This window comes from Lichenicola sp., assembly GCF_965198575.1.
In the GTDB taxonomy this organism is placed as follows: Bacteria; Pseudomonadota; Alphaproteobacteria; order Acetobacterales; family Acetobacteraceae; genus Lichenicola.
Genome location: NZ_OZ240671.1, coordinates 3,626,833 through 3,851,238, shown reverse-complemented (window position 1 = coordinate 3,851,238; position 224,406 = coordinate 3,626,833). Strand labels below are relative to the sequence as shown.

Annotated in this window: 201 protein-coding genes, 1 tRNA gene and 3 pseudogenes (2 of these 205 cut by a window edge); 86 read left to right on the top strand and 119 right to left on the bottom strand. The window is 68.3% G+C overall.

The annotated features are described in order from the left end of the window. Positions 1–935 (bottom strand): annotated as a pseudogene (locus ACOEQ2_RS17425) (IS3 family transposase) (it extends 213 nt beyond the left edge of the window). Positions 936–1,368: 433 nt separating this feature from the next. Here ACOEQ2_RS17425 and ACOEQ2_RS17420 point away from each other — a divergent pair. Further along, positions 1,369–1,989, top strand: coding sequence for a hypothetical protein (locus ACOEQ2_RS17420; RefSeq protein ID WP_419729205.1), 621 nt, complete (start codon positions 1,369–1,371; stop codon positions 1,987–1,989). A gap of 165 nt (positions 1,990–2,154) precedes the next feature. Here ACOEQ2_RS17420 and ACOEQ2_RS17415 read toward each other — a convergent pair whose 3' ends face one another. Further along, positions 2,155–3,180, bottom strand: a complete 1,026-nt coding sequence (locus ACOEQ2_RS17415; protein WP_419729204.1) for a DNA cytosine methyltransferase — start codon at positions 3,178–3,180, stop codon at positions 2,155–2,157. A gap of 43 nt (positions 3,181–3,223) precedes the next feature. Next, on the bottom strand, positions 3,224–3,595 hold the full coding sequence (locus tag ACOEQ2_RS17410; RefSeq protein WP_419729203.1) for a very short patch repair endonuclease: 372 nt from the start codon (positions 3,593–3,595) through the stop codon (positions 3,224–3,226). 110 nt (positions 3,596–3,705) lie between these two features. Here ACOEQ2_RS17410 and ACOEQ2_RS17405 point away from each other — a divergent pair, with 110 nt between their 5' ends. The 5 genes from ACOEQ2_RS17405 (at position 3,706) to ACOEQ2_RS17385 (ending at position 11,746) form a co-directional block, all read left to right on the top strand. Then, the gene (locus ACOEQ2_RS17405) at positions 3,706–5,196 is read left to right on the top strand and encodes an ATP-binding protein (protein ID WP_419729202.1); all 1,491 of its coding nucleotides are present in this window, start codon (positions 3,706–3,708) and stop codon (positions 5,194–5,196) included. 24 nt (positions 5,197–5,220) lie between these two features. Further along, positions 5,221–7,986, top strand: coding sequence for a Z1 domain-containing protein (locus ACOEQ2_RS17400; protein WP_419729201.1), 2,766 nt, complete (start codon positions 5,221–5,223; stop codon positions 7,984–7,986). Further along, positions 7,983–8,987, top strand: a complete 1,005-nt coding sequence (locus tag ACOEQ2_RS17395) for a PD-(D/E)XK motif protein (protein WP_419729200.1) — start codon at positions 7,983–7,985, stop codon at positions 8,985–8,987. Before ACOEQ2_RS17400 ends, ACOEQ2_RS17395 begins: the two co-directional genes overlap by 4 nt. Further along, on the top strand, positions 8,984–11,041 hold the full coding sequence (locus ACOEQ2_RS17390; RefSeq protein WP_419729199.1) for an AIPR family protein: 2,058 nt from the start codon (positions 8,984–8,986) through the stop codon (positions 11,039–11,041). The genes ACOEQ2_RS17395 and ACOEQ2_RS17390 overlap by 4 nt, the downstream gene beginning before the upstream one ends. Before the next feature lie 111 nt (positions 11,042–11,152). Beyond that, positions 11,153–11,746: a hypothetical protein gene (locus ACOEQ2_RS17385; RefSeq protein ID WP_419729198.1), complete on the top strand. Its 594-nt coding sequence runs from the start codon at positions 11,153–11,155 to the stop codon at positions 11,744–11,746. 280 nt (positions 11,747–12,026) lie between these two features. On the opposite strand, the pseudogene ACOEQ2_RS17380 reads toward ACOEQ2_RS17385, so the two are convergent. The 10 genes and pseudogenes from ACOEQ2_RS17380 to ACOEQ2_RS17335 form a co-directional block, all read right to left on the bottom strand. After that, positions 12,027–12,748: pseudogene (locus tag ACOEQ2_RS17380) on the bottom strand (IS5 family transposase). A gap of 282 nt (positions 12,749–13,030) precedes the next feature. Further along, positions 13,031–13,330, bottom strand: a complete 300-nt coding sequence (locus tag ACOEQ2_RS17375) for a hypothetical protein (protein ID WP_419729197.1) — start codon at positions 13,328–13,330, stop codon at positions 13,031–13,033. A gap of 327 nt (positions 13,331–13,657) precedes the next feature. Further along, a pseudogene (locus ACOEQ2_RS17370) lies at positions 13,658–13,972 on the bottom strand (trigger factor); the annotation flags it as partial. Positions 13,973–14,742: 770 nt separating this feature from the next. Further along, positions 14,743–14,819, bottom strand: a tRNA-Pro gene (locus ACOEQ2_RS17365). Between the two features lie 64 nt (positions 14,820–14,883). Beyond that, positions 14,884–15,525, bottom strand: coding sequence for a MerR family transcriptional regulator (locus ACOEQ2_RS17360; protein WP_419729196.1), 642 nt, complete (start codon positions 15,523–15,525; stop codon positions 14,884–14,886). Further along, positions 15,522–15,836, bottom strand: a complete 315-nt coding sequence (locus tag ACOEQ2_RS17355) for an integration host factor subunit alpha (protein WP_419729195.1) — start codon at positions 15,834–15,836, stop codon at positions 15,522–15,524. Before ACOEQ2_RS17355 ends, ACOEQ2_RS17360 begins: the two co-directional genes overlap by 4 nt. A 95-nt stretch (positions 15,837–15,931) precedes the next feature. Then, a complete protein-coding gene (locus tag ACOEQ2_RS17350) occupies positions 15,932–16,894 on the bottom strand; it encodes a beta-ketoacyl-ACP synthase III (protein WP_419729194.1) in 963 nt (320 codons plus the stop codon). Between the two features lie 84 nt (positions 16,895–16,978). Continuing rightward, a complete protein-coding gene (gene plsX, locus ACOEQ2_RS17345) occupies positions 16,979–18,100 on the bottom strand; it encodes a phosphate acyltransferase PlsX (protein ID WP_419729193.1) in 1,122 nt (373 codons plus the stop codon). Positions 18,101–18,239: 139 nt separating this feature from the next. Continuing rightward, the gene (gene rpmF / locus ACOEQ2_RS17340) at positions 18,240–18,443 is read right to left on the bottom strand and encodes a 50S ribosomal protein L32 (RefSeq protein WP_419729192.1); all 204 of its coding nucleotides are present in this window, start codon (positions 18,441–18,443) and stop codon (positions 18,240–18,242) included. A 175-nt stretch (positions 18,444–18,618) separates the two neighbouring features. Next, positions 18,619–19,290, bottom strand: a complete 672-nt coding sequence (locus tag ACOEQ2_RS17335) for a DUF177 domain-containing protein (protein ID WP_419729191.1) — start codon at positions 19,288–19,290, stop codon at positions 18,619–18,621. Between the two features lie 198 nt (positions 19,291–19,488). Here ACOEQ2_RS17335 and ACOEQ2_RS17330 point away from each other — a divergent pair, with 198 nt between their 5' ends. Continuing rightward, positions 19,489–20,070 (top strand): outer membrane protein assembly factor BamE, encoded by a 582-nt coding sequence (locus tag ACOEQ2_RS17330; protein WP_419729190.1) that lies wholly within the window; start codon positions 19,489–19,491, stop codon positions 20,068–20,070. 4 nt (positions 20,071–20,074) lie between these two features. Here the strand turns inward: ACOEQ2_RS17330 and ACOEQ2_RS17325 are convergent, their stop codons facing one another. The 3 genes from ACOEQ2_RS17325 to ACOEQ2_RS17315 all read right to left on the bottom strand — a co-directional run bounded on the left by ACOEQ2_RS17325 (position 20,075) and on the right by ACOEQ2_RS17315 (position 22,871). Then, entirely contained in the window at positions 20,075–21,424 is a 1,350-nt protein-coding gene (locus tag ACOEQ2_RS17325; RefSeq protein ID WP_419729189.1) for an ATP-binding protein, read from the bottom strand. Positions 21,425–21,636: 212 nt separating this feature from the next. Continuing rightward, a complete protein-coding gene (locus ACOEQ2_RS17320) occupies positions 21,637–22,368 on the bottom strand; it encodes a response regulator (RefSeq protein ID WP_419729188.1) in 732 nt (243 codons plus the stop codon). Continuing rightward, on the bottom strand, positions 22,368–22,871 hold the full coding sequence (locus ACOEQ2_RS17315; RefSeq protein ID WP_419731265.1) for a MarR family winged helix-turn-helix transcriptional regulator: 504 nt from the start codon (positions 22,869–22,871) through the stop codon (positions 22,368–22,370). Before ACOEQ2_RS17315 ends, ACOEQ2_RS17320 begins: the two co-directional genes overlap by 1 nt. Positions 22,872–23,124: 253 nt before the next feature. Between ACOEQ2_RS17315 and ACOEQ2_RS17310 the strand changes: the two genes are divergently transcribed. Then, positions 23,125–24,027, top strand: a complete 903-nt coding sequence (locus ACOEQ2_RS17310; protein WP_419729187.1) for a branched-chain amino acid aminotransferase — start codon at positions 23,125–23,127, stop codon at positions 24,025–24,027. On the opposite strand, the gene ACOEQ2_RS17305 is transcribed toward ACOEQ2_RS17310, so the two are convergent. Further along, positions 24,024–24,695 carry a COQ9 family protein gene (locus ACOEQ2_RS17305; RefSeq protein ID WP_419729186.1) on the bottom strand — a complete coding sequence of 224 codons (672 nt, stop codon included), beginning with the start codon at positions 24,693–24,695 and terminating at the stop codon, positions 24,024–24,026. The genes ACOEQ2_RS17310 and ACOEQ2_RS17305 overlap by 4 nt on opposite strands. After that, on the bottom strand, positions 24,692–25,240 hold the full coding sequence (def, locus tag ACOEQ2_RS17300; RefSeq protein WP_419729185.1) for a peptide deformylase: 549 nt from the start codon (positions 25,238–25,240) through the stop codon (positions 24,692–24,694). The genes ACOEQ2_RS17305 and def overlap by 4 nt, the downstream gene beginning before the upstream one ends. 229 nt (positions 25,241–25,469) lie before the next feature. Here def and rpsU point away from each other — a divergent pair, with 229 nt between their 5' ends. Continuing rightward, the gene (gene rpsU, locus ACOEQ2_RS17295; protein WP_084440514.1) at positions 25,470–25,673 is read left to right on the top strand and encodes a 30S ribosomal protein S21; all 204 of its coding nucleotides are present in this window, start codon (positions 25,470–25,472) and stop codon (positions 25,671–25,673) included. Positions 25,674–25,769: 96 nt separating this feature from the next. Continuing rightward, positions 25,770–27,701, top strand: a complete 1,932-nt coding sequence (locus ACOEQ2_RS17290; protein ID WP_419729184.1) for a hypothetical protein — start codon at positions 25,770–25,772, stop codon at positions 27,699–27,701. Between the two features lie 6 nt (positions 27,702–27,707). On the opposite strand, the gene leuB is transcribed toward ACOEQ2_RS17290, so the two are convergent. The 8 genes from leuB to ffh are packed head-to-tail and all read right to left on the bottom strand — an operon-like array spanning position 27,708 to position 34,424. Further along, positions 27,708–28,820, bottom strand: a complete 1,113-nt coding sequence (leuB, locus tag ACOEQ2_RS17285) for a 3-isopropylmalate dehydrogenase (protein ID WP_419729183.1) — start codon at positions 28,818–28,820, stop codon at positions 27,708–27,710. Between the two features lie 11 nt (positions 28,821–28,831). Then, on the bottom strand, positions 28,832–29,458 hold the full coding sequence (leuD, locus tag ACOEQ2_RS17280; RefSeq protein WP_419729182.1) for a 3-isopropylmalate dehydratase small subunit: 627 nt from the start codon (positions 29,456–29,458) through the stop codon (positions 28,832–28,834). Then, positions 29,458–30,861 carry a 3-isopropylmalate dehydratase large subunit gene (gene leuC / locus ACOEQ2_RS17275; protein WP_419731264.1) on the bottom strand — a complete coding sequence of 468 codons (1,404 nt, stop codon included), beginning with the start codon at positions 30,859–30,861 and terminating at the stop codon, positions 29,458–29,460. The genes leuD and leuC overlap by 1 nt, the downstream gene beginning before the upstream one ends. Before the next feature lie 20 nt (positions 30,862–30,881). Further along, entirely contained in the window at positions 30,882–31,271 is a 390-nt protein-coding gene (rplS, locus tag ACOEQ2_RS17270) for a 50S ribosomal protein L19 (protein ID WP_419729181.1), read from the bottom strand. Between the two features lie 22 nt (positions 31,272–31,293). Next, the gene (trmD, locus tag ACOEQ2_RS17265) at positions 31,294–32,040 is read right to left on the bottom strand and encodes a tRNA (guanosine(37)-N1)-methyltransferase TrmD (RefSeq protein ID WP_419729180.1); all 747 of its coding nucleotides are present in this window, start codon (positions 32,038–32,040) and stop codon (positions 31,294–31,296) included. After that, complete coding sequence (rimM, locus tag ACOEQ2_RS17260; RefSeq protein WP_419729179.1) at positions 32,037–32,612, bottom strand: ribosome maturation factor RimM; 576 nt, start codon at positions 32,610–32,612, stop codon at positions 32,037–32,039. Before rimM ends, trmD begins: the two co-directional genes overlap by 4 nt. 34 nt (positions 32,613–32,646) lie before the next feature. Beyond that, positions 32,647–32,991 (bottom strand): 30S ribosomal protein S16, encoded by a 345-nt coding sequence (rpsP, locus tag ACOEQ2_RS17255; protein WP_419729178.1) that lies wholly within the window; start codon positions 32,989–32,991, stop codon positions 32,647–32,649. A gap of 53 nt (positions 32,992–33,044) precedes the next feature. Next, entirely contained in the window at positions 33,045–34,424 is a 1,380-nt protein-coding gene (ffh, locus tag ACOEQ2_RS17250; RefSeq protein WP_419729177.1) for a signal recognition particle protein, read from the bottom strand. Between the two features lie 192 nt (positions 34,425–34,616). Between ffh and ACOEQ2_RS17245 the strand changes: the two genes are divergently transcribed. From ACOEQ2_RS17245 to ACOEQ2_RS17235, 3 genes are all read left to right on the top strand, one after another. Beyond that, on the top strand, positions 34,617–36,584 hold the full coding sequence (locus tag ACOEQ2_RS17245; RefSeq protein ID WP_419729176.1) for a potassium transporter Kup: 1,968 nt from the start codon (positions 34,617–34,619) through the stop codon (positions 36,582–36,584). Between the two features lie 143 nt (positions 36,585–36,727). Continuing rightward, positions 36,728–36,910: a hypothetical protein gene (locus tag ACOEQ2_RS17240; protein ID WP_419729175.1), complete on the top strand. Its 183-nt coding sequence runs from the start codon at positions 36,728–36,730 to the stop codon at positions 36,908–36,910. Between the two features lie 72 nt (positions 36,911–36,982). Beyond that, on the top strand, positions 36,983–39,571 hold the full coding sequence (locus ACOEQ2_RS17235; RefSeq protein WP_419729174.1) for a hypothetical protein: 2,589 nt from the start codon (positions 36,983–36,985) through the stop codon (positions 39,569–39,571). On the opposite strand, the gene der is transcribed toward ACOEQ2_RS17235, so the two are convergent. Genes der through ACOEQ2_RS17220 form a run of 3 tightly spaced genes read right to left on the bottom strand, consistent with a single transcriptional unit; the run spans position 39,556 to position 43,268 of the window. Beyond that, positions 39,556–40,980, bottom strand: coding sequence for a ribosome biogenesis GTPase Der (gene der, locus ACOEQ2_RS17230; protein WP_419729173.1), 1,425 nt, complete (start codon positions 40,978–40,980; stop codon positions 39,556–39,558). The two genes, ACOEQ2_RS17235 and der, sit on opposite strands and share 16 nt — an antisense overlap. A gap of 60 nt (positions 40,981–41,040) precedes the next feature. Beyond that, a complete protein-coding gene (locus ACOEQ2_RS17225; protein ID WP_419729172.1) occupies positions 41,041–42,483 on the bottom strand; it encodes a PQQ-binding-like beta-propeller repeat protein in 1,443 nt (480 codons plus the stop codon). Continuing rightward, the gene (locus ACOEQ2_RS17220; RefSeq protein WP_419729171.1) at positions 42,480–43,268 is read right to left on the bottom strand and encodes a hypothetical protein; all 789 of its coding nucleotides are present in this window, start codon (positions 43,266–43,268) and stop codon (positions 42,480–42,482) included. Before ACOEQ2_RS17220 ends, ACOEQ2_RS17225 begins: the two co-directional genes overlap by 4 nt. 98 nt (positions 43,269–43,366) lie before the next feature. Between ACOEQ2_RS17220 and ACOEQ2_RS17215 the strand changes: the two genes are divergently transcribed. Further along, positions 43,367–43,765, top strand: a complete 399-nt coding sequence (locus tag ACOEQ2_RS17215; RefSeq protein ID WP_419729170.1) for a hypothetical protein — start codon at positions 43,367–43,369, stop codon at positions 43,763–43,765. A 44-nt stretch (positions 43,766–43,809) separates the two neighbouring features. On the opposite strand, the gene ACOEQ2_RS17210 is transcribed toward ACOEQ2_RS17215, so the two are convergent. Then, positions 43,810–44,307 carry a hypothetical protein gene (locus ACOEQ2_RS17210; protein WP_419729169.1) on the bottom strand — a complete coding sequence of 166 codons (498 nt, stop codon included), beginning with the start codon at positions 44,305–44,307 and terminating at the stop codon, positions 43,810–43,812. An 85-nt stretch (positions 44,308–44,392) separates the two neighbouring features. Between ACOEQ2_RS17210 and ACOEQ2_RS17205 the strand changes: the two genes are divergently transcribed. After that, entirely contained in the window at positions 44,393–45,244 is an 852-nt protein-coding gene (locus tag ACOEQ2_RS17205; protein ID WP_419729168.1) for a creatininase family protein, read from the top strand. A 26-nt stretch (positions 45,245–45,270) separates the two neighbouring features. Here the strand turns inward: ACOEQ2_RS17205 and ACOEQ2_RS17200 are convergent, their stop codons facing one another. Further along, the gene (locus tag ACOEQ2_RS17200) at positions 45,271–45,843 is read right to left on the bottom strand and encodes a DUF4287 domain-containing protein (RefSeq protein WP_419729167.1); all 573 of its coding nucleotides are present in this window, start codon (positions 45,841–45,843) and stop codon (positions 45,271–45,273) included. Positions 45,844–46,010: 167 nt separating this feature from the next. Between ACOEQ2_RS17200 and ACOEQ2_RS17195 the strand changes: the two genes are divergently transcribed. After that, positions 46,011–47,261, top strand: coding sequence for an MFS transporter (locus ACOEQ2_RS17195; protein ID WP_419729166.1), 1,251 nt, complete (start codon positions 46,011–46,013; stop codon positions 47,259–47,261). On the opposite strand, the gene ACOEQ2_RS17190 is transcribed toward ACOEQ2_RS17195, so the two are convergent. The 7 genes from ACOEQ2_RS17190 to ACOEQ2_RS17160 all read right to left on the bottom strand — a co-directional run bounded on the left by ACOEQ2_RS17190 (position 47,203) and on the right by ACOEQ2_RS17160 (position 54,667). Next, positions 47,203–47,976: an SCO family protein gene (locus ACOEQ2_RS17190; protein WP_419729165.1), complete on the bottom strand. Its 774-nt coding sequence runs from the start codon at positions 47,974–47,976 to the stop codon at positions 47,203–47,205. The two genes, ACOEQ2_RS17195 and ACOEQ2_RS17190, sit on opposite strands and share 59 nt — an antisense overlap. Further along, the gene (locus tag ACOEQ2_RS17185; protein ID WP_419729164.1) at positions 47,973–49,292 is read right to left on the bottom strand and encodes a dihydroorotase; all 1,320 of its coding nucleotides are present in this window, start codon (positions 49,290–49,292) and stop codon (positions 47,973–47,975) included. Before ACOEQ2_RS17185 ends, ACOEQ2_RS17190 begins: the two co-directional genes overlap by 4 nt. Positions 49,293–49,662: 370 nt before the next feature. Further along, positions 49,663–50,529, bottom strand: coding sequence for a restriction endonuclease (locus ACOEQ2_RS17180; RefSeq protein ID WP_419729163.1), 867 nt, complete (start codon positions 50,527–50,529; stop codon positions 49,663–49,665). A 71-nt stretch (positions 50,530–50,600) separates the two neighbouring features. Then, positions 50,601–50,918 (bottom strand): hypothetical protein, encoded by a 318-nt coding sequence (locus tag ACOEQ2_RS17175; RefSeq protein WP_419729162.1) that lies wholly within the window; start codon positions 50,916–50,918, stop codon positions 50,601–50,603. 31 nt (positions 50,919–50,949) lie between these two features. Next, a complete protein-coding gene (gene asnB, locus ACOEQ2_RS17170; protein WP_419731263.1) occupies positions 50,950–52,767 on the bottom strand; it encodes an asparagine synthase (glutamine-hydrolyzing) in 1,818 nt (605 codons plus the stop codon). Continuing rightward, complete coding sequence (locus tag ACOEQ2_RS17165) at positions 52,767–53,807, bottom strand: glycosyltransferase (RefSeq protein WP_419729161.1); 1,041 nt, start codon at positions 53,805–53,807, stop codon at positions 52,767–52,769. Before ACOEQ2_RS17165 ends, asnB begins: the two co-directional genes overlap by 1 nt. Beyond that, positions 53,804–54,667 carry a glycosyltransferase family 9 protein gene (locus tag ACOEQ2_RS17160; RefSeq protein ID WP_419729160.1) on the bottom strand — a complete coding sequence of 288 codons (864 nt, stop codon included), beginning with the start codon at positions 54,665–54,667 and terminating at the stop codon, positions 53,804–53,806. The genes ACOEQ2_RS17165 and ACOEQ2_RS17160 overlap by 4 nt, the downstream gene beginning before the upstream one ends. Before the next feature lie 124 nt (positions 54,668–54,791). Between ACOEQ2_RS17160 and ACOEQ2_RS17155 the strand changes: the two genes are divergently transcribed. From ACOEQ2_RS17155 to lpxB, 3 genes are read left to right on the top strand one after another with little or no spacing between them, the layout of a single operon-like run. Beyond that, positions 54,792–55,628 carry a YgfZ/GcvT domain-containing protein gene (locus ACOEQ2_RS17155; protein WP_419729159.1) on the top strand — a complete coding sequence of 279 codons (837 nt, stop codon included), beginning with the start codon at positions 54,792–54,794 and terminating at the stop codon, positions 55,626–55,628. Further along, positions 55,625–56,014 (top strand): phosphoribosyl-AMP cyclohydrolase, encoded by a 390-nt coding sequence (gene hisI, locus ACOEQ2_RS17150; protein ID WP_419729158.1) that lies wholly within the window; start codon positions 55,625–55,627, stop codon positions 56,012–56,014. Before ACOEQ2_RS17155 ends, hisI begins: the two co-directional genes overlap by 4 nt. A 28-nt stretch (positions 56,015–56,042) precedes the next feature. Continuing rightward, positions 56,043–57,173 carry a lipid-A-disaccharide synthase gene (lpxB, locus tag ACOEQ2_RS17145; RefSeq protein WP_419729157.1) on the top strand — a complete coding sequence of 377 codons (1,131 nt, stop codon included), beginning with the start codon at positions 56,043–56,045 and terminating at the stop codon, positions 57,171–57,173. Positions 57,174–57,185: 12 nt separating this feature from the next. Here the strand turns inward: lpxB and ACOEQ2_RS17140 are convergent, their stop codons facing one another. After that, a complete protein-coding gene (locus ACOEQ2_RS17140; protein WP_419731262.1) occupies positions 57,186–58,466 on the bottom strand; it encodes a DEAD/DEAH box helicase in 1,281 nt (426 codons plus the stop codon). Between the two features lie 173 nt (positions 58,467–58,639). Between ACOEQ2_RS17140 and ACOEQ2_RS17135 the strand changes: the two genes are divergently transcribed. The 9 genes from ACOEQ2_RS17135 (at position 58,640) to ACOEQ2_RS17095 (ending at position 69,718) form a co-directional block, all read left to right on the top strand. Then, on the top strand, positions 58,640–59,266 hold the full coding sequence (locus tag ACOEQ2_RS17135) for a uracil-DNA glycosylase (protein ID WP_419729156.1): 627 nt from the start codon (positions 58,640–58,642) through the stop codon (positions 59,264–59,266). Positions 59,267–59,328: 62 nt separating this feature from the next. Beyond that, complete coding sequence (locus ACOEQ2_RS17130; protein ID WP_419729155.1) at positions 59,329–60,801, top strand: hypothetical protein; 1,473 nt, start codon at positions 59,329–59,331, stop codon at positions 60,799–60,801. Beyond that, the gene (locus ACOEQ2_RS17125; RefSeq protein ID WP_419729154.1) at positions 60,791–62,293 is read left to right on the top strand and encodes a hypothetical protein; all 1,503 of its coding nucleotides are present in this window, start codon (positions 60,791–60,793) and stop codon (positions 62,291–62,293) included. The genes ACOEQ2_RS17130 and ACOEQ2_RS17125 overlap by 11 nt, the downstream gene beginning before the upstream one ends. A 40-nt stretch (positions 62,294–62,333) precedes the next feature. Next, positions 62,334–62,855 carry a hypothetical protein gene (locus tag ACOEQ2_RS17120; RefSeq protein WP_419729153.1) on the top strand — a complete coding sequence of 174 codons (522 nt, stop codon included), beginning with the start codon at positions 62,334–62,336 and terminating at the stop codon, positions 62,853–62,855. 11 nt (positions 62,856–62,866) lie between these two features. Continuing rightward, positions 62,867–66,502 (top strand): tubulin-like doman-containing protein, encoded by a 3,636-nt coding sequence (locus ACOEQ2_RS17115; RefSeq protein ID WP_419729152.1) that lies wholly within the window; start codon positions 62,867–62,869, stop codon positions 66,500–66,502. A gap of 15 nt (positions 66,503–66,517) precedes the next feature. Then, positions 66,518–66,886, top strand: a complete 369-nt coding sequence (locus tag ACOEQ2_RS17110; RefSeq protein ID WP_419729151.1) for a peptidoglycan-binding domain-containing protein — start codon at positions 66,518–66,520, stop codon at positions 66,884–66,886. Beyond that, entirely contained in the window at positions 66,887–68,008 is a 1,122-nt protein-coding gene (locus ACOEQ2_RS17105) for a PEGA domain-containing protein (RefSeq protein ID WP_419729150.1), read from the top strand. A gap of 15 nt (positions 68,009–68,023) precedes the next feature. Further along, on the top strand, positions 68,024–68,965 hold the full coding sequence (locus ACOEQ2_RS17100) for an AEC family transporter (RefSeq protein WP_419729149.1): 942 nt from the start codon (positions 68,024–68,026) through the stop codon (positions 68,963–68,965). A gap of 75 nt (positions 68,966–69,040) precedes the next feature. Beyond that, positions 69,041–69,718 carry a DUF1796 family putative cysteine peptidase gene (locus tag ACOEQ2_RS17095; protein ID WP_419729148.1) on the top strand — a complete coding sequence of 226 codons (678 nt, stop codon included), beginning with the start codon at positions 69,041–69,043 and terminating at the stop codon, positions 69,716–69,718. Here ACOEQ2_RS17095 and ACOEQ2_RS17090 read toward each other — a convergent pair. The 3 genes from ACOEQ2_RS17090 to ACOEQ2_RS17080 form a co-directional block, all read right to left on the bottom strand. Then, positions 69,699–70,004, bottom strand: a complete 306-nt coding sequence (locus ACOEQ2_RS17090; protein WP_419729147.1) for a hypothetical protein — start codon at positions 70,002–70,004, stop codon at positions 69,699–69,701. The two genes, ACOEQ2_RS17095 and ACOEQ2_RS17090, sit on opposite strands and share 20 nt — an antisense overlap. Before the next feature lie 48 nt (positions 70,005–70,052). After that, on the bottom strand, positions 70,053–70,445 hold the full coding sequence (locus ACOEQ2_RS17085) for a flagellar basal body rod protein FlgC (protein WP_419729146.1): 393 nt from the start codon (positions 70,443–70,445) through the stop codon (positions 70,053–70,055). 63 nt (positions 70,446–70,508) lie between these two features. After that, complete coding sequence (locus ACOEQ2_RS17080; RefSeq protein ID WP_419729145.1) at positions 70,509–73,067, bottom strand: cation:proton antiporter; 2,559 nt, start codon at positions 73,065–73,067, stop codon at positions 70,509–70,511. A gap of 316 nt (positions 73,068–73,383) precedes the next feature. Here ACOEQ2_RS17080 and ACOEQ2_RS17075 point away from each other — a divergent pair, with 316 nt between their 5' ends. The 5 genes from ACOEQ2_RS17075 (at position 73,384) to ACOEQ2_RS17055 (ending at position 77,520) form a co-directional block, all read left to right on the top strand. Continuing rightward, on the top strand, positions 73,384–74,403 hold the full coding sequence (locus ACOEQ2_RS17075) for a multidrug DMT transporter permease (protein ID WP_419729144.1): 1,020 nt from the start codon (positions 73,384–73,386) through the stop codon (positions 74,401–74,403). Positions 74,404–74,415: 12 nt separating this feature from the next. Further along, a complete protein-coding gene (gene rbsK / locus ACOEQ2_RS17070) occupies positions 74,416–75,384 on the top strand; it encodes a ribokinase (RefSeq protein ID WP_419729143.1) in 969 nt (322 codons plus the stop codon). Further along, positions 75,381–76,079, top strand: coding sequence for a ribulose-phosphate 3-epimerase (gene rpe / locus ACOEQ2_RS17065; protein WP_419729142.1), 699 nt, complete (start codon positions 75,381–75,383; stop codon positions 76,077–76,079). The genes rbsK and rpe overlap by 4 nt, the downstream gene beginning before the upstream one ends. After that, positions 76,076–76,561, top strand: coding sequence for an RpiB/LacA/LacB family sugar-phosphate isomerase (locus ACOEQ2_RS17060; RefSeq protein WP_419729141.1), 486 nt, complete (start codon positions 76,076–76,078; stop codon positions 76,559–76,561). Before rpe ends, ACOEQ2_RS17060 begins: the two co-directional genes overlap by 4 nt. A gap of 224 nt (positions 76,562–76,785) precedes the next feature. Beyond that, positions 76,786–77,520, top strand: a complete 735-nt coding sequence (locus ACOEQ2_RS17055; protein WP_419729140.1) for a hypothetical protein — start codon at positions 76,786–76,788, stop codon at positions 77,518–77,520. A 4-nt stretch (positions 77,521–77,524) separates the two neighbouring features. Here ACOEQ2_RS17055 and ACOEQ2_RS17050 read toward each other — a convergent pair whose 3' ends face one another. The 9 genes from ACOEQ2_RS17050 to glmU all read right to left on the bottom strand — a co-directional run bounded on the left by ACOEQ2_RS17050 (position 77,525) and on the right by glmU (position 87,847). After that, positions 77,525–78,067 (bottom strand): thiamine phosphate synthase, encoded by a 543-nt coding sequence (locus ACOEQ2_RS17050; RefSeq protein WP_419731261.1) that lies wholly within the window; start codon positions 78,065–78,067, stop codon positions 77,525–77,527. Positions 78,068–78,138: 71 nt separating this feature from the next. Beyond that, positions 78,139–78,909 (bottom strand): thiazole synthase, encoded by a 771-nt coding sequence (locus ACOEQ2_RS17045; protein WP_419729139.1) that lies wholly within the window; start codon positions 78,907–78,909, stop codon positions 78,139–78,141. A 5-nt stretch (positions 78,910–78,914) separates the two neighbouring features. Further along, entirely contained in the window at positions 78,915–79,112 is a 198-nt protein-coding gene (gene thiS, locus ACOEQ2_RS17040; protein ID WP_419729138.1) for a sulfur carrier protein ThiS, read from the bottom strand. 1 nt (position 79,113) lies between these two features. Further along, positions 79,114–80,106 (bottom strand): FAD-dependent oxidoreductase, encoded by a 993-nt coding sequence (locus ACOEQ2_RS17035; RefSeq protein ID WP_419729137.1) that lies wholly within the window; start codon positions 80,104–80,106, stop codon positions 79,114–79,116. Further along, positions 80,103–83,120 carry a rhamnan synthesis F family protein gene (locus ACOEQ2_RS17030; RefSeq protein ID WP_419729136.1) on the bottom strand — a complete coding sequence of 1,006 codons (3,018 nt, stop codon included), beginning with the start codon at positions 83,118–83,120 and terminating at the stop codon, positions 80,103–80,105. The genes ACOEQ2_RS17035 and ACOEQ2_RS17030 overlap by 4 nt, the downstream gene beginning before the upstream one ends. Before the next feature lie 85 nt (positions 83,121–83,205). Then, the gene (fdhD, locus tag ACOEQ2_RS17025; protein ID WP_419729135.1) at positions 83,206–84,054 is read right to left on the bottom strand and encodes a formate dehydrogenase accessory sulfurtransferase FdhD; all 849 of its coding nucleotides are present in this window, start codon (positions 84,052–84,054) and stop codon (positions 83,206–83,208) included. Between the two features lie 35 nt (positions 84,055–84,089). Then, positions 84,090–84,653, bottom strand: coding sequence for a pyridoxamine 5'-phosphate oxidase family protein (locus tag ACOEQ2_RS17020; protein ID WP_419729134.1), 564 nt, complete (start codon positions 84,651–84,653; stop codon positions 84,090–84,092). An 81-nt stretch (positions 84,654–84,734) separates the two neighbouring features. Then, positions 84,735–86,558, bottom strand: coding sequence for a glutamine--fructose-6-phosphate transaminase (isomerizing) (gene glmS / locus ACOEQ2_RS17015; protein WP_419729133.1), 1,824 nt, complete (start codon positions 86,556–86,558; stop codon positions 84,735–84,737). Beyond that, positions 86,558–87,847, bottom strand: coding sequence for a bifunctional UDP-N-acetylglucosamine diphosphorylase/glucosamine-1-phosphate N-acetyltransferase GlmU (gene glmU, locus ACOEQ2_RS17010; protein ID WP_419729132.1), 1,290 nt, complete (start codon positions 87,845–87,847; stop codon positions 86,558–86,560). Before glmU ends, glmS begins: the two co-directional genes overlap by 1 nt. Before the next feature lie 142 nt (positions 87,848–87,989). On the opposite strand from glmU, the gene ACOEQ2_RS17005 reads away from it, so the two are divergent. The 4 genes from ACOEQ2_RS17005 (at position 87,990) to ACOEQ2_RS16990 (ending at position 90,686) form a co-directional block, all read left to right on the top strand. Further along, on the top strand, positions 87,990–88,682 hold the full coding sequence (locus ACOEQ2_RS17005; protein WP_419729131.1) for an HAD family hydrolase: 693 nt from the start codon (positions 87,990–87,992) through the stop codon (positions 88,680–88,682). 33 nt (positions 88,683–88,715) lie between these two features. Next, positions 88,716–89,213, top strand: a complete 498-nt coding sequence (locus ACOEQ2_RS17000) for a hypothetical protein (protein ID WP_419729130.1) — start codon at positions 88,716–88,718, stop codon at positions 89,211–89,213. A gap of 122 nt (positions 89,214–89,335) precedes the next feature. Then, positions 89,336–89,713 carry a hypothetical protein gene (locus ACOEQ2_RS16995; protein WP_419729129.1) on the top strand — a complete coding sequence of 126 codons (378 nt, stop codon included), beginning with the start codon at positions 89,336–89,338 and terminating at the stop codon, positions 89,711–89,713. Between the two features lie 49 nt (positions 89,714–89,762). Further along, a complete protein-coding gene (locus ACOEQ2_RS16990; RefSeq protein WP_419729128.1) occupies positions 89,763–90,686 on the top strand; it encodes a lactate/malate family dehydrogenase in 924 nt (307 codons plus the stop codon). A 496-nt stretch (positions 90,687–91,182) separates the two neighbouring features. Here the strand turns inward: ACOEQ2_RS16990 and ACOEQ2_RS16985 are convergent, their stop codons facing one another. The 5 genes from ACOEQ2_RS16985 to ACOEQ2_RS16965 all read right to left on the bottom strand — a co-directional run bounded on the left by ACOEQ2_RS16985 (position 91,183) and on the right by ACOEQ2_RS16965 (position 97,090). Beyond that, positions 91,183–92,133, bottom strand: coding sequence for an NAD(P)/FAD-dependent oxidoreductase (locus ACOEQ2_RS16985; protein WP_419729127.1), 951 nt, complete (start codon positions 92,131–92,133; stop codon positions 91,183–91,185). A 280-nt stretch (positions 92,134–92,413) separates the two neighbouring features. Then, on the bottom strand, positions 92,414–93,415 hold the full coding sequence (locus ACOEQ2_RS16980) for an ABC transporter permease (protein WP_419729126.1): 1,002 nt from the start codon (positions 93,413–93,415) through the stop codon (positions 92,414–92,416). Next, the gene (locus tag ACOEQ2_RS16975) at positions 93,412–94,395 is read right to left on the bottom strand and encodes an ABC transporter permease (RefSeq protein ID WP_419729125.1); all 984 of its coding nucleotides are present in this window, start codon (positions 94,393–94,395) and stop codon (positions 93,412–93,414) included. Before ACOEQ2_RS16975 ends, ACOEQ2_RS16980 begins: the two co-directional genes overlap by 4 nt. After that, entirely contained in the window at positions 94,392–95,975 is a 1,584-nt protein-coding gene (locus ACOEQ2_RS16970) for a sugar ABC transporter ATP-binding protein (protein ID WP_419729124.1), read from the bottom strand. The genes ACOEQ2_RS16975 and ACOEQ2_RS16970 overlap by 4 nt, the downstream gene beginning before the upstream one ends. After that, positions 95,972–97,090: a substrate-binding domain-containing protein gene (locus ACOEQ2_RS16965; protein WP_419729123.1), complete on the bottom strand. Its 1,119-nt coding sequence runs from the start codon at positions 97,088–97,090 to the stop codon at positions 95,972–95,974. The genes ACOEQ2_RS16970 and ACOEQ2_RS16965 overlap by 4 nt, the downstream gene beginning before the upstream one ends. A gap of 147 nt (positions 97,091–97,237) precedes the next feature. Between ACOEQ2_RS16965 and ACOEQ2_RS16960 the strand changes: the two genes are divergently transcribed. From ACOEQ2_RS16960 to ACOEQ2_RS16940, 5 genes are all read left to right on the top strand, one after another. Further along, positions 97,238–98,767 carry a UxaA family hydrolase gene (locus tag ACOEQ2_RS16960; RefSeq protein WP_419729122.1) on the top strand — a complete coding sequence of 510 codons (1,530 nt, stop codon included), beginning with the start codon at positions 97,238–97,240 and terminating at the stop codon, positions 98,765–98,767. Then, the gene (locus tag ACOEQ2_RS16955) at positions 98,764–100,059 is read left to right on the top strand and encodes a leucine-rich repeat-containing protein kinase family protein (protein ID WP_419729121.1); all 1,296 of its coding nucleotides are present in this window, start codon (positions 98,764–98,766) and stop codon (positions 100,057–100,059) included. The genes ACOEQ2_RS16960 and ACOEQ2_RS16955 overlap by 4 nt, the downstream gene beginning before the upstream one ends. 394 nt (positions 100,060–100,453) lie before the next feature. Continuing rightward, positions 100,454–101,890: an efflux RND transporter periplasmic adaptor subunit gene (locus ACOEQ2_RS16950; protein ID WP_419729120.1), complete on the top strand. Its 1,437-nt coding sequence runs from the start codon at positions 100,454–100,456 to the stop codon at positions 101,888–101,890. 9 nt (positions 101,891–101,899) lie between these two features. Further along, positions 101,900–104,953 (top strand): efflux RND transporter permease subunit, encoded by a 3,054-nt coding sequence (locus tag ACOEQ2_RS16945; protein WP_419729119.1) that lies wholly within the window; start codon positions 101,900–101,902, stop codon positions 104,951–104,953. A 70-nt stretch (positions 104,954–105,023) separates the two neighbouring features. Then, entirely contained in the window at positions 105,024–105,860 is an 837-nt protein-coding gene (locus ACOEQ2_RS16940) for an SPFH domain-containing protein (protein WP_419729118.1), read from the top strand. 107 nt (positions 105,861–105,967) lie between these two features. Here the strand turns inward: ACOEQ2_RS16940 and ACOEQ2_RS16935 are convergent, their stop codons facing one another. After that, complete coding sequence (locus tag ACOEQ2_RS16935) at positions 105,968–106,240, bottom strand: hypothetical protein (RefSeq protein WP_419729117.1); 273 nt, start codon at positions 106,238–106,240, stop codon at positions 105,968–105,970. Between the two features lie 29 nt (positions 106,241–106,269). Here ACOEQ2_RS16935 and ACOEQ2_RS16930 point away from each other — a divergent pair, with 29 nt between their 5' ends. Then, positions 106,270–106,902, top strand: a complete 633-nt coding sequence (locus ACOEQ2_RS16930) for a hypothetical protein (protein ID WP_419729116.1) — start codon at positions 106,270–106,272, stop codon at positions 106,900–106,902. A gap of 27 nt (positions 106,903–106,929) precedes the next feature. On the opposite strand, the gene ACOEQ2_RS16925 is transcribed toward ACOEQ2_RS16930, so the two are convergent. From ACOEQ2_RS16925 to ACOEQ2_RS16915, 3 genes are all read right to left on the bottom strand, one after another. Further along, entirely contained in the window at positions 106,930–107,550 is a 621-nt protein-coding gene (locus tag ACOEQ2_RS16925; RefSeq protein ID WP_419729115.1) for a carbonic anhydrase, read from the bottom strand. A gap of 72 nt (positions 107,551–107,622) precedes the next feature. Further along, a complete protein-coding gene (locus ACOEQ2_RS16920; protein WP_419729114.1) occupies positions 107,623–108,510 on the bottom strand; it encodes a cation diffusion facilitator family transporter in 888 nt (295 codons plus the stop codon). Positions 108,511–108,541: 31 nt separating this feature from the next. After that, on the bottom strand, positions 108,542–109,345 hold the full coding sequence (locus ACOEQ2_RS16915; protein WP_419729113.1) for a GIN domain-containing protein: 804 nt from the start codon (positions 109,343–109,345) through the stop codon (positions 108,542–108,544). A 257-nt stretch (positions 109,346–109,602) separates the two neighbouring features. On the opposite strand from ACOEQ2_RS16915, the gene ACOEQ2_RS16910 reads away from it, so the two are divergent. Next, positions 109,603–110,118, top strand: a complete 516-nt coding sequence (locus ACOEQ2_RS16910) for a glutathione peroxidase (protein ID WP_419729112.1) — start codon at positions 109,603–109,605, stop codon at positions 110,116–110,118. 49 nt (positions 110,119–110,167) lie between these two features. Here the strand turns inward: ACOEQ2_RS16910 and ACOEQ2_RS16905 are convergent, their stop codons facing one another. Both ACOEQ2_RS16905 and ACOEQ2_RS16900 read right to left on the bottom strand, forming a co-directional pair. After that, positions 110,168–112,093 (bottom strand): hypothetical protein, encoded by a 1,926-nt coding sequence (locus tag ACOEQ2_RS16905; RefSeq protein WP_419729111.1) that lies wholly within the window; start codon positions 112,091–112,093, stop codon positions 110,168–110,170. 42 nt (positions 112,094–112,135) lie between these two features. Beyond that, complete coding sequence (locus tag ACOEQ2_RS16900) at positions 112,136–113,584, bottom strand: pyridoxal phosphate-dependent decarboxylase family protein (RefSeq protein WP_419729110.1); 1,449 nt, start codon at positions 113,582–113,584, stop codon at positions 112,136–112,138. A gap of 180 nt (positions 113,585–113,764) precedes the next feature. On the opposite strand from ACOEQ2_RS16900, the gene ACOEQ2_RS16895 reads away from it, so the two are divergent. From ACOEQ2_RS16895 to ACOEQ2_RS16885, 3 genes are read left to right on the top strand one after another with little or no spacing between them, the layout of a single operon-like run. Further along, positions 113,765–114,634 carry an alpha/beta fold hydrolase gene (locus ACOEQ2_RS16895; protein WP_419729109.1) on the top strand — a complete coding sequence of 290 codons (870 nt, stop codon included), beginning with the start codon at positions 113,765–113,767 and terminating at the stop codon, positions 114,632–114,634. Then, positions 114,631–115,521 (top strand): acid phosphatase, encoded by an 891-nt coding sequence (locus tag ACOEQ2_RS16890; RefSeq protein ID WP_419729108.1) that lies wholly within the window; start codon positions 114,631–114,633, stop codon positions 115,519–115,521. The genes ACOEQ2_RS16895 and ACOEQ2_RS16890 overlap by 4 nt, the downstream gene beginning before the upstream one ends. Positions 115,522–115,562: 41 nt before the next feature. Next, complete coding sequence (locus tag ACOEQ2_RS16885) at positions 115,563–116,096, top strand: N-acetyltransferase family protein (RefSeq protein ID WP_419729107.1); 534 nt, start codon at positions 115,563–115,565, stop codon at positions 116,094–116,096. A gap of 32 nt (positions 116,097–116,128) precedes the next feature. On the opposite strand, the gene ACOEQ2_RS16880 is transcribed toward ACOEQ2_RS16885, so the two are convergent. Continuing rightward, entirely contained in the window at positions 116,129–118,219 is a 2,091-nt protein-coding gene (locus tag ACOEQ2_RS16880) for a M1 family metallopeptidase (protein ID WP_419729106.1), read from the bottom strand. A gap of 250 nt (positions 118,220–118,469) precedes the next feature. On the opposite strand from ACOEQ2_RS16880, the gene ACOEQ2_RS16875 reads away from it, so the two are divergent. Both ACOEQ2_RS16875 and ACOEQ2_RS16870 read left to right on the top strand, forming a co-directional pair. Next, on the top strand, positions 118,470–118,913 hold the full coding sequence (locus ACOEQ2_RS16875) for a hypothetical protein (RefSeq protein ID WP_419729105.1): 444 nt from the start codon (positions 118,470–118,472) through the stop codon (positions 118,911–118,913). A gap of 4 nt (positions 118,914–118,917) precedes the next feature. Further along, on the top strand, positions 118,918–119,127 hold the full coding sequence (locus ACOEQ2_RS16870; protein ID WP_419729104.1) for a hypothetical protein: 210 nt from the start codon (positions 118,918–118,920) through the stop codon (positions 119,125–119,127). 30 nt (positions 119,128–119,157) lie between these two features. On the opposite strand, the gene ACOEQ2_RS16865 is transcribed toward ACOEQ2_RS16870, so the two are convergent. Beyond that, positions 119,158–119,628 (bottom strand): hypothetical protein, encoded by a 471-nt coding sequence (locus tag ACOEQ2_RS16865; protein WP_419729103.1) that lies wholly within the window; start codon positions 119,626–119,628, stop codon positions 119,158–119,160. A 149-nt stretch (positions 119,629–119,777) separates the two neighbouring features. Between ACOEQ2_RS16865 and ACOEQ2_RS16860 the strand changes: the two genes are divergently transcribed. From ACOEQ2_RS16860 to ACOEQ2_RS16850, 3 genes are all read left to right on the top strand, one after another. Next, the gene (locus ACOEQ2_RS16860; protein WP_419729102.1) at positions 119,778–120,146 is read left to right on the top strand and encodes a hypothetical protein; all 369 of its coding nucleotides are present in this window, start codon (positions 119,778–119,780) and stop codon (positions 120,144–120,146) included. Between the two features lie 81 nt (positions 120,147–120,227). Then, positions 120,228–121,577: an alpha/beta hydrolase gene (locus tag ACOEQ2_RS16855; RefSeq protein WP_419729101.1), complete on the top strand. Its 1,350-nt coding sequence runs from the start codon at positions 120,228–120,230 to the stop codon at positions 121,575–121,577. Positions 121,578–121,770: 193 nt separating this feature from the next. Beyond that, positions 121,771–123,477, top strand: a complete 1,707-nt coding sequence (locus ACOEQ2_RS16850; protein WP_419729100.1) for a methyl-accepting chemotaxis protein — start codon at positions 121,771–121,773, stop codon at positions 123,475–123,477. A 50-nt stretch (positions 123,478–123,527) separates the two neighbouring features. Here the strand turns inward: ACOEQ2_RS16850 and ACOEQ2_RS16845 are convergent, their stop codons facing one another. The 21 genes from ACOEQ2_RS16845 to tssA form a co-directional block, all read right to left on the bottom strand. Further along, positions 123,528–123,797: an HU family DNA-binding protein gene (locus ACOEQ2_RS16845; protein ID WP_419731260.1), complete on the bottom strand. Its 270-nt coding sequence runs from the start codon at positions 123,795–123,797 to the stop codon at positions 123,528–123,530. 103 nt (positions 123,798–123,900) lie between these two features. Further along, positions 123,901–124,662 carry a PP2C family protein-serine/threonine phosphatase gene (locus ACOEQ2_RS16840; protein WP_419729099.1) on the bottom strand — a complete coding sequence of 254 codons (762 nt, stop codon included), beginning with the start codon at positions 124,660–124,662 and terminating at the stop codon, positions 123,901–123,903. Beyond that, positions 124,659–125,222 carry a type VI secretion system-associated protein TagF gene (gene tagF / locus ACOEQ2_RS16835; protein WP_419729098.1) on the bottom strand — a complete coding sequence of 188 codons (564 nt, stop codon included), beginning with the start codon at positions 125,220–125,222 and terminating at the stop codon, positions 124,659–124,661. The genes ACOEQ2_RS16840 and tagF overlap by 4 nt, the downstream gene beginning before the upstream one ends. Next, positions 125,219–128,794 (bottom strand): type VI secretion system membrane subunit TssM, encoded by a 3,576-nt coding sequence (gene tssM, locus ACOEQ2_RS16830; RefSeq protein ID WP_419729097.1) that lies wholly within the window; start codon positions 128,792–128,794, stop codon positions 125,219–125,221. The genes tagF and tssM overlap by 4 nt, the downstream gene beginning before the upstream one ends. Further along, the gene (gene tssL, locus ACOEQ2_RS16825; protein WP_419729096.1) at positions 128,791–130,188 is read right to left on the bottom strand and encodes a type VI secretion system protein TssL, long form; all 1,398 of its coding nucleotides are present in this window, start codon (positions 130,186–130,188) and stop codon (positions 128,791–128,793) included. Before tssL ends, tssM begins: the two co-directional genes overlap by 4 nt. 34 nt (positions 130,189–130,222) lie before the next feature. Next, on the bottom strand, positions 130,223–131,551 hold the full coding sequence (gene tssK / locus ACOEQ2_RS16820) for a type VI secretion system baseplate subunit TssK (RefSeq protein WP_419729095.1): 1,329 nt from the start codon (positions 131,549–131,551) through the stop codon (positions 130,223–130,225). 36 nt (positions 131,552–131,587) lie between these two features. Next, positions 131,588–133,324 carry a type VI secretion system-associated FHA domain protein TagH gene (gene tagH / locus ACOEQ2_RS16815; RefSeq protein ID WP_419729094.1) on the bottom strand — a complete coding sequence of 579 codons (1,737 nt, stop codon included), beginning with the start codon at positions 133,322–133,324 and terminating at the stop codon, positions 131,588–131,590. A gap of 2 nt (positions 133,325–133,326) precedes the next feature. Continuing rightward, positions 133,327–133,989 carry a DUF6931 family protein gene (locus tag ACOEQ2_RS16810; protein WP_419729093.1) on the bottom strand — a complete coding sequence of 221 codons (663 nt, stop codon included), beginning with the start codon at positions 133,987–133,989 and terminating at the stop codon, positions 133,327–133,329. Between the two features lie 5 nt (positions 133,990–133,994). Then, positions 133,995–135,935: a type VI secretion system Vgr family protein gene (locus tag ACOEQ2_RS16805; RefSeq protein WP_419729092.1), complete on the bottom strand. Its 1,941-nt coding sequence runs from the start codon at positions 135,933–135,935 to the stop codon at positions 133,995–133,997. A 142-nt stretch (positions 135,936–136,077) separates the two neighbouring features. Then, positions 136,078–137,748: a protein kinase domain-containing protein gene (locus ACOEQ2_RS16800; protein ID WP_419729091.1), complete on the bottom strand. Its 1,671-nt coding sequence runs from the start codon at positions 137,746–137,748 to the stop codon at positions 136,078–136,080. After that, complete coding sequence (locus ACOEQ2_RS16795) at positions 137,741–138,676, bottom strand: c-type heme family protein (protein ID WP_419729090.1); 936 nt, start codon at positions 138,674–138,676, stop codon at positions 137,741–137,743. The genes ACOEQ2_RS16800 and ACOEQ2_RS16795 overlap by 8 nt, the downstream gene beginning before the upstream one ends. Further along, the gene (locus ACOEQ2_RS16790; RefSeq protein WP_419729089.1) at positions 138,673–140,100 is read right to left on the bottom strand and encodes a peptidoglycan-binding protein; all 1,428 of its coding nucleotides are present in this window, start codon (positions 140,098–140,100) and stop codon (positions 138,673–138,675) included. Before ACOEQ2_RS16790 ends, ACOEQ2_RS16795 begins: the two co-directional genes overlap by 4 nt. 39 nt (positions 140,101–140,139) lie before the next feature. Next, the gene (locus ACOEQ2_RS16785; protein ID WP_419729088.1) at positions 140,140–141,639 is read right to left on the bottom strand and encodes a class I SAM-dependent methyltransferase; all 1,500 of its coding nucleotides are present in this window, start codon (positions 141,637–141,639) and stop codon (positions 140,140–140,142) included. Continuing rightward, positions 141,636–142,892 (bottom strand): type VI secretion system baseplate subunit TssG, encoded by a 1,257-nt coding sequence (gene tssG, locus ACOEQ2_RS16780; RefSeq protein WP_419729087.1) that lies wholly within the window; start codon positions 142,890–142,892, stop codon positions 141,636–141,638. The genes ACOEQ2_RS16785 and tssG overlap by 4 nt, the downstream gene beginning before the upstream one ends. Further along, positions 142,889–144,736, bottom strand: a complete 1,848-nt coding sequence (gene tssF / locus ACOEQ2_RS16775; protein WP_419729086.1) for a type VI secretion system baseplate subunit TssF — start codon at positions 144,734–144,736, stop codon at positions 142,889–142,891. Before tssF ends, tssG begins: the two co-directional genes overlap by 4 nt. A 3-nt stretch (positions 144,737–144,739) precedes the next feature. Further along, positions 144,740–145,306, bottom strand: a complete 567-nt coding sequence (gene tssE, locus ACOEQ2_RS16770; protein WP_419729085.1) for a type VI secretion system baseplate subunit TssE — start codon at positions 145,304–145,306, stop codon at positions 144,740–144,742. A 16-nt stretch (positions 145,307–145,322) separates the two neighbouring features. Continuing rightward, on the bottom strand, positions 145,323–146,177 hold the full coding sequence (locus ACOEQ2_RS16765; RefSeq protein ID WP_419729084.1) for a type VI secretion system accessory protein TagJ: 855 nt from the start codon (positions 146,175–146,177) through the stop codon (positions 145,323–145,325). Between the two features lie 75 nt (positions 146,178–146,252). After that, positions 146,253–147,839, bottom strand: a complete 1,587-nt coding sequence (gene tssC / locus ACOEQ2_RS16760) for a type VI secretion system contractile sheath large subunit (protein WP_419729083.1) — start codon at positions 147,837–147,839, stop codon at positions 146,253–146,255. Between the two features lie 14 nt (positions 147,840–147,853). Beyond that, a complete protein-coding gene (tssC, locus tag ACOEQ2_RS16755; RefSeq protein ID WP_419729082.1) occupies positions 147,854–149,341 on the bottom strand; it encodes a type VI secretion system contractile sheath large subunit in 1,488 nt (495 codons plus the stop codon). A 3-nt stretch (positions 149,342–149,344) separates the two neighbouring features. Further along, positions 149,345–149,944, bottom strand: a complete 600-nt coding sequence (tssB, locus tag ACOEQ2_RS16750; RefSeq protein WP_419729081.1) for a type VI secretion system contractile sheath small subunit — start codon at positions 149,942–149,944, stop codon at positions 149,345–149,347. A gap of 148 nt (positions 149,945–150,092) precedes the next feature. Further along, positions 150,093–151,226: a type VI secretion system protein TssA gene (tssA, locus tag ACOEQ2_RS16745; RefSeq protein WP_419729080.1), complete on the bottom strand. Its 1,134-nt coding sequence runs from the start codon at positions 151,224–151,226 to the stop codon at positions 150,093–150,095. Between the two features lie 208 nt (positions 151,227–151,434). Between tssA and tssH the strand changes: the two genes are divergently transcribed. The 3 genes from tssH to ACOEQ2_RS16730 all read left to right on the top strand — a co-directional run bounded on the left by tssH (position 151,435) and on the right by ACOEQ2_RS16730 (position 155,726). After that, the gene (gene tssH / locus ACOEQ2_RS16740; RefSeq protein WP_419729079.1) at positions 151,435–154,158 is read left to right on the top strand and encodes a type VI secretion system ATPase TssH; all 2,724 of its coding nucleotides are present in this window, start codon (positions 151,435–151,437) and stop codon (positions 154,156–154,158) included. A 22-nt stretch (positions 154,159–154,180) separates the two neighbouring features. After that, positions 154,181–154,657, top strand: a complete 477-nt coding sequence (locus ACOEQ2_RS16735) for an Hcp family type VI secretion system effector (protein WP_419729078.1) — start codon at positions 154,181–154,183, stop codon at positions 154,655–154,657. Positions 154,658–154,925: 268 nt separating this feature from the next. Next, positions 154,926–155,726 carry a CarD family transcriptional regulator gene (locus ACOEQ2_RS16730; RefSeq protein ID WP_419729077.1) on the top strand — a complete coding sequence of 267 codons (801 nt, stop codon included), beginning with the start codon at positions 154,926–154,928 and terminating at the stop codon, positions 155,724–155,726. 226 nt (positions 155,727–155,952) lie between these two features. Here the strand turns inward: ACOEQ2_RS16730 and ACOEQ2_RS16725 are convergent, their stop codons facing one another. Further along, positions 155,953–156,732 carry a Bax inhibitor-1/YccA family protein gene (locus tag ACOEQ2_RS16725; protein WP_419729076.1) on the bottom strand — a complete coding sequence of 260 codons (780 nt, stop codon included), beginning with the start codon at positions 156,730–156,732 and terminating at the stop codon, positions 155,953–155,955. 505 nt (positions 156,733–157,237) lie between these two features. Here ACOEQ2_RS16725 and ACOEQ2_RS16720 point away from each other — a divergent pair. From ACOEQ2_RS16720 to ACOEQ2_RS16680, 9 genes are all read left to right on the top strand, one after another. Next, positions 157,238–157,828, top strand: a complete 591-nt coding sequence (locus ACOEQ2_RS16720) for a 2'-5' RNA ligase family protein (RefSeq protein WP_419729075.1) — start codon at positions 157,238–157,240, stop codon at positions 157,826–157,828. Continuing rightward, complete coding sequence (locus ACOEQ2_RS16715; protein WP_419729074.1) at positions 157,815–158,393, top strand: hypothetical protein; 579 nt, start codon at positions 157,815–157,817, stop codon at positions 158,391–158,393. Before ACOEQ2_RS16720 ends, ACOEQ2_RS16715 begins: the two co-directional genes overlap by 14 nt. A gap of 41 nt (positions 158,394–158,434) precedes the next feature. Continuing rightward, positions 158,435–159,109, top strand: coding sequence for an NAD-dependent deacylase (locus tag ACOEQ2_RS16710; protein WP_419729073.1), 675 nt, complete (start codon positions 158,435–158,437; stop codon positions 159,107–159,109). Continuing rightward, positions 159,109–159,702 (top strand): uracil-DNA glycosylase family protein, encoded by a 594-nt coding sequence (locus ACOEQ2_RS16705; RefSeq protein WP_419729072.1) that lies wholly within the window; start codon positions 159,109–159,111, stop codon positions 159,700–159,702. The genes ACOEQ2_RS16710 and ACOEQ2_RS16705 overlap by 1 nt, the downstream gene beginning before the upstream one ends. A gap of 19 nt (positions 159,703–159,721) precedes the next feature. After that, a complete protein-coding gene (locus ACOEQ2_RS16700; RefSeq protein WP_419729071.1) occupies positions 159,722–161,428 on the top strand; it encodes a peptide ABC transporter substrate-binding protein in 1,707 nt (568 codons plus the stop codon). After that, the gene (locus tag ACOEQ2_RS16695; protein ID WP_419729070.1) at positions 161,412–162,365 is read left to right on the top strand and encodes an ABC transporter permease; all 954 of its coding nucleotides are present in this window, start codon (positions 161,412–161,414) and stop codon (positions 162,363–162,365) included. Before ACOEQ2_RS16700 ends, ACOEQ2_RS16695 begins: the two co-directional genes overlap by 17 nt. Beyond that, positions 162,358–163,263: an ABC transporter permease gene (locus ACOEQ2_RS16690; RefSeq protein WP_419729069.1), complete on the top strand. Its 906-nt coding sequence runs from the start codon at positions 162,358–162,360 to the stop codon at positions 163,261–163,263. The genes ACOEQ2_RS16695 and ACOEQ2_RS16690 overlap by 8 nt, the downstream gene beginning before the upstream one ends. Continuing rightward, a complete protein-coding gene (locus ACOEQ2_RS16685) occupies positions 163,260–165,050 on the top strand; it encodes a dipeptide ABC transporter ATP-binding protein (protein WP_419729068.1) in 1,791 nt (596 codons plus the stop codon). The genes ACOEQ2_RS16690 and ACOEQ2_RS16685 overlap by 4 nt, the downstream gene beginning before the upstream one ends. Positions 165,051–165,112: 62 nt before the next feature. Beyond that, the gene (locus tag ACOEQ2_RS16680) at positions 165,113–165,844 is read left to right on the top strand and encodes an MgtC/SapB family protein (RefSeq protein ID WP_419731259.1); all 732 of its coding nucleotides are present in this window, start codon (positions 165,113–165,115) and stop codon (positions 165,842–165,844) included. Positions 165,845–165,856: 12 nt separating this feature from the next. Here the strand turns inward: ACOEQ2_RS16680 and ACOEQ2_RS16675 are convergent, their stop codons facing one another. Next, on the bottom strand, positions 165,857–167,587 hold the full coding sequence (locus ACOEQ2_RS16675; protein WP_419729067.1) for a methyl-accepting chemotaxis protein: 1,731 nt from the start codon (positions 167,585–167,587) through the stop codon (positions 165,857–165,859). A 99-nt stretch (positions 167,588–167,686) separates the two neighbouring features. Between ACOEQ2_RS16675 and ACOEQ2_RS16670 the strand changes: the two genes are divergently transcribed. Beyond that, the gene (locus ACOEQ2_RS16670; RefSeq protein ID WP_419729066.1) at positions 167,687–168,187 is read left to right on the top strand and encodes a GFA family protein; all 501 of its coding nucleotides are present in this window, start codon (positions 167,687–167,689) and stop codon (positions 168,185–168,187) included. Here ACOEQ2_RS16670 and ACOEQ2_RS16665 read toward each other — a convergent pair. The 3 genes from ACOEQ2_RS16665 to ACOEQ2_RS16655 all read right to left on the bottom strand — a co-directional run bounded on the left by ACOEQ2_RS16665 (position 168,178) and on the right by ACOEQ2_RS16655 (position 169,259). Next, the gene (locus ACOEQ2_RS16665; RefSeq protein WP_419729065.1) at positions 168,178–168,363 is read right to left on the bottom strand and encodes a hypothetical protein; all 186 of its coding nucleotides are present in this window, start codon (positions 168,361–168,363) and stop codon (positions 168,178–168,180) included. The genes ACOEQ2_RS16670 and ACOEQ2_RS16665 overlap by 10 nt on opposite strands. 72 nt (positions 168,364–168,435) lie before the next feature. Next, positions 168,436–168,585: a putative quinol monooxygenase gene (locus ACOEQ2_RS16660; protein WP_419729064.1), complete on the bottom strand. Its 150-nt coding sequence runs from the start codon at positions 168,583–168,585 to the stop codon at positions 168,436–168,438. 203 nt (positions 168,586–168,788) lie between these two features. Beyond that, entirely contained in the window at positions 168,789–169,259 is a 471-nt protein-coding gene (locus ACOEQ2_RS16655; RefSeq protein ID WP_419729063.1) for an Lrp/AsnC family transcriptional regulator, read from the bottom strand. Positions 169,260–169,401: 142 nt separating this feature from the next. Here ACOEQ2_RS16655 and ACOEQ2_RS16650 point away from each other — a divergent pair, with 142 nt between their 5' ends. Then, complete coding sequence (locus ACOEQ2_RS16650; RefSeq protein WP_419729062.1) at positions 169,402–170,379, top strand: DMT family transporter; 978 nt, start codon at positions 169,402–169,404, stop codon at positions 170,377–170,379. Between the two features lie 17 nt (positions 170,380–170,396). On the opposite strand, the gene ACOEQ2_RS16645 is transcribed toward ACOEQ2_RS16650, so the two are convergent. Both ACOEQ2_RS16645 and ACOEQ2_RS16640 read right to left on the bottom strand, forming a co-directional pair. Further along, positions 170,397–172,439, bottom strand: coding sequence for a lysylphosphatidylglycerol synthase domain-containing protein (locus ACOEQ2_RS16645; RefSeq protein WP_419729061.1), 2,043 nt, complete (start codon positions 172,437–172,439; stop codon positions 170,397–170,399). Positions 172,440–172,542: 103 nt separating this feature from the next. Beyond that, the gene (locus tag ACOEQ2_RS16640) at positions 172,543–174,204 is read right to left on the bottom strand and encodes a lysine--tRNA ligase (RefSeq protein WP_419729060.1); all 1,662 of its coding nucleotides are present in this window, start codon (positions 174,202–174,204) and stop codon (positions 172,543–172,545) included. A gap of 119 nt (positions 174,205–174,323) precedes the next feature. Here ACOEQ2_RS16640 and ACOEQ2_RS16635 point away from each other — a divergent pair, with 119 nt between their 5' ends. After that, positions 174,324–177,272 carry an ATP-dependent DNA helicase gene (locus ACOEQ2_RS16635; RefSeq protein WP_419729059.1) on the top strand — a complete coding sequence of 983 codons (2,949 nt, stop codon included), beginning with the start codon at positions 174,324–174,326 and terminating at the stop codon, positions 177,270–177,272. Here the strand turns inward: ACOEQ2_RS16635 and ACOEQ2_RS16630 are convergent. The 3 genes from ACOEQ2_RS16630 to groES all read right to left on the bottom strand — a co-directional run bounded on the left by ACOEQ2_RS16630 (position 177,264) and on the right by groES (position 179,685). Continuing rightward, a complete protein-coding gene (locus ACOEQ2_RS16630; protein WP_419729058.1) occupies positions 177,264–177,470 on the bottom strand; it encodes a cold-shock protein in 207 nt (68 codons plus the stop codon). The genes ACOEQ2_RS16635 and ACOEQ2_RS16630 overlap by 9 nt on opposite strands. A gap of 221 nt (positions 177,471–177,691) precedes the next feature. Then, a complete protein-coding gene (groL, locus tag ACOEQ2_RS16625) occupies positions 177,692–179,329 on the bottom strand; it encodes a chaperonin GroEL (protein ID WP_419729057.1) in 1,638 nt (545 codons plus the stop codon). Positions 179,330–179,385: 56 nt separating this feature from the next. Beyond that, a complete protein-coding gene (gene groES, locus ACOEQ2_RS16620) occupies positions 179,386–179,685 on the bottom strand; it encodes a co-chaperone GroES (protein ID WP_419729056.1) in 300 nt (99 codons plus the stop codon). Positions 179,686–179,990: 305 nt separating this feature from the next. Here groES and ACOEQ2_RS16615 point away from each other — a divergent pair, with 305 nt between their 5' ends. Then, positions 179,991–180,251 (top strand): usg protein, encoded by a 261-nt coding sequence (locus tag ACOEQ2_RS16615; RefSeq protein ID WP_419729055.1) that lies wholly within the window; start codon positions 179,991–179,993, stop codon positions 180,249–180,251. Here ACOEQ2_RS16615 and ACOEQ2_RS16610 read toward each other — a convergent pair. Then, positions 180,238–180,498 (bottom strand): DUF4169 family protein, encoded by a 261-nt coding sequence (locus ACOEQ2_RS16610; protein ID WP_419729054.1) that lies wholly within the window; start codon positions 180,496–180,498, stop codon positions 180,238–180,240. The genes ACOEQ2_RS16615 and ACOEQ2_RS16610 overlap by 14 nt on opposite strands. Between ACOEQ2_RS16610 and ACOEQ2_RS16605 the strand changes: the two genes are divergently transcribed. Beyond that, positions 180,497–181,159, top strand: a complete 663-nt coding sequence (locus tag ACOEQ2_RS16605) for a dienelactone hydrolase family protein (protein WP_419729053.1) — start codon at positions 180,497–180,499, stop codon at positions 181,157–181,159. The genes ACOEQ2_RS16610 and ACOEQ2_RS16605 overlap by 2 nt on opposite strands. A 101-nt stretch (positions 181,160–181,260) precedes the next feature. Continuing rightward, positions 181,261–181,713, top strand: coding sequence for a hypothetical protein (locus ACOEQ2_RS16600; protein ID WP_419729052.1), 453 nt, complete (start codon positions 181,261–181,263; stop codon positions 181,711–181,713). A 53-nt stretch (positions 181,714–181,766) separates the two neighbouring features. Here ACOEQ2_RS16600 and ACOEQ2_RS16595 read toward each other — a convergent pair whose 3' ends face one another. Then, entirely contained in the window at positions 181,767–183,059 is a 1,293-nt protein-coding gene (locus ACOEQ2_RS16595; RefSeq protein WP_419729051.1) for an MFS transporter, read from the bottom strand. A 135-nt stretch (positions 183,060–183,194) separates the two neighbouring features. On the opposite strand from ACOEQ2_RS16595, the gene ACOEQ2_RS16590 reads away from it, so the two are divergent. After that, positions 183,195–183,347 (top strand): DUF3309 family protein, encoded by a 153-nt coding sequence (locus ACOEQ2_RS16590; RefSeq protein ID WP_419731258.1) that lies wholly within the window; start codon positions 183,195–183,197, stop codon positions 183,345–183,347. Positions 183,348–183,414: 67 nt separating this feature from the next. Here ACOEQ2_RS16590 and ACOEQ2_RS16585 read toward each other — a convergent pair whose 3' ends face one another. Genes ACOEQ2_RS16585 through ACOEQ2_RS16575 form a run of 3 tightly spaced genes read right to left on the bottom strand, consistent with a single transcriptional unit; the run spans position 183,415 to position 186,312 of the window. After that, complete coding sequence (locus ACOEQ2_RS16585) at positions 183,415–184,311, bottom strand: S-methyl-5'-thioadenosine phosphorylase (protein ID WP_419729050.1); 897 nt, start codon at positions 184,309–184,311, stop codon at positions 183,415–183,417. Further along, entirely contained in the window at positions 184,301–184,999 is a 699-nt protein-coding gene (locus ACOEQ2_RS16580) for a cytochrome c1 (protein ID WP_419729049.1), read from the bottom strand. Before ACOEQ2_RS16580 ends, ACOEQ2_RS16585 begins: the two co-directional genes overlap by 11 nt. Then, positions 184,999–186,312: a cytochrome b gene (locus ACOEQ2_RS16575; RefSeq protein ID WP_419729048.1), complete on the bottom strand. Its 1,314-nt coding sequence runs from the start codon at positions 186,310–186,312 to the stop codon at positions 184,999–185,001. Before ACOEQ2_RS16575 ends, ACOEQ2_RS16580 begins: the two co-directional genes overlap by 1 nt. A 139-nt stretch (positions 186,313–186,451) precedes the next feature. Between ACOEQ2_RS16575 and hemF the strand changes: the two genes are divergently transcribed. Both hemF and ACOEQ2_RS16565 read left to right on the top strand, forming a co-directional pair. Beyond that, the gene (gene hemF / locus ACOEQ2_RS16570) at positions 186,452–187,339 is read left to right on the top strand and encodes an oxygen-dependent coproporphyrinogen oxidase (RefSeq protein ID WP_419731257.1); all 888 of its coding nucleotides are present in this window, start codon (positions 186,452–186,454) and stop codon (positions 187,337–187,339) included. 122 nt (positions 187,340–187,461) lie between these two features. Beyond that, on the top strand, positions 187,462–188,568 hold the full coding sequence (locus tag ACOEQ2_RS16565; protein WP_419729047.1) for a hypothetical protein: 1,107 nt from the start codon (positions 187,462–187,464) through the stop codon (positions 188,566–188,568). 201 nt (positions 188,569–188,769) lie between these two features. Here ACOEQ2_RS16565 and ACOEQ2_RS16560 read toward each other — a convergent pair whose 3' ends face one another. Both ACOEQ2_RS16560 and ACOEQ2_RS16555 read right to left on the bottom strand, forming a co-directional pair. Then, positions 188,770–190,320: a cryptochrome/photolyase family protein gene (locus ACOEQ2_RS16560; protein ID WP_419729046.1), complete on the bottom strand. Its 1,551-nt coding sequence runs from the start codon at positions 190,318–190,320 to the stop codon at positions 188,770–188,772. After that, positions 190,317–190,907: a Smr/MutS family protein gene (locus tag ACOEQ2_RS16555; protein ID WP_419729045.1), complete on the bottom strand. Its 591-nt coding sequence runs from the start codon at positions 190,905–190,907 to the stop codon at positions 190,317–190,319. Before ACOEQ2_RS16555 ends, ACOEQ2_RS16560 begins: the two co-directional genes overlap by 4 nt. A gap of 78 nt (positions 190,908–190,985) precedes the next feature. On the opposite strand from ACOEQ2_RS16555, the gene ACOEQ2_RS16550 reads away from it, so the two are divergent. Both ACOEQ2_RS16550 and ACOEQ2_RS16545 read left to right on the top strand, forming a co-directional pair. Continuing rightward, entirely contained in the window at positions 190,986–192,536 is a 1,551-nt protein-coding gene (locus ACOEQ2_RS16550; RefSeq protein ID WP_419729044.1) for a hypothetical protein, read from the top strand. A gap of 91 nt (positions 192,537–192,627) precedes the next feature. After that, entirely contained in the window at positions 192,628–194,073 is a 1,446-nt protein-coding gene (locus ACOEQ2_RS16545; protein WP_419729043.1) for a methyl-accepting chemotaxis protein, read from the top strand. 100 nt (positions 194,074–194,173) lie between these two features. Here ACOEQ2_RS16545 and ACOEQ2_RS16540 read toward each other — a convergent pair whose 3' ends face one another. Continuing rightward, positions 194,174–194,359 carry a hypothetical protein gene (locus ACOEQ2_RS16540; protein WP_419729042.1) on the bottom strand — a complete coding sequence of 62 codons (186 nt, stop codon included), beginning with the start codon at positions 194,357–194,359 and terminating at the stop codon, positions 194,174–194,176. A gap of 224 nt (positions 194,360–194,583) precedes the next feature. On the opposite strand from ACOEQ2_RS16540, the gene ACOEQ2_RS16535 reads away from it, so the two are divergent. Beyond that, entirely contained in the window at positions 194,584–196,857 is a 2,274-nt protein-coding gene (locus ACOEQ2_RS16535; RefSeq protein WP_419729041.1) for a Hint domain-containing protein, read from the top strand. A gap of 12 nt (positions 196,858–196,869) precedes the next feature. On the opposite strand, the gene ACOEQ2_RS16530 is transcribed toward ACOEQ2_RS16535, so the two are convergent. From ACOEQ2_RS16530 to ACOEQ2_RS16505, 6 genes are all read right to left on the bottom strand, one after another. Continuing rightward, a complete protein-coding gene (locus ACOEQ2_RS16530) occupies positions 196,870–199,938 on the bottom strand; it encodes an efflux RND transporter permease subunit (protein ID WP_419729040.1) in 3,069 nt (1,022 codons plus the stop codon). A gap of 14 nt (positions 199,939–199,952) precedes the next feature. Then, on the bottom strand, positions 199,953–201,086 hold the full coding sequence (locus ACOEQ2_RS16525; protein ID WP_419729039.1) for an efflux RND transporter periplasmic adaptor subunit: 1,134 nt from the start codon (positions 201,084–201,086) through the stop codon (positions 199,953–199,955). A 34-nt stretch (positions 201,087–201,120) separates the two neighbouring features. Continuing rightward, a complete protein-coding gene (locus ACOEQ2_RS16520) occupies positions 201,121–202,710 on the bottom strand; it encodes an efflux transporter outer membrane subunit (protein WP_419729038.1) in 1,590 nt (529 codons plus the stop codon). 199 nt (positions 202,711–202,909) lie between these two features. After that, positions 202,910–203,794 (bottom strand): DNA-methyltransferase, encoded by an 885-nt coding sequence (locus ACOEQ2_RS16515; RefSeq protein ID WP_419729037.1) that lies wholly within the window; start codon positions 203,792–203,794, stop codon positions 202,910–202,912. A gap of 140 nt (positions 203,795–203,934) precedes the next feature. Then, the gene (locus tag ACOEQ2_RS16510) at positions 203,935–205,200 is read right to left on the bottom strand and encodes a murein transglycosylase A (RefSeq protein WP_419729036.1); all 1,266 of its coding nucleotides are present in this window, start codon (positions 205,198–205,200) and stop codon (positions 203,935–203,937) included. A 104-nt stretch (positions 205,201–205,304) separates the two neighbouring features. Continuing rightward, positions 205,305–206,000, bottom strand: a complete 696-nt coding sequence (locus ACOEQ2_RS16505; RefSeq protein WP_419729035.1) for a Tim44/TimA family putative adaptor protein — start codon at positions 205,998–206,000, stop codon at positions 205,305–205,307. A 214-nt stretch (positions 206,001–206,214) separates the two neighbouring features. On the opposite strand from ACOEQ2_RS16505, the gene ACOEQ2_RS16500 reads away from it, so the two are divergent. After that, entirely contained in the window at positions 206,215–206,853 is a 639-nt protein-coding gene (locus ACOEQ2_RS16500) for a histidine phosphatase family protein (protein ID WP_419729034.1), read from the top strand. Between the two features lie 138 nt (positions 206,854–206,991). Then, positions 206,992–207,522 (top strand): protein-export chaperone SecB, encoded by a 531-nt coding sequence (gene secB, locus ACOEQ2_RS16495; protein WP_419729033.1) that lies wholly within the window; start codon positions 206,992–206,994, stop codon positions 207,520–207,522. Positions 207,523–207,548: 26 nt separating this feature from the next. On the opposite strand, the gene ACOEQ2_RS16490 is transcribed toward secB, so the two are convergent. Both ACOEQ2_RS16490 and hemC read right to left on the bottom strand, forming a co-directional pair. Further along, positions 207,549–208,283 carry a uroporphyrinogen-III synthase gene (locus ACOEQ2_RS16490; RefSeq protein ID WP_419729032.1) on the bottom strand — a complete coding sequence of 245 codons (735 nt, stop codon included), beginning with the start codon at positions 208,281–208,283 and terminating at the stop codon, positions 207,549–207,551. Positions 208,284–208,308: 25 nt separating this feature from the next. Next, positions 208,309–209,361 carry a hydroxymethylbilane synthase gene (gene hemC / locus ACOEQ2_RS16485; RefSeq protein ID WP_419729031.1) on the bottom strand — a complete coding sequence of 351 codons (1,053 nt, stop codon included), beginning with the start codon at positions 209,359–209,361 and terminating at the stop codon, positions 208,309–208,311. A 108-nt stretch (positions 209,362–209,469) separates the two neighbouring features. On the opposite strand from hemC, the gene tsaD reads away from it, so the two are divergent. From tsaD to ACOEQ2_RS16470, 3 genes are read left to right on the top strand one after another with little or no spacing between them, the layout of a single operon-like run. Continuing rightward, the gene (gene tsaD, locus ACOEQ2_RS16480; RefSeq protein WP_419729030.1) at positions 209,470–210,582 is read left to right on the top strand and encodes a tRNA (adenosine(37)-N6)-threonylcarbamoyltransferase complex transferase subunit TsaD; all 1,113 of its coding nucleotides are present in this window, start codon (positions 209,470–209,472) and stop codon (positions 210,580–210,582) included. Beyond that, positions 210,579–211,421 carry a 23S rRNA (adenine(2030)-N(6))-methyltransferase RlmJ gene (locus ACOEQ2_RS16475; RefSeq protein ID WP_419729029.1) on the top strand — a complete coding sequence of 281 codons (843 nt, stop codon included), beginning with the start codon at positions 210,579–210,581 and terminating at the stop codon, positions 211,419–211,421. Before tsaD ends, ACOEQ2_RS16475 begins: the two co-directional genes overlap by 4 nt. Beyond that, entirely contained in the window at positions 211,418–212,392 is a 975-nt protein-coding gene (locus tag ACOEQ2_RS16470; protein WP_419729028.1) for an NAD(P)H-dependent glycerol-3-phosphate dehydrogenase, read from the top strand. Before ACOEQ2_RS16475 ends, ACOEQ2_RS16470 begins: the two co-directional genes overlap by 4 nt. A 14-nt stretch (positions 212,393–212,406) precedes the next feature. On the opposite strand, the gene ACOEQ2_RS16465 is transcribed toward ACOEQ2_RS16470, so the two are convergent. Further along, entirely contained in the window at positions 212,407–213,078 is a 672-nt protein-coding gene (locus tag ACOEQ2_RS16465; RefSeq protein WP_419729027.1) for a glutathione S-transferase, read from the bottom strand. A 144-nt stretch (positions 213,079–213,222) separates the two neighbouring features. Between ACOEQ2_RS16465 and ACOEQ2_RS16460 the strand changes: the two genes are divergently transcribed. The 3 genes from ACOEQ2_RS16460 to ACOEQ2_RS16450 all read left to right on the top strand — a co-directional run bounded on the left by ACOEQ2_RS16460 (position 213,223) and on the right by ACOEQ2_RS16450 (position 215,602). Next, positions 213,223–213,570 carry a hypothetical protein gene (locus ACOEQ2_RS16460; protein WP_419729026.1) on the top strand — a complete coding sequence of 116 codons (348 nt, stop codon included), beginning with the start codon at positions 213,223–213,225 and terminating at the stop codon, positions 213,568–213,570. 23 nt (positions 213,571–213,593) lie between these two features. Further along, positions 213,594–214,802, top strand: coding sequence for a hypothetical protein (locus ACOEQ2_RS16455; RefSeq protein ID WP_419729025.1), 1,209 nt, complete (start codon positions 213,594–213,596; stop codon positions 214,800–214,802). An 86-nt stretch (positions 214,803–214,888) separates the two neighbouring features. Further along, positions 214,889–215,602 carry an HAD family hydrolase gene (locus ACOEQ2_RS16450; protein ID WP_419729024.1) on the top strand — a complete coding sequence of 238 codons (714 nt, stop codon included), beginning with the start codon at positions 214,889–214,891 and terminating at the stop codon, positions 215,600–215,602. Here the strand turns inward: ACOEQ2_RS16450 and ACOEQ2_RS16445 are convergent. From ACOEQ2_RS16445 to ACOEQ2_RS16425, 5 genes are all read right to left on the bottom strand, one after another. Continuing rightward, the gene (locus tag ACOEQ2_RS16445) at positions 215,566–216,585 is read right to left on the bottom strand and encodes an ABC transporter permease (RefSeq protein WP_419729023.1); all 1,020 of its coding nucleotides are present in this window, start codon (positions 216,583–216,585) and stop codon (positions 215,566–215,568) included. The two genes, ACOEQ2_RS16450 and ACOEQ2_RS16445, sit on opposite strands and share 37 nt — an antisense overlap. 8 nt (positions 216,586–216,593) lie before the next feature. Further along, positions 216,594–218,093 (bottom strand): sugar ABC transporter ATP-binding protein, encoded by a 1,500-nt coding sequence (locus ACOEQ2_RS16440; protein ID WP_419729022.1) that lies wholly within the window; start codon positions 218,091–218,093, stop codon positions 216,594–216,596. 41 nt (positions 218,094–218,134) lie between these two features. Further along, a complete protein-coding gene (locus ACOEQ2_RS16435) occupies positions 218,135–219,088 on the bottom strand; it encodes a sugar ABC transporter substrate-binding protein (protein WP_419729021.1) in 954 nt (317 codons plus the stop codon). A gap of 91 nt (positions 219,089–219,179) precedes the next feature. Beyond that, complete coding sequence (locus ACOEQ2_RS16430; protein WP_419729020.1) at positions 219,180–220,430, bottom strand: NupC/NupG family nucleoside CNT transporter; 1,251 nt, start codon at positions 220,428–220,430, stop codon at positions 219,180–219,182. Positions 220,431–220,496: 66 nt separating this feature from the next. Continuing rightward, positions 220,497–221,348, bottom strand: coding sequence for a transglutaminase-like domain-containing protein (locus ACOEQ2_RS16425; RefSeq protein WP_419729019.1), 852 nt, complete (start codon positions 221,346–221,348; stop codon positions 220,497–220,499). Positions 221,349–221,640: 292 nt separating this feature from the next. On the opposite strand from ACOEQ2_RS16425, the gene ACOEQ2_RS16420 reads away from it, so the two are divergent. Then, positions 221,641–223,035: an MFS transporter gene (locus ACOEQ2_RS16420; protein WP_419731256.1), complete on the top strand. Its 1,395-nt coding sequence runs from the start codon at positions 221,641–221,643 to the stop codon at positions 223,033–223,035. On the opposite strand, the gene ACOEQ2_RS16415 is transcribed toward ACOEQ2_RS16420, so the two are convergent. Next, a complete protein-coding gene (locus ACOEQ2_RS16415) occupies positions 223,029–223,613 on the bottom strand; it encodes an NADPH-dependent FMN reductase (protein WP_419729018.1) in 585 nt (194 codons plus the stop codon). The genes ACOEQ2_RS16420 and ACOEQ2_RS16415 overlap by 7 nt on opposite strands. Positions 223,614–223,640: 27 nt before the next feature. Beyond that, positions 223,641–224,174 (bottom strand): DsrE family protein, encoded by a 534-nt coding sequence (locus ACOEQ2_RS16410; protein WP_419729017.1) that lies wholly within the window; start codon positions 224,172–224,174, stop codon positions 223,641–223,643. A gap of 185 nt (positions 224,175–224,359) precedes the next feature. Between ACOEQ2_RS16410 and ACOEQ2_RS16405 the strand changes: the two genes are divergently transcribed. Next, positions 224,360–224,406: the 5' end (the start) of an SDR family oxidoreductase gene (locus tag ACOEQ2_RS16405; protein ID WP_419729016.1), read on the top strand. Its footprint extends 1,006 nt past the window's final position; 47 of the gene's 1,053 nt are visible here — the first part of the coding sequence; the start codon lies at positions 224,360–224,362; its stop codon lies beyond the right edge, outside the window.

Here is a 224,406-nt window from a genome sequence, read left to right as displayed (position 1 = left end):
GCTCATGCTGCAGGTGACGCCATGGTCGGCCAGCAGCTTCTGGAACTGCTCACTGCTGTATTGGCTGCCCTGATCCGAGTGGTGCAGCAGCGCGTCCGGCTTACCGCGGCGCCAGATCGCCATTGTCAATGCATCTGCGACGAGTTGGGCGGCCATGGTGGCGCTCATCGACCAGCCGACCACCCGGCGTGAGAACAGGTCGATGACGGCCGCCTCGTAGAGCCAGCCCTCGGCGGTCCAGATGTAGGTGAAGTCGGCGATCCACTTCTGGTTCGGCGCCGCGGCCTCGAACTGCCGGTCCAGCACGTTGTCCGCCGTCTCGTTCCGGGTGCCCTTGTCCAAGGGCAGACCCCGACGGCGTGGCCGTGCCCGCAAGGCCTGCTCCCGCATCAGCCGCTCGACACGGTGCAACCCGCATGCGGCCCCTTTGGCCAGCACGTCGTGCCAGACCCGCCGGGCGCCATAGGTCCGGTCGCTGCCGACGAAGCTGGCCTTGACCTTGACACCAGGAAGCTGATCGCTGCGTGCCCGGATGCTGGGCGACCGGGACAGCCAGGCATGAAAACCACTGCGCGAGACACCGAGCGCGTCGCAAAGCCACCGCACTGGCCAGATCCCTCGGTGTTTCGCGACAAAGCCGAACTTCATATCGACTCCCTCGCGAAGTAGGCCGCGGCTTTTTTTAGGATGTCGCGCTCAGCCTTGAGCTTGGCGACCTCACGCCGTAGCCGATCGATCTCCTGCTGCTCCGGCTTGATCTGGCCCTGACCTGGAAAGGCTTGCCCAGGATCCGCGGTGAGTTCCTCGATCCAACGCCGCAGGATGTTCTCGCCCACATCCAGATCCCGGCTGGCTTGCACCACCGAAACACCACGCTCCTTGACCAGCCGGACCGCCTCCAGCTTGAACTCCCGGCTGAACTGTCGCCGTCCCATCTCCACCCTCCAATCTCGTGAAACACCCTAATCTCGGTGTCCACGAAACCGGCAGCAGCTCACCTGAAACCGTCCACCCGCAGGGGCGTACTCCAGTCGCTGTGCACCGGTTGACCGAGGTCTTCCACCCTGGCGAGACCGTTGAAACCGATGTGGCTAGTGATAAGTCGATTCTGCGCTGCCGCTGGCCGGTCACAGACTTCTACGCACGGTTGGGCGCGAGGGGTGGCAATCTATGGGATTGCGGCGAGAGCGGACAGGCCAGCAGCATGTGCAGCTCGTGAGTTGATGTCAGCCTGAAAAAAGAGTGTGTCATCCTGGGTGCGCCTCCCATCCTTTGATAAAGGGCATATCAGAGGGTGCGGGAGGTGGTAATGTCATCCCTGGCAATAATTTCTCTACGTTTTGGGTCTCGACACAAAGGAGAGTGACGGTGGGCGTTGTCATCCATATCCTTGACAGGCGCAGCGTTTGCCTCGACGTTGCCGGCTTCATTCAGGAAATTGGCACCCTGCGTCATATGTCGAAGATTACCGAGCTGGACGAGTCGCATGTAGCTGAACTCGAGGGTTCTAATCACATATCTTCCCCGCCTGCTGCTATGGTCGCCCATCCAGTCGACCTGCCGCTTGCCTCAGACATAACAGGCTCAGTCGCGGCTCATCCGGTGATAGGATGGGATGAAGGGCGCGGCAGCGTGACAGATCTCGGGTGGGACTATCTTCCGGTCTTAGGTTATGCGGTCCGTGATGCACGCTGCGACATGTATGTTTTGCATGAGCTACAGGACGGTGTGTTGCACAGTATCGATGCCGAGCGCGCATACGCGCTTGGGCTGATCGTAAATGGGACGTTCTCGCGGCGGGGACAGCCGGTGATATCCGAGTGTTTTGCAGTGGAACCGTTCATTCCGGGATTTATCCAGGCAGATTGTATTCTCGAGAACGGCCGTCGAGACAAGCTCATCATTAGAGTAGACGACGACACACTACCTGATCCGTCCTGGCTGGTTGGACGCAAGCCTCGGGATACGATGCACTACACTGCCGGCTAGAACAGCAAGGGTAAGTGGTGACTGTGAGGGCTAGTGGTATCGAGCGCCACAACCAGGACGAAGTTGTAGCGTAACGTGAGGTAGTCTCGCGCCAGAGGCTACATCCAGCCCGGAGGCGCATATGCTGAACGCAGGAGATCATGCGGTTGTGGATCGCCTTCAGGACTAAGCGTACATAGGCACTGGGCAGGGGTCGCTGCGACGATTGTAGCGGTCAGGGAGCGCGTCTTGCACCACAGACTGGGGTGATCTCAAAGATTCAATGACTCTGCGCATCATAGGTGGGCACACACCATTACCAAGAAGCCGAATACGGTCGCGCCTGTTGCCTCTTCCGAGTTTGTAGTCCGAGCGGAATCCCATTGCGGCCTTCAGCTCGTCGACCTGAAGCATTCGCAGGTGAGCCACGCCGCCTTTCCAGGTCACAAGCCCGAACCGGTCAATGGTGGTGACCGTCCGGATCGGCTTGTCGAGAGACTGCCAGCCCCCTGCCCCGTCCGACCCGTAGTAGACAATCAAAAAAGGTATATTCCTGCCGAGAGCCGCCACTCCGCGGTGGAAGCGGGCAAGAGTCGCTTTTGCCCGCCTACCGTTGTCCAGAACGGTTGAGGCCCACGGACCGTCAAGCTGCACAATATCGCGTGCCGGACGGCGACAGTTTTCTTCCGGAACCACAAGCCGTTTTGGCTGCTGCTTCTTATCGCACATCATAAACAGGCGCTTGCGACTTTGCGGCACGCCAAAATCGGCCGCATTCAGGACCTGTGGTTCAATGTTATAGCCCAGATGCTCAAGGCCGGCGAAAAGCTGCCTGTAACCAGCCCAGTCCTGCATCTGGATCACGTTCTCGATCACAAGCCAGCGGGGGTTGAGGCCGCGTGCATAATTCAGCACGTAGTTAGCGGTGTTTTTGCTATCCTCGCACCGCAGTGCAGATCCCTTGGCCGGACTGTGATTAGTACATTCCGGCGATGCCAGCAGCAGATCAACGTGTTTCGGAAAAGTCGAAAGCGGCTTGCTATTGGGGCACATCCGCCAGGTCCGGATAGCCTCACACGAAAAATTGTCGCTGAGAGTCTGAGAAGCAATGTCCCAGGCATCGACAGCGCCGACCAAGGTTCCACCGGCCAGCCGGGCGCCCTCACTCGAGCCCCCTCCGCCGCAGAACATATCTAGATAAGTAAATCCCATGAGGCTATCTAGCACGCCCCTGGCGAAAAGCCAGGCCGTACCGTCAGGCCGCCTCCCGAAGTGCCACGGCAATACGTCGGACGCACCGGGTGGCGTCGCGTTTCAGCTGGTGTTCCCAGACCCTGATAACGCGGTAGCCAAGAGCGCGTAGCGCCCGGCGGTTGCGGCGGTCCCGCAGGCGGTTTGCAGATATCTTGGTTTTCCACGCCGCCGAGAGCTTGTGGCTCCAGGTAGAGAACTGCCAGCCGTGCCAGAAGTCCCCGTCCACGAAGATTGCGACTTTTTGTTCCCGGAAGACGAAGTCCGGGCGGCCGGGCAGGTCCCGGGTATGGCTTTCCCATACCCAGCCCTTCAGTGCCATACGCTCAGCAAGAGCGAGTTCAGGCTTAGTGTCCTTTCCTCGAATGCGGGACATGTTGAAAGATCGCTGCGCCAGAGTATGGACGTCTCGTCGAACCAGAAGGTTGTCGGCTGACCCCTCCATGGTAACGATAACGCTGTGCTTTACCTCTGGGGGGTCTGCTGGTGCGTGCACCATCCCGAATCGTCTCACCTTCCGCCGCCGCCCTGATCGGATCACTTCGGGGTATCGGCTACTCCCTGAAGACAGCGATTGCGGATCTGATCGACAACAGCATTACGGCCGGCGCCGCGGTTGTCGAGGTCACCTTTGAGTGGGGTGGCGGTGTACCCAGGATCTCGATCCTCGACAACGGTCGTGGAATGACCGACTCGGAGCTCGAGCTGGCGATGAGATTCGGAGGCGCCGGTCCCCACCAAATCCGGGATGCTGCAGATCTGGGTCGGTTTGGGCTGGGCCTGAAGACCGCCTCTCTCTCGCAATGCCGCAGACTGACTGTTGCCAGCCTGCAGGCTGGGCGGTGCTCGGTGCTGAGGTGGGATCTCGACTATATCCGCGATGTGTCGGACGCCTGGGAACTACTTGAAGGGGCTGCTCCGGGATCCGAGGCCTGCCTCAAGGCTCTTTCCAGCCGGCCGGCCGGGACCCTTGTAATCTGGGAGCTGGTCGATTTCGGCCGCCGAGACGACGTCATTGGCCACCCTGGTTTTCTTGAGGGTATCGGAGCCCTTGAAAAACACCTTGCACTTGTGTTTCACCGGTTCCTTAACGGTGATGCCCGCCAGCTGACCATCAGACTGAACGGCCAGAAAGTTGTGGCGTGGGATCCGTTCCTGGAGAACCACCCGTCTACCCGCCGGCGGCCGGAACAGGCGCTCGGGAGCGGCACCGAACGCGTTATGGTTCGGGGCTTCACCCTGCCCCATCGCGACCGCTTCAGGGATGAAGGGGAATACCTTGCTGCAGGCGGACCGGCAGGATGGAACGCGCAGCAGGGCTTTTACATCTATCGCAACAAACGCCTCCTGGCGGGCGGTGGGTGGCTGGGGCTGGGTGGATCTAGAGTGTGGACCCGGGAAGAGTCGAGCCGACTTGGCCGCATCCGCGTCGACATCCCAAATACGGTCGATCAGGACTGGAATATCGACGTTAAAAAATCCGTCGCGCGACCTCCAGCCTCATTACGTCAGCGTCTGAGCATGATCGCGGAGGACATCCGCAGCAACGCCCGCGAAGTGTTTGTCCATCGGGGCAGCTATGGTCCAAGATCGAAGAGCGAGGAAATAGAGCGGATATGGGAGCCGGCCAAGACATCCGATCGTGTCGGCTATCGCATCCGGCGCACTCACCCCGCTGTGGTCGCGGCAACACCTACCGATGCCGCAGAGCGTGCAGCTTTCAACAGCCTGCTGACCCTGACGGAGCGCACGGTCCCTGTCGACCGCATCTGGCTTGACGTGACCGAGAAGCCAGGGAGTATCCAGGCTAATCAGATCTCCGGTATCGACCCTGATCTGGCCGAGGCCGCACGTGGGCTGGGCGCCATGCTGATGCGCAAGGGCCTTTCGAAGACAGCCGCGGCTGAGAAGGTGTCACGCCTTGATCCATACGACACAATCCCTGGCTTTGCTGAGATGCTGGCATTAAACCTCTAATGGCATATTTGAAGGGACGGATGCTTGGAAGACTCAGCAGGTGAGGTAATTTCAGTCGCTCAGCGACGTCTGAAATCGCGTCAGGCCATTGGGCCCTATGATCGCGCCGATCTTTCGAAGGCTATCGACGACGCCGCCGACTTTCTGGGCGCCGCCGGGAAATTCAACCGGGTAAGCGCGCTCGTTGAACTTGAGGCCCGTACGGCCGTTACGATCGGGCGCACGACTAAATTGGTTGATGAGACAGGGCATGTCCGCTGGTACTTCGGAGAGCGGCAGCGCACCGGTCCGTTTTTTCGCAGATACCATGATTACCTGATTGACTATGAAGGCTGGGGCACCGCGGCCGTGGACGGGCTTGGTGACGCAACTGATCAGATCCTCGAGCAGCTCGAGGATCCGCAGCGGACCGGTCCCTGGGACCGCCGCGGCCTCGTGGTCGGCCACGTTCAGAGCGGCAAGACGGCCAACTATACCGGACTGATCTGTAAAGCTGCGGACTCAGGCTATCGGCTGATCGTCGTTCTGGCCGGCATGCATAACGCGCTGCGTAAACAAACTCAGCAGCGGCTCGACCGCGACTTTTTGGGCTTTTCGACGCTGCCCGTGCCAGACGGCACTCCACGGGAGACGATCGGCGTAGGTCACATCAATCAGAACCTGCATGCCGACTTCATCACGAATCAGGCAATCAACGGAGACTTTAATCGCAACCGCGTCGAAGCCCAGGGCACCGGCCCGGGCGAGCATGCCCTACTCCTCGTAATCAAAAAGAACGGCAGCGTACTACGTAATCTCAATACATGGGTTCGGGATTTTCTTGTAAGACGTGGTGACACCCGGACCGTTCCCCTCCTAGTGATCGATGACGAGGCTGATCAGGCATCGGTCGATACTGGCGACCAGGACTTTGATGACGGCGTTCCGGACCCGGACTACGAACCGACCCGCATCAACGGCCAGATTCGCGCCCTGCTCGATGCCTTCGACCGGTCTGCCTACGTCGCCTACACCGCGACGCCCTTTGCAAACATCCTCATCCACGACGAGCGCACGGCGGAGCGGTTCGGCGCTGATCTCTTCCCCAAGAGCTTTATCGTGAACCTGTCGGCTCCAAGCAATTACATCGGGCCGGCCGCGCTGTTCGGCATCAACGGGGATACCAGCGGCGAGGTTCCGCCGCCCCTGCCACTGACTCGCCCGGTTGATCAGGTAGTCGAAGGCTGGATTGCCGCGCCCCACAGGAGTGACTTCTTGCCGCTTTTCGGGAACGAACGTCGTATTCCGCCATCACTTGAGGACGCCATTCTGGCCTTCATTCTTGTGTGTGCCGCGCGGCGGGCCCGCGGTAATCCGACGGCTCATAATTCCATGCTGATCCATGTATCTCGCTTTACTGCCGTTCAGCTTCTCGTCCACGGCGAGGTCGACACTTGGTTTAAGGATGTCGCCCGTCAGCTGCGGTATCGCACCGGCACGGATGCGCTGATCGAGCGGATGAAGCGTCTTTGGGAGGACGACTTCGAACCGACTACGACTCTGGTAGCTGATACGGCGTATGGCCGGGACGCCACCCCGCTGAACTGGAACGCTGTGGAGCCCGAGCTGGCGGCGGCGGTCGAGAAAATCGTTCCAAGACTTGTCAACAGCCAGATCTCGGAGCCGCTGGACTACGAAGCGGCGAAGGACCACGGGCTGAACGTCATCGCGATCGGCGGCGATAAGCTTTCCCGAGGCCTGACACTTGAGGGTCTCAGCGTAAGCTACTTTCTCCGCCAGTCTTTGGCTTATGACAGCCTGATGCAGATGGGGCGTTGGTTCGGATACCGTCCGGGCTACGTCGACCTCTGCCGGCTCTACACCACAGACGATATGATCGAGTGGTTCCGGCACGTTGCTAAAGCTGCGGAGGACCTGCGGGAGCAGCTGGATCACATGGCAGCTCTCGGCTCTACACCGAAGGATTACGGCCTCAAGATCCAGTCCCACGATCTTCTGCTGGTCACGGCTCAGAACAAGATGCGCTATGCCGAGGAGGTACAGGTGACCTTCGCGGGTGAAGGTAAAAATCAGACCGTATTCAGTACGGATTCTGCGCGGATCAAACAAAACGCTGACGCGATCGCTTCCCTTCTGGTAGACGCAGGCGAGCCAGCCTCGACAGGCCTCGCCGGGGACGCGGTCTGGACAGGCGTTGATGGCGCCCTCGTCGCATCCTGCCTGGCCGGCATGTTTTTCCCTGCGGAGTCCTACAACGTAAACGGTCTGCGCCTTGCTCAGTACATCAGGGCGCAGTTTGAGCACGCTGAACTGACCGACTGGACGATCTCTTTGCGGGCTGGCGAGGGACCGAAGCTCAAGGTCGGTCCCCGGGAGATCAAGACTGTCAGGCGCGCGCCTGTTGGCGGCCGCGTCAAGGCCGGGCGTCACATCATCCAGACGATCCTGAGTCCCCGCGACGAGGCGGTTGATCTAGATGACACTCAATTCAAGGCCGCCCTCGCCATCACGAATACAAAGCGGATCAGCAAGGGACTCGGAGGCGCCGAGATCCCGGGCGGCCAGGAAATCCGTCACATCCGCGGTCTGGGTAATCCCGCCACAGGCATCGATGGACATCCTGAACGCGGCCTTCTGCTGATCTACCCGCTTTCACCCGAAGAAGCCGGCCTCAGCATCGACGTGCCGATTGTCGGCTTGGTGGTAAGCTTCCCTGCGTCAAAAACCGCCCGCCCTGTGACTTACCGGTACAACTCGGTGCTTTCACGGCTCGAGCTTCAAATCCAGTGAGTAATCCGCGCAACGAGGAGCTTCGTATACTGTGGACCACCCTGGGACGGCTGCCCCAGGGTGACCATGATTACCGGGCACAACGTGTCCGCAGCACCGCGCCAGTATCGATCCTTGCAGCTTTGCGGGCAGACGATGATGCATGGTCGCTCGTGTTTGAAGGCCCGATTGGACTGGCTCCAAGAGCCAGGACAAGCTTCACTGGCGAGGGCATCGGGCTCAGCGAAGATCGCGCTGCAGGCGAAGGAGTTTTTCGCCTCATCGCAAGCCTTGAGGGCGCTGCCTTTGTCGGGCCGTTTGAAGCTCTTTGTGCTGATCTCATTGATGTGGCTGAAGGCGAGGTTACAGCTACCGGTTCTTTGAGCGCACTGGCTCGTCGCATGGCTACCTGGATGGCGTCCCTTCGACGGCGTGGCGGCCTGACGGACGAGGCTATGCGGGGCCTTTTCGGAGAATTGTGCTGCCTGACAGGTGTGGCGGAAGAATTGGAATGGCGGACAGCTATTACTACCTGGACCGGTCCGGACGACGGGATTCACGATATCACGTCCAGTGGCGGAGCCTGGGAGGTAAAGGCTTCAGCTGGAGCGGGGTCTTCAGTCTGGATTAACGGTCTGGACCAGCTGGACGATGCAGGTCTTTCCGCGCTCGTGCTGGTCCATGTAACCATGACCATTGACCCTGCCGGCCGGTCCCTACGGGACTTGGTGCAGTTTGTAAGGTCGGCGATATCGGCACAGGACCCGACTGCGCTTGCCGAATTTGAGCGAAAGCTTCTGGCGGCGGGCTTCCTCGAAAGCGACGTCATTGCCGAAACGGCGTTCCGAGTCGCCTCAACGTCCTACTACAGGGTCGTGGACGGCTTCCCCCGTATCCTAAGAAGTGACGTCAGCATCGGCGTGGCTGAGGCCCGATACCAACTTCGTGTCGGGGCGCTTCAGCCTTACAGAGTCGAGGCCGCCCAGGCGCTGGCCGTTCTAGCGCCGTTGGAGATGCTATGATGGTGGAAGAGGGCCTGATTACGTTCGCCAGCGAGTTGCGGGCTGAAGTCGAGGAGGCCGTTCTCGGCGGCGAACCATACTCGCAGCCTGAATTCACGCGCATCGTCCTCGATAGGCTCGCCGAAGAAGGCGTGATCGAGAATCCTACTCCGCTTGATCAGGAGGGCAGCTTCGGCAACACAAAATACAAGATCACTGGCTTCAGTCTTGATGAGGAGGAGGGCCGGCTCGTTCTGGTCACGACCATCTACAAGGACCAGAGCCCGCCGCAGGCGATCCCCGTCGATGAGATCCGAGTAGCCGCTGACCGGGCTGTCCGGTTCTTCACATGCAGCACCCGCGGTCTCCACGAGAAGATCGAGCCTTCCCTCACCGATGCGAGCGAGCTGGCTCGAAAGATCTATGAACTTCGTGACCGGATCAGTTTCATCCGGGTGTTAGTTCTCTCGGATGGTTTGGTGGGCTCCCGAAGCCTCGATGATCTGGTCGCTGACAAGACTCGGATCACCTACGAGCTTTATGGCATTGAGCGCCTCTTTCGGGTGCTGGGAGAAGGGGTCTCGCGGGAAGACATCGTGGTGGATCTTATGGATTACGCCACCGGGGGCGTCCCCTGCCTTCCGGCGCCGGCCGTCGACGGATCCTACCGGGGCTATCTCGTAGCCTTGCCTGGTGCCGCTCTTGCTGATGCCTATGAACGCTACGGCACGAGACTGCTTGAACTGAACGTCCGCGCCTTCCTTGGCGTATCGGGCCGCAAGAGCGTCAATGCGGGGCTCCGGGCGACCCTCAAAGATGAGCCGGCAAACTTTCTCGCTTTCAACAACGGAATCGTAGCAACCGTCGATCGTATCGAAATTGACACAACGGCCGGAATGCCCCGGATCATTAGACTGCAGGGCATGCAGATCGTGAACGGGGGTCAGACAACCGCGTCGATCCATCGGGCGCGCCGCATCGACGGCCAGAAGCTCCATGCAGTACTGGTGCCGGCAAAGATCATCGTAGTCCCGCCCGACGACCTGTCCCGGATGGTCGTAGCCATATCGAAATCTGCGAACAGCCAGAACACAGTCCAGCCTGCAGATTTCTCGGCAAACGATCCATTCCACGTCCGTGTCGAGCATCTGGCTAACAATGTCTGGCTGTCAGACGGGACCGGTCGCTGGTTCTACGAGCGTGCCCGCGGTACTTACGGCGCTCAGGAGGCAAGGGCATCTGCCCGCGCGGCTTCCAAAAAAGCGTTCGCGAAGGAAACACCGAAGGAGCGGCGGTTCGCTAAGACGGACCTAGCGAAATACCTGAATGCCTGGGAGGGCCATCCCGACCAAGTTAGTTATGGCAATCAGAAAAACTTCCAGCTGTTTATGCAGCGCCAGCGCGATGCCAAACTTGATGTCAAGCTGCTCGACGAGGAATGGTTCAGGAAACTGGTCGCGATTGGGATCGTCTTTAAGGCGACCGTTAAAATCGTTCGCGATGGGAAGTTTCCTGCCTATCAGGCGAACATTATAGCCTACACGATTGCGTGCCTTTCCTGGCAGACCGGCGGCAGGATCGACTTCGACAGAATCTGGCAGCGTCAGGCTGTTTCGCCAGAACTGACGGCAATGCTAAAGACTTGGTCTCACAGAATCGACGTTCTTTTGCGTGATACAGCAGGCGCCCGGATGCCGACTGAAGCGGCTAAACGTCCAGAGACGTGGGAAGCAATCTGCAACCTTGCACCGGAGCTGCACAATCCGCTGCCGCCTGAGCTTACGGGACAGAATAAGTCTTCCCGAGGCTCTGAGTCTGGCAGATCCGCAAAGACTGAGACAGTGTTGACCGCAGTTGATCTTGCAAAGATTAACGAAACGCGCGCGATCCACGCTCAAACTTGGCTTGAAATTGCTTCGTGGGGGCAGAAGTCCAAGGCGATTAACTACACTCTGGTGGGGATTGCACGGTCAATGGCGGAGCTGGCGATCGGTAGCTGGGAGAAGAGTCCATCAGCTAAACAGGCAAAGTGGGCCCTGGAAGCCAACAAGGCCTACCAGCAACGTGACTGCTAGGGAGACGGTTGATACCCCAGCAGGCCAGCACCGCGTCGAAGTGATGGGCTCTGCACCTGTATTTCTGATCTCAGGCTTCACTAAGTAACAATCTGCTGCAAAGGATTTAACATGGACTTTGGCTCAATATCCTGGCCAGAGGGCGTTGAACTCGTACCTGTCGATCAACGCATCGGCCGGCGCGGAAGCACAATCGATCTCATGCAGGCGTTGGAGACGATCGCTAGAGCGGTAGCTGCAATCGGAGGCGAAGAGTTATACCTGTCGTCCAACCTTCGAATTACGAAGGCGGGATCGCCCGCCTTGAACCAGAACATAAATAATATCGCTGATTCCGAGGTTGTTATTTATTTTCTTCGGAATGATGAGTGGACCGCGCTTCCAAGTAGCAGGTACAAGACAGTTACAAATAACATTTCTGCTATAGCTGACCACATCGAAGCGACTCGGACCATTGCTCGCCACGGTGTTATGTCTTTGGATCAAATTTACTCAGTGAACGTTCTACGACTGTGTACACCCGGTGAGCGTGACTGGCGTGAGGTACTCGGGTTCAAAAGAGACGAACCTGTAGACCTGAAAGTCTTAAAAATGCGGCGTAACGATCTTGCGCGGAAGCATCACCCTGATCTTCATTCTATGGTCTCGACGCAAATGGCAGAGGTTAATGCTGCTTTCGATGCCGCAAGACGCGAGATAGAATGATAATGGTGAGTCTCTACTGCCCGGCTAGGGGGTATGCCATAGGGCTGCGATCCGCTCGGTCGTGATGCCGCGCAGAAGCCTAAACCTGTCCGGGCCAAGTCACTGGCGGCGTTCCAGGGGTGACCTTTGTTAAGATTGCTGTGCTGCCCGTCCAGCGGGGCGAGGTGGGCGAGCAGGGCATCCGGGATTTGGTAGCCGCGGCCGCGGTAAGCGCCCGGTCCAGGTATACAGTGTTCCACAACACGATGGCGGCCGTGACCATTGCCAGGATCAGGACTCACTACGACAGCCAGAAGATGACGGTTGCTACGATGCCGATGAACGAGAAGAAGGTGTGGGCGGATCGGTCGTAACGGGTGGCGATGCGGCGCCAGTCCCCAAGGCGGCCAACGACGTTCTCGATGCGGTGCCGCTGCCGGTAGAGCGTCTCGTGGTGCGGTAATGCAATCTTCCGGCTTCTGGTCGATGCGATGCAGGGCTAGACTAGATCCCGCGCCGCAGGAGGTCGGTGCGGAAGCGGTTGATGTCATAGCCGCGATCGCCAAGCGGTTCGCGCGGAGGGCCGGGAGGAGCGTGGCACCACCCTTGTGGTCGCTGGTCTGGCCTGCTGTCAGCAGCAGGCGGACGAACCGACGTCTCTCTTCGCACAACGCACGAAGTTTAGAGTCTAGCCCGCCGCGAGTGCGTCCGATTCAGCGTGGAGCATCCCCTTTTTTCCAGGCTGGCCGCCGTCCGGTACGCCTTGAGGTGTGTGCTGTCGATCATCAGCCGTTCGAGCACCCCGGCCTGCGCTACCAGGGCATTGAAAGTACGGTCGAATACGCCGAGCCGGCCCCAGCGCATGAAACGATTGTAGAGCGTCTTGCGCTGGCCGTAGCCGCGCGGCGCGTCCTTCCACTGCAGCCCGTTGCGGATCACGTAGATGATGCCACTGACGACGCACCGATCATCGACCCGCCGCAGCCCTTGCGAGATAGGGAAAAACGGCGCGATCCGGCGCATCTGCCCTCGGTCAGCAACGGCAACTTGGACATCGGACACATCCAATGCCTCCAGAACCACACCCTATTGAGCCGTGTGAAGGGACCTGGGCCGAGGTTACGGAAGATGAATTCCCTCTTCCTCCGCAGTGACTTCAGAGCAGACAACGCTTGACCCGGCGGAAACGTCGTAAGCTGAATCCAGGATAATCCCTGCTGGTAGTAGCCCACACGCAAGTTTTCCTGTGCCCAGTGGTCCGCCCTTCAAGCCGGCTCGAGCAGCTATTCGCCAACCTAGCATAGTTCAGCTCGACCACTCCGGAACCTGCTGATCATGCCGCAGGCGTAGCTGCTGAAGCTGGAGCGCCGCAAACACACCAGACAATGAAGATGATCGATCGGCGCCATGAGCCCCCTGTACCTCCTCTTTCAGTCCGGGCAAGCTCGCCCGTGCCTCCTGAACGAAACGCTGCGGTAGAACGTCACTTTGAGAATACGCCGTGTCCCACCACGCCTGGATCGGGCCGGAAGCCGCCTGCAGCCGCTCGTTGCTCGGCAAGCGGTCGCGTTTGACGTGCTGATTGATAGAGCGATGTGCAGGCATGAGGTTCCATAGGTCAGCGCAGGCCAAGCCGACCAGGGTAGGCAATGGTCTATATCGAGCGAGCTCGGCTCCAGACGCTGCCCGCTCCAGACGCAGTATAGCGAGTGGCCGCCCGCCAGTAGTTTGAGAGCGATCGACCGCGGCAGAGCGCCGTCGCGGCTCGGTTCGGCCCAGGTCATGGCGGTCGCAAGGGAGCTTTCGTCAAGCAAACGCTCCTGCGACGCGGCGTAGTTCCGCATCAGGCGCAACCACTCGGTGATCAACGTGGGTTCAACCCAGCACGAGAACCGACCCAGGGCCTGCCAGAGGTGCTTCGGCACGCGCATTTCACTTGGCCGGCGGGATCTCGGCCAGCTCCTCGGGGGTCACGACCTTCTCCTCGACCTTGGCCAGCTCGAGCACGTAGTCGACGACCTTGTTCTCGAAGATCGGCCCACGCAGCGTTTCCGCCGCCTGGGGGTTCTGCCGGAAGAAGTCGATGACCTGCGCCTCCTGCCCCGGATACCGGCTGGCTTCGGCGCGCATCGCCCTGACCATTTCGTCGGATGTCACGGTCACGCCGTTGGTGCGGCCGATCTCGGCGAGCAGCAGTCCCAGCTTCACCCGGCGCTCGGCAATCCGGCGGTAGTCGGACCGCAGCGTCGCCCCGGATGGTGGGGAGTGGGACTACATCCGCGGGGCGTGGAGCATACCGTCAGACAGGTGCTCGGGCGCTGCGCGCAAACTTCCGTGTAGGTGGCTCCGCATCGTGCCGGTTTAGGACCTTCCTCAAGTGCACAGAATCCCGAAAATGCTCTTCGTATTAGCAGCTTAGCAGATGGGGGCACCGGCCTGCTTAGTCGTGTCCAGCACCCCCCGGAGGTGAGGAGCATACTGGCAGTGGCCAAGTATAGACGAGTCTACGTTGCGCAGGTCCTGTGAGGCATAGGGCATCATGGCGACGCTCCTACCCACCACTGCAGCAGCCGCGACACTCGCCACCTCCGCGCGCTTGACCAACGCTCAGGACATCGAGGCTTGAGAGGAGGCGGTAGATGCCGCGGCGACAACGATATGATGCCGAGGGTCACGACGGCTCCGAGCCGACCTTTTTGAGTTAAGGGCTCATGAAGCACTGCAGCGCCATCCCTGCGGACCGTGAGGTGTACTAGCCTAAAATGTCGCTTGCTCGAAGGCTTGCAGACGATGCAGCGCGGCGGACGCGTAGCTGGAGCATGCGGTCGTAGAGAGGGGACGCCTCGGCAAGACGAATCTGTCCGTGCCACCCTGCGTGCCGTTGCTCCAGGTGCTGTTGCCTCACGGACGACGGGGACCCCCAGACGCCTCTTGCTACCCAGGGAGCTACCCCGAAGCTTCTTGGGGGAGCAGCTCTCAGGCCGCGCTCACAAGATGCTGTAATTTTCAGGGTGTTTTGGTCGGGCAGGCGGGATTCGAACCCACGACCCCCAGTCCCCCAGACTGATGCGCTACCAGGCTGCGCTACTGCCCGTCACCTTGCGGCGGCCATTCGGCTGGCGGGATGTAGCAGGCCGACCGGCACTCGGCAATGCGCCTCAAACCGGCAGGTGACCACGCAACTCCAGCAGGCCACCGAGTACGCTGTCCAGCGCCATCCGCAGGCGCCGGACTTCCTCCTGCAACTCCTGCAGCTGCACCGCTCCCCCCGCGTCCTGCACAGGATCGATCGAGGCGTGCAGGACCTCCGGGTGGAGCGCCTCATGCGCCTCCGGACCCTCCGATCCAGCGGCGCCCGCCGCCACATCGATCTCATCGCCACGGTCGGCGACGTCCGGCGGCGGCAGGTCACCGGACAGGGTGCCGTCGCCCTCGCGCAGCAGTCGCTGAACACCCTTGATGGTGTAGCCCTGGATGTAGAGCAGGTCTGAGATCCGCCGCAGCAGGGCGATGTCGTCCGGCCGGTAATAGCGCCGACCGCCCCCGCGCTTGAGAGGCTTCACCTGCGGGAACCGCGTCTCCCAGAACCGCAGCACATGCTGCGGAATGTGAAGATCGTCGGCTACCTCGCTGATTGTCCGGAAAGCTGAGGGGCTCTTCTTCAGCCGTGCCGAGCGATCCTGGTGCTCGTGCTGCGCGGTGCCGGACTCCGCCTCGTCCCGCTCGAATTCGAATTCCGGCGTTGCGTCGGCATCCGCGTCAGCGGCGGCCGTCGGCAGCCATTCCGGTGCGCGCGTCATGCGGCGTCATCCTCGCCGGTCGGTTCCTGGCCATTGACCCGCGCCTTCAGCACCTGGCTCGGGCGGAACACCAGCACCGAGCGCGGCAGGATCGGCACCTCGAGGCCGGTCTTGGGATTGCGACCGACGCGCCGGCCCTTCTGCCGCACCGAGAAGGTCCCGAAGCCGCTGATCTTGACCGGGCTGCCCGCCTGCAAGGTGGCGGCGACGCGCTCGAGCACGGCCTCCAGCAAGGCGGCGGACTCGTTCCGGGACAGACCGACCTGGGTGTAGATATGCTCGGCGAGGCTGGCTCTCGTCACGGTGCTCATGGACAGACCGTAAGCATGGGGGCAAGTGCCGTCAAACCAACGAGCTAGCTGTTCCGCATGACAAGGCGACGCAACCGCCCGGTGTCTCCCGAACGCTACATCCGCAGCAGCGCCGAGCCCCAGGTGAGGCCGCCGCCGAGCGCCTCCATCAGCACCAGGTCGCCCGCCCCGATGCGGCCGTCATGCACCGCCTCGGCGAAGGCCAGCGGGATCGAGGCGGCGGAGGTATTGGCGTGGCGATCTACCGTCACCACCACCCGCTCCGGCGGCAGCCCGAGCTTCTTGCCCATGGCGTCGATGATGCGCTTGTTGGCCTGGTGCGGCACCAGCCAGTCGACGTCGTCATAGCCGAGCCCGTTCGCCGCCAGCGCCTCGTCGACCGCACCTGCCAGCTTGGCGACCGCATGGCGAAAAATCTCCCGCCCGTTCATGCGCAGGAAGCCGGACGTTTCGGGGCGGCCGATCGCCCCATCGACATACAGCAGGTCGCCGGTGCTGCCCTCCGAATGCAGGTGCGTCGACAGGATCCCCCGCCCGTCCGCCGGGCCGGCGCGCAGCACCACGGCGCCTGCGCCATCGCCGAACAGCACGCAGGTGGCGCGATCGCTCCAGTCCAGCAGGCGCGAGAACACTTCCGCGCCGATCACCAGCACGGTCCGCACCTGTCCTGTCCGGATCAGCGAGTCGGCCACCGACAGCGCGTAGATGAAGCCGCTGCAGGCCGCCGAGAGATCGAAGGCGAAGCCGCGGGTCAGCCCGAGCGCCGCCTGCACGCGCACTGCGGTGGCCGGGAACGCCTGGTCCGGCGTGCTGGTGGCGAGCAGGATCGCGTCGACCTCGCCCGGGTCGATCTCGGCATGGCGTAGCGCCGCACGCGCCGCCGCGGTGGCCATGAACGCAGCGGTTTCGTGTGGTGCCGCCAGATGCCGCTGCGCGATGCCGGTGCGCTCGCGGATCCACTGGTCCGAGGTATCGACCCGTTCGGCCAGTTCGGTGTTGCTGACGATCCGCTCCGGAAGATAGGTGCCGACGCCGATGAGGGTGGAGCGATGCGACATGCGGGTGCGGGATCCAGTCATTGAGAAGCAGGTGCGCCGGCGTTCCGGGACGATCGATCATCGCCTCTGGAACGGTGGCTTCGCTCAGCCGGTGGTCGCCAGCCGGCTCGCTGCGTGGTCGGTGGGGGCGAGGCTGGTCGTCGCATCGTCGGCCGTCGCGGCGCCGCCCACTCCGGACGCGGGTGGTGCCGTGGCCGCGGCCACGCGCCCGAGTTCCGCGATGCCGGTACGGATCCGGTCATTGAAGTTATGCACGACCATGTCCATCGCCACGTCCACGGCGTGCGCGAAGCCCTCGGCGTCGGTGCCGCCATGCGACTTCACCACGACCCCGTTCAGCCCGAGCAGCACGGCCCCATTATAGCGCCGCGGGTCGAGCCACTCGCGCATCCGGTCGAGCCCCGGCCGCGCCAGCACGTACCCCAGCCTGGACATCATGTTGGCGTTGAACACCTGCTTCAGCAGCGTGCCGGCGAGTTTGAGGGCGCCCTCCCCGGTCTTGAGCGCCACGTTGCCGGTAAAGCCATCGGTGACGACCACGTCCGTGGTTCCGGCGGTGATGTCGTGGCCCTCGACGAAGCCATAGAACTGGCCGGCCAGCGGGCTGGCACGCAGGACGTCGGCTGCCTGGCGGATCCGGTCGTCGCCCTTCATCTGCTCGGAACCGACATTGAGCAGGCCGATGGTCGGCGCCGGCAGTCCGAGCACCACCCGGGCGAAGGCCTCGCCCATGACGGCGAACTCGACCAGGTTGCGGCTGTCGCAGGCGACGTTGGCGCCGAGATCGAGCATCACGACATCGCCACAGGCGGACGGGCTGATCGCCGAGAGCGCCGGCCGATCGATGCCCGGCATCGTCTTGAGCACGATCTTGGCGAGCGCCAGCAAAGCGCCGGAGTTGCCGGCCGAAACCACGCCCTGCGCCTCGCCCTGGGCCACTGCGTCCATCGCCAGGCGCATCGAGGAATCGCGGAGCCTCAGGGCCGAGGTGCCCTTCATCTCGTTGGTGATGATCCCGGGGGCATGACGCACCGTGCAGATTGCCCGTGCCGCCTGCGACCGCGCCAGCAGCGGCAGCAGCCGTGCCTCGTCGCCGATCAGCAGGATGCGGGCCGCGGGATGGCGCTCGGCCGAGATGGCCAGTCCGTCGATCACGATCTCAGGTGCGCCGTCTCCGCCCATCGCGTCGACGGCAAGCGAGAACATGGCCGCCTTGGGAGCAACCAGGGCTGCGTCAGCTCCGGTTGCACCCTGCGCTGTCGGCCCGTCCTCGCTCATCACGCCCGGCATCGATCGATGCCGACAGGCCCGCCCGAACCAACGCGCATCGTGATCCCGCCTCTGGTCAGACCCGGATGGCTGCCTTCAGGGCCTTGCCGGCCTGGGCGACTTCGCGCCCGTCATAATGTCCGCACTGCCCGCAGACGTGATGCGGACGCTTCAGCTCGCCACAATTCGAGCACTCGTTGTGGGCTTCGACCGGCAGCGCCTGATGGCTCCGACGCATGCCGGCGCGCGAGGGCGAGGTCTTTCTCTTGGGAACAGCCATGGGCCTGAGCCCCTCCAGTTTTACAACACGACAGGCAGATGCGGACCGCGCGATGGCAGACCCGATCGTCGGGACGCCTGTGGCGGATGCGCTTCAGATGAGCCGGGCCCTCTACCAGACGTGCACCGGCTCCGCAAGCAGAGGCTCCGGATCCGGCAGCACCGGTCGGCCGAACCTAGTCCGGCGGGCGCTTGAGACGTGCGAGTCCTGCGAACGGATGCGGACGCCGGTCCGGGTCGGGGGCGTCCATCGAGGCGACACCGTCCAAATCGGCAACCGCCTCCAGGCGTTCCCCGGGCGGCAGGTCCAGGCCTGCGGCGCCGGTCGGAGGATCGCCGCGAACCACGCCAGGCGGCGGCTCGGCGCCCGGCTTGCGCGGATACGGATCGAGCGCCAGGGCCAGCTGTTCGACCGCCGCCTCACCCAGATCGATGCCCGTCCCGCCGTAGGGGACATCGTCATCGGCCTCCAGGTCGAGGTCGAGATCGACCTCGTCGGCCGAGCGCTCGGCCGGCACGAAGCGGATCCGGAACTGCTCGGCCACGACCGCCGGGAAATCCTCCAGCGTCACCACGCATGTGCGGCTGAGCTGGGCCGTAAGCAGTCCGTCCGCCTCGATCACGCCGGCCGGGTCGGCCGCGGACAGGCGGAACCGGCAGGAGAACGCCTCCACCGACGGCTCGTGCAGGCGCTGCGCCAGGGCCAGCCGCTCGGCCGGGTCGGCCTCGACCAGCACCTCGAGTGCCACGTCCTCGGCAGCGCTGCCCTGCTTGCGACCGGCACCCGGTGCCTTGACGCCAAGGCTGCGGACCGCGATCCGACGGGACAGTTCCGGCTTGGCCGTCATGCGCACTTCTCCTGTTCTGACGGATGCCCGTTCCGGGCGACGCCTGGGCCAGTATGCAGGCCCGCCCACCAATCGGAATGATTGACACCGCCCGGGCGATCGGGCACCGGACGCTCATGCCGGTCGATCGCTCGACCAGAGCATGTCGGTGTGCCCGAGCAAAGGCCGCCATCATGAGATGAGGATAGTCGCCAGGTCATGCGATCGATCGCCAAAACCAGCGTCCCCCTCAACTCCGCCCGGACCCATCTTGCCCGATGCGTCGGCGCGATGCTGCTGCTCTCGCCGCTGGCGATGTCGGGCTGCAGCCTGTTCGCACCGATCCCGACCGACCGCGGCCAGGTGGTCGAACAGGAGGACTACAGGAAGCTGGTCCCCGGCACGACGACCCGCGCCGACGTGACCTCCCTGCTCGGCTCGCCCACCTCGAAGGCCACCTTCGACGACAACACCTGGTTCTATATCGCCGAGGTCACCGCACCGGTACCGCTGGCCCGGCCGACCGTGCAGCACCAGCAGGTCCTGGTGCTGAATTTCGACCAGGGCGGGGTGCTGCGCCAGATCCGCCGCCTCGACAAGGCGGATGGCCACAACGTCGCAATGGTCACCCAGACCACACCGTCGCCGGGCAGCGACGCCTCGTTCATGCAGCAGCTGATCGGCAATGTCGGCCGCTACAACCCGATGGGCCTCGGCGGCGACACCCTCGGCGGCACCTCCGGACCGATGGGCAGCAACAACGGCGCCGGCCATGGCGGCGCCGGCAACACGCTGCCCTGACGCCCTAGTAGGGCAGCCTGATCGAGACCCGGAGACCGCCCAACGGGCTGCTCTCCAGCCTGATGTCGCCGCCATGCGCGTGGATGATGTCGCGCGAGATGGTCAGCCCGAGCCCGGTGCTGCCGCTGTCCGATCCGCTCTCGAAGGCCCGGAACACCTGCTCGCGGCGGTCGGCCGGGATGCCGGGGCCGTCATCGTCGATCAGCAGCATCACCGCGCGCGCATCGGCCGCAGCACTCAGCATGATCCGGCCGCCATGCCGGCGCGCGTTCTCCAGGAGGTTCGCCAGCACCCGACGGATGGCGCCCGGCCGCAGCACGATGTCGCGCATCGGCGGCACCGACACCGCCAGCACCTCGGCGCCGGCCCGCCTGGCGGCGGCTGCCACCTCCTCCAGCATGACCGTCAGGTTGACCGGCTCGGCCTGCTCCACCCCCTCGCCGCGCGCGAAGGAGAGATAGCCCTCGATCATCCGGTCCATCTCGGCGAGATCGGCCACCATGCCGCCGATGTCGGGCGCCAGCGATGCCGCGTCGAGCCGTCCCTCCTGTGGCAACATCGCCAGGGTCAGCCGCATCCGGGTCAGCGGCGTGCGCAGGTCGTGGCTGACGCCCGCCAGCATCGCGGTGCGCTGCGCCACGAACCGCAGGATGCGCTCCTGCATGCGGTTGAAGGCACTGGCCGCCTTGCGCACCTCCTGCGCCCCCTCCGGCCGGATCGGGCCCGGATCGCGGCCCATGCCGAACGCCTCCGCGGCCCGTGCCAGGCGCCGGATCGCACGCACCTGGTTGCGCATGAACAGGGCGGCGACCACGAACAGCAGCAGCGCGCTGCCGGCGACCCACACCACGAACAGCCAGATCGGGCCGACATCCAGCCGCTTCCGGGGCGCCGCCACATCGAGCACGCCGTCGCGCAGCTGGATCTGGATGTTCACCGTGTGCGGGTCGGTGAGCCAGTCGACATAGAACGGCCGGCCGATCTGCAGCAGGGCTGCCGCCAGGTCCTCGTCCATCGGCCCCAGCACATGCGTCGAGCCCACGCGGCGCAGGCGGGCATGCGGGTGCAGCGTCATGCCGAGCTGGAACTGGCTGTCGGCGGTCTGCAGCAGCCAGTCGACGTCGCTCTTGCGGTGCATGCGGTCGAGCAGCAGCAGCGTCTGGGTGATCTCGCCGGCGACGGCGCCTGACAGCCGCCGCGACACCACGTCGAGGTGGCTGCCGTAGAACAGCTCGAGCGAGATGCCCTGCGTCACCAGCAGCGGGATCAGCAGGATCAGCAGTGACCGGCCGAGCAACGAGCGCGGCAGCACCCGCCGGATCGGCCGGTCCAGTCGCAGGCCGGCCAGTCGCAAGCCCCTCAGTCGCTTGCCCGCAAGTCGCTTGCCCCCCAATCGCAAGCCCCCCAATCGCAAGCCCCCAAGTCGTGATCTCGAAGGGCGCATGCGCCACCACCGCGCCTTGGCCGTCCGTTCGCGCTTCGTACGCGAGGCCGCCCATGCCCAGGCGCGCGACGGAGGCTGCACCGGCTCCGGCGGCAGCAGCCGCTCCTCCGGGCGAGCGGCCTTCACGCCCCGGGCTTCAGCACGTAGCCGCGGCCGCGCACCGTGTGCAGGAAGCGTGGCTCACGCGGATCGGTCTCGATGCGGCGCCTGAGCCGGGTGACCTGCACGTCGATGGCGCGCTCGCCGGCCTCGTCCATTTCCAGCGTGCGGGCGATCGCCTCGCGCGACAGGACCTCGTTCGGATGCCGCGCCAGCACCGTCAGCAGCGCCGCCTCGCCGCCGGTCAGGTGCACGGTCCGACGCTCATCGCCGTGCATCCCCTCCAGCAACCCGCGCACCGGATCGAACTCCAGCACGCCGAGTCGCACCGGGCGGGCATTATCGCTCGGCGCCGGCGGCCCGATCCGTCGCAGCAAGGCCCGCAGCCGCAGCAGCAGCTCGCGCGGCTCGAACGGCTTGCCGAGATAGTCGTCCGAACCGGCCTCGAGCCCGGCGATACGGTCGTCCGGCTCGCCGCGCGCGGTCAGCAGCAGGATCGGCATGTCGTGGCCCTCCTCCCGCAGCGCGCGGGTGAGCTCCAGGCCGCTCTCGCCCGGCATGGTCACGTCCAGCACCATCAGGTCGGGCCGCATCGAGCCCAGCAGCTTCCGGGCGTCGGCGGCACTGGCGGCGGTGGAAATGCGGAAGCCTTGCTCGGCCAGGTAGCGCTGCAGCAGGCCGCGCAGCCTGGCATCGTCGTCCACCACCAGGACATGGGCCGCCGCATCGAGCGCCGGCGCCGGGGCATCGCCCATCAGAGCGGCCGTCGCAGCAGCACCGAAGCAGCCGGAGCCCGTGCAGCCGGCCGCGCGCTCCTGGCCAGGTCGGGCTGCGGCTCCAGCAGGCTGCGGGTCTGCTCGTCCATCATCCCGCGCATCACCCGGCGGAAGCCCTCGACCGCCGGGCCGCCGGCATCGCGATAGGCTGCCAGCATCCGCTCGCGCTGCCGCTCGAACAGCCGCCGCTCGAGATCATGGCCCGCGTCGGTCAGGCTGAGCAGGCGCTGGCGGCGATCGCGCGGCCCCTGCACCACCACCACGTAGTGCCGCGTCACCAGCTCGCCCAGCACGCGGGCGAGGCTCTGCTTGGTGATCCCCAGCAGCGACAGCAGCTCGTTCACGGCGATGTCCGGCCGCCTCCCGATGAAATGCAGCGCGCGGTGGTGGGCGCGCCCGAGCCCGAGCTCGGACAGAATCGCGTCGGCGGCGGCGGTCAGGTCGCGATAGGCAAAAAAGAACAGGTCCTGCGCCAGTCGCATCTGCTCCTCGCGCAGGAACAGCAGCGCCGTACCGGCACCGCCACCCTCGGCGTGCCCCTGGCCGGGGAGCCCGGCACTTGAAGGGCGCGGCTCGGCTCGCGTCGCATGCGCTCCGGACCGGTTCAGCGCGACGCTCTTCTGCTCCATTCGATCGCTCATGCGCAGTTGCGGAACGCGAGTTAAGACAGCTTCATTGACATAATGAAAGCCGCCTTCTAGGCAACCGGGACAGACAGCCAAGAGGATCCGCCCGATGACACTCGTTCCGTTCGACGACAGGGATGGGCTGATCTGGTGGGACGGCGAGCTGATCCCGTGGCGCGACGCCAAGCTGCACGTGCTCACCCACGGTCTGCATTACGCGAGTGCCGTGTTCGAGGGTGAGCGCGCCTACGCCGGCCACATCTTCAAGCTGCGCGAGCATACCGACCGGCTGATCGAGAGCGGCCGCATCCTGGGCTTCGAGATCCCTTTCGACGCCGATGCGATCGATGCCGCCTGCACCAGGGTGCTCGAGGCCAACGGCATGACCGACGCCTATATCCGCCCGCTCGCCTGGCGCGGCTCGGAGCAGCTGTCGGTGTCGGCACAGGCGACCAGGATCCACCTGATGATCGCGTGCTGGGCGTGGCCGAACCTGTTCGGCTCCGATCGGATGAAGGGCGTGCGCCTCGGCATGGCGCCGTGGAAGCGGCCGCATCCGGAGACCGCGCCGACCCGCTCGAAGGCGGCCGGCCTGTACATGACCGGCACGATGTCGAAGCACGAGGTCGAGACCCAGGGCTTCAACGACGCGCTGATGCTGGACTGGCGCGGCTATGTGGCCGAGGCCACGGGCGCCAACATCTTCTTCGTCATGGACGGCGCGCTGCACACCCCGATCCCGGATTGCTTCCTCGACGGCATCACCCGCCGTACCGTGATGGCGCTGGCGCACAAGCGACAGATCCCGGTGATCGAGCGGGTGATCATGCCCGAGGAGATGTCGAAGGCGACCGAGGTGTTCCTGGCCGGCACCGCCGCCGAAGTCACCCCGGTGCGGCAGATCGGCGAGCTCAGCTTCGAGCCCGGCGCGATCACCCACACCCTGCTGACCGACTACGAGGCACTGGTGCGGATGAACCCCGACGCGGTGCGGCTCGCCCTCGCCGCCTAGGGCGTCGGACGGCGCACGGTATCGAGCGGGCGACGCTTGCCGAGCCGGCCTAGCCGCATGACATCGGCGAGCCGTCGATCGAGGAACGCCTCGGTCGCCGGCCCGCTGCCTTCCCGCAGCCAGTACAGCAGCGTCGCCGAATAGACCCCGGCCAGCAGCAGCCGCTTGCTGTACCAGCTCGCATCGGCGGACTGGTCGCCGGCCGCGTGCCAGATCGTGTCGACGGTGCGGGCCAGGCTGCGGACGGCGGCTCCACGATTGCCGGGCAGCGACAGCAGCGACAGGCCGCGTCGCACCGCGTCCCGATCCAGCTCGGCCTGCTCGAGTCGCAGCAGCAGCAGCGCCCGCACCCGCTTGCTCACCCGCGTTTCGGCGATGGCCGCGCCGGCCTGCTCCATGGTGCGGTCGGCGAGCTCGCTATGCGCCTCCACCATCTCCGCCGGACCGCCCGGGAATAGCAGGTCGGCATCCGGGCCGGCGGCGTCACGCAGCGTCTGCACGGTCCAGCCGGTGATCGGCACCATCGGCAGCATCGCCAGGATCGCCGCGTCGCGCTCGGGGTCGTGCGGCAGCGGCGGCGCGAAGCCACCATTGGCTCCGCTGAGCAGGTTCGAGACGCTCCCGAGCATCCGCCAGGGCGGCATGATGGCGCCGAGCAGGCCGCTCATGATGCGGCTCCCGGAGTCGTGGCCAGGCCGTAGCGGGTGATCTCGGCGTCGAAGCCGAGCAGCCGCAGATCAGTCATGCGCATCGGATACAGGATCCCGTCCAGGTGGTCGTTTTCATGCTGCAGCACGAGGGCCAGGAACCCCGAAGCCTCGCCGGATACCGGCCGGCCGTGCCGGTCGAGCCCCTCGTAGCGCACCCGGGCATGGCGCGGCACCGCCCCACGGAAGCCCGGGATCGACAGGCAGCCCTCGGTCTGCACCACGATCTCGTCGCCGATCGGGGTCAGCACCGGGTTGATCAGCGCCTCGACGGCACGTGGCGGATCGTCCGGCCCGGCACTGCGCGCGGCCGGCACCATGTACACGAACAGCCGCAGCGGGATGTGCACCTGCGGACCCGCAAGGCCGGCGCCGGACGCATCCTCCATGGTATCGATCATGTCCTCGACCAGCTGGGCGATCGCGGGCGAGGTCGGATCTTGGACCGGCTCGGCGCGGGCAAGCAGCACCGGGTGGCCCATCCGGGCGATCTTCAGCAAGGCCATGCAATATCCTCGAGCGTGGTGTCCGGAGCGCGTGCCGTGGAGTGTGCCCGCTCAGGCGGCACAACGCAGCCCACCCGCACCTGGTCGCCGAATGATTTGTGCATCGGCAGGTCGTCATGCTATACGCCGCGGCTCTTCGGGAAGCCGCGTCCGTGGTCCCCCGAACATCCAGCCACGTTCGACGCCCCCCAATGCGGCGCCGCACGTCCATTCAGGAGATGACGGCCAAGTGCAGGTTCTCGTTCGTGACAACAATGTCGATCAGGCGCTCAAGGCGCTCAAGAAGAAGATGCAGCGCGAAGGCATCTTCCGTGAGATGAAGCTGCGCCGGCACTACGAGAAGCCGTCCGAGCGACGCGCCCGCGAGGCTGCCGAGGCGGTTCGCCGCGCCCGCAAGATGGAGCGCAAGCGCCTGGAGCGCGAAGGCTTCTAGCCCGACCAGAGCGTCGAAGCAGATCTGCAAAAGCCGCAGCCACCTCGTGGCTGCGGCTTTTGCTTTGTCGAAAGGCCGTCTGATGAGCCCGCCACCGTGGTCGTGACGGCAGACCGGCCTGATCGCTTCCGGCCGTGGTTCCTGCCGATTCTCTGCGCCGGTTCGGCGATCCTTGCAGCCGGCTGGGTGGTGTCCGCCTCGTTCCCGGGCTTCCTTTCGATCGACTCCGCCATGCAATTGCAGCAGGCGGTTACCGGCCGACTCGATGACTGGCATCAGGTCTTCACCGTCATCGTCTGGTCGCTGCTGCTGCACCTGCTGCCGGGTGCTGCGGGCTACCTGCTGCTCGAAACGTTGCTCATCTGGGGCAGCTTCCTTGCGCTGGCATTGTCGTTGCGGCATTCGTTCGGCGACGCCGCACTCGTCATCGCACTGCTGCCGCTGGTCCCAGGCGTGTGCAATTTCCTGGGCAATGTGCAGATCGACACCATGCTGGTCGGCTGGCTGCTGGCCGGTGCCACGCTTGGCTGGGCCGCCCACCGGATGCACGGCACAGGCAGCCGGCTCTGCTGCCAGGTGGCGGCGAATCTCTGCCTGGCATTCGGCGTGCTGACCCGCCTGAATGCCATCCTCTGCGTCGTGCCGCTGCTGCTCCATGCCAATCGGTGGACGACGACCGGCCCGCGCCGGAAGCCTGCCCGGACGATCGCGCTCTGCATCATGATCCTGGTGTCGTTGCCGGTGATCGACCGGTTCGAGACCGCCGCCACCGGTGCCGCCCGGACCGGCGTCTTCGACAGCATCGAGACCTACAACCTGCTGGCGCTGTCCTTCCGCGAGCATGAAACCCTGCTGCCCGGCCGATGGACGCCCGAGCAGTCGCGCCGGATCGTCGAGGGCTGCTACTCGCCGGTGCAGTGGGACGCCGCGTCGACCGGCCGGTGCAGCTTCATCCTCGACGCGCTGCAAACGCAGGGCCTCTGGAACAGCCGGGCCATGACCCGGAGCTGGCTGCACGCGCTGGCGGCGCACCCGCTCGGCTTCGTCTCGATCCAGCTCGCCTCGTTCCAGCGTGCCATGTTCCAGCCGAACTCGCCGGCGATGTTCTGGCCGACGCCGAGCCCCTGGAACGATGCGGCGCCGCATCCGCCGGCCTGGTGGGCAGCGACCTGGAAAGCCTACGTGCAGTCCCGGCTCGACCTGGCGGTCTCACGGCCATGGATCGCCGTGCTGCTGTCGGCGGTCGGTCTGCTGCTGATGCTCCGGCTGGAGCGGCCGTTCGAGGGGACCGCGGGCCTGGGCACCGCGCTGATGCTGTCCGGCCTGATCTACCTGCTCGGCTTCTTCGCCTACGGCGTGTCGGCGGAATATCGCTACTACAGCTGGAGCGGCTTCTGCGCCGTACTCGGCGTCACGCTGGCGGTGCTTTGCACGCATGCCGGCCGCTGTCGCACGACCTCCCGCACACTGAAGGCATCCCGCAGCGCGACGTGGTTCACGCTCGGCATGGTCGCCGTGTCCGGGGCCCTGGTGCTGACGGCCCACGACTTCCAACTGCCGACGACGACGCGACGGGTCAGTGTCCAGGCGATCGGCGGCGGGCCGGTGCGGCTGCTCGCGGTGCATGACGCCACCGAGCCGGACTGGATGGGCCGGCTGTTCGGCGGGCACCGTGCCGATGGCGGTTGGACATTCCGCGACTGGGGGTTCGACGCGGTGCCCAACGCGCCGGCCCTGGTCGAGACGCTGTCGATGCCGCGCCGGGACATCGAGGTGCGGTTCGCGTCCGGCCCCGGCCAAGGCCGTGCCCGTATCGAACTGGACGGCCATCTGCGCGAGATCGATACCGCGGCCACGGCGACCGGCGTCATCCCGGTCATGCTGCCCCCGAAAGCCACCACCCCCGGGCTCGGCGTACGCTTCACGCTCCGGTGGGTCGGCGAGATCCTGGCCTGGTCGGTGGTGCTGTTCCTGCTCGGCCAGGCCCTGGTCAGGCGGCCACGAAAGCAGCGTAGAGCTGCATCGTGAGCCGGATCAGTCCGCGACCTTGTCCAGTTCGCGCAGCACCGCCTCGCCCATCACGCTGGTCCCGACGCGGGCCTTGCCGCTGCTCATGATGTCGGCGGTGCGCAGGCCATTCGCCAGCACGGTGGTGCAGGCACGCTCGATCAGCCCGGCCTCGTCATCGAGCGCGAACGAATAGCGCAGCAGCATCGCCAGGCTCAGGATCTGCGCCAACGGGTTGGCCTGGCCGGTGCCGGCGATGTCCGGGGCGCTGCCATGGATCGGCTCGTACAGCGCCGGCCGGCGACCGTATTCGTCCAGCGTGCCGAGCGTCGCCGAGGGCAGCATGCCGAGGCTGCCGGTCAGCATCGAGGCGAGGTCGGACAGCAGGTCGCCGAACAGGTTGCCGGTGACGATGACGTCGAACTGGCGCGGGTTGCGGACCAGCTGCATCGCACAATTATCGGCCAGCATGTGGCTGAGCTCCACGTCCGGGAACTCGCGCGCCTGCAGCGCCGAGACCACCTGACGCCAGAGCAGGCCGCTCTCCATCACGTTGGACTTCTCGACCGAGCACACCCGGTTGCCGCGCTTCCGGGCCAGGTCGAACGCGACCCGCGCCACCCGCTCGATCTCGAAGGTCGTGTACACCTCGGTGTTGACGCCGCGCCTGCTGCCGTCGGCCAGCGTCTCGATCCCGCGCGGCTCGCCGAAATAGATGCCGCCGACGGTCTCGCGCACGATCATGATGTCGAGGCCGCGCACCACGTCCGGCTTCAGCGTGCTGGCATCCACCAGCGGATCGAGCACGATCGCCGGGCGCAGGTTGGCGAACAGGCCGAGCTCCTGCCGCAGCCGCAGGATCGCCACCTCGGGACGCTGCTCGAACGGCACGTCCGCCCATTTCGGGCCGCCAACTGCGCCGAACAGCACCGCATCGGCCTCGCGCGCCTGGGCGATGACCTCGTCGCGGATCGGCACGCCGTGAGCGTCGAGCGAGGCGCCTCCGACGAGATCCTCGCTGATGTCGAAGCTGATGCCGCGCTTGCGGGACAGCCAGCCGACCACGCGGCCGGCCTCGCGCATCACCTCGGGGCCGATGCCGTCGCCCGGCAGCACCAGGATCTTCTTGTTCGCAGCCATGGTCGGGTGCCTCAGGCGGGGATGGCGATGCCGGGCATCCAGGGCGCGGTCGCTGCGCGGGTCTGCTCGAACCGGTCGATCGCGGGGGCGCGTTGCAGGGTCTGGCCGATATCGTCGAGGCCCTCGAGCAGCAGGTGACGGCGCAGCGCGTCGACCTCGAAGGCGATTTCCTGGCCGTCCGGCCGCACCACCACCTGGCGCGCCAAGTCGATGGTGATGCGGCTGTTCGGGCCCTGTGCGGCGTCGCGCATCAGCAGCTCGCAGATCTCGCGCGGCAGCTGGATCGGCAGGATGCCGTTCTTGAAGCAGTTGCTGTGGAAGATGTCGGCGAACGACGGCGCGATCACGCACCGGAGCCCGAAATCGAGCAGCGCCCACGGCGCATGCTCGCGCGACGAGCCGCAGCCGAAATTCTCGTAGGTGATCAGGATCTGCGCGTGCCGGTAGGCCGGCTGGTTCAGCACGAAATCCGGCTTCTCGCTGCCGTCCGGGTTGTAGCGCATCGCGTCGAACGCGTGCCGGCCGAGGCCCGAGCGCTGGATGGTTTTCAGGAAGCGCGACGGGATGATCTTGTCGGTGTCGATGTTGGCTTCCGGCAGCGGTGCCGCGATCGCCGTCAGCGTGGTGAACTTGTCCATCAGACGAGGTCCCTCACGTCGGCGAGCCGGCCTGTCACCGCCGCCGCCGCCGCCATCGCCGGCGACAGCAAATGCGTGCGGCCGCCCGGACCTTGCCGCCCCTCGAAGTTGCGGTTGGAGGTGGAGGCGCAGCGCTGCCCGGGCGTGAGCTTGTCCGGGTTCATCCCCAGGCACATCGAGCAGCCTGCCTCGCGCCATTCGAAGCCGGCGTCGAGGAAGATCCGGTCCAGCCCTTCCTGCTCGGCCTGCGCCTTTACCAGGCCGGAGCCGGGCACCACCATCGCCCGCACGCCCGGCGCCACACGCCGCCCGTTGGCGACAGAGGCAGCCGCACGCATGTCCTCGATGCGGCCGTTGGTGCAGGAGCCTATGAACACCGCATCGACGGTGACCTCGGACAGCTTCTGCCCCGCGGTCAGGCCCATGTAGTCCAGCATCCGCTGCATCTGGCTGCGGCGGGCATCATCCGTGGCCATTGCCGGGTCGGGCACCGTGCCGGTGATCGCCACCACGTCCTCGGGACTGGTGCCCCAGGTGACCAGCGGCACGATCTCCTCGGCGCGCAGCTCCACCACGGTATCGTACTGGGCGTCGGGATCGGACGGCAGGGTGCGCCAATACGCGACCGCCGCCTCGAAATCGGCACCCTTCGGCGCGAACGGGCGGCCCTCGACATAGGCGAAGGTGGTGTCGTCCGGCGCGACGAGCCCGGCCCGTGCGCCGGCCTCGATCGACATGTTGCAGATCGTCATGCGCCCGGCCATGTCGAGCCCGCGGATCGCCGAGCCGGCAAACTCGATGACGTGGCCGTTGCCGCCGGCGGTGCCGATGCGGCCGATGATCGCCAGCATCACGTCCTTGGCGGTGACGCCCGGCGCCAGCGTGCCCTCGACCGACACCTTCATGTTCTTCGCAGGCTTCTGCAGCAGTGTCTGCGTCGCCATCACGTGCTCGACCTCGGACGTGCCGATGCCGAATGCCAGTGCGCCGAGGGCGCCATGCGTCGAGGTGTGGCTGTCGCCGCAGACGATCGTCATGCCGGGCAGCGACAGCCCCTGCTCCGGCCCGATGATGTGCACGATGCCCTGCTCACGCGACATCAGCGGGATGTACGGCACCCCGAACTCGGCGACGTTGCGCTCCAGCGTCTCGATCTGCAGCCGGCTCTGCGGCTCCTCGATCGGCAGGCTGCGATCGGTCGTCGGCACGTTGTGGTCGACCACCGCGATGGTGGCGTCCGGACGACGCAGCCGACGGCCGGACAGGCGCAGGCCCTCGAACGCCTGCGGGCTGGTCACCTCATGCAGGAGGTGACGGTCGATATAGAGGATCGCCGTGCCATCCTCGAGCCGGTCCACGACATGCGCTTCCCAGATCTTGTCGAACAGCGTCGGCATGGCGATCCTCCTGGTGGCGACTGCGTCTATTCCGCGGCGGTTGCGGCCGGAACGATCTCGCGGGCCTTCTCGGCGATGCGTGCGGACTTGCCGCGACGGCCACGCAGATAATACAGCTTGGCGCGACGCACATCGCCGCGGCGCACCACGAAGATCTCGGAAATGGTCGGCGCATACAGCGGGAAAACGCGCTCGACGCCCTCGCCGTAGGAGATCTTGCGCACCGTGAAGTTGCTGCCGAGGCCCTTGTTCGAGCGCGCGATCACCACGCCCTCATAGGCCTGCACGCGGGTGCGCTCGCCCTCGACCACCTTCACCGACACGCGGACGGTATCGCCGGGTGCGAACTTCGGCACTGCGCGGGCCTCGGTGAGGCGGGCGATCTGCTCGGCCTCGTATTGCTGGATGACGTTCATGGTGGTGGTCCTCTGCTTCGGGTCAGTTATGGCCGCGCGGTGAAACCGGCAACCGAATTCGGTGGTCAGGCGATGCAGCGCCGGCGTGCGCGGCCCACAGGTCAGGACGACGCGTGCGTGTCGCGTCCTCCGACTGGGTGCGGCGCCAGGCGGCGATGGAGGCGTGATGGCCGGAGAGCAGGATCGGCGGCACCGATCGCCCCTGCCACTCCGCCGGCTTGGTGTAGTGCGGATATTCCAGCAGCCCGTCCGAGAAACTCTCCTCGCCGGCGCTGTCGTCGGAGCCCATGACGCCGGGCAGCAGCCGCACGCAGGCATCGAGCAGCACCAGCGCAGCCGGCTCGCCACCGGACAGCACGTAGTCGCCGATGCTGAGCTGCTCGACCTGCCGCGCTTCCAGCACCCGCTCGTCGACGCCTTCGTAGCGGCCGCACAGCAAGACGATGCCGGGACCTGCCGCCAGCCGACGCGCATCCGCCTGGTCGAGCCGGCGACCGCGCGGGGTCAGGTACACCACCGGCAGGTCGGGTGCGTCGGCGCTGGCGTGCGCGATGGCCGCGTCCACCACGTCCGGGCGCATCACCATGCCGGCGCCACCCCCGAACGGCGTGTCGTCGACGGTGCGATGACGGCCCAGACCGTGCTCGCGCAGGTCGTGCGCCTGCAGCGACCAGATGCCGTCCTTGAGCGCCCGCCCTGCCAACGATTGGCCGAGCGGGCCCGGAAACATCTCCGGGAACAGCGTGAGCACCACCGCGCGCCAGCTCATGGCGACACCTCGCCCTGCCCCGCGGAAACGCTGCCATGCGCCTCCAGCGACGCCGCGTCCGGCACCTCGATCTCGTCCGGCATCACCACGACGATGCGGCCGACCCCGATCTCGATCTCCGGCACGCAGGCGCGGGTAAAGGGCAGCATCACGCTGCGGCCGGCATCGCCGACCTCCAGGCTGGTGCCTGCACCGTAGTCATGCACCGCCAGCACCGTGCCCAGCAGCCGTTCGCCGTCGCCCGTGCGTTCGACCGCAGCGAGCCCGATCAGGTCGGCGAGGTAGAACTCGTCCGCATCCGGCTCGGGCAGCCGGTCGCGCTCGACATAGAGCTTCCGGTTGGCAAGCGTTGCGGCCTGGTCACGATCCTTCAGCACCGCGCCGGTCGCATCGATCAGCTCGGCGATACCCTCGCCGCGCCAGCGCAGCGTCCACGCGCCGCCGCGTTCGTCGGTCAGCACGCCATAGCGCGCGAGGTCCGACGGCACGGCGGCGTAGCTGTGCACATGCACCAGCCCCCGCACGCCATGCGGCCGTCCCACCACGCCCATCAGGATGCGCTGCTCGCTCACTGGATCGTCCGGTTATCCACGCGACTGCCGCAGATCAGGCGGCGGCTGCGGTGGCGTTGGCGGCCGCGCGCTCCTGCGCCTTCTTCTTCGGCGCCGACTGCTTCGGCTGCTCCTGGTAGGTCGGCATCGCGGTCAGGCCGGCCTTGCCGAGGAAGCGGGCAACGCGATCGGTCGGGAGCGCGCCCTGGCTCATCCAGTGCAGGATGCGCTCGCCGGCGAGATGCACGCGGTCGTCATGCTCGGCCGGCAGCATCGGGTTGTAGCTGCCCACCTTCTCGATGAAGCGGCCATCGCGCGGGCTGCGGCTGTCGGCCACCACGATGTGGTAGTACGGACGCTTCTTGGCACCGGCGCGGGCGAGGCGGATTTTCAGGCTCATAGTGAAATTCTCCAGACTTGATCGTCAAAAAAACAATGATGCGCGGCGCTACGTCAGTGTGGACGCTGCGGCGGCATCGATCCCTTGGGCATGAGCGCGGACAGCCCGTGGCGCATCAGACCCTTCGCGCCGAGCTTGTTGATCCGCTTCATCATGGTGGACATGTCGTCGAACTGCTTGAGCAGGCGATTGACTTCCTGCACCGTGGCACCCGATCCGGCGGCGATCCGCTTCTTGCGCGACGCCTTGATGATGTCGGGCGTGCGACGTTCCGCCTTGGTCATCGACGAGATGATCGCGGTGTGGCGCTTCAGGACCCTCGTATCGAGACCCTTCTCGCCGATCTGGTCCTTGATCTTGCCCATGCCTGGAAGCATGTCGAGAATGCCGCCGATCGAGCCCATCTTGTCGATCTGCCTGATCTGGGCGGCATAGTCGTCGAGATCGAACTTGCCGCGCATCATCTTCAGCGCGAGCTTCTCGGTCTCCTCGTGATCCAGCGTCTCCGACGCCTTCTCCACCAGCCCGGCCAGGTCGCCGAGCCCGAGGATGCGGCCGGCGACGCGCTCGGGATGGAATTCCTCCAGCGCCTCGAGCTTTTCGCCGGATCCCGTCAGCTTGATCGGCGCGCCGGTGATATGGCGCATCGACAACGCAGCACCGCCGCGCGCATCGCCATCCATACGCGTCATGACGATGCCGGTGACGCCGACCGCCTCGTTGAACGACTTGGCGGTGTTCACCGCGTCCTGGCCGGTCATCGCATCGACCACCAGCAACGTCTCGGTCGGATTGGTCTCGGCGCGGATGTCGCGCACCTCGGCCATCAAGGCCTCGTCGATCGACAGCCGCCCGGCGGTGTCGAGGATGACGATGTCGAAGCCCTCGCGCCGACCGGTCTCCATCGCACGGCGCGCGATCTGCACCGGCGTCTCGCCCGGCACGATCGGCAGCGAGGCGACGCGAGCCTTCTCGGCCAGCTGGGCGAGCTGCAACTGTGCCGCCGGACGCTGCGTGTCGAGGCTGGCCAGCAGCACCCGCCGGCGCTCGCGGGTCTGCAGCCGCAGCGCGATCTTGCCCGAGGTGGTGGTCTTGCCGGAGCCCTGCAGCCCGACCATCAGGATGGCGATCGGGGCGGCTGCATTCAGGTTCAGCGGCACCGCGCCGGCGCCACCGAGGGCGTCGATCAGCGCGTCGTTGACGATCTTGGCGACGGCCTGGCCGGGCGAGATGCTGTCCAGCACCTCATGGCCGATCGCCCGCTCGCGCACCTTGTTGGTGAAGTCCTTCACCACCGGCAACGCGACGTCGGCATCCAGCATTGCCAGACGCACCTCGCGCATGGCTTCCGTGACGTCGGCTTCGGACAACGCACCGCGCTGGCGAAGCTTGTCGAACACCCCGGTGAGCTTGCCTGACAGCGCGTCGAACACGGTGAACTGGCCCCAAACGAAAAGGCGCCGCTGCGCGAGCCTTCGCGGAGCGACGTTTGTGATTGCCGCGGTGCCTAAACAACCAGCCCGCCCGTGTCAAACCGGACAGCCCCGCAGCACCGCCTCCGCCCCTCGCCTCCACCGTCGATCCGGAAGATGATGAGGCTCGTCACAACAGCAAGCGGGATGCCGATGCCGTCAAATGCCAAGCCTGGATCGAGCCCGGCCGCCCTGAAGCTGCCGATGCTGGCCGCCCTCGGCATCGTCTATGGCGACCTCGGCACCAGCCCGCTCTACACCATGCAGACCGTGCTCGAGACCACCGGCGGGACCCTGACGGCAGACGCGATCACCGGATTGTTGTCGCTGATCGTCTGGGCGCTGATCATCGTCGTGGCGCTGAAATACTGCGTGTTCGTGATGCGCGCCGACAACCACGGCGAAGGCGGCATCCTGGCCCTGACCGCATTGGTCACCGGATCGAAGACCGAGGATGAGCAGAAGGAGAACCCGGGAGACGCTCCGACGCCGCCGCCGACCCCCCGACCCGCCCGGTCCACCCGGGTGCTGCTCACCTGCGGCCTGTTCGGCGGCGCGCTGCTCTATGGCGACGGCATCCTGACGCCCTCGATCTCGGTGCTGAGCGCCATCGAGGGCGTCAAGGTCGCCACTCCGGCCCTTTCCCACTTCGTGCTGCCGGTCGCGATGGTGATCCTGCTCGGGCTGTTCGCGCTGCAGCCGTTCGGCACCGAGAAGATCGGCCGGCTGTTCGGGCCGATCATGCTGCTGTGGTTCATCGTGATCGGCGGGCTCGGCGCCTACTCGTTGGCAAGCCACCCGGAGGTGCTGTGGGCGATCGACCCGCGCCACGGCATCGGCTTCCTGGCCCAGCACCATTGGCAGAGCTTCGCCGTGCTGGGCGGCGTGTTCCTGGCCCTCACCGGCGCCGAGGCGCTCTATGCCGATATGGGCCATCTCGGTCGCACGCCGATCCGGCTGTCCTGGTTCACGGTCGTGCTGCCGGCGCTGCTGCTCTGCTATGCCGGCCAGTCGGCCAGCCTGATCGGCCTGCAGAAGCTGCCCGCCAACCCGTTCTACGGCATCATTCCGCGGCCGATCTTCCATTGGGCGATCTGGCCGATGGTGCTGCTGGCGACCTGCGCCACGGTCATTGCCAGCCAGGCGATCATCACCGGCGTGTTCTCGCTGACCCGCCAGGCGATCCAGCTCGGCTGGTTCCCCGGCCTGAACATCCGCCAGACCTCCGATCGCGAGTACGGCCAGATCTACGTGCCGGTGGTGAACTGGACGATGATGCTGCTGACCCTGGTGGTCACCGCGAGCTTCGGCAGTTCCTCGAAGCTCGCCGGCGCCTATGGCATGGCGGTATCCACCACGATGCTGCTGACCACCGCGCTGCTCTACTCCTACCTGCGCCGCATCGGCGGATGGAGCATGGCCGCGGCCCTTCCGGTCGCCGGCTTCTTCCTGGTGGTCGATCTCGCATTCTTCGGGGCCAACCTGCTCAAGATCGTCCAGGGCGGGTTCGTGCCGTTGCTGCTCGGCGGCATCGTCTTCGTCGTCATGACGACCTGGCGGCGCGGCATCGCCTCCCTGCAGACGCTGGCCCGCAGGAAGACGCTGGCACCGGAGCTGTTCCTGCGCCAGCTCGCCGAGGGCAAGGTTCCGCGCGTACCCGGGGTCGCGGTGTTCCTCGCCAGGCTGCGCGATCCGATCCCGCCCGGCATGGTGGCCCATGTCGCGCAGTTCGGCGCGCTCCAGGAGAACGTCGTCACCCTCACCATCGAATTCGCCGACGTGCCGCGCGTGGACCCATCCAGGCGGATCACCCTGCATCGCCATGACGGCAACGTCTGGCATGCGATTGCCCGCTACGGCTTCGTCGAGATCCCCTCGTTGCCCGCGGCACTGGCCCAGGCGCACGAGGCCGGCTGCCCGATCATGCCGGAGAATGCGATCTTCATCGGCGTCCGTGATGAGGTGGTGCGCGACCGCACGGGAGGGGCCAAGGAAGCGCATCTGTCGGGCTGGCGCCGGGCGCTGTTCAGCGTCATGTATCGCAACGCGGTGCATCTGGCCGACCGCTTTGCGCTGCCACCAGACCGCTACGTGCAGATCGGTCGGCAGGTCGGGCTCTAGGCCGGATCCGAGCCCGGGGCGGACGGCCGACCGCCGGTGCGCCTGCGGTGCAGCACACCGGATGCGACCGCCCCGCTGACGGAGGCCAGCCGTTGGGTTAAGCTGGCGGGCAAACGATCGTCGGCAGACGAGAAAGGAAGAAAATGGCCTACAAGGTGAATTACAACTTCCAGAAGGCCGAGCGCGACCGCGCCAAGCAGGCGAAGAAGGAAGCCAAACTGCGCGAGAAGCAGGCGGCGGCGCGTGGCGAATCCGGCGAGACCGAGGATCACCCGACGGAGTCCGAGCTGGAGCCGCAGCCGGCGACCACGACGACTCCGGACTGACCTCATGGCCGGGTCGCTTTGCCCGCACGCCTGGGTCCCCGGCCGGGCCAGCGACCGCCTGATCGCAAGACCGTGAAACCGTTCATCTCGAGGCTGTTGAAGGGGGGCGGCGAGTCGCATCTCCCTGCCCCACGCATCGAGCCCCGGCCGGACCGGTTCAGGGATCCGCGGACGACCCCGGCGTCGGCAGCTCCGGACGGGGTGTCCACCGGGTCGGATGGCCTGGAGGGCGCCGCATCCGGGCCCGGCGCCGGTCCATCCTCCGGCACGGGTCCATCCTCCGGCAGCAGCCTCAGCATCGGCACCGAAGCGACCGTCGCGTCGTCCCCGGGTGTCCAGTCGATCCTGCGGGAAATCGGACCGGAGTGGGAGTTCGGGCGGATCGTGACCGTGTTCGCGCCGGTCGTCCTGCTCGAACTGCGGCGGGTTCACCTCCCCGGGCAGCCGCCGCCCGCGGCAAGCCGCACCTACCGCATACTCGACAGGAGCGGCGCGCTGATTGCCGACGCGCTGGAGCACGTCCCCTTCCATCTGCTCGGACAGATTCGCGAGACCATGGCGCTGGCCGCCACCGGGGCAGCGACGTCGGCCGGTGTCGGCAGCCTCGACCGGTTCGGCCGGCAGTTCATGGCACTCGATCGCCCGTTCCGGCTCGAGCTCATGCACCGGCTGTTCGGGCTGGACGGCCCCCCGCCCCTCACGCTGCCGGGCCAACCACTTGCCGGCGACGACACCGACCGGCCACGCCTGGCGGTGGACACGTCCGGCGGGTTCGTCTCGCTTGTGGTGGATGGGGCGCTGGAGTTCCCGATCCTGCTTGGCGGCAGGCCGCTCGATCGATTCGTGGAAGGTTGGCAACCGGCAGCCCTCGTCACCAGCTTCCTGCCCCTGCTGCTGATCGAGCTGAAGCATACCTCCGGCGCCAGGGCGTGCTGGGTGCTCGACGAACGCCTGGACCGCATCGACGATGCCGCGTTCGGGCAAGAGCAGAGCATCGCCCGCATCCGCGAGGTCGCACCGCGGCTGATCCGCCGCCACTGGCTGCGCGTTCTCGAGCTCGCCGACGACCGTCCCGACCCGGTCGTCGACCCGATGTTCCGGCTGAACGGCAGCGCATTGTGGCGGATCTTCCTCATCTGCCGCGACCTGGTGTGCCCGCCGATCGACGACCGGGCGCTCCACGAGGTGCGCGAACCTTTGATCATCCAGGCGGCCGGCAGCCAGCATGGCGATCTCGTGCTGCCGCCGGAGGCGCTCGCGCGTGCCGTCTCGCACGATCTCGCGGATGCCGGGATCGCCGCGATCCGCAGCGGCCGCCTCGTCTGGCCGAGCCCGGTCGACGGCAGTGATGCCGTGCTCGAGGCGATCATCGCGCCGCAGGAACACTCCATCCTCTACCAGTTCCGGGATCGCACCGGGCTGCGCTTCCTGGTGCTGTCCGGCGACCGCCGGTGCCGGACGATCGGGTTGCTGTTCCCGTCCGCCAACCTCGCGATCGGTGCGCTCGACCGTCCCGATGCCTGGTTCCGGCACGCGACCGGCGCCGACATCTGGACGGTGCTGATGGGCCAGTGCATCGGCCATTACGACATGGTGGCGCATCGCCGGCGGCAGGACGGCGCCGAGATCGTGCAGGTGTTCATGGCGCCGCCGCTGCTGCATCTCGGCCATTATGTCTGGAACGACCTGCCCGGCCAGCTTGCCCTGCTCGAGCAGGTTCCGGACCGCCTGCCACGCTCCATGATCATCGCCGGTGCGGCTGGCCAGGCGGAATTGTTCGGGCCGGTCGACCTCCTGCTGCCCGAATTCGCCGGCAAGGTCGATCGCACGATGCGCGATACCAGCGCGTTCGTGCGCTGGGCCTATGAGACCAACGTCGTGCCGATCCGCTTCACCGCCGAGCATGTCAGCCGGGCCTTGCGCGACCGGGTGCGCGCCTACACCGCCGGCACCGAAATCTTCGCCGGGATCGCCGGGCGTCGCGCCGGGCATGGTGCCGGCCGCGTCATCATCATCGGCCTGCGTCTCGACGACCGCACCTTCGTCGACCAGGACGCGTTCCATGCGGTGCTGCTCGAGCATCTGGCCCGCACTTCGCCTGGCGCCATCGTGGTGTTCGATGGGCGCAATGCGAAGCCGGGCGGGGCCGCGGGCGAGACCATCGCCGCGATGAAGGACGATCGCACCTCGCGACCGGCGCTGGAGGCCGAGCTGGAACTGGTCGAGCGGCTGGTGCAACGCTTTGCAGGCAGCGGCCTGGAGTTCGTCAGCACGGTCGGGCAGTCGATGCAGCACAGCATGAGCTGGTGCTATCATGCGGATGTGTGCGTCACCGTCTGGGGCGCCGGCCTCGCCAAGTATCGCTGGCTGGCCAACCTGCCCAGCCTGATCCTCACCAGCCGCTTCAACATCGAGCAGCGGCCCGATCTCGAGATCTACCACTTGGCGCGCTGGATGCAGGATCCGAGCATCGTGGTGTATCCGGAACCCGGCTTCGTGACCGACCACATCGACAAGGTTGGCCTGGCGGACTCCGGCATGCGGGTCGGGCGCGAATGCTTCGAGGTCGACCCGGCCCACCTGCGCGATCAGCTCGACCGGCTGATGGCCCTAGTCGGGGAGCGCGACCGGAACCGGATGGCGGCTCAGCTCTCCGCGTAGGGGTTCTTGGTGCCGCGGAGCTGCAGCCGGATCGGCGTGCCGGGCAGCTTGAAGGTCTCGCGCAGGCCGTTCACCAGGTAGCGCTGGTAGTCCTCGGGCAGCATCTCGGCACGGGTGCCGAACAGCACGAAGGTCGGCGGGCGCGCCTTCACCTGGGTCATGTAGCGCAGCTTCAGCCGGCGGCCCTCGACCAGTGGCGGGGTGTGCCGCTCCAGCGCGCCCTCGAACCAACGGTTCAGCGCGCCGGTCGGGATCCGGGTGTTCCAGACGTCGTGCGCCGCCCGGATCGTCGGCAGCAGGCGCTTCAGCCCGGCGCCGGTGAGGGCCGAGAACGACACCACCGGGATGCCGCGCATCTGCGACAGCGAGAATTCGATCCGATCGGATATCGCCTGGCGGGTGGCGATCCGGTCCTCGACCGCATCCCACTTGTTCAGCGCCAGCACGCAGCCGCGACCCTCGCGCTCGATCAGCCGGGCGATCTGCAAGTCCTGGTCATGCACGCCGAGCGTCGAGTCGATGGTCAGCACCACGATCTCGGCCATCTTCAGCGCCTCGAGCGTCGCCGACACCGACATCCGCTCGAGCGCCTCCTCGACCCGCGCCTTCCTGCGCATGCCGGCGGTATCCACGAGCTCGATCGGGCCGTGTTCGTCGTTGAACTGCACCGCCACCGAGTCGCGGGTCAGGCCAGGCTCCGGCCCGGTGATCATCCGCTCCTCGCCGAGCAGCCGGTTCAGCAGCGTCGACTTGCCGGCATTCGGGCGGCCGACGATCGCCAGCCGCAGCGGACCGGGCGGGCGCGGCGGCAGCACCACCTCCTCGCCCTCGGTGTAGCTGCCGTCCTGGGCGAGTGCATCGTCATCGTCGAAGTCGGGCGCTGCGACCGGGGCTTCCGGCGGCAGGCGCTCGGCGATCTCGCCCATCAGGTCGGCAAGCCCCTCGCCATGCTCGGCCGACACCGCCAGCGGGGCACCGAGCCCGAGACTGTAGGCTTCGAGCGCCGCTGCTGTGCCGGCACGACCCTCGGCCTTGTTCGCCACCAGCAGCACGGGACGGTCCTGGCGACGGAGCCAGGTCGCGAAATGGGCGTCGGCGGGGGTGATGCCGGCGCGGGCGTCGATGCAGAACAGGATCAGGTCGGCCTGCGCAACCGCAAGCTCGGAACTCGCCCGCATGCGGCCGTACAGACTATCCGGTGGCGCCTCCTCGAGGCCGGCGGTGTCGATCAGCCTGACCCTGCGACCACGCAGCATCGCCTCCGCGTCCTTGCGGTCGCGGGTGACGCCTGGCGTATCCGATACGATCGCCGAGCGCTTGCCGGAGAGCCGGTTGAACAGCGTCGACTTGCCGACATTCGGCCGGCCGGCGATCACCACCACCGGCAGGTCGGCGAACGGCACCGACATGTCGATCGGAGGCGCCGAACGGCTGCCGCGCCTCATCCGCGTGGACCGTGCGGGCGGAGATCAGCCATAGGCCGAGAGCCTGCCATCGTCGGAGATCACCAGCATGCGGCCGGCGGCGGCGATCGGGGCGAGACCGCTGGTGCTCTCGATCCTGGTGGTCTCGAGCAGCTTCCCGGTCGCGGCATCCACGGTGATGATCCCCTGCTTGGCGAAGTCGCTGACGCAGACCAGCAGGTTGTTGGCCAGCAGCGGGCCGCTCCAGGTGATGGCGCCCTTCTGCGGCTTCGGCCGGCGGAAACGCGGCAGGACGCTCACCCAGCGGACGTGGCCGTTGATCTTGTCGATGCAGGCCAATTGCTGGTCCTGCGACAGCACGAACAGCCACTCGCCCGCCACCACCAGGCCATCCTTGCCGGCGACCGTGCGTTCCCACAGGCGGCGGCCGGAGCGCAGGTCGATTGCCGTCAGCACCTGGCCCACGCTGATCACGTAGGCGGTGCCGTCCGAGATCACCGGCAGTCCGTGCACCGAGTTGAAGTCCAGGATCGAGTTGCGGCCGCCGGTGGAGCCCAGCGTGTCGCTCCACAGCAGTTCGCCGGTCTCGGCCCGCAATGCCGCGATGTCACCCGAGCCGAACCCGGCCAGGACCGTGCCGCCCACCACCGCCGGAGCCGGCTGGCCGAACACGATCGTATCGGAGGCACTCGCCTGGTACACCCAGATCTGCTTGCCGGCCGCGATGTCGAGCGCGAACATCTTTTCGTCGATGGTGCCGAAGAACATCCGACCCTCGGAGATGGTCGGCGCCGAGCGTCCCGGCGTGCCGACATCGACGCGCCATTTCACGTGCCCGCTCGCCGCATCCAGCGCCAGGCTTTCGGCCACGCCGTCCACCACATACACCACGCCGTCGGCGTAGCTCAGCCCGCCGCCGAGGTTGGACGACCGGCTCTTCTTCGGCTTGGTGTCGGTGCGCCAGACCCGTGCCCCGGTGGCCAGGTCGAACGCGCCGACGACGCCCTTGGCGTCCATCGCGAACACATGGCCGTCCGCTACCACCGGCTCGGCCCCCAGCACGCCGCGATCCGCGGTGCCGCTGCCCAGGCTGGCGGTCCAGAGGCGGTTGATGCCGTGCTCGAGGGGGTTGCGACCCTCGGCACTGCCGACCTGGGCATTGATCGATTCGTGGCTCTGGACCCGTCCGGGCTGCTGCCAGTCCGGGTTCTCGACGACGGCCGGGAGCACGATCGGGGTGGTGTCGTCGGCATCGACCACAAGGCCTGCGCCGACCGACAGCACGTCCTCGCGCCGGCCCAACAGGACCGGCTTCTTTTCCTCGTCGAACATGCCGCAGCCGGCCAGCGGCAAGGCGAGCGCGCCAAGGCCGCCGACCAGCACGGCACGGCGGGGCAGCACGGCACGGCAGGAGAGCACGGCACCGGGGCGCATCGGGGGGGCGGACATGCCGCCGGTCGTGGAAAGATCGTCGCGCTTGGTCATCATCCGCCGGTCTTCGAGGTGTCGAGTGTGTCGAGCAGTCCGCCCGCCCGGGCGCGCTGGGACTCCGAGGCGGCCGCGTCCTGGCTGACCAGGGTGAGCTTGCGGCGTGCGTCGGCAAGATGGTTCAGTCGCAGATCGATCAGCGCGTCGGTCTCGAGCGCCAGCAGATGCCAAGGGCTCTTCGGCGAAAGATCGTCGCGCAGGCGGGTCTTGAGGATCGAGGGGTCGCCGTCATCGGCGCGGTGTTGCACCCAGAGCAGGTCGGACAGGCCGCGCATGTCCGGGTCGGCTGCGTGATCCTGCGAGATCTGGTCCCACAGCCCGAGGGCCCTCGCATTATCGTGCGCCTCCCAGTCGAGAGCGGCCATCCGCAGCCGCGCGAGGGTGGCGAACCCTTCCGGGCCATGCGCCGCAACGCTGCCGAATTCGCCGATCGCGCGCAGCTGCGCCGGTGTGGGCGGCGCGTCCGGGCCGGCGGCCGCGACCGGGGCGGTGTCGGCATCCTGCTGGGCAGTGAAGTAGGCCTGCGCCACCGAGGCACTCAGGGCATGCTGCCGGTACGACAGGAACTGCCAGCCACCGACGCCGAGCCCGGCCACCACCAGGACCCCCAGCCCGAACACCGCGAGCCGGCGCGTGCGGGCCCGGGTCTGTTCGGCACGAAGATCCTCGTCGACTTCGCGAAAGATGTCGTCGACCACGCTGCGCGAAACTCCCTGGATGACCGGCGCCACGACATCGGGACGCCAGGCTCGCGTCCCGGTCGGCAACCGGACGCGGCGGACCATAGCTGCCGCGCGGGTCCCGGGCAAACCGTTGCTCTGCGGCGCGGATCAGTCGCGTGGCGGTAAGGGTTTGTTCATGAGCACGGTCCAGATTGCACGGCATGAACAGGCAAATCGCCCTGCTGCTGATCCCGTTGCTCTGCGCGTTCGCGTTGCCGTGGCTGACCGGCTGCACCGCCGGCGTGGTGCTGCCGGTGGCGGGTGGGCTCGGCGCCGACATCGCGATCCTGCACCGGTCGGTGCCGGACACGATCTATTCGGCGCTGACCGGTCGCGACTGCTCGGTGGTCCGGCTCGACCGCGGCGAGAGCTACTGCAAGCCGGTAGATCCGCCGGTAGCGGTCGTGCCCTATTGCACCCACAGCCTGGCCAGGGTCGATTGCTGGGCGCATCCCGAGCAGATCCCGAACATCCCGGCGCAGGTGGCGCAGGGCCCGCACGAGCTGACGCCGGAGCAGGACCGCATCCGCCTCGCGCGCTGGCCGCAGTCGCTCGAATGACCTGTCATGCCGCCGGCAGTCGCCAGTCCGGCGCCCCGGAACCCCTACGGCTTGCCGGACGGTGCCCGCAGCTTGGGACCGGCGTCGCGCAAGGCCGTCGTCAGGGCGGTGAAGTTGCCGGCGATCCGCTTCTGCACGCTGCTGCTGACCGACTGGATGGCGTCGATCCGGGTCCGTGCCTCGTTGCTGATCGCCGTCTGCTCGGCAACCGCTGCCTTGGACACGCACGCATTGTAGGCGCGCGCCTCCTTCTCGTACGCGGTGACGTGGTCGACGCTGGCGTTGTAGCGATCGACCGTCGCGGTATCGACCGACGGCGCCGCCGGCTCGCGTCCGCACCCGGCCGGGCTCCAGTTGGACGTCGCCGAAATCGGCACCAGCGCGGCCGACGCATAGGAATGATGTGCCGCAAGTTGACGCGTCTGCGCATGCGCGACGTTCGATCCCAGAATCGAGGGCGTTCCCAGGACGCAGGGCATTCCCAGAATGCAGGCAGCCAGGATGCCGCTCCGCATCGGCAGCACGATGCACGCCTTGATCATCGACGACCTCTCGTTTTCCTGAACCCGCCCGGTATCCTGACCACCTCGTCGCTCGTCAAGCGCCTGCCTCCGGAGAAGACCGCCGATGTCCGACCAAGCTCCCGCTGCCCTGGCACCGGCACATGATGCGCCGAAGGTCCGGCTCGGCACCCTGACCAGTGCCGAGGCCGCTGCAAGACTGGCTGCCGGAGCCACCGTGCTGCTGCCTCTCGGCAGCCACGAGGACCAGGGCCCGCATGCGCCGATGGGCGACTATCTGAGCGCCGAACGGATCTCCGAGATGATCGCCGGACGCGCCATCGGCCAGGGTCACGACACCCTGGTGGCGCCGGTACTGCCGTTCGGCGGTCGTGACTTCTTCGGCAGTCGGCCGGGCGGCATGGCACTCGAGCAGAGCACGCTCCGGCTGGTGCTGCGCGACATGCTGGACGGACTGCTGCGGCACGATTTCACCCGGCTGATCGTGGTGAACGGGCATGGCGGCAACGCCCAGGCGATCCACGACGTGACCCAGGCGGTGCTGCTCGAGCGCGGCGTGCTGATCCCGAGCTTCTATCTGTGGAAGATCGCCGGCGGCCTGCTGCCGGAGCTGCTCGACCCGGTCCAGGCGCGCGCCTCTGCCGGACACGGCGCCGACCCGCTGGCCAGCGTGGCGATGCACCTGTTCCCGGAGCTGATGCGGCCGGACCTCATCCCGAGCTCACCGCCCCTGCCACGCAGCGTCGCCGGGTTGTTCGTCAGCGGCTTCGGCACCGCCCGCTTCGAGGGTGTCGAAATCGGGCTGCCGATCGAATTGGGCGACGATGCAGTCACCGGCGATGCCAGCCTGTGCTCGGCCGAAACCGGCGCCCTGATCACCGAGCGCCTGGTGAGCCTGGGTGCGGCCTTCATCGCTCACCTCACCAATCACATGGCGTGGCAGGATCTGGATGGCTGACCAGGCGGTGGCGCCTGCACCGACCGCTATGACACCTCCCACGCAGCGGCCAGAAGCGACCTCACGCCGTCATCGACGTCGGGGGGATGGGTCAAGGTCAGGCGGCTCTTGAGGCGATCCGACCAGGGCTCGCTTCTGGTCGGGGAAAGCAGCCCGGAGGTCCCAGGCGCCAGGGCCAGTCCGAGCACCGCGCCGCCAGACCTGACCGGACGGGCGGCTGCGAACTGCACCGTTCGGGACCAGGCGGTGAAGCCTTTTCGTGCCGTCCGGAGCGTCCCCTCGAGGGCGGAGGCGTGGGCGTCGATCGCATCCATCAAGGCCTTCGAGGCAGGATCGGACCAGAGCGCCTGGATCAGGGCCTGCGGATCGTCCCAACCCGCGGCATTGCCGAAAGCTTCCTTCAGAACCCACATGGCACGGTTCTGCAGGAGGCCGTGCTCAGCCTTCAGCCACGCCAGCCGCGACCGCTGGGTCGTCGCGGGACAGGAACGGGCGATCGCCACCCAGTCTGCCATCGGCCTTCCGGTCTCGCGCTCCAGGCCGTCGCGGACGGATGCAAACCACTTCTGCTGCCGGGGCGTCAGGTTCGGTTCGGGCATGGGCCGCTCCCCTGCTGGGATGACACGGTGCATGTCGGCCGCGCCTGCCGATGACGCAAGCCCCGACGGCGGAGACGGGAGGTGGCCCCCGTACCGGGGCACTGATTTGCCGCACTGCACCATATCAGCCTATGGAGGCGACGCCGGCACCCGAAGAGAGCACCGTCATGACCCACCATCCTGCCGCCGGGCGGCCCGTAGCCCCGGTGATCGCCCCCTACGGCCTTGGCTGGGCGATCGTCGCCCTGGCGGTCGGCGGCTTCGGGATCGGCACCGGCGAGTTCGCCATCATGGGGCTGCTGCCGAGCGTCGCCGGCAACCTCCGGGTCAGTGTACCGGAGGCGGGCTCGCTGATCAGCCTCTATGCCTTCGGGGTGGTGGTCGGCGCACCATTGATCACCGTGTGCTGCGCCACCATGCCCCGCCGCCGGCTGCTGATGGGCATGATGGTGCTGTATGCGCTTGCCAACATCGGCACCGCGCTGTCCCACCAGTACGCGACAATCGCCGTGTTCCGCTTCCTGAGCGGGCTTCCACATGGCGCCTATTTCGGCTGCGCAGCCCTGGTCGCAGCGTCGATGGTCGATCCCGGCCGGCGCGCCCAGGCAGTCGGGCGCGTGATGCTGGGCCTGACCCTCGCCACCATCCTCGGCGCCCCGCTCGCCGCCTGGTGCGGACAGATCATCGACTGGCACCTGGCCTATGGCGTCGTCGGGCTGATCGCGCTGCTCACCTTCGGGCTGCTCCGGGTGTTCCTGCCGCCGATCCCGGCCGCCGCGGGTGCCTCGCCTCTGACCGAGCTCGGCGCCCTGGCGAGGCCGCAGGTCTGGCTCGCCCTGGCGACCGGCGCGGTCGGCTTCGGCGGACTGTTCGCGGTGTACAGCTACATCACGCCGGCACTGATCCACGAGACCCACATCGCCCCTGCCCTGATGCCCGTGGTGCTGGTTGTGCTCGGGCTCGGCATGGCGGCCGGCAACACCATCGGAGCCACCCTCGCCGACCGCGCATTACGCCCCGCCATCGTCGGCTTCCTGATCTGGGACGGGCTCGCGTCGCTGCTGTTCGTGCCGGCACTGCCGCACTGGTGGGCGGTCGGTGGCGACGCCTTCCTGATCGGTTGCGGTGTGGCGCTGGCGCCGGCCTTGCAGACGCGGCTGATGGACGTGGCCGCCGATGCCCAGGCACTCGCTGCCTCGCTGAACCACTCGGCCTTCAACATCGCCAACGGCCTGGGCGCCGCCCTTGCCGGAGCGGCAATCACCGCGGGCCTCGGCTGGTCCTCACCCGGATGGGTCGGTGGCGTCCTGGCGCTGTGCGGCTTGGCGATCTTCCTGGTGTCGCTCGGGCTCGAGCGGGTCAGGCCGGCCGGCGCCGATGCAGCAGCACGAGGAGTGCCAGCACCAGCACGAGGGTAAGGCCGCCCATCAGGCGCAGCACCTTGAGGATGGCCAGGCTGTAGCGACCGGTCGACGGGTCGTAATGGAAACAGAGCAGCAGGATCGAGGGCGCCCGTTGGCCGATCGTACCGCTGCGTGCCTGCGCCAGCGCCGCCACGACTGCGCCCGGCTGGTAGCCGACGCCGAGCAGGTAGCCCGACACGATGGCATCCGGGGTCAGCACCACCAGCCCGGCCGGATGCAGGAACTGCTTGAGCGAGACGTCGTAGCGGCTGTGGTAGCCGACCGCCTGCTCGATCCGCTCGATCGACGCGGCGTCGGCGGTGGCGAAGTGCCAGCCCGACCCGGCATTCGGGAGCGGGTAGCGCGCGAGGTCCGCCGCCTTGGCCGCCGCCGCATCCCGGGCGCGCTCGGCCGGATCGATGCTGACGAACACCAGGCTGTAGTCGCGCGGCAACCGGAGTCCGCTATCCAGTAGCGCCTGGAACGCATCGTCTCGCACCACGCCGCACAGCGCCGGGCAGGCGAAATAGCCGAGCATCAGCAGCGTCGGCTTGTGGTCGACCAGATTGGCGAAGCGCGTCGCGTGGCCGGCCTCGTCGAGCAGAGGCAGTGTGGCTGGCACCTGCATGCCGAGGCGTTGAGTGTAGCCGATGCCCTCTAGGTCCGGTCCCGCTCCACCGACAACCAGTCCGAGGCCCAGCACCAGTGAGGCGCGAAGCCGCTGCCTCACCAGGCGAACCGGGCCAGCCTGCCGGAGGGCGGCCCCAGCACCGTGTCCTCGCGCATCACGGTCGTGCCGCGCAGGATCGTGGCGATCGGCCAGCCGGTGACCGCCATGCCGTCGAACGGGGTCCAGCCGGCCGGCGTCGCGATCCGGTCGTTGCTGATGGTGCGGCGCGCCTGCATGTCCACCAGGGTGAAATCCGCGTCGTTGCCGACGGCGAGGCGCCCCTTGCCCACCATGTTGTAGACGCGCGCCGGACCCGCCGCCATCAGGTCGACCAGCCGCGACAGCGACAGCCGCCCGGCATTCACGTGATCCAGCATCACCGGCACGATCGTCTGCACGCCGGTCAGGCCGGCCGGACACTCGGGCCACGGCTTCAGCTTGGCCGCCATCGGGTGCGGTGCGTGATCCGACGACACGGTATCGACCCGCCCGTCGCGGATCGCCGCCCAGCTCGCCTCGTAGTGCCGGCGGTCGCGGATCGGCGGGTTCATCACGGCCAGGCCGCCGAGGCGCTCGTAGCAGTCCGGCGCCACCTGGGTCAGGTGGTTGACCAGCACCTCGACGGTGGCAAGATCGCGGTAGTCCGCGAGGTAGTCGAGTTCCTCCGCGGTCGAGACGTGCAGGATGTGGGCCGCCCGGCCGGTCAGCCGTGCCAGCGCCATGATCCGCCGGGTGCCGAGTGCGGCGCACTCCTCGTCACGCCAGATGCGGTGGGTGTCGTACGGCATGCCGGTCGTGAAAAGGGGGCGGCGCTCCTGCAGCCGGTATTCGTCCTCGCTGTGGAAGGCGATCCGGCGGCGGCCGCTGCGCATCACCGCCTCGATGCCGGCATCGTCCTCGATCATCAGGTCGCCGGTGGAGCTGCCGGCGAACAGCTTGACCGCACACACGCCGGCCTGGGTCTCGTACTCGGCGAGGTCGGGCGTGTTCGAGCGGGTCGCCCCGACATAGAACGCGAAGTCGGTGTAGCTCTCCCGCGCCGCGTACTCCTGCTTCCAGGCCAGCGTGCCGGCGTCGGTGATCGCCGGGCAGGTGTTCGGCATGTCGAACACGGTCGTGATGCCGCCGAGCACCGCCGCCCGGGTGCCGGTCGGGATGCTCTCGATCGTGGCGTCGCCCGGATCGCGCAGATGCACGTGCGCGTCGATCAGCCCGGGCAGCACATGCAGGCCGGTGGCATCCAGAGTTTCCGCAGCCTCCGCCCGGCCGTCGACGCCGAGAGTCGCGATGCGCCCGTCCCGGACCCCGACATCGGTGCGCACCTCGCCCCAGGGCAGCACGCACACGCCGTTGCGGATGATCAGGTCGTAGCGCATGGGCAGGCCTCGTGGCGGCGGGAGGGACGCCCCAGACTACCGCCGCCACCGGCTCGCGGAAACCGGGGCTCGCGCCAGGCGCCGCCCCGGTTCATCGTCAGGCCGGCATCCACCCTCGCGTGCTCGACGCTGCGGGTGTCTTCCGCGCCCTCCCGGTCGACACGGTAGCCGATGCGCACGGTCGCACCTTGGCGCTGGAAAAGGTCTGCGATGGCCCGGCCGTTCCGGAATTGGCGCCGCTGACGAGGGCGGTCCTGCCCGCGGGCTTCGTGGTCGGTCTGCTCGGGCCGAAGCAAAAGCGAGCGCGCGCAAAAAGCGGCCCTCGTGCCGGTCGCACAAGGCGGTGCGGCCGCTCCGGCGAGGAACCGGGTCAGGCGGGAGCGAAATCGCGCAGCTGCTCGTGATGCAGCAGATGCACGCCGGTGCTCCGCGCCAGCTGCCGTGCCGCAGCGGTGAAGGGCGCGTTGGAGACCACGGCGGCCAGGTCGGCGCGCTGGTGCAGCCGGGCGGCGGCGACCTCCTGCACGGCGCCGTTGCCGACCGGGCGCCGATACAGCTTGCACTGCACGACCAGCGTCCGGCTGCCACGGCGGGCCAGCACGTCGGTGCCCTGGTCACCGCTCGCGCCCGTCACGCGGGTGTCCCAGCCCGACATCCGCAGCAGCATGGCGCAGTGACGTTCGTAATCGCCAGGCTGCATCAAGGGGTCGAACACGCGCGGATCGCTGGCCGGTCCCGACTGCGCGACGTCAGCAACGAAGGGCGCCGACGCAGCGAGTTCGAGACGCCGCTGGATCTCACGCCCGATCAACGGCCACTGGTCGGCGAGCCCGGCGGCGGCGAGGCGTGGCAGCAGTCGCGTGCGGCAGAAATAGGCCCGCTCGCGGTGCCACCTGGCTGGATCCGCGGTGCCGTACGCATCCACCGCCACCAGCTGCAGTTTCCGGATCTGCAGGGTGCGCCGCTGCGCCGTCAATTCCGATGTCGCGACATCCAGCGCCTGGCGATAACGCCGCCGACGTGTCCGACGGACCAGCGCACGACGCGCACCACGCGCAGCCAGTGGCGCGGTTCCGGTGAGCAGCAGCAGTGCCGCGATCTCCTCGAGGGCGATCGTGGTTGCAGCGTGTGCCCGGCTTTCCTGCTGGCGATATCGCGCAGGATGTGAAGCCGGATGCGCCGCAAGACCGATCGCCGGCGTCAGGAGCAGAAGAAAAAGCAAGGCCAGGCGCTGCATCGACGACACTCGGATCGGAATCCCGACACGGAGTCTCCATCATGCGACTCGCCGTGACAACCTCTGCAGGATCAGAGGTCGATCGGCACGAATTGCGCGAACAGCTCGGCCGTTTCGGGTAATTCGCGCAAGCTTGCATGGTCCGACACCGCCTCGAAGCGCTGCCACATCGCCAGGATCTCGGAATGGGTGTGGGCGATGGCGATCCCGCCAGGCTGCCACGCGAACACCTCGATCACGACGCCGTCCCGCCCGGTCATCGCCAGCGCCGGCCGCGTTGTCGCAAGCCCGAGGCGGCGCAGGGTCGGTACGTGGTCACGCACGAGTTGCAGAAGCGCCGGCTCGCATCCGGATTTGGCGCGAAACGCCACGATCACCATGTCGCCCATTCGCCGAACCTCCAGCCCCGGCCTCGGAGTTTCAGGTCGCCAGTGTTTCGAACACGTCGCCGGAGGGAAGCCTAGCCTGGATGTGGGTGCGGTGCCACAACGCGTAGAACAGCAGCGTCCAGGCGGCATGCTGCTCCCGCCTGCCAGCCGCATTGCGGAACAAGGCGGCCACCCGGTCCGGGGCGGCGATCTCGGCGACACCCGCCTGCGCCGACACCAGCGGCGCCAGCCGGTCGCCCTGGGCCGCGATCCAGGCCCCCACCGGCACGGTGAACCCCTGCTTCGGCGCGAACGGCTGGGCTGCCGGCATCTGCGTCTCGAGCCAGCGACGCAGCAGCCACTTGCCCATGCCACCACGCACCTTGAGCCCGTCGGGCAACCGGAACGAGGCCGCCGCGACGGCGGGGTCGAGCAGCGGCGTGCGGCCCTCGACGCCATGCGCCATCAGGCAGCGATCGAGCTTCAGCAGCAGGTCGTGCGGCAGCCACTCGGCGATGTCGGAGGCCTGTGCCGCGGCCAGCCGCGAGCGTCCGGTCGCACCGGATAATTCGGTCGCCGCGATGCCGCTGCGCCAGTCGCGACGACGCCCGCCGGCGACGTCCGGGCGCAGCACGCCGAGCCCGTCGAACGTGCCGTGCCGGCGCATCTGGCGTCCGCCGCGCCACCAGGGACGCATGGCACTTCGGTAGCGGCCGTAGCCTGCGAACAGCTCGTCGCCGCCCTCGCCGCTCAGGATCACCTTCACGTCACGGGCCGCGCGCCTGGCCAGCAGCCAGGTCGGGATGATCGCGTAGTCAGCGACTGGGTCATCGATGGCGGCGACGATCTCGGGCAGGTGCCGCCAGACCATCGACTCGTCGATGCGCAGCACCTCGTGCCGGGCGCCTGCCGCCTGCGCCACGCGCGCCGCCTGCACGCTCTCGTCGGCGGCCTCCGGCACGTCGAAGGCGGCGGTGAAGGCCTGCACGCGATCGTTGCCGAGCCGTGCCATCATGCTCAGCACCACCGCGCTGTCGATGCCGCCGGACAGGAACATGCCCGTCGGCACGTCCGCGCGCTGGTGCAGCGACACGCTCTCCTCGAGTGCCCGGTCTAGCCTGGCCAGCGCCGCGGTCTCGCCGATCTCCTCGGTGGGCCCCTCGGGAAGTGCGGGGATGCGGCTGCGATCGATCACCCGGCCGTTGGCGATGCGCAGCGTCTCGCCCGGCAGCACGCGGCGGATGCCGGGAAAGATGGTCTCCCGGCCGGTGGTGAATTGCAGCTGCAACAGCTCGTCGCGGGCCTCGGTGCGCAGGCCCCGCTTCACCAGCCCCGCCGCCAGCAGCGCCTGCGGTTCGGATGCGAAGGCGACGCCGCCCTCGAGCTCGGCGACGTAGAGCGGCTTGATGCCGAAGGGATCGCGCGACAGCGTCAGGTTGTGGGTGCCGCGCTCGTGGATTGCGATGGCGTACATGCCACGGAGCGCCTTGACGTAACGCTGGCCGTCGCGCAGCCAGAGATGCAGCGGCGGTTCGCAATCGCTGCCGCTGGCAAAGCGCACGTCGGGCAGGCCGCGGCGCAGCTCGAGGTCGTTGTAGATCTCGCCGTTCGCCACCAGGGCCGCGGGTCCGGCGAAGATCGGCTGGTCGCCGCCATCGAGATCGATGATCGCGAGCCTCGTGTGCACCAGCGCCACCCGCCCGACCATGGTGTGGCCGGCGCCGTCGGGGCCGCGATGCGCCAATGCTCGCACCAGCGCGGTCAGGCAGGCGCTGTCGAAGGTGGGGGCTCCGGCGTTGGCGGACGATCCGGCCTGGGATGTGGCATGGGCCGGCGCGTAGGCCAGGGCAAAGCCGGCGATGCCGCACATCAGCGCTTCTCCACGGTTGTCAGGAAGCGCCGCCACCGATCCAGCACCGGGCCGGCGGCGAAGTCGGCTTCGTAGCGGGCGCGGCCTGCTGCAGCCAGGCGGGCCGCCAGCGCACGATCCTCGAGCAGCAGCGCCAGCGCCTGGCCCAGCGCGATGGCGTCCTCGAGCGGCACCAGCAGGCCGTCATTGCCATGCACGATCAGCTCGACCGGACCCTGGGACGACGCCGCCACCACCGGGCGCGACGCGGAGAACGCCTCGATCACCACGTTGCCCAGCGGCTCGTGCCGGGATGGGCAGACCAGCACGTCCGAGGCTGCCAGCAGCCCGCCGGTGTTCTCGGCCCAGCCCGGCATGTGCAGCCGGTCTGCCACTCCTTCCGCGCGGGCCAGTGCCTCGAGAGCCGCCCGCTCCGGGCCCTCGCCGGCGATCAGAACATGCGCCTGGGGGATCCAGTGCATCGCCCGGATCAGCACGTCGAACGCCTTGTTGGCGTGCAGCCGCCCGAGCGCCAGCACCAGCGGCGCGGCAGGTGGCACCGTGGCGGGTCGTACGGGCTGTGCCGCCTCGAACTCGGCCGCGAAGTTGGGAAGGTGATGCACCTTCGACGGATCCCAGCCCTGGCCGACGATCCAGTCGACGATGCCGCGGGTGTTGCCGACCAGGTGGTCGCAGCGCGCGTAATTCGAGAGGTCGTAGAAGCCGCCGAGACGGCCGGCCAGCACCCAATCCCCGGATGGCGTGAGGCGGGCGGCGCGGTTCATCCAGGCGACGGTGACGCGCGGGCGGAAGCGACGCAGCACCGCCCCGAGCCGTGGCCGGGTCAGCAGGTCGAGCCCGCCGCCGAAGCCGAGCTGGACCGGCTCCAGGCTCCCTGCGCGCAGCCGCGCGGCACGGGCGGGATCGCGGCGGATCACCGGCAGCACCTCGATCGCCGGCGCCTCCGGGTTCGGCGCCGCGAGGGCGATCGTCAGACGCTCGTAGAACAGCTCGGCGCCGCCCGCCGCGGCACCGGCCATGACATGCGCGACCCGGGTCATGGCGCCGTCTCCGCCAGCAGCCGGAGCGCCGCCATTGCCGCCGCCTCGACGCTCAGGCCGGCGATCGGCGCCTCGCCTGCCGGTCCGGGCGCCACCACGAACGCGGTGTGGCGCCCGACCGGCGCGTATTCCGAGGCGCGGCTCGGACCGAACAGCCCGAGCGTCGGGATCCCGGCTGCGGCAGCCAGGTGCATCAGTCCGGAATCATTGCCGACATACAGCCGGCAGCGCTGCAGGCAGGCCGCCACCTCGGCCAGCGACAGCCGCCCGCGCAGGTCGACCGCCTCGTCGAGCCGGTCCAGCAGTCCCTGCGCCATCGCGTGTTCCTGCGCACCCGGTCCGGCCAGCACCACCGGCAGCGCGTCCGGCACCGCCTGCCGGATCGCCTCGAACAGCCCGGCGAACCGCTCCGCCGGCCACACCTTGCCGGACCAGTTCGCCGTCGGGCCAAGTGCCACCAGGGTGCGATCCGCGGGCAGCAGCGCATCCGCCCTCGCCCGGTCCGAGGCCGCGATCCAGACCACCGGCACCGGCGGCGGATCGAGCCCGAGCACGCCGCCGAGATGGATGATGCGGTGGCCGCTGCGTCGCCCGCCGCGCATGATCACCCGCCGGCGGGCCGGCAGCAGCAGCGTCACCGCCGAGCCGCGCAGGTCGATCGCCAGGTCCCAGCGGGTGCCGATGCAGGCGCGCCACAAGGTGAGCCAGTGCAGGTCGTGGCGCCGCTTCTCGACCACGAGGGTGCGGACGCGGCCCGGCATCCGCTCGAACAGCCCGGCCGCCACCGGACCGCAGGCGATGGTGATCTCGGGCGCCGGGACAGTCCGCAACAGGTGGTCGAGCAGCCCGGTCGACAGCACCGCATCGCCCAGCCTCGTCGCGGTGATGAACAGGATACGGGTCAGCTTCGGGCTCCGGCGGTGGCGGCCCTGTTAGAACCTTTCCGCAGTTGCCGGAAGCCGCCCGGTCGCCCAAGTTCCAGCCATGCTCAAGCTTGCCCATCTGCCCGCGCGTGCTGTCCTGTCGGTGTCCGGCGAGGATCGGATCGTCTTCCTGCAAGGACTGGTCTCGAACGATGTGGCGCTGGCCGGGCCTGGCCGGGCGGTCTGGGCGGCACTGCTGACGCCGCAGGGCAAATACCTGGCCGACTTCTTCATCTTCGCCGACGCGGATCGGTTGCTGCTGGATTGCGAACGCGAGCAGGCACCGATGCTCACCACGAAGCTGTCGCGGTTCCGGCTGCGCTCGAAGGTGGTCGTGGCCGAGACCGGACTGGCCGTCAGCGTCGCCTGGGACGGCACCCCGGCGTTGCCGCCCGATGCGATCGCGGCGCCCGACCCACGGCTCGCCGCTGCCGGGCTCCGCATCCTGTCGGCCGAGCCGCTGCAGTCCGAGGCCAATGCCGCGGAGTACGACCGCCACCGGCTGCTGCTCGGACTGCCGGACGGCACCCGCGACTGCGAGCCCGACAAGACCGTGCTGCTCGAGGCAGGCTTCGACGAGCTCGCCGGGATCTCCTGGACCAAGGGCTGCTACATGGGCCAGGAGCTGACCGCGCGCACCCGCTATCGTGGCCTGCTCAAGCGCCGGCTGGTCCCGGTGACGTCGGACGCCGCGCTGCCGCCGCCGGGCACCGTGCTGCTGCATGAGGGCCGCGAGGTGGGCGTCATGCGGTCATCGGCCGACGGGCTCGGGCTGGCGGTGCTTCGGCTGGATCATCTGCACGGCACGTTGGACTTCGAAGGCCGTACCCTGCAGGCCCGGGTGCCGGACTGGATGCAGCTGCCGGAGAAACCCGGCCAGCCGGATGCGCCGGCATGAGCGAGGCGGCCCTGCTCGACCAGGTCGCCTTCGATGCCGCCGGACTGGTGGCGGCCGTTGCCCAGCAGCACGATACCGGCGAGGTGCTGATGCTGGCCTGGATGAACCGGGAGGCGCTGGCGGAGACCTTGGAGACCGGCCGTGTCTGCTATTTCAGCCGCAGTCGCAACAGGTTATGGCGCAAAGGTGAGACGTCGGGTCAGGTGCAACGACTGGTCGAGCTGCGGCTCGATTGCGACGGCGACGCGGTGCTGCTGCTGGTCGAGCAGACCGGGGTCGCCTGCCATACCGGCCGGCGCAGCTGCTTCTACCGGGCGGCACGGGACGGCGCGCTGGTGAGCATCGCGGCACCCGACATCGAGCCCGCGCAGCTCTACGGCGGCTGACCCGGCGGTGGTTCCGACGATCTGGATCATGGCCGGCGAGGCCAGTGGCGACGTGCTCGGCAGCCGGCTGATGGCCGCCCTGCGGCGCGCCAGGCCGGAGCTGCAGTTCCGCGGCATCGGCGGCGTGCGGATGGCCGAGCAGGGCTTGCTCAGCCTGTTCCCGATGCGCGATCTCGCGGTGATGGGGCTGGTCGAGATCCTGCCCCGGGTGCGCAGCCTGGCGCGCCGTCTGGACCAGGCGGTGGCCGATATCGAGACGCGCCGCCCGGACCTTGTGGTCACAATCGACAGTCCCGGCTTCGCGCTGCGCCTGCTCAAGCGGATCAGCGGGCTCGGCATCAGGCGCGTGCATTACGTGGCGCCGCAGGTCTGGGCCTGGCGCGAGCACCGGGTGCGCGAGTATCCCGGCCTGTGGGAACGGCTGCTGTGCCTGCTGCCGTTCGAGCCCGCGTTCTTCCAGCGCCACGGCCTGGAGGCGCGCTTCGTCGGCCATCCGGTGCTGCAATCCGGCGCCGACACCGGCGATGCGGTTCGCTTCCGGGCGGTTCACGGCCTGGCACCGGAAGCCCCGGTGCTGGTGTTGATGCCCGGCAGCCGGCGCAGCGAGGTGCCGCGGCTGCTGCCGGTGTTCGGCCGCACGCTGTCGCTGCTCGCCGCGCGTGTGCCTGGACTGGTGCCGGTGGTGGTGGCGTCGCCGGTCGTGGCCGACATCGTGCTGCGCGCGGCGCGGCGCTGGCCGATCCGGCCGATCATCGTCACCGAGCTCGACGACAAGCACGACGCCTTCGCAGCCGCCGGTGCTGCCTTGACCAAGTCCGGCACCTCGACCCTGGAGCTGGCTCTGGCCGGTGTGCCGATGGCGGTCACCTACCGGGTCAACCCGCTGACTGCGGCGATCGCCCGCCGGCTGATCCGGGTGCCGCACGTCGCCATGGTCAACCTCCTGGCCGGTCGGCAACTGGTGCCCGAGCTGCTGCAGCAGGATTGCCGTCCGCAACGACTGGCGGAAACCGTCGAGGCGCTGCTGACAGACCACGCTGCGGCGGATGCTCAACGCGAGGGTTTCCACACCGTGCTGGCCAGCCTCTCGATCGGCGACGAAGCGCCCGCCGATGCCGCAGCCCGCGAGATCCTCAGCCTGCTCGACCAGCAGACCTGATCGGGGTCGACTTCAGGCCGCCATGGCAGCGGCCCGGGCGGCGTTCTTCTCTTCCTCGGTCCAGACCCTCTGCTCGCGCTTCTTCTGCGGCTTGACCTGCTTGACCGGGCCGCCGCCCAGCACGGGCGCACGCATGGTCGAGGTCCTGGCGGCTTCCGAATGCCACGGATGATCGGCCCGGACGGTCAGGGCGCGACCGATCTCCCGCTCCACATCGTGCAGCCAGGCGCGCTGCTCGACGTCGCACAGCGTGATGGCGACACCGCTGCGCCCTGCCCGGCCGGTGCGGCCGATGCGGTGGACATAGCATTCCGGCAGGCTCGGCAGGTCGTGGTTGATGACATGCGTCACCGTCTCGACGTCGATCCCGCGTGCTGCGATGTCGGTCGCCACCAGGACCTGCACGGCGCCGGTCCGGAAGGCGTCGAGCGCACGCTCCCGCTGGCCCTGCGACTTGTTGCCGTGCAGCGCCTCGGCGGCGATGCCCGCCTGGGCGATGAAGGCGCAGATCTCGCTGGCGATGTTTTTCTGCAGCGTGAAGACCACGGCCTGGCCGATCCCCGGCGTCTGCAGCAGCGCCAGCAACGCCGCTTTCTTGTCGGCCGCGTCGACGAACATCACCGACTGCTCGATCCTATCGATGGTGGTCGAGGGCGGGGCGATCTCGACCATGGCCGGATCGCGCAGCAGGCTCTCGGCCAGGCTTGCGATGGATTTCGGCATCGTCGCCGAGAACAGCAGCGTGTGCCGATCCTTCGGCAGGGTCGCCACGATGCGCTCGATCGGCCTGGCGAAGCCCATGTCGAGCATCTGGTCGGCCTCATCCAGCACCAGCGCCTCGAGTTGCGACAGGTCGCACAGGCCCTGATCGATCAGGTCCAGCAACCGCCCGGGCGCCGCCACGACGATGTCGACGCCATTCTCGAGCGCCTTGACCTGGTGGAGCTGGCTGACGCCGCCGAAGATCGTCGTCACGCGGAGCGGCAGGTGGCGACCGAAGCTCTCGAAGCCGGCGGCGATCTGGGAGACGAGCTCGCGCGTGGGCGCCAGCACCAGGATGCGGGCGCCGCGGCTGGGGGCCGGTCGCGCTGTTGCGGCAAGGCGATGCAGCAGCGGCAGCGCGAAGGCGGCGGTCTTGCCGGTGCCGGTCTGTGCCATACCGAGCACGTCGCGACCCTCCAGCAGCAGCGGGATTGACCGGGCCTGGATCGGGGTCGGGCTCGCATACCCCTCCTCGGCCAGCGCGCGCAGCAGGGCCGGCGCCAGGGCGAGCTCGGCGAACGTGATGGGCATGGGCAAGCGGCGCCTCCGGCGCTGAGTAGGGGCGCGCCTGGTCGGGCTTCGCTGTTCGGGCACGGACCTTTATCGGGGAATGCTGCACTGCGTCAACGCGGGCAACCGGGCGCTGCCCGGTTGTTCTTCACTGCCAAGTTGACCTACCGGACCGGCTGCTGAAGTTTGCGGCGATGACCAACACCCATGCCGTGCATCGCGACGATTTCCCCGGCTCGCTCGCCGACGCCGACGTCAGGCGTCGTCGCCTGGAGATGCTGAACCAGGCGCACGTCAAGCCGCTGGTCGATTACGTCCGGGAGGCCAGCCAGCGCGCGTCGGCCTACGTCCCGTACTTCGACCCGCTCGATGGTGGCATCGCGGCGCGCGTGCTGTTCCTGTTCGGAGCGCCGGGGCCCGGCACCTTCCCACCGCGCGGTTCCGGCTTCGTGAGCCGGAACAACAGCGATCCGAGCGGCAGGGCGACCTGGACGCTGATGCAGCAGGCCGGCATTCCGCGGAAGGACACGGTCTCCTGGAATACTGTCGCCTGGAGTTCCGGCGACAAGACGGGCAAGGCTGCGAACACCGCGGCCGCCGGCGAGCTGCGCAAGCTGCTGCCTCTGCTGCCGGAGGTTCGGGCGGTGGTGCTGGTCGGCAATTTCGCACGCGACTTCGCGGGCCCGATCGTCAGGCAGACCGAGCTGAAGATCTTCCATACCGTGCAGACCGGCGCGCAGGCCGAGCACGGTCCTGACACCCGCGAACGCTGGCTCAAGATCCCCGAGATCTGGCGCAAGGCCTGGGAGCTGACGGCCTGAGCCCGCTTGCTTGCGTCGCCCGGACCGCACGCTAGATTTGCCTGAGCCGACAGGACCAAAGCGTGCAGCAGGCGTCGCCCGACACTGACCCGATGGGTCACGCCACCAAGGACTCGACCACCCAGGATTGGGCGCTCCCCGGCCCGTTCGGGATCGAGCGCTGGCACAGGATCGGCACCCGCTTCAGCACGCTCGATACCGGCCGCGACACGATCGCGCTGCCGACCGACGCGGTGACCATCGAGCGCCTGGCCGCACGGACGTCCGGCTGCGCGCATCCCGGACCGTTTCCGAACGCCTTCAGATTCTGTCCGGATTGCGGTGCGCGGCTGTCCGATCCGCCGGTCGGTGCGGCCGCCGAACTCTGGTCGCCGCCGTTCGGAGCGCCGGACGGGCTGCCGAGCCTCGACGAGCGCCGATTGCCCGACGCCGCGACCCATCAGGAGATCGAAGCGCCGGCCTCCGCCGCCCTCGGCTTCGCGGTCGCCGGGACACCGCCGATGCTGCTCGCCTGCGATCGTGCCAGCGGCTGGATCAGCGCCTGGTCGGAGGTGGACCGGCACTGGATCAGGCGGGTCCAGATCTCGGCCTGCCTCGCGCTGCCGGGCTGGAGCTGGTCGGCCTCCGCCACCGCCCGGGGACTGGCGCTGCCGACCGATCGCGGGCCGGCATGGATCGACCTCACCCGGCCGCTCTCCGCGCCGGTCACGATGCTGGGGGGCGCCGAGCCGGTGGGTGGTGCGGTCCTGCTGCGCGACCATGTGGCGCTGCCGGTGCGGGTCGGCGGCATCCTGGCGCTGGGCCTGCTCGACCACGCCGCTGCAGCACCCGCATGGCGGACGCTGCCGATACAGGACGGCCCTCCCGCCGGAGCCGGCCCGCTCGCCGCTCCGGTGGCCGCCGCAGACCTGGCGAGCTGGTGCGGTCCAACCGGGCACCTGACGGTGCAGGCCACCGCCGACGGTCCGGTCGCACGCTGGCGGCCATGGCGGGACGGGCTGCAACCGCTGCCCGGCGTCAGGCCGCTGATGGAGCGCAACGGCACGCTGCACCAGCTTGCCCGGCTGGATCCGGCGACTTTGGTGCTGGAGAGCCTGGCAGCACCGGGACAGGTGCCGGAACGGCGGGTCGCGCGCGGCTACGCGGTCGGCACCGGGCGGGCGGTGTTCCGCGAGAACGCGCGGCTGCGGCTGCCCTGGGATCAGCGCGAGGCGGCGGAATACCTGCTGCCGGACGACAGCTTCCTGGCGCCGCTGCTCGCCTTCGACGAGGACCGTTACCTGCTCGCGGTGTGCGATGGCCGGGCCGGGCTGGCAGCGTTTCTCGGCGATCCCGGCGCACCCGACGATCCCGAGCGGCTGCATTCCTGCGTGCTGCATGTCAGCCGCGGTCCGCGCTCGCTGCAGCCGTTGGACTGCGTGCTGCGGGCCCGCCACGCCTGGGACCTCTCGGTCGTGATCCATGCCGGCTGGCTGCTCGTGCATGGCGCGGTGGAGAACCGGCTGCATCGCTGGCGGCTGCACGATGCGCCCTGAGCTTGCCCGCGCACTCCTGCTGGCGTTGGTCCTGCTGGCGTCGGCTCTCCTGGCGCCGGGACGGGCGATCGCGCAGGTGACCTCGGTGTACCTGATCCAGAATTCCGGCTGGATGGAGCCGTTCTATGTCGACCCGAACGCGCCGTTCCGGCCGCTGCTGAACGCACTGGTGGCGGCCTCGAACGCCGGCGGCGCGGTGGTGATCGCCGATTTCGACCAGGACGGGCAGATTCCCGGCCGCCATTCGCCGCACGTCGATTACCGCGGGCCCGACGATGGAGCGGCGATCGCCCGCGCGATCGCGGCCATCGACCTGCCGGTGCAGCCGAACGGCCGGCTCACCGACGCCGATTTCGACGGCGCCCTGGTGCGCGGCATCAACACCATCCTGGACGGCCATCCCGGCATCATCTGGCTGGTCACCAACAACCGGAACTCACCCAACAACAGCCAGCGCGTCGACGAGAACACCGCCGATTTCGCCCGTCGCCTCGGCTCCAGCCCGTCGCTGCCGGTGATCGTGTCCTATCCGGTGCGGATGCCGGCGCAGGGTCGGGAATATTCGGCGACCGGGCTGATCGTGTACGGCATCGCCTATGGCGAGACGGCCGGGGCCGAACTCCGCCGCCTCACCCAGGCCCCGGCCTTGACCCGGCTGTTCAGCGACCCGGCGGTGCAGTTGAAGCCGCTCGACCAGGCGCCGCTGGTGTTCACGCCCGAAGCCACCACCACCCCCGGCCTCGCGGTCAGCCGCACGCCGGACGGGCGGCTGCGCATCGAGGGCGTGCCGGGCGGGCGGGCCTCGTCGGTCGAGATCACCGGCACGCTGCGCTCGGACTACTACCCGCACGTGATCGACCAGGCGCAGGTCTCGCTGCGCTGGCAGAGCCTGGACCGGCTGCCCGGCCAGGATGTGGCGGCCGCGCCGCTGCTGCAGGGGTCGATCGAGCCGTCGGTGCTGCACCGGGTGGCGCCGCGCGACGTGCTGCAGGACGTGCGGATCCGGCTCGACGTCCCGCGCATCGATCGGTCGCCGGGCCTGGCCGGCTGGCTGCAGCACGATGTCAGCCTGCACGGCACGCTGGCGATCGACCTCACCGGGCTGTCGCTGTCGCTGCAGGACGGGTTCGTGGCCAAGATGTCGCAGATCGCGGCCCTGGATCAGCTCCCGGCGGTGTTCTTCGACAACCGCCAAGTGCGTGCTGCCTCGGCCACGCTGCCGATCACGTTGGTGGTTCATTTTTCTGCCGTCCCGCTGATCCTGGCGCTGCTCGGCCTGTTCGGGCTGCTGCTGGTGTTGGCACTCCTGCTGGTGCTGCTCCGGCATGAGCGCGAGCATACGGTGTCGCTGGGCGGCCAGATGCGTCGGGTCCGACTGCGGCCGTTCCAGTCGCGCACGGTAGCCCTGCCGGATGGCCGCGTGTTCAGCGTCCGCGGCAGATCGGTCGGACCGCCCGCGGTCACGGAACGGATGCCGGCCGAACCGCGCTGACATACTCTCGACACTCGATCCCGCCCACGCTCAGGACGCCATGACCGACCCGTCGCACACGCCGTCCAGCCCACCGTCGGATTTCAACATCCGGCCACCCTCGGACGCCGCGCCGGCGCCGGCGGTCGTCAGCCCGCCTGCAGCGTCCGGGCCAGCCACGGCGACGGGCACCGGAACGGGCACGGGCACGGGGACACCGATCACCGCCGCCGGCCTGCCGGGAGACGCGCAGGGATTAACCAGCACCGGTGCAGTGATCGGAGTGGCGATCCTGCTGGTGCTCGCGGTGGCGATCTTCCTCGTCCGCGGCGCGGTGCGCACACACCTGATCGCGCAACGCGCCTCGCCCTCGGCCGCAGGCAACGCAGGTTGGGCGCTGTTCGCCTTGCTGCTGTCGCTGTCGGTGCTGATCGTGTTCGGGCTGCTCGGTGGGCTGTGGTCGGTGCTCGCCTTCACGATCCCGCTCGGGCTGCTGATCGTGGTGACCCTGGCGCTGTTCCTGGTGCTCTACCGAACCGCATCGACCGGCCGGTCGCGCGGTCGCCGTCCCGCGCGACGCTGAGAGGGACCCTCATGTCATCCACCCAATCCCAGCCGCCTGCCCCTGCCGCGCAAGCCGGCGCCGATGATCGCCCGGTCGCGCGTCGCGTGCAGCCGACCTTGTTCGTGGGCCTCGGCGGCACCGGCATGCAGATCCTGCTGCGGTTGCGCCGGCGCATCCTGACGGGCGATTGGAACGGCCGGCGCCTGGATGATCTGTCGCGGTTCCCGATCGCCTCGTTCGTGTACTTCGACACCGACCTGCGCACCGCGATCGAGAGCGACCGCCAGCAGGCCGCCGACCCCCTCGCCCGCATCGTCGCGTTCCGCGAGAACGAGCGGCTGCAACACGCGGTCGACGTCAAGCGATACGTGAAGGATCTCGACCGTTACCCGCTCATCGCCGACTGGCTGCCGGTCGCGGACTTCTCGCTGATCAACACCGAGAAGGGTGCCGGCCAGGTCAGGGCGATCTCGCGGCTGCTGTTCTTCGATCAGTTCCGCAAGCTGGTCGACCTGCTACGCGAACGCAGCGACGGGTTGTTGCGCAGCGTCGGGCGGCAGGACGACCTGGCGCACCTCAACCTCGAGATCGAGAACCGGCTGCGCGTCGTGGTGGTGTGCTCGGCGGCCGGTGGCACCGGTTCGGGCAGTTTCATCGATATGGGGCTGGCGCTGCGCTCGCTGATCCACCCGGCGCCCACCGTCGATCTCGTGCTGCTGCTGCCCGGCGGCTATCACGACCACCAGCGCCAGCGGGTGAACGCCAACGGCTATGCCGCACTCATGGAACTCGAGCACGCGATGCGGCCGAACCCGTCGCCACCGTTCGTCGAGCAGTGGGCCGATCACCAGGGACCGCTGCCGAATATCGCGCCGTACGACGACGTGTACCTGCTCGACACCCGCAACGTTCTCGATGACGGGCTCGAGCAGGTCGGCGATCTGTACGACATGGCGGCCGACATCCTGTTCGAGGATTTCGGCACCAGCGAGTTCGCCGCTGCCAAGCGTTCGATCGCCGTCAACCAGGCTCAGCACAAGCTCGATAACTACGAGCCACCCTTGCCGGCGCATCTCGGCCGGCAATCCTTGCGCTACAGCCAGCTGTTCTCGAGTTTCGGCCAGGCGACGATCGACACGAAAAGCCGCGTCGCCGTCGATACCGCGGTGGCCGAGACGTCGAAGCAGATGCTGATGGCGTATTTCAACGTCGCGTTGGAGGATTCCGGCCGGCTGCCGACGCCGGCCGAACGCGACGACTTCCTCGACCGGCAGTTCTACCTGCAGCCGAACGCATTCCATCACGTCCTGCCGGGTGCGGAGGATGTCTCGACCATCAACGAGCCCTTCCTGGTCGACAAGCTTCTGGAGAACGACACCGGCCAGTCGGTGCTGGCCGAGATCGATCGCGACCTGCTGGCGACGTACCAGTCGGAGGGGTTCCAGACCGCCGACCCGCACAACCTGCCGACGCTGGTGCTGCGCGAGTTCGAGCAGCGCCACGAGGACGTGCTCGGCAGCATCAGGCACAAGACCGGATCGGGCCTCGCCGCCGACCGCATCCTGGCGACCCGCCAGCGCATCTCTGCAGACCGTCGCGGGTCCGGACCGGACGGATTGCGCGCCGTGCTGTACGACTATCTCGATCAGCGCGATCGCGGTGGCCTCGACTACACGATCCGGTTGGTCGAGGACGCCAAGCTGCAGATCGAGCACGAGATCGTCCGGCTCGACGACGTGGAGGCGCGGTATTCGGCGCGTGCCGGCGACACGCAGCGGCGTTTCGAGCAGTCGCTCGACAATCTTCGTGAGGCTGTCAACCGGCGTTTCCCGTTCGGGCCGGACCGGAAGGCGGCGGAGCGATACCTTGAGCATCTGCGCCAGGAGACCAGCTACTACCTGGCGATGCAGCTGCGCCGGCAGGCGGCCGTGGAAGCCAGGCAGTTCCTGCGCGAGATGTCGGAAACGCTCGGCACCCGTCGTGGCCAGGACGCGGACGGCAACAAGCTGTGGGACGGCGCCGTCGCCGAACTCGTGCAGGGACGCGTGCTGGTACGCCAGACGCTCCGCGAGTTCGACACCGAGATCGGGCTGCTGCGCGAGGCGGTGTCACGTCGTGATGCCGGAACCTATGTGGTGCTGCCTGCCGCCGATATCGAGGCGCGCGCGATGCTGGGCAACAACGCGGAGGAAACCCAGCGCTGGGCGGAGGAGATGTTCCGCGACGAGGGTGGCTCGCGGAAACTGTTCCCGATCCTGCGCGACGACATGCAGCGCAGCATCCTGCTCAACCGGCTGCGCGGCTTCAGCCGGCTGCAGCTGGCGCCGCGGGCGAACGCGCTCCGGTCGGCGCAATCGATCCTGCTCGACATGAGTGCGCGCGACCGCATCGCGTTGTTCCAGCGTGCGATGGTGCGCGCGATGCCGTGGCTCGACGCGTCGTTCGACCATCTCGGCGGCGGCATCGCGATGGGTCCGCGCTACACGCTGCTGATCGCGGTCGACGACAAGGAGGAATTCGAGCGCAATTTCCGCGCCGAGATCGAGCAGGTGGTGCCGACCGGAAGGCTCGGCATGGGCCCGCCGCAATATCTCAATTCCGGCCTGCGTGACCGCATCCTGATCTATTGCGAGCTGAGCGGCATCCCGCTCGACAGCATCGATCCGCTGCGCACCGAATGGCGCATCAGCTACCAGCTCGAGCAGAAGAAGCCGCTGCCGCTGCACACGCACCGGCAGAGCGAGCGTTTCCCCGATCCGGTGGTGCCGACCACCCGTGAGATCGAGGAGATGCGCCGCAACATGGGGCTGTTCATCCGCGGTGTCGCGTACGGCGTCCTGGTGCGCGGCACCCGGCCCGGCCAGCCGTACCAGATCGATCTCGGCGGCGGCGACTGGGGCGATGCGGGCACCGAGCGCATCATCCGGACCAGCGGCTTCTCGCGCCATCGCGACAAGGTGCAGGCGCGGATCGAGGCGTTCGAGCGCGAGCTGGCGCCGGTGCAGGTGCTGGCGGCGAGCGCGCTGCTGGCCTGGACCGGCGAGCGTGTCTATGCGGCCCGGATGGCCCGCATCGGCCCGACCCAGACCGACCGCATCCCGGGCATCGTGCAGACGGTGGCGCTGGAGTTGTCGCGAATGTTGCGCGACCGGTATGCGACCATGGAGGGAGCGGCCGGCGGCTCCGATGCCGACGCGCTTTACGACCGGCTGAAACGCAGCATTCCGGATTGGACCGAAGCGCTGGCCGGAAGTGCCGCCGATGCCGACCCGCACGACGCCAACCGCGATCCGAACGACCAGCCCGAGTTCCGCGCCGTGGACAAGCGCCGGATCGTGGCCGAGCGCTTCCGGCCGGACGCGCTGCAACCGCTGGCGAGGGCAGCTCCCCCGGCAACGCTGCCGTTCGCGACCACGGGCGCGACCGCGGGCGCGACCGCTGGCGCGCAGCCGGCGTGGCACCTGGCGATCGCCAGACAGCTCTCGGGGCCTTTCACGGAAGCGCAGCTGGCAAGGCTTGCAGCCCAGGGCTCGCTCAAGGAGGGCACCAACGTGCGGCGGCTGGGGAGCACCCTGTGGCAGCGCGTGCGCGATGTGCCCGAACTGCTCGATCTGCTGCAGGCCGGCCTGCCGGACGATGAGGACGCGCTGCCGGATGACGAATGACCCGGTGCCGGCCGGATGACGTGGCGCGCGCTGCCGCTTGTTGCCGTGCTGCTGTGGCCGCTGCCGTCGGTGGCGCAGGACGATCCCGGCCAGGGAATGCCGGTGGACGAGCCACGGCCGGAGCCGATGATCTACGACCTGCAGCTCAACCTGCAGCGGCTCGGCTATTTCGGCGGCACCGCGGACGGGCTGCATAGCGACGGCCTGCTGCGCGCGCTGCTGGCGTTCGAGCGGGACGAGCAGGTGTCGCCCGAGGCCGAGCCGACGCCGGAACTGCTGCGGCTCAGCAGTGCGGCGATTTCGCGCATCCCGTCGGGCGGTGAGTGCGCCGACGCGGGCGCAGCCGTACCCGGCACATCGGTGGCCTGCGGCAGCATCCGCTAGATGGCACTGCCGCCCGCCTGGACGCCCGGACCTTGCGCCACGTGTGGTGAGCTGCTTCAGGGCGTGGTGCGGTTCTGTCCGTTCTGCGGCATCCCGCAGCAGACACCAGCCCGTTCGGTATCCGCTTCGGCCGGCCTGCACGCCGCCGGGCACGCCGCCGGGCCTGGCATGGCGCCACCCCCACAGCCACCTCGTCCACCGCCCTCGCCGCCCGTGCCGCCGGCAGCCACGCGACCCACACCGGGCGCCTCGCCGCTACCGCCGCCACTGCGCGCCGTGCCGCCGCCTCCGCTCCCGCCGGTCCCGCCGCAGGCGGTGCCCCGCCCGCCACCGCGCATCCTGACCCCGGCCGAGCGCCGGGCCCGTCGGGAGGCGCTTCGCAAGCTGGTGCTGGCGGCCATCATCCTCGGCTGCGGGGGCGTGCTGTGGCGCCACCTGGCCGACGGTCCGCACGCGACCCTGATCGTGCATCTGGCGCAACCGGCGGATGGCGCGCTGACCATCGATGGTCGCACCGGGGCGAGCGTGGACGCGCCGGTGCGTGTCGCGCCCGGCCGGCACGTGATCGGCTTCAAGGCGCCTGATTGGAGCACCGAGGCCGAAAGCGTGCGCGTGCGCGATGGCGAGACCCGCCACATCGAACTCGCGCCGGTGCCGCATCGTGCCACGCTGACCCTCGACAGTGTCCCCGCCGGCGCGCGGCTGACGATCGGCAACCGGCGGATCGGGCATGCGCCGGCGAGCCTGGCACTTGCGCCCGGGCGGGCCAGGGTGATCGCGGCATTGCCGGGCTACCAGACGCTCGACCAGGAGATCGTCCTCGGACCGGGGGAGCAGCGGCGCCTCAGTCTGACACTGCAGGCCGAGCCGATGCAGGTCGTGCATCTGGTGGCACTGCCTGGCTTCTGGACGCAGCCGGTCATTCTGGCGCATGGCGACCGCTTCACGCTTCGCCTGTCCGGCCGGGTCCGGTTGCGCAACGGCGGCCGGGTTTTCCTGCTGGAGGGCGGCAACCCTGCCGACCTCGGCGCGCTCGACGACACCAGCCTCTCCTTCTCCGCGGTGGATGCGGCCCCGGTCGCCCTCGACCTCATCATCCACAAGGCCGGCAGTCCCGGCTGATCGGCCGCCACCTCCATGCACGCCGTCCTGTCCATCCTGCTGCCGATCTTCGGCCTGATTTTGCTCGGCTATGGCTGCGGGCTGAAAGGCTGGCTCGGGGCCGGCGCCACCGACAGCCTGAATCGCTTCGTGGTCCGGCTGGCGCTCCCGGCGGAGCTGTTCCTGAGCATGGCCGGGGTGAGCCGCACCCAGATCGACCATCCGGCCTTCCTGGTGGCGTTCGCGGGCGGCATGCTGGCGACCTGTGCCGTGGGCTTCCTGCTGGATTGGCGGCGGCCGGCGATGCGGACCCACCGGATGGCAGGCGCCACCATCGAGGGGCTCGCCGCCGGCTACGCCAATACCGCCTTCATCGGCATCCCGCTCTGCCTCGGCGTGTTCGGGCCTGCCGGGCTGCCACCGGTGGTGCTGGCGACGCTGCTGACGGTGTGCGCGCTGTTCGCCCTGGCGATCGCGCTGGTGGAACTCGACCTGCAGGCCGGCGACGGGGCCGGCGTGCTGTGGCGCGTGGCCGGTGCGGTGCTCCGCAATCCGCTGGTGGCGGCGCCGCTCGCCGGCATGCTGGTGAATGCGCTCGGCGTCGGCGTGGACGCACCGGTGCTGCACCTGTTGACGCTGCTGGCAGGTGCCGCCAGTCCCTGCGCGCTGGTGACCATCGGGCTGTTCCTGGCAGAGACACGGTCGATCCCGGCGAGCGGCGTCGCGGTCGCGAGGGTGGTGGCACTGAAGCTGCTGCTCCAGCCGGCGATCACCGCAGCGCTGGCCTTCGAAATACTGCGACTGCCGCTGTTGTGGGCGCAATCGGCGGTGCTGATCAGCGCGCTGCCGATCGGCACCGGGCCGTTCATGCTGGCCCGGCTCTACGACCGCGAGGCGGGGATCGCCAGCCGCGCCACATTGATCTCGACGGTGCTGTCGCTCATCACAGTATCGTTGCTGCTCGCCTGGATTACCTGATGTGAACGGTTGAACTCTTGTCCGAATATCACCCCGGATGCTACCCGCACTAATTGCGTGCATGCGAGGTCATCGATGTTCCGGTTCGTCTCCCTTGGGTGCGATTGTCAGCCGGCGCACCAGATCAATCTTATCCAAAATGCGAGTGCCGCTCATTTTTTCGACTGGCTCGGCTCCCCGATCGCCGGGGTGAGCAGCCTGATCGGCGCCGACTTCGACGGCGTGCTGCAGGCGAAGAACCTGCATCCCTATGTGCGAGAAAACATAGTCTATGCCGTGATCGACACGAAGTTCGGCCTCGATTTCAGCCACGATTTCTCCCGCCTCGACCAGGAGAACATAAAGCGCGTGCAGGACATCTATGGCCTGCGGGCGCGCTGGTTCGCGGACTTGTTCGATGAGGAAAATCCGCCGACCTATTTCGTCCGGCGCTCGGATATTCGCGACATCGACAACAGCGACGACGCTGCGATCAGGCTCCTGGCACAGCTGCAGGAACGCCGGCGTGATGTGAGGATGTTGTATCTTCACGACGACTACACGCGGCCGCCGGGTTTCGCGCCAGGGTTCCGCAGCGCCTATCTGCCGCAGCCGCAGCCCTTCCACTGGCACGGGCTGCAACCGGCCTGGAGCGACGCCCTGAAACGCGTCGCGCTGGAGCCCTATGCCGGCGACGGGGATGCGTTTCCGCTGCCGAAGCGTCGACCGAAATTCGGCGACGCCCGCACCTCGGTTACGGCGAGTTCCGGCTGAGCATCCGCTCCACCAGGGCCTGCCACTCGACATCCAGCGGCCCGGTCGCGACCGGCCGTCCGGCCCGCCGATACCAATAGGCAGCGTTAACGGCGTCCCCCTCCTGGCGATGCAGGTAGGCATGAACCTCGCACGCCTCGGGGCCGTCGTCGCCCTGCGCCACCTCGTGAGCCGCGTCCCAATCGCCGCGCCCGCCGTGCCAGAGCGCACGCAGCGGCGGCGACAGCCCGTCGGGTGGCGCGGTGTCCGACAGGGTGTCGCGGAAGGCGGCGAAGGTCATGCTCATGCATCGGAGATAGTCCCGATGCCGGGCCGCGTCATCCCTCGGCGGCGGTTACGTCCTGATGTCGAGCACCGCCTGCATCATGGCGTCACCCGCGCTGACCGCCTTCGCGGAGAACTGGAACTGCGCCAGCCCGTAGATCTGCTGGCTCGTTTCGGTGACCGGATCGACAGTCGGCACCGCGACCATTCCCGAGCTGTCGGCATACGAGGCGGAGGCGTCATAACCACGCGACGAGGACGGGGTCACCGCCTGGGTTGTGGCCGTGGTGCCTCCGGCGCCCAGGCTGGACTGGTCGACACGCAGCGGCTGGTAGGCAGCGGTCCCTGCGGACGCCCCGCCCGGCGCGCCGTCGCTCTGCATGTTGGCGACGTTCGCAGCACCGGTCGACAGCCTGAGTTCGCCGGCGAGCATCCCCGACGCGGCAACAGACGTGATGTCCATGCTTGGCACTCCCGCCTGGTTGAGTTGGCACGCCATGCTGGCCCGGCAATCCTTGCCGCTTCGTTAACCGATTGCGGATTCCGCCTCGCGCGTCGCTGCAACCTCGTCACGCGCCGGGGCGGCCAGCAGCAGGACGTGCTCCGGTTCGCCCATCCGCGCTCGACGCAGCCGCTCGAGGTTCTGGCGGACCACCGGATACTCGTCGGCAAGGCGCCGGAAGTCGCCGGCGCCGATCGCCAGCAGGTGGCCGAACCGGAGCGATCGGACCGACGCCTGCATCCGGCCGCCTGCCAGCAGATCCTCGGCCCCGAGCACCGAGCCCGGCCCGTAGCGGATATCGTGCTCGGCGATGTGGCTCTCGAACTGGCCGGCACTGACGAAATAGACCGTCCGCACCCGCCTTCCCCGCTTCAGGATGCGCTCGGCGGGGGCGGTGAAATGGATCGCCAGCGTCATCGCCAGGTCGTGCAGCACCGCCTCGGGGACGCCATCCAGCGCCGGAACCGACTTCACCCGGTTCTCGATGCCGCTCTTGAGGTTGAATTTCAGCCGGCGTTCGAGGCGATGCCGGCGTTGCTCGACATCGCGCTGCAGCTCGGTATGCAGTTCCTCGCTGATCAGGCTCTCGTTCAGCAGCTCGTCATATTCCTCCGCCTCCAGCCGCAACGCGACCTGGCGCAGCATCCGGCTCTCCAGCGCCTCGGTGTAGCCCTGGTAGTGCAGCCGCATGGTGCCGATCGCCTCCTCGAGCAGCTTCTGCTGCCGCTCCAGCACCTCCGACACGATCTCGGCCAGGCGAACGCCGAGCGTCGGCTCGACCCGCCGGCGCATGAAGCGGCCGAGCGAGAGCGACACCAGATGCGCGATCATCAGCATCTCGAACCGCTCCATCATGCAATACATGAGGGGGGTATCGAGCCGCAGCCGGTGGTGCACGAACTGGGCGAGCCGGAACCGCAGCGACGGGCTGAGCCGCCGACGCACTGCCCGCACGTAGCCGAAGCGGCCCTCCAGCCTGGCGCCGTCGATCATGGATTCCGCCGTACGCAGCAGCGTCTCCATCACCCGGCGCGAGATGCCGCGGATGCGGAACAGGTCGAGCAGGATCGAGCGCTCGTGGTTGGCGATGGTCAGCAAGGCGAGCGTCACCCGCTGGCGATCGCCGAGTGCGGTGTCGAAGGTGTTGGCGGCGCGCTCCTCGTCGATGCGACGGTCGAGGCCCTCGATGACATGGCGTGTGGCACCGGCCGGAAAACCGAACTCGCTGGCGATGCGCCGGGTGCGGTCGCGCACCTCGCCGAGACCGATGCCGAGCACCTGGTGGCGCTGCGCCTGGTCGATCGCCGAGAGCTGGTCGAGCTTGAGCGCCACCACCAGGAAGCGCAGCGTGGTGCCGTTCAGGAACAGGGTGAACAGCACGAAACCGGTAGCGATGATGCCGATGAAGCGCGCCACCTCGGATGACACGTGGGGGTTTTCCGTCACCGCCAGGGCCAGCGCCAGGGTGATGGCGCCGCGCAGGCCGCCCCAGACCATGGTGATCTTGAACGGCGCCGGCACCGGCGGCGACAGCCTGGTCGCGGCCAGGATCGGCAGCATCCCGAAGATCACCGCGGCCCGGGCGAGGCTGCCGGCGGCGACGGTGATGGCGATCAGCACCAGGTCCCAACGGGTGACGCCGACCAGCAGCCGCGGCACCAGCATCGAAGCCAGGATGAACACCAGGGAGCCCGCCCAGAACACCAGCTGCTCCCAGAGCTCCTCGAGGAAGCGCCAGGTCTGCGGCCGCAGGGTGGAGGGGCCGTACACCGAGAATGTCAGGCCGGCAGCGGCGGTGGCGACCACGCCGGACAAGCCGAGCCGGTCGCAGACGATGTAGGCGACATACGGCAGCGCGATGGTCAGCGTGACCTCGCCCGCCGGGGTGCCGCCGAGCAGGGTGATCATGGTCAGCGTCAGGCGGCCCAGCAACGCGCCGATCACCAGCGCGCCGGTGAACGAGACCGCGAAATCCAGCGCCGCGTTGCCGACCGAGATGTGCTGATGGCTGACGATCGCCGGCAGCAGGATGCCGAAGATGGAGATGGCGGCGGCGTCGTTGAGCAGCGCCTCGCCCTCGACCAGGCGGGTCAGGCGGGTGGCGGCGCCGATCTCGCGGAAGATCCCGACCACCGCACTCGGGTCGGTGTTGGCGACGATGGCGCCGAGGGTCAGGCACACCACCAGCGGCATGCCGGCAAAGGGATAGAGCGCGAACCCGATCGCCGCCGTGGTGGCCACCACCGCCACCACCGCCAGCAGCAGCACCGTCGCCGCCTCGTGCGCCAGGCGCCGGACGTCGATCGCCAGCGCGCCCTGGAACACCAGGATCGGCAGGAAGATCAGCAGGAACGCCTCGCTGTCGACCGGGAAGTTGAGCAGCGTGCGGGCGGCGCCGTTGAACACGTCGGTGAGCGGACTGCGCAGCAGGATGTCGGCCAGGCCGCCGAGCAGGATGCCGACCACCGCCAGCAGCACGGTCTCCGGCAATTGCAGCCGACGCGCCACCGGTTGCACGGCACTCACCACGACCAGCAACAAGGCGGTCGCGAGCAGCACGGCGGGAAGACCCGTCATCATCATGGCCACCACCCTCCCGTCCCGGTTCCGGGGGAAGCATGCCACATCCATGCGTGCGCTGCATGGGTAAGGCGGTGCGCGCCAGGAGGTCGCCGGGTCCGGCGGTGAGCGGGCGGAACACCGGGCCGCTCGTCTTGAACAGCGTGACGGCCGCAATGCGTAGTTTCCGAGTCTGCTGCGGTGTCGCGCAGCTTGATAGATCCTGTGGGGACGGCACCGGAAAAATGACTTCAGGCGTCGGCCCGACCCCGCGGTCACGTCGTCACGACAGCAATGATTCTTGTTCCGTTGTTCCTGAATGCGAGGATCGAGACGCGTCATGTTCATCGTCCAATCGACGACCCTCGCCATCATCATGTGCATTGTGACGATGCTGTGCTGGGGGTCCTGGGCCAACACCCAGAAGCTCGCGAGCAAGGAGTGGTCGTTCGAGCTGTATTACTGGGACTACTCGATCGGCGTGCTCATCCTGGCCTTGGTGCTCGCCCTCACCATGGGAAGCCTCGGAGGTTCCGGCCGGGCCTTCATCCCCGACCTGGGCCAAGCCAGCGCGAAATGGCTGGGTGCTGCATTCCTGGGTGGCGTGATCTTCAACCTGGGCAACATCCTGCTGGTCGCGGCCATCGATATCGCCGGACTGGCTGTCGCATTTCCGGTCGGTGTCGGGCTGGCGCTGGTCCTGGGCGTCATCACGACCTACACCCTCACCGGCGTCGGCAACGTGCCGATCCTGGCAGCCGGGGTCGGCGGGATCGTCCTGGCCATCGTGCTGGACGCACTGGCGTACAAGCGGCTCGCCACCCAGCGGAAAAGCCATCCCATCAAGGGGATCGCGGTGTCCGTCGCGGCCGGTCTGCTGATGGGGTGGTTCTACAGTTTCGTCGCGATGTCGATGGCGACCATTACGACAGTCGATGGCCATGCCGTGCTCTCGCCGGCGGGCAAGCTGACGCCGTACACCGCGCTCGTGCTGTTCTCGGCGGGTCTGCTGGCCTCCAGCTTCCTCTGGAACAGCGCCATGATGATCAGGCCGCTTTCAGGATCGCCGGTGGCGTTCAGGAGCTATTTCACCAAGGGCAACACCCGCCTGCATCTCGTGGGCATCCTGGGCGGCGTGATCTGGAGCCTGGGCATGTGCCTGAACGTGATCGCCAGCACCAAGGCGGGCGCTGCACTGGCCTACGGCATGGGTCAGGGTGCGACGCTCATCGGCGCACTCTGGGGAGTTTTCGTCTGGCACGAATTCAGGAACGCGCCGAAGGGCACCAACCTGCTCCTCCTGGCCATGTTCGTATTCTACTTCCTTGGGCTTGGCGTCCTGATTTTCTCGAAAAGCTAGGTCAGACACATCATGCAACCGATAGACATCGTCGTGGTCGGCAGCTCGAACACCGACATGGTGATCCGGCTGGCCCACCTGCCGCTGCCGGGTGAGACGGAGATCGGCGGCGAGTTCAGCGAGGCGGCCGGGGGCAAGGGCGCCAACCAGGCCGTCGGTGCCGCGCGCGCCGGCGGCCATGTCGCCCTCGTCGCGTGTGTCGGGCGTGATGTGTTCGGCGACCAGGCGCTGGCAGGCTTCGCCAAAGACGGCATCAACACCGATCACGTGGTGCGGCATCCGGTAGCGAAATCCGGCGTGGCGTTGATATTTGTCGATGCCGACAGCGGCGAGAATTGTATTGCCGTCGCGTCGGGCGCCAACGCGAAGCTGTCGATCGCCGATGTGCACCAGGCCAGGGACGTGATCGCCCAGGCCAGGACGGTCATCCTGCAGCTGGAGATCCCGCTCGCGACGGTCGAGGATGCGGTCACGCTGGCCGCCAAGGCGGGTGTCAGGGTCATTCTGAACCCGGCGCCCGCACAGCATCTTCCGGACAGTCTGCTCAGCCAGGTCTCGGTATTCACGCCCAACGAGATCGAGGCCGAGTTCTACTCGGGCGTCACCGTGAACACCGTGTCCGACGCAGAGAAGGCCGCAAAAAAACTGCTGAGCCGCGGGATCGGGACCGTCATCATCACGCTGGGGGCCCGCGGCTCGTTCGTTGCGACGAACACCGCCGCCAGGCTCGTCCCGGGCTTCAAGATCACGCCGCTCGACACGACCGGCGCCGGCGACATCTATAACGGCGCGCTTGCGGTGGCACTCGGCGAGGGCAAGTCGGTGTTCGAGGCGGCGATCTTTGCCAACGCCGCCGGCGCGATCGCGGCGACGCGGGCGGGTGCGCAGCCATCGGCTCCCGACCGCGCGGATATCGATGCGTTGATCGCGACCGGCACGGTGAACGCCTCGCCCCCGCCGAATGCGCAGGCTGCGGAATGAGCGACGTCCGGATCGCGGCCAGTATCCTCTCCAGCGATTTCGCAAGGCTGGGCGAGGAGGTCCGGGCCGTGATCGCCGCCGGTGCGGACTGGATCCATTTCGATGTCATGGACAACCACTACGTCCCGAACCTGACCCTCGGCCCGATGGTGTGTGCGGCGCTGCGCGAGCATGTCGTGCATCCGGACGGATCACCCGCCTGCCTCGACGTGCACCTCATGGTCTCCCCGGTCGATGCGCTGGTGCAGTCCTTCATCAAGGCCGGCGCCAACCGGATCACCTTCCACAGCGATGCCGCGACCCATGTCGATCGCACCTTGCACCTGATCAGGTCCGAAGGTGCCCTGGCCGGTCTGGCACTCAACCCGGCAACACCACTGAGCGCGCTGGACTGGGTGATCGACACGGTCGACCTGATCCTGGTCATGAGCGTCAATCCGGGTTTCGGCGGCCAGACCTTCATCCCGTCAACCTTGCCGAAGCTTGAGGCGGTGCGCGACATCATTGCAAGGTCCGGGAGGGACATCCGGCTGCAGGTGGATGGCGGTGTGAAGATCGCCAACATCGCGGCGATCGCCCGCGCCGGCGCCGACACCTTCGTGTCCGGCAGCGGGATCTTCGACACGCCCGATTATCGCGGCACGATCGATGCGATGCGTGCGCAGATCGCGCATCGACCAGGAGGCACGTCATGAAAATCGGTATCGCCGCAGACCATGGTGGTTGGCAGCTCAAGTCCGAGCTCGCCGGGATGCTTCGTCTTGCCGGGCATGAGATCGTCGATTTCGGCGCCGGGACCCTCGACAGCGCCGACGATTATCCCATTTTCGTGATCCCGATGGCGCGGGCGGTCGTCGAGGGAAGCGTCGAGCGGGGCATTGCCCTTTGCGGCAGCGGCGTGGGCGCATCCATTGCGGCCAACAAGGTCGCCGGCATTCGAGCGGCCCTGGTGAATGATCCGTTCTCGGCGCGGCAGGGCGTGGAGGATGACGACATGAACGTCATCTGCTTCGGAGGCAAGGTCATCGGAATCGCACTGGCGACGGAGCTGGTGAACATCTTCCTCGCCGCGCGCTTCAGCGGAATAGCCCGGCACAGCCGTCGGATTGCTGAAGTGAGCGCTCTGGAAACTCCGTCCGGCCACCAGATGAGGGTGAGCGAGCCGGTTGCCGGATAGCCCTGCCGGTGGCGGCGACCCAGGCGCGCGCCGGCTTCCTGATCGGGATCGGCGAGCACGTCGGACACCACCGCCACGCCGTCATTTCGATCACCACATGACGGAACGGGTGCCGGAATGAAGCCGCGCATCGTGCTCCGGCTGACCCTGTAGCCCACATCTGACATTTTTCAGTGTGCTATTCAGCTCGGGCTGTGTGAGATGATCCGCGCGGCGACGCCTGGATGCCGGTCGCCCCTGTTGTTGGACCCGTGGTGTCGTCAGCCCTCCTGATCTTCTGTCATGACCTGAATGGCCTGTCACCGCAGATACGGGATATCCTGCGTCAGCAGGCTGAGACCGGGATCACCGTGCATCTGGTCGTCAACGGTGACGGTCACTCGTCCGGAAACACGATTTTCATCCCGAACCGCGCGCTCTTTGCGAAGGCGCATGCAAAGGCGCAGGAGGGGCGGATCATTCCGGGCAATGCCGATCTCGTGCTGCTGGCGGCGTTCAACGAATTGCCGCGATATGACCGCTATCTGGTGATGGAATACGACGTTTTCTACAACGGCAGCCTGCCGGCTCTCGTCTCGCATATTTTCTCGTCGTATCCGGATCATGATTTCGCCAGCACCTTCATCCGCCCCTACAAGGGAAATGAGCGGTGGCCCTGGTGGTCATCGCTGCGGCGAGGCCGCCATGGCGCGAACCATACGGCCAGGCTCTACGCGTTCATGCAGTTGGCGCTTTATAGCCATGCTGCGCTGCAGGCGCTGTCCAACGCGGTCGAGGATGACTGGACCGGCCATCACGAGGTCCTGCATGCGACGCTGTTCAGGAGCATGCACCTGAGGATGGGTGTTTTCGAGCAGGATCCGATCCTGCGGTTCGATGCCATGACGTTCGCTGCTGTCGGCCCCTGTGTGATGAAGGGCGACGGCTTCCTGCATCATCCGGTCAAATGGTCGTCCTGAGCGATCAGCCGGTGGCGGCGATCCAGGCGCGCGCACGGGCTTCCGGATCGGGATTGGCGACCACGTCCGATACCACCGCAACCGCGTCGGCACCGGCGGTGATGCAGGATGGCGCGCGCTCCAGGGTGATGCCGCCGATTGCCACCAGGGGGATGCCGCGCAGCCGCGTGCGCCACTCCCCGAGCCGCTCCACGCCCTGCGGCGCCCACGGCATCTGCTTCAGCGTCGTCGGCCAGACCGGGCCGAGTGCCACGTAATCGGGTGCCACCGACAGCGCACGGTCGAGCTCTCCGTCGGAGTGGGTGCTGACACCGAGCCGGATGCCGGCACGGCCGATCGCCTTGAGGTCGGTCTCGTCGAGATCCTCCTGGCCCAGATGGATGAAGCCGACGCCCTCCTCGATCGCCACCTGCCAGTGGTCGTTCAGCACCAGGGTGGCGCCGGTCGCGGCACAACTGGCGGCAGCGCGTCGGACCTGCATCCGCAGCTCCGGGTCGTCGGCACGCTTGATCCGCAACTGGATCAGCCTGGCACCGACGCCGGCCATCCGCTCCACCCAGGCGGCGCTATCCACAACCGGATAGAACCGGCCGGGCAACGCCGTCCGGTCGGGCGCGCTCACGCCAGGATCGCCTGGCCGAGCACCGGGGTGGAGGGGCTGGCCATGTCGCGCGGCTCCATCGGGTCGGCCAGCCTGGCCGTGTGTCCGGCCTCGATCGCCAGGCGGAAAGCGCGCGCCATCGCCGCCGGATCGCCCGCCTGCGCCACCGCGGTGTTCAGCAGCACCCCGTCATAGCCGAGCTCCATCGCGGCGGCGGCGTGCGACGGCAGCCCGATGCCGGCATCGACCACCAGCGGGATCTCGGGAAAATGCGCCCGCATCGCGCGCAGCCCGAACGGGTTGTTCAGGCCCTTGCCCGAGCCGATCGGCGCGCCCCACGGCATCAGCACCGCGCAGCCGGCCCGCAGCAGGCGTTCGGCGACCACCAGGTCCTCGGTGGTGTAGGGGAACACCTTGAAGCCCTCCCCGGTCAGGATCCGCGCGGCCTCGACCAGGCCGAACACATCCGGCGCCAGAGTGTCGCCCTCGCCGATCACCTCGAGCTTGATCCAGTCGGTGGAAAACACCTCGCGCGCCATCTGCGCCGTGGTGACCGCCTCGCGCACCGAGTGGCAGCCGGCGGTGTTCGGCAGCACACGCACGCCGAGATCCTGGATCAGCGACCAGAACGCCTGGCCGGCCCGCATGCCCGCGGATTCGCGACGCAACGACACCGTCACCAGCTCGGTTCCGGAGGCTCGCACCGCGTCGGCGAGCACGTCCGGCGAGGGGTAGAGTGCGGTGCCGAGCAGCAGCCGCGATCCGATCGTCGTGCCATAGAACTGCATCGGCCTCAGCCTCCCCTCATCGGCGCCACGATCTCGACAGCGCTGCCGTCCGCGAGTGGCCAGCCGGCACGCGCGGAGGCCGGCACGAAATCACCGTCGACGGCGGTGGCCACGTGTGCGGTGCCGTAGCCGAGCTCGGACAGTGCCGCGTCGAGCGTATGGGCGGCCACCTCGTGCCGCTCGCCATTCACCAGGATTTCCAAGCTAGAGCCTCACGGTCCCGGGCAGCAGCATGTCGGCCACCTCCATTGCCAGCACCGGCGCCATCAGGAAGCCGTGCCGGTACATGCCATTGATATGGATCGTGTCGCCGTCCCGCGCCAGACGCGGCATGTTGTCGCCGAACGAGGGGCGCAGGTCGGCGGCGATCTCGACGATGCCGGCCTCGCCGAACGCCGGATGCAGCGCGAAGGCCGCCGCCATCAGCTCCATCATCGAGCGCAGCCGCGGCGGCCCGCGCTCGTCGCTCTCCAGCATGGTGGCACCGACCATGAACACCTGGCCCTCGACACCGGGTTCGGGGTCCCTCGGCACCACGTACATCGGGAAACGCGGATGCAGCAGTCGCACCGGCCTGGTCAGGGTGATGCCTTGGGCACGGAGGAGCAGCATCTCGCCCCGCACGCCGCGCAGGCCGGGCAGCACGTCGCGGGCGCCGACGCCGCGGCAATCGATGACGTGGTCGAATTGCCCCTCCGGCCGCTCCGGCTGATCCAGCAGCACCTCGCCGCCGAGCGTATCAAGCCGCGCCGCCAGTGCCGGCAGGGCGATGCGCGGGTCCAGATGCGCCTCATCCCCGAAGAACAGCCCGCGCCCGAAGCGGCCCTGCAGGTCGGGCTCCAGCGCGTCGATGCCTGCCTGGTCCAGCGCCTGGTGGCCTGTGGTACGGCGGGCGTAGCGGGCGAGCTCGGCGCCGTCACGCGAGAGGGCCAGCACCAGGCTGCCCTGCGTGCGCGTTTCCGGCACCTGCCGGCGCCACCAGTCGAGCGCCGGACGCGACCGCTCGGTGAAGCCGGCCGGCGCGGTTTCGGCCTCGCACCACGGGCTCAGCATGCCGCCGGCCTTCCACGACGCACCGGATCCGATGCGCGGCCCGGCCTCCGCCAGCGTCACCCGGGCCCCGCGTTCGGCCAGCGTCACCGCACTCGCCAGGCCGGCCACGCCGCCACCCAGCACCAGGATGTCGGGCGCCGTCACCGGCGGCGCGACGCGGGCGTGGCGAGCTGGCTGAACACCGGGATCTCGCCGTTGCCGCAGAAATCATCCTCCACGGCCAGGATCGACATCATTTCGGGCGACAGGCGCAGGCGGCCGTCGCGCACCGCGGCCAGCGTCGTCGTCGCCGCCTCGCGGCTGAATGGCAGGTCGAGCAGGTCGGGGCCGTAGTCGCGGACCAGTGCCAGCGCGTAGTCCTCGACGCCCTGGTAGAGGCGCTCCAGCATCGCGAACTGCAGCTGCGACGCGCCGCCAGTGCGGAACGACGGCACCGGCGGCGATCGGCTGTCGTCGTAGCCGATCACCTGGCCGTGCGGCGCGGTCAGGAACGCCTCCAGCATCAGCCCGTAGCCGCCGGTGAAGCTGGCGACGTCGCCCTGCGCGAACGCCCCGAAGGCGTGGCCGCCCTGCAGCCTGACCTGCTGCGCCGCCGCCGACACGCCCGCATAGAGCCCGATCAGCGGCCGCCCGAGTGCGGTCTGGATCGCCCGCTGCATGGTGCCGCTATAGCCGACATCGACGAAGCCGGGCTTCTCGGCGGGCGCCATGCCGTTGACGGTCGCATAGGCGGTGAAGGCCTGCAGCGCCCGCCGGCCATGTGCTGCGATCGGCTCCTCGAGCAGCTGCATCATGCAGCGCACGAGGTCGGTGTCGCGGGGCAGCGAGATCATCGTGTCGACGTCGCCGGATACCGCGTCCGACACGAAGCCGAGACGGGCCAGCAGGAACTCCGCCAGCGAGCCGTTGAAGCCGGAGCCTTGCAGCACCGGCTCCGGATCGAACGCCACGCCCTGCGCCGCCGCCAGCGCCGCACGCCGCGAGCAGTGGAAATACAGCGAGGGCGGCAAGTCGTCGCGGCCGCTGGCGGCGCGCATGGCGTCGTACAGCCGCTTCAGGAAATAGCCTTCGCGCGAGACGAACAGCATCCGGTCGAGATGCCGGGTCGTCGGATGCCGCGCCAGCCAGCCGATGAACGCCACCATCAGCGGCCCGAACAGCACAGCGCCGGCGAGTTCCGGCTCATCCAGCAGCGGCGCGGCACCCGGTCCCGGCTCCAGGTAGGGCGTGTTGAACAGCCGCGCCGCCAGCGGTCCGAGCAGGATGTCGTCGCCGAGCGGCCGGCCGCCGTCGGGGCCGGCGGGCGTCGCGAGCCCGTGCATGTCCATGAGCGCCGCCGGGCTCAGCACATGGAAGTGGCGGATGCCGGCATCGGCGGTCTGCTGGATGTCGGACTGCGCGTTGTCGCCGACATGCAGCAGCCGGCCGGTGCGGGCACCCGGCTCGGCGTCGGCGACCAGCTGCCACAGGTCGCCGCGATCCTTGCGGGCACGCCGTTCGGAGGAGAGATAGACTGTGTCTGCCAACGCGCCGATGCCGAAGCGGGCGAGCATGTCGTCCAGTACCCGGCGCGGCAGGTAGCTATCGCTGACCAGGATCACCCGGCGGCCGGCCTCGACGGCGTGGCGCAGGGCGGCCAGCATGATGTCGCGGGGGGTGAGCAGGCGCGCATCGAGTGCGAGTTCCTCGTGCTGCACGAAGGCGATCGCCGCCTCGCTCCATCCGGGGCCGGCATCGCGGCGGAAGCGGGCATGGATCTCGTCGAGATCGACATCGCCGCTTCCGGTCTCGCGACGCGCCGCGTCCTCGGCTGCCCGCCGGCGCTCGGCGAATTGGTCGGCGCCGGGGAATCGCCGCGCGGCCACGAAACCGATGAAGCGATGCACCGCGTCCGGGACCAGGCAAATGCGGGTCAGCAGCGTGTCGAAGATGTCGAACGAGACCGTGTCGACCTGTGCGATGGTGTCGAGCAGTCCGTCATGCGAGGTGCGCGCATACTGGTCGAGGTTGCGACTGCTCCAGCCCGGCCGGAACAGGCCGCGACGGTAATCCAGTTCGGCGAAACCGTAGCCCGCATCGGCCGCGATCAGCACGATGCTGCGCTCGATGGCGTGCATGATGGTGCCGTCGGTCTGGCCGAGCTCGGGCGGAAAATCCTGCGGCGTCCAGTCATGGCCGAGCAGTTTCGACAGCGCCGAGCTGCGAGCCCAGAACATGCCGCCGAGCGGATAATCGAACATGCCGCGTGGCACGGCGGCTTCCACGCCGAGCCGGTCGAACAGCGGCTGCGCCAGATGCCGGTTCGACAGCCAGTCATAGCCCCAATACCGCATCTCCTCGCCCGGACATGCGGTAATCACGCCGAGCGTCGGATCGGCCACGAAGCGTTCGATGATGCCACTGACCACCGGTCGCGCCGGCAGCAGCGTGCGTAGCAGCGCGTGCCGCCAGCTCACCTGCTCCGCGCCGCGATACTGCGACGTCTTGGTGTGCAGGTGCAGCACCATCTCGTGGTCGAGGATGGCGTTGCCGAGGTGGGTCAGGAACGGTCCGAAATTGCGCCCGCGATTGGCGGCGACCTGCACCAGCAGATACGCATCCAACCCGGAGCGGGCGAAACTTTCGCGGATGATGTCGGCTTTTTCCGGCTCGTCCGTCGTCACCAGCAGGGTGAAGCGCTCCGGCAGCATCCGCAACGACTGGCAGATCTCGTCGAACAGCTCGACATGAAATGCATGCACCACCACGCACACCCGAACCGGGCGCGACGGTGCCGCACGCGACAGCAGCGGTTCCACCGGCAGTCGGAGCGGGTTCCAGCTGGCCGGATCCGTGCACGAGACCGCCTGCCGACCCTCGCCCAGACCCTGCTCGAGATAATGCGTAAGCGGGTCGTCGAGTCCGGGCCGCAGGTGCCAGGCGTGACGGAGATAGGCAGCAGCATCGAAGAGTGGCCCAGGCGATGCCAGTGCCGCCACGCCATGCGAGAGATAGTGATCGAGCGGCGGCAGATCGCTTAGTGCAGCCGCAGGCACGGTGCGGCAATACCAGTCGGGGTCGAAATACCCGGACCGCTCCAGCAGGGCCCGCCTTGCCGCGATCGCCGCCTGCCGGTCCCGCGCCGCCGCCTGCCCGGCCTCCCGCTCCTCGTCGCTCAAGCCCAAGCGCCTGCCCCCGACATCATGCCCCGAGGCTACCACTGCAGGCCGACCTGCGCGAAACCGGGCCTCGCGGCAGGCCCGTTCAGGCGGTGATGCGATGCCGGCCGGAGCAGAGCTCGAAGCCGTCATCGCGGGCGACGGCGACCAGGGTGATGCCGGCCTGCTCCGCCACGCGCAGCGCCAGCGCGGTCGGCGCCGACACCGCGGCCAGCACCGGTGCGCCCATGATCGCCGCCTTCTGCACCAGCTCGACCGAGATCCGGCTGGTCATCACCAGGATGCCCGTCGACAGGTCGGTGCCGCGTGCCGCCAGCGCACCGTGCAGCTTGTCGAGCGCGTTGTGGCGGCCGACATCCTCGCGCACGGCCACCAGCCCGTCGGCCGGGGTCCAGAATCCGGCGGCGTGCACCGCCCGGGTCAGCCGGTTCAGCGCCTGCGCCGGCCGCAGCGACGCCACCGCCTGCTGCACCTGATCGCCGGTGAAGCAACACCCGTCGGGCACAGGCGGGGACGGCCGGAGGGCGGCGTCCAGGCTCTCCAGGCCGCACATGCCGCAGCCTGTCGGACCCGCCACGTGCCGCCGTCGCTGGTCCAGTGCCGCCATCCGCGCCGCGCCGATCCACAGCCGCAACTCGATGCCGCGCGGCGGTCCGTCCTCCGGGCCGGGCACCACCACGATCCGGATCTCCTCGATGTCGCCCGGGGCGGTGACGATCTGCTCCGACAGGCTGAAGCCCAGCGCGAAATCCTCGAGGTCGAGCGGGCTCGCCATCATCACAGCATGGCTCACGCGGTTGTAGGACAGCGCGACCGGCATCTCCTCGGGGATCTCGCGCTCGCCCTCAGTGAAGGCGCCCCGATGCCAGGCCAGGCGCCCGACACGACGGGTGGCAGCCGGGACCGGGGGTTTGGGCGCATCCTGGTCCGGCATCTCGGGACTGCTCTTTCGCGTGTGCGCGCGAGGTCCTATTGCGCGACCCAGCTCGCCGTCATGCCGTCGGCCGTGAACCGGCCGATCGCGCGGGTCTGGCGGCCTTCAGGCTCCAGCCGCAGGATGTCGACGCTCGCCAGTGACACCAGGATCACCGTGAACTGCTCGTATTGCTCCTGTTCGGGCAGGTGCTCCAGCCCTTCCGGATCCTCGATCGGCGTTCCCGAGGCGGCGCGCAGCCCGTAGGTGTTGCGCGCGTTCGCCGACAGGGCGTCCCAGCAGGACCGGGCGACGTCGTCGTCGCGGTGCAGGACGGCCGTGCCCTCGAAACGAAGCTGCAGATGCTCCTCCGCCGACCAGGCGAGGATCATGACGCGTCCGTCATTGGCGATATCGCGCACCTTGTCGGCGCGTGCATCGGAATGCATCTCGGCCACCGGCGGGGATCGTTCGAGGCGACGCAGGACCAGCGTCCTGACGGCCGGGTGCCCCGCCGGCGACACGGTCGCGAGCTGGATGTTGCGCAGGTCGCCCTGCTTGTCCCGAACCGACGCGTCCAGCGCCTCGAGACCGGCTTCGATGAATTCGCGTGATGTCATGTGCATGCGCAACAAAGTCGCGGCCGCGACGGAGGTTGCGTGACGACCAGCCTGCAGCCGTCGCGGGCGTGTGGTGTCCGGCTATTCGACGGTGACCGACTTCGCCAGGTTGCGCGGCTGGTCGACGTCGGTGCCTTTCAGCAGCGCCACCTCGTAGGCCAGCATCTGCACCGCGATGCTGTGCAGGATCGGCGAGGTGAAGCCGTGCACTTCCGGCAGCACCACCACCTTCTCGGCAATCCGGCCGATCCGCGCTGCACCGGCGGGGTCGGTGAACACCAGCAGCCGGCCGCCGCGGGCATGCGCCTCGGCCAGGTTGGAGGCGGTCTTTTCGAACAACGGCCCGGACGGCACGCTGGCGACCACCGGCACGCTCTTGTCGATCAGCGCGATCGGGCCGTGCTTCATCTCGCCGGCGGCATAGGCCTCGGCGTGGATGTAGCTGATCTCCTTGAGCTTCAGCGCACCCTCCAGCGCCACCGGGAAGTGCGAGCCGCGACCCAGATACAGCACGTCGCGCGCCTCGGCGACGATCGCGGCCGCGGCCCGGATGTCGTCGCCCAGCCCGAACAGCTCGGCTGCCCGGCTCGGCAGGTCGAGCAGCGCCTGCACCAGTTCGGCCTCGCGCGCCTCGTCGATCGTGCCGCGTGCCCGGCCGGTGGCGATGGCGAGGCAGGCCAGCACCGACAACTGCGCGGTGAAGGCCTTGGTGCTGGCAACGCAGATCTCCGGACCGGCGATGGTGTCGAGCACGATGTCGCTCTCCCGCGCCATGGTGCTTTCCGGCACGTTCAGCACCGACATCACGTGCTGGCCACCTGCCCGCAGTGACCGAAGTGCCGCCAGCGTGTCGGCCGTCTCGCCGGACTGGCTGATCAGCAGTCCCAGGCCGCCCTGGGAGAGCGGCGGCTCGCGGTAGCGGAGTTCGCTGGCGACGTCGGCATCGACCGGGATGCGCGCCTCCGCTTCCAGCCAGTAGCGGCCGATCAGCCCGGCATAGAACGCGGATCCGCAGGCAGTGATGGTGATCCGCGGCACTTTGGCGAGGTCGAACGGAAGCTCGGGCAGCGCCACCCGACGGGTCGCCGGGTCGATCATCCGCTGCAGCGTCTGGCCGATCACCAGCGGATGCTCGTGCAGCTCCTTGTCCATGTAATGCCGGTAACCATCCTTGCCGATCGCGTCGGCCGCCAACGCGCTCAGCTTGATGTCGCGGACGACCGTGTTTCCGGCCATGTCGAAGAACTCGGCGCCGTCGCGGGACAGTACCGCCCAGTCGCCATCCGCCAGGTAGGCGATGCGTCGGGTCAGTGGCGACAACGCCAGGCTGTCGGAGCCGAGGAACATCTCGCCGTCCCCGAAACCGACCGCCAGCGGAGCGCCATGCCGTGCGCCGATCATCAGCTCCTTGTGGCCGGCGAAGATCATCGCCAGCGCATATGCACCGTGCAGGCGGGCGAGCGAGGCGTGTGCAGCCTCCCGCGGAGCCATGCCGCGCTTGAGGTTAAGGTCGACCAATTGTGCGACGGTCTCGGTGTCGGTTTCGGTGGAAAACACCTGGCCCTGGTCCTCGAGTTCCGCGCGCAGCTCGGCATGGTTCTCGATGATGCCGTTATGCACGATCGAGACGCGCTCGGTGCCGTGCGGATGCGCGTTGCCCTCGGTCGGTGCGCCGTGCGTGGCCCAGCGGGTGTGGCCGATGCCGGTCATCCCGGGCAGGTGTCGGCGTTCCAGCACCTCGCCCAGGTTGTCGAGCTTGCCCTCGGCGCGACGGCGCTCGATGTGGCCGTTCACCAGCGTGGCGATGCCGGCGGAATCATAGCCGCGATATTCCAGTCGTCGCAGCGCATCGAACAGGAGGGGCGTTGCCTCGCGCGTGCCGACGACGCCGACGATGCCGCACATCAGTTCTTCCCCTTCTTGAGTCGCGCCCGAAGCAGGATTGCCCGCTCCGGCCTGGTCTCCTGCCGCGCCCGTCCGAATGCCAGCGCGTCCTCCGGCACATCCGCGGTGATGGTGCTGCCGGCTGCAACGAAAGCGCGGTCGCCCAACGATACAGGTGCGACCAGCGTCGAATTGGAGCCGACGAACACGTCCGCGCCGATCGTCGTGCGGTGCTTGGCGACACCGTCATAGTTGCAGGTGATGGTGCCGGCGCCGACATTGCTGCGCGGCCCGATAAGGCTGTCGCCGAGATACGCCAGGTGGTTGGCCTTGGCGCCGTCACCGAGATGGGTCGCCTTGAGCTCGACGAAATTGCCGACATGCGCACCCGCCCCGACCACCGTGCCGGGTCGCAGCCGGGCGTACGGTCCGATCATCGCGCCCTCGCCCACCACGGCGCCCTCGAGGTGACTGAAGGCGCGGATCTCGCTGCCGTCGCCTACCGTGACGCCGGGGCCGAACACCACGTTCGGATGCACCGTCACGTCGCGTCCGAGCCTCGTGTCGGCGGACAGGAACACCGTCTCCGGCGCCACCAGCGTCGCCCCGTTCTGCATCGCCTCGAGCCGCAGCCGGCGTTGCACCACCGCCTCCGCCTGGGCGAGCTCGGCGCGCGAGTTGATGCCGCGCAGCTCCTCCTCGGGCGCCTCGACATGGCGCACCACGGCACCATCGGCGGCGGCCAGCGCCACCACGTCGGTCAGGTAGTACTCGCGGTTGGCGTTGTCGTTGCCGACGCGATCGAGCCAGCCGGCGAACCTGGCGGCGTCGGCGCACAGCACGCCGGCATTGCACAGCCCGATCGCGCGCTGCTCCGGGGTCGCGTCCGCCCACTCGACGATGCGCTCCACGGTCTCGCCGCCGGCGCCATCCGGGCGGGTGATCAGCCGGCCATAACGCGCCGGGTCGGCCGGCCGCATCGCCAGCAGTGCCAGCCCGGTATCGCCGTCATGCCGGGCCGCCAGCAGGCGCTGCAAGGTCTGGGTCGTGATCAGCGGGTTGTCGGCATACAGCACCGCGACGTCGCCATCGCCGAACAGCGCCATCGCCTGCCGGGCCGCATGCGCCGTGCCGAGCCGCTCGGCCTGGATCACCACCGGATGCGGCGCCGCTGCCGCCTCCAGCCCCGGCATGTCCGGGCCGAGCACCACGACGATGCGATCGAACACCGTGCTGCAGCTGTCGATCAGGTGGCGCAGCATCGGACGCCCGGCCAGCATGTGCTGCGCCTTGGGCAAATCGGACTTCATGCGGGTGCCAAGACCCGCTGCGAGCAAGATGGCGGTAGCGGGGGCAGGTTGGGACATCGTCAATTGCGGTAGCGGTCGGACGGGATGGCTGTCAAACCCCGCGACCCCGCGTGCCCGATCAACAACAATTTCGGATTACTGCATGTCCCACATCTCTCACTCCCCTCGCCCGTCGGTGCCGTTGCTGGTGTTCGACCTCGACGGCACGCTGGTGGACAGCGTCCCCGACCTGCTCGCCTGCGCCAACCGCATGCTGAGGCATCGAGCGCTCGACGACCTGACCGCCGACGACCTGCGGCCGATGGTCGGCGACGGCATTCCCACCCTGGTCCAGCGTGTTTTGGCGCATCGCGGGGCGGTCGCCGACGACCAGGCGATCGAGGCCTACACCGCCGACTACACCGCCCACGCCGCGGACGCCTCGCAGCTGTTCGAGGGCATCGCGCCGATGCTGCAGGTCGCCGTGGATACCGGCTGGCGGCTGGCCGTGTGCACCAACAAGCCGGTGCTGGCGGCCCGCGCGTTGCTGGCGGCGCTCGGGATCGAGGGGCTGTTCGCGGCGATCGGCGGCGGCGACAGCTTCCCCGCGCGCAAGCCCGATCCGGCGCATCTGCTGGGAACCATAAGTCTGGCGAACGGCATGCCCGGCAGGTCGGTCATGGTCGGCGATCACCGCAACGACGTGGCGTCCGGCGTCGGCGCCGGGGTCCCGGTGATCTTTGCCACCTGGGGGTACGGCCCCGAGGAGATGGGCCAGGGCGCCGGCGCCACGCTGTCCGATCCGACGCTGATCCCTGCCCTGGCACGGTGGCTGCTGTCCCGCTCGAGCACCTGAAGCCCGCCGATCCCATCACTGGAGTGCCACGCCGTGCAGCACGATCCGACGGTCTATTCCAACGCCGACGAGATGCCCAACCTGACACCGCGCCAGCAGGACCGGGTGCGCAGCTGGCTGCGGGTGCAGGAGCTCGTCAGCGATGGCCGTTTCGGCGCGGAGATGGACGCGTTCTTCGATCCGGCGATGACCTACGGCAATCCGAACCGGCCGAATATCGGCTCGTACGCGGAGTGGAAGATCTCGCCGATGGAGATGTACGACCGCTTCCAGCCCTGCCGCTACCGTACGGTGTATGCGACCGGCAACGGCGACGACGAGATCTGGGTGCATAGCCGTCACATCGGACGCCAGGTCGGCCGCTACATGGGGATCGAGCCGCGGGGCCAGGAGATCAGTGTCGGCTGGTTCTCGATCGTCAATTTCCGCGGCCCCCTGATCAGCCGGATCTTCAGCATCGCCGACGTGCTCGGCATGCTGATCTCGGTCGGTGCGATCGCGCGCGACACTCTGGCAGACCCGTTCACGTGACGGTGCGGCCGGGGTGACCGGAGGCCGCCAGACTAAAAGCTTGCCGGCTCGTAATGCTGCGGACCGGTTGAGGCCAGATGGGGTGGCGGTACCTGCGTGCGGGAGGTCTTCGCATGCGATCGATGGTTCTGATAATCGGACTTTTGTGTCTTGCCGGCTGCGGCTCGGTGGACCGGCGCGAGGCGCGCGACCAGGCACGAACGGATGTGTCGCTGTGCCAGGGCACCTATCCGCAAGCCAAGGGCACGCTGGCCCCGCTCATGCGCTGCGAAGGCGCGGCCGACGTCGCCTATGCCAGGCAGGTGGCGCCCGAGGATGCCGGCTGGTTCGGCACGTACGCGCTGCATGTGGAGCGGAGTGCCGCGGCCGTCGACCACGGCCTGCTGAAGATGAGCGCCTGGAAGCAGGCCATCGCCGGCGAGCGGCACGCGCAGTCGCCGAAGGACCGCCGCATGGTCGCGCTCTACGCGATGCTTCCTGCAGCACCCTCCGCCACGTAGAGAGGTGCCACGGCCGGCTTCGATCCGCCGCCGCCTGGAGACGCAAGCCATGAAGATAGGCGTGATCGGCGCGGGGGCCGTCGGTGCGGCGTGCATCATGTCGGTGATCGGCAGGGGTGCCGCGCACGAGATCGTGGTCATCGACCGCGATGAGGGCCGGGCCACGGGCCTCGTCACCGACATGCAGTACGGCATGCAGCTCGGCCTGCCGGCACGCCTCGTCGCCGGCGGCTACGACGATCTCGCCGGTGCCGAACTCATCCTGGTGACGGCCGGGATCAACGAAAAGGCCGGCGGTGCGATGGACCGCAACGACCCCGCCGGCCGCCTGCGCCTGCTCGGGACCAACGCCGACATCATCCGCGAGGTCGTGTCGCGGACCGTGGCGGTGGTGCCGGGCGCCCTCATCCTTGTGGTGGCCAACCCGCCCGAGCCGCTGGCCGAACTCGCCCGACGCGTTGCCGGCCACGACCGCGTGCTGAGTGCCGGCACGTTCCTCGACACGCTGCGGTTCCGCTTCCACATCGCGGCCAGGCTCGATGTGCATCCGTCCGTGGTGCAGGCGCAGGTCATCGGCGAGCACGGCAATTCCAGGGTCCTGCTGTGGTCGTCGGCGCAGGTGGCGAACACGCCGCTCACGGAGCTGATCCCGGCGGATGAGGCCGCGTCGTTTCGTGCGCAGGTGGAGGAGCAGGTGCGTAACGCCAACATCACCATCATCGAGGGCATCGGTGCCAGCCAGTACGGCGTCGGCATGGCGTGCGCGCGCGTGGCCGAGGCGATGATGCGGGACGAGCACGCGGTGTTTCCGCTCGGTCATCACCTGCCGGAGTACGGCGTGACGTTGTCGATGCCGGTGGTGATCGGCCGCGCGGGCGTGCTCCGCGTGCTGCGTCCGCCCCTGTCGGAGAGCGAGCACGCCGCACTCGGCCGCAGTGCCGAGACTTTGCGCACGGCGATCGCGGGGCTCTAGCCGGCTTCCCCGGGGGCTGGCTCTCCGCCGTTCAGGCCTGCGTCAAAGCAGGCTCTTGTCGAGCAGCATGTGGGTCGCGTCCAGATCGAAAGGAAGCGGCGGCTGACACCGTCGTTCCTCATTCCGCTACCGCCGGACGCAACCACGGCGCCACGGTTGAGATCGACAACTCGAGGTCGGCTGGTTGGAGACAAAGGGCCTCGCCAAGCCGTGATGCAGGTGCCACGAGCGACGCCATGGCAATGTCGTCGTCGACAACCGTCCAGAGTTCGACGTCATGCCGGCATCATGCCCGGACCTCGGATCCGGTCTGTTGGAACAGCGACATCCAAGCCCGGGTCAGGAACATTCTCGACAGCGCTAGCGCGGATGCGATTTTCCGGACGATCTTCCCCCCAAGCGCACGGACACCAGACCGTGGGCTGCAGGGTGCCGCTGATGACACGGCGGAGGCTGCGGCAGATCACTCTGTGATCAGTATGTCAGCCCGGCGCGATCAGCGGCCGGGTTCGTCCTCGGTCGGGATTTCGCAGCGGTTGTGGATGTCGGTGGCGGCCGCGGCGGCGTGGCCCATCGCGACGACGATCTGGTTCAGTCCGCGCACCACGTCACCGGCGGCGTACAAACCGTCGATGCTGGTCTTGTTGTGTGCGTCGACAATGAGTGCGCCGTTCTCGTCGTGATCGGCGCCGAGCGACACTGCCAGGTCGGAGCGGATGGTGAGACCGAACGCGGAATACAGCGTGTCGAACGCGTGCTCCGCGCCGCCCTCGGTTCGGATCGCGGTGATCCGCCCGTCACCCGCGACCAACGCGGCGATCGGCTCGGCGACGACGCGCACGCCGTGTTCCGCAAGGCGCGCGTGGTCCTCCTCGGTCAGCTGCATGCGGCTGCCGGTCGCGAGCAGGGTGACGTCGCGCGAGTATGTGCGGGCGATGAAGATCGCCTCGGCCATGCCATGCGCGCCCTCGCCGATCACCGCGACGCGCTGGCCGCTGGCCTCGTAGCCGTCGCACACCGGGCAGTAGCGCACCAGGCCCTGCTGCATCGCTTCGCGCAGGTCGGGCACCGGCGGCGGCCTGTCCTTGGAGCCTGTCGCCAGCAGCACTCGCCGCGCCCGCAATTGCACCGGCGGCTCGGCGTCCCGCTCGATCGTGGCGACGAAACCGTGCTCCGCGCGGACGAGCGCGGTGACGCTGCCGAGAACTGGCTGCACGTCGTAGCGGGCGAGATGGGCGCGTTGCCGCTCGAGCATCTCGACCCCGGACACGCCGTCCGAGAAGACCGGGAAGTTGTGCGTGCTGGGGATCCAGGAGGCCCGGCTGTCACCGCCATCGACCAAGGCGAACCGACGCTTGAAGCGGGCCAGGTACAACGCAGCCGTCAGTCCAGCCGGTCCGCCACCGATCACCAGGCCATCGAGAAGATCGGAACGCGGCTCGCCCATGCATCATCCACCACCCGCGTGGATCGCGGAGGCCGCTGCTTACACGAGAAGCGCCGACGAATGCGTTGACGACCCCGCACGCTGTCGCAAACGTGAGCCGAAAACCCCGAGGGGGGAGACCGTTCGAGAATGGCTATGCCGAGTGAGAGTGCCGTCCTTTACGGCGCGCCTAGCGTGGTCGTCGAGAACCGGAGCGGAGCGGCCTCGATGGCCGTAAGCATGCGGCAGGCGCAAACGACCGCGTCGGATCGCCGGCACGGCGCATTCGCGACCGGTCTCCCTAGGTTTGGCCGGTGCGGGTGCGTCCGTAGAGCAGAAGCATCGAGAAGATGACGACGCCGTAGATGATCTGGCGTCCGGCATCGGGCATCTGCATCACCGCCAGCATGCTCTGCAGCAGCACGATCAGCAGGGTACCGACGATGGTGCCGGAATAGCGGCCGCGACCGCCGACGATGCTGGTGCCGCCCAGCACCACGGCTGCGATCGCCGGCAGCAGGTAGGCGTCGCCCATGCCCTGGAACGCCTTGCCCGCGTAGCCTGTGAGCAGCACGCCCGAGAGCGTACTGGCAGCCCCGGCCAACACGAAGCAAAGGCACACGACGCGCTTCACCGGCATGCCGGAGAGGTAGGCGGCGCGTTCGCGGTTGCCGATCGCATATACACAGCGGCCGAACGGCGTCGCCCGGAGCAGGATCGTGGCCGACGCACCGACCGCCGCCCAGACCAGTATGGCGTTCGGAATGCCCGGGATCAGGTGGCCGCCGGACAGCCAGATCACGATCGGGGCAGCCGACGAGGAGGGTGCGGATCCGCCGGTATAGAGCACCATCAGGCCTTGCAGCACCGCGTTGACGCCAAGCGTGAAGATCATCGACGGGATCCGCAGGAACGCGACGCCGAGCCCGTTCACCAGCCCGACCAGCGCACCCACGGCGATCGCGATCGGGATCGATGCCACGCCACCGAGTTCGGTGCCGGCGAGCCCGGTGCCGAGCATCGCGCCGGCGGCGAGCGTCCACGGCACCGACAGGTCGATATGGCCGAGCAGGATCACCAGCATCGCGCCGGTCGCGACGATGCCCAGGAAGGAGGCAACCTGGAACTGCTGGATCAGGTAGCGCGGCGACAGGAAGCTCGAATTGTACAACGAGCCGGCGAGCAGGATCACGACGATGCAGCCGCTCGCCACCACCAGCGGCAGGTCGAGCCGACCGAATGCCGCGCGAAACCCGGTCGCGCGGGTCGGGCCGGTTGCCACGGCGCCCTCTCGGACGGTCACCGGTAGGTCTCCAGGCGGTTGCGGATGCGCAGGATCGGCAGCGCCCCGAGGCTGACGGCGGCGAGCAGGATCAGGCCCTGGAACAGCGGCTGCCACAGCGGCGAGGCGCTCATCACGAACAGCAGGTCGCCGATGGTGCGCAGGATGAAGGCGCCGATGATCGAGCCGACGATGCCGCCGACGCCGCCGAACAGCGAGGTGCCGCCGATCACCACCGCGGCGATGCTGTTGAGGGTGAAATCGCCGGCCTGGATGGCGCTGGCCTGTGCGGACTCCGCGATCAGCGTGAGCAGCAGCCCGGCCATCCCGGCGAGGAACCCGGCGCCGGTATAGGCCGCGATCTTGGCACGATCGACCTTCACGCCCGACATGTACGCCGACGCCTCCGCCGAGCCGACGGCATAGATCCCGCGTCCGGTGAGCGAGCGGCGGAACGGCATCCACAGCAGCAGCAGCACGGCGGCCAGCACCACCAGGGTGACCGGTACGCCGCCGATCGCACCGGTCATCGCGCTGGCGAAATCATCGTCGACGTCGCCGCCCGGAGCCGGACGCAGCAGCAGCGACACGCCATAGAACATCGTGCTGGTGGCGAGCGTCGCGATGATCGGCTGCAGCCGTCCCAGAACCACCGCCGCCGCATTCAGCCCGCCGGCAACGAAGCCGCTCGCCAGCACCGCCACGACGCCGCCGGCAACCTGCAGGGGGGTGCCGCTGACCAGCGTCGAGGCCAGGCAGTTGGCCAGCACCACGATCGCGCCGATCGACAGGTCGATGCCACCGGTCAGCACAGGCAGCGTCTGGGCGCTGGCAATCAGGGCCAGCAGCACGCCCTTGTTGGCGGCGGTGACCAGCACGCTGTCCTGCACGCCGTGCGGCTGCAGCAGCAGATACAACCCGAACATCGCGATGAAGATGGCGCCGGCGAGCAGGGGCAGCGCGTTGTGCCGCAGCACCAGGCGGGTGGTGGACGTGGTCACGACGCCATCTCCGGCTGTGTCGACGCGCTCGCGATATCCAGCGCGCCGGCAATGATCGCCTGCTCGGTGATGCCGTCGCCGGTCAGGGTGCGGGTGATGCGGCCGCCATAGAAGATCTCGACCCGGTCACAGAGACCGATGAGCTCGTCGTAATCCGTCGTGTACAGCAGGATCGTCGTGCCGGCCTCCGCCAGCGTGCGCAAGAGCCGGTAGATCTCCTGCTTGGTGCCGACATCGATGCCGCGGGTCGGGTCACACAGCAGCAGCACGCGCGGACCGGCCAGCAGCCACTTGCCGATCGCTACCTTCTGCTGGTTGCCGCCGGACAGGGTGCCGACCGGCAGATCCACCACCGCCTTGATCTGCATCCGCCGGACGATGTCGGCCACCGCCGCACCCTCGCGCGCACGGTCGAGGAACGGGCCGCGGCACCAGTCGCCGAGCGTCGCCGCGGTCAGGTTCTCGGCCACCGTCATCGGCAGCATCAGCCCCTCGGTCTTGCGATCCTCCGGGATCAGCGCAAGCTTCAGCGTGTCCGACATCGCCGCGTGCGGGCTGCCGGGACGCACGACCCGGCCGTCGACCAGCATCTCGCCGGTGGTGCCGGCGAGGCATCCGAACAGCGCCAGCAGGAACTCGCGCTGCCCCTGCCCGTCCAGGCCGCCGAGACCCACGATCTCGCCTGCGGTGGCGGTCAGCGACACGCCGCGCAAGCGGTCCTCCCAGGCGAGATTGCGGGTCTCGATCACCGGGGCGGCGCGTGTTGCGGGCGGCAATGGCTTCGGCGGAAACATCTGCGACAATTCGCGGCCGATCATCATGCGGACGATCTGGTCCTCGGTGCGCTCGCCGCTGACGAAGCTCTCGACATGCAGGCCGTTGGCGAACACCGAGCAGGTGTCAGCCAACTCGCGGATCTCGTGCATGCGGTGCGAGATGTAGAGGATGCACATGCCTTCCGACCGCAGCCGCTTCAGCAGAGTGACGACGCGGGCCACGTCGTCGGCTGTCAGCGCCGAGGTGGCCTCGTCCAGGATCAACAGCCGCGGACGACGCCCGAGCGCCTTGGCGATCTCGACCATCTGCCGGCGCGACAATGGCAGGTCGCGCACGCGTTCGCGCGGATCGATCCCCTCGCAGCCGATCTCGGCGAGCAGCCGCTGCGCGTTGGCAAATTGCGCGCGGCTGTCGATCAGCCCGAAGCGGCGCGGCGGGTCGGTGATGCCGATATTGTCGGCGACACTCAGGTCCGGCATCAGCGACAATTCCTGGAACACGCAGACGATGCCTTGCGCCTGCGCGTCCAGCGGTCCGCGGAACCTCACCGGCACGCCGTCGAGGCGCATCTCGCCCGCGGTCGGTGTCACCACGCCGGAAATGATCTTGATCAGCGTGCTCTTGCCGGCCCCGTTCTCGCCCATGACGGCATGGATCGAGCCGGCCTCGCAGCGCAGCCTTCCATAAGCCAGCGCCACCACGGGGCCGTAATGCTTGACGATGTTGTCGAGTTCGAGAAGCGGCGGTGCCGCCCCGCCCCCGGCTCCTGGCCGTGGTGACGGGTCCGAGGCGGCGTGGCTCACTTACCCGGCTGTCCGTTGATCTCGGCCGCCGACAGCTTGATGTCGCAGACCGGGAAATCATGTGCCGCAAAGAACGTGTCGCTGAGCTCTGGGAAGTAGTTCGTGCCAGCCTGCATGTTCTTGTAGTTGGCGATCTGCGCCGGCACTCGGATTTCCTCCGGCAGGGTCTGGCCCTGCAACGCCGCGAGTGCGACCTTCAGTGCCACTGCCGACAAGGCCGGCGACTGGCCGACGCTCTCGCCCATCAGTCCGGGGTTGGCCACGATCAGCTTGCGGAAGCCGTTCTCGCCCTCGCCGTCGATCGGGATCAGCGGCTTGTGGCTGTCGAGCAGCGCATGGGTCACGCCGACGCTGCCGCCCTGGGTGTAGATGCCGTCGAAGTTGCCGTTGACCGCGAGCGCATCGGCGACCGCCTTCTGGCCGGTGCCGTCGTCCCAGTTGCCGACCACCTCGGTGACCTGGATGCCCGGATCGGCCTTGAGCGCCGCGCGGAAGCCCTCATGGCGGTCCTGGTCGACGCTGGTGCCGGGCACGCCGCGGACCTCGAGGACGTGCTTCTTGTCCTTCATGGTCTGGTTGAGCCAGTCGCCCATCATCTGGCCCATCTCGTACTGGTCCTGGTTGACCTGCACCAGGTTGGTCTCGGACGGCGTGCGGGCGAGCACGTTGTCGAAGCTCACCACCACCACGCCGGCGGCCTTGGCGCGACGCATCACCGGCTTGAAGGCGGTCGGGCTGTTGCTGTCGATCAGGATGGCGTCGAAGCCAGCGCTGATGAAGTTGTCCATCGCGGCGATCTGAGCCGAGACGTCGGTGCCGACGCTGACGATGCGAAGTTCCTTGATCTGTGCTGCAACCGCGGGCTGTGCAGCGTACGCCTTGAGCGTCTGCAGCATCTGCACGCGCCAGGCATTGCCGATGAACCCGTTGGCGAAGGCGATCCGGTATGGACCCTTCTTCGCGGGCAGCGTGACCATCTTGCTGTCGCCCTTGAGCGGCGCGAAGCACTGGCCGGCGGTGCCGTCGGCAGCCCGTGTCGGGGTGACGCCGAGTGCTGCCACGGCGATGATGAGCGCCGCCAGGCTGGCGTAAGCGGTTCGGGTTCGTGTTGTCATGGATGTGCGTCTTCCCTGCCGACCGGGCTTCCCGCCGGCCTTACCGGACCGAGGATGGAGCAGTTTGCCGGCAACAGGCAATCCCGAACGTTTGCCCCCTGCGCGCAATGGTCATAAGACCGGGCCAGCCGTTTTCGGGGTGCTCCAATGGATGTCGCGGTCTCCTCCATCATCAGCCTGCATGCCCGTGACAACGTGGCCGTGGCGCGGCGGCCGATCGAGCCGGGCGAGTGGCTCGATAGCGGCGTGCGGGCGACGGGCCAGGTGCCGCGCGGCCACAAGATCGCCACCGTCGCCATCCCGGCCGGCACGCCGGTGCGCAAGTACGGCCAGGTGATCGGCAACGCGACGCGCGATATCGCCGCCGGCGAGCATGTCCACACCGACAACCTGGAGATGAGCGACTTCGCCCTGACGCACGCCTTCTGCGTCGAGGCCGAGCCGGCTACCCTGCTGCCGGACGCCGAGCGCGCGACCTTCCAGGGCTTCCTGCGCCCCGATGGCCGGGTCGGCACGCGCAACTATATCGCGGTGATCTCGTCGGTGAACTGCTCGGCCACCGTCTGCCGCGCCGTCGCCGACCACTTCAACAACAAGGGCGGCCTCGACGGTCATCCGACGATCGACGGCGTGATCGCCCTCACCCATGGCGGCGGCTGCGCGATCAACACGCTCGAGGAGGGCTACCTCTACCTGACGCGCACGCTCGCCGGGTACGCCGCCCACCCGAATGTCGGCGGCGTGCTGATGATCGGGCTCGGCTGCGAAACCAACCAGATCCCGCTGCTGATGCAGGCGCGCGGCCTGGTCGAGGGCCCGCTGCTGCGCACCATGACGATCCAGGAAACCGGCGGCACGAGACGCACCATCGAGGCCGCGATCGGGATCGTGCGTGGCATGCTCGACGATGTCGGCAGTGCGGTGCGCACCCCGCAGCCCGCTTCCGCGTTGGTGCTGGCGCTGGAGTGCGGCGGCTCCGACGGCTATTCCGGCATTTCCGCCAACCCCGCACTCGGGCACGCGGCGGACTTGCTGGTGCGTAATGGCGGCACTGCGGTGCTGGCGGAAACTCCTGAAATCTACGGCGCCGAGCATCTGCTGACCCGTCGCGCCGCAACGCCGGCGGTGGCCGAGAAACTGCTCGAGCGCATCGCCTGGTGGCGCGACTACACCGTGCGCAACAAAGCCGAGCTCAACAACAACCCGTCGCACGGCAACAAGACAGGCGGGCTGACCACCATCCTGGAGAAGTCGCTCGGTGCGGTCGCCAAGAGCCCGCAATCGCAGCTGGAGGCGGTGTATGAATATGCCGAGCCGATCACCGCGCGCGGCTTCGTCTTCATGGACACGCCCGGCTACGATCCGGTGGCGGTGACCGGACAGGTGGCGGGCGGCTGCACCATCATCTGCTTCACCACCGGACGCGGCTCGACGTCGGGCTTCAAGCCGGCGCCCTGCATCAAGCTCGCCACCAACACGCCGATGTACCAGCGCATGGCCGACGACATGGACATCGATTGCGGCGGCATCGTTGACGGCACCGACAGCATCATTGCTGCCGGGGAGCGCATCTTTGCAGCAATATTGGCGATCGCGTCCGGCGAACGCAGCCTGAGCGAGCAGTTCGATTACGGCGACAACGAGTTCGTGCCCTGGCAGGTCGGCGCGGTGATGTGAACGACACGACGACGCTCGACGAACTCCGTCGCGGCGAGCTGGCCGGCGCCACCCAGCTCGCTCTCCGCGGCGGCCTGACGGAGTTGCCGCGCGAGGTGTTCGGGCTGGCCGACACGCTCGAGGTGCTGGACCTGTCCGGCAACGCGCTCGACAGCCTGCCGCACGACATGCAACGGCTACACCGGCTGCGCGTGCTGTTCTGCTCGCACAACCGCTTCACCCGCCTGCCCGATTGCCTCGGCGACTGCCCGTCCCTTACCCAGATCGGCTTCCGCGGCACCGGTCTGCGCGAGATTCCGGCGGACGCGCTGCCGGCGGGTTTGCGCTGGCTCACCCTCACCGACAACCGGATCGACACCCTGCCCGAGGCGCTCGGCGAGCGGCCACATCTGCAGAAACTGATGCTGTCGGGAAACCAGCTGCAACGGCTGCCCGACAGCCTCGCCGGGGCATCCCGGCTGGAACTGTTGCGGATCTCGGCCAACCGGCTCGACAGCCTGCCCGAGTGGCTGGCCGAGTTGCCCCGACTGGCGTGGCTCGCATATGCCGGCAATCCGCTAAATGGTCCGCTTCGTGAGGTCGCGCCTGCCCGCACCATCGCGTGGCGGAATCTGCAGCCGGGACAGCTGCTTGGCGAGGGGTCGTCGGGACGGGTGCAGCAGGTGCTGTGGCAGCCGCCGGACGAGGCGCCGCGCGAGTTGGCGCTGAAGCTGTTCAAGGGTTCGATGACCAGCGACGGCCTGCCCGACCACGAGGTCGCCGCCAGCCTGACGGCGGGTGAGCATCCCGCGCTGACCGGAGCACTCGGCCGTCTCGCCGGCCATCCGGAGCAGGCGGAGGGGTTGCTGATGACGCTGCTGCCGGCCGGCTGGAGCACGCTTGCCGGACCACCCAGCCTGGCCAGCTGCACCCGCGACATCTATCCGGAGGGCCTGCGTCTGGAGGCCGACACGGTACGGCGGATTGCCCGCTCCGTCGCCACCGCCGCCGACCACCTGCACCGCCGCCGAATGCTGCACGGCGACCTCTACGCCCACAACATCCTGTGGGACGGTCACGATGGCGAGGCCGTCCTGAGCGATCTCGGCGCCGCCTCCTTCCTGCCGGATGACGCGGTGGGCACCGCGTTGCCACGCACCGAGGTGCTTGCCTGGGGCCTGCTGCTCGGCGAACTGCTGGACCGCTGCGTTGACCCGCCGGAAAACCTTTACGAGTTGCAGCGCGAGTGCGTTCTGCTGATGCCATCCGAACGCCCGGTCATGACCGAGGTGCTTTCCGCAATCGGCGCCTGAGCGGGGTCACGCACAGTTCTTTCGATTGTAAAACGGACCCTCTGGCAGCAGGCTTGGAAGAGGAGGACGCCTCTCCGTCAGGAAGCACTGAGTGATACGGAACAGGTTTTACCGGACAGTTTTCCGAGTTGGAAATCCGCTGTATCGACCGTGTCGGAAATGTCGATCCTAGCCGTCTGCACAGTTGTGCTCGTATCCATCCTGTTCTTTCACTCTGACTCTAGCTTGTGGAGTCCCCGGTCTGTCCCGCTTCCGACTTGTTGACAAACTGAAGGAAGTCCTCGGTCTGTCTCTACAAATGCGGCTCATCCTCCTGCTCCCAGGAATAGTGATAGGCAGTGCCGAGTACACGCTCAAAAGAGTCTGGAATCTCTCGCGCGGACGGTTCTGGTGGTTGTTCATCGGTAGCGTGGGGGCCTGGCTTCCAAAGACTACCCTCGATGCAATGCATATGTCCTGGCAGGCCGGTTTTGCCACGCTTTCATTGATCTACGGGATAGGCGCCATATTCAGCCTGGTTATGGTGCTTCTGGGAGCTGGTTTTGCAGCACAGGTCTTCGGCGATCGGGTCAGGAGTGGCGGTCTCATCACCAGGGGCCATGGAATCCGAGCTAGGCAGATCCGCAAAACCGTAGCAAACTGGAAATCGGATCAAGTCGGTTGGCGAATGAAAGAGCCGCTCAAGAAGCAAGCCGGTTCCAATCACGCCGGAAATGGCCTGCGCCACGCCGTCGTGCAGCAGCGACACGCAAGATGGCTGTCAGACCGAGCAATCACTATTTCGGCGATCCTGCTCTCCACCCTCTGCCAGACCATCGCCGCCGCGGCCGCCGAACCCGCCCAGATCGTCTCGACCATGCGGGCAGGTCTGCAGGACTGGCAGCCGACCCTCGACGCAGTAGGCAACCTGCGCGCCGAACGCGGCGTGAACCTCGCCTTCGAGGCATCCGGCATCGTATCGAAAATCAATTTCGTCTCCGGCCAGTCCGTTGCCGCGGGTGACGTGCTGGCACAGCTGCGCCTGAACGACGAGCCTGGCCGCCTCGCCCAACTTAAGGCCCAGGCACGTTTTGCAAGCGTCAGCCTCGCGCGCGATGCCCGGCTTCTGCAGTCGAAGACCACGAGCAACGCCGTCGTCGATCAGGATCAATCGAACCTGCTCGCCCTGATGGGTCAGATCGACGCGCAACAGGCGATGATCGCCGAGAAGACCCTGGCCGCTCCGTTCGCAGGCCAGCTCGGCATCCGCCAGATCGATCTCGGCGAGTTCCTGACACAAGGCACGTTCGTCGTCACATTGCAGTCGCTCGATCCGATCGACGTCGATTTCTACATCCCCCAGCAGCAGTTGCGGGACCTGCGCGTCGGCATGCAGGCGATCGTGACGGTGGATGGCTGGGGTGACCGCGCGTTTACCGGAAAGCTCCAGGCGATCACGCCGCAGGTCGACCAGGCCAGCCGCACGGTGGTGGTGCGGGCGCAGATCGAGAACCATGACCACGCTCTGATCCCCGGCATGTTTGCGTCCGTCCGCGTCGGCATCGGTGTGGTGCAGCACCACGTCACGTTGCCGATCTCCGCGATCTCCGCCACGACCTACGGCAGCACCGTCTACGTAATCCGCAACACCGGAAAGGACCGGATCGCGCACCAGCTCCTCGTCACGACCGGGCCTGAGCGTGGCGACCAGGTCGCGATCCTGTCCGGACTGTCGCCGGGCGAGGAGGTGGTCACCGCCGGCCAGCTCAAGCTGCACGAGGGCACGCCGGTCGTCGTGAACAACGCGGTGCAGCCGGATTTCGCGGCTCACCCGCAACTGCCGCAGGAATAGGACCCTCCCGTGCGGCTCACCGACCTCTTCATCCGCCGCCCGGTGTTTGCCCTGGTGGTCAGCCTGCTGATCCTGCTTGCCGGGCTGCGGGCCGGTCTGACGCTGCCGATGCAGCAGTTTCCGAGAACCGTCAGCGCCACGATCCAGATCCAGACAAGCTTTTATGGCGCCGACGCCGCCACCGTCGCCAGCTTCATCACGACGCCGATCGAGGCGGCCGTCTCGCAGACCGAGGGCATCGACTACATGACCTCGCAGAGCCAGTCCGGCGTCAGCACCGTCACCCTCAGCCTGCGTCTCAACCAGGATCCGAACCGGGCGATGACCCAGGTGCAGGCCTTCGTCCAGGGCATCACCGCCCAGCTTCCCGCCGGATACCAGCCGCCCGTCATCGCGGTCTACAACGCGGCCGGCCAGGAAATGCAGCTGGCTGTCTCGAGCAACCTGATCGCGCCGCAACAGGTGTCGGATTACCTGACGCGGTTCGTGGTGCCGCAGCTGCAGGCCGTGCCCGGCGTGCTGTCGGTCGTCAACCTGACGCAGACCAACATCGCCCTGCGGGTCTGGCTGGATCCGAAGCGGCTGGCCGGACACGGCCTGACCGCCACCGACGTCGCCGACGCGCTCACCGCCAACGACTATATCACCGGTGTCGGCACGACTTTGGGCGGAACCATTTTCGCCAACCTGGCAATCGCCAGCGGCCTGCATACGGAAACGGAGTTCCGCAACCTCGTCGTTGCCAGGCACGATGGCGTGCTGATCCGGCTGCGCGACATCGCCGATGTCGGATATGCCCCAGACAGCCTCAACATGAGCCTGACCGACAGCCTCGGCAAAGGTGCCGCACTCGGCATTTCGGTCTCGCCCACCGCCAATCTGCTCCAGGTGGCGCATCGTGTTCGCGCGACCTTTGCCGCCATCTGCGCCACCATGCCGCCGGGCATGCAGGGACGCATCCTGTACAGCGCGGCCGACTACGTGGATGCATCCCGGCACGACGTGCTGGTCGCCCTGGGCGAGGCGCTGGTGATCGTGGCACTGGCGGTATTGGTGTTCCTGGGCTCGCCGCGCGCCGTCTTCATTCCGCTCGTCACCATCCCGCTCTCGCTGATCGGGACGCTCAGCCTGATGGCGGTGATGGGGTTCTCCATCAACCTGCTGACGCTCCTCGCACTGGTGCTGGCGATCGGACTTGTCGTCGATGACGCGATCATCATCGTTGAAAGCGTCGATCGCCACATGAGGCAGGGCATGACACCGTTCGCGTCCGCGTCGCTGGCGGCAGTCGGGCTCTCGGGCCCGATCCTGGCGATGACGGTGGTGCTGGTTGCGGCCTATGTCCCGATCGGTCTGCAGGCCGGCCTCACCGGTGCGTTATTCACCGAATTCGCCTTCACCCTGGCCGCCAGCGTCACGGTTTCCGCGGTCGTGGCACTCACGCTTTCGCCGATGATGTGCGCGTATCTGTTGCGCCCGGAGCAGCAGCGTCCCGGCCGGCTCGTGCGTTTCAACGATGCCGTGCAGCATCACCTCGAGCGCGTCTATCGATCGGTCCTGCACCGCGCCCTCATCGTTTGGCCGCTCCTGATCGTGTTCGGACTGGCGATGATGGTTGCCATGGTCCTGATGTTCCGCGGCTCGTCCAGCGAACTGGCGCCGCAGGAGGATACCGGGCTGCTGATCGTCGGCGGCCAGGCGCCACCGAATGCCGACCTGGACCAGATCGCCCGCTACGATCCGCCGATCATCAAGGCCATGCAGGCGATCCCGGAAGGCGCGTTGTACTGGCTGGTGGATAGTCCCGGCCAGGTCGGCGACGGCATCGTGCTCAAGCCGTGGAACGAGCGGCACCGGACGGCGATGGTGCTGCAGGACCAGCTGCAATCGGCGCTGAACACCGTTGCCGGGCTGCAACTCGCGGTCTTCCAGCCGCCCTCCCTACCGGGCGCGCAGGGCATGCCGATCCAGTTCGTGCTCAAGGGATCCGGCTCGATCGAGGCGCTCGCCGAGGTCAGCGACCGAATGCTGATCGCTGCCCACAGGAGCGGGTTGTTCACCTATATCGACAAGGACCTGAAGATCGACCAGCCGCAGACCACGATCGAACTCGACAGATCCAAGCTCGCACAGATCGGACTGCGCGTGTCGGATATCGGCAGTTCGCTCAATTGGCTGCTCGGCGGAAACTACGTGAACTATTTCAGCATCCACGGCCATTCCTACAAGGTGATGCCGCTGGTGGTGCGCGACCAGCGGCTCAACCCTGCGCAGATCCTCGACTATCCGATCGCGACCATCGGTGGCGTCCCGATCCTGCTGTCGTCGGTGGCGACGCTGTCGCATCAGGTCATGCCCGAGCAGATCACCCATTTCCAGCAGCTCAATGCGACCACGCTGTCCGGCATTCCCGGCCCGGGAGTCAGCACCGACCGGGCCCTGCATTTCCTCCAGGATCTGGCACGGCAGGATCTTCCGGCGGATTTCACCACCGACACGGCGGGGGCGCTGCGTGAATATGTCGCGGACCAGGGCTCGTTCCTGCCGAGCTTCGGCTTTGCGGTGATCGTGATCTTCCTGACCCTGGCTGCGCTCTTCGAGAGCTTCCGGGATCCGCTGATCATTCTGGCGTCGGTACCGATGTCGCTCGCCGGCGCGCTCTTCTTCATCTGGATGGGGGTCGGCGGGGCCTCGCTCAACATCTTCAGCGAGATCGGGCTGGTGACGCTGGCCGGCCTGATCAGCAAGCACGGGATCCTGATCGTCGAGGTGGCCAACACCCAGCAGAAGCTCGGGTTATCCAAGCGCGCCGCCATCGAGCTCGCGGCGGTCCTGCGTCTGCGGCCCATCCTCATGACCACCGGCGCCATGGTGTTCGGCGTGCTGCCGTTGATCGTCGCCACCGGTGCCGGCTCGGCGGCGCGCTTTGCCATGGGGTTGGTGATCGCTACCGGACTCGGTATCGGCACGCTTTTCACCTTGTTCGTGGTCCCCGCCGCCTATCTCCTGATCGCCGGCAACCACCAGCGATCGGCCGACCGACGCTCCCTGCCTCAGGGTTGATGGCAAAGGCCTGGAACCGTAGGGTCACCCTACGCCGGCGCCGGACTTCGTGGCGCATCAGGAGGCTCCAGTGGCCATTACCAGGCAGGTCATCACCGCACTCAACCGCGACGGCACCGACATGCTCGGGACCCGCAACGTCGCCATCAAGATCGTCGATGAGAGCATCGTCTCCGGCTCGCTGCTGACCGTCGAGAGCAACCATTTCTGCATCCTGAAATCGCGCGGCGCGGTGCTGCAGGTGTACGAGACCGGACAATACACGCTGGTGACCCCGGACAAGCCGCTGGTCGGTTCCGTCGTGCAGGGGTTCTTCGGCGGCGCGTCGCCCTGGGTGTACGAGGTCATCTACGTCAACCGCTCGAAACTGCTGGTCCGCAGCACCGGCGTCGCCACCAGTGCCGAGATGGCGGAAGTCTCCTACCAGGCCGACTACTATATCCATGTCGATACCCGCGAGGCCGCCCTCGACCTCATTACCCACCTGCCGTTCACCGGGCGGGTGATCGACACCCAGGAGATCGCCGACTACGCAGGCCCCGCCATCGAGCAGGCCATCAACCAGGTGGTCCAGGTGACCCGGCTCGAACACATCAACGAGAATATCAACGAATTACGGGAGGGCGTGAAACGCCACCTGGCGGATTTCCTCAGGGTCTACGGCATCATGCTGAACGACCTGAAGATCCTGATCCTGCCGCGCGACCAGCGCATGCGCGAACTCATCGCACTGCAGGCGATCGGCCTCACGCCAATCGAGGCGATCCGCTACTACCTGGCGCTGCAGATGGCCGAACGCGGACTCGTTTCCGCACCCAACGCAGCCGCCGGCGTTGCCTTCAATATCGGCAACGTGCAGGGCGCGGGCATCGCCGGCATCGACCCAATGCGGCCGGACAAACCGTGATGCAAGCTGCAACCGATCGCACAAGAGCCAGGGAGATCCTCAGCCAGGCGCGCCAGCATGTCGATGAGGCGGAGGCCGCGTATCGGCGAGACTTCCTGCCGACGCCGTCACGCGAGCATCCGCGGCATGATCCGGCAGCGATCCGCAACGCCCAGGTGATCGAGGGCATCGGCCGTGATATCGGAAGCCTCGAAAGTCAGATCAGGACGTTTCCGCTCCGGGCATATCCCGGCCGCACTTCTGCCCAGGATGCCGACCAGGCATTGATCGACCACGCCGAATTCCTGCGGGCATTGCTCGCTCCCGTCGATGGTGGGTGGATCGCCGCCAATGCCGGCGAGGTCCGCGGCCTCGTCGAGGCAATCCGGATACTGCTGCATGAAAACGCGTTCCTGCCGCCTGGACCTTCATGATCGAGCCTCCGGTCGAGATCGGTCCGGACGACATCCACGCGCAGCCGACGCGCACCGGCCGCCATTGGTTCGACCTGACCATGGCGCTGCTGGCGATCTTCCTGTCGATGGTCTCGCTGTATGTCGCGTTCGACCACAGCAAGGCGGAACGCGAACTCGTGCAGGCGAATTCCTGGCCGTTCGTGCAGGAGAACACCACGGTCATGAGCCGCGGAGCGACGGAAATCGCGGTCTTCAATGCCGGGATAGGGCCGGCCAAGCTGCATAGCTTCGAGGTGTTCTACAAAGGTGCCGCGGTGCATTCGCCGATCGAACTCCTGCAGGCCTGCTGCGGCTTACCGCTCGGGCCACAGACACAATATTCCTCGATCCCGGGCGACCTGAGCGTCGGCAATCCGAACGATCAGGTGCTCCGGCCGGGGCAGAATTTGCGTGTGATGAGCCTGTCCAGGAGCCAGGCTGAGCCCACGCTGAGCGACCGCTTCGCCAGTGCGGTGCACGACCTGACGTTTCGCGGCTGCTTCTGCTCGGTGTTCGACGAGTGCTGGATCTCCGACCTGCACAGGCTGGAGGTCCAGAACGTCGCGCGCTGTCCGATCCGACCCGACCGCTTCAAGGTCCTGGAATGAAAATTCGGCCGGCGCCAGGGTATCGCATCAGTCCTCGAAGAACTCGACCGTGCCGTCATCGAGATCGTAGCGAGCACCCACGATCCTGAGCCGGCCGATGCGTTGCGGCTCGATCAGCATCTGCTCGGTGGTGCGCAGCCGCTCGACGATGCGCGCCACGTTGCCCCGCACCGAGCGATCGAGCAGGTCGTGGCTGCCGTCACGCCTGGCCCGCAGCACCGCCGGAATGATCGGCTCGATCATCTGGCCGATGCTGCCAGGATAGGTCGCATCCTTTTCCACGACATCCACCGCGGCCTGCACCGCACCGCAGCGCTCGTGCCCCAGCACGACGATCAGCGGCGCACCCAGCACCGCCACGCCGTACTCGATGCTGCCCATGGCGGCGAGGTCCACCACGTTGCCGGCGTTGCGCACGATGAACAGCTCGCCGAGCCCGCGGCCGAACAGCAGCTCCGGCGACACCCGGCTGTCCGAGCAGCCCACCAGCACGCAGAACGGCCGCTGTTCGGTGGCCAGCATCGCCCTGCGCTCGGCCCCGGTCAGGTGCGGGCGCACCGGGTTGCCGCCGACGAAGTGCGCGTTGCCCTGCTTCAGGATCGACAGCGCCTCGTCGGGAGTCATCGGGGTCCGGATCTGGCTGGTCATGGATGCACCTTGCTTCTGAAAAACTACAGGACCGGGCTTCTGAAAAACTACAGGACCGGGCTTCTGACAAAATTACAGGACCGGTACGCCGACGAGCTTCGCCTTCGGCTCCGGCTCGACATGGATGTTGATGACGGCATCGCCGAGCTGGTCGGACAGCGCGCGCTCGATGCGGTCGCAGATGATGTGCGAGTCCTCGACGGTCATGCCTCCCGGAACCACCAGGTGGAACTCGACGAAGGTCACGCTGCCGACCGTGCGGGTGCGCACGTCATGCGCCTCGATGGCCCCGCCCGCATTGGCCGAGATCACCTGCCGCAACGCCGCCACCGCACGAGGATCGGCGACCTCGTCCATCAGGCTGCCGACCGATTGGCGCAGCATCCCGTAGCCGGCGCGCAGGATGTTCAGCGCAACGAGGCCGGCCACCAGCGGATCGAGCCGCAGCCAGCCGGTCAGCGGCACCAGGGTGAAGCCGACCAGGACTGCTCCCGTGGTCCAGGCGTCGGTCATGATGTGGCGGCCACCGGCGATCAGGGCGGGCGATTTCCAGGCACGCCCCCGGCTGATCAGCAGCGTCGCCCATACCAGGTTGATCAATCCGGCGCTCGCATTCAGGCCGATGCCGAGGAATGGGGTCTGCGGCGCATGCGGGTGCGCCCAGTCCCGCCACGCCTCGTGACCGATCAGCACCGAGGTCACCAGCACCAGCGCGCCCTCCACCACGGCGCTGAGATATTCCGCCTTCTGGTGGCCGTACGGGTGGTTGGCGTCCGCCGGCAGCGCGCTGAACCACAGGGCGATGAGCGCCCCGATCGCCGCCACGACGTTGATCACCGTCTCGAGCGCGTCGGAATACAGCGCCACGCTGCCGGTCAGCACCCAGGCCCCGGTCTTCATGGACAGGACGACGAGGCTGATCCCGAGGCTGCCCCAGGCGAGCTTGACGCTGTGGTTCATGGCGCCGGTTTTACACCACGGCGCCGAAAAATCAGTCCTCGGAGGTGGCCGGCTCACCCCCGGCCCCCGACGCCGGCCTGTTTCCGGGCGCCGGCCGGTTGCCGACGCTGATCGAGCCGGTCCCGCTGATGTCCCGGGAGAGCGCGCCGGCGACGTGGGCCAGCGCGATCGTGCCACTCCCCGAGACGCTCGCGCTGGCCGTGTCGATGCTCCCGCCGATCCGGATGCCGCCGCTGCCGCTCACCTCCAGCGTCGCGCGATCGATCTGCCCCTGTCCGACAACCACCTGCCCGCTGCCGGACAATTCGACCCGCGCATCGCCCTCGACGCCGGCAATCCGGGCGCGGCCATCACCCGACAGCTCCGCCTGCAACGGCCCGACGGCGCCGGCCGTGAGGATCTCGCTGCCGGACAGATCGAGGCGGAGGGGGCCGCCGGTATCGCCGATCGCGTAGGTCGCGGCACCCGATGCGTCGACCGAGAGTGGGGTCCGGCTCGGGATCCGGACCCGCAGCACGACGGTCGATTGCTTCAGGGGGTTGCCGGCCGGCTGCCAGCACGGGCCAGGCGTCTCGCGCACCCGGGCGCCATCCTGCTGCTCCAGCACCAGCCGATCGAGTTCTTCCGGATGATCCGCGGTGGCGTGCACCACGATGCTGTCGTGCAGTCCGGAATCCGGCTGGATCTCGACGGTGCGGACGCATGCGAGGTCGATCGCCAGCCGGTCGCCCGCCAGTGTCGCATCACGCTCGGCAGCGCTTGCGGCTCCGGGCAGCAGCAGCAGCAACACGACCGGGATCGCGCAGGCGGTGGTCAGCGGAAGGCGTCCAGGCATCGTCGGCTCTCCATCACGTTCACCGATACGCGTCTGCAGGCACCGTGCCATCGTGCAAGCTGTTGATCCGGCGAGATTTCCGGGTTCTCCGCCCGGCCACGCGCCGGCGCCGATTGGCGGTCCACGCCAGCATGTGGCACATCCAGCCACCTCACATCCCCGACGGCGAAACCTGGCGCCGCTTCCGGGTTTCCGCCCGGCCTGTAAAGCTGCCGGATCACCCGACCGGCGACCGGCGCCATGCCAGAGGATCCCAGATGCCAGCCCCGATACGAGCCCCGATTCCAGCGCAGACGGCCTACGACTTCACCCTCACCAGCCTGCAGGGCGCACCGCTCGACCTGCGGCAATTCACCGGCAAGCCGCTGCTGCTGGTGAACACGGCGTCGAAATGCGGGTTCACGCCGCAATATGAGGGGCTGCAATCGATCTGGACCCGCTACCGCGAGCGCGGCCTGACCGTCATCGGCGTGCCGAGCAACGATTTCGGCCGCCAGGAGCCGGGCAGCGAGGGCGAGATCGGGGAGTTCTGCAGCCGCAACTACGGCGTCAGTTTTCCGATGACCGGGAAACTGCATGTGCGCGGGCCGGAGATCGATCCGTTGTTCGACTGGCTCGGCCGACAGGGCGGCATCCTGTCCCGGCCGCGCTGGAACTTCTTCAAATATGTGATCGCGCGGGATGGCTCGCTCGCAACCTGGTTCAGCAGCGTGGCGACACCCGACAGCGGACGTGTCCGGGCGGCGATCGATCGGGTCGTGCTGGGCAGCTGAGCCGTCTGGCGGCGGACGGTGGCGTCGATGCCACCCGATGCGGCCGGCCTCAGACCGCCAGCGTGCCAGCTTCCGCGAACGCCCGATAAGCCTTCTGACAGATCAGCAGCCACTGTGCGGCATCATAGATCCGGGCATCGTGATGCCCCTGGCCGGAATACGCCCGCAGCAGGTTCGGCCCGATCCACTCGATCGAATTCAGCGGCCGGCCCTCGACCGCAGGCGTCACCCAGAACAGCTTGTTCGGCGTGGTCCTGTTCAGCGCGGCAAAGATCGCGAACACCTCGTTGTAATCCGCGACCGGCTGCTGGTCCTTGTACACCCAGATCTTTTCACCGTCCTCGATATCCTCGCCCATTGCCCGCGCCAGATACTTGATCTTCTGCTCGTTGACGGCGATCGCCTCCGCCTCGGTGGTATCGTCCGGTCCCTTCCAGGTGTGGAAGTCATAATTATGCACCGGATCGGTCATGTAGAATTCTTCGTAGTGGCAGAGCTCTCCACGACCGTTATAGAAATTGTTGCGGTTGATGGTGGCCACCAGGGTGCCCGACGAACCGATGCCCTCGAAGTTGGTCTCGATCAGGCGCAGCAGGTTGAGCCTGTGGCTGTAGCCCGCAAAACGGAACAGCCCGAGCGGTTCGATGCCGTAATGGCGCTGTACGAAACCGAATTCGCAGTTGAAGCCGAGGCTGCCGAAATGGTTCAGCAGCTCGGCGGGTTCCGGAATCGTGACCGCCTTCGCCTCCGGCCCGATCTCCAGCGCTGCCGATTCCAGACAGCAGGCGACGCCGCGATCCGAGGGCGAGAACACCAGCTCGAAGCTGATCGGGCCACTCTCCAGGCACTCCGCCGGCACCCAGAAGTCCCGCCGCTGCGGCCACCCGGTCGTCTGGTTGATCGGGAAGCTGCCGAGGTCCCAGCCATTCAGCCGAACCGTCACCCGACGACCCCTGCCGATCGGCTGCAGCTGCAGCGACAGCCGGACGCAGGTCGGCCGGTAGGGCAGATCGAACGGCAGCGACGCCCCGGTCGCGAACGCCAGGCAACGCCCGTCGACATTGCTCCAGCCATCCGTCATGCGACGATCGATCAGGCCGGTGCCGCGCAGCTCCAGCCGTTGCACGTGCGCCATGCCGTTCGTGGTGGGGAAGTTCGCGAACAGCCGCCCGGGATCGCTCGCCGCCAGGCGGATCGGGTCCAATGCCGGCCCGGACTGACCGGTCAGCAGACTCTCGATCTCGCCCTGGGTGCCGCTGCTCAGCAGGCAGTAGCCGTCGAGATCGGGATGCATCTGTCCGGGCGCCTGGGCCGCCCTACGGGCCGCGAACTCGGTGATCGCAGGACGCAGGCGGTCGGCGACATGCTCCGGAGCGTTGCCCAGAAGCTCGCCGTGGTCATCGAGGAACCAGACCGAGCGGGTCCCGCGAATGCTCTCCAGGTCCATGACCCGCAGCCCGTCGAAGCCCGTGTACATCACCGTGGCGACCCAGCCGGGATCCAGGCGGGCAAAGCCGTTGCCGCCGAACGCCATGATCGGCTGCGCGGTGCCGGAGCGGTCCCGGAAGGTCAGCCGATCATCCAGGACCGTCAGCGGCTGGAACAGGATCGAGCGCATGTAGGCTTCATCGAGCAGCACCCGCTCGCCCTGGACATACATCTCGACCGGCCCGCGGGTCAGGATGTGCAGGCGCAGGGCCGCGGCAGCACCGGTCGGCAGCCGTTCCGGCCGGAAGCCGAGCAGTTTCCCGTTGCGGTCGGCGAGCCAGCTACGCAGCCGCCCGGTCTCGTCCTCGATATCGAACAGATGCATGTGCGACAGGATCAGCCGCGAACGCCGCAGGCTCCAGCCGGGCGGGAGTGCCTCGATCGGCGATCCGTCCGACCAGAAATGCGGCCGGTCGAGTTCACGGGACGCCGATACGAACGAGGGCGACGCACCGAAGCCGCCGGTGGTGAATTTCGAGACAGACACGCCTGACAGCTCCATCCCAGGTTACCTACCGCATCGCACCATTCAACGTCTCTCGGCACTGCGCAACCGTGCCAGCCGTAATATCCCGTCGAACATCAATTCAACGTCACACTTGCGGGTACGGTGGTTCACGATAGCGGCACGGATCGCCAACATGCCGCGGATCGTGGTGGTGGACGGGACTGCGATCCCCGCCTCCTGCAGATCCTTGACGAGCTCGCCGTTCAGCCAGTCGAGATCCTCGGCGCCCGCAGTGAAGCGGAAGCAGACGATGTTCAGCGTCACCGGCGCCAGCAGCTCGAGTTGCGGCTCGGCCTCGACGAGTTCCCCCAGGTGCCGGGCGACGCCACAGCACTGGTCGACCATCCGGCCCATCCGGTCGGTGCCGTAGGTGGCCAGCGTCATCCACACCTTGAGTGCGCGGAACCCGCGCGACAGGTCGGGCCCGAGATCGCACGGCCACGGTGCGTTGCCGGCCACCCCCCGATCCGCCCGGGCCAGGTAGGCGAGCGTCTGGGCGAACGCATCCGCCTGCGCCTGTGCGTCGCGGATCACCACGCAGCCGGCGTCGTACGGCACCTGCGCCCATTTATGGAAGTCGAACGCCAGGCTGTCGGCGTGCTCGATCCCGGCGAGACGCGGCCGCAGCGTCGGCGACAACGCCGCCAGCGCCCCGAACGCGCCATCGACGTGGAACCAGATCGCCTCCGACCTGCAGAACGCCGCGATCGCCTCCAGATCGTCGATCGCCCCGGTATCCACCGACCCCGCGGTCGCGACGACGATGAACGGCGCCAGCCCGGCGGCCCGATCGGCGCGCACCGCTGCCTCCAGCGCGTCCACCCGCATCCGATGATCGGCATCGACCGGGACCGCACGCAGCGCATCGGTGCCGAGCCCGGCCATGTCGAAGGCGCGCGGGATGCAGCCATGCGCGCTCGCCCCCGCGTACCCGACCAGGCCGCGCCCGCCGACGCCGGTCGTGCGAACCTCGGGCCCGACAACCGCACGCCTGGCGGTCAGCACCGCGATCATGTTGGCCATCGACGAGCCGGTGACGAGCAGCCCGGAGCTGCCGGTGGGCATCCCCACCATCTCGGCCGCCCAGCCGATGACGGTCCGCTCGAGCTCGATCGGCGCATGGTCGCGGCCGCCGAGATTGGCGTTCAGCCCGCCCGCCAGCAGCTCGGCCAGCATGCCGATGCCGGTGCCGCCGCCATGAACCCAGCCCATGAAGCGCGGATGCGTGTTGCCGAGGGCGTACGGCACGATGCGGGCCTGGAACTCGCCGTACAGCGCCGCCGGATCGGTCGGGCCGCGCGGCAACGGCCGCCGCAATGCCTCGCGCGCCGCCTCGGGCATCGGCTGCCACACCGGAATGTCGCGTCCCGCCTCGCCGCCCTGCTCCGCCAGCCGGTCGATCATGTCGTCGAGCATGCGGTGGCCGAGCGCCCGCAGGCTGCCCCAGTCGTCGGGATCCAGGCCGGCCATGTGCACTCCTCGGGCAAGCGATCGGGTCGGCGAGCCGGATCCGTGCTTGTCGGCCGGCCGCCCTCCGGTTCATCTATGCGCCGAAGCCGGATCGCTGGAAGGGGCACCGGGACAACCGGGCCGACCCGGCGCGCATGCGTGATCCGGGAGCGGCGCGCGGACAGGGGAGAGCGGCGGGGCATGCAGATCGGAGCGTTCTTTCCGGGGTTCCATTACGAGGAGCTGACCGTCGCCGGCACGCGTTACCGGCTGCGCGCCGGCGGCCAGGCCGGATGGAAGGCCGTGCCGCTGCTGCTGCTGCATGGCCAGCCGCAGACCCATGCGATGTGGCACCAGGTGGCGCCGGCGCTGGCAGACCGGTTCAGCGTGGTCTGCGCCGACCTGCCGGCCCACCTGACCATGGCCGAGCTCGCACACGACATGCTGGCGTTGATGACCCGCCTCGGGCACCAGCAGTTCGCCGTGGCGGGCCATGATTTCGGCGCCCATGTCGGCGCCCGCATGGCGATCGAGGCGCCCGACCGGATCAGGCGGCTGGCGATCGTCGAGGCGGTGCCGCTGCTCGAGCATGCCGGTCGCGCCGACATGGCGTTCGCGCTCGCCGGCTACCAGGCCTGCTGGTTCGCGCAGCTGCACCCGAAGCCCGAGGCGCTGCTGGTGAAGGCGCCCGACGACTGGTTCCGGCTGGCCGCACCCGACGAGGCGCGCGAGATCTTTCACCCCGAGGCGGTCGCCGACTACCTGCTCGAAGGCCCCTGGAACGAGGAAATGCGCGGCCATGGAGCTGCTGCCGACGGGCCGGTACCGGCAATCGAGCCGGACCAGCGCGGAAGCCGCCGCCGCATCGTCTGCCCGGTGATGCTGATCTGGGGCACCCGCGGCCGCATCGGCGGCTGGTACGACCCGCGCACGCTCTGGCAGGCCGGCATCGATGGCGCGGTGACCGGTGGTCCGATCGAGGCCGGCCATTTCATTCCCGAGGAGCGCCCGTGGGAGGTGGCCGAGTTGTTCCACGCGTTCTTCGGCACCGCCCAGGATACCCCGGCATGAGCCTGCTCGCCCGTATCGTTTGCGTGACGCCGCTGGCGCTGGCCCTCACGACCGCGATGGCGATGGCGCAGTCTCCGCCTGGCGGCCCTGGCGGCGGCATGAGCGCCCCCACCCCCGGGGTGGCGGCAAAACGCGAGCGGCTGCCGCCCGGCACCTACATCTCGGGCGCCACGCTGCCCGACACGACGCTGATCCTGCCGCCGCCGCCGCTGCCGGGCTCCCCGGAGCAGGCCGCCGACGATGCCGTATTCAGGCAGTCACGGGCTCTGCGTGACACCCCGCGCTGGACGCTCGCACAGAACGACGCCCACCTGGCGACCTCCGATCTGCTGGCCGACTTCGCCTGCGCGCTCGGCTTCACGATCGACCCGAAGCGGGCGCCTGCGCTGATGTCGCTGCTCGACCATGCCGGCGCCGACATGGGCCCCGAGCTCGATCGCACCAAGAACCTATGGCAGCGGCACCGCCCGTATATCGGCAACACCCAGCCGATCTGCGTGCAACGCCATGGCAGCCTCGACGACAACCCGTCCTATCCGTCCGGCCACACCACGCTGGAGTTCGGCGCGTCGCTGATCCTGGCCGAGCTGGTGCCGGACCGCGCGGCCGAGTTGATCCAGCGCGGTCGCACGATGTCCGAGAGCCGGCTGGTGTGCGGCGTGCACTGGCTGAGCGACGTACAGGCGGGCTTCCTCGAGGCGGCTTCGCTGGTGGCGGCGCTGCATGGCAGCGAGACATTCCGCGCCGACTTGGACCGCGCCCGCGCCGAGATCGCGACCTTGCGCGCTGGCCCATCCGCGGCTCCCGATACCGCGGCCTGCCGTGTGCAGGCGGACGCGGCGTCGCATTCGTTGCTGTTCCGGCTGCAGCCGGCGGATCGGCAGTAGGGTGCAGGATTGATCGTGGCCGGACGGTTGCGCGTGGCGTGATGCCGACGGCTGACGATGTGCGTCTCCTGGGGCCGGCCGATGTCGAGGACTACCGCGCCATCCGTCTTGCCGCATTGGCAACGACGCCTGACGCATTCGGCTCCGTTCATGCCGTCGAGGCGGCCAGGCCGATCGAGCACCATGCGCAGCGTCTGGGCTCGTCGATGGTGTTCAGCGCGTACGAGCTTGGCCGGATCGTCGGCATGGTCGGCTTGCGACAGGAGGACGGCCCGAAGGACGCGCACAAGGGTTTCGTGTGGGGGTTTTTCGTCGAGCCGGCGGTGAGGAGCCGGGGGATCGGAGCCGCCTTGCTGGCCGCCCTGCTCGACGTTGCGCGTGGCATTGTCGAGCAGGTGATGCTGTCGGTGGTTGCGGAAAGTAACTCCGCGATCGCCCTGTACGGTCGCTTCGGTTTCAAATCCTACGGCGTGGAACCAAGAGCCTTGAAGATGTCAGGTCGCTACCACGACGAGGTGATGATGGTCATGTTCCTCGATCCTGCGGCACTGCCGCTGCCTGTCCCGATCAGCTGATCGGATCGCCGCGGTTCAGCGCGATGCACGCGTCAGGGTGCCAGGTCGAGGCGGTTATCCTGCCGGTCGCCGTCTGGGATCTTGTCGTCGGGATCGAGCACGATCGAGCGCACCGCCTCGTGCGTCGGCAACGCGATTGTGGTGTGGTTGCCCTTCATCCAGGCCTCGACCGGCACCCTCATCTGCATCCGGCTGCCGTTCGCCAGCCTGACCTCCAGCATGGCCGGCATCAGCAGCCAGCCTTTCGAGACCAGCGAGATCGTCACCCCCTTCGCCGGATCATTGTCCGGGTAGGTCGCGCCCACGACGCCCATGTCGAGCGTCCAGTTATGCTGGTACCAGCCGCGCCACCACCACGACAGATCCTCGCCCGCCTCGCTGTCCATGAAGCGGAAGAAATCGTACGGCGTCGGATGCTTGTAGGCCCAGGCTGCGATGTAGCGGCGGAACGCCGGATCGAAACGGTCCGGCCCGAGGATCTGCTCGCGCAGCAACACCAGCCCGAGTGCCGACTTGAAGTACGTGATCGGATGCCGATACTGCTCGGCCACCAGGTCGGAAGGAGCGAGCATTGCAGGCGCCTTCGGGTCCTGCAGCCAGGGAATGATTTCCTCGACCGGATTGCCGCCGCCCGGCGCATATTCCGGATCGCGTTTCGGCGCATATTCGCCGTGGTTGAAATGATCCGACGCATAGACGTCGATGAAGGTGTTGAACCCTTCGTCCATGAACGCGAACCGGCGCTCGTTGGTGCCGACGGTCATCGGGAACCAGCTATGGCCGAGCTCGTGCGTGGTGATCCAGAACAACTCCTTGCCGGTATCGCTGATCCCGTCGAACGCCATCGCCGGATATTCCATGCCGGCGCCGTGACCCGCGAGATTGACCGCGTTCGGCCACGGGAACGGGTACCACTGGCTGGAGAAATACTCGATCGCGTGCTTCACGTATTCGGTCGAGCGCACCCAGTTCTGCGCCGCCTCGACCGGATAGATCGACATCGCCAGCCGCGGTGTCGGCTTTGCGGACCAGGGCAGCCAGGACCACCGGCTCGGCGGCGGCGGGATCGGCGGCAGGTTGATCCGCGCCGCATCCCAGGCGAACGCAGCCGACGCGGCGAACGCGACATCGCGGGTGTCCTGCATGTGGAAACGCCAGGTCTGCGTGCCGGAATGGGTCGGTCGCGTCGACGGATCGCCGACCTCGCCGGGTGCCCGGATCATCACCGTGCTGTCGCTGTTCGCCGCCTGCGCCAGCCGCGCACGCTCGGTCGCGGTCAGCACCTCGCCGGGGTTCACGAGCGCGCCTGAGCCCTGCACCAGAAAGTCCCAAGGCACCGTCACGTTGTAATCGATGTCGCCGTAATCGAGATAGAATTCCTGGCCGAGATACGGCCCGGTATCCCAGCCGCGCAGGTCGTCATAGACCGCCATGCGCGGGAACCATTGCGCGATCTCGTAGATGTCGCCGTTCTTGGTCGGCGTCACCGCAGTACGGCCGCCCCAGACGCCCGGTACCGCGTAGTGCCAGGCGATGTGCAGCCTGATCACGCCACCTTTCGGCGCCAGCACCGACGGCAGCCTGACCTGCATGCGCGTGTCCGACACGATGATGCGGGCCGTGACCGTGCGGCCGCCCTGCTCCACCGCGACGCTCTCGATCACATCGCCATCGGTCGAATGCTCTACGTCATAAGGCGACGCGAATTTCGAGCGCGCATCCGGACGATAGATGTTCTGGTCGAGCTGCACCCAGACCACGTCGAGCGGGTCGGGACTGTTGTTGGTGTAGGTGATCGTCTCGACGCCATGCAGCACGTGCGCCCCGGTCTCGATCGTGGCATCGATCGTGTAGTCGGTGCGGTTCTGCCAGTACGCCGGTCCGGGCAGGCCACTGGCGGACCGGTACGCGTTCGGCTCGTTGCCGGACTCGAACGGCGCAAAGATCGCCGCCGGATCGGGCGGCCCGGCAACGCCCGATGGTCCCGGCGGACCGGGATGCGTCACCGCGTCATGTGCCGGCAAAGCGGGCGGCGGGACGGCAGCGGGCTGGGCGTGTGCTGCAGAGCGGGCAGCGGCGCACAGCAGGAACGGGACGAGGAAGACGCGGCGTCGTATTGGCATGCGCGCATCGTGGGCAACGGGCGGATCCGACACAAGCCGGGGATTGCTCCCCGCTGCGGCCGGATTTGTCGGCCGGGCACGTCTTGCCGGCAACGGCCGGCCCTGCGGTAAATCGGCTTCAGCGACCAGCTTGGGTACAGTCATGGGGATCTCGATACGGATCGCAGGGACCGGCAGGACATGCCCGTGCGGCCAGGTCGGCAGTCCGCTTCCGGCCCCACGATCGTCGAGGGCCGGCCGTCAGGCCCGGATGCTTCATGTCGCAGAGGTCGTTGGCGCGCTGGACGAGACCCGCGCCGGCTTCCGACCGATGGTCGTGGGCGACGGCATCAACGAGAACCTGGCGCTGAAGGCCGGAGCAGTGGGCGTGGCGATGGGTGGGCACGGTACCGATGCGGCACGCGCCTCGGCCGACCTGGTGCCGATGACCGGCAACCTGAAGCGCCTTGCCACCTGCGTGCGGCGGAGCAGGCGGTGCCGCACCACGATCCATGTCGATGTCGGGCTCGGCTGGACCGCGGCGGTCATCGGACCCGTCGCATCCGAGGTGCTGGGGCCGAGCGGCGCGCTGATCCCAGCCTTGGCGTATGATGTCGGCACGGTGGCGGTGATGGCCGATGCCGACCGGCTGCTGCAATTCCAGGAGCGGAAGCTGCGTGCCGGAGCAGGTGGCAAGCAACGTGAAGGAGCATGATTTGGTGCGTGGGTCTTGGGGTATCTGGATCGGAGCGACGCTGGTCGCGATCAATGCCCTCGTGCTTGGGCAGGACCTCTTCGCCTGGCGCGCGGCGGCTCCCGGCGTCGTGACCGCCTTCCCGGTGTGGCCGCTGCTGACCCTGGTGTTCGCCGTCGCCTACACCGCCGTCGCGACAACTGTCTATGTGCGCGGGCGACGCGGCAGTCCGTGATGCGGAAGCCGCGGATCGTGGCTGCCTGCCCTACCCACCGATCGCCCTGGATACCGCCGGCACGGGCACGGAAGCCACCGCCGGTACGATGATCGCCGCTGTCGGAGCGGCAGCGAGGTGTGGCGGCTCCGGGACCATCGTGAGGCGTATGGCACTCGGATAGGTGTAGTTGGCACCGGTTGCGGCATCCACCACGACGCCGACGACCCCGCCGGCGATGATGTTGCCAAACGTCGCTCCGCCGAAGTTCGGTGTGCTCGCCTGTGTCGCGTCCTGGAACCCCGCCTTCCTGCAGACGACCTGCATGTCGTCCTTGCTCTTGCTGATCCGCACGCTGCCGGGGGTCAACGCGACCGCACCAAGCGTCTCGGTGCCGCGGGAGAGTTCGCAGGCCGCCCCAGGCGGATCCGTGCTGACGGTCATGCTCTGGTTGGAGCCGTTCACGATGGTGGCGCAAGCCGAGAGCCCGGAACAGGCAATAAGGAAGAGGGCAACGCGCATCAGGGATCTCCAACGGGCAGGCGCCCATGATGCGTTGGAAGACGTTACCGCCGGGTAAATGCCCGCGTCCTGCCGGTTGCGACCCGGGCGGTAGGCAACGACCCTCCGCATCCGGCGTTCAACGACCGACTCCGTGCAAAAGGATGACGATGAACGCGCCTCTCGGCAGCTTGAAGATCACGTCACGACCGTCGGCAGATGCGGACGACGCGATCATTTGGCCGTTCCAGGCGAGGTCGGCGGCGGAGCAGGACAACCCGCGCCCACGTCACGAACCGCGTTCCTGGCCTGGCGATGGATCGCCGCTGCCACTCACCGCCGAAGCGATCCTGCGTGTCCTGACCAGCGACCAGGTGCGCCTGAGCGCCTGCGGCACGGGATTGCGGACCACCACCCTGCTTCCGCTGATCACCCGGGCCCTGCCCCAGATCATCGAGCGTCTCGCCCGGACCGAGGGCGTCGCACCGGAGGCGGTGACAGAGCGGTGTACTGCTCCCGGAACGGTCCCGGCCAGGTAAGCGGCATTCTCAACGACCCGTCGGGATGCCGTTGGCGATCAGACAGCACACGCGCATGTACATGATCACGGAGCAGCAACGATGCCGACAAAGCTGACCTTTCTCATGGGTGGATTGCTGTCTGCCGTTGTCGCGGTGCCCGTCCAGGCCGCGCGGGCCGCCACTGCCGCGTGCGTGCCCCCCAACGCCGCCGTGCCAGCGGGCGCCAATACCACCGATCCGGCCGCACCGTTCTACATCGACACGAGCGGCCTGAACCTCGCCACCACCCCGCCGACCCGGGATCCACTGAATCCGAAGTATCCGCACGCAACGGCGCTCGCGGACGGCACGCTGCCGGCGCCCGGGTCGGAGGGCAATTTCATCATCGGGCCATCGCATCCCGCCGCACCCGAGGCCACGCGGCAAGCGGGCGTGCCGGCCGGGACGATCCGCTCCTTCACGATGACATCGACCGACGGCGAGATCTTCCGTCCCGGCCTGGTCCGCGACGACGCCGGCGGCTGCCGCAACCAGGCCGTCGACACGGCCGCCACGGCGCCCGGTGATGCGTCCGACCTGCACGTTTCCGCGAGCCATGCCGGCATCTGGACGCGTGCGGTCGACGTGTATGTGCCGGCAGGCTACCGGCCCGGCACCACCCTGCCCTTCATCGTGTTCGGCGATGGCGGACCGGTCAGCTTCTTCAAGGAGACGCTGCTCTTCACGATCCTCGACAACCTGATCCACGCGGGCAAACTGCCGCCGATGGCCGCGATCGGCATTGCGGCCGGCGGACAGGATGCCCAGGGCAGCGAGCGCGGCCGCGAATACGACACCGTATCGGGCGCCTACGCCGAGTGGGTCGAGCACGAGGTGCTGCCTCGGGTGGAACGCAACGCCGGTGTCAGGCTCAGCCACGATCCCGATGCCAGGCTGACGATGGGGTTCAGCTCGAGTGCGGCGGCAGCCTTCACGATGGCCTGGACGCATCCCGAGTGGTACCACCGCGTGCTCGGCTACTCGCCCACGATGGTCAACCAGCAATGGCCGCACGATCCGGCGCTGCCGGGCGGCGCGTGGGAGTATCACAGCGCCTGGCCGGGTCCGAAAACCACGACTTTGGCGATCACCGGCGGGAGCATTGCGCCGGCGACAATGTCGGATGGCGCGCCCTTGATCCCGAACACGCCGACGAAGCCGATCCGCTACTGGTTCGAGGCCGGCGATCGCGACCTGTTCTACTATGTCCCGGCCATGGCCGACGGCATGCACGACTGGACGCTTGCCAACGAGCGGATGGCGCAGGTGCTGGCGGCGAAAGGCTACCACTACCAGTTCGTGTTCTCGCGCAACGCGCGGCACGTCGATGGTGCGACCGAGGCGCAGACCTTTCCGGAAGCGCTCGAGTGGGTCTGGAAGGGCTATAAATCGGTCAAGGGCGGGAGCTGAGGTGACCGGGCCCGGCGCCTGCGTCGGGATCATGCAGCACGTGATCCGGATGTGTTAGGCGTTTGTTAAGTCGTCGGGGTCACAGTTGCAGGAAGCCGGGCGGTAGCCGGGCCTCAGGCTCCCGGAGAGACACCGATGCTGCACGGTCTTGCTTCTTTCGCTTCCCGACTGGGGGCAGCCCAACCGGTGCTCCATGTCTAGCCTCGTCGCGGCGCTGCGGCAGCGTCTCGATCGGGTCGGCATCTCGACCAGATTGCTGATCGCCACGATCCTTGCGGTCTTTGTCGCCGTGAGTACCGTCCAGGCCTGGACCGTCCAGGTTATCGAGAAGGCGCAGCTGCACGAAGCCCAGCGCGGACTGGCCACGAACCTTGCCCTGCTGAAGCTGGAACTCAGCCGCGTCGGCGCCGACTTCGAACTGCAGCCGGGCGGTCGGCTCACGCTCGGCGGCCACGCGCTGAACGATCGCCTTGACCTGGTCGACACCGTCCGCCGCCTTGCCGGAGGTGCGGCGACCATCTTCAGCGGCGACATGCGGATCGCCACCAACATCACCCGCGCGGACGGCTCCCGCGCCACCGGAACCGTCCTGGCGGCGGGACCGGCACGCGATGCCGTGATCGGCCGCAACGTCAGCTATGAGGGGCGCACCAGCATCCTCGGCGTTCCATACCTGGCAATCTACGAGCCTCTGCACGATGGCGCCGGAAACCCGGTCGGACTGATTTTCGTGGGTGTGCCCCTCAGCGAGCAGCATGCCATCGTCGTCAAGATGGTGACGCAGAGCGCGTGGGCCGGGCTGCTGGTCGTTCTCGTCGTCAGCGGGCTGAGCTGGCTGACGCTACGGGTCTCGTTGCGTCCGCTCCGCTCGATCGCCGCGGCAGTCAGCGCAATCGGCAAGGGCAATCTCGACGAAACGGTGCCCTGCCTGGACCGCGACGATCAGATCGGCGACATCGGGCGGGCGGTCGAGATCCTGCGCACCACCGCTCGGCACGCCGTGGCACTCGACGCGGAAGCCGAGGCGCAGGAAAGCCGGGCGGAGGTGCAACGCAGACAGCTGATGGCGACACTGGCCGAGGGCTTCGAGCACGCTGTCGGCGGCATCATCGGCATCGTCGCATCCTCCTCCACCGAGCTGCAGGCAACGGCACAATCGATGGCGGCGTCGGCCTTGCATACCACCAGCCAGGCCGCTGCCGTTGCCGCGGCAGCCGAGGCCTCCAGCCTGGGCGTACAGACCATCGCGGCCGCTTCGGAGGAGCTGAGCGCCTCGATCAACGAGATCAGCAACCAGATGCTGACATCGTCACGGATCACCGGTCAGGCGGTGGAGGACGCCAGGCACACCAACACGATCGTGCTCGCCCTGGCGGAGAGTGCCCAGAAGATCGGCCAGGTGATCAAGCTCATCACCAGTATCGCCGAGCAGACCAACCTGCTCGCCCTGAACGCCACCATCGAGGCGGCGCGGGCGGGCGATGCCGGCAAGGGTTTTGCCGTGGTGGCATCGGAGGTCAAGAACCTCGCCACCCAGACCGCACACGCGACCGAGGAGATCAGCGCGCAGATCAACCGGATCCAGGGTGCGACCCAGGAGGCGGTCGGTGCCATCAAGGGGATCGGCGCCACGATCGAGGAGATCAGCACGATCGCCACCTCGATTGCCGCCGCCGTCGAGCAGCAGGGCGCTGCGACCGCCGAGATCGCGAGGAACGTTCAGCAGACCGCGTCGAGTACGCGCGGCGTGACGCTGAACATCAGCGGTGTGAGCCAGGCTGCGACCACGACCGGAGACGCCGCGACCGACGTTTTGTCGGCGGCGACAGACCTCTCGCGGCAATCCGAACAGCTCGCCAGCGAGGTCAGCAGGTTCATGATCACCGTGCGGGCGGCTTAAAAAATGCCGGAGCGCGATCGGTGGCGGGACCGATCGCGGCGGGCGGTGTGTCAGACCGCCTTCTTGAGGTTCGGGCTGGCCTTGAAGCGCACGGTCTTGCCGGCCTTCACCTTGACCGGCTCGCCGGTGCGCGGGTTCAGCGCCTTGCGGGCCTTCGTCTTGGCGACGCGGAACGTCCCGAACGACGGCAGCGTGAAGCCACCTTCCTTCTTCATCTCGCGCACGATGGCGCCGATCAGATCCTCAGCTGCACGGTTCGCGGCGACACCGGTGCAATCGAGAGAGTCTTGCAGGACCGCAGAGATGAAAGCCTTGCTCATGGTACACTCCAGATGATGAAACAACGCGACCATATGTCGTTGTCACGAGTCGCGTCGACCCCATGAGCGCCAGGAGCCTGAACCTGCCTGCAACGATCGGGTACTAGTCGGTCGAGACCACGATCGCCGTGACGTTGTCGCGGGCCTTCTGGCGCAGCGCCGCATCCACCAGCAGTGCAGCTCCTTCACCGCCCTGCTCCAGCAACGCCCGGATCTCGACGTCATCGAGCGTCTTGGTCAGCCCGTCGCTGCACAGCAGGAAGCGGTCGTACGGCATCACCTGTCCGACCCGCTTGTCGAGACGGAGCGGCGCCGCACCCGCACCGACCGCGTGGGTGATGACGTTCGCCTGCGCGTGGCCTTCCGCCTGCCACTCCTCGATCACGCCGGAATCGACCAGCTCCTGCACCACGCTGTGGTCGTGCGTGAGGCGGATCAGCTCGCCGTCGCGCAGCAGGTAGATGCGCGAATCGCCGGTCCACAGGCAGGCGAAGAACTCCTCGTCGAGCAGCAGCACCACCACCGTCGAGGCCATGCCCTGCAGGCCACCCGCCGCACCAGCCAGGCCGCCGGCATGCCGGATCGCCGGGCTGGTGGCCTGCTGGGCATCGTCGATCAGCTCCTCGTGCAGCGTCATCAGCCGCTGCCGCAGATGCGCCAGGATCTCCGCCGGCTTGAGGCCGGTCGACAGCGACGCAACGCTGGCGACCACCCTGGCCGCCGCCTCCCGGCCGCCCATATGGCCGCCGGCGCCGTCGGCCACCACGTACAGCCCCAATTCGGGGCGGCACAGCATGGCATCCTGGTTGTCGGTGCGCACGGCACCCGGATGCGAGGCGGCGCTATGTCGGATGGTCTGGCTCATGACCGCAGCATCTGCTGGAAGCGGGGGCCGTCCGGCAACCCATCCGCCTCGAAACTGCCGGCAGCCACATGCGGACCGCCTTCCGTCCACCACAGGCCGACCCGCGTGGGCGCGTCGTCGGGGGCGGCGATCACGCTGAGGCTGGCCAGGACCCGGTCCGGTGCCCAGTCCTGCTCGAGCGCCCAGCGGCACGAGGTCTCGATCTGGTCATGGAACGAGCGCGCATCCGGATCAGTCGGATCGCGCCCTGCCCCGGCACCCTCGACGCCGGCGAGCAGCGGAAAGTAGCGGCCGACCTTGTCGACGCTCGGCAGGAACAGCCCGGTCAGCGCCCTGGCACCGCATTGCCCCGGCGGCAACGCGAACCGCCAGACCGGGGCCACCAGCCACAGCGTCTTCCAATCGTCCTGCAGCTGCTCCCGGCTTTCCGCCAGCCGCATCGCCATCCAGCCATGCCATGCCGAGACCAGCTCGGGTGACAAGCCGGCGCCGACGAAGTCGCCACGCGCCGGAAGCTTGCCGAAGAACCCCGGCCGGATCGCATTCACACCGTGGCTCATTGCACCACCGGGCAGTGGAAGTTCTGCAGCACGTTCTGGTCGAGCGGGCTCTGCGCCGATCCGGTCTCCACCGAGAACGTCGCCTCTCGCGCGCCGGAGCGGAAATGCACCAGGAAGTGGCCCGGTTCGTCGGCCTGTTCGATGCTGGCATTGCCGAACAGCCGGAACAGCGACCACGGCCCTTCCTCATGCAGCGGGAACGACGCCACCGGCTTGAAGGTCAGCCCGACCTCGCTGAGGTTGTCCGCCGGCCAGGTCATGCTGGTGCTGTGCACCGCCCCCGGCTGCCAGGTCACCGCATTCTGACCGAGCATCAGCACCACCTGCTTGGAGGCCGGGTCGGCGGAGAGCGGCTTGATGGTGAAATGCACCGAGGGGGTGCTGCCGCCGGTCGGGAAGAACAGGTCGCGGATCCGGGCCGCCTGCTGGAACGACGCCACCGCGGCATCCGTCACCGGCGCCGGCACGCCCCCGAGCGACTGCGCATGCCAGGTCTCGCCCGAGGTGTTCACGTACGGCCGCAACTGCGTCTTGAAGTAGGCGTCCAGTGCGCCGCCCGGGGCGAGCAGTCTGACGAAGTCGTCGATCGGTGCATCGGTCGTGGCCTCCGGCTCGAACGGATAATGCCCGTCGACCACCTGATGACACAACTTCGACGGTCCTTCGCTGCCGGTGAATGCCGACGCTGCCGCCTGGTGCGCATCGCCGCCGACCATCGCCGCCCCGCCGGTGGCGATCTGGTGCAGCCAGCGCGACACCGGTGGTGGCTGCCGATCGGCTTCCGCGAGCAGCAGCTGCGCCGGCGCCTGGCTGCCCTGCAGCACGCCGGATGGGTTGTCCGAGCCAGGCAGCTGGGCCAGCTCGCTCTGCAGCTGGTTGAGCAGGCGGAACACCCCGGTAATCGGCGGCGCCTGGCCGCTCGGGCCGGTGAAGTCGATCAGGTCGCGGTAATGGTCGTCGATCTCGTGGCCCAGCGGCGGGGCCGGTTCGCCGTTCGCAGCATGCTGGTCGAAGACCGCGGCAAGCCGGCTCGCCTGGGGATCCGCGCCCTTCGGCTGCCCGGTCTTTCCGGTGCCCGCCCCGGCAGCCTGCGCTTGGGCGGCTGCTCCAGCCGGGGCCAGCTCGTGCACGATCGACACCAGCAGGTCGCGCATCGGCGATTGCGGCGAGGCCATCACGTACAGCTTCTGCACGGTGTCGGCGTGGCCCTGGAACGGCACCAGCGCCAGGTCGCGCAGCATGGCGTCCCACAAGCGCTCGTAATCCGCGGCATACAGCCCGATCACCCCGGCCTCGAGCGCCTGCAGCGACTGCGTGCTGGCATTCGGCGCCGCCGCCTCGTCCGGGCGTCCGAGCACCCAGCTCTCATCCGCCACCTCGCGCACCGCGGCACTCAGCGCCGGCAGCAGCACGCTGCGGAAACCCTCGGCGGTGTAGAAGCCGGGGATGCCGTCGGTCATCGGACGGCCGGACAGCCGGGTGAAGAGCTGGCTGTCCCCCGTCCCGCTGCCGAGCACGGCGGCCGGCGTCCAGGGTGGCACAGCGGTCGCCGCAGCACCCGGCCGGACGCGGCTGTACACGCGCTCGGCGGGAGGCACCCGGCTGAAGGTGCTGCGGGCCTCGCGCACCAGCGCACCATCGAGCGGGATGGTCGGCAGCGGGTCGGCCAGCAGCGCGTTCAGATGGCGCAGCAGCGCGTCGCGTTGCGGCTGCATGACCGGGCCGGGATACCGATCGGCCCAGTCCAGCATCATCCAGTCGCGCACCAGGTTGGGATCGAGCGGCCCGTCATTGCCGAGCATCAGATAGACCCGCGTCGCCTCGTAGAGGAACTCCGGGCTGTCGAGATGGGCGCGCATCTGCCCCTCGACCCGCCAGATCAGCCGCGGCAGCAGCACCCGTTCCAGCGCATGCCGGTAGGCGAGCCGATCGGTGGCGCCGACCTTGTCCGCCTGCGCGATATCGAAGCGGGTGCGGTGGATCAACACCGGCATCGTGTCCGCCGCCGCACCGTCATTGCCAGGCAGTTGGCGCGCGGCGTCGAGCACCGGAAGCACCCGCGGCAGGTCGTCATCGGCCACCGGATCGAGCGGCAGCCCGACCAGCGTGCGGGAGTACGCATCGATCGCTGCCTGGTCGTGTGCGATGGCGGCACGATTGGCCTCGGCATCGCGCCACAGCAGCAGGGAGGCCACGACCGTCACCACGCCCACCGTCCCGAAGCCGCTCCAGCGCCAGATCCGTCGACGCCTGACCGAAGCCGGGTTGGCCGACACCAGCAGCGCCTCGCCCAGGATCACGTCGCGGATTGTGCGGCCGATGAAATACGCCCGGCCCGCCACCGGACGCAGGCTCGGCGCGCGCTTCTGGTCGATGCCGAAGGTGCGCGCGAGCAGCCCGGTGAGCCGGTCGATCGGCGTGCCTTCCTGGGTGCCGGAGCTGAAATACACCCCGCGCAGCATCGGCGCGCGATCGAGCTTGGTGCCGCCGAACGCCGCCTGCAGGAAGTCGGTGAGCGGCGCCTCGAGGCTGGCGATCTGCAACGGGAAGCCGGCAATCGCGACCCGCCGGTCCGGACTGCGCTCGGCCTGCAGCCGCTCGTACAGCCGGCCCTCCAGCCGGTCGAGCAGCAGCTGGAACTCCGAGGCAAAAATCTCGACGCCCTTGGAGAGCGGAAAGGTCATGCCCCAGACCTGCTGGCGCGCCTGCTGGTCGAGATCGTCAAAGAACTCGGTGAAGCCGGCGATGCGGTCGGCCTTGCTGAACACCGCATAGACCGGCAGCCGGACGCCCAGCCGGTCGGACGCCTCCTTGATGCGGCTGCGGATCGCCCGTGCGTGGCTGAGCCGCTCGGCTGCCGGCACGGTCGCGACGTCGGCGAGCGAGATCACTACCAGCACGCCGTTGAGCGGCTGCTTCGGGCGGGTTTTCCGCAGCAGGTCGAGGAAGCCGAGCCAGCCGGCGCGATCGACGCTCTCGTCGGAATCCTGCGTCGTGTAGCGGCCGGCGGTGTCGATCAGCACCGCCTCGTCGGAGAACCACCAGTCGCACAGCCGGGTGCCGCCCACGCCTGCGACCGATCCGGGGGACACGCCGCCGGTGCCGTCAGGCTGGGCCAGCGGGAAGCGCAGCCCGCACTGGCTGAGCGCCGTGGTCTTGCCGGCGCCGGGTGGCCCGATCATCAGGAACCAGGGCTGCTCGTACAGCGCGCCGCGATGGCCCTGTGCCTTGCGCAGCACGGCGAGCGACGCACGCAGGCGGGCCCGCAGCTGGCTGACCTCCTCGTTCTCCTCGGTGCGGCCGGACCGGTGCGGAGGCGCCGCCCCACCATCGACGACCGCAGCCGCCAGCGCCCGACCACGCCGCCGCCGCCGCCAGCTCAGGATGCCGTTCACGCCGAACCAGATCAGCACGAAGAGGAAGATCAGCAACGCCCGCGACAGGGTGCTGCTGAGACCGGGGATCAGCGGGCCCAGATACCAGGCGAGCATGCCGGCGATCGCCAACCCGGCAAAGCTGGTGGTCCAGCGGCCCAGCAGCATCGCGACCAGATATTGCAGGTTGGTGTTCATGGAAGCGTGCCGGTCCGGTGCAGCACCACCTCGATGCGGCGATTCTGCTCGCGCCCGTCCGACGTCTGGTTGGGTGCGACCGGATCGGCATCCGCCCTACCCTCGGCGGAAACCCGCGCATCGGAGCCGGCGGCGGGACCGATGAGTGCGGCGGCGGCCTCGGCGCGTGCGGTCGAGAGCTCGAAATTGGAGGGAAAGCGGATCGTGTGGATCGGTTGGTTGTCGGTGTAGCCGACCACCTGCACGGTCCCGGACTGGGTGCGCATGGCGGCTCCGATGCGAGCCAGGATGGCGCGGAACTTGGGCGACACGTCGGCACTGCCGGAGGCGAACATGCCGCGGTTGCGGATCCGCACGATCGGCACGGCATCGGTGCCGACGATGCTGACCAGGCCTTGCGCCACCTCGGGCCGCAGCAGGCCGGCCAGCGCGTTGCGGGCTCCGGTCGGCGACGCCACCGTGCGGACCGCCTCGACCGGGATGTTGCGGGCGATCGCCGGCATGTGGCCGGGCGGCACCGCCAGCCCGGAGGCGAACAGCCGGTCGGAGTCGCCGGCGAGGCCGAGCGAGGCCCAGACATATACCGCCGCGATGATCGCCAGCCCCGCGAGGGCCGCCACCCACACCGGCAGGCTGAAGCGCTGCCGGCGATACGGTGCCGCCACGCCCTGCCAATGCGGCGACAACGCCCGCTCCCCCGGCGCGCGGTTGCGCATGATGAGGACGTAGGTTTCCTCGCGCACCCGGTCGAGCTCGGCTGGTCCGCGGGGGGAAAGCCGGTAGCGCCCCTGCATGCCGAGCGACATGCAGAGGTACATCAGCTCGACGATCTGCAGGAACTTGCCGGGGTTCTGCCGCAGCTGCGCCAACAGGTCGAAGAAGCGCTCGCCCGCCCTGACTTCCTGGTGGAATGTCGAGACCAGCGAGGCGTCGGCCCAGGCGCCGCGGCTGCCCCAGGGGGTTGCCTGCACCACGTCGTCGAGGCTGGCGCAGAGCGCGTAATGCGCCGGCCGCAACTGCTCCATCGGCAGGTTCTGGGCGCGCAGGATCTGCTCGAAACGCCGCAACTCCTGCACCGCATGCTCGCGCAGCGCCGTCGCGTCGGGCACCGAGAAGGCGTTGCGCAGGCGTCCGAGCAGGCTGAGGCAGCCGGCTGCCGCGGCCACGATCGGCGCCCCGGCACCCTTCGGCAGATCGACGAAGCCGGCGCCGGCATCGGCCGGACCCGGATCCAGGACGCCCGGATCAGCGCTGCCAGGCGGCGCGACAGCCGGGCCGCCTCCGAGTGCGGTTGCAGCCGCGGGCACATCCGGTCCGACGCGCCTGCCGCCCGGGATCGGCCGGATGATCGTGCGTTCGTTGTCGTCCGGCTCGGAGAACGGGTTGTCGCTCATGGCTGGCTCATGGGTCGCTGCATCCGGCCGCGGCTCAGCTGCGGATCGCCCAGAGCTCGATCGTCAGCCCCGGATAGTCGCCCGAGACATGAACCGCAAACCCGCCCGACGCCGCCATCTGCTGCCAGTGCCGCGAATTCCGGTCGAGCTCGAAGTAGGACGCGCCGGCGTAGAACGGCATCTGCCGTGGCGCCACCGGAAGCGCCCTGAGCCCGATGCCCGGCAACGCCACGTTGACCAGCTCGCGGATATGCTCGACCGCACCGATTTTCACCGTCGACGGGAACAGCCGGCGCAGGTTCTCGGTCGGCATCTCCGCCTGCACCGCCAGCACGAAGTTCGCCGACGCCAGCAGGCTGCGATCGGTGATGGCGCCGACGCGCACGCCATGCCGGCGCTCCTGCAGCGGGATCATCACCGCCGTCTGCTCGAGCACCGCCGACAGCGAGCGACGGATATCGGCCAGCACCGGCGCGAAGGAGCGCTGCAGGTCGGCCTGCTGGTACGGGGGGTACGTGCTCGGACGCCGGCGCTGGTCGGTGAAGGTCGAGAGCTCGCCGGCCATCTGCAGCAGCGCGCGGTAGAGCTCCTCGGGATGCAGGTTGCCGGCATCGGCATGGTGCGCCATCACCACCTGCCAGCCATTCACCGCCTGCAGCAGCAGGAAATCCGCGATCTCGGCGCTGCCCTTGTGGCCGGGCGCGGTCAGCCGGGCGGCCACCGCCTCGCCACGCTGGTTCAGCATGCCGGCGAGCTCCACCGGGATCGCCGCCAGCGGGGCCACCGCCGAGCACAGCAGCGCCGGTGGGATCCAGCGCGGATCGAGCACCACGCGCCGGTCCGACATCACCTCGGTGATGCGCGCCACCGGCAGGCAGAGATAGCCTTCGCGGTCGTCGGTATCGAGCATGTAGCGCAGCCTGAGCCGGCCGACCTGCAACTCGGCCGGCTGGCTCACTCCCGATTGCGTGTCGTATGCTTCGAAGGCGCGCGGCCGGTAGCGGCCCTCGTCGCGGGTGGCCGTCGCCATCTCCAGCGCGCCGGCCTGGCGGACCGGCAAAGCGAGGTGGATCAGCACGTTGCGCGCGGTATCCGGGACCTCGAACGGCGCCGGCAAGTCGGCCTCGCCCGGGATCTGGAACGGGGTGCCGTCCTCGAACAGCCCGGCCCCGCCATCCAGCGCAAAGCGGCCGGCATTGAGCAGGTCGCGGGCAATTCCGAGGCTGCTCACCCCCCAGGGATGCGGCCGCAGATGTGCCAGGCTGGCCCGCAGCTGGGTTTCCGCCCAGCGATCCTGCTGCTGGAAATGCTGTGCGCGCAGGAACATGCCCTCCTGCCACGCGACGCGATTGGTCCAGCTCACGCGGTCTCTCCTGCAGCGCGCGGCCGCCCGCCACACCTATCCATTGCTGCGCATCCGCGACCGGCCAGCGGACCGGGGCGCCTCCAGCGCCTGCTCCGGCGCCGTCTCGATCTCGGCCATCGCGCGCTCGTAGGCACGGGCGAACGCCTTGCCGAACACGCTGTCGAAATCATCCGACAGCGCCTCGACCACCTGCTTGTGCTGCGTCTCGAACGCCGTCCAGCCGCGCGCCCGCCGCCACACCGCAAGGCTGTCCATCGGATGATGCCCGACCTGGTCCATCAGCCGCTTCGGCTCGAGGCGCGCCAGCAGATCGCGCACCGCCTCCTGCATCGCGGTGGTCATGGCGATCTCGTGCAGCCGCATGTCGCGCAGGCTGTCGGCGATCGCGGCTTCCGGCGACACGTCGCTGCGGCGGCCGAGATTGAGCAATGCCGCGAGCGCGTCCTCGTCGTCGGCGGAGAACTTCAGCGGGTTGTTGCCGCTGGCCCGGATCATCGTCTGCTCGATGCGGAACTCGCCCTTGATCGAGGCGCGGCCGATCATGATCCGGCGGATGCCATGCACGACCGCCCGGAACGCGCCGCCGAGCGATCGCAGCGTCGCCAGGGAGACCGCCTCGCCCGGCATCGCGGCAGGAATTACGCCGGCACCCTCGAGAAACGCTGCGAAGCCGGCCTCGCCACCCGCCGACGCAGCCGGATCGGCCGGGCGACCCGGTCGCTGCGCCGGCGGCTGCACCAGGACCGGCGCCGGCGCGGTGGCCCTGTCGTTCTGGAAACCGTGAGCTGTGGACGACGACACTTCCGGGGTCGACGGGGATGGCGCCACCGAGGGAGGGGCAGCCGGCGGCGGGGCGACCACCGGTTCCAGCTCCGGCAGCGGCGCAGGCGCCACCGCAGAGGCCGGATGATCGGGCAGCACGGGCGCCGCTTCCGGTGGAGCCTCAGGCAGCGTCGCCTGCCAATCCGGCGCTGCAAGCGGTGGGTGAGACACGGGCTCCGGTGACAGGGCGAGCGGATCGGCGGCCGGCGCCGGGGGAACGACGGGCGGCGGCTCGGCTGCCGGAGCGGTCCGGGCAGCAGGCTGCAGCGGCGTCTCGTCGTCCCAGTCGTCGGGCAGCAGATCGGCGGAGGTGCGCGGCGGCGTGTAGCGCGCATCGAGGAAGGCGCGGTCCTGCACCACCGGCGCGTTGTCCCGCAGCTCGTCGGCCGGTGCGAGCGGATCATAATCGTCGGGCAGCCCGATCTGGTGGCCGGTCGCCAGGCCGAGCGGATCGTGCGGCGAAGGCGGGAACGGGTCGCCGAGGAGCCGGTCATCCGAATACGCCGCCGCACCGGTCGCCCCGCCGCCGGTGGCACGGGGGCCAATCGGACCGGGATCGGGATCGCCGTGCAGGTCCGGATGCAGCCCATCATGCGCATCCTCCGCCTCTCCTCCCGGCGGATACATCGGCTCCTCGGCGGCCTGGATCGAGACCTCCATCTCGTAGGCGCCGAGCAGGATGCGGTCGCCGTCGCGCAGTCCGCGCGGGGCTTCGCGGATCGGATCGATGTCGTGGTTGAGGTAGGTGCCGTTGGTGCTGGTGTCGGCGATCTGCCAGCCGGACGCACCGAGGCTCAGCACGCAGTGGCGCTTGGAGAGGAAGCGGTCCGGATCGGGCAGCACCCAGTCGTTCTTCTGGTCGCGGCCGATGGAGAATTCGGTGCCGCTGATCGTGCGGGTTTCCGGCGGAACACCGGTCGGGCAGCGCAGGACACTGAGCGTCAGCATGGTCAGTTCTCCGTCTCTGCCCCGGAACCGGGACCGGGACCTGCACCGGAACCGGCTCCGATCCGTCCGGCGCCACCGGCGGCGATGTCGCGCGCACTTTGCAGGAACGCGTGCACACGCAAGGCGCGAGCATGTACCGGACCGCGCACGGCGGCCATCCGAACCGCGTTCTCGACGCTGCGACCCTGCTGCGCGCGCGCTGTTTCCGCCGTCACCGGCATGGCGTCCGCCGCACCGGTCCAGAACGCCGCCATCGCCGCCATCGCTTCCGGGGACTGGAATTTCGCCTGGTGGGCGAGCCGGTAGGCGCGTGCGCGCGCCGCATCGCCCGGGCTGCGCACCCAATCCTCGGCCGCGTGCCCGGCTGCGGAGTCGGCGTCGAGCGCGGCCGCGGGTGCCGTGGAGCGGGCGCACATGCAGGCCCACCAGACCGCCTCGCGCGGCGGCAGCGCATGGGCCGACAGGCAGAGTGCCGCGTCGGTCTCCGCCGCCCGCTCGAGACGGTCCAGCAGAACCAGCGAGGAGGGCCGGTCACGCAGCATGGGCGAGGCCGGCACCAGTTTCAGCCGTTGCTGCAGCCAGGCGGCCGGCATCTGGCGCAGCTTGTGCGGCACCGGGGCGCGGTCCGACAGGGGCAAGCTGGACGATCTCGACAGATCACTCATGACGATCACACGTCGGAGGCGGCGAGCGCCGTCATGCTGGCCTCGATGACGGCAGATTCAGTTTCCACCTCTTCCGGATTGGGCACCACCGGCACCGTCGAGAAGATCAGCGGCGCGTCGAGCAATACCATCGCCGCGGACTCCACGTTCACGACACTGGCGCCGGTCAGCGACATGACCGCGTCTGCCACGATGTTCACCGTCATGCCGTTGATCAGGATGCCCTCGGGCGTGATCCGGATGGTGTTCTCCGCCACCCGGAAGGTGATGCCGAGCGCAGCCTCGATGGTGACGTGGCCGGTCTCGCTGGCCAGGCTGTGGTTGCGCGTGACCATTACGGTTTCGTCGCGCTTGACCGTCACCATGCGGTCGCGATCGACGGTCAGGCGCTGGTCGTTCTCGACCTCGGTCGTGTAGTCCTTCTGCGCATGCACGAAGAGCAGTTCCTCGCCCTTCTTGTCGTCGACCGACCACTCGGAATAATCCTGCGTGCCGCCATGCAACGTCGAGCGGCTGCGGAAACCCTGCTTCGTTTGCTGGCCCGGGATCTCGAACACCGGCATCTGGTTCTGGTTGTAGAACGAGCCCACCACCACCGGCGAGTCCGGGTCGCCGTCCATGAAACTGACCGCGACCTCGCTGCCGACCCGCGGCAGATGCTGCCAGCCCCAGGTGTTGCCCGACCAGGGCTGCATCACACGCACCCACGTCGCCATCCCGGCGACCGTATCCTTGCGCCGGTCGAACATCAGCCGCACCTTGATGCGACCGTATTTATCGGCGTGGATTTCCTCGCCGTCGTTGCCGATCACGATGCCCGAGAAAATGCCGGTCATCGCCGGCCTGGTGTTGCGCGCGGGCTCCCGCCAATTGGTTTTCTGCAGGAAGCAGCTGAAGCTGTTCTCGTAATGCGGCCGTTGCGCGCCGCCGATCCAGGTATCGTCGCTGGCCTCGTGACGCACCGACTGCAGCGCGTAATCGATGCCCTCGGCCTCGGTGAACGGATCCTTCGCCAGGGTGAAGCGGCGTCCCGGCATGAATTCCTGGTCGTAGCCATGGCCATGACACAGCGAGGCGGCGGCTTCCGCATTCTCGATGCGGTATTTCGCACGGTCGCCGGCGATCTTGTTGTCGGTGGTGAGTGCCGGCCAGTTGAACACGTCGCGGGTCGCGGCGCCGGGCGTCGATTGCGTGGTGGTCTGGGTGCCGATGATCGGCGTGTTCGGCCGGGTCGGATCGTAATCCTGCAGCTTCACCTCACCATGCGCGGTCGACAGCGCCTCGCCCCACTGGTCGAACACGTCGATATTGTTGCCCTCGTGGATCACCCAGTGCGGCGGTTTCGACACCGGCTTGAAGCTCTGGTTGCGGTCGGTGACCACCAGCGTATGCGTGCTCTTGGTGTGCTCGAAAATATAGAACCAGCCGCTCTCCTGCATCAGCCGATGCACGAAGGCGAGGTCGGTCTCGTTGTACTGCGTGGTGTATTCCCGCACCGGCTTGTCGCCATAGATGCGGAACTCCACCGGCTGGATGGAATGCTCGGAGAATATCGTCTGCAGGATGTCCTGCGCCGTCTTGTTCTGGAATATCCGGCAATCCTCGGTCTGGCCCAGGAACCATAGCCGCGGCACCACATCCAGCCGGTACATCCAGCGCGAGCGCTGCGCCTGGCCGATCGCACTCATCGACCGCACGATGCCGTTGAAGAACCGATCCGCACCCGGCTGCTTGCGAACGGTCAGTCCCACCGGCTGATACACGAGCTCGTCCGGATCGATGCTGCGCGTGGTCGAAACGACGGTGATCGACACCTCGAACGGCCGGCTGATTTCCTCCTGCGCGTGCAGGCCGACACCATGCAGTACGCTTTCCTGGAACGGCAGGCTGTCATCGCCGAGCGGCGACGTCAGCAGCAACAGGGCCTGAAGCTGTCCACCAGACATCGTCAGTAATTTCTCCGTTGCGGTGGTGACCCGTCTCGGATGTTGATCATGACATCAACCCGGCCGCACCGCCATATTTCGCACTCGAAGCGGCCACCGACGAATGGCCGGTGGCCGGATACCGGCGCTGTCCGGTGCATTTTCATTCCGAGAATCCGAGCAGCGCGCGAAACGTCATCCGCTCCGAGTCCCGGGGTATGAAATTTTCGCACAGGTTTGCCAGTGACGCGCGATCATGCGCGCGCACCACCGCCCGGCGCACCACCTGTGGCGCGATCGGGCCGATCACCTGGGCAAGTGCCGCGATGGTGCGCCGGATGTCCTCCTCGGTGAGCAGCCGCTGTGGCTGCGGGCTCGGAGGGATCACTGGCATCGCGGGCGCAATCCCGGCGGACGACGCATCCGCATGCGGCAACACCGGCGCCGCGTCGGCCGCACGCAGCGCCGGCTCGGGTTGCGGCGTCGGCTCCTCGGCACTCGGGCCGGGTGCGGGCGGTTCGACGACCGGCGGCTTCAACAGCCCCTGCGCCTCGAGCAGGAACCCTTCCCGCTCCCTGGCATCCGGAATGCCGCCCGACAGCAGGTCGCAGAACATGTCCGGCGATCGTGCCTCGCGCAGCGACTGGCGGACATACACACGCGCCATCGGCCCGACCCGCAGCGCCAGGCGCCGGATGATGGTGTCCACCAGCGCCGGGTCGAGATCGAAGCCCGGGCGGCCAGTGCCCGAGATGCCCGTACCCAGGCTGCCAGTGGCCGAGCTGCCGGTCCGGGAGCCGCCGGTCCCGGACGTGCTCGTGGCGGCGAGATCGCCCCAGCCCGACGGCACCGGCTTCTGGATCGGCACCTTGATCGTGTCGAGGTCCGGATCGGCGTCGGGTGGCTCGGCGACCGAGCCCGTCGGGATGCTCACGCCCGACACCGCCGTCGGCATCGCGTCGAGCGGCGGCGGCACCGAACGCAGGGCGGCGGCGAATTCGAGCGCGTCGGCAAACCGGTCGGCGGGTTTCTTGGCCAGCGCCTTGTCGAGGATCTCGCTCAGATGCAGCGGCAGGTCCGGGCGCAGCTCGAGCAGGCTCTGGTGCGGCTGGTTGACCAGCTTGAAGATCGTCTCGGTGTAGCTGATGCCCTGGAACGGACGCTCGCCGGCGAGCAACTCGTAGAGGATGCTGCCGAGCGAGAACAGGTCGCTGCGGCTGTCGATCGGATCGCCGGTGCATTGCTCCGGCGACATGTAGCTCGGCGTGCCGATCATCAGCGGTGCGGCGGTGAGCTCGGTGCTGGCCAGCCGCGAGATGCCGAAATCGGTGACCTTGAGCCGCGCCTGCCGGGTCAGCAGGATGTTTGCCGGCTTGATGTCACGATGCACGATGCCGAAGCGGTGCGCATAATCCAGCGCGTCGAGCACCTGCAGCGCGATATGCACCGCTTCCTGCATGGATAACTTGGTGCCGCGCGCCACCGCCTGGTTGAGCCCGACGCCGTCGATATATTCCATGACGAGGTACGGGTTGCCCTCGAACAGCGCGAAATCGTAGATGCCGACGATATTGGCGTGCATGCAGCGGCCAGCGATCTTGGCCTCGTTGCGGAAACGTTCCAGATAGGCATCGCGCTCGTCGCCGTCGAGCAGGTCGGCGCGCACCAGCTTGATCGCGACCGACCGGTCGATCTCCGGATCATGGCCACGATACACGACACCCATCGCGCCGCGCCCCAGCAGCGACTGGATCTCGAAGCGCCCGATGCGCGGCGGAAGCTCGGCACTCCTCACGCTGGCCGCCCCACCCCGGGTGACCCCCGCCTCAGTCACCGAGCATCTTCATGGCGTTCTCGAGGCTGCGGCGCATGCGGTTGAACGAGGTCGCGAGCGAGCCGATCTCGTCCTTTGCGCCAACCTCGAACTCGGGTGCGGTGAAGTCCCCGAGGCTGACCCGGTCGGCAATCTCGGTGATGTGGCGCACCGGCCGGATGATCACCGCATTCAGCAGCAGGTTGACCAGCCCGAGCATCACCGCGAACACCACCACCAGCCAGCCCACAGTGACCAGCGTCAGGTGGTTGGCCCGTTGCAGCGCGTAGGTTTCCGGCACCGAGACGATGGTCGCGCCGACGATGTCGCCAATGTGCCAGCCGAAGCCGTTCTTCGAGCCGTACACGTCGAGCTGGGTGGTGGGTGCTGCCTCCGGCGTCGAGTGGCACGACAGGCAGGACTGTTCCGTCACCTTGATCGGCAACGCGTAGGACAACACCTGGCCGCCTTCGCCAGCGCTCCCGACCCCACCATGCGCCTTCCCGTCCTGACCCACCTGGACCTGGCTTTGGCTGACCAGCCTGGTGAGGGTCGGGTCGTCGCGGAAGCGCTGGATGATCGCCGCCTCCCAGGGTGCCGGAAGATCCGACGGGTTGGTCGGGTTGGTGGTCGCCTGGTGGAAGATGTAGTCGGGGAAGTCGCGGGTCAGCAGCCGAAAGCTTTCGGCCGCCGCAAAGAACGGGATCGCCTGCGGCAGGAACTGCACCTTCATCTGCTCGGCGAGCAGCGGCGCCACCTCGCTGTCGGTGTAGTGGATGGTGGCACGCGCCTCGCCCATCATCACCCGCGCCTGTTCGAGCTGCGACTGGGTTGCGGTCTCGACGCTGATCCGATGCACGAAGAACGCCGCCAGCAGCAGCCCGACGACGAAGGTCGCCAGCATCACCAGGTTGAATTTCAGGCGCAGGCTCATCGAACCGGGACTCACTTCTTGGGCTCCAGGCTCGACATCTCCTGATAGGTCAGGAAGCCGGTCGCCGGATGGCCGAGCGACTTCTGGTAGGCACTGACCGCCCCCTGCGTCGCCGGGTCGGTATGGCCGGTGACGTCGCCCTTCATCAGGCCGCGTGCCACCAGCGCCACCTGGATGCGCCGGATGGTCGGCGATCCGCCATCATCGGGAGGCGGCGGCGGCCGGACATGCGGCTTGCGCGGCGGCACCAGGCTGATCGGCTTGGAATCCCCCGCACCGGGCGCCGGGTGCGGTCCGGTACTCGCGACCGGCGTGCCGGTGGCGGGAGTGCCGGGGATTGCCGGAGACGGCGCGCTGTCCGCCGCGTGCGCGCTGGCCGTGGCCGCAGGCACACCCTGCGACGTGCCCGGGGTCGGCGCCGATGCGGCGTCCGATCCGGCGGCACCGGCCTTAGTCGGCAACGCCGAATGGTCCGGCCCGGGCGTTGCGGGTGCGGTCGCCTCCCCAGGGCCCGCCGTTCCCGGGCTCGCAGACCCCGAACTTGCAACGCCCGGACTTGCGGCGGCGTCGGCCTGACCCGCCGGACCCGGAACTGTCGGTGCGGACGGCGACGGCCCGGCAGCACTCGGCGCAGGCGAGGTCGCAGTCGAGGCCGTCGGTGCGGGGGGCGTCGCGGCCGGATGCGGGGTCGCGCCGGCGACGGGCTCGGAGAAGTTGTGCCAGTCCTTCGAGGTCGAGACCGCGCTGGCGAAGGCACCGATCAGCGACGCGCCGGCGGCGGCAGGCTCCAGTGCCACCGCCAAATGCGTGTCCGGCGCGGTCTCCTCACGCAGCGACTGGATCCCCGAGGTGACGGCCGCCGCGTTGCCCGGACCGGGAGGGACATGCAGCTCGGCCACGAACAGCGATGCGTGGCGGGCCAGGATGCGGGACACGGTGCGGGCGATCAGCGCCCGACGCGGCAGGTCAGCCGGCTGCACGTCGGCAACGTCGGCGGGGAGCAGGAACAGCTTGTCGGCATCGGCCATCGCATAGCCGCAATACGCCACCACCACATGCCCGGACAGTGACAGGTCTGCGGCAAAATGCCCGATCGCCGCGCGCAGGGCCGGACCGGGTGCATCCATTACCTCCGTCACATCGTCGCCCTGGCCGCGCAGCCGATCGCCGAGGTCGCGCAGCGCCGGCTCGCAATCCGGCAGGGCGGGCAGCGATGCGGACCGGCCGTTGCCGATCAGCAGCGCCGAACCGGTCGATGCCGCGGATGCGGACGGGACGACCGGAGCGTCAGCCGCCTGCGCCGCGCCAGTTGCCGTGGCGATCAGCGGCGACAGGAGAGTGGCGGCAAGCAGAGCGCGACGCAGCACGCCGGCTGTATCGGCGGCAAACGCGGTTGGGCGGATCGTCGCACCCCGGCGCGATTTCTCGATGAACGTCATAACGTGACCTTATGCCAGCCTGATCAACGTCGGAAGCCGTTACAAGATCGATCGCATTTGCAGGACTTCGTCAGCCTCAGGCGGAATACCCGGGATACCGGCGTGACGCCATGTCGGCAGCCTCGCATCGACCGGCGGTGCGGCGTCACCGGGCGGGCCGGCCGCCTGCACAGCCGCGACCAAGGCGTCCGGAGCGCAGGCCAGACCGGCCCCGAGACGCGTGCTCGCCAGGCCGCATTGCCCGGTCTCGCCTGATGGCCCGGGCTCGTCGGCCGTGATGCGCCCGGCGATCGCGCGGTTCAGCCTCCCGGCCGCGGATCCGGCGCTGTCCACGGACGCCTCCGGCCGCGTCACCACCATCGCCTGGCCCGAGCCCACCAGCATGCCGACCAGGTCGATCGCCCGACCGACGCCGCCCTGACCCTGGCCTGCCGCCGCCGCGATCGACAGCAGGTCACCGACCCGACGCGGCCCCTCACCCAGCGCCTGCACCACCGGCCGGAAGAACTCGGGGGTCAGCGTCGCCGTGCCACTGGCGGTCTTCAGCGCATAGACGATCTCGTCCGGCAGCCGGGTCAGGCACACTGTCAGCTCGGCCAGCGCCTGCTCCTGGGCCTCGCGCGACATCCGGCGGGCGCCCCGCACATACACGTCATCCCGCAAGGCGCGCTGCATGCAGATGTCGCGGGTCAGTTCGCGCAGCCGCGGCTCGTCGATGCGGTCGCAGATTGCGCGCTGCGCGTCGGTCAGCACCAGCTCGGGGAAATTCTCCAGCAGCACCGCCGATCCGACATGGTCGAGCCGCGCCGGCGCCAGCGCGTCGAGCACGTCGGCATGGAAGCAGGGCCGCCAGCTCCGGTTCATGTATTCGTGGCTGACATAGCCGGGCGCCAGGCCGCGCGCCCGGTCGATCAGCCCGGACACGTAGGGCGTGTTGAGGTGCGCGGCACCGGCCGAACGCAGCGCCTGCACCAGCTCGAGCGCACCCGCCGCACGATGGTCGCTGCGCCCGCCGATGCGGTCGCCGGCCTCGATCAGCAGCCGCTGCAGCCCGATCGCCTCCTGCCAGGCCGGCAGCGCGTTGTAGCTCAGATGCAGCAGCCCGCCGGCGCGCAGCCGGGCTGCCAGGATCCGCACCAGGCCGTCCCGCACCGGATCGGCGACCCAGCTCCAGAACCCGTGCGCGCTGGCGACATCGATCTCCGGCAGCAGCGACGCATCGAAACTCGCGAGGTCGGCCTCGATGAACTCGACATTGCCGATCCCGGCTTCGGTTGCGATCTCGCGCGCCTCGGCGACGTGGGCCGGCAGCAGGTCGATGCCGATCACACGCCAGCCGGGGTTGCTCGCTGCCAGGCAGAGTGCCGTCCGCCCGCGGCCACAGCCGACCTCGACATAGGTGAGGTCGTCGCGTCGCGCCGGCAGTGGGGCGTGGACGCGGTTCAGCAGACAGGCCAGCCCCAGCTGCGATGGCGCCTGGTAGGCGTGATAGCTGGCGGTGTAGGGCACATCGGCGACGTAGCCGTGGCTCCAGCTCATGCGTGCCCCGCCCCGATCTGCGCCACACCGACCTGCGCCACACCGGCCTGCGCCACACCGGCCTGCGCCACCTCGACCTGCTCGGCCTCGAACAGCGCCTCGTCGGCGTCCCCGGTGCGCGCGCCGGCCGAGCCCAGCCAGCTGTTCCAGCCGAGCTGCGGCGGCGTATCCCCTGACATCTGCAGTGGCGGCACCGCATCCCCGGCCAGGATCGGGTTCACCGCGAACGCCGTCTCGAATCCGAGATACGCCCGCACCAGCGCCACCAGGCGCTGCAGCAGCCGACCGGACGGCAGCATGGCGCGGAACTGCTCCCGGTCCAGCGGGCCCACTTTCAGGATGATGCGCGACTGCACGTCCCAGCACCGTTCGCCGGCCGAGGCGTCGACGCCCAGCTGGTTGAAGGAGGGTGTGGCGCCACCGTTCGACAGCGTGACCGGCAGGGCGGAGCGCTCTTCCAGGGCGACGGGCAACCAGCTACCGGCGAACTGCTCGATCTCCACGGGTTGGCCGAGCCAGTCGGACAGGATCGCCTGCAACCGGTCGGCGGATCGCGGGCGGGTGGCGAACTGGCCGGCGAAATGCAGCACCGGCTCCGGCTCCACGCCGAGGCGCGACACTAGGTTCGCGGTGCCGAAACCGCCGAGTGCCAGCAGCAGCGCCGCGAACGGGTCCGCCGGCCGGGCAGCGTCGGACTTGCCCGCACCCTCCAGCCTGGCGGCGGCGGCGGCGCGGTGCGGGCGGTACTTGATGCCGGCATCGGCGAACTGCGCCACCGGGCGCTGCGCCAGCACGTCGAGGAACGCCGCCAGTGCCGGCGAGCGACGGCGCTGCTCGGTCACCACCTGCTCGGTATAGGGCCGCGGCAGCACGCCGGAGGGTCCGGTCAGCCCGATCGGCGTCACCGTGGCGACGAAGCCGGCGCGACGCTTCTCCACCGACAGCACGTCGGAGCCGGGGAACGCGAAGCCGACCGGGGCGTGGAACTGCGTCGCCTGCCCAGGGTCACGACGGCCGGACGCCTGCATCAGCACCATGACCGCGGCGTCGAAGGAGAAGCGCTGCGGCTGCTGCATCAGCCGGTCGAGCAGGCTGCGCCGCGCGCGCGGAATACGCCGGGCGGCCACCGGCGCTGCAAGCACGACCGGCGGCAGCATCAGCGTCGGATCGGGATCGGCCGGCTCCTCGAACACGTCCGGATCGGCATCCGAAATTGCCCCCGGCGCCGCCTCGGGGGTCAGCTGCCCACTCACAACAGTACCCGCGCGCCCGCGCGTGGCGGGAAACGTGCGACCAGTCCCGGCCGGCCCTGCAGGGACACGCTGGTGCGCACGAACGAATTGACCGTGGCGTGCAGCGCCAGGAACCGGTCCAGCACGCTGGCCAGCAGGAACAGCCCGGCGCTCTCCCAGATCCGCGGGTCGAACTCGAGCGTGACATCGAGGCCGCGGCAGAATGCGCCCGGCCGCGCACCCGGCACCCTCGCCGTGCCGCCTGCCGAGGACACCCCGACCAGGCCGCTGATCGCCGCCCGGGTCTCGGCGCTGTCATGCAGGTCGTACAGCCGCAGCACGTCGCGCAGGCTCTCGGCACCGGCCGGACCGCCGACCACCGACAGATGGCTCAGTGACAGATGCGAGATCAGCCGCCAGGCCCGGCTGTCATGCAGCTGGGCGCGCAGCGAAGCGGTCGGCGGGACCAGGCACTCGACCGACTGCACCCCGCCCAGCCCGTCCGACAGATGCAGCCGCGGCTGGCCGTTGCCGAACGGCAGCAGCGCCGGCAGGTCGCGGTTGCTGCACAGCGCATCGATCGACAGCACCGCATCCGCCGGCCGCTCGACCGACAGGTCGGGATCCATCGGCGCCAGATACAGCTCGGTGCCGCCCAAGGACGGCGCACCCGGACGGCGTACCACGTTGTAGAAACCGGCAGCCGGCGCATCGCCCTGGCCGGTCACGCGATCCTCGGCGAAATCGTGCGGCGCGTGCCGATAGAACGGACGCCAGGGTCGCGACGAGCCGTCACCGTGCAGCTCGCGGACCCGCTCGACGCTCCAGATCTCGAGCCCGCGCGGTCGCCGATGGTCGGCGGCGATATGATATTCGGTGTCCTCGTGGGTGAGCGCCACCGGCTCGCAGCGGGTCTCGAACAGGTTCACGATCGGCACGCAGCCCAGCGCCACCGCATCCGGCCGCAGCGAACGTTCCAGTTCCGGCATGGCACGATCGAGATAGATGAAGATCTCGAGACGGTTGCTGGCGTGCAGCATGGTGCGGGCATCGAGCCCGGCCAGGTCGATGAACAGGAACTTCTCGGGCAGCGCGAAATACTCGGTCAGCAGCCGGAAGCCGGAAAACGAGCGCGCCGACCAGGGATACAGCGCCTCGTCGGGCGCGAACCCCGCCGGCTGGATCACCGAAGCCGGCAGCAGCGTCGGCGAAACGTCGTTCGGGCCATCCGCACAGGCAACGCCGACGCCGTTGCGGCAGACCAGCTCGTACAGCGCGAGGCTCTGCTCGATCGGGCCGCGAAGGTACAGCCGGAGCCGGTCGATCTCGAGGTCGGCGAAAACCGTGTCGGGGCTGGCGGTCTCCAGCACGATGCGCAGGCTGGAGCGGACCTGGCGCGCCTGCGGATTGACCGGAGCGGCAAGCGGGAGCCCGGTCAGGCGCACGCTGGTGACACGGATCGGCCAGAGCGTGGCATCGGACGTGGTGGTGAAGCGGCAGGGCTCGCCCTCCACCGGCTCGGTCTCGATGGCAGTCCCACGCGGCACCTGCACCGGCACCTTCAGGTCGGGCTGGCACACCAGCTGCACGACCGAAGCCGGCGGCACCGGCGCCAGGTAGTGCGGATACAGCACGCCGAGCAGCGCGTCGGTGAGCTCGGGGAACTCGTCGTCGAGGCGGCGATGCACGCGGCCCGACAGGAACGCGACACCCTCCAGCAGCCGCCCGACATGCGGATCGTCGACCGCGTCGGTGCCCATCCGCAGCCGGCCGGCAGCCTTCGGATTGGCTTCCGCGAACTGCACCGCGAGCTCGCGCAGGGCGGCCAGTTCCCGGTTGTAGTAGGGCAGCAGATCGTCGGACATCGGCTAGCGGTCGCCGGCGGGGGGTGTGCCGGCCAGGGTCGGCTGCTGCGCCTGGCCATGCGCGCCCTGCAGGTGCAGCACCATCTCCGAGGTCGCGGCATTGATCGTGGTGTCGAAGGCGATCGGCGCCACCACCGGCTCGACCCGCAACAGGGCCTCGATCCGCAGTCGCAACGTGCTGCGCAGCCGGTCCGGCTCGTCCACCAGCCGGACATGGACCTGCGACAGCCGCGGCTCGAAGCGCCTGATCGTGGTCTCGATCTCCTCGCGCAGGATCTCGCGCTCCTCGCGACGGTTGAGCGCGCCGGAGGTGAAATTCGGGAGGCCATATTGCCGGCCGGAGCTGCGCAGGGCGGTCAGGCCGGGCGGCACCGACGCCCAGGGTCGTTGCGCGTTGAGCAACCCCTCGAGGTCGCGATGCACCGACATCCTGAGTGCCGCCAACTCGTCGATGCGCACCGGTCCCTGGCCGATGCCCGGATGCAACCCGCTTTCCGTGTCGAGCAGCCGGTCGAACACCGAGCTCTGCAGCCGGCGGGTGGTCTCGCGCGCGACCGGAAGGCGCTGCATCCTCACCGGAGCTGCCTCATCCGAATACGAGGCTGCCGAGATCCTGCGCGGCCAAGCCCTCCTCGCCGACCAGGAACAGCCGCTGCCCGCGACCGGTCACCAGCGCCTCGCCGCTCCAGTCGGTGGTCTGGCCGAGACGCAGCGCTTCCTCCGCGGTATCCGGCGCCTGGTCGGAGACCGATGTGGATACGATCCCGGCATAGATCGCGGGCATGTACACGTCGCCGTCGGGGCCGTCGCGCACCGTCATGCTGACACGGCGCCAGAACAGGTCGCGCGGGCGTTTCGGCGGATGGAACACCGCGTCCTCGAGGCGATCGGTGGGCATCCAGAAATACCGGCCGGTGACCGTCAGCACCTCGACGAAGCTCGCACACAGATCGTTGGCGTCGCGGAAATCATCGAAGCCGGTGGCCTCGTGCGTGCCCGGGACCCGCGGCCGGATCGCCTCCGCCTCCGCCGCCGCCTCGGCTGCCCCGGCCTGGTCGTTCTCACGCAACAACGTGAGCGCCTTCAGCGACAGGCCCAGCGCCGGGCTTGCATCGCCGATGAACTCCGGCACCCGCCCCTCCTGCCAGGTCTGGCGGCGGGCGATCTCGCCGCGCAGCAGGTGCCGGAACTCCGACGCCACCAGCCCGACCGACGGATCGATCGCCTCGGCAGCGGCGAGCACCGTGTCGGCGCGCTCGAAACGTCCGGTGAACAGCAGCAGCTCGGCGAGCAGCAGGCGGTTCGCGATGGCATTCGGACTACTGCGCACCGCCTCGTTCGCGGCGGTGATCGACGCCTCCAGGTGACCCGCACGGAACAGCGCGCCGGGGGTGCGGGCGGACCCATCCGTGGTGCCGGCATCGATCTGGTCTGGGCTCATGATTGCGGTATTCCCGTCGATTGCAGGGTTCGAGTCAATCGGAAACGAAACGCCAGGAGAACGGCCGGGCCAGGGTCAGGTTCGCGAGCCATGTGCGGTCAACTCGGTGACGAGCCGGAACGAGGCCTCGATGTCGTCGAGCTGGTAATGCGGCTGCAGATGGATGACGCAGCCGAACGATCCCGGACGATCCGGGTGTTCGCGCACGCTGATCTGGCTGGCAACCAGCGGATGCCGCGCCCGGCTTTCCGGACCGGCGCGGGTGCTGCCGTTGGTGTAGTGCGACAGCCAGCCCTGCAGCCGCCGCTCGATTTCGCCCGCGGTCAGCATCGAGCCGACCATCTCGCGCCCCATCACCTTCAGGTAATGCGCGAACCGCGACACGCAGAGCATCGAGTTGATCTGCGACGAGAGGCGCGCATTGGCGCCGGCGGCCGCGGTGTCGCGCACGCTGCGCTCCTGGTAGGCCGGCGCCTGCATGCTGCGCACCGAACTGAACGCTGCCTCGTTGCCGTGCGGCAGGCGGTTCAGCGGGATCAGCCCGGCATCGACCAGCAGCCGCTCCTGCCCGTCGGTGAGCACCAGGTCGAGCGCCTGCCGGCACCAGCCGCGCGCGCGATCGGTGCCGAACGGCTCGAGCACCAGGTCCGGCACCAGGCCGCCGCCGACGCGATCCGGATCGACGCCGCGGATGTCGGCCGGCCACTGGAACTGCGTCTGCGCGCGCACCACCACCGAGGCGAATGCGTAGCAGCCGACCGACCAGGTACGTTCGCGCGGACCGGGCGCGTATTCGGCGTAGCGGAAGCCGTCCTGGCGCGCGGGATCCGCCGTCCAGGGCGGCCGCGCCAGCACCCGCGGCATGGTGATGCAGAGGAACCGGCTGTCCTCGCGCGTCGAGAGCGTGCGCCAGCGGACGTGGTCGTCGTCACGCAGGGCCGTGGTGGGATCGAACGACAAGGCGAGCTCGCCGAACATGTCGACGCCGAGCAACTCGGGGGCGGCGGCGACGACCGTGGGTGCGAACGCGGCCGCGGCAATGGCGGCGAGCGAGGCCAGGGCCGCGACATCGTCGACCGATGGCGGGTCCTGGATGCGGCGGCGCGGCGGCCGGTGGCGCATCTCGTGGTCGATCACCAGCAGCCCGAACGGTTCGCCGCCGGCGCGGCCGAGCTCGTTCTCGTAGATCATCCGGAACAACGCGCTCTGGTCGAACTCGAGTGCCCGATCGAGATCGCGGCAGATCTCGCGCCAGGTCACCGACAGCACCCGGACATGCACCGGCACCGAGGCATCGAGCCCGTCGACCAGCCAGGCCAGCCCGCGCCATGAGCCCTCGAAGCGCTGGAAACGGGTGTCGTGCAGGATGGCGTCGAGCTGCTCGGCGATGAGCTGGTCGATCAGCGCGATGTCGCGGTCGATCAATCCGCGAATGTCATCTGCCGGGCTGCATCGACCAGGATCACGCCCTGGGGATGCCATCGACGCCAGTTGCCGGGGGCCGAACCAGTCGGACAATCCGTCCAGGCCACCGCGCAGGAAACGGCCGAGCCGGTTGGCGACCGCGACCGTATCGGGCCCGGTGAAGCCGCCTTCCAGCACCGCGTCCCTGAGCGAAAGGCCGCCCGTCGCAGATGCGAGGGCGGCCTCTGCGGCGATCATGGAGTTTTCCGGGATCAGGCCTTTTCCGGAATCCGCGCGACCATGCGCAGGCTGGTGGTGAGTTCCTCCATCTGCAGCCAGGGACGCATATAGGCGATCGCGTTGTAGGCACCCGGACGACCCGGAATTTCGCGCACCTCGACCCGGGCCTCGCGCAGCGGATATTTCGCCTTGCCCTCGGCGCCGGCATTCTCGTTGGTGTTGACGTAGTTCAGGATCCAGCGGTTCAGCCAGATCTCGCAATTCTCGGCTTCCATGAACGAGCCGATCTTGTCGCGCGCCATCACCTTCAGATAATGCGCGAACCGGCTGGTCGCCATGATGTAGGGCAGCCGCGCCGAAATACGGGCATTGGCGCTCGCGTCCGGACGATCATATTCCTTCGATTTCTGCGCCGTCTGGCCGCCGAAGAACACCGCGTAATCGTGGTTCTTGTAGTGGCACAGCGGCAGGAAGCCGAGATTGGACAGCTCGTATTCGCGCCGGTCGGTGATACCGATCTCGGTCGGGCACTTGGCGTCCATGTCGCCGTCATCGGACTGGAAGATGTGCGTCGGCAGGTTGTCGACCTTGCCGCCACCCTCGGCACCGCGGATGGCGGTGCAGAAGCCGTGCTTGGCGAACGCATCGGTCAGGCGCGCGCCCATCACGTAGGCGGCGTTCATCCAGCAATACTGGTCGTGCGGCATCGCGACCGGCTTGCGGGCGACGTCGAGCGGCGCCTCCTCGTACTCGAATTCCTCGATCGGCTTGGTCGCGGCACCATACGGCAGGCGCGCCACAACGCGCGGCATCACCAGGGCTACGAACCGGCTATCCTCGCTATCCCGGAAGCCGCGCCATTTCTGATACTCGACGGTGTCGAAGATCTTGGCGAGATCACGCGGCTTGGAGAGCTCGGTCCAGCTGTCGAACCCGAACATGCCGGCGCCGGCGGCGGAAATGAACGGCGCGAACGCGGCCGCGCTGACGTTGGAGATCAGCCGCAGCGTCTCGACGTCGTCCGGGTGGTTGCCCCACTCGTAGTCGCCGATCAGCGCGCCGTACGGCTCGCCACCGGGCGTGCCGAACTCGTTCTCGTAGATCTTGCGGAACATCAGGCTCTGGTCGAACTCGACCACGCGCGTGAGGTCGCGGTTCAATTCGCGCTTGGTCGAATTCAGCACCCTGATTTTCATCATGGTGCCGGTTTCGCTGTTCATGACGAAATAATGCAGACCGCGCCACGAGCCTTCCAGCTTCAGGAAGCGCGGATCATGGATGATCTCGTTTAGCTGCGCCGAAAGCTTGTCGTCGATCGCGGCGATCGCCCGCTCGATGGTGCGGTTCAGGTTGCGGTCGAACTTGATGGTGCCGGCCTCGGCCTGCTCGACCAGGGCCCGCACCAGCTCCTGGGCCCGATCGGGCTCGGTCTGCCTGGTCGCGGAAACGACCTGGCTCAGCAGGTCGGTGGTCTCGACGGTCTTGGGCGCACCGGAGTCCGGTGAGGTGGTCTGCGACATCGATCAGGCCTCGCTCTTCGTGCCGAGCTGGCTGGACACCTGCTTGAGGTCCTCGCCGTGCTTGAGAATCTGCTCGAGCAGCGCTTCCAGTTCCTCGGAACGGTCGGCCTTGCTCATCAGGTCGCGCAGCTTGTTGCGGGTCTCCAACAGCGCGCGCAGCGGCGGCACCTGGTCGAGCACCCGCGCCGGCTCAAAATCCTCGATCGAGTTGAACTTCAGCGAAACGGCGATCTCGGTGCCGTCATCGACCAGCTTGTTCGGCACGACGAGGTTGAGGCCAGGAGTCAGGCGGGTCATCACCTCGTCGAAATTATCGCGGTCGATCTGGATGAATTTCCGTTCCGCCAGCGGCCGCAGCGGCTGCGTCGGATCGCCGGAAAAATCGCCCATGACGCCGACCACGAAGGGCAGCTCGCGAACGACCTCGGCACCCTCGGTCTCGACCTCATAGGTGATATGGACGCGCGGACGGCGCACCCGCTTCAGCTTGTCATGAATGCTTCCGCTCATCGGAGCCCCTTCCTTGTCGCCGTCAACGCACCGTCCACCGACTGTGCCAGAATGTCGAAACTGGCTCCAGGTCGCACAGATCAGGAGGTCCAATGCCAGACGCATGCGCCGGCGAGCACGCTACCCGGGGCCTGAGCGCCCAATTCAGCCTAAGCGCCGCGTGGGGCAACGGTCAATGCTGAGACGCGGGCGGCCCAATCCTGACCGTATCAGAAATAATCGTAAGATCGTTACGTGACAATCATCCTGCATCCGGACGAATTCCCAGTTGCGACAGGATGACGGCGCGCGCACCCGGGTCGGGCACGAGCTCGCCGAGCAGCTCCGGCCACGACATCCTTGCCCGCCGCACCGCCTCGTCGAGCGTGTAGGCGAGCGGCGAGTGCGGCTCGTGGGTGCGAAAGAACTCGGCCACCTCCAGCAAGGTCGCCAGCATGCCCTCGCGGGTCGGGCGCTTCGGGCTCGCGCGAACGCCTTCTCCGGTCGCCTGCTCGTCGCCCGCCTCGGCCGCGCCCTCGGGGCCGTCACCCACCGCCTCCGGAGCTTCGCCGGTCTGCGCCGACCGGAGCTGCGCCAAGCGGTCCGGAACGTAGCGTTCGGCGATCCGGATCATCTTCTCGAGCAGGCCGGAGACCCGTGTCGATGGCGGCGCATCGCGGCCGGCAACCTCGGCCAGCGCGGTCTCCAGGCCGCGCCAGGCCACCAGCGTCGCGTCCGCCTCGTGACCGGTTGCGGCAAGTTTTGCTGCCCCGATGGTCCGCGCGGCCTCCTCCAGATCGCGGAACGGCAGCACGCCCGAGGCCAGTTTCTGCTTCTTCTTGGCCGCCTCGCCGATGCCCTCGACCTCCTCGGCGCGCTCGAAACGCCACAGCGTCACGGCGCTTTGGTCGGCGTAGTCGAACAGCACCAGCTTGCGCAGCGGCTGCATCAGGGTACCGTCATTGCCGACGCCGTTCAGCCCGGCGACCGGCGTGGTGCGGCCCTCGAGCCCGTCCTCGTCGGGGCCGGGATACAGCCCCTGGTTCCAGTATCCACGCACCAGGCCGGTGATCAGGACGGCACCCTGGGTCAGGCCGGCCAGCCCGCGCTGACGCACCAGCGCCTCCGCGAGCCAGGCGGCGACCTCGATGTCCTTGCCGATCCCGGAGAGGATGGTGAGCGCATGGTCGCGGACCGCGTTCCAGGCGGTGGGGGTTCCCGTGTCGCCGCCGTCGTGATCGCCGTTGCGCTCGATCTGGCGAGCCTCGGCGCGTGCGTCACGCAGCCGGAAATACACCGATTGCGGCGAGACGTCGGTGCGCGGATCGGTGCCGGCAGGGTTATCCTCGGAGATCGGGCGGAGCAGCGCGTCGATATCGATGGCCGGTAGCGTCAAGAGCGTTCATATCCGAGTTGCCCGGGCGGACGCGCCGGGCGGGTGCCAGGAAAGAAAACGACAAGAAGAAGACAAGTGCCGGACCGGTAATTTCAGGTCCACCGGCTTGCTGGACAGGTGGCTTACGAGAACCTAACGTTACGACCATGACGTCAAGCACCCCCCGGTGCAAGACTGCCGGTCCAGGATTGGGCAAGCCGGAGACTGCATGGCCGCCATCGACCTCTCCCTGCTCGTCGCACGGCTGGACGCAACCTGCCGACGTGCCCTGGAAGCGGCGGCGGGCCTCACGCTCTCCCGCACACACTATAATGTCGAGATCGAGCACTGGCTGCTGCAGCTGATCGGCACCTCCGGCAGCGATATTCCGCTGCTGCTGGCCCGAGCCAATCTCGACGAGGGCCGCCTTGCCGCGGAGTTGCAGGCGACACTCGACGGCATGAAGACCGGCAACGGCCGCGCGCCGGCGCTGTCGCCCGAGATCGTGGCACTGATGAAACAGGCCTGGCTGCTGGCCTCGGTCGAGCGCGGCGCCGGGGCGATCCGCTCGGCCGACCTGCTGATGGCGCTGCTTACCGACGAGGATCTGTCGCAGGGCCTGCGTCGCACCCTGCCCCGGCTGTTCCGGCTCGAGAGCGCCATCGATCGCGCCGATCTGCCGCGGCTGCTGCGTGACAGCTGCGAATCCCGAGAGACGGCAAGCGCCTTCGGTAGCGGCGCGGCGGCGGCTGGCAGCGCGGCGGCTGGCGGGGCGCCGGATGCAGCCGGCTCGGCGGACAGCCCACCCCGGCAGGGATCGCCCTCGCTCGCTCAATATACTGTCGACCTGACCGCACAGGCGCGCGCCGGCCGCATCGACCCGATCCTCGGGCGCGATCCGGAAATCCGCCAGCTGATCGATATCCTGACCCGGCGGCGGCAGAACAATCCGATCCTGGTCGGCGAGGCCGGCGTCGGCAAGACCGCGGTGGTGGAGGGCCTGGCGCTTCGGATCGCCCAGGCCGATATCCCGCCGGCCCTCGCCGATGTGAGCATCCGCACGCTCGATCTCGGGCTCCTGCAGGCCGGCGCCGGCGTCAAGGGCGAGTTCGAGAACCGGCTGAAGGCGGTGATCCGCGAGGTGCAGGCGAGCCCGACGCCGGTGATATTGTTCATCGACGAGGCGCACACCCTGATCGGCGCCGGCGGCAGCGCCGGATCGGGCGACGCCGCCAACCTGCTGAAGCCGGCGCTGGCACGCGGCGAGCTGCGCTGCATCGCCGCGACCACGTGGGCGGAATACAAGAAGTATTTCGAGAAGGACGCAGCCCTGACCAGGCGCTTCCAGCCGGTGGTGATCGCCGAGCCGGACGAGGCGACCGCGATCTCGATGATCCGCGGCCTGGTCGCCACGCTGGAGCAGCATCACGGCATCCCGATCCTCGACGAGGCGGTGGAGGCGGCGGTCAGGCTGTCGGCACGCTACATCCCGAGCCGGCAGCTGCCGGACAAGGCGGTGAGCCTGATCGATACCGCCTGCGCGCGCGTCGCGATGAGCCAGTCCGCCGCACCCCCTGCGGTGGAGGACGCGGCGCGGCGGCTCGGGCTGATCGATGCGGAGCGCCGCAGCCTGCACCGGGAGGACGCCCTCGGTGCCGCGCATCATGACCGGGTGTCGGCGCTGAACGCCGAGCACGAGACGGTATCGGCGCGGCATACCGGGCTGGTCGAGCGCTGGCACGCCGAGCGCGAGGTGGTGGTGGCGCTGCAGGATCTGCGGACGCGCATGCTGAGCCCGGTGGCCGGACCGGCCGATGACGGGATCGAGGCGGGGGACGAGCTGTCGGACACGCCGCAGGACCGGGCCGCACTCCGCACCGATTATGCCGAGCAGCGCAAGCGGCTGCAGGCGTTGCAGGGCGAGCAGCCGCTGGTGTTTCCGGTGGTCGATGCGCAGGCGGTGGCCGAGATCGTCGCCGCCTGGACCGGAATTCCCACCGGGCGCATGCAGTCCGACGAGATCCGCACCATCCTGGACCTGCAGGCGGCGATGGGGCGTCGCATCGTCGGCCAGGATCACGCGCTGGCGGCGGTGGCGCAGGCGATCCGCACCTCCCGCGCCGGGCTGACCGATCCGCGCAAGCCGATCGGCGTGTTCCTGATGATCGGCACTTCGGGCACCGGCAAGACCGAGACGGCACTCACCCTGGCCGAGCTGCTGTATGGCGGCGAGCAGAACCTCACCGTCATCAACATGAGCGAGTTCAAGGAGGAGCATAAGGTCAGCCTGCTCATGGGCAGCCCGCCGGGCTATGTCGGATACGGCGAGGGCGGCGTGCTGACCGAAGCGGTACGACGCCGGCCGTATTCGGTGATCCTGCTCGACGAGATGGAAAAAGCGCATCCCGGCGTGCAGGACGTTTTCTACCAGGTGTTCGACAAGGGACAGATGAAGGACGGCGAAGGCCGCGACATCGACTTCAAGAATACTGTCATCATCATGACATCGAATGCGGGTAGCGATGTCCTGACGCAGTTGTATGCTGACCCCGAAACCGCGCCCGAGGCATCGGCTCTCGCCGAACTGCTGCACGAGCCATTGCTGAAAGTGTTCAAACCGGCGTTTCTCGGACGCACCCGGCTCGTTCCCTACGTGCCGCTGAACGATGAAACGCTCAGGAAAATCGCCGCATTGCAACTCCAACGGATACGGCAGCGTTTCCACGATCGCTACGGTGCCGAACTGGAGTTCGATGCAGCGATCATCGATTTGCTGGCGGCGCGGTGTGCGGAAAGCAGTGCCGGCGCCAGGGCGATCGAGGGGATCCTGTCTGATACGCTGCTTCCCGATCTGGCAACCGCCGTGTTGAGCCGAATGGCCGACGGGGTCCCGATCGAGAGAATACTGGTTCAAGTGGACAAGGTGGGCACCTTTCGTTACTCGCTGACCTGAGGCCCCCGAGAAAGGAGAAAACATGGCAATCTATATGCAGTTTCCCGGCGCACCCGGCGACGTTACCGAAACGGCCCACTCCAACTGGATCGAGTTGCACGGTTTTCAGTGGGGCGTGGGGCGTGGAATTTCCAGCGTCGTCGGCTCGTCGTCCGAGCGTGAGTCCACGGCGCCTTCGATCAGCGAAGTCACCTGCACGAAGGAGAACGACATCTCCACCGGCAAGCTGATGACCCAGGCGTTGTCCGGTCACGGCGCCACGGTTCAGATCGACTTCACCCGCACCTACAAGGAACAGCAGGAGATTTATCTCACGCTGATCCTGACCAACACGATCATCAGCGGCTACTCGCACTCCTCCAGCGGCGATCGCCCGATGGAGAGCATCTCGCTGAACTTCACGAAGGTGCAGTTCACGACCAAGCAGATGGCGCCGGACGGCACCCTCGGCCAGCCCGACCACGTGATCTACGACCTGGCCACCGCCCAGACATCGTAGGCGTCGCAAGCCTGGCGCACGAGTTCCTGGACCTCCAGGAACTCCATCCTTCGGGGGCCGCGTCGTCCGGTGTCGGGCGGCGCGGCAACTCCTTTGCCTTGTGCGATCGCGGCGCGTCAGGAGCCCGAGGGTTCCGTTTTCGCGTTTCTTGTGCTATGTTGCCGTTTCACCATAGAGCGCCAAGGCTCCAGGCTCCGGTTCTCCCGAACCGAGGCAACAGCCTGATGCGGGTTCGCGCCCACGGGCCGAAGCGGGAGATGCCAAGCACGTGCTGACCAAGACGGCGACACACTCGAGCGATCAGGACACCCAGTCGACCACCAGCCCCGACGCGCTCGACGAGCATGAGCGGGATGTCGGTGCCGAGGTCATCCAGGATGCATCTCCCGACCCGGATCACGCCCCCGGCGCCGGCGAGGTCCCGGAGCATGACCCCCAGGGTCCGCACGAGGATGCCGAGCCGTCGTCGGCAGTCGCACTAAGTGACGTGCCGGTTGCATCGCTCGGGGAGGATGATGCGGCGGACGACGCCGACGAAGTGGCGCCACGTCCCGCGGCCGCACGCAGGCCCAAGGACGACGAGCCCTTCGCCGAGGGTGACCATGTCGTGTATCCCACCCATGGCGTCGGCAAGGTCGAGCGGATCGCCACCGAGGAGATCGCCGGGCACAAGCTCGAGTTGATCCATATCACCTTCGAAGAGAACCGGATGACGCTGCGCGTCCCGGTGGCGAAGGCAAAGAGTGCCGGCCTGCGCAAGCTCGCGACCCGCAAGCTGTTCGACGAGGCGCTGGCGATCCTGAAAGGCCGCGCCCGCATCAAGCGCACGATGTGGTCGCGTCGGGCCCAGGAATACGAGGCCAAGATCAACTCGGGCGACCCGCTGGCGATCGCCGAGGTGGTGCGTGACCTGCACCGTAATTCCGGCCAGCCCGACCAGAGCTTCTCCGAGCGCCAGATCTACGAAGCGGCAATGGACCGTCTTGCGGCCGAACTCGGCGCGCTCGAGAACATCGACAAGAACGCTGCCGCCAGCAAGCTCGCGGACTATCTCAAGACCATCACGTGACGATCCAGCACGCCTGACCGCGCCCTCCAAGGGCGCCCGACACGACGACGCCGGCCCGGTCTCCTGGCCGGCGTTTTCATGTCTGCATGACCACACGCGGTCCTGAAAGACCCCGTCTCGGGCCCATCGATCACCAAGGTGAGATTGGCCGCCGCGACCTGCGCCCAAACAAAATCCCCGGCCTTTGCAGACCGGGGATCATCTTCATCGACAAAGCTGTCGAGGCTTAGTTGCTGTTGCTGCGCGTTCCGGTGAGCTGCAGCAGGAAGGTGAACAGGTTGATGAAGTTCAGATACAGCGTGAGCGCATCATACACGCTGCGCTTGGCCGCACCGTCGGCGCCTTCGTAGTAGGCGAACTGGTTGTAGTTGAACTTGATCCGCTGGGTGTCGAAGGCGGTCAGGCCGGTGAAGATCAGCACGCCGAGCACGCTCACCGCCAGATACAGGCCGGGGCTGTGCAGGAACATGTTCACGACCATCGCGATCAGGATGCCGACCACGCCCATGATCAGGAACGAGCCGAGCTTCGTGAGGTCGGCCTTCGTCGTGTAGCCGTAGAGGCTCATCGCGGCGAAGGTCGCGGAGGTGATGAAGAACACCCTGACGATCGACATGTCCGTATAGACATAGAAGATGTTGGTCAGGCTGATGCCCATCGCCGCACAGAACACCCAGAACAGCGTCTGGGCAGCGGTCTTGGACAGCTTGTTCACGCCGAAGCTCAGCACCAGCACGAAGGCCAACGGTGCGAAGATCGAGATGATGCCGAGCATCGTCGGCTTCATCACCATCGAGCCGGAGGGTGTCATCACCAGCTGGTGGAACAACCCGGCGAGCTGGCTGTGGGCGATGCCGTAGGCGACCAGGCCGGTCAGGACCAGCCCGGACGTCATCCAGTTATAGACGCGCAACATGTAGGAGCGGAGCCCGAGATCCACGACCCCGGTCTGGGCGCCCGCACCCGCGGCGCGCGATGTGGTTCTATAGTCGGGAACGAACGCCATGATGTGTGACTTCCTGTGCCGCCGGTGATCCCGGTAGTCTGGTTGTATGTTGGCGGTTCCGACAGGCAGGTCAAGGACAAGCCGATCCCGGGCACGGGTTCTACATTAAACCCTGGACAGATCCGAGCGTCGGCTTGCCCCCGACCCGGTCAGGACACCGCCGCGCTCCGGCAAGCCACTGGTTTACTGGTCACCGAGCAACGCCACGGTCGACGGTCACGGAGCGAGGCTGCGGTCGACGGTCACGCAGCGGGCTACGTTGACGGTCGCGGAGCGGGCGGGCACGGTCCCGACCCCTGGAGGCACACGACCCCACATGCCCAGACCTCGCCACACGAGCCGACCCGGCCTGACGGGTGCGGCGCTCGGCCCACACCGGGCACCGGCACGTGAGGACCGGCCCGGCTCCGCGCGAACCGGGGTGATGCTGGCAATCCTCGCGGCGGTCGTCCTGCTGTTCTCCAGGCCGCGGCGCGCGCGCTGATCCGGCCGTGCGACTCTCGTGATGAGGCTTTTCGTGGCACTGGCACTTCCCTGGAGCCACCGCGAGACGCTGGTCGGGCTATGCGGCGGGCTGCCCGGGGCGCGTTGGGTCGCGCCGCACAACCTGCACCTCACCCTGCGCTTCATCGGCGAGACCCGCTCCGACAGTGCCGACGAGATCGACCTGGCGTTGCAATCGCTGCAGGTCCGTCGCTTCGAGCTGGCACTCGCCGGGACCGGAACCTTCGTGCGCGCGAGGCGACTCGGTGGGCATCGCGCGCCGCGGCGTCCTGGCCTGCTGCCGGCCAGCGCGCCGATGACAACCACGCTCTGGGCCGGCGTCGCGCGCAACGAGCGGCTGGACCACCTGCAGGGCAAGATCGAGACTGCGCTGCAGCGGATCGGGCTGGAGCCGGAACGCCGCCGCTTCCAGCCGCATGTCTCGCTGGCCCGGGTGGACGGCGTGGCGGAGGCGGTGCTTGCCGGGTGGGTGCAGGCGCACAACCTGCTGCGCACCGAACCTGTCACGATCGACAGCTTCACGCTGTTCAGCTCACAACCTGGCCCTGATCAGCCGGTCTATACCGCGGAGGTCGATTATGCGCTTACCTGATCGCTCGAGGCCCGGGCAACGCAGCCGTGCGGGCAGCCTGCCGGCCCTGTCGGGTGCTGCCCTCGTGTCGGTTCTGGCCGGGCTCGCCGCCACGCCACCCGCGCACGCCGTTGCCGGCCAGGTGTCGGGACCGATGCAGGTCGGCCCGTCCTGGGGCCGGGGCGATCCGCAGCACGCGAGCGCGCTGCTCAGCACGATCATCGTCAATCACGGCAACCTGCCCGACCGCCTGATCCGGGTCGACTGCCCGGCATTCGGCCAGGTCGCCCTGCGCAACGGCACCCTGCACCAGACCATCGCGGCGCCGACGCTGGACCAGCAGCAGGCGGCGGCAGCGCAGGAGCGCGATCCGACCGGCGACCAACCGACGCAGAACGGGCTCGACCTGCCGCCCGGCCTGCACGACCAGCCGCATCCCGTCACGGCTCAGTTCGACCTCACCCATGCGACGCAACCCGTCACCGACGGCGCGCTGATCCCGTGCGCGGTGTATTTCGCCCATGCCGGCGAGCAGGTCGTCATGTTCACGATCGGCGAGCAGCCTCGGCCGACCTCCGAACCCTGACCCTGACGGTGCCTCCATCCGGGCCGAGGCCCCGCCGCGTCGTGATCCTGACCGGCGCCGGGATCAGCCGCGAGTCAGGGCTGCACACCTTCCGGGACGCCGACGGCGTCTGGTCGCAGGTGCGGCTCGAGGACGTGGCCACGCCCGAGGCATTCGCGCGCGATCCGGCCCGGGTGCAGGCGTTCTACAATGCGCGTCGGGCGCAGCTTTCCTCGGTCGCGCCGAATGCCGCCCACCTTGCACTGGCCCGGTTCGACAGGTGTTTCGACGGCGAGCTGCTGCTGGTCACCCAGAACGTCGACGACCTGCACGAGCGCGCCGGCAGCCGGCGGATGCTGCACATGCATGGCGAGCTCCGGCGCGTCCGCTGCACCGCCTGCGGGCTGAACCCGGCATGGGACGGCCCGATCACCACCGGCTCGGCCTGCCCCGGCTGCGGCGCCGTCGCCCTGCGCCCGGATGTGGTGTGGTTCGGCGAGATGCCGCTGCACATGCCGGCGATCGAGCAGGCGCTGTCGGCGTGCGACCTGTTCGTCTCGATCGGCACCTCCGGCACGGTGTATCCGGCGGCCGGCTTCGTGCAGACGGCATCCGGACATGCCCTCACCCTGGAGCTCAACCTCGAACCGTCGGAAGGCTGGACGGAGTTCGACGAGAGCCGCCACGGGCCGGCGACCCTGTTGGTGCCGGCCTTCGTGGACGAGCTGCTGGGCTGATGTCGGAGGACGCGGCGCTCGACCGGCTGGTGACCGAGGTTCGCGCCTGCCGCGTGTGTGCCGCCCAACTGCCGCTCGGACCCCGGCCGATCCTGCACGTGTCGACGACCGCACGGCTGCTGATCGCCAGCCAGGCGCCAGGCACCAAGGTGCATGAGAAGGGCATCTCGTTCTGGGACGCGTCGGGCGACCGGCTGCGCGACTGGCTCGGGCTCGACAAGGCGACCTTCTACGACAGCGCTCAGGTGGCGATCCTGCCGATGGGGCTGTGCTACCCGGGCCGCCTCGAGCAGGGCGGCGACCGTCCGCCGCGTCCCGAATGCGCGCCGCTGTGGCGGGACCGGGTGCTGGCCCTGATGCCCGCGATCCGCCTGACGTTGCTGATCGGGACCTACGCGCAGGTGCATGTGCTCGGGCCGGGCGCGATGACCCAGCGCGTGCGGGAGTTCCGACGCCACCTGCCCCGTTATTTCCCTCTGCCACACCCGTCCTGGCGCACCGGTGTCTGGGAAACGCGCAATCCGTGGTTCACCAAGGAGGTGCTGCCCGCTTTGAAGGCAGAGGTGGCGTACGCGCTGGACATGCGTCCATAGCTCTGGCACCAGGATCGCCGTGGCTGCGTGTTTTTTCCTCACCCGTCTCGCGATTGCGCTGTCGGCGTGCCTGGGGCTCGGCGGCATGGCATGCGGTCCGACCCGGGCGGCCGGCGGCGCCACCTGCGGCACCGTCATCGTCCCCACCGCGGTCGGATCGGGCGGTTCGGCGACGCTGACCTCGTTCAACCCGATGCTGACCGACGCCCTCGGCGCCCACCAGGTGATCGAGCAGATCCTCCGTCCGCTGGTCTGGATCGACCGCCACGGCAAGCCCGATCCGGAGCGCGGCCTGGCGCAGTCGGTGACGACGCCCGATGACGGCCTGACCTTCGTCATCACCCTGCATGACTGGAAATGGTCCGACGGGGTGCCGATCACCTCCGACGACCTGGTCTTCACCTTCGACCTGATGCACCGGCTCGGCACCGGCTACGTCTATTACGGCACGGGCGGCATGCCCACGCTGGTCGCCGGCGTCACCCGGCTGTCGGACCACCAGGTCCAGCTCCGCATGGTGCGCAAGGTCAATCCGGACTGGTTCATCTCGCTCGGCCTCGGCAACGTTCTCTTCCCGCTGCCGAAGCACAAGTTCGATGGGCTGAGCCTGGTCGAGCTGCGCCGGCGACAGACCGACACCAGCCTGTTCTCGGTGTCGAGCGGCCCCTTCCTGCTGCAGGACTACCAGGTTGGGCGGCACATCGTGATGGTACCGAACCCGCTCTATGGCGGCCACCACCCGCAGATCCGGCGCCTCGTGCTGGCCTTCCCGAACGGCACCACCGCCCTGGAGCAACTGCGCTCGGACAATCTCGACATCGCCAACGTGCCGTATCTGCTGGCCGGGCTGATGGGCCGCCTGCCCGGCTTCGACATCGTCACGCTGCACCCGGGGTTCGGCTACGGCGACGGCTACTTCAATTTCCACTCGCACAACGCGCCGTTCCTGGCCGACGACGCGGTGCGCCGCGCCATCACCCGCGGCATCGACCAGAAGCAGATCATCGACCTGGTGTTCCACGGCCAGGCCGTCGTCGACCACGCGCCGGTGCCGGCATCGATGACCGACATGCAGTCCGACCGGGGCCGCGCCGGCTACCCCGAGCTGTCGTTCGATCCGGCGGCGGCCCGTGCAGGCTTGCTGGCGGATGGCTGGAAGCCGGGGGCGGACGGCATCATGGCCAGGGACGGCCACCGCCTCGCCTTCACCATCCTGACCTCCGCCGAAGGCGCCACGAATGCGCTGCAAGCGGAGGTGATCCAGCGCAACCTGCGGGTGGTCGGCATGGAGGTCTCGATCCAGCTCGTCGGCTTCAACCAGCTGCTGGCGACGCTGGACGGCAACGGCCATGACTGGGACCTGGCGGTGCTGCTGTGGTCGGTCGCGACCTACCCGGACGTGCATGATTTCTTCTCGTCCGATGGCACCGAGAATTTCGGCCACTACCTCGATCCGCACATGGACCAGCTCAATCGCGACGTGATGTTCGGCTCCGGCGACGGCCCGCTGCATGCGGTCGAGGACTACACCGCCGACCAGGCGCCGCACCTCTATCTGCCCTACCCCACCCCGAACGTGCTGGTGCGCCCGGGCCTCGGCGGCATCACCGACTTCCTCAGCCCGAACGGCATGTGGTCGGCAGAGCTGCTGACCCTGTCCGGCCCGCTCGCCTGCCCGCCCGGACAGCCGCTCGCGTCCGGGGGTGCCGATGCTCCGCACGCTTGAACGCCGGCTCGGGAGCGCGCTGCTTTCGCTGCTGATCCTGGTCAGCATCGCCTTCGTGCTGATCCACATCACCCCCGGCGGCCCGGCCTATTCGATCCTGGGACCGGGTGCGAAGCCCGCCGCGATCGCCGCGATCAACCACGAATTCGGCCTCGACCTGCCGATATGGCGGCAATACCTGCGCTGGCTCTGGCAGCTGCTGCACGGACAGCTGGGGTCGTCCTACATCTATAGCCGGCCGGTCGGGCAGATGCTGCTCTCCTACGAGCGCAACACCCTGGCGCTGCAGGTGGTCTCGCTCGCCGCCAGCCTGCTGATCGCGCTGGCGCTGGGGCTGGCGCACGGCGTGTACTATTCCGGCCGCATCGGCCGCGCGATCGGCGGGCTGGAGCTGGCACTGTATGCGCTGCCGACCTTCTTCACCGGCACGCTGCTGATCCTGTGGTTCTCGATGGGGCTCGGCTGGTTCCCGGCGGGTGGGCTGGAGAACCTCCGGCTGCCCGAGCAGACGTTCGGCGCCTCGGTCTCGCACCTGACCCTGCCGGCGATCACCATCATCCTGTTCACGGTGCCGACGCTGTCGCGCTATTTCGCGCAGTCTGTGCATGAGGAGCTCGGCCGCGACTATGTCCGCTCCGCCGCCGCGCGTGGCGCTTCGCCGATGCGGATCCTGCTGCGGCACGTGTTGCGCAACGCGTTGCGGCCGCTGGTGACGATCCTCGGGCTCTCGCTGCCGACGATCTTTGCCGGCGGCATCGTCACCGAGACGGTGTTCTCCTATCCCGGCCTGGGCTGGCTGCTGTGGCAGTCGGCGACCTCGCAGGACTATCCGGTGGTGGTCGCCATCGTGCTGGTCATCGGCGTGCTGACGGTGCTGGGCAACCTGCTCGCCGACGTGGTGAACGGCCTGCTCGACCCCAGGACCGGCTATGCCTGAGGGCACGCTCGCCGGTCCGTCGATGTTCGACCGGACCCGCGGCAGGAGCGTCGCGGGCAGGCTGGGCGGGGGCATCGGCAGGCTGTTCACGGGTCCTGGCCGCGGCGTGCTCGGACTCGGCATCGGGCTGGGGCTGCTGATCGTGGCGATCTGCTTCCTGCTGCCGCTGCTCTACACCGTCGATCCGTATGCGCTGCACCCGGCCGCCGTGCTGACCCCGCCCGGCCACCGCTTCGCACTCGGCACCGACGAGATCGGCCGCGACGCGCTCGCCCGGCTGCTCGATGCCGGCCAGTCGACGCTGCTGGTGGCGATGCCCGCCGCGGTGGTCACCTTCTGCGCCGGGCTGCTCTACGGGATGGTCTCCGGACTCGGACCCCGCTGGCTCGACAGCGTGATGATGCGGCTGCTCGATGCCGTGCTCGCCCTGCCCGGCCTGGTGGTGCTGATCTTTTTCGCGTCGGTGCTGAAGCTCGCGACCCCCTCGCTGATCCTGCTGCTCGGGCTGATCTCCTGGCCGCCACTGGCCCGGCTGGTGCGCAACGAGACGCTGGCCCAGCGCGACCGCGAGTTCATCCAGGCCTCGCGGCAGATGGGCGCCGGCTTCCTGCACGTCGCGACGACGCACCTGCTGCGGGTGCTGGCGCCGGTGCTGGTGGTGAACTTCACCTTCCTGGTCGGCGACATGATCCTGGTGCTGTCGGCGCTGAGCTTCCTCGGGCTCGGGGTGCAGCCGCCACATACCAGCTGGGGCGGCCTGCTCGAGAGCGCGCTGCAGCTGGTGGCGCTCGACCCCTGGTGGCTGATCCTGCCGCCCGGCCTGCTGATCTTCGCCTCGCTGCTGTCGGCGTCGCTGATCGGCCAGGGCATGCTGGCGCGACAGGGACGCCCGCTGTGACCGCGCCATTGCTTTCGCTCAAGCAGCTCGGCGTGTCCTTGCCGGCGATCGGCGGTGGCGGGCGCGCGCAGGTACTGGAGGCGCTCGACCTCGAGGTCAGGCCGGGGCAGATGACCGCGCTGGTCGGCGAAAGCGGCTCCGGCAAGACCATCGCAGCCCTGGCGGCGATGCGCCTCTTGCCGCGCGGCGCCGTCACCACCGGACAGGCGCTGTTCGAGGGCACCGACCTGCTGGTGCAGGACGAGCGTCGCATGCGGAGCTTGCGCGGCCGCATCGGCATGGTGTTCCAGAACCCGCTCTCGGCGCTGAACCCGTCCGCCACGATCGGCGCGCAGGTCGCCGAGGGCCACCGCCTGCATGCCGGGGGTGGTCGAGCCGAGGCGCGCGCGCGGGCGATCGACCTGCTCGGCGAGGTCGGCATCCCGGGGCCGGCCCGGCGCCTGGACGACTACCCGCACCAGTTTTCCGGCGGCCAGCGCCAGCGGGTGATGATCGCCGCCGCCCTGGCCTGCAACCCGTCCGTGCTGATCGCCGACGAGCCGACGACCGGGCTCGATCCGCTGGTCGCCCGGCAGATCCTGGCGCTGCTGGCCCGGCTGCAGGTGTCGCACCGGCTCGGTGTGCTGTTCATCACCCACGACCTGTCGATCGTGGAGCGGCACGCCGACCGGCTGACCGTGCTGTATGCCGGCCGCGCCGTCGAATGGGGCGAGGCGCGCCGGTTCTTTGCCAACCCGCGTCATCCGTACAGCCAGGCGCTGCTCACCGCCGTGCCACGGCTCGGACAGGCGACGCTGCGGGGTATCCCGGGCACCCTCCCAGGTCCCTCGGCGCGTCCTCCCGGCTGCCGTTTCGCGCCGCGCTGCGCCTACCATCGGCCACCTTGTGATGACGGCTTTCCGCCTGCCCTCGGTGACGCCGAGGAAGCCGTCGCCTGCCTGTTCCCGCCACCGCCGCCCGTTCTGGCACAAGGGCACTTGCCTTCGCCGGAGTTACGGCCGGGGCTGGCGCCGCTGCTGGTGCTGGAGAACGTCACCGTGCGCTATGGCAGTGCCGCACCCTCGCTGCAGGACGTGTCGCTGACGCTCCGGCGCGGCGAGTGCCTCGGCATCGTCGGCGAGAGCGGCTCGGGCAAGTCCACGCTCGGGCGGGCGATCCTGCACATGCTCGCCTTCGAGGGGCGGATCCTGCTCGACGGACAGGTGGTGGCCGATCTGCCGGTGGCTGATCGGCGGCGGGCGCGGCGGCGGATCCAGGTGGTGTTCCAGGACCCACGCGAGTCGCTGAACCCGCGGCTGCGCATCCATGACACCCTCGCCGAGCCGCTGCGCCTCGGCGGTGTACGCGAGCGCGGACGGCTGGGGCGCGAGGTGGCAGCGCTGCTCGAGAAGGTCGGGCTGGATCCGTCGCTGGCGACGCGCTTCCCGCACCAGATCTCCGGCGGCCAGGCGCAGCGCGTCGCGGTGGCGCGGGCGCTGGCCGCGCGTCCGGAGATCATCGTGCTGGACGAGCCGACCTCCGCACTCGACGTCTCGACCCAGGCGATGCTGCTGACCCTGCTGCGCGATCTCGCCCGCGCGGAGCATGTCGCCTACGTCCTCATCAGCCACGACCTGGCGGCCGTCAGCTGGCTCGCAGACCGGATCGCGGTGCTGAAAGGCGGCCGCATCGTCGAACTCGCCGACACCGACACCCTGATCGCCAGCCCGCAGGACGCCTACAGTGTCGCCCTGATCGCCACCGCGCCGCGACTCGAACGCGGACCTCTGGTGAGCATCGAGGCGTAGGCAGGAGGACGGTCGTGCCCGACTTCACCGGCGAAGGCTGGCTGCAGCTCGGCGAGCTGGCGATGGCGTTCGTGCTGTCGGCGCTCATCGGCCTGGAGCGCGAGGTCCGCCAGAAGAGCGCCGGCCTGCGCACCTACACCTCGGTCGGCGTGGCGTCGGCCCTGTTCATGCTGATCTCCAAATACGGCTTCACCGACGTGATCGTGCCGAACCGGGTCGTGCTCGATCCGTCGCGGATCGCCGCCCAGGTGGTGAGCGGCATCGGCTTCATCGGCGGCGGCGTCATCTTCATGCGCCGCGACATCGTGCGCGGCCTGACCACGGCCGCCTCGATCTGGTTCACCGCGGCCCTCGGCATGGCATGCGGCGCCGGGTTGCCGCTGCTCGCGATCGGCACCACGCTCGCCCACTTCACCATCATGCTCGGCTTCCCGCGGCTGGTGCGCCGCCTGAAGCGGAACCGCCGCAGTGCCAGCGAGATCCGCATCGCCTACGCCGACGGCCGCGGCCTGCTGCGCACCATCCTGATCCGCTGCACCGAGCTGCGCTTCGCGATCGACCACGTGCGGCTCGACCGACAGGATCGGCTCGACACGTCGGCGCGGGACAGCGGTGATCTCGCGGAGCACGAGCTCGAGGCGCTCGACCATCTGGGGGGCGCCGGGCCCGGGGCGGTCACGCTCCGCATGCAGGTCAAGGGTAAACGCCCGATCTCCCATCTCATCGCGGCGCTGGGCGACATCGACGGGGTGCTCGAGGTCGGCACCACCGATGACGAGGCGGCACTGGATTAGGTGCGTTGCCACTCAGGAGGCGCGCACCTTGGTAATGAAGCGCTCGACCTCGAGCGACAGGGTCTCCGCCTGTCGCGACAGGTCGCCGGCCTTGCCCAGCACCTCGGCAGCGGTGGCACCGGTATCGTTGGCGGCCTGGCTGACACCGGTGATGTTGGCGGTGACCGTCTGCGTGCTGATGGCGGTTTTCTGAACGTTTCGGGCAATCTCGGCGGTGGCGGAGCCCTGCTCATCGACCGCCGCGGCGATCGAGGTGGTGATCGCGCCCATCTCCTCGATCATCACGGCGATGCCGCGGATCGCCTCGACCGCATCGCGTGTCGCCACCTGAACCTGGGCGATCTGGCCGCCGATATCGCTGGTCGCCCGCGCAGTCTGCTGCGCCAGGCTCTTCACCTCGCTCGCCACCACCGCGAAGCCCTTGCCCGCATCGCCCGCCCGCGCCGCCTCGATGGTCGCGTTCAGCGCCAGCAGGTTGGTCTGGCTCGCGATGCTGTTGATCAGCTCTACGACCTGGCCGATCCGGGCCGCACTTTCCGCCAGCGCCCGCACGGTGCCGTCGGTGTCGCGCACGCTCCCCACCACCCGGCTCGTGAGGCTGGCCGACGCCGTAACTTGTCGGTTGATCTCGGCGATCGACGCGGCGAGCTGTTCCGAGGCAGCCGCGACCGTCTGCACACCGATGCTGGATTCCTCCGCCGCACGCGCAACCGCCGTCGCCTGGGTATCGGTCTGTGCCGCACTCCCGGTCATGGACCGCGCGGTGGTTTCCATCTCGGTGGATGCGGAAGACAGCATCGACACCGTGCCGCTGATTGCCTGCTCGAAATCCCCCACGATCCCGGCCAGCTGTGATGCGCGCAGCTCGCGTGCGTCATGTTCGGTCTGCTGCTCCAGCGCCAGTCGGTCGCCGGCGATCATGTTGTCCTTGAAGACCTGGACGGCGCCGGCCATCCGGCCGATCTCGTCACCCCGACCGACAGACGGGATCGCCACCGTCACATCCCGTTGCGCCAGGCGTCGCATGGCATCGGTCATGGACGCGATCGGGCGCGAGATATGGCGGATGAGGCCGATCGTCGTCGCCAGGCTGAGGCCGAGGCAGAGCACCAGGCTGAGCACGATCATCGACCTTGTATTGTCGTACACCATACGGCTGACGTTCGAGGCGATCGTTCCGGTCTTCTGGTTGTAGTCGAGATCCCAGGCCACGAACCGCACGAGCGTATCGAAATCCCTGGTGGATTTGCGCTTGTAGAGTTCGGTTGCGGCGGCGTCCTGGCGCCCATCCTTGTCGGCGAGGACCTGTTGGGCGTCGCTGTGGTATTCGGGCCAGATCTTGTCGAACACATTGGTATAGCGGGTGCGTTCCGGACCCTTGACGATGGTCGGCTCGATCCCGACACGCGCGGCATCGACGGCTGCAAACGCCGCCGCCAGCTTGGACGTCAGGTCGTGGCGCTCCGCAGACTCGACGTAGCTCGTCGCCATGTAGCTCGCCTCCCAGCGACGGACGCTGAGCAGCGCCAGGGCGAGCTTGCCATCCCACATCGTGCTCGGCAGGAAATTGTCCCGGACCGAGACGTTCGCCCGGTTCATCGTGCCCATCCGCTCCAGCGACAGGCTGCCGAGCCCGACGCAGAGCATAGTCAGCAGCGCGAACCCGGCGGCGAGCTTCTGGCCCAGGCTGAGGACACGGAATATCCGGAACGGCACGGCCAGGCGATCCAGCGGGAATTTCATGCGGAGGCTCGTCTCTGATCTGAGAAAACCAGTATGGTCACACGGAGGTTAACAACACCTTGCCGGCCGGCACCTGGTCCCCGGAAAGCCTGAACGCGAATGATGCTGACCGGATCTTGCGCTTGCGGGCATGTGCGCTACGAGATCAAGGGCGACCTTGTCGGGCCGGTGACCTATTGTCATTGCTGGCGTTGCCGCAAGCATTCCGGATCGAGCTTCGGGACGACGGCCGGTGTGCGGGCCGCCGACTTCACGATCCTCACCGGCCAGGCGCTGATCTCGAGCTGGGAGTCGAGCCCGGGCGTGCATCGGTGTTTCGCCAGGTGCTGCGGCTCGCCTCTGTACAAGCGCGATGAAGCCAATCCGTACGAACTCGGCTTCAGGCTAGGCACTCTCGACGTTGATCCGCTCAGGAAAGCCGATATCCATTTCATGGTCGGCTCGAAGGCGCCCTGGGTCGAGATCCGCGACGATCTTCCTCAAGCGGCCGGCGGATCGCCGTTCGGGCTGCGTGATGAGCTGGCTCGCGACGCGGCAGGCGGCGGGCCGGCATCGAAGCCCCGCCGACGTCGCACAGGCAAGGCGCCGGTTCATCGGTAGCGCCTGCGCCGCGTCGGCTTGGTGAAGACCCTCCCCATCACCCAGGTGATCGCAGTGCCCGACGAGGCCGCGACCAGGTCGAACCAGTATGGGCCGTCATGTGCGCCACCCTGGAGTGTCCTGAAGATCACCACCGCCAGCAGCGCGGCAATAAATGTCGATCCGTTGCGCATCATGCCCCGATCCACCGCTTGATGTTCAGACGACAGCCACTGGATGCGTCGTCGCACGCATGCCCATCCCAGCGATCAGGGACGGCCTTTCGTAACCGCGGTCCAGACGGCCGGGAGCCCGAGCGAGGCAGCATGGCTCTCGCTGTCGGTCCACACCGCGGTGATCCAGATCGCGTCGCCCCGTGTCGCGTCCTCCGCAATGATGTAGCTCAGGCAACCAGGCATCGCTGTCGTTCCGGCCGCCAGCACTCCGATCAGTTCATCCCATTCGTCCGGGCGGGCGATGAATTAACTGATCAATCCATACATGCTGTCATCCCGATCAGGCTGCCGGCGGTGAAGGCTCGCAGGTGCAATCCCCCGGCGTCGACAGTCCCGTAACCGTCGCTGCAATCGCCCGGCAGCATGGAACGACCGGCAGATCGCGATCAGGACGGATCGGGTGAGCGCGTGCGTTTCAGCGTGCGCAGCGTGAACACCGAGCGGCAGTTGCGCACGCCCGGCAGGCTGTACAGGCGCTCGCGCAGGAATACCTCGTAGCCTGCGGTGCCGTCGACCGCGACACGCGCCAGGAAGTCGTAGTCGCCACTCACCATGAACACCTCGAGCACCTCCTTCATGCGCGCCAGCCGCTCGCCGAAGTCGCGCACCAGGGCCATGTCGTGCCGGTCCAGGGTGATCTCGATGAACACCGTGTCGGCGAGCCCCAGCGCCTTCTGGTCGATCTCGGCGGTGTAGCCGGTGATCACGCCCTGCTCCTCGAGCCGGCGCACCCGGTTCCACACCGGCGTCGGCGAGAGCCCGACCTGCTCGGCCAGTTTCGCATTGCTGAGCCGGCCATCGGCGCGCAGTGCGGCAAGGATCCGGCGGTCGGTGGCGTCCAGAAGCGGTTCCGACAAGACGCGAACTCCAGAAGATGGTCCTCCTGCAGAATCACCGGCAGGCCCGGATTTATTCTATCGGGCCGCCTGGTCCTGGGAAAGATCAGGGAGATCATCCCACCGCACCGAGGCATCTTCTCCACGCACGCAGGAGATGCCCATGGTCCGCTTCGGTTCGTTCGCCAGCACCGTCCGGTTCCAGCCGGCCATGCTGCTGTTCGTGCTGACCCCGCTGCTGTTCGCCGGCAACATGCTGGTGGCGCGCGCGATCGCCGGCGACATCCCGCCGGTCACCCTGGCCTTCCTGCGCTGGGGCGGCGCCGCGCTGATCCTGCTGCCGTTCGCGCGTGGCTGGCGCGCCCACCTGCCGCGCCTGGTGTCACCGGATTTTGCCCTGCTGGTGCTGACCGGTGCCGTGCTTGCCGTGGCGCCGCTCTATGCAGCCGCGTCGCGCACCACGGCCGGCAACATCGCCCTGCTGATCTCCGCCGCCCCGGCCTTCGTGCTCATCGCCGAGCGCATCCTGTTCCGCACCCGGCTGCGGCTGCCGGCGCTGGGCGGCATCCTGCTCGCGGCGACCGGGGTGGTGACCGTCGTGACACACGGCAATCCGATTGCGATCACCGCACTCTCCTGCAACGGCGGCGACGCGCTGGCCTTCGCAGCGATGCTCTCCTGGGTCGCCTACACGCTGCTGAGCCGACGCCGTCCGGTCGTGCTGCCGCCGGTGATCGGCCTCGCCGGGCTGGCCACCGGTGCCGCGCTGATGCTGCTGCCGGCCGCGATCATGGAGCTCGCGCGTCATGCCGGTGAACCCGATCTCGGCCTGGTGCTGACGCCACGCAGCGTGGGAGCGATCCTGTTCCTCTGCGTGGTGCCGTCGATCGGCGCCTATGGCAGCTACCAGGCGCTGGTCCGCCGCTTCGGACCGGCCGCCGCGGCGTCGTCGATGTATCTGGTGCCGGTCTATGCCGTGCTGCTGGGCGCGGTGCTGCTGGGCGAGACGCTGCACCCGTATCACGCTGCCGGTCTGGCGCTGATCCTGGGTGGGGTGACCCTCACCGCCTGCGCCGCCCGGCTGGCTGCACCCCGCGCCGTCGTGGGCGCGGTGCCGGTCGCGGAGACGGCGATCAGTTGAGGGTCGCTAAAAGGCGCTCAGGTGATGGTCCGCTCGAACTCCCGGCCGAGCAGGGCCAGCAGCAGTTCGCCGCGCTCGGCCGGGCAGCACAGGTAGCAGCAATCGCCGTCGGCGCTATCGGACCGCGATCGCGACCCCGCCGTGGCCCCGATCGGCCAGGCCTGCAGCCCGAGATCGGCGTACACGTCGAGCAGCGATGATCCCACCCGCCAGAACACCGGTTCGCGGCCTTCCTGCAACGCGAGGTCGCGCAGGCGCCAGATCGTCGAAATCTGGTCGGCGGGTGCACCGGCAGGGTCGCCAAGCCCGGCCATGATGCGCCCGAGCCGCCGGAACGGGATCAGCGCCCGACCGGTCTCTCCGGAAACCAACCCGTCCGGCGGGGCCAGCGGCAGTGCGCTGTCCGGCGCCAATGCCCGGTAGCGGGCGGCGGCCTCGGCACTCCAGGGCGTCGGGCTGATCCGTCCGGGCAGGATCAGCCGGGCGATCGCCAGCAGCCCGACCAGCACCGAGAGCCCGACCGACAGGCGCGTGCGACTGCTCATGCCCTTGCCCGCGACCAGCTCCAGCCAGCTATTGTCGGCCAGGCTGCGGATCGCCGGCTCGAGCTGCACCAGGATCAGCACGCACCCCATCAGCAGCAGCAGCGGCAGCACGGTGGCCGGCGCCAGCGGTTCGCTCAGCAGCCGGGCATGGCGGTAGTACGAGCTGCGGAACGGCGCGATCACCAGGGCGGCCAGGATCAGCATGGCCGGCACCGCCAGCGGCAGCCCGCGCAGGGCGGTCAATGCGGCGGCGATGCAGAGCAGGATCAGCGTCGTGCCCCAGGCCAGCGTGACCCGCTGCGACAGGCCGATCGCGAGGCCCATCAGCACTGCGCCGATCAGCGAGGGGATGTAGTCGCCGGCGGCCTCGAGGAACCAGGACAGCGTGCTCTCGCCGCTGAACAGGCCGACCGGCGGCGGCAGCACGAATGCCAGGTCCGGAGTGGTTCCGATCCCACCCAGGGCAAGCAGCATCGCCCCGCACAGCGAGACCGCACCCGCCGCGACGATCACCGCGAAGTCGGCCTCGCTCTCGCGGATGAGGGTGGAGGCACGGACCCGCGCCGGTTGCGACAGGCCGTGGCGGCGTGCCAGCAGCATGTCGCCGCGCAGCAGCACCTCGTGGCCGGCGAACAGCAGGCCGGCGATGAACAGCGGCAGGATGTAGTAGAAGAGGCGGAACACCAGGATGACGCCGAGCGCCTCCGAGGCCGGCAGGTAGGGCGACAACCCCAGCACCATGGCGCCGTCGAATACGCCGAGCCCGCCGGGGACGCCCGCGATCAGCCCGGCGCTGTAAGATGCGATGTAGATGGCGAGAAACGCCGGGTAGTCGAGGCCGATGCCCGCGGGCAGCAGCGTGTACGCTATGGCGGCGGTGCAGGCGACGTCGAGTGCCGCGACCGCGACCTGGCCGATCGACATACGCATGCCGGGCAGCGGTATGGTCCAGCGCCACAGCGTGACCGACTGCAGCCGTGCCGACAATCCGACATAGAGTGCCACCAGGCCCCATGCCGCGACGCCGACTGTCGTCAGCAGCCAGTGCGGCACCCGGTCGAGCAGCATCGGCAGCGAGGACGGTTCCAGCAGCAGCACGCCGCCGATCAGGGCGGAAGCGCCCAGGATGTAGGTGAGCGAGCAGAACGCGATGATCTGGGTGATCTGGGCGGGCCGCACCCCCCAGTTGCCATAGAGCCGGAAGCGCACGGCGGCCCCGGAAATCGCCGCAAAACCGAGATTATGCGACAGCACGTAGGAGCAGAAGGCGGCGAAGGCGGTACGTCCGAAGCTGAGCCGGCAGCCGACATGGATCGTTGCCAGCCGGTCGTAGAAGCTCAGCACGAAGTAGGAGAGCAGGGTGAAGCCGGCGGAAGCGAGCAAGCTGATGCGCGGGATCCCGAGCAGGCTGTCGCGGATCTGCCCGACGCTCAGGTGCCGGACCTCCTTCTGCACCGCGTAGATCGCGCCCCCGAACAGCAGCAGCCCGAGCAGCGGCGGCAGGCGTCGGAGCATGCGTTGCCAGATCCGCGGCCGGCAGCCGGGCTCGCCTGGTCGAGACGGTTCCGAGGCGGCGGCGGGGCCCTGCGACATCATCGCGTCGGCTGCCGATCGGTGCCTACGACCCTGGTCCGGCCGGATCCGGAGGCGCCGGGTGCGGCCGGGCGAGTGCCGTCTCGATCAGGGCGACGGTCTCCGGAACTCCATACAGGGCGATGAAGATGCCGAAGCGCGGGCCCTCCTTCTGGCCGAGCAGCACCTCGTACAGGCAGCCGAACCAGGCTCGCAGCTCCGGGAAGCCGTGTCGCTTGCCGACCTCGAACACCAGGTTCTGCAGCCCCTCGGGCGTGGCGCCAGCACTCGGATCGACGCCGCGAAGGGTCTCGGCGAGGTCGGCCAGGGCTGCCCGTTCGCGCTCGTCCGGGGCGCGGTAGGTTTTCGCCGGACGGACGAAATCCTGGTAGTACAACACGGCATGCTCGACCAGGCGGGCCAGCAGCGGGTCGCTCTCCGGGGTGGCATCGGGCTGGTAGCGGGCCAGGAACGCCCACAGCACGTCGGCGCTCTCGGCGTTGGCGACGGACGCCAGGTTCAGCAACATCCCGAAGGAGACAGGCAGCGCGCCACCGGGGCGGCCGCCATCGATGAACCAGGCCGGGTTGGCGTGCAGGGTCGCGCCGGCCTGCTCGGGCAGCTTTGCCCGGTTGGTCAGGTACTCGTCGACCGCACGTGGGATCACGTCGAAGAACAGGCGCTTGGCGCGGCCGGGCTGGTTGAACATGTACTGCGCCAGGCTCTCCGGCGGGGCGTAACGCAGCCACTCCTCGACCGAGATGCCGTTGCCCTTGGACTTGCTGATCTTCTGCGCGTGCTGGTCCAGGAACAGCTCGTAGGTCAGGCTGACCGGCGGCTCGGCACCCAGCACCTTGCAGATCCGGGTCGACAGCCGGACGCTCTCGATCAGGTCCTTGCCGGACATCTCGTAATCGACGCCGAGGGCCGCCCAGCGCATCGCCCAGTCGGCCTTCCATTGCAGCTTGGCGTGGCCTCCGGTGACCAAGGTCTCGAACACCTCGCCGGTCTCGTCGCGCCAGCGGACGGTGCCGGCATCGGCATCGACGGCGTCGATCAGCACCTGCATCACGACACCGGTGCGCGGATGGACCGGAAGCACCGGCGAGTAGGTGGCGCGGCGGTCCGGCCCGAGCGTCGGCGCGATCACGGCGACGATCTCGTCATGCACCGCCAGCACGCGCAGCAAGGCCGCATCGAAGCGGCCGGCACGGTAGTACTCGGTCGAGGAGGCGAACTCGTACTCGAAGCCGAAGCCATCCAGGAAGCTGCGCAGCCGGGCGTTGTTGTGCGCGCCGAAGCTCTCGTGGGTGCCGAACGGATCCGGCACCTGGGTCAGCGGGCGGCCGAGGAAGCCTGCCAGCATGTCGCGGTTGGGCACGTTGTCCGGGACCTTGCGCAGCCCGTCCATGTCGTCGCTGAACGCGAGCAGGCGGGTCGGGCGGCCGGTGAGCTCGGTGTAGGCGCGGCGCACCCACGTGGTCCGCGCGACCTCGCCGAAGGTGCCGATGTGCGGCAGGCCGGACGGGCCGTAACCGGTTTCGAGCAGTGCAGGGGTGTCGGGGCTCGCACCCTTGGCGTCCATGTGCGCGGCCAGGCGGGCGGCCTCCTCGAACGGCCAGGCTTTCGGCAGATCGGCGAAAGCCGGCTCATCGGGACGGGAGGGATCGCGACCGGAGTGCCGCGCGGGCTGAACAGCTTGGGACATGGGGGCGCAGGCTAGGGCAAAATGCGCGATCGCGGAATTGCCTGCGGGCTCACTTCTTAATCGCATGGCCCCGGCTTTCTTTAACGCATGGCCGGGAGTTGCGCGCTATGTGTGGGCGGATGCATGACGCCGCCTCCCCCGCCACCAGCCCGGCGCTCGTCGCCGGATATGGTCGGGTCTCGCTGCTGACACCGGACGGCGAACTGCTCACCCTCACCCGGGCCGAGGCGGTCGACGCGCTGCGCGACCTGGCCCCGCCGCTGGTGGTGCATGCCCCGGCCAACGCCCGGCGGCTCGGCCTCCCGGGCCTGGCCGCCTACGACCTACTGGAGCTGTTCGCGTTCGTGCTGCCGGCGCGGTCCGCGGCACCCACGCCGCGCGGGCTGGCCCTGGCGCTGGACCTGGAGCCGCAGGAGATCGGCGATGCCGACGCGTCGCTGCTGCCGGAGCTCGCGGGTCTGCTGCTGGATCGCGCCGAACAGCTTGCCCACACCAGCTCCGGTCCGGAGTTGCGGGCGCTCGTGCTGCGGATGCGCCAGGCCGGCTGGAGCTGGGGCGAGGTGCTGTGCCAGCGACTCGGGGTCGGGGCACTGCTGCCTCCGGAAGCGATGCAGCCCGGCGAGGCGATGCGGGTCTGGCGCCGGCTGCCGAAATGGGAGGAGACCGCGCCACGTCCGCCGCCCGCCCAGCACGAGGTGGCGCCACAGGAGGCACGGGCGCGACTGACCGATCTGCTCGGACCGGATGCCGAGCAGCGCGTGGGACAGGCGGATTATGCCGATGCGGCGGCGGCGGCGTTCGCGCCTCGGCTGTTGCGTGGCGATCCACGGCTGGTCCTGGCGGAAGCCGGCACCGGAACCGGCAAGACGCTCGGCTACGTGGCGCCGGCCAGCCTGTGGGCCGAGCGCAATGCCGGCACCGTCTGGATCAGCACCTACACCCGCCACCTGCAGCGCCAGATCGAGACCGAGCTGAAGCGGCTGCATCCCGACCCGGCGGTGCGTCGCCGTCGGGTGGTGCTGCGCAAGGGACGCGAGAACTATCTCTGCCTGCTGAACCTGGAGGAGGCGGTGCAGGCGTCCGCCGCCGGGGGTGCGTCGGGCATCGTCGTGCCGCTGTCGCTGCTGGTGCGCTGGGCCGGCGCCACCAGCGACGGCGACGTGCTCGGCGGCGACCTTCCCGGCTGGTTCGCCGAGCTGTTCGGACATGGCACCACCGGCGGCCTCGCCGACCGCCGCGGCGAGTGCATCCATGGCGCCTGCGTGCACTACACGCGCTGCTTCATCGAGCATGGCATCCGCCGCGCCCGCGATGCCGACCTGGTGGTGGCGAACCACGCGCTGGTGATGGTGCAGGCCGCCTGGCACAGCCAGTTCGGCGACAACGCGGACGAGGATGCGGCGCCGACCCGCTACGTGTTCGACGAGGGCCACCACCTCATGGAGGCCGCCGACAGCGCGTTCTCCGCCGAGTTGTCCGGGCTCGAGGCGGCGGAACTGCGACGCTGGCTGCTGGGCGCCGAGGGCAGCCGGTCACGCGCGCGGGGCCTGCGCCGGCGGCTGGACGAGCTGGTGGTCGGGCAGCCGGACCTCGAGACGCCGATGGAGGCCGCCCTGATGGCGGCGCGCGCCCTGCCGGCGCCGGGCTGGTCGATGCGGATGGCCGAGGAGGCGCTGCCGTTGCTGGCGGGACCGGCCGGCGGCAATGCGGTCGCGCCCGAGGAGCCGGCCAACCCGACCGAGGCGCTGCTGCACGTGCTGCGTCGGCAGGTGCTGGCGCGGGCGAAGCAGCGCGGCGACACGTTCGGGGCGATGGAGTGCGACCTGCAGCCGGTGAGCGCCGAGCTGGCCGACGCGGCCGGCCGGCTGGAACGCGCGCTGGTGCGGATCACCGAACCGCTGACGACGCTGGTAACGCGCCTGCTGGCCAAGCTCGAGGAGGATGCCGACACCCTGGACAGCACCACCCGCGGGCGCATCGAGGCGCAGTGCCGCACCATCCGCAGACGTGCGATCGCGCGGCTGGAAGCCTGGATCGCCATGCTGCGCGAGGTCCCGGGGCAGGCAAGTCCCGAGCGGGGACCCGCCAGCCACGTGATGTTCCTGCGGCTGGAGCGGCGGCTGACCGGTGCACGCGGCGGGTCGGCGGGGGCAGCCGAGCGGGATGTCGGGCTGCACCGGCACTGGCTCGACCCGACGCTGCCTTTCGCTGCCGCAGTGGCCGCTCCCGCGCACGGATTGCTGGTGACGTCCGCCACCCTGCGCGACCAGCCACGGGCGGCCTCTGGAGCGGAGGCGAGCGAAACCGACGCCGACGAGGCATGGGCCGCCGCGGAGGCACGGGTCGGCGCCACCCACCTCCCCTCGCCGGCTCTGCGCGCGGCCCTGGCGAGCCCGTTCGACTATGCCCGGCAGACCCGGGCGCTGATCGTGACCGACGTGGCGCATGACGATATCGGGGCACTCGCGGCCGCCTACCGTGCGCTCTTCATGGCAGCCGGCGGTGGCGGGCTCGGGCTGTTCACCGCGATCAGCCGGCTGCGGCAGGTGCATGAACGGCTGGCGGGGCCGCTCGAGGAGGCCGGCATCCCGCTGTTCGCGCAGCACATGGATGCGATGGACAATGCGACGCTGGTCGACGTGTTCCGCACCGAAACCGACAGTTGCCTGCTCGGCACCGATGCGATGCGCGACGGTGTCGACGTGCCGGGCCGCGCGCTGCGGCTGGTGGTGTTCGAGCGCGTGCCGTGGCCGCGGCCCGACATCCTGCACCGCGAGCGCCGGATCCACCTTTCCGGCGGACAGCCTGCCGCGTACGACGACCGTATCGCCAGGCTTCGGTTGAGGCAGGCGTTCGGCCGGCTGATCCGCACCGCAACCGACCAGGGCGTGTTCGTCCTGCTCGACCGGCGCACGCCGACCCGGCTGTTCAGCGCCTTCCCGCCGGGCGTCGTGGTCCGGCGCGTCGGGCTTGCCGAAGCGGTGGCCGAGACGCGGGCCTACCTCTCGCTGACGGACGCAAGGCCCGACACCGAACGATTGCCCCCGATGATCCGCGGATCAGTCTAGCGGTTTAAGATTTGTCGCGGCCGCCTTGCCGCGCTCCATAGCGATCTCGTAGCTGACCTTCTGGCCCTCATTGAGACCGCGCAGGCCGGCTGCCTGCACGGCGGTGATGTGCACGAACACATCCTTGCCGCCGTCATCCGGCATGATGAAACCGAAGCCTTTTGTGGTGTTGAACCACTTCACCGAACCGATCGCCATGTCGGTTTATCCTTCTCGCCGCCAGGCCGCCGCGCCGGGTTCCGTCCGCTCCGTCGCCCACGCTGGAGATGACGGCGCTACAACGACCTATTCGTTATGGGGGCAGAAAGGTTAGGCGGTGTCAATCGTAACGTAACAACATGTCGCACGTGAAAAAGGGGCGGCCCCTCGCAGGACCGCCCCCTCTTTCGTTGCGAGAGTTTCCGAACCGCGGTGGCGGATCAGAAATCCATGTCGCCCATGCCGCCGCCCGGAGGTCCGCCGGCGGGGGCCTTCTTCTCGGGCTTCTCGGCGATCATCGCCTCGGTGGTGACGAGCAGGCCGGCAACCGACGCCGCGTCCTGCAGGGCCGTGCGAACGACCTTGGTCGGGTCGATGATACCGGCCTGGACGAGGTTCTTGTACTCGCCGAGCTGGGCATCGAAACCGAACGCGTATTCCGGGTTCTCGAGCACCTTGCCGGCGATCACCGCGCCATCCTCACCCGCGTTCTCCGCGATCTGGCGGAGCGGGGTCTGGATCGCCTTGCGGATGATCTCGATGCCGAACTTCTCGTCCTCGTTGGCCGGGACCAGGTCGGCGAGTGCCAGCGAGGCGCGGGCGAGAGCCGTGCCACCGCCGGGAACGATGCCTTCCTCGACCGCGGCGCGGGTCGCATGCAGCGCGTCGTCGACGCGATCCTTGCGCTCCTTCACCTCGACCTCGGTGGAGCCGCCGACGCGAATGACCGCGACGCCGCCTGCCAGCTTCGCGAGACGCTCCTGCAGCTTCTCACGGTCGTAGTCCGAGGTGGTCTCCTCGATCTGCGCCCGGATCTGCGCGCAACGACCCTGGATGTCGGCCTTTTCGCCAACGCCCTCGACGATCGTGGTGTTCTCCTTCTCGATGTGGATCTTCTTTGCGCGACCCAGCATGGAGAGGGAAACGGTCTCGAGCTTGATGCCGAGGTCTTCGCTGATCACCTGGCCACCGGTCAGGATCGCGATATCCTCGAGCATCGCCTTGCGACGATCGCCGAAGCCCGGTGCCTTGACGGCAGCGATCTTCAGGCCGCCACGCAGCTTGTTCACCACGAGGGTGGCGAGCGCCTCGCCATCGACGTCCTCGGCGATGATCAGCAGCGGACGGCCGGACTGCACGACGCTCTCGAGCAGCGGCAGCATCGGCTGCAGCGACGACAGCTTCTTCTCGTGGATCAGGATGTAGGGCTGATCGAGATCAGCGATCATCTTCTCGGCGTTGGTGATGAAATACGGCGAGATATAGCCGCGATCGAACTGCATGCCCTCGACGACATCGAGCTCGGTCTGGATGCCCTTGGCTTCCTCGACGGTGATGACACCCTCGTTGCCGACCTTCTGCATGGCCTGGCTGATCATCTCGCCGATCTCGGTCTCGCCGTTGGCGGAGATCGTGCCGACCTGTGCGGTCTCGGCGGGCGTCGTGATCTTCTTGGTGTTCTTCTCGAGTTCCTTGACCACGTGGGCCACGGCCTTGTCGATGCCGCGCTTCAGGCCCATCGGGTTCATGCCGGCGGCAACCGCCTTCATGCCCTCGCGGACGATCGACTGCGCCAGCACCGTCGCGGTGGTGGTGCCGTCGCCGGCCACGTCGTTGGTCTTGGAGGCCACTTCGCGCACCATCTGTGCGCCCATGTTCTCGAACTTGTCGGACAGCTCGATCTCTTTGGCGACCGTCACACCGTCCTTGGTGATCCGGGGAGCGCCGAAGCTCTTGTCGATGACGACGTTGCGGCCCTTGGGACCGAGCGTCACCTTCACTGCGTCTGCGAGAATATCAACGCCGCGCAGCATGCGCTGGCGGGCTTCGCTTCCGAAGCGTACGTCTTTGGCAGCCATGTATTATTCTCCTTTAGATGAAGAGGGAATCAAGAACGGTTCGAAATCGCGCCAGTTCAGGCAGCAGCTTCGATCACGCCCATGATGTCGCTCTCCTTCATGATCAGCAGCTCTTCGCCGTCGATCTTGACTTCGGTGCCGGACCACTTGCCGAACAGGACGCGGTCGCCCGCCTTGACGTCCAGGGCGACGATCGCACCCTGCTCGTTGCGTGCGCCGGCGCCGACGGCGATGATCTCGCCTTCCATCGGCTTTTCCTTGGCGGTGTCGGGGATGATGATGCCGCCCGCGGTCTTCTCTTCGCCGGTCAGGCGCTTGACGACGACGCGGTCATGCAGGGGACGGAACTTCGCCATAGCGGTTCGCTCCTCAAAGCGTATTGGCGGCGCCCTCCGTGGAAGCGACGTCGCCGGTTGTTGTGCGCCCGGGCTCGAGTGCCCGCAACGCGATTGGCACTCGGGGCTCCGGAGTGCCAACGGCGATTTAGGCCTCCCCTCGGGGGCTGTCAAGGATTTGGCAGCACTCTTGTGGTATGAGTGCTAAACCATTGACCGCACGTGGTTTTTTATTGCGTCGCGGGCTTGGGACCGGAGAGGATCGAACAAGCGTCACGCAGGTGTCACGCGACCGACACTGCCGTCCAACTGTCATCGGAGGTGCCATGTCTCTGTTCCAGCAGCTCAAGGACTACCGTCTGACCACGGCCGAGATCCTGTATCGCCTGCCCGACCATCCGGCGGTGCTGCAGAGCTATATCTGGCAGGAGCTCGACATCGCGCCCTCCTATCCGGTGCTGCGCAAGTTCCTGGATTTCTGGGAACGCCAGATCGAGGGCCGGCTGCACTCGGTCCGGGTGGGCTCGCTGGACCTGGTCGCGGCCGCCCAGGTGCGGGTGCCGGGCATGGTGCTCACGCTCCACTAGGCTCGCTGTCCGGCGGCGGCGCATTCGGCTCGATCCGGGCGCCGTCGAGGATGGCGCGCTGCCGGGCTGCCTCGGTTTCGTCACGCGCCTTTTCCGCACGCGTGCGCCCATGCCGGCTGCGGTTGTCCGCGGCTGCCAGCGCCTGTGCCTGCCGGTCGCGTTGCCGCCGCACGCCCCTGAGGTTGACGATCTCGCCCATCGGGGCAACCTGCCGCGGCAACGCATCCACGGCAAGGACATCACCCATGGGCCAGATGATCACCCTCACCGCCGCCGACGGCCACGAGTTCGGCGCCTACCAGGCGGGTTTCGCCGACGCACCCCGCGCCCTCGTGGTGGTGCAGGAGATTTTCGGCGTGAACCACCACATGCGCGCGGTCGCCGACGGTTTTGCCGATGCCGGCTATCTGGTGATCTGCCCGGCCTTGTTCGACCGCGCCGAGCGGGGCGTCGAGCTCGGCTACACGCCCGAGGACGCCAAGCGCGGCATCGATCTGCGCCAGCGCATCGCCCACGAGGGCACCGTCGCCGACCTGCTGGCCTCGGCCGAGGCGCCTGGCCATGAGAAGGTCGGCATCATCGGCTATTGCTGGGGCGGCGCGCTGGCCTGGGCGGCGGCGACGCAAACGACCCGGTTCGCGGCTGCGGTCGGCTGGTATGGCGGCGGCATTGCGGCGACCAAGGACGCCCGTCCGAACTGCCCGGTGCAGCTGCATTTCGGCGCCGACGACGACCACATCCCGCTCACCGACGTCGAGGCGATCCGGAGCGCCCAGCCGGGGGTCGAGGTGTTCGTGTACGAGGGCGCCGGCCACGGCTTCGGTTGCTCCGAGCGCCCGAGCTACAACGCCCGCGCCACCGCCCAGGCGCAGGAGCGGAGCCTGGCGTTTCTGCAGCACGCGCTCTAGGCGGCGCTTAAGGAACGTATAGTACCGCGTCGACCGCTACTTCATGTCCATCGCGCAGATGATGGAGGCCGATGCCAGCTCATTGCTGGCACAGCCGTAGCATGAGTTTCATGCAATCGAGGCTTTTGTTCGGCAAACCGGTGCGCGCTAGCAGTCCAGGCGGATATATCTTCGACGCGCTGATGCTGCTGTTTCTGTTCGTGGCGTATCTCGGCTGCAAGGATTTGCGAGCCTTCGCCGAGGCATTGCCGATCGTCACGGTGCCGAGCTCTGCCTTCGTCTTCTTCGGAGCGCTTGGCATTTATGGCATCCGCGCTGCCATGTACGTGGCGATGATACGGCGGAACCGTATGCCGCAGGCCATCGAGTGGCTGGTGTTCCTGATTCCAATTGCTTTTGCGATCGCATGCTTCGTTGCGTCGAGTCCCCTACTGCGCATCTACGCCGAGTTTCACGGCTACGCGTTCTGCTCCGTGCATGGCACCCGGGCGACGATGTACACCTTTGCCAGAAAGCGGGGGGACTGCCCGCCGGCTTCCGTTCCGGAAGACTGACCCGAAGTCATTATCTGATGGAACCGCATGCCGACACGCAGACTGCCGTCCTGTTAGCTCGCGACGCCAGAGCTGGGTCTTAGTGGATCCACCCGCTTTGAAAGCAACGCCGCCACCAGCCCACACGCCGCCGCCAGAGTCAGCCAGAGCCCCGGCATCGCGCGGTTGCCGGTGAGTTGGATCAGGGCGGTGCAAATTGCGGGCGTGAAGCCGCCGATGCAGGTCGCCAGGCTGTAGGCGAGCGAGAAGCCGGTCGTGCGGACGCGTGCCGGCACCAGTTCGGTCAGCGCCACGACCATCGCACCATTGTAGCTCGCATACAGGAACGACAGCCACAACTCGACCACGAGCAGCCGCCAGAATTGCGGCGCGCTCGCGAGCCACAGCATCGCCGGATACGCCGTCAGCATCACCAGCACGCTGCTCGCCAGCAGGATCGGGCGGCGGCCGATGCGATCCGACAACGCGCCCGCCAACGGCAGCCAGATCATGTTCGACAGGCCGACGCACAGCGTCACGATCAACCCATCCGAGGCCCGCAGCCGGAGCACGGTCCTGCCGAACGATGGAGTGTACGCCGTAATGACATAGAACAGGCTGGTCGTCGTCACCACCATCAGCATGCCGATCAGCACGACGCGCCACTGCGATGCCAGCGTCCGCAGCACCTCCGACAATCCAGGATGGCTCGGCTGTGCTGTGAAGCTCGCGGTTTCCTGCAGCGAGCGGCGGAGGATGAACAGCAGCGGCACGATCGAGCAGCCGATCAGCAACGGCACGCGCCAGCCCCACGCGGCGATCTGAGCGGGGCTCAGCCAGCCGAGCAGCAGAATGCCGAGCGATGCGGCGACAATGACAGCCACCTGCTGGCTCAACGACTGGAACGACACGAAGAAACCGGCATGTCCGGGGGGTGCGATCTCGGCGAGATACACCGACGCGGAACCGAGCTCGACGCCGGCGGAAAAACCCTGCAGCAGCCGGCCCAGCAGCACCAGCATCGGAGCCGCAAGCCCCAGTGTCGCGTAGCCTGGCACACAGGCCAGCAGCAGCGTGCCGATCGACATCAAACCGAGCGTCAGGATCAGTCCGCGACGCCGCCCGACGCGGTCGACATAGGCGCCGAGAAACACCGCACCGAGCGGACGCATCAGGAAACCGGCGCCGAAGGTGGTGAGCGCGAGCAGCAGCGACGCGAGTGCGCTGGTCGACGGGAAGAACACCCGACCGATGGCGGCGGCGTAATAACCGAATACCATGAAGTCGTACATCTCGAGGAAATTGCCGCTGGCAACACGGATCGTCGCCAGCGCCAATTGCCGACGGCTCGGCTCGGGCGCGGTCATGAACGGAGGCGGGACACGCCGAGTGTCACCTTCAGGACACGCTCGCTTGTGCTGTGCATTGCACGATCGAACCAACCACCGCTGCGGTCGTTCTCACGGCTCGTCGGGTCATTACTCAAGGGGACGTCTCAAATGCTGGGTACCATTCTACTGATCATCCTGATCCTGCTGGTGATCGGTGCGCTGCCGACCTGGGGTTATAGCGGACAGTGGGGCTACTTCCCGTCGGGCGGCCTCGGGCTGATCCTGCTGGTCGTGATCATCCTGCTGGTGCTCGGCCGCATCTGATCGACAACACGCCCTCGCACTGAACGACGCGGTCGGGCCCCAGGGTCCGGCCGCGTCGTCGTGCGCGCTATGCCGCCAGAACGCGCCCGGCAATATGTTGCAACCGGCTGACCATCTCCGGGTCGCGGGCGGCCGGTGCGGTGATGATCGCGTGTTCCAGGGCGCGGTCGCAACCGGCCCAGCAAGCGCCCCGGCGCTCGCCCAGAACCGGGATGACCGCGCGGATCAGGTCGCGTGCCTTGTCGGCGTTCGACATCATCACGCCCACGACTTCGTCGACGGTGACGGCGTCGTGGCCCTCGCGCCAGCAATCGTAATCGGTCACCATCGCGACGGTCGCGTAACAGATCTCGGCTTCCCGGGCGAGCTTGGCTTCCGGCATGTTGGTCATGCCGATCACCGAGCATCCCCAGCTCCGATACAGGTTGCTCTCGGCCCGCGTGGAGAATTGCGGGCCCTCCATCACCAGGTACGTGCCGCCGCGGCTGACCGGCAATCCGAGCGTGCGGGCGCTGGCTTCGAGTGCGTCGCCAATGCGCGGGCAGAGCGGGTCGGCGACCGACACATGCGCCACCAGCCCGGTGCCGAAGAAGCTCTTCTCGCGGGCGAAGGTGCGGTCGATGAACTGGTCGATCACCACGAAATGGCCGGGCGGCAACTCCTCCTTGAGGCTACCGACCGCGGACAGCGACACGATGTCGGTGACGCCGGACTGCTTCAGCGCCGCGATGTTGGCGCGGTAGTTCAGCGCCGAGGGCGGGATCGGATGGCCGCGGCCATGGCGCGGCAGGAACACGCAGGACACGCCGTCGAGCCGGCCGAACAGCAGCTCGTCGGAGGGATCGCCCCACGGAGTTTCGATCCGGCGCCACTGCTTGTCCTGCAGGCCGGGGATATCATACAGGCCGGAGCCGCCGATCAGGCCGATCACCGGCTCGATGGTCTCGTTCGTTTCAATCGACATGGGTCCAGATCCGACGCTTGAGGAAGAACAGCAGCAGGGTCAGCAGCGCCACATACAGCACGACACTGACGCCGACCCGACGTCGCTGCTCGAGATGGGGATGCGCCACCCAGCCGAGAAACGCCGCCACGTCATGCGCCATCTGCCCCGTGTTGGGCCGGGTGTTGTCGGTGAAGGCGACCTGGCCGTCATGCAGCGGCGGCGGCATCGCGATCAGCCGGCCGGGTGCGGCCGTGTTGTAGTAGCTGCCCGGCGGCACCTCGAACCCGGCCGGAGCCTTCTGGTAGCTGGTGAGCAGGCGCTCGATATAACGCTGGTGACCGTCCAGGGTGAGCGCCAGCCGGGACATGTCGGGCGGCAGGGCGCCGTTATTGGCGACCCGCGCTGCGGCCTCGTTCGGGAATGGCGACGGCAGGTGGTCGTCGGGACGGCCGGCGCGGTGGATCGGCTGGCCGTTTGCGTCGGTCCCGTCGGTCACCGTGGCGCCGGTGGCCAGTGCCTTCAGCTGCGCCGAGGTCAGACCGAGATCACCGAGATCGGCGTAGGTGACCTGCTTCAGCGAATGGCAGGCGCTGCAGACCTGGGCATAGACCGCGTAGCCACGCTGCACGCTGGCGAAATCCGCCGCGCTCGACAGCGCCGGCACCGCGCCCGACACGACCACGGCGGCCGCGATCAGACGCCGCATCAATGGGCACCGTCGGCGATGGCGTCGGGGAGTGCGAGCGGCCGTTCGAGGCGTGGCAACAGCGGCAGCAGCACCAGGAAATACAGGAACCAGTAGGCGCTGGCGACGCGGCTGATCACCAGCCAGACACCTTCCGGACGGCGCAGCCCGGCCATGCCCAGCGCCACGAACGCCACCAGCAGCAGCAGCAAGGCCCGCCGATAGATCGGGCGGTAGCGGGCACTGCGCACCGGCGACGGATCGAGCCACGGCACCGCCGACAGGACCACCAGGCTGCCGACCGCCAGCACCAGGCCGCCGAGCTTGGACGGCACCGCGCGCAGGATCGCGTAGAACGGCGCGAAGTACCATTCGGGCGAGATGTCGGAGGGCGTCGAGAGCGGGTTGGCCTCGATATAGTTGTCAGGCAGCGTCAGCAGGTTCGGCAGGAAGAAGATCAGCACCGCGAACGCCATGATGAATATCGCCAACCCGAGCCCGTCCTTGGAGGTGTAGTACGGATGGAACGGGATGGTGTCGCGCGGACCCTTCACTTCGACGCCGGTCGGGTTGTTCGAGCCGGTCACGTGCAGTGCCACGACATGCAGCACCACCACGGCGACCACCGCGAACGCCATCACGAAATGCAGCACATAGATCCGGTGCAGCGTCGCGTCACCGAGGGTGGGACCGCCCTGCAGCCAGGACGCGAGCGTGTGGCCGATGACCGGCACGGCGGAGAGCGCGTTGGTCGCCACCACCAGGCCCCAGTACGACATCTGTCCCCAGGGCAGCACGTAGCCGGCGAACGCGGCTGCCATCACCATCGCCAGCAGCAGCATGCCGGTCAGCCAGAGCAGCTCGCGCGGCGCCTTGTACGAGCCGTAATACAAACTCCGCCAGGTATGGATGTAGAGCACGGCGAAGAACATCGAGACGCCGCCCATGTGCAGCGACCGGATCAGCCAGCCGCTCGGCACCTGGCGCTCGATCGCCTCGACGCTGGCGAACGCACCCGCCGTGGTGCCGGTATATTCGATCGCCAGGAAGATCCCGCTGAGCAGCAGCACCGCCAGCGCCACCGTCGAGAAGGCGCCGAAATTCCACAGATAGTTGAGGTTCCGCGGCATCGGGTAGGCGACATATTCGCGCCGGAATCCCGAGATCAGCGGCAGCCTCGCATCGAACCAGCGGGCGGCAGGATGAGACGTCGCCGGCAGCGGCGAGACCAGGTCGCGGCCATGACGATGCTCGGCCTGCACGTCGTCCGGGCCCAGGTCCACAGTCTCGCCGGGCGGACGCCCCGGGGCATGATCATCCGGCCGCTCGGCCATCCAGGGTTCCTCAGACTGACAGATCGGTGGCCACGTGCCGGATGTTAGGGTCCCCGGGGCCTGCGCGGCAATCACCAGACCTGCAGCTCGCGTTGCCGAGCCGCCGCACGTCTGGGATAGTGGTGTGCCGATGAGCAGCATGGATGCCCTTCCCGCCCGACCGCCGCATGAGGCGCTGAAGCAGCAGGCGCGCGCCTGGTTCGAGGGCCTGCGCGACCGGCTGTGCGACGCGTTCGAGGCGATCGAGCGCGCACCGGACCTGCCGCTCGGCGACCGCCCGCCCGGACGCTTCGAGCGCCACTCCTGGAACCGGCTCGAGGATGGCACCGGCGGCGGCGGCGTGATCTCGATCATGCGCGGCCGGGTGTTCGAGAAGGTCGGCGTCAACGTCTCGACGGTGGAGGGCGAGTTCAGCCCGGAGTTCCGCAGCCAGATCCCCGGCGCCGAGCAGGATCCGCGCTTCTGGGCATCGGGCATCAGCCTGGTGTCGCACCCGCAGAGCCCGCTGGTGTCGGCCGCCCACTTCAACACGCGGATGCTGATCACCACCCAGGGCTGGTTCGGCGGCGGCGGCGACATCACGCCCATGCGTCCGGAGAGCCAGCAGGCGCAGGCCGACGCGGTCCGCTTCCACGCCGCTTTCGCCGCAGCCTGCGACCGTCACGATCCGGAGTACTATCCCCGCTTCAAGGAATGGTGCGACCGCTACTTCTTCCTGCCGCACCGCAACGAGCCGCGCGGCCTGGGTGGCATCTTCTACGACCGGTTCTTCTCAGGCGACGCCGAGGCCGACTTCGCCCTCACCCGCGATGTCGGCGAGGCGTTCCTCGGCATCTATCCGGCCCTGGTCCGCGACCGCATGGCCCAGCCCTGGAGCCTGGAGGAACGCGAGCACCAGCTCGTACGCCGCGGCCGCTATGTCGAGTTCAACCTGATCCACGATCGCGGCACGCTGTTCGGTCTGAAAACCGGCGGCAACGTGGAGGCGATCCTGATGAGCCTGCCGCCCGAGGTGCGCTGGCCCTGACGCCTCGGCCTCGCGCGCCGACTCCGATGCCCGACACCGCGCCGTATTTGGGACATCGTGCGGGGTCATGTATGACGGCACCATGAACTGCAAGGCTTCCAACCCTTGAAAAGCGCCTGGCCGTGACTGCCGACAGCCGGCTTCCCCGCCGGTCTCTGCTTCTGGCCGCACCTGCGGCGGCCCTTGCGGCGCTGGTCCCGACCGGACCCGCGGGTGCCCGCGTGGGCGTGACAGCCGGGGCCGTAAAGGGTAGCGGGGCGAGCGCTGATCCGGCGCAACTCGGTGCGGGTGGGGGTGGGCTGGATCCGGCTCCCGCCAGCCTGCACAACCCGACTCTGCTGGTCGCCGGACCCGCCGATGCCGGTCCGGGGCTATGGGCCCGCCTGCTGGCGCCCCGGCTCGGCGACGCGTTGCAGACCGGCTCGACGATCGCGGTATCGGCCACCGGCGGGCGAGATGGCGTGACCGGCGCCAACGCCTTCGAGGCGCTCACCACCCCTGACGGTTCGACCGCGATGCTGGTCCCCGGGGCGGCCGCGATCGCCTGGCTGGCCGGCGATCCACGCGTGCATTTCGACGCCGGCCGCTGGGTCCCTGCCCTCGCCGGCCTGTGCTCGGGCGTGCTGGTCGGGCGCTTCCCGGGCGGCGACCCGTTGGCCGGTCGCCGCATCGCCATCGCCGCCTCGACCGCCACCGGCCCGGAACTGCCCGCCCTGCTCGGCCTGTCGATGCTGTCCGCCGTGCCGCTGCCGACCTTCGGGCTGTCCGAGCCGCAGGACGCAGCGTCTGCGTTGCGCGCCGGCCACGTCGATGCGGTGTTCCTGACCGGCCACGACGTGCCGCAGCGGCTCCGGCAGCTGACCGATGTCGGCTTCGTGCCGCTATTCTCGCTCGGCGGCAGTGACGACGACATCGAGGCGCGCGACCCGGCAATCCCGGCCGTCCCGACATTCGCCGAGCTGTTCGGCCAGCAGACCGGTCATGCGCCGGCCGGGCCGCTGTTTGCCGCCTGGCGTGCGACGGCCGCAGCCGCCCGGCTCGATGTGGCACTGGTGCTGCCTTTGCTGGCGCCGCCCTCGCTGGTCGCGCGCTGGCGCAGCGCCTGCCAGTCGGCGGTGGGAGATCTCGGGCTGGTGAGTGCCGCACGCACCGCACAGTCGACCCGGTTTCGGCGCCGGCGTGCGTCCAGGCGCTCGCCCGGATCGGCGCCGACGAGACCGCGCAGTTGACCCTCCGACGCTGGCTGGCCGCCCGCAAGGAATGGCGCCCGGCCTGACCGTCGCCGCGACCAGGCACGCGGACACGGTGGGTGCCTGCAGACGAGCCAGTCATCCCGTGCACGGAGAGTCCCCGCGACCGGCGGCAAGCCGCATGCGACATGGTGCTCAACCAGCTCGAATTGCGCTCGATCCGCGGGCGATCGCCACGGCTCAGACCTGATCGCCACGATCCATCGCCGCCAGGAAATCGCCCGCCTGGGTCTGGAGCGACGTGCGCTTTTCCGGGGCCATGCGCTCGAGCGTGCGCAGCGGCATTGCCATGCGCGTGTTTCCCTCGAGCTTCTGCGCATGGCGGGACATGAAATCCCAGTACAGCGCGTTGAACGGACAGGCACCCGGACCGACCGACAGCTTCGGGTCGTACGCGCAACGTCCGCAATAATCGCTCATCCGGTTGATGTAGGCGCCGGACGCGGCGTACGGCTTCGATCCCATGATGCCGCCATCGGCAAACAATGCCATGCCGCGCACATTGGGCATCTCGACCCACTGGTACGCGTCGGCATAGACGATCAGGTACCACTCATCGACCTGGTCCGGATCGAGCCCGGCCAGCAATGCGAAGTTGCCCGTCACCATAAGGCGCTGGATGTGATGCGCATATGCGTTGTCGTGCGTGTCGCGAACAACCTGCGCCATGCAGTTCATCCGGGTCTCGCCGGTCCAGTAGAAATCCGGCAGCCGGCGGGTCGCGCCAAGCGCATTGCGGCCGCCATACTCCGGCATGTTCAACCAGTAGATGCCGCGCACATATTCGCGCCATCCCAGCACCTGGCGGATGAATCCCTCGACCGCATTCAGCGGCGCCAGGCCTTCCCGCCAGGCGGTTTCCGCCGCGCGGCACACGACCAGCGGATCGAGCAGGCCGAGATTGAGCGACGTCGAGATCAGCGCGTGGAACAGCACCGGATCGCCGGTGCGCATGAAATCCTGCCAGTCACCGAACCCGACCAGCCGCTCGGTCACGAAATGATCGAGTGCCAGCGCTGCCTGTTCCGCGGTCACCGGCAGCGAGAAGTCCTCGATGTTGCCGAAATGATCGCCGAACAGTCGCTCCACCATGTCGATCACCGCGAGCGTGGTGGCATCCGGCGGGAATGACGGGGCGATCGGCGGCACCACGCCACGCGGCATCGCCTTGCGGTTCTCCTTGTCGAAATTCCAGCGTCCGCCGGCGGGTTGATCTTCCTCCATCAGGACGCCGTGGCCGCGTCGCATCTCGCGGTAGAAGAACTCCATGCGCAGGCTCTTCCGCCCCGCCGCCCAGTGCCGGAACTGCCTCGAGCCGCACAGGAACCTGGTATCGTCGAGGATCTCGGTCGGAACCCCGGACAGCTCCTGCCAGCCCGCCATGTCCTGCGACAGCCGCCACTCGCCCGGTGCCGTCGCGATCACCCTTTCCGGCGCATGACGCTCGACCGCACGCAGCATCTCGCCGCGCAGGCTGTGGGTGTTGTCCGGATCCTCGAGCGTCACGTACTCGACCCGCACGCCGCGCGCCCGCAGCCGCTCGGCGAAGTGCCGCATCCCGGACAGCACCAGCACCAGCTTCTTCTTGTGGTGGCGGACATAGGTGCACTCGTCGCGCACCTCCGCCATCAGCACGACATCGCGCGCCGGATCGAGGCCGTCCAGCGCCGACAGAGGGTCCGAGAGCTGGTCGCCCAGCACGATCCGGAGGGCAGACCTGGGTATGCTCATCGCCGCCGGCCCGGGTGATCAGGTTTCGCTGCCGGAATCGGCCGCCGACGCAGCAGCACGCGCACCGAGCCGACATTGCCGGCGCGCGGATGCACCGCCGCCAGCACCAGGTGCCGGAGGTCGTGCCGGTTCAGCCAGTGCGGCAGCTCGCGGCGCAGGATGCCGCCCTCCGGGCCGGAGCCGGCGCCGGTGATGATCTCGACGCAACGCAACCGCTCGGACTGGGCCCGCAGCAGGAAATCATGCAGCAGCTGGAACGCCGTCTGCGCCCGCTCGCCATGCAGGTCCAGGCGCCGCTCCGGACGCAGCCGGCCGCTCGACAGCGCACGCCAGCTGGTGTCGTCGAGGCCGGCCAGCCGCACGCCGATCTCGACCGGCCGCCGCGGCGCCGGCACCGGGCGGCCTGGCGGCCTGGTCGCCGCGGGAGGCAGGACCGGCCCGGCGGCAATGGGTGGGGTGGGCGCAGGTGGCGGCACCGGCGGCGGCAGGTCGGGCAGCGACTTCGGCGGGCGGCCACGCAACGGACGCACCTCGCGGGCGTACTCCACCCACAGGCGCTGCTCGCCTTCCTTCAGCCGGCGTGCCATCCGCTCCCGCTTCCAGAGGCTCGGTCGGGTCGGGGGCGGCGGGACAGCGAACCGGACAGCGGATATCCTCGGATCATCATGCAGACACGTCAGTCTCTCACGGAGCCGGCCCGGCTTCCAGCACAGCCGCGGTCTTGGAGACGCGCACGCGCGCGCCCGCACCTGCTGGCGGCGGCGATCATCCTGGTCGTGCTGGGTGCGCTCTGGACCCGCACCCGGGTAGAGCCCCTGAGCAGCTACGACCAGGGCTTCTATCTCGGCATCGCCTACGACCTGGTGCATCACGGCCGCTTCACCGACGGCTACCGCTTCGCCGGCGGTGACGCCGACACCATCCGGCCGCCCGGCATGCGTTTCACCCCGCTCTATCCCGCCCTCCTGGCAGCCGTCGCCACGGTGGATCCCGGGTTCCGGCACAACCTCGACTGCCTGGTGGCGACCCGCGGACAGGGCACCTGCGGTCGTGGCGCCGGCCCGATGCGATCGCTGCAGCTGCTGATGATGGCGGCCACGTTCTGGATGATCTGGTGGTCGGGCTGGGCCTGCACCGGACGCATCCGCACCGGCTGGCTGGCACTCGGCCTGGCGCTGCTCACCGCGCCGCTGCTGCTGCTGTCGGTCGACTACCTGATGACGGAGTCGATCAGCCTGCTGCTGTTCACCGCCGCCAACACGCTGGCCCTCAAGGGCTTTCTGGTGGCGTGCCGGCGTAATGGCTCGGTCACCCGGATGAGTGCCGCCCCGGCCGACGCTGCCTGGATGGCGGGTGCCGGGGTGGCACTCGGGCTCGGCGTTTTGACCAGGCCGGGTTTCGCGTGGCTGGCCTACATGGCGGTCGCGGTCGGCCTCGCCTGGGTGCTGGCCGGAGGCGGGGGATCGCCGTCGATCCGGCAGCGGAGCCGGATGCTGGCAGCCTTCGTGGCGGCGGCCCTGGTGGTCGTGCTGCCCTGGATCGTCCGCAATGGGCTGGTGCTGGGTCGCCCTGCCCTCACCTTCGGCTATGCGTCGCACACGCTCGTGCAGCGGCTCAGCTTCGACAGCATGACGGGCCGCGAATACGGCATGAGCTACGTGTGCTGGCTGCCGGACGGCAATGCGCTCGGGCGTGCGATCGCCGGCCCGCATGCCTGCGACCGCTTCGGCTGGGACGACCACCCCGACAGTTTCTATGCGATCGGCATCCGCGGCATGCTGGCCTCCACGCTGCGCCAGGCCGGCGGCTACGCGCACCACATGTCGTTCCTGGTGCACCACTACCTGCTGCAGGACCCGCTCAGGCAAATCGGCTGGCACGTGATGGTGACGCTGTCGCTGGCGCTGCGTGGCCTGTATGTCGACCATTATTGGGGGTTGCTGCTGGCGCCGATCTGCCTGGGCTGCACCGTGCGTGCGCTACCCAGGGCTGGTCGCCGGCGTGATGGCTGGCCGCGGCCCTTCCTGCTGCTGTCGCTGCCGGCATGGTTCATGCTCGCCTTCAACGCCGCGGTCGCTGTGAACCAGGTGCGCTACAACCTGATGCTGATCATGCCGTTCTCGATCGCCGGCGCACTGGCGCTCGAAGCCCTGTACGCGCGGGTGCGGCAGCGTCCGGAGGCCGACATCGGGGCGGCGCCGTTAGCACGTCCTTAACCGTCGATGCGGCACTCTTCCTCCAGGCGTTCGGCACGTAGCGTGCCTGTCCAGGGAGAGGCTCGTGTTCGGCAGGACTGAGATTAACAAGGTGCGCGACGACGCAGCCACGATTGCGGCATTCGACCGCGGACAGGCGATCATCGAGTTCGACATGAACGGAATGGTGCTGGCTGCAAACGCCAACTTCCTCAAGCTGCTCGGATACACCCTTGCGGAGGTCAAGGGCCGCCACCACGGCATCTTCGTCAAGGAAGCGGACCGCCGGAGCGACGACTACAAGCGGTTCTGGGAGATGCTCAGGACCGGCGTGTCTCAGCTGGCGCAGTTCAAGCGCATTGACAAGACCGGAAAGGAGGTCTGGATCCAGGCATCCTACAACCCGGTGCTCGACGCCACCGGCAAGCCCGTGAAGATCGTGAAGCTCGCCAGCGACGTGACCGCCGAGAAGCTCAAATACGTCGAGATGCTGGGGGTGTCGAACGCCATCAACGCTTCGCAGGCGGTGATCGAGTTCGACATGAACGGGACCATCCTGACGGCGAACCGGAAGTTCCTCGATATCATCGGCTACACGCTCGCCGAGCTCAAAGGCAAGCATCACAGCGCATGCCTCGAGAAAGCGGAACGTGACTCGCCCGACTACAAGCTGTTCTGGGAGAAGCTGAGGCGCGGCGAATACGTTGCCGGACAGTACATGCGGATCGCCAAGGGCGGCCAGCCGTTCTGGATCGAGGCCTCGTATAATCCGATCCTCGACCTCGATGGTACGCCTCTCAAGGTCGTGGAATACGCGACCGACATCACCGCGCAGGCGCAGCTGCTTGCAAAGCTCGAGTCGATGATCGGAAAGGTCCACTCGGCCGTCGCCCATTCGAACAGCCAGACCGAGATGGCTGCGAGTGCCTCCAGGACCGCGTTCAGCAATGTCCAGACGATGGCGGCCAGCACGGAACAGCTTGCTGCCTCGGTACGCGAAATCAGCGCCATCATGGTCAAGTCCGATGCCGCCACGGTCGCAGCCCATGCCCACGCCACTGCCGCCGCTGGAGCGGCCCTCCGCCTGGCCGATACCTCGTCCTCGATGAGCAGCATCGTCGATCTGATCCGCAGCATCTCGGGCCAGATCAACCTGCTGGCGCTGAACGCCACCATCGAGGCGGCGCGTGCCGGCGATGCCGGCAAGGGGTTTGCGGTCGTCGCGAGCGAGGTCAAGAACCTGGCCAATCAGGCCCGCACCGCCACCGACCGGATCGCCGAGGGCATCGACCGCCTGCAGGGCGTGTCGAGCGAGGTCGTCGGCGCGCTCGGCGAGATCGAGAAGTCGATCCAGGCGGTCGGCCAGCTCGTCGCCGGATCCTCGGCAGCGGTCGAGGAGCAGAGTGCGGTGACCCGGGACATGTCGACGCGCATGCAGACCACCGCGCACGGCGTCTCTGCCATGAACGACAACATCGACGAGATTGCGGCCGGCATCCAGCAGGTCTCGACCGCCGTGACCGAAGCAGGGGAGGCAGCGCGCGCCGCGTCCCATTGAGATCGACGCCCCGGCCACCTGAAGCGCGCCGCCGGGGCATGTCCCGGACACACGGCGGTCGGATCCAGGCGATGCCCGTCCGGCGGGGCGGGCGCCGGCCCTACCGGAGCGGGTCGGTCGAGAAGAGCGGCTCGCCGTCATCGGCAGGCGGTGCTGCCGGATCGCCGGGACGGCTCGCCGGCGATCCGTCCACGGCGGTTTCAGCCGGGAGGACCGGCGCGAAGTTGTCGCCCTGGACCGCGATGTCCAGAGCGCCAACCGCCGGGAGATCAGGAAAAATCGACATGGGGCGGCTCCGTCGAATTGCGAATCCAGCATTGTAGGGGATAACGGCTGGCCTGCCGAGCGGAATGGCTGCGGCACAGCTCGATGACGCGCCGCATGCGGGACTCCGTTGGTTTCCCGGATCGTTCCGGTATCTAAAAAGCGACGTACAATTGTCATTGGTCGCCCGCTGCGACTCTGTTCACAAACCGCGACCGTGAACACGTTTGCGGCAGGAAGATCAGAATGAGCGACTCCACCACCGAGGTTTTCGTGCCCGGGGACCTGGTGATCAGCGTCTATGGCGACGGCGCCAACACCGGGACCTACACCGACAACGCCGCCGCACCGATCGTGCTGGAGCAGATCACCACCGCCGGCACGTTCGTCAGCCAGATGGAGCTGCCGCAGACCACCACCGTGGTAAATGGCGTCACCGAGAACGCCATCTCGGGCGAATACGGGTCTTCGTCGGAGGGATCGCTCGAGCTGGCGGCCAACGGCCAGTCGCTGGTGCTCGCCGGCTACGGGATCAACGCCAACACCTACAATGCCGGTGGCGCCGCGGTGTACGGCAACAATGCACTGGCGCAATCGACCAGCATCCAGGGCGGCGGATACACCGCGGTCTCGCGGGTGATCGCCGACATCAACGCCGACGGCACGGTCGATACCAGCACCGCGCTCTACAACGTGTTCAACACCAACAACCCGCGCAGCGTCGCCACCGTCGATGGCAGCACCTTCTATATCTCTGGCCAGGGCGTGAAGGGCGACGCCACGCAGGGCGTGTTCGAGGCCAAGGACGGCGCCAGCAGCGCCACCGTCATCGACGGCAGCACCGACACCCGCACCCTCGAGATCTATGACGGCGAGCTGTACGTCTCGCGCGACAGCAAGCAAGGCAGCGGCGGCACCTCGAACATCTCGAGCTACGGCACCAGCCTGCCGAACTCGGCCACCACGCCGATCCCCCTCTCCGGCATCATGACCTCGGTCAAGCTGACGGCGGCGGAGGAGAATTCCGTCAACGGCTCCGCGGTCGGCACCAAGGTGGCGCTGAGCCCGGAGAACTACTTCTTCGCCAATGCGACGACGCTCTACGTCGCAGATAGCGGCAATCCGAAGGAAGCCACGCTCGGCGATGGCGGCCTGCAGAAATGGATCTTCAACGGCAGCAGCTGGAAGCTCGCCTACACGCTGTCGGCCGGCCTCAACCTGGTGCCGAATACCGCCAGCGCCGGCACCACCGGATTGATCGGGCTCACCGGCACGGTGGAGGCCAACGGCACGGTGCAGCTCTACGCCACCAACGCCACCATCGGCGACCTCGACCAGACCTACCTCTACGGCATCACCGACACGCTCGGCGCGACGACCAATCCGGGCGAGAGCTTCACCACCCTGGTGACCGCGGCACCCGACACCAATATCCGCGGCGTCTCGTTCGCGCCGGTCGCGGCCGATCTCGCCTGCTTCTGCCGGGGCACCCGGATCCTGACCGAGCGCGGCGAGCTCGCGGTCGAGAGCCTCCAGGAGGGCGATATCGCGCTGACCCTGGCCGGCGGCACTATGGTCCCGGCCCGCATCGTCTGGATCGGCCAGCGCCGCATCGACCTCGAGCGGCATCCGACACCCGCGATGGTGCGGCCGATCCGCTTCGCGCCGGACAGCCTCGGTGACGGCCAGCCGAGCCGTCCGCTGCTGCTCTCGCCCGATCACGCGGTCCTGCTGGACGGGGTGCTGGTCGCAGCCCGGCAGCTGGTCAATGGCGGCAGCATCACCATCGAGACCCCGGCCTCGGTGCAGTATTTCCACGTCGAGCTCGAGCATCACGCGATCCTGCTCGCCGATGGCGCCGCCGCCGAGAGCTACCGCGACACCGGCAACCGCGCGCAATTCGCCACCAGCGGCGCGGTGACTGCGCTGCACCCGGATTTCACCGGCTCTGCGACACCGCCCACCTGCGCGCCGCTCATCACCGAGGGTGCCTTCGTGCAGCCGATCTGGCAGCGCCTGTCGGACCGAGCCGCCTCGCTCGGACTGGCAGCCAGAATCCCGGTCGGCGACAAGGATGCACGCCTGGCACTCGTGCTCGCGGATGGGCAGGTGCTGCAGCCGGCCGAGCGGCGGGCTGACGGTCTGCACGTGTTCTGGCTCGACGGCGCCGAAACCGTGGCCCAGACGGTGCGCCTCCGCTCGCGTCACGCGTCGGTGGCTGATGTGCAGCCGTGGCAGGACGATCGCCGGCAGCTTGGCGTGGCGATCGGCGCGATCGAGATCTGGCGCCGCCAGGATGGCCTGTCGGCGACGTCCGTGCCGCTCGACAGCGATGCGCTGTCAGGCGGCTGGTGGGCCGGCGAGACCGACGGCGGTCGCCACTGGCGCTGGACCGATGGCAATGCCGGCCTGACGCTGCCCGCAGGCCTCATGCAGCTGGCGGTCAGGGTCGAGGCGACGTCCACCTACCTTCCGGATGCGACCGAGAGCATCCAGCCGGCGCACGCCCGCGCCGCCTGACGCCGGCGTCGCTCACACCCGCACCAGTTCCGGAACAGGAACCTTGGTGCGGGTTGCGGCCAGCAGCATGTACACCGCAGGCAGCACGAACAGCGTGAACAGCGTGCCGATCGACAGGCCGGACGCGATCACCAGCCCCATCACGTAGCGCGACGCCGCACCGGCGCCGGTCGCAAACACCAGCGGCAACACGCCCAGCACCATCGCCGCCGTGGTCATCAGGATCGGGCGCAGCCGCAGCGCGCAGGCCCGCTCGATCGCCTCGCGCTTGCTGAGGCCCAGCTGCTGGCTCTCCTTGGCGACCTCGACGATCAGGATGCCGTGCTTGCTGATCAGCCCCATCAGCGTCACCAGCCCGACCTCGGTGAACAGGTTGATGCTGGCGCCGCCGATGCCGAGCCACACGAAGAAGAGCGCGCCGGCGATCGACATCGGCACCGACACCAGGATGATCAGCGGATCGCGGAAGCTCTCGAACAGCGCGGCGAGTGCGAGGTAGGTGATGATCACCGCGAGCGCGAAGGTGGCCGCAAAGCCGCCGCTCTCCTGCACGTACTGGCGCAGCGGCCCCACCGTGTCGGTGGTGTAGCCGGCCGGCAGCGTCTCGGCCGCCAGGTGCTGCAGATATGCATAGGCCTGCGCCTGGGTGACGCCGGGTGCCGGCAGCGCATTGATCGTCGACGCGTTGAGCTGCTGGAAGTGGCCGACCGATTCTGGCACCACCGAATTGACGATCTGCGCCACCGACCGCAGCGGCACCGAGACGCCCTTCACCGTGGTGATCGGGTAATCGAGGATCTGCGTCGGGTTGAGCCGGAACCGGCGCTCGACCAGCGGCTCGACCTTGTACGAACGCTGGTCGTTGGAGAAGAAGCCGACATAGGTGCCGCCGAGCATCGCGTTGAGCGATGTGCCCAGGTCGTTCATGGTCAGGCCCAGCGCCGAGAGCTTGCCGCGATCGACCGAGATGGTGGATTGCGGCTGGTCGATCTTGAGGTCCTGCTCGGCATAGGCGAACAGCCCGCTGGCCCGTACCTTGGCAAGGAACGCCTCGCCGGCTGCACCGAGTGCGCGGAAGTCACCCGAGCTCTGCAGCACGAACCCGATCGGCATGCCCTCGGCACCGGGCAGGTACGGCGGCTGATAGACCGCCATCTCGACGCCGGCGACCTTCTGCAGCGCCGCCTGCACCTCGTTGCCGATCTCGAATACGCTGCGTTTCCGGTGCGCCCAATCGGTCAGCACGATGCCGTCCGTGAGGCCGGGCGGGAACACGACGTGCCAGTAATTGTCGCGCTCCGAAATCGACCGATAGATGTCCTGGATCTGCGTGTCGTAGAGCCTGAGGTTGTCGAACGTCGCGTTCGGCTCGCTCTGGCCGCTGGCGATCAGCACGCCCTGGTCCTCGGCCGGCGACAGCTCCGCCTTGGAGTGCGAATACAGGAACCCGATGCTGACCAGCACGCACAGGCCGAACAGCAGCACCACCGGCTGTATCCGCAGGCTCGCCCGCAGCATCGCGAGGTAGCCGCGCTGCACCCGCATCAATACGCGCTCGATCGCCTCCTCCATGCGCGTCGACAGCGAGTGCGGCTGCCCCGGGCCCGGTCGCGGCTTCAGCAGTCGCGCGCACATCATCGGCGAGAGGGTCAGCGCCAGCAGCGCCGACATCGTGACCGAGCCGGCCAGGGTGAAGGCGAACTGGGTGAACAACGCCCCGGTCAGGCCGCCCTGCAGCCCGAGGGGCAGATAGACCGCGATCAGCACCACGGTCATCGCCAGGATCGGCTGAAGCAGCTCGTGCGCCGCCGCCGAGGCCGCGCGTAGCGGCGTCATCCCGGCTGCCAGGTGGCGGTTGACGTTCTCGACCACGATGATCGCGTCGTCGACCACGAGGCCGGTCGCCAGCACCAGCGCCAGCAGGGTGAGCAGATTGATGGAGAACCCCATCAGCGCCATCATCGCGAAGGTGCCGATCAGCGACAGCGGGATGGTGACCACCGGCACGATCACCGAGCGCGGCGAGCCCAGGAAGGCGAACACCACCAGCGACACGATCACCAGGGCGGCCGCCAGCGTCGTGATCACCTCGTGGATCGAGGCGCGGATGAAGGTGCCGACATCGAACACGATGGCGATCTTGAGGGCCGGCGGCGCCTGCAGCTTCAGCTCGTCGACCGCGCGGCGCAGGTCGCTGGTCAGCTTCAGGGTGTTGGCGCCGGTGCTCGGCTTGACCGTGATGAAGACGCCGGCCTGGCTGTCGCTGATCGCCTCGAACTGGTCGGGATCATGGCCGAACTCGACGCGTGCGACGTCGCCGAGCCGGATGATCCGGTTGTCCTGCTGGCGCAGCACGAGGTTGCGGAACTGGTCCGCGGTATGCAGCCCGGAGGTGATGTCGAGGTTCGCGAAGGTCATCGCACCCAGCGTCGAGCCGATGCCGGAGACGAAGTTGTTGTTGCCGAGAGCGGTCTGCACGTCGGCGGCACTCATGCCGACCGCGGCGAGCTTCTCGGGATCGAGCCAGACCCGCATCACGACGTGCGGTGCGGCCTCGACGACGACCTTCTGCACGCCGGCGATCGCCTGCAGTCGCGGCTCGATGATGCGGTGGGTGTAGTCGCTGACCTTGCCGGGATCGAGCTGGGTGCTGCTGACGAAGATGTTAAGCGCCTGCTGGCCGGCGCCGTACAGGGTGATCGAGGAGGTCTGCACGCCGGCCGGAAACTGCGCGCTCGCCGCCGTCACGTAGGCCTGGATTTCCGACAGCGCGCGCGCCGGATCGTAGTTCAGCTTGAGGTGCACGATGATGTCGCTGTCGCCGGTGGACGAGCTCGACGTCATGTAGTCGATGCCCTCGGCCTGGCTGATCTTGCCCTCGATCGGCGTGGTCACGAAGCCGGCGATGGTGGCGGGATCGGCGCCGTAATACTGCGTGTCGACCTCGATGGTGCCGCTGACGGTGTGCGGGAACTGCTCGATCGGCAGCGACTGCTCGGCGCGGATGCCGAACACCAGCACCAGGATCGAGACCACGCAGGAGAGCACGACACGGTTGATGAACAGGTCGGTGAGGCGCATGGCGGGTCTCCTGCTCACTCTTCCGGCGGGTTCGGTGCGGCGAGATTCTCCGGCTGCACCCGGTCATCGACCAGCACCGACGAGCCGTTGCGGAGCTTGACCTGGCCCGCGGTGACCACCCGCTCGCCCGGCTTCAGGCCGCTCACCACCTCGACCTGGTCGCCCTGGCTCTCGCCGGTATTCACCACCCTGGAGGTTGCGGTCATGACGCCACCCTTGGCACCACCCGGCGTCAGCACATAAACGAAATCGCCATACGGGTTATAGCTGATTGCCGCCGCCGGTATCGTGACAGCCTGGTGCGCGGCGCCTTCGGCCAGACCGACCGTCGCGAACATCCCGGGCAGCAACGCGTGATCCGGGTTCTGCAGGCTGGCGCGGACCTGGGCCATGCGGCTCGAGGCGTCGATCCGGCTGTCGGCCGCCAGCACCCGGGCATCGAACACCCGCCCGGGATAGCTGTCGACGCGCACCTGCACCGCCTGCCCCGACGCGATATGGCCGATCTGTTGCTGCGGCACGTTGAAGTCGACATAGATCGGATCGAGCGCCTGCAGCGTCACCACCGCGGTGCCGGCCACCAGGTACTGGCCGAGATCGACCATTCGGATGCCGAGCCGGCCGGCGAACGGCGCCCGGATGATCTTCTCCTGCATCAGCGCCTGCTGCGCCGCCACCTGGGCGCGGTAGCTGTGCAGGTTGGCGTTGTCCTGGTCCAGCGTGGCCCGGCTGATCGCCTGCGCGTCGAATTGCTTCTGGTCGCGCGCCACGTTGGCCGCCCACAGATCCGCCGTCGCCTGCAGCGTCGCCAGGCGGGCATCGTCGTCATTGGCGCGCAGCCGCAGCAGCGTGGTTCCGGCCGCCACCTCGGTGCCGGACTGGAAATCGATGCGGTCGACGATGCCCGACACTTCCGACGAGAGGTCGGCACCCTGGACGGCGCGGACCTGCCCGAATGCGCGGATCCGGCTCTGCCAGGAGGAGGCCCTGACGGTGATCGCCGAGACCACCTGAGGCGGTTGCGCGGGGGCCTGGCTGCCCGCCTGGCTCACTGCCCCGGCACGCGACGTGAGCAGCCAGCGGCCGCCGCCGACCACCGCCAGCATGGCCACGCAGAGCAGCGCGAGCAACAGGAGTTTCCTGGTCATCGGGATATATCCTGCAACGAAACGGTTCGGGATGTCATGGCAGCGGCGAGCTGAACAGGCCGGGCGGCGGCGGCGGCAGGTCGTTGCGGTTCCACCAGCCGCCACCGAGCGCCTGGTAGAGTGCGACGCTGTCGGTGAACCGCGCGGCGCGGGCCCGGATCAGCGTGATCACGGTGTTCTGGTAGGTCTGCTGGGCGCTCAGCACGCTCAGGTAGCTGACGCCGCCGAGCTTGTACTGCAGGCTGGCCAGCGAGAGGCTGCGCGCGGCTGCGGTCTGCGCGATGTTGGCGTAGTTCAGCGCCACGGCATCGTTCTGCACCGCCGCAAGCACGTCGGCGACGTTCTGGAACGCCTGCACGACGGTGTTGCGCCATTGCGCGGCCGCCTGCTGCATCGCCGCCTTCTGCGCGCGCTGCTTGTGCAGCAGCTGGCCCGCGTCGAAGATCGGCTGCACCGCCTGGTTCACCAGCGACCACATGCCATTGGTCGGACTGAACAGCTGGTGGGTGTCGGCCGCACTGGAGCCCACCGAGGCCGTCAGGGTCACGTTCGGCAGCCGCATCGAGATCGCGACGCCGAGGGCCGCCGTCTGCTGGTGCAGGTTGGCTTCGGCGGCACGGATGTCGGGACGTTGTGCCAGTAGCGCGGACGGCACGCTGACCGGCAGCTCGCCCGGCAGCGTCAGGCCGTCGAGATCGAGCGGCGGGATCACCACGCCGGACGGCGCCTGGCCGAGATAGGACGCCAGCTGGTCGCGGGTCTGCACGAGCTCGGTCTGCAGCGGCACCAGCGTGGTCTGCGCCTCCGCCACCTGCGCCTGCTGGGTCGCGACGTCGGTGCCGGTGGCGCCGCCCAGCTCGAACTGCTGGCGCACGGTGTCGAGCTGCTTCTGCTCGAAGCCGATCAGCTGCTGCTGCACCGCGATCTGCCCTTGCAGCGAAGCCGCGAGGATGGCGCTGTTGGCGACGCCGGCACTGAGGGCCAGGTATGCCGCCTCGAGCTGGTAGCGCTGGTAATCGACCTGCGCCTCCGCCTGCTCCACCGCACGGCGCAAGCCCCCCCAGAAATCCAGCGTGTAGGAGAGCGTCAGCCCGGCGCTGTAGTCGCTGAACAGCAGCGGCGGCGACTGGCTGCCCTCCAGGGACAGCGGCTCTTCCTGTCGGGACCGGCTGATCGTGCCATCGATCTGTGGGAACAGCGTGCCCTGCTGCGCCATCGCCTGTTCCTGGGCCACCCGCAACGCCGCGTTGGCGGCATCGATGCTCGGGCTGTCCCGCAGCGCCGTCGCGACCAGCGTGGTGATCGCCGGCGAGCGGAACAGCTGCCACCACTCACCCGGGATGTCGCGGCCGACGACCAGGTGCTGCGCCTCGCCACCCGCGACCTTCGACGCCACGGTGACGGCATCGGGCGCGGTCTCGTTGTAGCGCCCGGGGGTCAGGTGGGTGGCGTCGCCGTAGCCCGGCCGGTGGAAGTCGGGACCGACCGCGCACCCGGCCAGGAGTGCCGAGGGGCCGGCCAGGCTGGTGGCCAGCAGCAGCCACGGTCGGCGCCGCAGGCTGACGGGGACGAGGCGCTTCCAGCAGAGGCGCCGTGATCGTCTGGGGATGGGCTCGGCCGACATGACACCTCGTGGTGGGGGCCGCCATCGGGTGCCGCCGCATTTCGTCCTGTTACAGCAGCTTCCGTGCCAGCCGGAAGAGGCGCGCAGGCCAACCGCAAGGTGTTGATATAATTTAATTCCTGGAGAGGCTCGGATTAACCTCGAAACGCCGGTTGGCGAGCTTCACCACCCCGTGGTGGATTACGCCAGAACCTGTCGCTCAGCCGTGACCACGGATCGTGGATAGCAGGCGGGTCCGGGCGATTCCGACATAGCCCGCATCGAGATCGATGCCGATGCCGCGCGCGCCTTCCTGTTCCGCAGCGATCAGGGTGGTGCCGGTGCCCATGAACGGGTCCAGCACCACCGGCGATGCCTGCCCGTGCAGCCGCATGCACATCCGCGGCAGCATCACCGGAAACGTTCCGGGGTGGTTGAACTTCTGCGACCGCGCCTGCACCGTCTCGTACGGGATGAACCAGCTGTCGCCGCGGCAGCGCAGATCCTGGGCGTGCTGGCGACGCGCGATGTTGGACTTGTCCTTGAACGGCACGCCGACGGCCAGCCGCTTGAGCGGGACGGCGCCGTTCAGCGTCAGGTGGAAGATGTGCTCGTGGTTTCGATGCAGGAAGCGCTCGCTGCGCACCGGCTTGAAGTGGCCCACGGAATCATCGCCGATCGAGATCGACTTCACCCAGGTGATATGGTTCTGCAGCCGGAACAGCGACCGCAACCGGACGATCAGCTCGAACGGCAGCCAAGGCATCGCACTCGACCCGGTGATGTTGAGAAAGAACGACCCGGTCGGCGCCATCACGCGCCGAACCGCCGTGGCCACCCCGACCATCCAGTCGAGGTAATCCTCCTCGGCGCGGCGGTCGCTGTAGGTGCGATAGGACAGGCCGATATTGTATGGCGGCGAGGTCACGACGACATCGACCGATGCGGCGGGAAGCCGGCCCATCACTTTCACGCAATCGCCGCGATACAGCAGGTGCCGGCCGACCCCCTGGCGTCGTGGAACCGGCTCCGCCTCCGTGACCGGGCGCGCACGCTGAGGCTGTTCGACCACCGACTCGATGTTCAGTGCGTTGAGATACGTCATCACGGCAGTATCGCCAGCGAGGCCCAGTCCAGGCCACCCCTCGCCCGGCCGGTGTCGGCGTCGGTGCGCGATCCAGGGGCGGCGGCGATACAGCGCGTCGGCGCCGAACCGCCGGGGGGTCACGGTCCGGGCCGCTGGATTCAGGTGGCGGGCTGGCGGGGCAGCAGCAGGATGATGCGGCCGCCCGCATGCATCGCGCCGGCATTGCGCGCCGCATCCGCACCCCAGCCGAAAAACAGGTCGGCGCGGGTCGGGCCGACGACATCGGTGCCGAGGTCCTGCGCCAGCATCAGCCGGTCGAGCGGGGCGCCGGATGGCAGCGTGGTCTCGACGAACATCGGCACCCCCAGCGGAATGAATCGGCGATCGACGGCCGCCGACCGCTGCGGCGTCAGCGCAAGTCCGAGCGCCCCGGGCGGCCCCTGGTTCGGCGCCAGGTCATCGAGGGCGCGGAAGAACACGTAGTTCCGGTTCTGCTCCAACAAGTCCTGCGCGTCGGCCGGGTGGGTCTCGAGCCAGCCACGGATCGACTGCATGCTGACGCCGCTGGGATCGAGCTGGTGCCGGTCGATCAGCACCCGGCCGAGCGGCGTGTACGGCTGGCCGTTGCGCCCGGCATAGCCCAGCCGGACGATCTGGCCGGTCGGCAGCCTGACCCGCCCGGCGCCCTGGACCTGCATGAAGAACAGGTCGATCGGGCTGTGCAGCCAGAGGATCTCGAGGTTCCTGCCCCGCAAGGCGCCCTGGTCGATCTCCGCCCGGGTCAGATAGGGGACCACCTTGCCCGCCTGCGCCCGGCCGGTGACCGCCGGCTGGCCGGGTTGCGGATTGGCCAGGGTGACCAGGTCCCGCGGCCGGGCATAGACCGGAACCGGCGTGTCGGGGCTTTCGGAGAGCGCGCCCGCCACCTCGGGTTCGAAATAGCCGGTGAGGTTGGCCTGCACGTCGCCCCGGTCCGACGCCTCATAGGGCAGGAACCAGGTTTCCAGATACCGCCTGACCGTGGCGTCGTCGTCGGATGGCAGCGCCCGCGCGGCGCGGCAGGCCGGGCGGTACAACCCCGCATGCGCCGCCGCCTCGACAGCGTCCGGCGCCTCGGTGGCGGGCGGTTGCGCCGTGCTGGTGCCGTCCGTGGACGGCCCCGGCTGCGGCGGATCCAGCAGTGGCGTCTCCACCGGCAGGCGGCCGAGCCGTTCGCATTCCGCCAGCAGCACCGGCAGGATCTCGCCGACATGGTCCTGCTGCCAGCCGGCGAGGTCGGCAAAGGCAAGGCGGCGCAACGAAAGTGTCGGGGAGGCCGGCGGTGTCGCGCAGCCGGCCAGCAGAAGCGGACCGAGCAGCATCATTGCCGGCGAGGCGCGGCGCCGGCGACCGGACATGCCGGAAGAGCGGAGCTGGAACGTCATGCGGTGATCATCCGGTAGCCGCGGCCGGACGCTGCGCGCCCTTGCCGCCGGGTTTGCCAGGCTCGGCTGCAGGGCCTTGAGCGGGAGACCCGGCGCCGGCGTCGTCAGGCGCTGCGGGCTGCGGCGAGGCGCCAGGGCGGGGTGTTGGCATCCGAGGGACGTGGACCACCGATCCAGCGCTCAAAACTCCACAGATCGGCGAGCTCGGTCACCGCATCCGCCCCGGACACCGGCAGGCCGTCCTTGGCCAGCAGCACGCTGACCTGGTCGGAGACGAAACGTACGTCGAGCACCGCGCGCCAGGTGCCGTTGGTCTGCGAGAGCGACGCATCGACGATCTGCGCCTGGGTGATGGCGCGGATCTCGGCCCGCTGGGTCTGTCCGGCTTCCTCGCGGGCGATGATCGCGGCCTCGAAGGCGCCGTATGCGTCCGGAGTGAGGTTGGTGCGCAATGCGGCACGGTCGCCCTCGGCGAAGGCCTGCACGATCCGGCGGAACGCCGCTTCGGCCTGCAGCAGGAAATCGGCCGGGTCGAAACCGCGCTCGCGCTCGCGGATCCGGGCCAGCGTCACGCCGATCGGGCTGGAGCCGTCGGGAACCTTGCGGTCCGGGACCGCCGGGATCGGCTCGGCACGCGCCTCGATGATCGGACCGGTGCCGCGAAGCATGCCCGGAGGCGGCGCCGGACGCTCAAGCCCGGTGCGCTTGCCGAGCACGCTGCGCAGTCGCAGCACGAGGAAAGCCGCAACGAGCCCGATCAGGACCAGGGCGACCGGGGAGTTGCCGGCAAAGGGGTTCATGCGGGTCTCGATCCTCCAGGAAGGCCCAAGGCCAGTACCCGCCCGGATGGCGGGGGCCTCTGGCATCGGCAGATCCGACGCAAGGCAGCCCGCATCAGCGCGGAACAGGGATAGAGATAGGCGCAGCGTGCGCCAGAGACAACTTGGTCCTTGGGCGTGCCGGGCCCGGCCGCTCCGATTGCAGGGCTCCGGAAGGAGGCGTATCCGGAACGCGATGATTCTCCTGCGGCACTGTCAGAGCGAGTTCAACCTGCACTTCACCCGCACGCGCTGCGATCCGGGCATCATCGATCCTGCCTTGACCGCCGAGGGACTGGCGCAGGCCGACGCAGCCGCCGTGGCCCTTGCCGGACCCGACGCCCGGGCGGACGGCCGCATCACCCGGCTGATCGTCTCCCCGTACCGGCGCGCCCTGCAAACCGCTGCCCCGATCGCCGCCCGGCTCGGTCTGGAGGTCACCATCGAGCCGATGGTCCGGGAGCGGTTCGCATTCGTCTGCGATGTCGGGTCGCCGCGCTCGTCGCTCGAGCGCGACTGGCCCGGCATCGACTTCTCGTGCCTGGACGAGATCTGGTGGAATGATGGCGCCGCCACCCCGGACGCGCCACCGGAGCGAGAGAGCGAGGCCAGCGTGATTGCCCGCGCCGACCGGTTCCGGGCCCGGATGGCCTCCGATCCCGCCTGGCCGGACACCCTGCTGGTGTCGCATTGGGGCTTCCTGCTGGCGTTGAGCGGCCGCAGCATCGAGAACGGGCAATGGCTGCGGATCGATCCCACCGAGCCGTTGCGCGAGCCGATCGTGTGGCGGCACGCGACCACGCCCGTCTTGCAGAAGTTGCCGCCGCGGACCTGAACACTGTCCAGGCGCGTGCGTATGGTCGCCCCAGCGCGCGCGCGTAATCGCCCCAGCGGGTGCGCGTAATCTCAAGGCTCCTGGCGCACAGGTGGCGGGCGTGCTAGCGGCGGCCGCAGCCGACACAGGAGAAACGTGATGTCCGAAACCAGTCCCCTGCCGCAATCGGGTCCGCCGGCGCTGCCGCTGACGATGAACCTGCAATACACCAAGGACCTGTCGTTCGAGGTGCCGTCGGGCGCCGAGATCTTTGCGACGCTGCGGGCCAATCCGCAGATCTCGGTCAATATCGACGTGCAGGCGAACCGGCTGCAGCAGGACCAGAACGTCTTCGAGGTCATCCTCTCGATCAAGGCCGACGCGACCGAGCCGGCCGCCGAGGGCACCAGCGCCGCCGCTGCCTCCAGTGGTCGCACGGTGTTCATCGTCGAGCTCGCCTACGCCGCGATCGTGACCCTCGGCGACACGCCGGAGACCATGTTCGAGCCGCTGCTGCTGGTCGAGGTGCCGCGGCTGATCTTCCCGTATGCCCGCAACATCGTCAGCGAGGTGACCCGCGATGGCGGCTTCCCGCCGGTGGTGCTGCAGCCGATCGACTTCGTGGCACTGTGGCAGGCCAAGCGGGCGCAGGCGGCTGGCGGCATCGGCGAGACGGCCGGCAACGCATAGCTCCGGAGCCTGGTCGGGCGGTCCCCTCAGCGTCCGGGCGGGTCGCCCAGCAGCGCGAGCAGCGAGGCGGCATTCGGCATTTCGGCCGCCTCGACGCTGCACCAGGCCATGGGCTGCAACGTCGAGGCCACCGCGCGGCTGATCGCCAGCGCCCGCACCGAGGCAAGGGCGGGATGCAGTGCGATCGGCAACAGCCGGCCGAATGCCGAAGCGGTCTCGCCGGAAAAGAACAGCGCCGCGTCCAGCGCACCGTCCTGCAACGCCTCGTGGGCGATGTCGGGGAGTGCCACCGCAGGGTCGGCGGCATACACGCATCGCCGGATCACCGTGAAGCCGCACCGCCGCAGCGTCCGGGCGAGCGGGATCCCCTGCCCCCGGCCGCACGCGAGCAGCAGGGCGCCATCGACCGGACGAAGCGTACTCGCCACGAGGCGGGCGAGTGCATCGGCGTCGCCGGCAGCACTCGTCACATTGGCGAGTCCGGCCGCCCTCGCCCGGGTTGCGGTGGCGTCGCCGACGGTCAGCACCGGCCGCTCCTGCAGCATCGGGCCGAGTGCCGCGACCCCCGCGACCGACTGGCCGCTCGTCAGCAGGAGCGCCTGGATCGTGATGGCCGATGACGTCGGCAGCGACCAGTGCAGCGGGCGCATCGCGAGCAGCGGTGCGGCAACCGGCGCCCATCCCGCATCCGCCAGCGCCGCCATGGTCTCGCCGAGACCGGGCTCCGGCCGGGTGACCAGGACCTGGTGTCGCCGGCTCACCGCGCGAGGGTCACCCGGCAGCAGATCATGCGAACAGGTTGGTCGGGCTGTCCCGACGCAGTCCGGCGCCGAGCTCGCGGCCGAGCCGTTCGGCATCGCCGGCCGGCCCGACGATGTTGCGCCGGAGCAGGAACGACCCATCCTCCCGCGCCACCAGGCCGGTCAGTTCGAGCTGCGGGCCCACCCCCGGTATCGCCGGGAGCAGCCGCGCATAGCCGCCGATCGGGGTGTGGCAGGAGCCGTCCAGCTCGGCCAGAAGTGAGCGCTCGGCGGTGGATACCGCTCGCGCCTCGTAATCCTCGATGGCGCCCAGCAGTTCGCGCAGCTCGATGTCGCTCTCGCGCACCGTCACGCCGACGATGCCCTGCCCGGCCGACGGCACCATCACGTCGGGCTCCAGGATCAGGTCGGCGCGATCCGCCATGCCCAGGCGCTTCAGCCCGGCAAGTGCCAGCAGGGTCGCGTCGCACAGGCGCTGCGACAGCTTGTCCAGCCTGGTCTGCACATTGCCGCGCAGCATCACGATCCGGAGGTCGGGCCGTGCATGCAGCAGCTGCGCCTGGCGACGCACCGACGCGGTGCCGACCACCGCACCCTGCGGCAGGGCCGTGAGCGGTGCCGCAGGATCGGGGATCGATATCCCGGGACGCAGCACCAGCACGTCGCGCGCATCCTCGCGCTTCAGGGTGCAGGCCAGCACGAGGCCTGGCGGCAGCGTCGTCTCGAGGTCCTTCAGGCTGTGCACGGCGAAGTCGATGCGGCCGTCCAGCAGCGCCTCGTGGATCTCCTTGGCGAACAGCCCCTTGCCGCCGATCTCGGCGAGCAGCCGGTTCTGCACGATGTCGCCGGTGGTATTCATGGCGCGTTCCTGGAACGCACCCATGTCGCGCAGGACGGGACAAAACCGGGTCAGCATGGTCAGGAAGGCACGGGTCTGCACCAGGGCCAGCGGCGATCCGCGCGTACCGACACGGAGCGGCAGCATCCGGCGATGCGGCACCGCCCGCTCTGCCTGCCTCGCGGACGCTGCCCGTGCCGCCTCCTGCAATGCCGCGGAGGGCGGTGCATCGGCGGTCATGCCGGTGGATGTCGCTTGATCGGTGAAGACAAGGCCGCGGCTGGGATCGGGCTGTGCGGGAGGCATACGACTGTCCTATTACCGGCACAACATTAAGGAAAGGCGCGGATGGATCAACCGAGGGCGGACCTGATCTGGAACGGCGGGCCGGTGCTGGCGATCGAATCATCGTGTGACGAGACCGCGGTGGCGGTTCTGCAGCATGACGGCGTGATTCTGGCCGAGCGCGTGCTCAGCCAGCAGGAGCATCTGCCGTTCGGCGGCGTGGTGCCGGAGATCGCCGCACGCGCCCATCTGGCCCATCTGCCCGGTCTGGTGCGCGCCATATTGGCGGACGCGGCATTGTCGCCGGGCGACCTCGGCGCGATCGCCGCCAGTTGCGGGCCGGGACTGATCGGCGGGCTGATCGTCGGCAGCGGACTCGGGCGCGGCATGGCGCTGGCGCTCGAGGTGCCGTTCGTGGCGGTCAACCATCTGGAGGCGCATGCCCTGACGGCGCGCCTGCCCGGGCTCGCAGAGGGTGGCGCGCCGTTTCCGTATCTGCTGCTGCTGGTGTCCGGCGGTCATTGCCAATGTGTCGCGGTGGACGGCTTCGGCCGATATCGCCGGCTGGGCGGCACGATCGACGATGCCGCCGGCGAGGCCTTCGACAAGGTGGCGAAGATGCTCGGCCTCGGCTGGCCAGGCGGCCCGGCACTGGAGCGGCTGGCCGAAGGCGGCGATCCGACGGCGCACCGGTTGCCGCGACCGCTGCTCGGGCGGCCCGGCTGCGACTTCAGCTTCAGCGGCCTCAAGACGGCGGTGGCGCAACGCCTCGCGATCCTGCCGGCGCCGCTCCCCGAGAGCGACGCAGCCGATCTGGCAGCCTCGTTCCAGGCAGCCGTGGCGGATGTGGTGGCGGACCGTGTCGGCCATGCCCTGGCGCTGATGCCCGAGGCGCGGCTGCTCGTGGTCGCCGGTGGTGTTGCGGCCAATGCGACCCTGCGCGCACGCCTGACCGGCCTCGCCGCAGCACGCGGGATCGCCTTCGCGGCACCGCCGTTGCGGCTCTGCACCGACAACGCCGTCATGGTCGGCTGGGCGGCAATCGAGACGCTGCAAGCGGGGCGTGCGGCGGGCATTGCCGTGGACGAGCTCGCCATGCCACCCCGGCCGCGCTGGCCGCTCGAGCAGATGGCGGACCGGCTGGGCACGTCAGCCCGGGCAACGGCGCCGGCATGAACTATCGACACGCGTTCCACGCCGGGAATTTCGCCGACTGCATGAAGCACGCGCTGCTGGTCTGGCTGGTGCGGGCCCTGCAGCGGAAGCCGGCGGCGATCCAGGTGCTCGACAGCCACGCCGGCGCCAGCCTCTACGAGCTCTCCTCGGGCGAGGCGGAGCGCACCGGCGAATGGCGCCAGGGCATCGGGCAGTTGCTGCAGCAGCCCCCTGCCGCGGCCCTCGCGGAGTATCTCGATCTCGTCCGGTCGATGGGTGCGCCGGTGCATTATCCGGGCTCGCCGCTGCTGGTCCGGGCGATGCTGCGGCCGCAGGACCGGCTGACAGGGTGCGAGCTGCATGCCGAGGACCATGCCACCTTGCGGGCGCTGCTCGGGTCCGACCCGCGTGCGAGCATCCACCACCGCGATGGCTACCAGGCGATCCAGGCATTGCTGCCGCCACCCGGTGCGATCCGCCGCGGCCTGACCCTGATCGACCCGCCATTCGAGCAGCCTGGCGAGTTCGCCCGCATCGAGGCCGCGATCACCACGGCGCGACGGCGGTTCCCGACCGGCATCATCGCCGTGTGGTATCCGATCAAGCATCGTGCACCGGTGCGGGCGTTCCATGACCGGCTGGTCGATGCCGGGGTGGCCGACGTGGTCACCGCCGAGCTGCTGCTGCGGCCGCCGCTCGATCCGACCCGGCTCAACGGCTGCGGGCTCCTGGTCGCAACGCCGCCGTTCGGCTTCGAGACCGCCGCCACCGGGATCCTGTCGGCCATCGACAGCACGCTCGGCATCGGCCAGGCTGACAGTCTGGTGCGCCGTCTCACCCCCGAGCTTGCGCGATCATGACCGGCGGCGGTGATCGTCCGCATGTCGCGGTGATCGGCGCCGGGGCATGGGGAACCGCACTGGCCCTGCAGGCCGCGCGCGCCGGTGCACGGGTCAGGCTTTGGGCCCGCGATCCGGGCTCGCTCGACAGCCATCGTCGCATGGCGCGGCTGCCCGGCGTGGTGCTGCCGGACGACATCACGGTCGATGCCCTGCTGCCGGACGCCGCCGACCTGGTGCTGCTGGCGGTCCCCATGCAGCACCTGCGGGACATTGCCGGCCGGTTGACCGTGCGGGCGCCACTGATCGCGTGCTGCAAGGGACTCGAACGCGCGAGCCTGATGCTACCGGGCGAGGTGCTGCGCGAGCTGCATCCGGAGCATCCGCACGGCGTGCTGTCCGGGCCGAACTTCGCCGGTGAGGTGGCGCGTGGGCTGCCCGCTGCTGCGGTGCTGGCCTGCCACGACCAGGCGCTGGCGACCGCCCTCGCGCGGATGCTGTCGACCGCCGCGTTCCGGCTCTACGCAGGCGACGACCCGGTCGGAGTGGAAGCCGGGGCGGCCGCCAAGAACGTGATCGCGATCGCGGCCGGGGCTGCCATGGGGTCGGGTGCGGGCGAGAATGCGCGGGCGGCGCTGATCACCCGTGGCATCGCCGAACTCGGCAGGCTGATCACCGCGCTGGGCGGCAGGCGTGAGACCGCGGCGGGGCTGTCGGGGATCGGCGACCTGGTGCTGACCTGCACCGGTCCGGGGTCGCGGAACTACAGCCTCGGCGTCCAGCTGGGCCAGGGGACGCCGCTGCGCGACATCCTGGGCGCGCGCTCCACCGTCACCGAAGGGGTCGAGACCGCGCCGGCGCTGGCGGAACGGGCGGCAAGGCTCGGCGTCCGGGTGCCGATCATCGAGGCGGTGGCAGCATTGCTCACCGGCCGCATCGACCTGGCCGAGGCACGTGATCGACTCCTGTCGCGGCCGATCGGCTCGGAGTAGCCGGCCCCGCTGCGTTAGCGGAACCGGAAGGTGAGCGGGCCACCACGCTCGACCGCCCGCGCCCAGGCCGGACGCGACTCCAGCCGCTGCACCCAGTCACGCAGCCGCGGATGGTCTTCGAGCCTGCCGGTCGCCAGCATCGCCTGCAGCGGGAAGCTCATGATGGCGTCGGCGCCGGTGAATTCGTTGCCGGCGAACCAGGGCCGGCCGGACAACTCGGCTTCTAGAAAGTCGAGGTGGGTGGCAAGTTGCGGCCCCAGGAACTGCATCTCGAGGCCGCGCGAGATCAGCCTGGCGACCGGGCGAAGGGGAAACGGCATCTGCCGCGGCAACCTCGAGAACACCAGGGACAGCAGCATCAGCGGCGCCAGCGAACCTTCCGCGTAGTGCAGGAAGAAGCCGTAGCGATCCCGGTCGGGCGTGCCCGGCGGCGGGCGCAGCCGACCCGCGCCGTACCGGTCGATCAGGCTGTCGATGATGTGCCCGCTCTCGGCCAGTATCAGGTCGTCGTCGACGACGAGGGGCGATTTGCCCAATGGATGCACCGACTTCAGGGCGTCCGGGGCGAGCATCGTCTTGCGGTTGCGTTCGTAGCGCCGCACCTCGTACGGCACGCCGAGCTCCTCCAGCAGCAACAGCACGCGCTGCGAGCGACTCTCGTTCAAATGATGGACCGTGATCGTCACCGGTGGTCTCCCGCCTGCGACCCCGTGATGGAGCCGCACCGCATCAGCTGTCTGGCCTTTCGTTTACTGAAATCAACGTTCTGTTAACCATCATGGCGCTTCATGGGGTGCGGCGAGGATATCGTTCGGCAAGGAGGCGTTCCCATGGAGATCATTCCCGTCAGCAGCGCTTCCGCCATCACGGGCAGCGCCGGCCGGGCATCGAGCCGGACTGCCGTCGCAGAGTCGCCCACCGGCGCCGACGGCACCGCCGCCGCGGACAGTTCCGCCACGACCGGATCGACGAGCAACGGGAAGCCTGGTGCGCGCCTGCTGAACCCGCAGCCGGTCATCGACCCGGCCCTGGGCATCGTGGTGACCGAGTACTTCAACCAGGCCGGCCAGATGACCGCACAATACCCATCCGCGAAGGTGGTCGACAGCTACCGCATCTATGGAATGAGCGGCTCTGCCGACGCCGGCACACCCACGCCCTCCGTCCACGTCTCCTAGGGACCGGAATGGCGGACCCCGTGATGCCGGACATCCAGCCCGCCGCAGCCGATTTCCAGCGTGCCCGTCAGCAGCTCGAGGCAACACTCGACCATCCGTTCCTGGCTACGGAAGCGCACTACCTGCTCTGGGAGGTGTGTCAGGCCTGTGGTGACCGGGACGGTGCGCTGACGCATCTCCGGGCGGCGATGAAGCGAAATCCTCTACGAACACGTGTCGGTTCTGCAACGACGATGCGCAGCGTACTCGCGCTTGCGACGCCGGGCGACTTCCAGGCCAACCTGCCGATCGCCATGCTGCTCGACCAGTCGACGATGCTGCACACGCTATGGCTTGCAGATCCGCAGGAAATCGAACGCGATCCGAGGGCGGCGATCCCGCCCGACCTGCCACCGATCGATTGCGTGTTCATCACGATCGCCGAGGATGCCCAGGCGGCGTCGGCGTTGCGTGCCGCCGACCTGCTGGCCCAGGAGCTGGGGGTTCCGATCATCAATGACGGTGCCCGGATCGAGCGCCTGTCGCGGACCGGCGCGGCGCTGCTGCTGGAGGGCATTGTCGATGCGGTGGTGCCGCTGCAGCAGGAGGCCAGCCGTGCCGGACTTGGCCTGTATCCCCCGGCGGCGCCCTTCGTGATTAGGCCGTGCGGGCGGCATGCGGGCGACGGACTGGCGCTGATCCGCGATGTGGCGGCCCTCGGCGATTACCTGGCCCGCGACGCCGGGCCGGATGCGTTCTTTGTCGCCCCGTTCATCGACTACCGGAGCCAGGACGGGCTGTACCGCAAGCTGCGCGTGGTGTTCGTGGCGGGCGTGGCATATCCGTTGCACATGGCGATCCACGATGACTGGGCCGTCTGGTACTACAACGCCCACATGGAGCAGCAGCCCTGGAAGGGCCGCGAGGAACAGCGGTTTCTCGACGACATGGCGAGTGCTGTCGGGGATCAGGCGATGGCGGCGCTGCACGAGATCGGCCGGCGTGTCGATCTGGATTATTTCGGCCTCGACTGCGCCGTGATGCCGGATGGGCGATTGCTGGTGTTCGAGGTCGAGACCGGGATGATCGTGCATGACGACACATCGCCCAGGACCGCGGCCCGAGGAGAGTCGGCAGCCGTGCGCATCCTGCGCGCGCTCGAGCAGATGATCGACGCGCGCAGGCTGGTTCCCGCGCCACCTTGCACACTCCCCGCGCAGAGATCGATGGTGGAGGTCTTGGCGGCCGGCTGACCATCCCGGCTGGACTGTCGCTGTCCACCGCGGGCCGCGCGTGCTTCAACATCGCCGCAACGAGGCATGCCGGAAGGACCTGGGCAATGACGAAGACGGATCAGACCCCGCGTCCGATCGAGGCGTTGATCTTCGACATGGACGGGCTGCTTCTGGACAGCGAACTGCTGTCCATGGACGCGCTGATCAGCGCCGGCGCCGAACTTGGCTACGACATGCCGCGGGCGTTCTGCCTTTCCGTCATCGGCAGCCCGATGGATCGGTGCGCCGAGATTCTCGTCGAACGATTCGGGCCGGACTTCCCAACCGAGCGTCTCGTGGCACTGCACGCAACGCACCTGCAGACTGCGGTAGCCACAGGTGGGCTGGAGATGAAGCTGGGCGTGCTGGAACTGCTCGACCTCCTGGATCGGCGCGGCATCCGATACGCCGTCGCCACCTCGTCGGGACGGGCGCGCACGCTGCATCACCTCGAAATCGTCGGCATCGTGCAGCGCTTCGCCCACATCGTGACGCGTGACGACGTGACCCGGGGCAAGCCGCATCCGGAACCCTATCTCACGGCCGCCGCGCGTCTCGAGGTTCTGCCCGAGGCCTGCCTGGCGCTGGAAGATTCCTACAATGGGGTTCGTGCCGCGCATGCCGCCGGGATGCGGGTCATCATGGTGCCGGACCTGCTGCATGCGACCGACGAGATGCGGGGCACGGCGCACCGGATCGTGGACAGCCTGCACGACGTGATCGCGTTCCTGGACGAAAACGATCAGGCGGCGCCGCGTGCCGACAACCTGGCGCGGTAGGAGTCCAGGATCACCGCCAGGATGATCACCAGCCCGGTGACGATCTGGCGCACGAAATCGGTGACGCCCATCAGGATCAGGCCGTTGGCGAGCACGCCGATGATCGCCGCACCCAGCAGCGTGCCGACCAGCGAGCCGCGGCCACCGGACAGGCTGGTGCCGCCGATGATCACCGCGGCGATCGCGTTCAACTCGAAGCCGATGCCCAGGATCGGATTGGCGATGGTCAGCCGCGTCATGTAAACCACCGCCGCGATGCCGACGCAGAGCCCGGTCACGGTGAAGGCCGCCACCTTGGTGGTGAACGGCCGATGCCCGGACAGCCGGACCGCTTCCTCGTTGTTGCCGATCGCGTAGATCATCCGGCCGAACACGGTCCGGGTCAGCACCACCCAGCCGACACCCAGCAGCACCAGCGCCAGCACGAAGATCACCGGCAGGCCCAGGATGGTCGCGGTGCCGAACGCGTTGAAGCTGTCGGGGAAGTCGTAGATCGTGCGCGCGTTGGTGACTTCGAGGGCCGCACCGCGTGCCACGTTCAGCATGCCGAGCGTCACGATGAAGGCCGGCACGCCCCAGAACGACGAGATGAAGCCGTTCAACCCGCCGCAGACCATTCCGACCACCAGGCTTGCCAGGATCCCGAGACCGATCGCGGCAGGGTCGGACAGCCAGTCGAGCTTCAGCACCGTGCCGGCGACCACCGCGCACAACGCCATCACCGCACCCACCGACAGGTCGATGCCGCCGATCAGGATCGCGAAGGTCATGCCGGTGGCCAGGATCAGGTTGATGGTGATCTGGGTCAGGATGTTGGAGATGTTCTCGTGGGTGGTGAAATCCGGCGCCATCACGGCAAAGAACACCACCATCACCAGCAGCGCGATGCCGATGCCGGCCTCCCGCAACGCGCGGTTGGCAATGCCGCGCGCGGTCGGTCGTGCGGCGGCCGGGCGGGATGAGGAAGCCTCGGATGCTGACATGATGGCCCTCAGGCTTCCTGCATGAACTGGCTGTAGGCGAGCGAGAGGATGCGCTCCTCGCTGAAATCCGGCCGCGCGACCTCGCCGGCGAGCCGTCCGCGCGACAGCACCAGGATGCGGTCGCACAGATGCATGAGCTCGGGCAGCTCGGACGACACCACGATCAGCGCCCTGCCCTCCGCCGCGAGCCGGCCCAGCAGCGCGTAGATCTCCGCCTTGGCGCCGACATCGATGCCGCGGGTCGGCTCGTCGAGCATGACGACCTGGGCGGTGCCGAACAGCCATTTCGCCAGCACCACCTTCTGCTGGTTGCCGCCCGACAGCTGCACCACCGGCTGCTCCGGGCCGCTGAGCCGGATCGCCAGCTCGTCGGCCATCCGGATCGCCGCCGCCCGTTCGACCCGGGGGCGAAGGAACCCGGCGCGGGACACCTTGTCGAGCCGCACCAGCGTGGTGTTCACCCGCGCCGCCATCGGCAGCACCAGCCCCTCGGCCTTGCGATCCTCGGTCAGCAGGCAGATCCCGGCCCGCGTCGCATCGCGCGGCGAGGCGATGTCGACCGGAGCGCCATCACGCAGGATGCGGCCGGCAAGACGCGGATCGGCGCCGAAGATCGCCCGCACAACCTCCGTCCGGCCGGCGCCGACCAGCCCGGCCAGGCCCAGGATCTCGCCATATCGGACCGCGAAGTCGATCCCACCGCCGGGAGGCGCGCCGCGCGGACGCAAGCCTTCGACCCGCAGCGCCTCGCCGCCCTGCGCCGCACCCGCCAGCGGCACCTGCGCTGCCAGAGTGCGCCCGATCATCTGCCGCACGAGCTCGCTTGCATTGGTGTCCGCGGTGCGGCTGGTGGCGACCTTGCGGCCGTTGCGCAGCACCGTCACCCGGTCGCACAGCGAGAAGATCTCGCCCAGGTGATGCGACACGTAGATCATCGTCATGCCCTCGGCCTTGAGGGCGTTGATCTGCTCGAACAGCCGCCCGGCCTCGCGCGGCGTGAGCGTGGCGGTCGGCTCGTCGAGCACCAGCACGCGGCCACTGCTCGACAGCGCGCGGGCGATCTCGAGCAGCTGCATCTGCGCGATGCCGAGTCGCTCCACCTTCAGGCGCGGCGAGATCTCGGACAGCCCGACCCGCGCCAGCAGCGCCTCCGCCCGGGCGTCGAGGGCGCGCCGGTCGACAAACCCGAAGCGGTGCCGCGGCAGGTGCTCGAACAGCAGGTTCTCGGCGACGCTCAGCGCCGGCAGCAGGTTGAACTCCTGGTGCACCACGCGGACCCCGGCGCGGATCGCATCGTGCGGGGTCTGCGGCGCATACGGCTCGCCGCCCAGCAGCATCCGCCCGGCATCCGGCCGATGGATGCCGGCCAGCAACCGGATCAGGCTCGACTTGCCGGCACCGTTCTCGCCGGCAAGCGCGTGCATCTCGCCGGGCTGGATGTCGAGATCGACCCCGTCCAGCGCCACCACGCCCGGGAAGCGCTTGGTCAGCCCCTCCAGGCGCAGCATCGGCGCAGGCGTTTCGCCCGGCAACATAGCTGCCCCCGCCGTCACCCCATCGTCTGCGCCGTCACCAGCTTCACCGGCGTCTTGATCCAGCCGGTCAAGGTTGCGCCGGCGATCTCCTTCATCGCGTTGTCGATGCCCATCGCCGCCAGCTGCGCGCCGAACTGGTCGACCGTCGCGAGCACCTTGCCGTCCTTGAGCAGCGGCTGGATCGCGGGGATGTTGTCGAAGCTCACCACCTTGATCGCACCCGGCTTCCCGGCGGCGTCGATCGCCTTCACCACGCCGAGCGCCATCGAGTCGTTGGCGGCCATCACGCCCTGGATGTCGTGGTGCGCAGTCAGCATGTTGGTGAACACGGTGTTGGCCTCCTCGGTCTCCCAATGGCCGGTGCGGCTGTCGACCAGCGTCAGGCCGCCCGCGGTGATGGCGTCCATGAAGCCCAGCTTGCGCTGCACGCCGTTCTCCGCACCCGGGTTGCCCTCGATGATGACAACCTTGCCGCCGCGTCCGAGCGCCTTGGCCAGCACGTCGCCCGACAGCTTCGCCCCGGCACGGTTGTCCGGGCCGACGAAGGCAATGTCGACATGGTGCTTCTTCATGCTGGCCGGATCGAACGCCACGTCGATGTTGATGACCTTGATGCCGGCCTTGATCGCCCGGACGATCGGCGAGAGCAGAGCGCGGCTGTCGGCGGGCGCGATGACGATCGCATCGACCTTGCGGGTGATCAGGTTCTCGACCGCGGCGATCTGGCCGTCGATATCGGTCTCGGACTGGATGCCGACCGGGATCAGCACGAGGTCGCCGCGCTCCTGCGCGTGCTTCACCGCACCCTCCTGCATGTCCTTGAAGAACTCGTTGGCGAGCGACTTCATCACCAGCCCGACGACCGGCTTGCGCCCGCCTGCTGCCGTGGCCTGGGCGAATGCCATACGCGGCGCCAGGCCGGCGCTGCCCGCGGCGGCGCAGACGGCCAGGAATGTCCGACGATCCATGTTCTGTTTCCCCACTCTGTCGGAGGTTTGCCCTCCGTATCGGGCAAACATCTACAAGCGTGTTCCGACAAGCGGAAGGGCCCGCGGCAGGTCAGCCGATGAACAGGCCGGCAATGGCGGCGCTCATCAGGTTCGACAGGCTGCCCGCGAGAACCGCACGCAGGCCCATGCGTGCCACTTCCGATCGGCGCTCGGGGGCGATGCTGCCGTAGCTCGCGAGCAGGATGCCGATCGAGGAGAAGTTGGCGAACCCGCACAGCGCGAACGAGGCGATGGCGATGGTGCGGGTCGACATCGCGTGCGAACGGATCATCGGCGAGAGGTGCACGTAGGCGACGAACTCGTTGAACACGAGCTTCTGGCCGATGATCCCGCCGATCGGCCGCGCGTCCTGCCACGGCACGCCGATGATCCAGGCGAGTGGGGCGAACAGCCGGCCCAGGATCAGCTCGAGCGACAGGCCGGGGATGCCGAACCAGCCACCGGCCAGGCCGATGACGCCGTCCAGGCAGGCGATCAGCCCGATGAAGGCGATCAGCATGGCGCCCACCGCCACCGCAACCTGAACGCCGTTGGACGTTCCGACCGAGATCGCCTCGAACACGTTGGCGGCGGGCTTGGCGTCGAACGACACGTCGAACCTGGTGATGCGGGACGGCTCGGTGCTTGGCACCAGCAGCTTGGCGAACAGCAGCCCGCCCGGGATCGCCATCACCGAGGCGGCGAGCAGGTACTGCATCGGCACGCCGAGGCCGGCATAGCCAGCGAGCACGGAGCCGGCGACCGAGGCGGTGCCGCTCGACATCATCGCGAACAACTCGGCCCGCGTCAGCATCGGGATGTACGGCTTGAGCGCCACCGGCATCTCGCTCTGGCCGAGAAAGATCGTGGTCACCGCGGAGAAGCTCTCGATCCGCGAGGTGCCGAGCGCCAGCCGGACGGCACCGCCGAGGATGCGCGTCAGCCACTGCATGACGCCGAAATGATAGAGCACGCCGATCAGCGCCGAGATGTAGATGATCTGCGGCAGCACCCGGAGCGCGAAGACGAAGCCGCCATCGGCCGGAAACAGGCTCGCCATCTGCGGCGAGACCAGGTCGCCGAACAGGAAGGCGATGCCCTGGTTGCCGTAGCCGAGCACCGCATCGACCGCATCCGCGGCAACGCGCAACGCCGCCCGGCCAGGGGCCACGAACAGCACCAGGGTGCCGAGCAGAAGCTGCACGCCGAGTGCCGCCAGCACGACACGCCAGCTGATCCGGCGCCGATCGGTCGAGAACAGCACGCCCACCGCGAGCAGCAGGAGGATGCCGGCCAGGCCGCGCAGGGTCGTTTCAGTCACGTGAACCTACCCCCTCGGCGAGGCCATCTTCGCGGAAGCAGCCTGACCCGCCAGCTCTGGGCCGGCCTAGCTGGGGTGCGCGGACGCCAGGATCGAGTCGTCGACCAACTCCGCCGCCATCTCGGTGCAGATGACGTCGAAGCCGCTGAGACGGCATGGTCCGAACGTGGTGGCGATGGCGACGTCGGTGGCGTCGCGGCCGCGCGCGATCAGGATGCGGCCGATCCGCGGGGTGTTGTTGCGCGCATCGAAGGTGTGCCACTCGCCGCCGAGATACACCTCGAACCAAGCGGCAAAATCCATCACCCCGTACGGCGGCAGGGTGCCCATGTCGCCGAGGAAGCCGGTGCAGTAGCGTGCCGGGACGTTCATGCAGCGGCACAGCGTGATCGCCAGGTGGGCGTAGTCCCGGCACACGCCGCGGCCGTCGCGCTCGCCGTCGGAGGCAGTGCGGGTAGAGTCCGCGTGCTGGTAGTTGAAGACGATCCGCTCGTGCGCGTAGTCGCAGATCGCCTGCACCAGCGCCCAGCCGCGCGGGCCGCCGCCGAACAGATGCCAGGCGCGGTCGGACATGCGATCGGTGTCGCAGTAGCGGCTGCCCAGCAGGTACACCAGCGTGTCGGCGGGGAGCTCCTCGACCGGGTGTTGCTGCGCCTCGGGGGTGATCCGGTCCGGCAGCCCGGCGTCGCTCACCACCATGCGGCTGCTGATCGTGAGCCGGCCCTCGGGCGCCAGGATGCGGGTGCAGACGTTGCCGAAGCTGTCGAGATAGCGCTCATGCGCGATCGGCGGGTCGAACAGCATCTCCTGCGGCGCCGCGAGATCGGTTTCGCGGGACGGGTGCGGGCTCAGCAGCAGGATCATCGGCGTCGGGTGCGGGCAGTCATAGACGATGTCGAAGCCGGCTGAGATCTGCATTCTGGGTCGTTCCGATTGGCAGTGGTTGTGACCATCGAGCTGCCGACATGGAACCGCGAGCTGACGTGCGACCAGAAGGACGGGCCGATCAGGGCCCAACAGCTTGTTGATGCTCCGAACATGACGGTGCGCCCGATGCACGGCAAGGCTTCTGTTGCCGGGCCTTGTTCCAGCCGCCAGCAATCGTAGAACCACCCGCATGTCCGAACCCGCTGCCCCGCCTGCCCCCGCCGCGCCTGCTCCGCTCCCGCCTCCCCACGGCGTGCCGACCCCCGCCGAGCTGGTGCCGCCGATGCAAGTGCAGGAGCCGGCGCCGGGCGGTCCGCATGACGGGCTGTACGGCGGCGCGCGCACGCTCGCGATGCTGGCGGTGGCGCTGTCGGTGCTGCTCTCGGTGATCGATTACGCGATCGCCAACGTGGCCCTGCCGACCATCGCGCACGACATCCACGCCAGCCCGTCCTCGTCGATCTGGGTGATCAACGCCTACCAGCTCGCCTCGGTGATCTCGATCCTGCCGCTGGCGGCGGTGGGTGACCGCATCGGCTATGCGCGCATGTGCCGGATCGGACTTGCGCTGTTCGTGCTGGCCTCGTTGCTGTGCGCGGCCTCGACCACGCTGCTCGAGCTGTCGCTGGCGCGGGCGCTGCAGGGCTTCGGCGGCGCCTGCATCATGAGCGTGAACGCGGCACTGCTGCGCTTCATCTATCCGCACCGCATCATCGGCCGCGGCATCGCGCTCAACGGCCTGGTGATCGCCGCCGGCGTGGCGCTCGGGCCGACGATCGCCGCCGGCGTGCTGTCGGTCGCCAACTGGCCGTGGCTGTTCCTGATCAACCTGCCGCTGGGCGGCGTGGCGCTGCTGTTCGCGATCACCTCCCTGCCCCGCACCCCCACCCGCGATACCCGCTTCGATGGGCGCTCGGCGGTGCTGAACGCGCTCGCCTTCGGGTCGCTGATCGTGAGCTTCGACCGGCTGGCGCATGGCGACGGCCCCATCGGGTCGGTCGCACTTCTGGGGTTCGGCACGATCTGCCTGGTGGCGCTGGTGCGACGCCAGCTCGGCCGGCCGGACCCGCTGCTGCCGATCGACCTGCTGCTGCTGGGCGGTTTCCGGGCGGCGGTGCTGACCGGCTTCCTCGGCTTCGTGGCATCGAATTTCTTCATCATCTCGATGCCGTTCACGCTGGAGGACGTGCTGGGCCGCACCGCGGTGCAGACCGGCCTGCTGATCACCCCATGGCCGCTGGCGATCGTGGTGGTGGCGCCGTTCATCGGCCGGCTGTCGGACCGTGCCCCGGCGGCCGTGATCTCGACGATCGGCCTGCTCATGGTGGCGACGGGCTTCTGCGCCCTGTGGCTGATGCCGGCGCGTCCGAGCGATCTCGACATCGCCTGGCGCATCGGGCTTGCCGGCGCCGGCTTCGGGGTGTTCCAGCCGCCGAACAACCGGGCGATGCTGGTGGCGGCACCGGTCGAGCGCGCCGGCAGTGCGAGCGGCATGATCTCGGTGGCACGGCTGCTCGGGCAGACGGTGGGGGCGATGCTGGTGGCGATGACGTTCGCGCTTCTCGGCAGCAGCGCCAATCGGGCCTGCCTGGCACTCGCTTCCGCCACCGCACTCTGCGCCGCCGGGATCAGCGCCAGCCGGCTGCGGACGTCACGGACGACGGTTGCCGTTCAGTAGGGCGGCGGTCGTTTCGCACGCTGGATGCGGGCGGCTTCGCTCCACCAGGCAAGGTCGTCGGCGAAGCGGGTGAAGGCGCGGTCCAGCGTCTCGCCGCCATGGCCGGTCGGTGTGCCGTCCGCGGCCAGGGTCTCGCCGATCGGGCCGACCGTGAGCGTGCTGGAAATCACCACCATGCCCATTTCCGACAGGATCGGGTGCCACGCGGCCGCTGCATGCGCGCCACCCAGGCGGCCGGCCGAGTAGCTGGCGATTGCCGCCGGACGCCAGAACCAGTGCTCGAGGAAATGGTCGGTCAGGTTCTTCAGCCCGGGCTGCGGACCCCAGTTGTACTCGCCGGTCACGAACACGAAGGCATCCGCCGCGGTGATCTGGTCGGCCAGCTTCTGCATCGAAGCGGGCGCCGTGCCCGGTGGATACTCCTTGTACATCCGGTCGAGCATCGGCAGGTCGACGAATTTCGCGTCGATCAACTCGGCGTCCTCGCCCCGGGCGCGGAAGCGGTCCACCAGATAAGTCGCGAGCCGGATACCGATCCGGTCGGAGCGATACGACCCGTACAGGACGAGAATCGACATGGCTGCTCCACGCTTAGACGGACAGGTTCACTCGGTGATGCGGATATAGCCGCGGGTCTCGAGATTGATGAAAGTGACCGTCGCGGACAGGTTCGTCTGCACGAACGGCAACAGGGATTGCTGCTCGTAATGCTGCTCGCGGGCGGATTGTCCGCAGACGGTGACGAGCAGTCCTGCATCTCTCAAATGACGCAGGATCTGGATGTTCGGGTTGGCGCCTGCATGGGTGCGCTGGCTGTAGGTCTGGTCGTTGGCGACGAGAACGATCGTCCGGCCGTGGAACATCGCCACCAGGTGCATGTGGGAGGCGGGAACGCCGTCATGCCGGAAGGTGTTGATCAGCCCTGCCATGGCCTGCAGCGCGGGATCGACGTCGCCGGGGGCGCCCGCGAGCGTCTGCACGTCGAACACGATCTTGTAGTCGAGGGCGGGGTCCGGCAGCTCGTGCGCGCCCGGAATGTCGCCCATCATGCCCGCGTCGGGGACTGCAAGCGGCTCGGCGGCGATGGCCCGCGGAAGGGCGGCTGCGAGGAGTGCCAGAACGAGCAGAGGCAGTTTCATGCGGCAGGACGTCCTGATTGCGAGAGAGCGCGAGGGATGACCGGACCGCGGATCATTCCCGCCTGGCCGGGGACAACCCGGGCACCGCTCGCGGCGTTGCCATGCGACCGTAGTCCAGCCGCCAGATTGCGTGCCATCGATTTCTGGCGGCGATCGCGGGGGAGTTCTTGCCGGGAGATCGCATCATGACCAACAGCAACCCAGGCATCGCCCTCGTCGCAGGGGCGAGCGG

What these genes read in the sequence shown, in the direction of transcription:
- ACOEQ2_RS16660 (WP_419729064.1), bottom strand. Translation starts at nt 168,585, where the DNA reads ATGCCTGGTTGCCTGAGCTACATCATTGCGGAGGACGCGACACGGGGC.
- ACOEQ2_RS17110 (WP_419729151.1), top strand. Translation starts at nt 66,518, where the DNA reads ATGACGTGGCGCGCGCTGCCGCTTGTTGCCGTGCTGCTGTGGCCGCTG.
- ACOEQ2_RS16920 (WP_419729114.1), bottom strand. Translation starts at nt 108,510, where the DNA reads ATGAACCACAGCGTCAAGCTCGCCTGGGGCAGCCTCGGGATCAGCCTC.
- ACOEQ2_RS16610 (WP_419729054.1), bottom strand. Translation starts at nt 180,498, where the DNA reads ATGGGTGATGTCCTTGCCGTGGATGCGTTGCCGCGGCAGGTTGCCCCG.
- ACOEQ2_RS17415 (WP_419729204.1), bottom strand. Translation starts at nt 3,180, where the DNA reads ATGGGATTTACTTATCTAGATATGTTCTGCGGCGGAGGGGGCTCGAGT.
- tssH (WP_419729079.1), top strand. Translation starts at nt 151,435, where the DNA reads ATGGCCGCCATCGACCTCTCCCTGCTCGTCGCACGGCTGGACGCAACC.
- ACOEQ2_RS17135 (WP_419729156.1), top strand. Translation starts at nt 58,640, where the DNA reads ATGACCAACACCCATGCCGTGCATCGCGACGATTTCCCCGGCTCGCTC.
- asnB (WP_419731263.1), bottom strand. Translation starts at nt 52,767, where the DNA reads ATGTGCGGCATCGCCGGCTTTGCCCTGGCCTACGCGCCGGCCCATGCC.
- ACOEQ2_RS16510 (WP_419729036.1), bottom strand. Translation starts at nt 205,200, where the DNA reads ATGACGTTCCAGCTCCGCTCTTCCGGCATGTCCGGTCGCCGGCGCCGC.
- def (WP_419729185.1), bottom strand. Translation starts at nt 25,240, where the DNA reads ATGGCCTTGCTGAAGATCGCCCGGATGGGCCACCCGGTGCTGCTTGCC.
- ACOEQ2_RS17060 (WP_419729141.1), top strand. Translation starts at nt 76,076, where the DNA reads ATGAAAATCGGTATCGCCGCAGACCATGGTGGTTGGCAGCTCAAGTCC.
- tagH (WP_419729094.1), bottom strand. Translation starts at nt 133,324, where the DNA reads ATGCTGACGCTCAGTGTCCTGCGCTGCCCGACCGGTGTTCCGCCGGAA.
- ACOEQ2_RS16725 (WP_419729076.1), bottom strand. Translation starts at nt 156,732, where the DNA reads ATGGCGTTCGTTCCCGACTATAGAACCACATCGCGCGCCGCGGGTGCG.
- ACOEQ2_RS16705 (WP_419729072.1), top strand. Translation starts at nt 159,109, where the DNA reads ATGTCGGAGGACGCGGCGCTCGACCGGCTGGTGACCGAGGTTCGCGCC.
- tssM (WP_419729097.1), bottom strand. Translation starts at nt 128,794, where the DNA reads ATGAACACCAACCTGCAATATCTGGTCGCGATGCTGCTGGGCCGCTGG.
- ACOEQ2_RS16890 (WP_419729108.1), top strand. Translation starts at nt 114,631, where the DNA reads ATGAGCCTGCTCGCCCGTATCGTTTGCGTGACGCCGCTGGCGCTGGCC.
- ACOEQ2_RS17100 (WP_419729149.1), top strand. Translation starts at nt 68,024, where the DNA reads ATGCACGCCGTCCTGTCCATCCTGCTGCCGATCTTCGGCCTGATTTTG.
- ACOEQ2_RS16875 (WP_419729105.1), top strand. Translation starts at nt 118,470, where the DNA reads ATGCTTCATGTCGCAGAGGTCGTTGGCGCGCTGGACGAGACCCGCGCC.
- rpe (WP_419729142.1), top strand. Translation starts at nt 75,381, where the DNA reads ATGAGCGACGTCCGGATCGCGGCCAGTATCCTCTCCAGCGATTTCGCA.
- ACOEQ2_RS17335 (WP_419729191.1), bottom strand. Translation starts at nt 19,290, where the DNA reads ATGACGGCCAAGCCGGAACTGTCCCGTCGGATCGCGGTCCGCAGCCTT.
- ACOEQ2_RS16850 (WP_419729100.1), top strand. Translation starts at nt 121,771, where the DNA reads ATGTCTAGCCTCGTCGCGGCGCTGCGGCAGCGTCTCGATCGGGTCGGC.
- ACOEQ2_RS16990 (WP_419729128.1), top strand. Translation starts at nt 89,763, where the DNA reads ATGAAGATAGGCGTGATCGGCGCGGGGGCCGTCGGTGCGGCGTGCATC.
- ACOEQ2_RS16470 (WP_419729028.1), top strand. Translation starts at nt 211,418, where the DNA reads ATGACCGGCGGCGGTGATCGTCCGCATGTCGCGGTGATCGGCGCCGGG.
- ACOEQ2_RS17205 (WP_419729168.1), top strand. Translation starts at nt 44,393, where the DNA reads ATGTCCGACCAAGCTCCCGCTGCCCTGGCACCGGCACATGATGCGCCG.
- ACOEQ2_RS17385 (WP_419729198.1), top strand. Translation starts at nt 11,153, where the DNA reads ATGGACTTTGGCTCAATATCCTGGCCAGAGGGCGTTGAACTCGTACCT.
- ACOEQ2_RS16580 (WP_419729049.1), bottom strand. Translation starts at nt 184,999, where the DNA reads ATGCGGCGTCTGATCGCGGCCGCCGTGGTCGTGTCGGGCGCGGTGCCG.
- rplS (WP_419729181.1), bottom strand. Translation starts at nt 31,271, where the DNA reads ATGAACGTCATCCAGCAATACGAGGCCGAGCAGATCGCCCGCCTCACC.
- ACOEQ2_RS17005 (WP_419729131.1), top strand. Translation starts at nt 87,990, where the DNA reads ATGTCCCACATCTCTCACTCCCCTCGCCCGTCGGTGCCGTTGCTGGTG.
- ACOEQ2_RS16420 (WP_419731256.1), top strand. Translation starts at nt 221,641, where the DNA reads ATGCAAGTGCAGGAGCCGGCGCCGGGCGGTCCGCATGACGGGCTGTAC.
- ACOEQ2_RS16680 (WP_419731259.1), top strand. Translation starts at nt 165,113, where the DNA reads ATGGCGTTCGTGCTGTCGGCGCTCATCGGCCTGGAGCGCGAGGTCCGC.
- ACOEQ2_RS16690 (WP_419729069.1), top strand. Translation starts at nt 162,358, where the DNA reads ATGCCTGAGGGCACGCTCGCCGGTCCGTCGATGTTCGACCGGACCCGC.
- ACOEQ2_RS16450 (WP_419729024.1), top strand. Translation starts at nt 214,889, where the DNA reads ATGACGAAGACGGATCAGACCCCGCGTCCGATCGAGGCGTTGATCTTC.
- tssL (WP_419729096.1), bottom strand. Translation starts at nt 130,188, where the DNA reads ATGAGCGACAACCCGTTCTCCGAGCCGGACGACAACGAACGCACGATC.
- ACOEQ2_RS17020 (WP_419729134.1), bottom strand. Translation starts at nt 84,653, where the DNA reads ATGACATCACGCGAATTCATCGAAGCCGGTCTCGAGGCGCTGGACGCG.
- ACOEQ2_RS17125 (WP_419729154.1), top strand. Translation starts at nt 60,791, where the DNA reads ATGCGCCCTGAGCTTGCCCGCGCACTCCTGCTGGCGTTGGTCCTGCTG.
- tsaD (WP_419729030.1), top strand. Translation starts at nt 209,470, where the DNA reads ATGGATCAACCGAGGGCGGACCTGATCTGGAACGGCGGGCCGGTGCTG.
- ACOEQ2_RS17140 (WP_419731262.1), bottom strand. Translation starts at nt 58,466, where the DNA reads ATGCCCATCACGTTCGCCGAGCTCGCCCTGGCGCCGGCCCTGCTGCGC.
- ACOEQ2_RS17105 (WP_419729150.1), top strand. Translation starts at nt 66,887, where the DNA reads ATGGCACTGCCGCCCGCCTGGACGCCCGGACCTTGCGCCACGTGTGGT.
- ACOEQ2_RS16895 (WP_419729109.1), top strand. Translation starts at nt 113,765, where the DNA reads ATGCAGATCGGAGCGTTCTTTCCGGGGTTCCATTACGAGGAGCTGACC.
- ACOEQ2_RS17165 (WP_419729161.1), bottom strand. Translation starts at nt 53,807, where the DNA reads ATGACCCGGGTCGCGCATGTCATGGCCGGTGCCGCGGCGGGCGGCGCC.
- ACOEQ2_RS16410 (WP_419729017.1), bottom strand. Translation starts at nt 224,174, where the DNA reads ATGAAACTGCCTCTGCTCGTTCTGGCACTCCTCGCAGCCGCCCTTCCG.
- ACOEQ2_RS16865 (WP_419729103.1), bottom strand. Translation starts at nt 119,628, where the DNA reads ATGCGCGTTGCCCTCTTCCTTATTGCCTGTTCCGGGCTCTCGGCTTGC.
- ACOEQ2_RS16435 (WP_419729021.1), bottom strand. Translation starts at nt 219,088, where the DNA reads ATGGATCGTCGGACATTCCTGGCCGTCTGCGCCGCCGCGGGCAGCGCC.
- ACOEQ2_RS16885 (WP_419729107.1), top strand. Translation starts at nt 115,563, where the DNA reads ATGCCGACGGCTGACGATGTGCGTCTCCTGGGGCCGGCCGATGTCGAG.
- lpxB (WP_419729157.1), top strand. Translation starts at nt 56,043, where the DNA reads ATGGCCGGCGAGGCCAGTGGCGACGTGCTCGGCAGCCGGCTGATGGCC.
- ACOEQ2_RS16810 (WP_419729093.1), bottom strand. Translation starts at nt 133,989, where the DNA reads ATGAGTGATCTGTCGAGATCGTCCAGCTTGCCCCTGTCGGACCGCGCC.
- ACOEQ2_RS17220 (WP_419729171.1), bottom strand. Translation starts at nt 43,268, where the DNA reads ATGGTCCGCCGCGTCCGGTTGCCGACCGGGACGCGAGCCTGGCGTCCC.
- ACOEQ2_RS16460 (WP_419729026.1), top strand. Translation starts at nt 213,223, where the DNA reads ATGGAGATCATTCCCGTCAGCAGCGCTTCCGCCATCACGGGCAGCGCC.
- ACOEQ2_RS16415 (WP_419729018.1), bottom strand. Translation starts at nt 223,613, where the DNA reads ATGTCGATTCTCGTCCTGTACGGGTCGTATCGCTCCGACCGGATCGGT.
- ACOEQ2_RS17175 (WP_419729162.1), bottom strand. Translation starts at nt 50,918, where the DNA reads ATGGGCGACATGGTGATCGTGGCGTTTCGCGCCAAATCCGGATGCGAG.
- ACOEQ2_RS17085 (WP_419729146.1), bottom strand. Translation starts at nt 70,445, where the DNA reads ATGGACATCACGTCTGTTGCCGCGTCGGGGATGCTCGCCGGCGAACTC.
- ACOEQ2_RS16540 (WP_419729042.1), bottom strand. Translation starts at nt 194,359, where the DNA reads ATGTCGATTTTTCCTGATCTCCCGGCGGTTGGCGCTCTGGACATCGCG.
- ACOEQ2_RS16475 (WP_419729029.1), top strand. Translation starts at nt 210,579, where the DNA reads ATGAACTATCGACACGCGTTCCACGCCGGGAATTTCGCCGACTGCATG.
- ACOEQ2_RS17210 (WP_419729169.1), bottom strand. Translation starts at nt 44,307, where the DNA reads ATGATCAAGGCGTGCATCGTGCTGCCGATGCGGAGCGGCATCCTGGCT.
- ACOEQ2_RS17240 (WP_419729175.1), top strand. Translation starts at nt 36,728, where the DNA reads ATGGCCTACAAGGTGAATTACAACTTCCAGAAGGCCGAGCGCGACCGC.
- ACOEQ2_RS16995 (WP_419729129.1), top strand. Translation starts at nt 89,336, where the DNA reads ATGGTTCTGATAATCGGACTTTTGTGTCTTGCCGGCTGCGGCTCGGTG.
- ACOEQ2_RS16445 (WP_419729023.1), bottom strand. Translation starts at nt 216,585, where the DNA reads ATGTCAGCATCCGAGGCTTCCTCATCCCGCCCGGCCGCCGCACGACCG.
- ACOEQ2_RS17095 (WP_419729148.1), top strand. Translation starts at nt 69,041, where the DNA reads ATGTTCCGGTTCGTCTCCCTTGGGTGCGATTGTCAGCCGGCGCACCAG.
- groL (WP_419729057.1), bottom strand. Translation starts at nt 179,329, where the DNA reads ATGGCTGCCAAAGACGTACGCTTCGGAAGCGAAGCCCGCCAGCGCATG.
- ACOEQ2_RS16505 (WP_419729035.1), bottom strand. Translation starts at nt 206,000, where the DNA reads ATGAACCCCTTTGCCGGCAACTCCCCGGTCGCCCTGGTCCTGATCGGG.
- ACOEQ2_RS17390 (WP_419729199.1), top strand. Translation starts at nt 8,984, where the DNA reads ATGATGGTGGAAGAGGGCCTGATTACGTTCGCCAGCGAGTTGCGGGCT.
- ACOEQ2_RS17355 (WP_419729195.1), bottom strand. Translation starts at nt 15,836, where the DNA reads ATGAGCACCGTGACGAGAGCCAGCCTCGCCGAGCATATCTACACCCAG.
- tagF (WP_419729098.1), bottom strand. Translation starts at nt 125,222, where the DNA reads ATGAGCCACGGTGTGAATGCGATCCGGCCGGGGTTCTTCGGCAAGCTT.
- ACOEQ2_RS17075 (WP_419729144.1), top strand. Translation starts at nt 73,384, where the DNA reads ATGTTCATCGTCCAATCGACGACCCTCGCCATCATCATGTGCATTGTG.
- ACOEQ2_RS16845 (WP_419731260.1), bottom strand. Translation starts at nt 123,797, where the DNA reads ATGAGCAAGGCTTTCATCTCTGCGGTCCTGCAAGACTCTCTCGATTGC.
- ACOEQ2_RS16500 (WP_419729034.1), top strand. Translation starts at nt 206,215, where the DNA reads ATGATTCTCCTGCGGCACTGTCAGAGCGAGTTCAACCTGCACTTCACC.
- ACOEQ2_RS17055 (WP_419729140.1), top strand. Translation starts at nt 76,786, where the DNA reads ATGCCGGTCGCCCCTGTTGTTGGACCCGTGGTGTCGTCAGCCCTCCTG.
- ACOEQ2_RS16935 (WP_419729117.1), bottom strand. Translation starts at nt 106,240, where the DNA reads ATGCAGCAGTATCCGGATTGCCTCGACGAGGCCGCGGACCTCGCCGGC.
- ACOEQ2_RS16855 (WP_419729101.1), top strand. Translation starts at nt 120,228, where the DNA reads ATGCCGACAAAGCTGACCTTTCTCATGGGTGGATTGCTGTCTGCCGTT.
- leuB (WP_419729183.1), bottom strand. Translation starts at nt 28,820, where the DNA reads ATGGCTGCGAACAAGAAGATCCTGGTGCTGCCGGGCGACGGCATCGGC.
- ACOEQ2_RS16600 (WP_419729052.1), top strand. Translation starts at nt 181,261, where the DNA reads ATGAGTTTCATGCAATCGAGGCTTTTGTTCGGCAAACCGGTGCGCGCT.
- ACOEQ2_RS16520 (WP_419729038.1), bottom strand. Translation starts at nt 202,710, where the DNA reads ATGTCGGCCGAGCCCATCCCCAGACGATCACGGCGCCTCTGCTGGAAG.
- rbsK (WP_419729143.1), top strand. Translation starts at nt 74,416, where the DNA reads ATGCAACCGATAGACATCGTCGTGGTCGGCAGCTCGAACACCGACATG.
- groES (WP_419729056.1), bottom strand. Translation starts at nt 179,685, where the DNA reads ATGGCGAAGTTCCGTCCCCTGCATGACCGCGTCGTCGTCAAGCGCCTG.
- rpmF (WP_419729192.1), bottom strand. Translation starts at nt 18,443, where the DNA reads ATGGCTGTTCCCAAGAGAAAGACCTCGCCCTCGCGCGCCGGCATGCGT.
- ACOEQ2_RS16670 (WP_419729066.1), top strand. Translation starts at nt 167,687, where the DNA reads ATGATGCTGACCGGATCTTGCGCTTGCGGGCATGTGCGCTACGAGATC.
- ACOEQ2_RS17180 (WP_419729163.1), bottom strand. Translation starts at nt 50,529, where the DNA reads ATGCAGCGCCTGGCCTTGCTTTTTCTTCTGCTCCTGACGCCGGCGATC.
- ACOEQ2_RS16645 (WP_419729061.1), bottom strand. Translation starts at nt 172,439, where the DNA reads ATGCTCCGACGCCTGCCGCCGCTGCTCGGGCTGCTGCTGTTCGGGGGC.
- glmS (WP_419729133.1), bottom strand. Translation starts at nt 86,558, where the DNA reads ATGTGCGGCATCGTCGGCGTCGTCGGCACGCGCGAGGCAACGCCCCTC.
- ACOEQ2_RS16715 (WP_419729074.1), top strand. Translation starts at nt 157,815, where the DNA reads ATGCGCTTACCTGATCGCTCGAGGCCCGGGCAACGCAGCCGTGCGGGC.
- ACOEQ2_RS16575 (WP_419729048.1), bottom strand. Translation starts at nt 186,312, where the DNA reads ATGGCCGAGCGGCCGGATGATCATGCCCCGGGGCGTCCGCCCGGCGAG.
- ACOEQ2_RS16560 (WP_419729046.1), bottom strand. Translation starts at nt 190,320, where the DNA reads ATGAGCATACCCAGGTCTGCCCTCCGGATCGTGCTGGGCGACCAGCTC.
- ACOEQ2_RS17245 (WP_419729176.1), top strand. Translation starts at nt 34,617, where the DNA reads ATGCCGTCAAATGCCAAGCCTGGATCGAGCCCGGCCGCCCTGAAGCTG.
- ACOEQ2_RS16695 (WP_419729070.1), top strand. Translation starts at nt 161,412, where the DNA reads ATGCTCCGCACGCTTGAACGCCGGCTCGGGAGCGCGCTGCTTTCGCTG.
- ACOEQ2_RS17080 (WP_419729145.1), bottom strand. Translation starts at nt 73,067, where the DNA reads ATGATGATGACGGGTCTTCCCGCCGTGCTGCTCGCGACCGCCTTGTTG.
- ACOEQ2_RS16630 (WP_419729058.1), bottom strand. Translation starts at nt 177,470, where the DNA reads ATGGCGATCGGTTCGGTGAAGTGGTTCAACACCACAAAAGGCTTCGGT.
- ACOEQ2_RS16765 (WP_419729084.1), bottom strand. Translation starts at nt 146,177, where the DNA reads ATGAGCCCAGACCAGATCGATGCCGGCACCACGGATGGGTCCGCCCGC.
- rpsP (WP_419729178.1), bottom strand. Translation starts at nt 32,991, where the DNA reads ATGAGCCTGAAAATCCGCCTCGCCCGCGCCGGTGCCAAGAAGCGTCCG.
- ACOEQ2_RS16595 (WP_419729051.1), bottom strand. Translation starts at nt 183,059, where the DNA reads ATGACCGCGCCCGAGCCGAGCCGTCGGCAATTGGCGCTGGCGACGATC.
- fdhD (WP_419729135.1), bottom strand. Translation starts at nt 84,054, where the DNA reads ATGCCGGACCAGGATGCGCCCAAACCCCCGGTCCCGGCTGCCACCCGT.
- ACOEQ2_RS16960 (WP_419729122.1), top strand. Translation starts at nt 97,238, where the DNA reads ATGGATGTCGCGGTCTCCTCCATCATCAGCCTGCATGCCCGTGACAAC.
- ACOEQ2_RS16535 (WP_419729041.1), top strand. Translation starts at nt 194,584, where the DNA reads ATGAGCGACTCCACCACCGAGGTTTTCGTGCCCGGGGACCTGGTGATC.
- ACOEQ2_RS16930 (WP_419729116.1), top strand. Translation starts at nt 106,270, where the DNA reads ATGATCGAGCCTCCGGTCGAGATCGGTCCGGACGACATCCACGCGCAG.
- ACOEQ2_RS16525 (WP_419729039.1), bottom strand. Translation starts at nt 201,086, where the DNA reads ATGACCAGGAAACTCCTGTTGCTCGCGCTGCTCTGCGTGGCCATGCTG.
- ACOEQ2_RS17200 (WP_419729167.1), bottom strand. Translation starts at nt 45,843, where the DNA reads ATGCCCGAACCGAACCTGACGCCCCGGCAGCAGAAGTGGTTTGCATCC.
- hisI (WP_419729158.1), top strand. Translation starts at nt 55,625, where the DNA reads ATGAGCGAGGCGGCCCTGCTCGACCAGGTCGCCTTCGATGCCGCCGGA.
- ACOEQ2_RS16455 (WP_419729025.1), top strand. Translation starts at nt 213,594, where the DNA reads ATGCCGGACATCCAGCCCGCCGCAGCCGATTTCCAGCGTGCCCGTCAG.
- hemF (WP_419731257.1), top strand. Translation starts at nt 186,452, where the DNA reads ATGGATGCCCTTCCCGCCCGACCGCCGCATGAGGCGCTGAAGCAGCAG.
- ACOEQ2_RS16605 (WP_419729053.1), top strand. Translation starts at nt 180,497, where the DNA reads ATGGGCCAGATGATCACCCTCACCGCCGCCGACGGCCACGAGTTCGGC.
- ACOEQ2_RS17320 (WP_419729188.1), bottom strand. Translation starts at nt 22,368, where the DNA reads ATGGGCGATGCCCCGGCGCCGGCGCTCGATGCGGCGGCCCATGTCCTG.
- ACOEQ2_RS16915 (WP_419729113.1), bottom strand. Translation starts at nt 109,345, where the DNA reads ATGCCTGGACGCCTTCCGCTGACCACCGCCTGCGCGATCCCGGTCGTG.
- ACOEQ2_RS16925 (WP_419729115.1), bottom strand. Translation starts at nt 107,550, where the DNA reads ATGACCAGCCAGATCCGGACCCCGATGACTCCCGACGAGGCGCTGTCG.
- ACOEQ2_RS17225 (WP_419729172.1), bottom strand. Translation starts at nt 42,483, where the DNA reads ATGATGACCAAGCGCGACGATCTTTCCACGACCGGCGGCATGTCCGCC.
- ACOEQ2_RS16735 (WP_419729078.1), top strand. Translation starts at nt 154,181, where the DNA reads ATGGCAATCTATATGCAGTTTCCCGGCGCACCCGGCGACGTTACCGAA.
- ACOEQ2_RS17310 (WP_419729187.1), top strand. Translation starts at nt 23,125, where the DNA reads ATGACACTCGTTCCGTTCGACGACAGGGATGGGCTGATCTGGTGGGAC.
- ACOEQ2_RS16840 (WP_419729099.1), bottom strand. Translation starts at nt 124,662, where the DNA reads ATGAGCCAGACCATCCGACATAGCGCCGCCTCGCATCCGGGTGCCGTG.
- ACOEQ2_RS17330 (WP_419729190.1), top strand. Translation starts at nt 19,489, where the DNA reads ATGCGATCGATCGCCAAAACCAGCGTCCCCCTCAACTCCGCCCGGACC.
- ACOEQ2_RS16910 (WP_419729112.1), top strand. Translation starts at nt 109,603, where the DNA reads ATGCCAGCCCCGATACGAGCCCCGATTCCAGCGCAGACGGCCTACGAC.
- ACOEQ2_RS16675 (WP_419729067.1), bottom strand. Translation starts at nt 167,587, where the DNA reads ATGAAATTCCCGCTGGATCGCCTGGCCGTGCCGTTCCGGATATTCCGT.
- tssC (WP_419729082.1), bottom strand. Translation starts at nt 149,341, where the DNA reads ATGTCGCAGACCACCTCACCGGACTCCGGTGCGCCCAAGACCGTCGAG.
- ACOEQ2_RS17350 (WP_419729194.1), bottom strand. Translation starts at nt 16,894, where the DNA reads ATGTCGCATCGCTCCACCCTCATCGGCGTCGGCACCTATCTTCCGGAG.
- ACOEQ2_RS16790 (WP_419729089.1), bottom strand. Translation starts at nt 140,100, where the DNA reads ATGACGTTCATCGAGAAATCGCGCCGGGGTGCGACGATCCGCCCAACC.
- ACOEQ2_RS16640 (WP_419729060.1), bottom strand. Translation starts at nt 174,204, where the DNA reads ATGTCCCAAGCTGTTCAGCCCGCGCGGCACTCCGGTCGCGATCCCTCC.
- ACOEQ2_RS16530 (WP_419729040.1), bottom strand. Translation starts at nt 199,938, where the DNA reads ATGCGCCTCACCGACCTGTTCATCAACCGTGTCGTGCTCTCCTGCGTG.
- ACOEQ2_RS16555 (WP_419729045.1), bottom strand. Translation starts at nt 190,907, where the DNA reads ATGGCACGCCGGCTGAAGGAAGGCGAGCAGCGCCTGTGGGTGGAGTAC.
- der (WP_419729173.1), bottom strand. Translation starts at nt 40,980, where the DNA reads ATGTCGGTGCCGTTCGCCGACCTGCCGGTGGTGGTGATCGCCGGCCGG.
- ACOEQ2_RS17410 (WP_419729203.1), bottom strand. Translation starts at nt 3,595, where the DNA reads ATGTCCCGCATTCGAGGAAAGGACACTAAGCCTGAACTCGCTCTTGCT.
- ACOEQ2_RS16615 (WP_419729055.1), top strand. Translation starts at nt 179,991, where the DNA reads ATGTCTCTGTTCCAGCAGCTCAAGGACTACCGTCTGACCACGGCCGAG.
- ACOEQ2_RS17090 (WP_419729147.1), bottom strand. Translation starts at nt 70,004, where the DNA reads ATGAGCATGACCTTCGCCGCCTTCCGCGACACCCTGTCGGACACCGCG.
- leuD (WP_419729182.1), bottom strand. Translation starts at nt 29,458, where the DNA reads ATGGACAAGTTCACCACGCTGACGGCGATCGCGGCACCGCTGCCGGAA.
- ACOEQ2_RS16805 (WP_419729092.1), bottom strand. Translation starts at nt 135,935, where the DNA reads ATGTCTGGTGGACAGCTTCAGGCCCTGTTGCTGCTGACGTCGCCGCTC.
- ACOEQ2_RS16785 (WP_419729088.1), bottom strand. Translation starts at nt 141,639, where the DNA reads ATGAGCTGGAGCCACGGCTACGTCGCCGATGTGCCCTACACCGCCAGC.
- ACOEQ2_RS16635 (WP_419729059.1), top strand. Translation starts at nt 174,324, where the DNA reads ATGCATGACGCCGCCTCCCCCGCCACCAGCCCGGCGCTCGTCGCCGGA.
- ACOEQ2_RS17050 (WP_419731261.1), bottom strand. Translation starts at nt 78,067, where the DNA reads ATGGCCGGCGTCGGTGCCAGGCTGATCCAGTTGCGGATCAAGCGTGCC.
- ACOEQ2_RS16880 (WP_419729106.1), bottom strand. Translation starts at nt 118,219, where the DNA reads ATGCCAATACGACGCCGCGTCTTCCTCGTCCCGTTCCTGCTGTGCGCC.
- ACOEQ2_RS17045 (WP_419729139.1), bottom strand. Translation starts at nt 78,909, where the DNA reads ATGCAGTTCTATGGCACGACGATCGGATCGCGGCTGCTGCTCGGCACC.
- ACOEQ2_RS16550 (WP_419729044.1), top strand. Translation starts at nt 190,986, where the DNA reads ATGCAGACACGTCAGTCTCTCACGGAGCCGGCCCGGCTTCCAGCACAG.
- ACOEQ2_RS17215 (WP_419729170.1), top strand. Translation starts at nt 43,367, where the DNA reads ATGAACAGGCAAATCGCCCTGCTGCTGATCCCGTTGCTCTGCGCGTTC.
- ACOEQ2_RS17360 (WP_419729196.1), bottom strand. Translation starts at nt 15,525, where the DNA reads ATGACGCGCGCACCGGAATGGCTGCCGACGGCCGCCGCTGACGCGGAT.
- ACOEQ2_RS17155 (WP_419729159.1), top strand. Translation starts at nt 54,792, where the DNA reads ATGCTCAAGCTTGCCCATCTGCCCGCGCGTGCTGTCCTGTCGGTGTCC.
- ACOEQ2_RS16515 (WP_419729037.1), bottom strand. Translation starts at nt 203,794, where the DNA reads ATGACGTATCTCAACGCACTGAACATCGAGTCGGTGGTCGAACAGCCT.
- secB (WP_419729033.1), top strand. Translation starts at nt 206,992, where the DNA reads ATGTCCGAAACCAGTCCCCTGCCGCAATCGGGTCCGCCGGCGCTGCCG.
- ACOEQ2_RS17185 (WP_419729164.1), bottom strand. Translation starts at nt 49,292, where the DNA reads ATGCGCTACGACCTGATCATCCGCAACGGCGTGTGCGTGCTGCCCTGG.
- ACOEQ2_RS16900 (WP_419729110.1), bottom strand. Translation starts at nt 113,584, where the DNA reads ATGGCCGGCCTGGATCCCGACGACTGGGGCAGCCTGCGGGCGCTCGGC.
- tssE (WP_419729085.1), bottom strand. Translation starts at nt 145,306, where the DNA reads ATGCAGCGCCTTCCGGTCGCGCGCGAGACCACCCGCCGGCTGCAGAGC.
- ACOEQ2_RS17315 (WP_419731265.1), bottom strand. Translation starts at nt 22,871, where the DNA reads ATGCGACTGGCGCAGGACCTGTTCTTTTTTGCCTATCGCGACCTGACC.
- ACOEQ2_RS17120 (WP_419729153.1), top strand. Translation starts at nt 62,334, where the DNA reads ATGACCGACCCGTCGCACACGCCGTCCAGCCCACCGTCGGATTTCAAC.
- glmU (WP_419729132.1), bottom strand. Translation starts at nt 87,847, where the DNA reads ATGAAGTCCGATTTGCCCAAGGCGCAGCACATGCTGGCCGGGCGTCCG.
- ACOEQ2_RS16860 (WP_419729102.1), top strand. Translation starts at nt 119,778, where the DNA reads ATGAACGCGCCTCTCGGCAGCTTGAAGATCACGTCACGACCGTCGGCA.
- hemC (WP_419729031.1), bottom strand. Translation starts at nt 209,361, where the DNA reads ATGACCGCCGATGCACCGCCCTCCGCGGCATTGCAGGAGGCGGCACGG.
- ACOEQ2_RS16985 (WP_419729127.1), bottom strand. Translation starts at nt 92,133, where the DNA reads ATGGGCGAGCCGCGTTCCGATCTTCTCGATGGCCTGGTGATCGGTGGC.
- ACOEQ2_RS17305 (WP_419729186.1), bottom strand. Translation starts at nt 24,695, where the DNA reads ATGAGCGGCCTGCTCGGCGCCATCATGCCGCCCTGGCGGATGCTCGGG.
- tssF (WP_419729086.1), bottom strand. Translation starts at nt 144,736, where the DNA reads ATGTCCGACGATCTGCTGCCCTACTACAACCGGGAACTGGCCGCCCTG.
- ACOEQ2_RS16585 (WP_419729050.1), bottom strand. Translation starts at nt 184,311, where the DNA reads ATGTCGATTGAAACGAACGAGACCATCGAGCCGGTGATCGGCCTGATC.
- plsX (WP_419729193.1), bottom strand. Translation starts at nt 18,100, where the DNA reads ATGTTCTCGCTTGCCGTCGACGCGATGGGCGGAGACGGCGCACCTGAG.
- trmD (WP_419729180.1), bottom strand. Translation starts at nt 32,040, where the DNA reads ATGAGCTGGCGCGCGGTGGTGCTCACGCTGTTCCCGGAGATGTTTCCG.
- ACOEQ2_RS17375 (WP_419729197.1), bottom strand. Translation starts at nt 13,330, where the DNA reads ATGCCTGCACATCGCTCTATCAATCAGCACGTCAAACGCGACCGCTTG.
- ACOEQ2_RS16720 (WP_419729075.1), top strand. Translation starts at nt 157,238, where the DNA reads ATGAGGCTTTTCGTGGCACTGGCACTTCCCTGGAGCCACCGCGAGACG.
- ACOEQ2_RS16440 (WP_419729022.1), bottom strand. Translation starts at nt 218,093, where the DNA reads ATGCTGCGCCTGGAGGGGCTGACCAAGCGCTTCCCGGGCGTGGTGGCG.
- ACOEQ2_RS16425 (WP_419729019.1), bottom strand. Translation starts at nt 221,348, where the DNA reads ATGCAGATCTCAGCCGGCTTCGACATCGTCTATGACTGCCCGCACCCG.
- ACOEQ2_RS16650 (WP_419729062.1), top strand. Translation starts at nt 169,402, where the DNA reads ATGGTCCGCTTCGGTTCGTTCGCCAGCACCGTCCGGTTCCAGCCGGCC.
- ACOEQ2_RS16965 (WP_419729123.1), bottom strand. Translation starts at nt 97,090, where the DNA reads ATGACAACACGAACCCGAACCGCTTACGCCAGCCTGGCGGCGCTCATC.
- ACOEQ2_RS17115 (WP_419729152.1), top strand. Translation starts at nt 62,867, where the DNA reads ATGTCATCCACCCAATCCCAGCCGCCTGCCCCTGCCGCGCAAGCCGGC.
- ACOEQ2_RS16665 (WP_419729065.1), bottom strand. Translation starts at nt 168,363, where the DNA reads ATGATGCGCAACGGATCGACATTTATTGCCGCGCTGCTGGCGGTGGTG.
- ACOEQ2_RS17195 (WP_419729166.1), top strand. Translation starts at nt 46,011, where the DNA reads ATGACCCACCATCCTGCCGCCGGGCGGCCCGTAGCCCCGGTGATCGCC.
- tssC (WP_419729083.1), bottom strand. Translation starts at nt 147,839, where the DNA reads ATGATCGCCGCAGAGGCCGCCCTCGCATCTGCGACGGGCGGCCTTTCG.